Source organism: Bradyrhizobium sp. SZCCHNR1002, assembly GCF_032381435.1.
GTDB lineage: Bacteria > Pseudomonadota > Alphaproteobacteria > Rhizobiales > Xanthobacteraceae > Bradyrhizobium > Bradyrhizobium aeschynomenes.
The window spans coordinates 1-230686 of the sequence record NZ_JAUHIS010000005.1; the positions used below are offsets into that span (position 1 = coordinate 1).

Here is a 230686-nt window from a genome sequence, read left to right on the forward strand (position 1 = left end):
CCATGTCCCGCGGACTGACCCGCTTCAACGCAATCACCGAAGGTTACTTCCTCGGAGATGTGTGCTCAGACTAGCCCACAAGGGGAGAGGGCGCTGTATTGGACAGCGCTGCCGAACTAATAGCTATTGTCCGTAGGGTGGGCAAAGCGCAGCGTGCCCACCGTCGGTGGCTGCGGTGGCGGTGGCAACGGCAGGCACGCTGCGCTTTGCCAGCCCTACGAAGACGATCAGGCCTTCGCCTTCTTCGGCTCCGTGAAGAACGCCAGCACGATGGTCAGCAGCATGAACACGACGGAGGTGCCGAACACCCAGCGCGGCGCGTTCATGTCCATGATCCAGCCGAACAGCAGTGGGCTGACGACGCCGGCGAAGTTGAAGCCGGTGGAGACGATGCCGAAGGCGCGGCCGGCGGCGCCGGGAGGGGCGGCGTTGCGCACCAGCATGTCGCGCGAGGGCGCGATCACGCCGCTCATGAAGCCCGCGGTCAGCATGATCGCGACCAGCAGCACAGTGGGCAGGCTGACGAAGGTGATGATCAGCACCAGCACCGCATTGATCGCGTAGGCAACGGCGGCGACCAGGTTGTGATGGCGGATGCGGTCGGCGAGTTGGCCGCCGGCGAGCACGCCGACCGCGCTGGCGCCGAGGAAGGCGGTCAGTGCGATGTTGGCCGTCGAGAACGAGATGCCATAGCCGTTCATGAAAGCGACCACGCCGAAGCTGGAGATGCCGGCGTTGGACAGGCTGAGCAGCATGAAGAACACGGTCAGCAGCATCAGCATCGGCGTCAGCAGGCTGGGCTGCTTGATCTTGGTGCCGTCCGCCTTGGTGTGATGCGGATGCGGCGGCACCTCGGGCACGTTGCCGGCGAGCAGCAGCAGCGCGGCCAGTGGACCGACCAGGCCGGCGGCGATCAGCGCGCCGGAGCCGCCGACCGTGGTGACCAGCGCCGCCATGACCGCCGGCGCCACCGCGCCGCCGAGATAGCCGGCGAAGGTGTGCACACCGAAGGCGCGGCCCATCCGGCTCTCTTCCATATGCGCCGACAGAAGCGCGTAGTCGGAGGGGTGATACACGGCGTTGGCGAGGCCGAGCAGCACCGCGGAGACCACGAGGCTGGCATAGGTCAGATAGAAGCCGAGGATTGCCAGCGACAGACCGCCGAGCGTCAGGCCCAGCAGCAGAATGCGGCGGGCGCCGGCACGGTCCACGAGGTAGCCGACGGGCGCCTGGGTCAGCGCCGAGACCACGGCGAACACCGTGAGTGGAAAGCCGAGCTCGACATAGCCGACGCCGAGCTTCTCCTTCAGGTAGGGAAACAGCATCGGCAGCACCAGCATGTGCAGGTGGCTGACCCAATGCGCCAGGGAGATCAGCGCCAGCGTGCGCAGCGAGGAGGCGGTCCGGACCGGTGCCGTGGTGTGTTGCGATGCGGCGAGAACGTCAGCCATGCTCGATCCGTTGGGCTCCCGGCGTCAGTGATGAAACTGGAGGGCGCGTTGCCGGCAAACCGCCGAGACTCCCGCAATGAGGGCGCGCGACACAACGCCACACTATCGGATTGCGGTTCATTGTCCATGAACGCGGGCGCATGGCACCTGCGCGCGCTGGCCGATAGGGCGCGGCGATGCTTCGGTCAGGCATTCGGCCGTTGTGCAGGGGCAGGCACGGTGGCGCCTCACCCATCAGTGCCGACCCGGGACCATGGCGGAGTAGGACGTGCCGTCTGTGTCACGCCGGCCGGGTGCCCCCCGCTCACGACTGCGACGCAAACCCCGGATTGCCGTCGACGCCTGATAGCGTGACCTTGTTGGTCCCCGTCAGCACCAGCTGGCCATTGCGCAGATGGGTGGCGACCACGTCCCACACCGGCCTGCCGTCCTGGGCGTTCATCGACGCCCAGCCCGCGACCTTGTAGCTCTTGCCGGCGTGCAGCGGATGGCCGTTGTCGAGCGCGAGATCAGAGATGCGGCGGCCGATCGACTCCGACGGCGTGCAGCGGTAGGAGAAACCGCCGGTCCGCACCATGTCGCCGCCCTGTTGCAGATAGGGATCGGCGTTGAAGAGATTGTCGCAGACGTCCTCGAGCACGTCCTTGATCTGAGCGCCGGTCATCCGCTGCACGTAGGTTTCGGGATAGCTGATCGCGGTCTGCGCCAGGACGTCCTCCAGCATGATGGACTGGCCCGCGAGCACGGTCGGGCCCCAGCGGAAGCCCGGCGACAGCGCGATCTCGGCATCGAGCTCGCGGCGCAGCGCCGCACAGATCAAATCGTCGGTCGCGCCTTCGAAATTGCCGCGCCGATACAGCAGCCGGTCCGACGTCGCGAGCTTCTCGCTCCAGGCCGCGACCTGCGGCTGCTGCGTCTGGTCGATCAGCGCCTGCATCGCAGGGTCCGGCTTGAGCAGCTCCGAATAGATCGGCAGCAGGCGATAGCGCGCGTCGGCGACATGGCCCTTGGCGATGTCGAGATCGAGCACGGCCAGGAATTTCCCGTTCGAGCCGGCATTGGTCACCAAGGTCGCGCCCTTGGCATTCTTGACGGCCACCGGTTGCGGCACGGCGTCATGGGTGTGGCCGCCGAGGATGACGTCGATCCCGGTGACGCGGCTCGCGAGCTTGAGGTCGACATCCATGCCGTTGTGCGACAGCAGGATCACGGCATCGACCTTGTCGGCGCCGCGCAGGGCGTCGACGAGCTTCTGCAGCTCCTCCTCGCGGATGCCGAAGCTCCAATCCGGCGTGAAGCGGCGCGGATGGGCGATCGGCACATAGGGAAAAGCCTGGCCGATCACGGCGATGCGCGCGCCGCCGATCTCCTTGATCGTAGCTGGCTTGAACACGCGGCCCGAGCCGCGATCGAATGCCTTGGCGTCGTTGAACGCAGCCTCTTCGGTCAGGAACACGTTCTGCGCCAGGAACTCGCCCTTGAAGCGCGCGAGGTTGGCGCGCAGCGCCTCCTCGCCATAGGTGAACTCCCAATGCCCGGTCATGGCGTCGATGCCGAGCAGATTGGCCGCGCTCACCATGTCGGCGCCACGCATGGCGTTGGCGAGCCCGGTGCCCTGCCAGAGATCGCCGCCGTCGAGCAGCAGCGAGCGATGATCGCCGGCGTCGGCGCGCAGCTTGTCGACCAGGGTCTTCAGATGCGCGAAGCCGCCCATCCTGCCGAAGCGCACGGCATATTTCTCGAACTCGAACGAGGTGAAGGCATAGGCCTCGGCGCTGTCGGGACGGATGCCGTAGCGGTCCAGAAAGGCGCGCTCGACCAGATGCGGCGGCTTTCCCCACATCTCGCCGATGCCGAGATTGACGCTGGGCTCGCGGAAGAACACCGGCCGCAGCTGCGCATGCGTGTCCGTGATGTGCAGGATGCGCGCATTGCCGAATTTCTCGACGTCGTACAGGCTCACCGTGTCGGCAGCGGACGCGCTGCGCAGCAGCGCCGGCGCGGCGAGCGCGGCGGCACCTGATGCTTTGAGAAAATCCCGGCGCCGAATCATCGTTCGCGTCCTAGATCATGATGAGATTCCACGGAATCGCATCATGATCCTATCTCCTTCTTCGACCATGACCCGTTGGAAAACCGGTCTCCACTTTGCGGATCACGCGCTAGCGGATCTCCATGTCCTTCCAGAGTTGCTTCTCGCTGGTGGCCTGGACGATCGAGGCCTTGGCGAGCGCCTCGGCCTCCTGCGCCGATTTCAGCGCCTGGTCGAGATTGCCCGACTCCGCCGCCTTCTTCGCAGCATTGATTGCGGCCTGGGTCACGGTCCATTGGTTGCGCAGACGTCCGGCTTCCTTGTTGGCGCTCTCGGCCGCCGCGACCGCCGCGAGATAGTCGGCTTCCGACGCGGCCCGCGCGGAGCCGGCGCCGACCGCCGACACCATCATGGCGAACACGATCTTTTTCATGACGCTTGGTGTCGAGATATATCTCATGGCCGCGCTCCAGGACCTGAAACCGGCAGGCCGTTCGACACGTAGGAGAGATAATATTCGAGGTTGCGATACTCGTCCGACTGCGGCTCCAGCGGCACGGCGCGGGTCTGGCTGTTGCACGTCACGATGCGGCGGCTGATCGTGCCCATGCCGCTCCATTCGGAGCGGTAGATCGGCATCGCGTTGAGGATGCCGAGCGCCGGCGCCAGGATCTCGGCGCGGATGCGCTCGCCCGGGCTCTGCACGTGGCAGCTGGCACAGGAGAAGTTCAGCTGGCCGCGGCGGGTGTAGAAATATTCCTTGCCCTTCTCGAACGCTTCAAGCGCGCGCGGATCGCCCGGGATCTTGATGTCGAAGCGCTTGCCGCGCGAGGTGTAGGCCATGTAGGCGGTGAGCGAGGCCATCTCGTCCTTGACGTAGGAATAGGGTTGCTCGCCATTGGCCTCGCGGCAGCGGTTCAGCGCCAGCTCGAGGGTGATGACCTTGCCTTCCTTGTCGTCGAAATAAGGATAGTTCTGGCGGATGCCGATGCCGCCGTTTGCAAAGCAGTCGGCATAGGTCTTGCCGTTCTTGAACGGCTTGGCGAACATCTCCTTGCCGGAGTCGAGCGCGAACTCGTAGGGCGGAAACTGCTCCTTCTCCTCCCACTGCTTGCGCATGTCGGCGTTCATCGAATACGGACCGTTGACGAAATCGTCGAACGCCACTTTCGGGAACTTCTTGACGAAATAGTCCTGGAACGCCTTGGCGTCGGCCGCCGGGTCGGGCTTGTCCGCCGCCATGGCCGATGCGCTCAGACCGAGCGTCGTCGCGAGAGCGAGCAGCAGGCGCAGCGCGCTCATTGGATCGTCGCCGTCAGGCTGTCGGTCGCGCCCTTGTTGTCGACCCAGCTCACCTTGAGCTCGTCGCCCTTGGCCGCGCCCTTGAAGGCGAACTTGACGTAGGGATCCTTGGAGACCGCGGTGCCCCAATCGGCCAGGAACACGGTTCTCTCCTTGTGCGTGAAGGTGAGCTGCTGGATGTAGTGCGCCGGGATCACCTCGCCCTTGGCGTCCTTGACCAGGCCCGTGTCCATCGGATGCTGGATCAGGGTCTGGACCTCGGCGACTTCGCCGTTCAGGACCGCGCGGACGCGAATGCTTGCTGCCATGATCGCTCTCCTCCCCTAGCCGCCGCAGCCGCCGACGGTGACCTTCACTTCCTTCGTCGCGCTGTAGAGCTTGCCGCCGGATTCGACGAGCGCGATCACGCTGGAGGTCTTGGCCATCTTCAGCCGGTTCGCCACCGCGGGCACGGTGCCTTCGGGGATGTGGTAGGACGCCGCCAGTGCGAACGGGTTCTCGCTGACGATGAACGAGATCGAGGTGACGTTCGGCAGCGACGTCGTCACCGCGATCGGCACCACGCCGCCATTCTCGGCGATCTCCGGGGCATCGAGCTTGATCTTGTCGGAGGCCTCGTGGTCGCGGCCATACAGCGCCTTGATCGCCTCGCCCGCGTTCTTCTGCTTGAACGCGTCCTCCGGATATTTGTTGTCGTTGGTCGCGGCAAACACCGGCGTGGCGTGCAGCACGGCATTGCCGAGGCCGATCAGCGCGACGAGGCCGGCGCCCTTCAGGAACAGGCGGCGGTGGGCCAACGGGCCGAACGAGGCAGTCATGGGTGTCTCCAAACGAAAATCACAGCGTTTGCAGGAAATCGACGATGGCGCTGATTTCCTGCTCGGTCAGGATGCGGTTGCGGCCGAACGGCGGCATCACCGTCAGCGGATTGCGCTTGGTCTCGTCGTTGAGAATCGCGATCAGCTCGGTACGGTCGTATTTGCCCTTGAGATTTTCCAGCTTCGGCCCGATCGAGCCCGGCAGGTCGCCGCCCTTGATCTCATGGCAGGTCAGGCAGTTGCCCTTGCCGCGGTCGAAGGCGAGCTTCTGGCCCTCGGCGGCGCCGGACTGGGCGTGGGCGGCTGAGGACATGGCAAGGGACGACACGGCGAGCAGGAGCCCCAGCGCCAGGGCGGTACGCATGACGGGTGTGATCAAGATGAAGTTCCGACGTCTCGGTGATCTCGGCAATATAGGCGCTGCAAAGCATAAAGACCATCGGCTGACAATGCGGCTATGGTGGCCGTCGCAACGCGGTTAACGGTGGCTGCTCAGCTTGCGGCCGGGAGTATGGCAATGGCGGAATACGTCGTGGAGTTCGGCCGGGACGGCCGGCCGGTGGAACCGGACGGACGGCTGGATGCCGCCGCCTTCCACCGCAACCATCAGCCGATCTCGGCGGTGCTGGCGCGGCTGCTGGAGGGGCGGACGGGCGACGTGCTGGAGGCCGGCAGCGGCACCGGCCAGCATGTCGTGCATTTCGCGTCCCAGCATCCCGATCTGACGTGGTGGCCGAGCGACCTCAACGACACCCACCTCGCGAGCATCGCTGCGTGGCGCAGGCATACGGGCCTGCCCAACATCCGCGAAGCCCAGCGCATCGACCTGTCGCAGGCCGGCTGGGCCGCCGCGTTCCGTGCCGCCGGCGGGCCCGAGCGGCTGACGGCGATCTTCTGCGCCAACGTCGTTCACATCGCGCCCTGGTCGGTGGCGGAAGGATTGTTCGCGGGGGCCGGGAAGGTGCTCTCGCCGGATGGCTTGCTGATGCTCTACGGCCCGTTCAAGCGCGACGGCAGGCACACCGCGGTCAGCAACGCTGTGTTCGACACCTCGCTGCGCGAGGGCAATCCGGAATGGGGCGTGCGCGACATCACCGATCTCGAAGCGCTGGGGGCGCGAAACGGCCTTGCCTTGCGCGAGACGGTGGAGATGCCGGCCAACAACATGATCCTGGTGTTCGCGCGGGCTGCGTGAAGCGCGACGACCCGGCGTGCGTTGTCGATGGCGCCGCTCCGAATTTCGCTGTCGTCCCGGCGAACGCCCGGACCCATAACCACAGGGTCGGGTTGTGATGCGAGATCGGCGTGACAACTGTCATCGCCCCAAACTCCTGCTGCGGAGCATGGATCCCGGCGTTCGCCGGGACGACAGCGGTGGGTGGAGCCGGCAGCGCGGTCTGCAACGAAGCGTCGCCGCTTACTCCATCTCCAGCCCGACATGCCGTGCCAGAAACCGCGTGCCGAGCGTGATGAAGCTGGCGCGCTCGCGGTTGTCGGTGCCGTAGCCATGGCCGCCGGCGGCGGGCTCGTAGAAATAGCTGTCGTAGCCCATCGCCTGAAGCTTGGCCGTCATCTTGCGCGCGTGTCCCGGATGCACGCGGTCGTCGCGCCGCGTCGTGGCGATCAGGATCGGCGGATAGGGCAGGCCTGGCTTCGCGGTGTGATAGGCCGAGTAGGTCTGCAGCCAGCCCCAATCCTCGTCCTTGTCCGGATCGCCATATTCGGCGATCCAGCTGGCGCCGGCGAGCAGCCGGGTGTAGCGGCGCATGTCGATCAGCGGGATGGTGCAGAACAGCGCGCCGAACCGCTCGGGATAGCGCACCAGCATGTTGGTGATCAGGATGCCGCCATTCGAGCCGCCTTGCGCGGCGATGCGCTTCGGCACGGTGACGCCGCGGCGGACCAGGTCTGCGGCGACCGCAGCGAAATCGTCATGCGCGAGCCGCTTGCCCGCGTAGCGGCCGGCATCGTGCCAGGCGGTGCCGAACTCGCCGCCGCCGCGGATATTGGCCTCGACGATGGTGCCGCCACGCTCCAGCCACAGCTTGCCGAGCGCCGCATTGTAGGCCGGACGAATGGTGTGGCCGAAGCCGCCATAGGCGCTCATGTACACCGGTGCGTCGCCGGTCGGCTCGGCCGGCCCGGTCTGGGTGTAGGGAATGCGCGCGCCGTCCACCGAGATCGCCTCATGGCGTGTGACCACGTATCCTTCGGCGGTGAAGGTGCGCGGCGCCTGTTTCAGCATGGCCGGCGCGCCGAAGGCCTCGATCAGCTGCAGCGTCGGCGGTGTCAGCGGATCCTGGATGTTGGCGAGCAGGTCGCCATGGCTTTCGGTGTCCTCGACGTCGAGCCGCCAGACGTCCACCGTTGCGATCTCCGGCAATCCCGGCAGCCGCTGATGACTCCAGCCGTTCGTCGATGGCGTCCACAGCTCGAACTGCGGCCGGAGCTCGTCAAGGATCGACAGCACCAGCCGGCCGCCGGCCCAATACAGGCCTTGCAGCGCGCGGCGCGGGCCGGGCTCGAACAGGCGAACGACATCCCGGCTCCCTGCGACGAAGGCCGACAGCCCGATGCCGAGCACGACATCGGCAGGATGCGTGACCTCGCCGACCGTCCATGGCTGGCGCAGCTTGACCGCCATCCAGTCGCCCTCCGCCGTCATCCAGCAGTCGGTCGGCAAATCGAGCCGGGTGCGCGCAGCAGCCGCGTCGCCGAGCCACAGATGATGGTTGAAGAAGTCGAGCCCCTCGGTGAACCACACGCGCGCCGGCGTCACACTGCGGTCCACGCCGACATGCACCCATGTCGACTGGCTGCTCTCGGCGGCGAAGATCACCTCGGCCTCGCCGACCGGCTGGCCGCGCCGCCAGCGCCGCACCGTGCGGGCATAGCCCGACGGTGTCGCCATGCCCTCGCCATGCGCGCTCGCCAGAAGCAGCGTATCGCCGTCGAGCCAATCCGCGCTGCCCTTGGCCTCGGCCAGTGCAAAGCCGCCGTCGACGAATCTCTTCGCCGCGAGGTCGAACTCGCGCAGCACCACCGCGTCGCTGCCGCCCCGTGACAGCGCCAGAATCGCACGCGCGTGCCGGGGCGGCAGCGTTTGCACCCAGCTCAGCGCCCAGTCCTCACCTTCGTCGGCGGCCAGACGGTCGAGGTCGAGCAGGATCTCCCATTGCGGCTCCGCCTTGCGAAACTCGGCCAGGGTGGTTCGTCGCCACAGCCCGCGCGGATGCACCGCGTCCTTCCATTGATTGTAGAGCAACCCGCCGCGCCGGCTGACCATCGGGATGTTGTCGGGGCGATCGAAGATCGCGGCCAGCATGTCGCGATCTCGTTCGAAGCCGGCATCGCCGTAGGCGGCGAGCGTGCGCCGGTTCTGCGCCGCGACGAAGGCCAGCGCACGCTCGCTTTCGATGTCCTCGAGCCACAAATATGGATCATCGTCTGGCGCCGCGAGAGTCGGACGGTCATCGATTGACATGGCTCAAGCTCCGCTGCGTCGTCGACGCGAGAATACCGCGGGCCTGATTAGCCGGGTGGGCTGGAGCTGTCGAATCAGCTGCGATGCATGGCTTGTTCCCGATCGCGCCCGTTGCCTCCGGCCCGCCCATCCCGCAATAGTGCAGCCGCACCGAGAGAGCAGCAGGGGCGCATTTTCGCGCATCCGGACACATTGAGATGATCGACCTGACCGTGACCGAAGATACCTCCGACGATGCCCGCGCGCGCCGCAACGTCGCCCGCCTCGCCGCTGCGCAGGCGCTGACGGGCGCCAACTCGGCGGTGATCTTCGCCACCGGCGCGATCGTCGGCGTGACCATCGCGCCGAGCATCGGGCTCGCGACCGTGCCGATCTCGATGTACGTCGTCGGGCTTGCCGCCGGCACCCTGCCGACCGGTGCGATCTCGCGCCGCTATGGCCGCCGTGTCGCATTTCTGATCGGCACCGGCTGTGGCGCGGTCACGGGCGTGCTCGGCTGCCTTGCCATTCTCCGTGGCTCGTTCGTGCTGTTCTGCCTGGCGACGTTCCTCGGCGGCCTCTACGGTGCCGTCGCCCAGTCCTATCGCTTCGCCGCCGCGGATGGCGCCAGCGCCGCGTTCCGGCCCAAGGCGGTGTCGTGGGTCATGGCAGGCGGCATCTTCGCCGGCCTGCTCGGTCCGCAGCTCGTGCAATGGACCATGGACGTCTGGCAGCCTTATCTGTTCGCCTTCAGCTATCTGATCCAGGCCGCGGTGGCACTGATCGCGATGGGCATCGTCGCGGGCGTCGATCTGCCAAGGCCTGAAGCCGCCGACCTGCATGGCGGCCGGCCGCTGCTCGAGATCGTGCGCCAGCCGCGCTTCATCGCCGCTGCACTATGCGGCACCATCGCCTATCCGGTGATGAACCTGGTGATGACCTCGGCCCCGCTGGCGATGCAGATGTGTGGCCTCACCGTGTCGGATTCCAATTTCGGCCTGCAATGGCACATCGTCGCGATGTACGGCCCGAGCTTCTTCACGGGCTCTCTGATCGCCCGGTTCGGCGCTCCCGTCATCGTCGCGCTCGGGCTGGCGCTGGAAGCGGTTGCCGCGATCATCGGGCTCTCCGGCCTGACCGCGATGCACTTCTGGGCCACGCTGGTCGCGCTCGGCGTCGGCTGGAATTTCGGCTTCGTCGGCGCCTCCGCGCTGGTGCTGGAGACGCACACCTCGGCCGAGCGCAACAAGGTGCAGGCGTTCAACGATTTCCTGATCTTCGGCCTGATGGCGCTGGGCTCGTTCTCATCCGGGCAATTGCTGGCGCATTTCGGCTGGTCGGCGGTGAACATGGTGGTGTTCCCGCCGGTGCTGCTCGGCCTGTGCGTGCTGGCGCTGGTCCGGTCGTCGAAGCGGCGGGTTGCGGCGGCGGATGTGGCGGAGCAGGGGTAAAAGCCGCAGCGTCGGTGCGCTCCCCTCCCCGCAAGGGGAGGGCTATCGCATATGGCGATCGATGTTTTGCGCCCATCTCCCTCCGCGTCGTCATGGCCGGGCTTGTCCCGGCCATCCACGTCGTCCAGCATGCTGAGCACGACGTGGATGCCCGGGACGGAGCCCGGGCATGACGATGTGGAGACGGTTTCGCGACACACTCAGATTGACCATATGCGATTCCCCTGCCCGCAAGGGGGAGGGGAGTGCACCGGTATCGTGGCAACAGCGGTGCGTTGAAGATCACGAGCTGACTACTTCAACTCCGACACCTCGCCTTCGGGCAGTTCGAACTCGAACGCGTTCAGCGTCATCGACACCATCGTGTAGTAGCCGCACAGGCCGATGATTTCGACCAGGCCGCGTTCGCCGAGCGTGGCGATCGCGTCGGCATAGAGCGCGTCCGTCAGCCCGTGTCCCTCATGCAGCGACTTCGCGACATCGTAGATCATCTGCGCCTTGGCATCGGAAAAGTCAGGCGTGCGGCGGTCGCGGATGGCGTCGATGATCTTGATGTCCAAGCCGCCGGCCAGCGCCAGCCGCTTATGCGCGTACCATTCGTAATGCGCGGTCCAGTGCCGCGCCGTCACCAGGATGGCGATCTCCGAGAGCGCGGCCGGAAACACCGTGTCGTAGCGCAGGAAGGCGCCGAGCCGGGTCGCGTGCCGCGCCATCTCCGGGCTGTTGAGCCAGGCCATCATCGGCGGCGGCGGCGAGCCGCGCTTGCTGGCGATCGACTCGTCATAGGTCTGGCGCTGGTCGGCGCTCATTTCGCCAGGCGAAAGAAGTTTCAGGCGCATGGTCGTTTCCTCGTATTTTCACGCGACGGCATCATGACCATAGATCGCCGGACAAGGCGAGGGCGGTCGCGGCGACATCGATGTTGAATTCCCTGACGCGCTGAGGTTAGGTCGTTCCAACGACAGCAAACATGGAAACGCGCGAGGATCAGATATGGCCGATCTCGACACATTCCGCCGCGAAACGCGCGCCTGGCTCGAGGCGAATTGTCCGCCGGAGATGCGCCGGCCGATGACCTCCGACGAGGACACGTTCTGGGGCGGCCGCAACGCCAAATTCTCCTCCGAGCCGCAGCGCATCTGGTTCGAGCGCATGCGCGACAAGGGCTGGACGGTGCCGCATTGGCCGAGGGAATATGGCGGCGGCGGCCTCGATGGCGAGGAGGCGAAGATCGTGCGCCAGGAGATGGCCGCGATCGGGGCGCGCGCGCCGATCACCTCGTTCGGCATCTCGATGCTCGGACCGGCGCTGCTGAAATACGGCACCGACGCGCAGAAGCGCGAGCATCTGCCGAAGATCACGGCCGGCTTGATCCGCTGGTGCCAGGGCTATTCCGAGCCGAATGCCGGCTCCGATCTCGCCTCGCTGCAGACGCGCGCCGAGAGCGACGGCGACGACTACATCATCAACGGCCAGAAGATCTGGACCTCCTACGCCAACTACGCCGACTGGATCTTCTGCCTGGTGCGCACCGATCCCACGGCGAAGAAGCATGACGGCATCAGCTTCATCCTGTTCGACATGACGTCGAAGGGCGTCACGACCAAGCCGATCCTCTTGATCTCCGGCCGCTCGCCGTTCTGCGAGACCTTCTTCGACAATGTCCGCGTGCCCAAGGCGAATGTGCTCGGCACCGTCAATCGCGGCTGGGACGTCGCAAAATATCTCTTGCAGCACGAGCGCGCGATGATCTCCGGCATGGGCGAGCGTGGCGGCAGCCGGCCGCTCGGCCAGGTCGCGGCCGACTCCGTCGGCAGCGACGCGCAAGGCAGGCTCGACGACGCGCTGCTGCGCGCTGACATCGCCACCTTCGACGTCGACGAGGCCGCGCTTGCGGCCGCTGCGGAGCGGATGGTCGATCTCGCCAAGGCCGGGCAGGGCCACCCGGCGTTCTCCTCGGCGATGAAGTATTACGGCACCGAGCTCAACAAGCGCCGCCACGAGTTGCTGATGTCATCAGGCGGCATCGACGCGCTGGAATGGGAGAGCGAGCGCTCGCACGAAGGCGCCCGTCCGCGCGCCTGGCTGCGCACGAAAGCGAATTCCATCGAGGGCGGCACCTCCGAGGTCATGCTCGGCATCGTCGCCAAGCGCATCCTCGATCTGCCGGGGGCGTAGTTCGCCCCCACACTCCGTCATGCCCGGGCTTGACCCGGGCATCCACGTCCATCCGTGCATGAAGGACGACGTGGATCGCCGGGACAAGCCCGGCCATGACGAACTGAAAAAGCTTCGCTTCCAAACGAACACCGACACTGGACAGCCGCCATGCCTCTCCTCCTCACCGAAGAACAATCCATGCTGCGCGACAGCGCGCGCGGCCTGATCTCCGATCACGCGCCGGTCGCCCATCTGCGCAAGCTGCGCGATACGCGCGACCCAACCGGCTTCTCGCGCGAGCTGTGGGCCACCTTCGCCGAGATGGGCTTTGCCGGACTGCTGGTGCCCGAGGAGCACGGCGGCTCCGGCCTCGGCGCGGTCGAGGCCGGCGTCGTGATGGAAGAGATCGGCCGCACCTTGATGCCGTCGCCGTTCCTCGCGACCGCCGTGCTGTCGGCGTCGGCGCTGACCCGCGCGGGCTCGGCGGCACAGAAATCAGAGTATCTGCCGAAGATCGCCAGCGGCGCGCTGCTCGCTGCGCTGGCGCTCGACGAAGGCGCCAAGCACCGTCCCTCGCACACCGCCATGCAGGCCGTGCGCTCCGGCAACGGCTTCAAGCTGAACGGCGCCAAGGCGATGGTGGTCGACGGCCACGTCGCCGACCTCCTGCTGGTCGTCGCGCGCAGCGCCGGCGCGCCCGGCGAGCGTGACGGCCTGACGCTGTTCCTCATCGATCCCAAGGCCAAGGGCGTTGCGGTCGAGCGCACCATCATGGTCGATGCGCACAACGCCGCGCGGATCACTTTCGAGGAGGTCGAGGTCAACGCGGATCACGTGCTGGGCGAGGTCGACGGGGGCATGGCCGTGCTGGGCGGCGTGCTCGATCTCGGCCGCGGCGCCGTCGCCTCCGAGATGGTGGGCCTGAGCGAGGAGGTGTTCGGCCGCACGGTGGCGTACCTCAAGGAGCGCAAGCAGTTCGGCAAGGCGATCGGCGAATTCCAGGCGCTGCAGCATCGCGCCGCGCATCTCTATATCGAGATCGAGATCACCCGCGCCGCCGTGCTGAAGGCCTTGCAGGCGCTCGAAGCTGATCCTTCGGGTGCGGCGGCCGCCGTTGCCGTGGCCAAAGCCCGCGCAGGTGCCACCGCGACGCGCGCGGTGCAGGAGGGCGTGCAGATGCATGGCGGCATGGGCATGACCGACCAATTCGATATCGGCTTATTCATGAAGCGCGCACGGGTGTGCGAGGAACTGCTCGGGGATACGAACTATCACGCGGCGCAGCTGGCGCAGATGAGGGGATATTGATTTGAATTGCCGAATTGAGCCGGACGGTCGCCTGCAAGATGCGGTCGCCTAACCCTACGGCTGAGGGCCGATCTAGGCCTACAAAAATGGTGTCGTCCCGGCCTCGAGCCGGGACCCATAGCCACCGTCCGGAATTTGGCGAAGGCCGGAGCTGTCACCGCGGGTCACCACGTCCTCCTGTGGTTATGGGTCCCGGCGTTCGCCGGGACGACGGCGGCGGGTGTGGCTCGAGCCGGGCCACGACTTGCCGCCAACACGGCAATGAGCCCTCGGAAGTCCAACTTGATAGCTGAAGACAAAGAGCGCGCCGTCACCGACGGCGCGCTCTCGTCCTTCAATGCTCTCGCTTGATCAATGATGCATCGCTGTCTTGGCCGGCGGCAGCAGCACCTTGTCGACGACGTGGATGACGCCGTTGGAGGCCATGATGTCCGCCTGCACGACATGCGCGTCGTTGACCTGCACGCCGAAGAAGGTGCCGTCGACGGCCACCGGCTGGCCCTGCGCCGTCTTCACGCTGAGCTTCTTGCCGGCGACGTCGCCCGCCTTCACCGCACCCGGAATGACGTGATACTTGAGGATCGCGGCGAGCTTGCGCTTGTTCTTCGGCTTGAGCAGGTCCTCGACCGTGCCCGGCGGCAGCGCAGCGAAGGCCGCATCGGTCGGCGCGAACACTGTGAAGGGGCCCTTGCTCTTCAGCACCGGGACGACGCCCGCAGCCTTGGCGGCGGCGACCAGCGTCTTGAACTGGCCGGCGCCGACGGCGGTGTCGACGATATCAGCGGCGCGTGCCGCGGTTGCTGACATGGAGAGCGCGCCCAGCATCAACGCGCCGGCGACGAACGAACGGATTCCCAGCGTCATTCGAATGTTTCCTTGTGAACTGAACTGATGAGTTGGCTGATGCGCAGAAAGCAATTGCGCCCCTCGTTCTCCCTGTGGTGCAGGGTCGCATCACCCCGACCGGATTGGTCGAGGTCGTTACGACCGCTGTGTTCGGATGGATTTGAGCGCGCGTTCACGAACTCGTGAGCAGAGTGTCGCGGTCAGGACGACGTGCGGAAGACAGCTGATTCAGCGGGACTAATTGCGCGGACGTGCAGGTATTTTTGCCCGTCGTGCCATTTTGTCGCAATCCGACGGGCGTTGTGTCGTCGGGCAAATCAGCCGCACATTCGCTGCCGTCACGGCCTGCACGAGGGGCGCTTCGCGATCGTCACGAAACGTGGGCCGGTGATGCGATGGCCGTATCGGATCGCAGCGCGTGATCGCGCCGACGGACGATGCCGATGCGGACGTGAAAGCGTGTGGTCCCGGCATCGCGATGCTGATGCCAAATCGGCGGGTGATGATGATCCTGCCGGTGACGGTGGCTAACAAGCCGGACACCGAGGAGAGCGCGCCATAAGCGTCAATCCATCGCGCAGGGAAGGCCGGGTTGCTCCGGCTGAGCCTGTGGTTCTGCCGCCTGCATTCTTTTACGCAGGCGGACCGCAGGTGCCAGTCGGCACCTGGCCTTCCCTGCGCCCTCGTTCTTCCGAAGGGCGGACAATTGGCAAAGCTCGGACGCGGAGGGCGTCGCGAGAAGGTTGATGGCTGTGTGCTTGAAATATTGCAGGTGCAGCAGGCGCAGTGCTCATGAATGCGCCCTCTCCCCTTGTGGGAGGGCTACACAAGAGCCAACTACAAACTCGCTTGGATGAGGGGGTGGTGCCTCACATTCAATTCCGGGTTCGTGGCAACCGCTCACCCGGTTTCGATGCTGCGCATCGAAACCACCCTCTCCCGCAAGGGGAGAGGGTGCACCGAGCGTGTTGCGAGAGTTGCCGAGGCGGAGAAGTCGGCGATCGAAATCCCAGGCCTACCTGATCGGCGGTGCGTACTGAATCCCACCCGCGTTCCACAGCTGGTTCATGCCGCGCGGGATCTTCAGCTTGGACTCGCTGCCGACGTTGCGCTCATAGACCTCGCCGTAATTGCCGACGTGGCGGATGATGCGCGCCGCCCAGTCCTTCGACAGGCCGAGATCCTGGCCGTAGGTGCCCTCGTTGCCGACCAGCCGCATCACGTCCGGCTTCTTCGACTTCAGTGCCTCGTCGATGTTCTTGGAGGTGACGCCGAGCTCCTCGGCATTGATCATCGCATACAGCGTCCACTTCACGATCATCATCCAGTCGTCGTCGCGCTGGCGCACCACGGGCGCGAGCGGCTCCTTCGAAATCAGGTCGGGCAGAATGTCGTGATCGGCAGGCTTCGACAGGATCAGCCGCAGCGCATAGAGCTGCGAGACGTCGGCGGTGAAGGTGTCGCACTTGCCGCTGTCATAGGCCTTGATGACGTCGTCGAGCTTCGGAAACTTCACCTCTTCATACTTCATGTTGTTGGCGCGGAAATAGTCGCCGAGATTGAGCGCGTTGGTCGTCGAATCCTGCACGCAGACCTTGCTGCCGGTGAGGTCGAGCGCGGTCTCGAGCTTGCGCGAGCGCGGCACCATGAAGCCCTGGCCGTCGTAATAGGCGACCGCCGGGAAATACAGGTCGTAGTTCTGCTCGCGCGCCATCGACCAGGTGGTGTTGCGCGAGAGGATGTCGACCTTGCGGCTCTGCAGCTCCTTGAAGCGCTCATTGGCGTCGAGCGGCATGAACTTCGCCTTCTTCGGATCGTCGAAGATCGCCGCCGCCACCGCGCGGCAGAAGTCGACGTCGAAGCCGGTCCAATTGCCCTTGTCGTCGGGAATCGAAAAGCCGGGCAGGCCGGCATTGACGCCGCACAGCACCTCGCCGCGGCGGACGGTGCGCTTCAGTGTGCGGGTGTCGTACATCTCATAGGTGACGGCGAGCGCCGCGACGAGGACGGCGACGGCGAGCCCGATCAGCAGGCCGCCTCGGAAAGTGCGCATGGTCAATCTCTTTCGGAAAATGTCAGGACAAAGCGATGGCTGAATGTCCGGCGGCAGAGGCCGCCGTCACAGTTCCGGCTTCTGCCGCACCACGACCTTGGTGCCGACGGGCACGCGGTCGTAGAGATCGGCGACATCGGCATTCACCAGGCGGAAGCAGCCGGAGGAAATCTTGCTGCCGATGGTCCAGGGCTGGTTGGTGCCGTGGATCCGGTACACGGTGGTGCCCAGATACATCGCGCGCGCGCCGAGCGGATTGCCGGGACCGCCGGCCATGAAGCGCGGCAGATAGGGCTGGCGCTGGATCATCTCCGGCGGCGGCGTCCAGTCCGGCCATTCGGCCTTCTTGGTGATCGACAGCAGGCCCTGCCACTGGAAGCCGTCGCGGCCGACGCCGATGCCGTAGCGGATGGCGCGGCCGCCCGGCTGCACCAGATAGAGGTGACGCTCGGCGGTGGAGACGATGATGGTGCCCGGCGGCTCGTTGGTACGGAAATAGACGACCTGCTTGCGCCATTCCGGATCGAGCTCGTAGCCGTCATCGGCGACGAGACCGGGCTGATCGCCGGGGTCCTCGGATTGGGCAAAGCTATGCGATGTGGACAGCGCCAGCGCGATGATGGCGCTGCCGGCACACAGCAGGCGACGGAAACTCGGCATTCAAAGCTCTCCTCGACGGACCCCTGCGAAGCTTGCCCGATCAAAACCACCCGCCAAATTTCAGGGGCATATTCGCAGCAAAGTCAAGCTGAGCGCGAGTCGTCCGCCGTCATCCGAGCTTCATCCAGAGCCGCAGCAGGAAGGCGACGGTCGCGACCGCCGCGACGCCGGCCAACCATAGCGCGACGAACCAGGCGAGGCGTTTCGCGAGCGGCGCGGGCGGTTCAGACGGCATCAATGATAGCCGGCGTCGTGACCGACCTTGCCGCGAAACACCCAATACGCCCAGCCGGTGTAGCCGAGAATCAGCGGCACAAGCACCAGCACGCCGGGCAGCATGATCAACTGGCTGCGCTCGGGTGCCGCCGCCTGCCAGATCGTGACGCTCTGCGGCACGATGTAGGGATACATGCTGATGCCGAGGCCGGCATAGGACAGGAAGAACAGCGCCAGCGCGAGGAAGAACGGCCAGCCATCGTGCTTCTGCGCGAGGTTCTTCATCAGCAGCACGGTGGCGCCGACCACCGCGAGCGGCACCGGCGCGGTGAGGACGATCGCGGGCCAGCTGAACCAGCGCTGCGCATATTGGATGGTGAGCAGCGGCGTTGCCAGGCTCACGGCGGCGATGGCAAGCAGCATCAGGACCAGCAGAACCCAGCTGATGCGGTAGGCCTTGTCGCGCAGGTCGCCCTCGGTCTTCAGGATCAGCCAGGTCGCGCCGAGCAGCGCGTAGCCGACCACCAGCGAGATGCCGGTGAGGATGGAAAACGGCGTCAGCCAGTCCCACCAGCCGCCGGCATAGTGCCGGCCTTCGACGTGCACGCCCTGCAGGATGGCGCCGAGCGCGATGCCCTGCGCCAATGCTGCGACCCAGGAGCCGCCGGCAAAGGCGATGTCCCAGAGATTGCGTGTGGCACGGGTGCGCCAGCGGAATTCGAAGGCGACGCCGCGAAAGATCAGCCCGACCAGCATCGCGATCAGCGGCGCATACAGTGCCGGCAGCAGGATGGAATAAGCGAGCGGAAACGCCGCCATCAGCCCGCCGCCGCCGAGCACCAGCCAGGTCTCGTTGCCGTCCCACACCGGCGCGACGGTGTTGGTGATGACGTCGCGGTCCTGCTTGCCCGGAAACAGCGGGAAGAGAATGCCGAGCCCGAGATCGAAGCCGTCCATCACGACGTAGATGAACACGGCGAGCGCGATGATGAACGCCCAGAGCGTGGCGAGATCGACGGCGACGGTCATGATCCGGCTCCCTGCACGACGCCGGCGGCCGGCGTGACGCCCGCGGTGCGGATCGGCGGCTCACTGCTCGGGCCGGACTCTCCGGGATGCGGCGGCTCGGCCATCAGGCGCAGGATGTACAGCACACCGGCGGCGAAGATGATGAAATACACGATGATGAAGGCGAGCAGCGACGCACCGACCGCCGGCGCCGCCAGCGGCGACACGGAATCGGCGGTGCGCAGCAGCCCGTACACGGTGAACGGCTGGCGGCCGGTCTCGGTGGTGACCCAGCCGGCGATCACGGCGATGAAGCCGGCGGGACCCATCGCAATCGCGAAGCGATGCAGGCCGCGATTGATGTACAGCCGGCCGCGCCAGCGCTCCCAGAGGCTGAACAGGCCGAGCGCGAGCATCAGGAGGCCGAGGCCGACCATGATGCGGAACGACCAGAAGGTGATCGGCACCGGCGGCCAGTCCTTGCGGGGCACGGTGTCGAGCCCGGCCATCGGCGCGTCGATCTGGTGCTTGAGGATCAGCGAGCCGAATTTGGGAATGCCGAGCGCCCATTTCAGTTCGCCCTTCTCCTGGTCGGGCCAGCCGAACAGATACAGCGGCGCGCCATCCTTGTGGCTCTCGAAATGGCCCTCCATGGCCATGATCTTCACCGGCTGGTGTTCGAGGGTATTGAGGCCATGCTGATCGCCGACGAGGATCTGCAGCGGCGCCACCAGCGCGGCCATCCACATCGCCATCGAGAACATCACGCGTGGTCCCGGCAGATGCGGATTGCGCAGCAGATGCCAGGCGCCGACCGCGCCGACCACGAGCGAGGTGGTGAGATAGGCCGCCAGCACCATGTGCACGAGGCGGTAGGGGAAGGACGGGTTGAAGATCACGGCGAGCCAGTCGACCGAGACGAACTGGCCCTCGGCATTCACGGCATAGCCGGCGGGCGTCTGCATCCAGGAGTTGGCGGAGAGGATCCAGAACGCGGAAATCAAGGTGCCGATCGCGACCATCAGGGTGGCGAGGAAATGCAGCTTCGGTCCGACGCGCTTGAGGCCGAACAGCATGACGCCGAGGAAGCCGGCCTCGAGGAAGAACGCGGTCAGCACCTCATAGGCCATCAGGGGGCCGATCACCGGTCCGACCTTGTCGGAATAGACCGACCAGTTGGTGCCGAACTGATAGGACATCACGATGCCGGAGACGACGCCCATCGCAAACGCTATGGCAAAGATCTTGAGCCAGTAATTGAAGACGTTGAGATAGACGTCGCGCCCGGTCCACAGCCACAGCGCTTCGAGCACGGCGAGGTAGGAAGCGAGCCCGATCGAGAAGGCAGGGAAGATGATGTGGAATGTGACCGTGAAGGCGAATTGCGCGCGCGCCAGCTCCACCGCATCCAAACCGAACATTCGCACCGTCCGTCATTGCGGGGCTTGGGCCCCTCTCGCGCGGACCATTGCACCGGGATGAGGCGATATCAAATGGTCAAATCGCCCTATGGACTGCATTGCGGGTCCACAGACGACGAAGGCCCGGCGGGGGCATCCGCCGGGCCTTCGGAGCAACCTTGGAGGTGGAATTTGCTCGCTCGAGACCGAGATCAGCTGGGGGACTGACGCTCTGTCGATGGATAACGTTCTAGTGGCCGAAATTTTCCAGGTGATTTCGCCGAATGTTTCAATTGTTTCATTCGGCGATTTTCTCTGTGTCACGGGAACCCGCCGGGACGCCGGCCCCGACGAGGAAGAATGGCGATCAGGCCGCCAGGCTGTGAACGCCGGCGCCGCGCAGCAGTTCCGCGAGGTGCTTGCGGGCGTAGAACATGCGGGTCTTCACCGTCGACTGCGGGATGCCGATGATCTGGCCGACCTCCTCCACGGACTTCTCGTGGTAGTAGATCAGGGTGATGATCTCGCGATGGGCCGGCGACAGCTTGGCGACGCAGGCCCGCAGGATGGCGCTGGTGGTGGAGCGCTCGAGCGACGTCTCCGGCGTGTCGGAGTCATCGGCGATCTCGCGCACCTCGTCCTGGTCGATGTCCTCGAAGCGGCGCTGGCGCAGTGCGGTGAGGGCCTTGAAGCGGGCGATCGACAGCAGCCAGGTCGAGACCTGCGAACGGCCCTCGAACTGCTTGGCGGTGCGCCAGACGTCCAGGAACACCTGGCTGACGAGGTCCTCGGCGACGGTGGTGTCGCGGACGATGCGCAGGATGAAGCGATAGACCCGCACATTGTGACGCGCATACAGCGTGTGCATCGCGGTGCGATCGCCATCGGAAATGCTCTCCAGGAGCATGTCGTCCGTGGTCGCCTGGGCCGCGATGATGCCCTGGCTGGCTGCGGAATTGATGGCAACGACGTTCTGCATGACACTCTCCCGTTCCACCGCCCCCTTGCGGCGTTTCGACGGGATGGATTGTTAATGAGCGCCCGTTTCGGGACGTCTGCACGAAAACAGGAAAATGGTTTCGTGCGACTGCAGAATTGTTTCGTCGCGCCGCACATCGCGAAACAGTCATGGCGGAATTGTGCCGTATTCCAAGATGCGGAACTGAATCAGGCACGAAAGCCGCTGCTGCGCTCGTGCGAACCACGCCGAAAAGCTGATTCAGGCCTTTTCGCCGGACGGCGAAAACAGGTAGCCGCCGCCACGAATGGTGCGGATCACGGCCGGTTTCGTCGGGTCAGGCTCGATCTTCCGGCGGATGCGCATGATGCGCAGGTCCACGGCGCGGTCGAACGCTTCGGCATCCCTGGCATTGGCGAGCTCCAGCAGCCGCTCGCGCGACAGCACCCGCTTCGGGTTGGCGGCGAAGACTTTCAGCAGGCCGAATTCGGAGGCCGTCAGCGGGTGCTCGTTGCCTTCATCGTCCCGCAGCGCCTGGGCATCGAGGTCGAGCCATTTCGTGCCGAACCGGACCAGCTGGGGGTCCGGAGCCTTGGCGGGAGCTGGCTCCGGGGCGGCCGCAACGGCAGCCTTGGCCGGCACGCTGCGGCGCAGCACGGAGCGGATCCGGGCCATCAATTCGCGCAGCTCGCAGGGCTTGGCGACATAATCGTCGGCACCGAGCTCCAGCCCGACCACCCGGTCGATGGGACTGGCGGTGGCGGTGAGCATGATGACGGGGATGTTGGTGCGGCCCTTGAGGTCACGGATGATCGACAGGCCATCCTCTTCGGGCATGTTGAGGTCGAGCACGACGAGATCGGCAGGGCCGGTCTCGATGGCGCTGCGCAGGCTCTTGCCGCCGTCACACAAGGTCACCGTGAAGCCGTGCATCTTGAGGTAATCCCCCACCATTTCGCGGGCGGGGGCCTCATCGTCGACGATGATGATGTGCTGGCTCTGACTCATGACAACTCGGCCGCAGGCAGTGTGATGGTGAAGGTTGACCCCGATCCCGGCCCATCGCTCTTGGCCGTCACCTCGCCACCATGCATGTCGACGATGCGTTTGACAATCGACAGGCCGAGCCCGGTCGAGCTCTCGCCGGCGGTCGGCTTGGCCGACAGCCGCTGGAACCGGCCGAACAGCCGGCCGAGGTCCTCCGGGGACAGCCCGGCGCCCTGGTCGGTGATGCCGATGATCGTGTTGTCACCGTCGCCGGCGACCTTCACGCTGATGCGGCCGCCGATCGGACTGTATTTGATGGCGTTGCTCAGGAGATTGTCGATCGCCTCGCGGATGCGGTCGATGTCGCACATGGTGGAAAGCTGCGGCGGCGCCGACACGGCGATGACCTGCTGCTTGTTCAGCGCCAGCGGCTGGTTGGCCTCCACGACCTCATGGATCAGCGCGGCGACGTCGACCGGCTCTCGGCGGATGGTGATGTCGAAGGCGTCGGCCATCGCATCGGAGATCAGATGGTCGACCATCGAGGTCAGCCGCTTGGCGGCGTCGCGGATGTGGCCGATCTGGCTGGTGATGCCCTCAGCGGAAGCCCCGGTCGCGATCAGCTCGGTCAGCATTTCGGTGCGGCCGAGGATCACCCCGAGCGGGTTCTTGAGATCGTGGGCGACGGTGCCCAGAATCTCGTTCTTGAAGCCGTTCGCGCGCTGCAGCCGCAGCCATTGCGCCGACAGCCGCCTGTTGGCCTGCATCAGCGCGCGGGTGCGCTGGGCGACGCGGTCCTCGAGCTGGGTGTTGGCCTCGTGCAGCTGCTGATAGAGGATCACATTGTCGAAGGCGATCGACAGCCGGCTCGAGAAGATCTCCACCAGCGAGCGGTCGGTCTCGGACAGCGGCCGCTCGGCCTGCAGCAGCACCACGACCTCGCGGCCGGAGCCGGTCCGCAGATACAGCACCGTCTTGTGGTCGGCGAATTCGTTCGTGCGCTGCCGGAAGGCGGCCTCGACCATGTCGCGCAGATCCGGATCGAGCGATCGCGAGGTGACGGCGCCGGAGAAGCGGCTGTAGCAGCCGGAGCCGGCCAGCACCGAGAAATCCTCGGTCTGGCTGCCGTCGTCGCGCAGCACCAGGATCCCTGCGCAATCGACGTTGAGCAGCGAGGCGATCTGGGTCAGCACGCCCTCGGCGAGCCGCTGCATCGACTTGAAGTCATACAGCGTCGAGGCGGCGTCGATGATGATCTCGAGGCCGCGCCGGGTCTGCACCATGCGCTCGAGCTGCTGATAGCTGCGCAGCGCCGCGGTCAGCGAGGTGAACAGCTTGTCGGCGGTGAGCTCGGTCTTGGCCTTGTAGTCGTTGATGTCGTACTGGACGATGACGCGCCGCTCCGGCGCCTGGCCGGGCTGTCCGGTGCGCAGGATGATGCGGACGGTCTCGTTCTTGATCTCGTTGCGGATGTATTCGACGAGTTCGAGGCCGGCGACGTCGGTCTCCATGATGACGTCGAGCAGCACCGCGGCGATGTCGCCATGCTCGCGCATCAGAGTGCGGCCCTCGGCGGCCGAATAGGCCGAGAGGATTTCCAGCCCCTGTCCGTTCAGGCTGTAGTCCGACAACGCAAAGCGCGTACCCTCGTGCACGGCATGGTCATCGTCGATGACGGCGATCTTCCATTTCCGGGCCGGTTGGGCGTCCTCGTCGAAGCCGGTATCGTCGATCAGGTGGAGGACATCGTCCTGTTCGGCCATTGCGTCGTTCCGTCACCTATTGCTGTCTCGGCGCCGCCCTTGGCGACCCGGGGCATGATAATCCGAAAAGTCGTGCCTTGTCCCTCGCGGGATTCCAGCATCATGCGGCCGCCGAGCTGCTGCGTCACGAGATTGTAGACGATATGCAGCCCCAGTCCCGTCCCGCCCTCGTTGCGGCGCGTCGTGAAGAACGGATCGAAGGCCTGGCGCTGCACGTCGGGGGTCATGCCGGCACCGTTATCGGCGAAAATGATCTCGATGTCATCCGCGCCGCGCGGCCGCGCGGTGATCGAGATCATCCCCGCGCGGCCGTCGGCAAAGGCATGGTTGACGGCGTTGAGGAACAGGTTGGTGAGGATCTGGCCGTAGAACCCGGGATAGCCATCGATGAAGAGGCCCTCCGGGACGTCGACGGAGAGCGTGATCGGCGCGCGCTTGAGGACCGGCTTCAGGCTGGTGATGATCTGGTCGGTCGCCTCGCTCAGCACGAAGGTCCGCCGCTCCGCATGCGAGCGGTCGACGGCGACCTGCTTGAACGACTGGATCAGCTCGCCGGCGCGCTGCAGATTGGCGACCAGCTGCTCGGACGCATCGCGCGAGGAACGCACGAACTCCTCCAGCTGCGACCGGCGCAGGCCGCCTTCGGGCGAGCGCAGGGCCGCCTCGAACATCTCGACGCGGCGCGCGAAGCTCGACGCCACCGTCAGGCTGATGCCGATCGGATTGTTGACCTCATGCGCGACGCCGGCCACGAGCCCGCCCAGCGCGGCCAGCCGCTCTGCATCGATCAAATTGCGCTGCGCGGCATTGAGCTCGAGCAGCGCGCTCTCGGCCTTCTCCTTGGAGGTCCGCAGCTCGTCCTCGGTCTCACGCTTGGCGATCGCATTCTCGCGGAAGATCTCGACGGCGCGCGCCATCGCGCCGACTTCGTCGCGGGCGTCGGTGCCCTGGACCTTGCGATCGTAGTCGCCCAGCGTGATCGCGCGCATCGACGCCATGATCTGCTGCAGCGGAAGGCGGATGGAGAGTGCGATCAGGACGCCGGCGGACAGGATGATGCCGAGGAAGACAACCGCGATCGACAGCACGCGGCGGGAGATGTCGCGCAGCGTCTTGTCGAATGTCGCCTGCGCCTTCTGCTCGTGCTGACGCATCTTCACCGAGAGGCCGTCGATGGCGGCGATCGTCTCGGCCTGGCTCGCATCGATGGTGTTGCGCAGGAGCTCGGTGCGATTGCTCAGTTGGTCGGTCAGCTTGGAAAACCCGGCGCGCAGCGCCGCGGTCCGCGCCGACAGCCGCTGCAGAGCGAGGCGCTGCAGGTCATTGTCGGCAAGGCCCGACATGACGGGAATGGTCTTCTCGATCGTTTCGATGTTGCGGCGGGCATCATCGGCGGAAGCGGGGGCGAGCGACAGATAATAGGAGTTCGCGGCCACCAGCATCGCGGTGAACGCTTCGCGCGACTTGCCGAGCGAGGGCCAGATCTGTGCGTCGCGGTGGCCGGTCGCGCCTTCGATCACCGAATAGAGTCCGGCGATGTCGCGGGCGGGACCGAGCACCTCGTCCTCATAGGTCTTCGAGATCGTGGCCTGCAGGCCGCGCAGCTCGCCGAAGCCGTCCAGAAAGCGAACCGTGACCCGCTCCAGCTCCTCGACAGATCCCGACAGCATCGGGTCCGTCGAAGCACGGGTCGTCAGCGTGCCCAGCACGGCTTCGCGCAGCAGCAGGATTTCGGCGAACAGCTCCGGGCTCGGCTGATTGATGTAGCGATGGATCAGGTTCTGCAGCCGGCTGGTCTCGCTTTCCAGCAGCGCCAGCACCTTGTCGGACTCGCGCACTTGGCGGACGTCGTCCCAAGCGGTTCCCAACACCTGCGCGCCGTTCCAGATCAGCGCCGCGAGCACGATCACGACGGCCGAGTTGAGGGCCGCGATGGACAGGATGCGCCAGCGGATCGGCACCGCCCTGAGCACGCGGACGATCCGCGCACGGCCGAGCACCGCCAGGCTGAGCGGTCGCTCGACGGATCCCCGCTGCTTGAAGCGTGCCACGATCGCTACCTCGGGCTTGCCGGGAACCGGCTTGCGCGGGATCCGTCTTGCGCAGCGAGGCTCTCCTGTTGCGCCTGTTGCGCCTGTTGCGACGCAACCGGCCTCGTCCCAGGCCGCGCGGCAAGGCATGGGAACTCCGAAAGCGGCAAGCAGCGTCGCGCGCCCGCCACAGCCTGCGTCAGCACCGGCGAGGCGTCCACTCTCGAGATCAACGAAAGGCGGGCGCGGTACACAGGCAACACTTTCCCCTTGATGATGAGGTCGGCCTGAAAACGAAAAGGTTCAATGTCGGTCCTTGGCAGGTGCTATAAGGCCATTCTGACGCCAAAGCGCTACGCGTCAATGGTTTGCCTGAAACTTGTTGCAGCCGTCGGTTGCCGAACTTTAAACTTGGTCCGATTGCGACTTTCAATTCACGCGCGTTCATTCATCGAATTTGGAGCTGGCCTCCGGTGACGGTCTTCTTTCGCTCTGTTTCCATTGCAATTCTTTTCTGCACGGCGTTCTGCGCCGCCACGGCCCATGCCGCCACCGAGATCGTGTGGTGGCACGCGATGTCGGGAGAGCTCGGCCGGCAGGTCGACAGGTTGGCGGACGGCTTCAATGTCTCCCAGTCCGAATATCGGATCGTGCCGAGCTACAAGGGGAGCTACACCGAAACGGTGACGGCCGCGATCTTCGCGTTCCGCTCGCGCACGCAACCTGCCATCGTGCAGGTCAACGAGATCGCGACCGCCACCATGACGGCGGCCAAGGGCGCGATCTATCCCGTGTTCGATCTGATGCGCGACGAGCAGGAGAGCTTCTCGCCATCGGCCTATCTGCCGGCTGTCGCCGGCTACTACTCCGATGCCGACGGCAACATGCTGTCCTTCCCGTTCAATGCATCGACACCGATTCTCTACTACAACAAGGATCAGTTTCGTGCAGCCGGTCTCGATCCTGCGGTGCCGCCAAGAACATGGCCCGAGCTCGGACAAGCCGCCAAGCGGCTGCGTCAGCACGGCATGGCCTGCGGCTTCACGACCTCCTGGCCGGCCTGGATCAACATCGAGAATTTTTCTGCTTTCCACAATCTGCCGATCGCGACGCGAGCCAATGGCTTTGCCGGCCTCGACGCCGTCCTGACCTTCAACAATCCGCAGGTCAGCCGTCACGTCGCGCAGCTCGCCGAATGGCAGAAGAGCAAGGTCTTCGACTATGCCGGACGTGGTCAGGCTGCGGAGCCGCGCTTCCAGAAAGGCGAGTGCGGTATCTTCATCGGCTCTTCCGCCACCCGCGCCGACATCAAGGCCAATTCGAAGTTCGAGGTCGGCTACGGCATGATGCCGTACTGGCCCGACATTGCCGGCGCGCCGCAGAATTCGATCATCGGCGGTGCGACCTTGTGGGTGCTGCGCGATCGTCCCGGCGCCGAGTACAAGGGCGTCGCCAAATTCTTCGCCTATCTGTCGCGCCCTGACATCCAGGCGGCCTGGCACCAGAACACGGGTTATCTGCCGATCACGCGGGCCGCGTTCGATCTGACTCGCGCACAGGGCTTCTACGACCGTAATCCCGGGACGGCGATCTCCATCGAGCAGGTGACGCTGCATCCGCCGACAGAAAATTCCAGAGGGCTGCGGCTCGGCTCCTTCGTGCTGATCCGCGATGCGATCGAGGACGAGATGGAGCAGGCCTTCGGCGGCCGCAAGCCGGCGCAGGCCGCGCTCGATGCGGCCGTTGAGCGCGGCAACCGGCTGCTGCGGCAATTCGAGCGCGCCAGTCCGGATCGCTGATGACGGCGTTGCCACGGGTGACCGATGCGGCCGAGCTCAGGCGCCTGCGTGCCGATGGAGGGCAGTGGCTGCCGGCCGCGAGGGACGTCGTCGACGGCCATGGGTATGGCGGCGCGCGCCTCGTGCCCTTTACGGCAGGCACCAATCTCGTCGCAGCACTCGGCGGCGATGCAATTCTGAAGATCTTCCCATCCATCCATCGCAGGCAATTCCTGTCGGAGCGAGCCACGCTGCGGGTGGTGTTCAAGCGCCTTGCCGCCGTTGCGACGCCCGAACTGCTGCATGAGGGAGAGCGCGACGGCTGGTCCTACCTGATCATGACGCGGCTCCACGGCATCGCCGCTGCAGAGGTCTGGCCGCAGCTGGCAGAGGCCGACAAGCAAAATTTGCTTCGGCAACTCGGTCGCCTGATCGCGGACGTGCAGCGTATCCCGCCCGGCGAACTGCTTGCGCTCGAACCGCGCTGGCCCGATGTCCTGCAGGCGCAAATGGCCGGATGCCGTGCGCGCCACACGCGGCTGGGCTTGCCGGAACGGCTTCTCGACGGACTTGATGTTCTGCTGCAGCAGGCGGCCGCCCTGTTGCCGCGAGATCCGCCGTCAGTCATTCTGACCGGCGAATACATCCCGGAGAATTTCCTCATCGCGCGCGACGGTGACGGCTGGCGCGTGAGCGGCCTGTTCGATTTCGGCGATGTCTTCACGGGGTTCGGTGAATACGACCTGCTCGGGCCGAGCGCGTTCATGGCGGCCGGACATGCGGGACGCGTGCGTGCGTTGTTCGAGGGCTATGGCCTCACGCCGGCGGACCTCACCTGGACGCTGAAGCGCCGGCTGCTCGCTTTGATGCTGCTGCATCAGGCCAGCGATCCCGTCCGGCACATCTGCATACCGGACTGGCCGGCCAAGGTCCAAAGCTTCGATGAGCTGCAGGAACTGGTCTGGCCGGGTTGACACGCACGGCTCAGCCTTTGGTTTGTATCAGTTTCGCCGCGCGCGCGAGCACATCGGCGACCGCGGCCAGCCCCGAACCCCCTCCGGCGCCGCCGCCCCAGCCGGCGACATAGCCGCCGCCCAGCGCGCGGACCTTCGCGAGCGCCCCTGAAATCAGCGCCCGGCACTGCGTGACGGCGGACAAGGCCTGCGCCTTGGTCGTGGCGGCCCGCAGCTTCGCTGCCGCATTGCTGAGCGCCCGGCGCGTCTCCGGGACGCCCGGCGCCGTGATGTCGCTGCTCAGCCTGTCCAGGACATTGGCGATGCAATCATACAGCGCCTTGCCCGTATTGGCGGAGCAGGCCGCAAGACCTCCATTCGCTGACACTGCTGCCGCGGCCATGCCGGCATCCGCGCGCGCGGGCGTGCCGGCGAGGAGGCTGAACCCCAGCAAGGCCAGGATCGGCGTCAAGAGACGCACGGCGGACATTCGTCGCTGAGCGGGCATTTTCATTTCTCCGTTGTGTCAGCCCTTGCTCTGGATCAACTGGATCGCGCGTGACAGCACGCTGGAGATGGAGGTCAGGCCGGTGTCGCCCCATCCCGGGACGTAGCGACCGCCGGCCGCGCGCACCTGTTTGAGCGCTCCCGAGATCACCGACTGGCAGCGCGCGATCGCCGAGATCGCCTGGGACTTGGATGTGGCGGCGCGCAATCCGGCCGCCGCGGTCTGCAACGCACGCTGCGTCTCCGGGACATTGGCGGCGCCGATGCTGGAGGCCATGCGGTCGAGCACATCGGCGACGCAATTGTAGAGGTCCTTGCCCTGCTTGCTGCTGCAGATGCCGAGCCCGCCGACGGCGGTGGTGGCTGCCGCGTTCAGAATGGCTGCCGCCATCGCCGGTCTTGTCGGCAGCGATCCGAGCAGTGTGATCAGCGCCAGCGCCGCCACCAGCAGCCAATGTCGAGAACCCCGCGCGAGCGGCGCGCTGCGAACGCCAACATTCCTCATATCGTCCCCCTCGTCGTCCTCACGGAGCCGCTGACGGCGTGATCGCGTTGCCCACCAGGAATTCGCACGGCACCGTTGTCATCTTCGGATCTCCCTTGAGCGCAAACAGCTTCTCCCACTGTGATTTGCGGCACACAACGCCGCCTGGTGCGTCCTCGACGATGACGACGGCATAGAGCCGGTCGCGCTTCTCGAACGCCTTGAGGCTGGTGTCGTCGGGAAAGGTCTGCAGCAGTGTCAGGATGCCGTGGCCGCTGTCACTGTCGGCGGCGATCCCGGCAATGCCGCTGATCATGCGCGGCTTGCCGTTCTCGATCGATGCGCTGACGAACACGCCCTCGGCGACGGTGCTGCGCAGGATCTTCTGCCTGATGAAATCGGGACCCAGTTCGGGGCTCGCCCGCAGTCGGTTCTTCAACGTGGGGGAGAAGAACAATTTGTCCGTGCCGCCGCGAAAGACGATCGTGGTCCCCTCCGGCCCACCCGCCAGCAGGTTCTGGAATTCGCGGCCGCTCAGTACCTCGGCAGCGGCCGAGGCGCTCCACAGACAGCAGCTCATCAGCAATATGAATGAAAATCGCGGCATCAGGGCGCTGCGGAATGGAAAGGCAAAGCGGACCATAGACGCTGTCTGACGTCAATTCGATGATGGTGGCCGGCTGCCGGCGCTTCGATATACTACGGACATGCGAACAACATTTTTCCGGCACTCGGTCTGGCCTCTGGTGTCTCTGACGCTGTTGCTCGTCTTTCAAGGTCTGGCGGCCGGTCTTGCTGCCGAAGTCCCGCGGAAGACGGTGCCGGCCTCGGCACCGCGCGTCGCGCTCGTCATCGGCAATGCCGCGTATGCCCGGCTGAGGCCGCTGGAAAATCCCGGCAAGGACGCCGACCTGATCGCGGACAGGCTGCGCAAACTCGGCTTCGAGGTGACGCTGAAGGCCAACCGCGAGCTCAAAGCCATGAGCGAGGATGTCGAGGCGTTCGTGCAGGCGATCAAGCAGCGCGGGCCCGACGCCGTGTCGGTGCTCTACTATGCCGGTCACGGCCTGGAGAGCGACGGGATCAACTATCTCGTGCCGGTCGACGCGGAGATCAAGCGCAAGGCCGACATCGCCGGCCATGCCGTCAGCGTCAAGCGCATCGCCGACCGGCTGTCGTCGGCCGGTAACCGGGTGAACATTCTGATCCTCGATGCGTGCCGGGACAATCCGTTTCCGGAAGGCGCCGCGACGGCCAATGCTCTGCTCGGGCTGGCGCCGATGGGCGCGGTCTACGGCGCCTTCATCGCGTCGGCCACCGGCTCCGGCAAAGCGGCTTTCGACGGTGACAATGGTCACAGCCCCTACACGCTCGCGCTCGCGCAGGCGATCGGCGCGCCCGGCGAGAAGCTCGAAGACGTCTTCAAGAGCGTCCGACGCCAGGTTCGTCTGGCGACTGCCGAGCAGCAGATCCCCTGGGAGTCGACCTCGATCGAGGCGGACTTCTACTTCGTCCAGCCGGCACCGCCGCCGAGCCCTTCAGCTCAACTGCTTGCGGCAGCGACCGAAACCGACAACCTCGCTCTGTTCGAGTTGCTCGTCGACCGCTTTCCGGGCAGCGAGGAGGCCGCACGAGCGCGCAGCGTTCTGCAGCAGCGCAGGGCAGCGTCCGCCGATCGCGCGTCCGCCAATGTCTCGACCGCGGCCGAGGTGCTGACGAGGGCCCGCAAGGTCCGCACCCCCGATGCGTTCGATCTCGTGGCGTCGCTATTCCCGGACTCGCCCGAGGCGGCCGAGGCGCGCGCCGCAGCGTCGCGGCTCCGTGAGGCGGCGGTGCTCGACAGCGCCGGACCGACCTTTGAAGGGCGCGAGCTGATTTCCCGGCTTCAGGACGAGTTGGCTCGCCTCGCCTGCTTCGGCGGACAGCCCAGCGGGATGTTCGATGCGGCGACGGTCGGCGGCCTCCGGCGTGCCTCGCAGCTCACCGATGAGCACTATCTCTGGTACCGCCCGACAATGGCCGCGCTGCGGGCGCTGAAGAAGATCGACGCCAGGGACGGCTGTTCGCGCCAGAAGGTCGCGGCGAGTCCGCGCTGCCTGCGCATCAACAACGAGGACTTTTGCCAATAGGGCGCGGTGATCGATCAGCAGTGGGAACTGTCTGCACATATTCTAGTCAATTTTGACTTCATGTATGCAACGGCGCGGCGGCCGCACTCGACCTATTTTGAAAATCGTCGCGTGTTCAATCAGTTGGCTGTCCGGCCGACTTGGCACGAAGCTTGCGATCCCGTTCCCTGCCGGTCGTATTCTGGTGGGAGCATTTGATGAAGCGTCGTGATTTTCTAAAGTCCGTTTCCGGCCTGGCTGCTGGGGCTGCGCTGCCGATGGCGCCGGCAGTCATGTCTTCCGCCAAAGCGGACGCGCGGTCCGAGACGCTGCTGATCGTGTCCGAGGGCGGTCCTAACAACCTCGACATTCACGGCATCGGCACCAACGTGCCGGGCTATGAAGTCTCCTGGAATTGCTACGACCGGCTGATCAGCCACGAGATGAAGAGCGGCCCGGGCGGCGTGCCCTACTACGACCGCGACAAGTTCAAGCCCGAGCTTGCCGAGGACATGACCATCGGCGACATGTCCGCCACCTTCAAGCTGCGCAAGAACGCCAAATTCCACGACGGCACGCCGGTCACGGCCAAGGATGTGAAGTGGTCGCTCGACCGCGCCGTCAGCGTCGGCGGCTTTCCGACCTTCCAGATGAGCGCGGGCTCGCTGACCAAGCCCGAGCAGTTCGTCATCGTCGACGACCACACTGTGAGGGTCGACTTCCTGAAGAAGGACCGGCTGACGATCCCCGATCTCGCGGTCATCGTGCCCTGCGTGGTCAATTCCGAGCTGGTGAAGAAGAACGCCACCGAAAAGGACCCGTGGGGCCTCGAATACACCAAGCAGCAGACCGCGGGCTCCGGCGCCTACAAGGTGACGAAGTGGACCGCCGGCACCGAAGTCATCATGGAGCGCAATGACGACTGGGTGTGCGGTCCGCTGCCCAAGATCAAGCGCGTGATCTGGCGCATGGTGCCGCAGGCCGGCAACCGCCGGGCGCTGCTCGAGCGCGGCGACGCCGACATCTCCTATGAGCTGCCGAACAAGGACTTCCAGGAGATGAAGTCGAACGGCAAGCACACCGTGATCTCGCTGCCGATCTCGAACGGCATCCAGTACATCGGCATGAACGTCACCAAGCCGCCGTTCGACAATCCCAAGGTGCGCCAGGCGCTCGCCTATGCGATGCCGTATCAGAAGATCATCGACGCCGTGATGTTCGGCCTCGCCAATCCGATGTTCGGTGCGCCGGCCGACAAGGCGACCGAGGTGGCCTGGCCGCAGCCGACGAAGTACGCGACCGACATGGAGAAGGCGAAGGCGCTGCTGGCCGAGGCCGGCTACGCCCAGGGCTTCGAGACCACAATCTCGTTCGATCTCAACTTCGCGCAGGTCAACGAGCCGCTCTGCGTGCTGGTGCAGGAGAGCCTGGCGCAACTCGGTATCAAGACGACGATCAACAAGGTGCCCGGCGCCAACTGGCGCACCGAGCTGAACAAGAAGGAGATGCCGCTCTTCACCAACATCTTCTCGGGCTGGCTCGATTACCCCGAGTACTTCTTCTACTGGTGCTATCACGGCAACAATTCTGTGTTCAACACGATGAGCTACAAGTCGCCGGAGATGGACAAGCTCATCAACGGCGCCCGCGACGCCGCCGCGACCGGCGACAAGGCGACGTACGATGCCGACGTGAAGGGCTTCGTCGATCTCGCTTTCGCCGAGGTGCCGCGCATCCCATTGTATCAGCCGTTCGTCAACGTCGCGATGCAGAAGAACATCTCCGGCTATCAGTACTGGTTCCACCGCCGGCTCGACTACCGCGCGCTGGTGAAGGGGTGAGGATCGTGATTGGGGCGAGTGAGGCGGCCCGATCTCTCTCATTCCCTCCCCCCTTGTGGGGGAGGGGCAGGGAGGGGGGTAGCCACGCGCACCGCCTTCTCGACTCCCCCCCCTCCCCAGCCCTCCCCCACAAGGGGGGAGGGAGCGCACTGCGCCGTGGGGCGACGTCGAGCGCAGATATGGGGAATGTTTGCCCATGCTGAGCCTGATCGCCAAGCGCCTTGCCTTCGCCATCCCCTCGTTGATCGGCGTGGTGATCGTCACGTTCCTCCTCACCCGCGCGCTGCCGGGTGATCCCGCGGCCTACTTCGCCGGTCCCGCTGCGACCAAGGAAGCGGTCGAGCAGATCCGCAAGAAGCTCGGCTTCGACAAGCCGCTGGTCGAACAGTTTTTCCGCTACACCGTCGATCTCGCCCATGGCGATCTCGGCAGCTCGCTGACGACGGGACAGCCGGTCGCCACCGAGATCCGCAACCGCCTGCCCGCATCGGCGGAGCTCACGCTGCTCGGTCTGCTGGTCTCCGTCGCGATCGCGCTGCCGCTCGGCGTGCTCGCCGCGACGCGGCCGGGATCGTGGATCGATCACACCTGCCGTGTCGTCACCACGGCCGGCGTCTCGCTGCCGGTGTTCTTCACCGGCCTGGTGCTGGTCTACGTGTTCTACTTCCGGCTCGGCTGGTCGCCGGCGCCGCTCGGCCGGCTCGACGTGTTCTACAGCGCGCCGAACAATGTGACCGGCTTCTACCTGATCGACACGCTGATCGCCCGTGACGGCGAGGCGTTCCGCTCGGCGCTGAGCCAGCTGATCCTGCCCGCCGCGACGCTCGCGATCTTCTCGCTGGCGCCGATCGCGCGCATGACGCGCGCCTCGATGCTGGCGATCCTGTCGTCGGAGTTCGTGCGCACCGCGCGCGCCTCGGGCCTGTCGCCCTCGACCGTCACCGTCACCTATGCGTTCCGCAACGCGATGCTGCCGGTGATCACCACGCTGTCGATGGTGTTCTCCTTCCTGCTCGGCGCCAACGTGCTGGTGGAGAAGGTCTTCGCCTGGCCGGGCATCGGCTCCTACGCAGTCGAGGCGCTGATCGCTTCCGACTTCGCGCCGGTGCAGGGCTTCGTGCTGACGATGGCGGTCATGTACGTGATCCTCAACCTCGTCATCGACATTCTGTATGGCGTCATCGATCCCCGTGTGAGGCTGGAAGGATGAGCACTGTCGCGCCGACCCTGGAATCTGCCGTCTCCACCCGCACATCCGGACTCGTCGCCCTGATCGGGCATGCGCGCTATGTGCTCGCCGAGAACAAGGTCACCGGCTTTGCCTTCGGGCTGCTGGTGATCATCCTGTTCGCGGCGATCTTCGGACCCTGGATCGTGCCGTATGATCCGCTCGCCAGCGACACCGCCTCCGCGCTGAAGCCGCCATCGGCGGCGCATTGGTTCGGCACCGATCAGCTCGGCCGCGACATCTTCAGCCGCGTCGTGGTCGCGACCCGGCTCGATACTTTCATCGCGGTCGCCTCCGTCGCGCTGGTGTTCTTCATGGGCGGCCTCGCCGGCGTCGCCGCCGGCTTCTTCGGCGGCTGGACCGACCGCGTCGTCGGCCGCATCGCCGATACGATCATGGCGTTTCCGCTGTTCGTGCTGGCCATGGGTATCGTCGCCGCGCTCGGCAACACCGTGCAGAACATCATCATCGCGACCGCGATCGTGAACTTCCCGCTCTATGCCCGCGTCGCGCGCGCGGAAGCCAATGTCCGCCGTAACGCCGGCTTCGTGCAGGCCGCACGTCTGTCGGGCAACAGCGAGATGCGCATCCTGCTCGGCCACATCCTGCCCAACATCATGCCGATCATGATCGTGCAGATGTCGCTGACCATGGGTTACGCCATCCTCAACGCCGCCGGCCTGTCCTTCATCGGCCTGGGCGTGCGGCCGCCGACGGCGGAATGGGGCATCATGGTCGCCGAGGGTGCCTCCTTCATGGTCTCGGGCGAATGGTGGATCGCGCTGTTTCCCGGCCTTGCGCTGATGATCGCCGTGTTCTGCTTCAACCTGCTCGGGGACGGCCTGCGCGACATCGTCGATCCCCAGCGCAGGACGTGAGGCGATGAGTGTGTGTTGCTTGACTGGATCTTCCTTAACCTCTCCCCGCTTGCGGGGGCGCGACGAGCTGCGCTCGCGCTGTGAAGTCGGATTGCATCGAAGATGCAATCCGGGTGAGGGGGTACAGGTCTCACCAATTAGTACTACCCGCGCGGCTGCCCCTCACCCTAACCCTCTCCCCGTAAGAACGGGGAGAGGGAACGCACCGCACACGTGGAGCCCCTCATGACCGCCCAGCCTCTGCTCGACGTCCGCGATCTCACCGTCGAATTCTCCACCCGCCGCGGCATCGTCAAGGCGGTGCAGCATGTCGACATCTCCGTCGCCAAGGGCGAGACACTGGCGATCGTCGGCGAATCCGGCTCGGGCAAGTCGGTGACGTCCTACGCGGTCATGCGCATCCTCGACCGCGCCGGGCGAATCGCCGAGGGCTCGGTGATGTTCTCCGGCGTCGACGTCAAGGCGGCCGACGAGAGTGCGATGCGCGACCTGCGCGGGCGCGAGATCTCGATGATCTTCCAGAACCCGCGCGCCGCGCTCAACCCGATCCGGAAAGTGGGCCAGCAGATCGAGGACGTGCTGAAGCAGCACGCGCAGGCGGCCGCAAGCGACCGCGCCGAAAAGGCGATCGCCGCGCTCGAGCAGGTCAAGATCGCACGTCCGCGCGAGCGCTATCACGCCTATCCGTTCGAATTGTCCGGCGGCATGTGCCAGCGCGTGGTCATCGCGCTGGCGCTCGCCTGCAACCCGCAGCTCCTGATCGCCGACGAGCCGACCACGGGCCTCGATGTCACCACGCAGAAGGCGGTGATGGATCTTGTCGTCGAGCTGACCAGAAGCAGGGGCATGTCGACGATCCTGATCACGCACGATCTGGGTCTGGCCGCCGCCTATTGCGACCGCGTCGTGGTGATGGAGAAGGGCCGGGTGGTCGAGACGGCCAAGGCTGCGGACATCTTCGCCAACCCGCAGCATCCCTACACGCGCAAGCTGATGCGCGCGACGCCGCGGCTGGGTGTGTCGCTGCGGGAGCTGTTGCCGGAGGATGAGGCGTCGGCATCCCTCCATACTCCCTCCGTCATGGCCGGGCTTGACCCGGCCATGCCTCTGTCTTCGGAAGACTCGCTCGAGGTGATGGACCCCCGGGTCAAGCCCGAGGGTGACGAGCGCAGTGAGGAGGGCGAGCGGAGCGTGAGCAGCGCCAAGCCGCTCCTGCTCGTCGACAAGCTGGTCAAGGAATATCCCCGCCAGGGCGCCTCGGTGACGCTGTCAAAGCTGTTCGGCCGCAAGCCGGCGATCGAGCCGGAGGTGTTCCGCGCCGTCGACGGCATCAGCTTCACGGTCGGTCATGGCGAGAGCGTCGGCCTTGTCGGCGAATCCGGCTGCGGCAAATCGACCACGTCGATGATGGTGATGCGGCTGCTCGACCAGACCTCTGGCCGCATCAGCTTCGACGGCGAGGAGATCGGCAACATCCTGCCCCAGACCTTTGCCCGTCTGCCGCTGCGCAGCCGCATCCAGATGGTGTTCCAGGATCCGACCGACAGCCTCAATCCGCGCTTCACCGCGGCGCGCGCCATCGCCGATCCCATCCTGCAGCTCGGTGACATCAAGGGACGCGACGCGCTTCGTACGCGCTGCGAGCAGCTCGCGACCATGGTCGGCCTGCCGCTCAATTTGCTCGACCGCTTTCCGCACCAATTGTCCGGCGGGCAGAAGGCCCGCGTCGGCATCGCCCGTGCGATTGCACTGCACCCGAAGCTGGTGATTCTCGACGAGCCGACGGCGGCGCTCGATGTCTCCGTGCAGGCCGTCGTGCTCAATCTGCTGCAGGATCTCAAGCAGAAATTGGGCATGAGCTATCTGTTCGTCTCCCATGATTTGAATGTGGTGCGGCTGTTGTGCGATCGTGTGATCGTGATGCGGTCGGGTCGAATCGTCGAGCAAGGCACATCCGAACGTGTGCTAGGCGATCCGCAGGACGCCTATACGCGTGAGCTGCTGACGGCGATTCCACACCCGCCGTTGCCGGCACATTGAGAGGAGAGACGGCATGGCCGAACCTTTGGACAAGTCTTGGGACGACTACATCGACGCGGTCGGGCGTGCCCTGGGCCTCCCGATCGAGGACGCGTGGCGTCCGGCAATCCGGGCCAATCTCGAGGTCTCGCTGAAGATGGCGAAGCTGGTCGACGAGTTCTCCCTGCCTGACGAAGCCGAGCCTGCCAGTGTCTTCACCGCTTGATCCCCACATGACCGCCGGTGCCATCGCAGCTGCGGTCGCTGCCCGCCAGCTTTCCGCCGCGGAAGCCACCGAAGCCGCATTGACAAGGATCACCGCGCGCGATGGCGTGTTGAACGCCTTCACCGACGTGACGGCGGAGCGCGCACGCGCGAAGGCGCGCGCCGTGGATGCCGATATCGCCGCAGGCAGGCCCGTCGGCCCGCTCGCCGGCGTGCCGTTCGCGGTGAAGAACCTGTTCGATGTGGAGGGCCTGCCGACCCGCGCCGGCTCCAAGATCAATCGCGATCGTCCGCCGGCCGCACGCGATGCGACGCTGATCGCGCGCATGGAGGCTGCCGGCGCGGTGCTCGTCGGCGCGCTCAACATGGGTGAATACGCCTACGACTTCACCGGCGAGAATATCCACGATGGCCCGTCGCGCAATCCGCATGATCCGACGCGGATGAGCGGCGGCTCGTCGGGCGGCTCGGGCAGTGCCGTCGGCGGCGGCCTGGTGCCGATCGCGCTCGGCTCGGATACAAACGGCTCGATCCGCGTGCCCTCGTCGTTCTGCGGCATCTTCGGCCTGAAGCCGACCTACGGCCGGCTGTCGCGCGCACGCTCGTTTCCGTTCGTGATGAGCCTGGATCACCTCGGCCCCTTCGCGCGCTCGGTGGAGGATCTCGCGCTCGCTTACGACGTGATGCAGGGGGCTGATGCGGATGACGCGGCCTGTACGACGCGCGGGCCGGAGCCGGTGTCCGGCTCGCTCTCGCAAGGACTCGACGGTCTGCGCATTGCGCTTGCTGGCGGCCACTTCCAGAACAACCTGTTTCCTGAAGCCGCGGAAGCCGTGGCGCGCGTGGCCACGGCGTTGAAGGTAACGAACGTTGTCGATGTGCCTGAGGCGTCCCGCGCCCGTGCGGCAGCCTATGTCATCAGCACGACGGAAGGCGCCTCGCTGCATCTCGATCGCCTGCGCACGCGCCCCGGCGATTTCGATCCGGCGGTGCGCGATCGCCTGATCGCGGGCGCGATGATTCCGGCGCCGATGGTCGACCGCGCGCAGAAGTTTCGCCGCTGGTATCGCGCCCGCGTGCTGGAGCTGTTCAAGTCGGTCGATGTGCTGATCGCGCCGGCGACGCCATGCATCGCGCCGAAGCTCGGGCAGGCGACCTTCGTGCTCGATGGCGTCGAGCTGCCGGTGCGCGCGAATATCGGCATTCATACGCAGCCGATCTCGTTCATAGGACTTCCCGTCGTCGCTGTGCCGATTCCGCTCGAGCCGATGCCCATCGGCGTGCAGATCATCGCCGCGCCCTGGTGCGAACATGTCGCATTGCGTGTGGCCCACGCTTTGCAACAGCTTGGCGTCGCCGCTGCGCCGGCCCCGAGAGGAGTTCTGGAGAATGGAAGTCGATCTGCCTGACGTCGTCGCGGAGGTGACCGCGCAGTTCCAACGCTACGAACAGGCGCTGGTCAGCAACGACGTCGCCGTGCTCGACGAGCTGTTCCGCCAGGATTCGCGCACGCTGCGCTACGGCATCGGCGAGAATCTCTACGGCTATGGCGAGATCGCGGCGTTCCGATCCGCGCGCTCGCCGGTCGGATTGATGCGGCGGACCGCGCGCACCGTGATCACCACCTACGGCCGCGACAGCGCGGTTGCCTCGACCCTGTTCTATCGCGACAGCGCGCCCGGCAAGGTCGGGCGGCAGATGCAGACCTGGATCCGGTTTCCGGAGGGCTGGAGAATCGTTGCCGCCCATGTCAGCATCATCGACGAAGCAAAAGGCGGCTGAGGCATGAGCCTGGACGATCTCCCGCCGCGGACGCGTCAGCGGCTCGTTCGCGACTCCGTTCTGCCACGCAGCGAACGTGCGCCGCCCGCCGTCGCGAAGATCACGCGCGCCGAGGAGCTGCGTCTGCAGCTCGCCGACGATATCGTGCGTGGCGCGCTTGCGCCCGGCGCGCCGCTCGACGAGACCGAGATTGCCAAGCGCTTCAACGTATCACGTACGCCGGTGCGCGAGGCGTTGCGGCAGCTCGCCGCCTCCGGCCTGATCGAGGCGCGCGCACATCGCGGCGCCGTCGTGGCGCGGCCGTCCGTCGACCGCCTGACCGGCATGTTCGAGGCGATGGCCGAGCTCGAAGGCCTCTGCGCCGGACTCGCCGCGCAGCGCATGACACCGGTCGAGCGGCAGCGGCTCGAAGCCATTCACGAGGAGCTGCGCAATCTCAGCCACGCCGGCAATCCCGAGCGCTTTCACGAGGTCAACGAGCGCTTCCACAACGCGATCTATGCCGGTGCGCACAACGCCTACATCGCCGAGATCACGCTCGCGACGCGGGTGCGCGTACAGCCGTTTCGCCGCGCCCAGTTCCGCAATCTCGGCCGCCTCGCCAAGTCGCATGCCGAGCACGACCGCGTCGTCATCGCCATCCTGCGCGGCGACAAGGCCGGCGCGGCGAGCGCCATGAAAGCGCATATCGAGCTGGTCCGCGGCGAGTACGAGATCTACGCCGTGTCGGTGTAGGTGAGTTGCACTGACACGGCCAATCGGGTTTCCGTTCCTGCGAGCGCAGCGAAGCAAGGACGAGGACGATCAATCCCTTTGCGCCGTGTAAGCTTGCGCCATGTACGCGCGCCAGCCGCCGAACTCCGAGATGTCACGGGCGCCGCTGAGAGCCGCGGGCTCGACCAGGAAGCCTTTCGCGGTTTGGCCGTCAGCAAGCCTGATGGTGCCGATCGACAGGGGCGGCGGGATGAGATTGACGAACGTGCCGAAGCTCGCCGCCGACAGCGCCCAGATCTCCACGTCCATCGCGCGACCCTGACCCTGTTCGATCCGCAGCATGCCGGGCTTGGGCGGCGTCGTGGGCAGCGCATAGAGCCTGTAATCAGGCGCAGTCTTCGTCGCTTCCAGCAGCCGGCCCCCGAGACCCGTCAGTTCGTGATTGAGCGCCATGCCCGAAAGGTGCGCGCCGACGACCACGACCGCGATCTCGTCGCCGTGCAGCGACGGCGGCAGGGGCGCCAGCGGCGGCTGCGGGACCTTCTTGGCGCCGACCGGCAGCGCCGTGTCGGCGTGGAAGGCGCGGCCCAGGCTGGCGAGCGCGGCGTCGCGCCCGGCCGGTGCGAGCAGCGTGATTCCGAACGGAATGCCGTCACCGCGCATTGCGGCCGGCACGGCCAGGCCGCACATGTCGAGCAGGTTGACGAAGTTGGTGTAGGTGCCGAGTCGGCTGTTGAGCAGGATCGGATCGGCCAGCACGTCCGCGGTCGTGTAGGCGGTCGGCGCCGTCGGCAGCAGCAGCGCGTCGAGGCCCGCGAAGGTGCGCTCGGCGACCTTGCGCAGCGCCTGCAGCCGATACAGCGCCGCAAACGTGTCGGCCGCGCTGACGCGCGTGCCGGCGATGGTGATCTCGCGCGTCACCGGATGAATCGCGTCGGGATCGGACGCGAGGAGATCGCGGATCACGAGATAGCGCTCGGCGACCCACGGGCCTTCATAGAGCAGCCGCGCCGTCTCGTAGAATGGTTCGAGGTCGAACTCGACGAGTTCGGCGCCGAGCTTGACGAAGCGGGCGGCTGCAGCGCCGTAGGCGTCCTCGGCTGCCTTGTCACCGAAGAAGATCAACTGTCCTGGGCGGGGGATGCCGAGCTTCACGCCGTTCGGAAATGCGGTCACGGCAGCCAGCGGCCGGTCGCGCGAGAACGGATCGAGCGGATCGGGCGCTGCCATCACCGAAAGCGCCGTCACGGCATCGTCGACCGTCAGCGAGAACACCGAGATGCAGTCGAGCGTACGGCAGGCCGGCACCAGCCCGGCCGTCGAGATCATGCCGAGGCTCGGCTTCAGCCCGACGATGTTGTTGAGCATCGCGGGCACCCGGCCCGAGCCTGCGGTGTCCGTGCCGAGCGACAGTGGCACGAGGCCGGCCGAGACGGCGACCGCCGAGCCGGAGCTCGATCCGCCCGGCACCAGATCGGCTCGAACGGGGTTCTTCGGAATGCCATAGGGCGAGCGGACGCCGACGAGGCCGGTCGCGAACTGGTCGAGATTGGTCTTGCCGATGATGATGGCGCCGGCCGCGCGCAGCCGCGCCACGGCAGTGGAATCGCGCGCGGGCGTATAGGCAAAGGCCGGGCAGGCTGCCGTGGTCGGCAGTCCCGCGACATCGATGTTGTCCTTCACGGCGACAGGTACGCCGTAGAGCGGCAGCGCCGCGGCGTCCCTGCCCTCGAGGGCCGCGGCCTCGGCGAGCGCATCCGTCTCGTCGCGAAGGCTGATGAAGATCGCGGCATCATCGTGCGATCGGATCCGCGCGTAGCAGCGCGCAACCGTCTCTCGGGGAAGCGTCAGGCCGACGCGGTGAGCGGCGACGATCTCGGCGACGGTTTCGGTCACGCGACGCTCCGCGTCGCGTCTGAGCCCGATCGATGACCTGCCATGTCGTTGCACTCCGCTTCGCGATCCTGCCGCGAACGTAGCAAGCCATGTGCCATTGTGTACATGAGGGTGACAGCGCGTCTTCCGACGAAAAACGCGTGCTGTCAGTAGGTTGGTCCTGAGATCGCCAAGTCTTCCGGGCCTTGCGCCTCGGATGTCGGGGCGATGTGCCTAATCTGTAGGCAAAGGGATGCAGGGGCGCGACCGGTTACCCGCGGCGACCGGCGTCACCGCCGGTGATGCGCGCCAGCCTTGCCTCTGAGGTGGAGCCCGTGCTGCGGGCGCTGCGGAACGAGGGCGACGGCGTTCGGCTGACCATGGTCCCTCCCGAGACTCCGGCGTCGTCTGCGCCGCTCGGGAAGAACAGCAGCGCGACGGTGAGGCCGAGATTGATCAGCCCGCCGACCCAGGTGCCGTGGTGCGACGACGTCGCCGCATATTCGGGGAAGCGCATGGCGACGACATAGTCGAGCACCATGACCGCGATCCAGGCCGGGATCACGCAGACGGGGTCCCAGCCGATGTCGCGGATGCGCATTGCTTGCAGCATCAGACTCGCCAGCACCACCAGCCCGATCGCTGCCATGATCGGCCAGCTCAACGTCGGCGCTGATCCGTGCGGCGCCACGGCAGCCAGCGCAACCGCGAGAACCACGATCAGGATGATGGAGACGACGATGAGACCGAGCGTGGCTAGAAAATACTGCAGCCGGCCAAGGCGCGCATTGAACCCGAAGATGAACCCCAACATCCGCCTCTCCCGCAGGCCGCGTCGCAGCGACGGCGCCGTCCTCGGGATTGTGCATATCAGAGCGAAATTGCTGCGCGCCTTCGCGGATGCGTAAAATTGGAGGCATCGCGCCGCACTGACCTCGTTACGCGTTGCGGCAAGTCGCCTGGCCAAGATTCTATGGTTGCCAAAGCAACTAATCTGTGGAACTATTGCCTCCGTGAACGACGCAGGCGCGGGATCACGCGCGCCTCGAACGAGGGATGGAGACGCCATGCGCAGCCTGCGCGAAGCAGGCGCGGCCGCTTGCGTGCGCGCCAGACGAGGGCCCGGCCGCAATGGTCAGCGGCTCAATGGACGGGGTCGGAACGGCTCAGCTCGCGCCGGTGACCGCGTCGAGATTGTCGTGGATCCGGCGCAGCAGCTCGATCAGCACTTCCTGCTCATTCTCGTCGAGGCACGCCAGCAGGCGCCGCTCCCGCTCCAGCGCGGCGACGATCACCTTGTCATGGGTCGCGCGGCCCTTGGCGGTCAACGAGATGGAATGGCTGCGGCCGTCCTGCGGATCGTTGCGGATCGCGATCAGTCCGCGTCCCTTCATCAGCGCGAGCGTGCGGCTGACCGGCCCCTTGTCGAAGCCGATCACGCTGCAGATGCGCGAGGCCGGAATGCCCGGCTCGATCGCCAGCAGCGACATGATCCGCCATTCCGTGACGTTGACGCCGAAATTGCGCTGATAGAACGCGGTGGCGCTGTTCGACAGCTTGTTGGCGATGAAGGTGATGAAGGCCGGCACATAGCGGTCGAGATCGAGCGTGAGGCCTTGCGCCTCAGGCACGCGCGGCTGCGCCTTGCGCGGCGTTCCGGATTTCTCGCTCATGACCCCCAGCGTCCATGCATCGCCACTCTTAGGGATACGAAAAGCCGCATGACAAGGCCAATCTTCGGGAGGTCAGCATGAACCCAACAGGTCTTTCCCCCAATGCCGGCGTGGCGCCGGCCATCCCGCATCTCCCGATCGATCCGTTCTCTTACGCGTTCTTCGATGACCCCTATCCGGCGCATCGAGAGATGCGGGAGGCCGGCCCCGTGGTCTATCTCGACGCATGGAAGGTCTACGGCGTCGCCCGCTATGCCGAGGTCCATGCCGTCTTCAACGATCCCCAGACCTTCTGCTCCAGCCGGGGCGTGGGCCTTAGCGACTTCGCCAAGGAGAAGCCGTGGCGGCCGCCGAGCCTGATCCTCGAGGCCGACCCGCCGGCGCATACGCGCACCCGCGCAGTGCTGAGCAAGGTGCTGTCGCCCGCGGTGATGAAGCGGCTGCGCGACGGCTTCATGGCGGCGTCAGAGGCCAAGATCGATGAGCTCCTGGCGCGCGGCTCGTTCGACGCCATTCCCGATCTCGCGGAAGCCTATCCGCTGTCGGTATTCCCCGATGCGCTCGGCCTCAAGGCAGAAGGCCGTGACCACCTCATTCCCTATGCGAGCCTCGTCTTCAACGCGTTCGGCCCGCCGAACGAGCTGCGCCAGCAGGCGATCGAGCGCTCCGCGCCGCACCAAGCCTATGTCACCGAACAGTGCCAGCGCGACAACCTCGCGCCCGGCGGCTTCGGCGCCTGCATCCATGCCTTCAGCGATACCGGCGAGATCACGCCGGCCGAGGCGCCTTTGCTGGTGCGCTCGCTGCTGTCGGCCGGGCTCGACACCACGGTCTATGGCATCGGCGCCGCAATCTATTGCCTCGCGCGCTTCCCCGATCAATGGCAGCGGCTGCGCGCGGATCCCTCGCTGGCCCGCAATGCCTTCGAGGAAGCGGTGCGCTTCGAGAGCCCGGTGCAGACCTTCTTCCGCACCACCACACGTGATGTCGAGCTCGGCGGCGTGACCATCCCCGAAGGCGAGAAGGTGTTGATGTTCCTGGGCAGCGCCAATCGCGATCCGCGCCGCTGGGAGCAGCCGGATGCGTACGACATCACCCGCAAGGTCTCCGGCCATGTCGGTTTCGGCTCCGGCATCCACATGTGCGTCGGCCAGCTCGTCGCGCGGCTCGAAGGCGAGGCGGTGCTGACCGCGCTCGCCCGCAAGGTGGGGAGCATCACGATGAGCGCTGAGCCAGTGCGACGCTACAACAACACGCTGCGCGGGCTTGCCAGCCTGCCGGTCACCTTCACTCCAGCCTGAGCCAAGAGACTGAGCCATGGCCATGACGACGATCACCTTCATTCATGCCGACAACCGCAGTGAGACAGTGGAGGCCGCGGACGGTGACAGCCTGATGATGGCCGCGCTGTCCCACGGCGTTGACGGGATTGTCGCCGAGTGCGGCGGCAATGCCGTCTGTGCGACGTGCCACGTCTATGTCGACGAGGCCTGGGTGTCGAAGCTCGATCCCGTGACGGACGACGAGGATGCGCTGCTCGACGGCACGGCCGCCGAGCGGCGGCCGAACAGCCGGCTGTCTTGCCAGATCAAGATCCAGCCGGCGCTCGCCGGGCTCGTCATCCGGATTCCGGACCGGCAGAGCTGAACCATCCGCTGAAGACGACAAATCAGAACAAGCAACACACGGGGAGGGATTCCATGAAGCAGCTGAATATTTGCACGCTCGCGATGGTCGCAGCACTGGGCCTGGGCACCACGGCGTCAGCCGGAGAGATATCGGACAACGTCGTGCGCGTCGGCGTGCTCAACGACATCTCCGGCATCTTCCAGGACACCAACGGCATGGGCTCGGTCGAGGCCGCGCGCATGGCCGCCGAGGATTTCAACGGCGGCGGCAAAGGCATCAAGGTCGAGATCGTCTATGCCGACCACCAGAACAAGGCCGATATCGGCTCGGCGATCGCGCGCAAATGGCTCGATGTCGACAAGGTCGACGCCGTCGTCGACGTGCCCAATTCGGCCGTCGGCCTCACGATCAACGAACTCTTGCGCAACAGCCGCATGACGTTCCTGGCTTCGTCCACTGCAAGCTCCGATCTCACCGGCAAGGCCTGCTCGCCGAACACCATCCAATGGGTCAACGACGCCTGGGCGACCGGCAACACCACGGCGGCCGCGATGATGGGACGCGGCGGCAAGGACTGGTATTTCATCACGGTCAACTACGCGCTCGGCCAGGGCATCGAGGCGGAAGCGACCAACTATATCGAGAAGCATGGTGGCAAGGTGCTCGGTTCGGCCAAGCATCCGCTCGGCACGACGGATTTCGCCTCGTTCCTGCTGCAGGCGCAGGGCTCGAAGGCCAAGGTGATCGGACTTGCGAACGCCGGCGGAGACACCATCAACGCGGTCAAGCAGGCGTCCGAGTTCGGCATCCAGCAAAGCGGACAGTCGCTGGTCGCCTTCCTGCTGTTCATCAACGACATCCACGGCATGGGCCTGAAGGCGGCGCAGGGCCTGCAACTGCTGGAGGCGTTCTATTGGGACATGGATGACGACACCCGCGCCTTCGCCAAGCGCTTCGCGGCGCGTCCCGGCATGAACGGCAAGATGCCGAGCGGCAACCAGGCCGGCGTCTATGCGTCGACGCTCGCTTATCTCAACGCGGTCGCTGCGACCGGCAGCGACGATGCCAAGGATGTCGTTCCGCAGATGAAGACGGTGAAAGGCAAGGACAAGCTGTTCGGTGACACCACGATCCGCGCCGATGGCCGCGTCGTGCATCCGATGTATCTGTTCGAGGTCAAGAAGCCGGACGAGTCGAAATATCCGTACGACTACTATCGTCTGGTCTCGACGATCCCGGCCGAGCAGGCGTTCCGGCCGATGTCTGATGGCGGGTGCGCACTGGTGAAGTGATGCGCTCGTAGGGTCGGGAGCATGTGATATCTGCACGTGACATCTAGAAGTAGATGTCACCAGAGCCGCTGCTCTTCAGTTGCTCCGTCGTGCCCGGGCTTGTCCCGCCTGTGCGGTCGAAGCCGCTTCGGCGCGGCGAAGGCCCGGGCATCCCCGTCGAGCGGCGACCGTCGAGCCGCGTGGATGGCCGGAACAAGCCCATCCATGACGGCGTGGGAAGGCGACTTCCTCTCTCCTGACCTTCTTCCCGCCTCTGCCGTCTGCTGTGCTGCAGTATCCTTAACCAGCACTATAGTTCTTGCCTTTGTCCGTTTCTGGGAATTATGGTGCATGGATCGATCGCGGCAGGATGAACACTGCGCGACGGATGCTGCGGCGAAACGCCGCCGCTCGACGTGCTGCTGCGTGGCGGTGACGAAACAACGATAAGAACGATTTGTTCGAGGGGAGGGAAGACCATGAAGAGCTTCTGGCTGGCGGGCGCCGCGGCGCTGCTGTTTTCGAGCACGGCCTTTGCCGGCGACACCATCAAGATCGGCTTCGTCTCGACGTTCAGCGGCCCGACCGCCGTGATCGGCAACGACATGCGCAACTCGTTCGAGCTTGCGCTCGATCATCTCGGCCGCAAGATGGACGGCAAGCCGGTCGAGGTGATCTATGAAGACGACCAGCAGAAGCCTGACGTCGGCAAGCAGAAGACCGAGAAGCTGGTGCAGTCCGACAAGGTCGACTTCATCGTCGGCTACATCTGGTCGAACGTGCTCTTGGCCTCGCTCAAGACCGCCGTGGACTCCCAGACCTTCCTGATCTCGGCCAATGCCGGCCCGTCGCAGCTCGCCGGCGAGCTGTGCTCGCCTTACGTGTTCTCGACCTCCTGGCAGAACGACCAGACGCCAGCGGCCATGGGCCTCTACATGAACCAGAAGGGCGTCAAGTCGGTGTTCCTGATCGGCCCGAACTATGCGGCCGGCAAGGACATGCTGGCGGGCGTGAAGAGCACCTTCAAGGGCCAGGTCGTCGGCGAGGAATATACGGTGTGGCCGAGCCAGCTCGACTTCTCTGCCGAGCTGTCCAAGGCGCGCGCCTCGGGTGCCGAATCGATCTTCGTGTTCTATCCCGGCGCGGCCGGCGTGCAGTTCCTCAATCAATACGCGCAGGCCGGCCTCAAGGAGAAGATGCCGCTCTACACCGCCTTTACGGTCGACGAATTGTCGCTGCCGCTGCAGAAGGACAATGCGCTCGGCGTGCCCGGCGCCCAGGAGTGGGTCAACGACCTGCCCAACGAGCAGAACAAGAAATTCGTCGCCGACTACCGCAAGAAGTACACCGGCCTGCGTCCGACCTATTACGGCGCTCAGGCCTATGACGCGGCGCAGCTGGTCAACAGCGCGGTAGTTGCGGTCAAGGGCGACACGTCCAAGAAGGACGCGATGAAGGCGGAGATGGAAAAGGCCAACTTCAAGTCGCTGCGCGGCGCCTTCAAGTTCGGCAACAACCACATTCCGATCCAGAGCTTCTATCTCCAGGACGTGGTCAAGGACGCCGACGGCCAGCTGTCGCTGAAGACCGTGGCGACCATCGTCGAGAACGATCAGGACCGCTTCCACGACAAGTGTCCGATGAAATGAGCTGAAAAATCCCAGGTCGGGTCAAGACCGGCCTGGAATTTGCTTGAAGCTTAAAACATCTTCGTCCTAAGATCAGGGACGGACATGGCGGCAGCGCCTGCAACGGTTCTGCCGCCGTTTTCTTGAGCGTGAAGTGAGGGGCATGCTTCTCGTCGTCGAACAATTCCTGAACGGGCTGCAGTTCGGACTGCTGCTGTTCCTGCTGGCTGCCGGCCTGACGCTGGTGTTCGGCATCATGGACCTCGTCAACCTCGCCCACGGCTCGCTCTACATGATGGGCGCCTATTTCGCGGCGACCTTCGTGGCCTGGACCGGCAGCTTCGTGCTCGGCGGCGTGATGGCGCTCGGTGCCACGCTTCTGCTCGGCATCGTGCTCGAATTCACGGCACTGCGCCATCTCTATGGGCGCGACCACCTCGACCACGTGCTCGCGACCTTCGGCCTGATCCTGTTCTTCAACGAGGCCGTCCGGCTGATCTGGGGACCGGCGGGCCTCGCTCTGCCGCTGCCGTCCTGGCTCGCCTTCCCCGTCACGATCCTGCCCGGCATCCAATATCCGGCCTATCGCCTGGCCATCATCGTCGTGGCACTGCTGGTGGCGCTGCTGCTCTATCTCGGCGTCATGCGGACGCGGATCGGCATGCTGATCCGCGCCGGCGCTTCCAACCGCGAGATGATCGGCGCGCTCGGCATCAACATCAAGCTGCTCTATACGCTGGTGTTCGGGCTCGGCGCCGCGCTGGCCGGCCTCGCCGGCCTGATGCAGGCGCCGATCCTCACCGTGCAGATCGGCATGGGCGAGAACATCCTGATCCTGGCCTTCGTCGTGATCGTGATCGGCGGCATCGGCTCGATCCGCGGCGCGTTCATCGCCGCGATCATGATCGGCCTGATCGATACGATGGGCCGCGCCTTCCTGCCCAATCTGCTGCGCCAGGTGCTGAACTCGGCCTCGGCGTCCACGGCGGCGCCGGCGCTGTCCTCGATGCTGATCTATCTCCTGATGGCGATCGTGCTGGTGGCGCGGCCTGAAGGTCTGTTTCCGGCCAACCGCAGATGAAATCACAGCTCAACGTCTCATCCGTCGTCGCCGCCCTCGTGGTGGCCGGCCTGGTGCTGCTGCCGGTGTATTCGAACCTGACCGGCAACATCTTCATCCTTACGCTGTTCACCCGGATCGTGATCCTGGCCCTGTCAGCCGTCAGCCTGAACCTGATCATGGGCTATGGCGGCATGATGAGCTTCGGCCATGCCGCCTATCTCGGCATCGGCGGCTACGCCGTCGGCATCCTGGCGCAGGAGGGCATCGGCTCCGGCTGGGCTCAGTTCGCCGTCGCGATCGCGGTGTCGGCGCTGTATGCGCTGGTGATCGGCGCGCTCTCCCTGCGCACCCGCGGCGTCTACTTCATCATGATCACGCTGGCCTTTGCGCAGATGGCCTATTACGTCGCCTCGGGTCTCGCGCGCTATGGCGGCGATGACGGCCTGACCGTCTACAAGCGCAGCGATTTCGGCGGCCTGATCAATCTCGGCAATCGCGTGCAGTTCTATTATCTCTGCCTGTTCTGCCTGCTTGCCGTGGTGGCGCTGGTCTGGCGCATCGTCAATTCGCGCTTCGGCCTCGTGCTGCAGGGCCTGCGCTCCAACGAGCAGCGCATGCAGGCGATTGGCTTCCCGTCGAAGCGCTACAAGCTCGCCTGCTTCGTCATCGCCGGCATGCTGTGCGGGCTATCAGGCGCGCTGCTCGCCAACAACACCGATTTCGTCAGCCCGGCCGTGATGTACTGGACCCGTTCCGGCGATCTGATGGTGATGGTGATCCTCGGCGGCATGGGCACCCTGATGGGGCCGGTCGTCGGCTCCGTCGTGTTCCTGGTGCTGGAGGAGGTGCTGTCGCAGCTCACCGAGTATTGGGCGCTGATCATGGGGCCGCTGCTGCTCCTGATCGTGCTGTTCGGCCGCGGCGGGATCATGGGCATGCTCGGGAGGTTGAACCGTGGCTGAGCCGCTGCTTCGCGTCGACAATCTGGTGCGCCGCTTCGGCGGCATCATCGCCACCGACCACGTCTGCCTGGACGTGTCCAAGGGCGAGATCCACGCCATCATCGGGCCGAACGGCGCCGGCAAGACCACGCTGATCAGCCAGCTCACCGGCCATCTCGCGCCGCATGCCGGCCGCATCTTCCTCGGTGGCCGGGACATTTCCTCCTTCCCGGCCTACAAGCGCAGCGCTCTCGGCCTTGCGCGTTCGTTCCAGATCACCTCGCTGCTGACCGACTTCACCGCGGCCGACAATGTCGCGCTGGCGGCGCAAGCTCACGACGGCAGGCATTCGTTCCGCTTCTTCGCCAATGCGCGCAAGGAGAAGCCGCTGCGCGATGCGGCGCGTGCCGCGCTGGAGCGCGTCGGCCTCGGCCACCGCGCAGACGTGCTGGTCTCCAGGCTCAGCCATGGCGAGCAGCGCGAGCTGGAGCTGGCAGTCGCGCTCGCGACCAAGCCGCAACTGCTGCTGCTCGACGAGCCGATGGCCGGCCTCGGTGTCACCGAGTCGCAGCGGATGGTGAAGCTGCTGGCAGAGCTGCGCAATGAGGTCTCGATCGTGCTGGTGGAGCACGACATGGAGGCGGTGTTCGCGCTCGCCGACCGCATCTCGGTCCTGGTCTACGGCCGCATCATCGCCTCGGGCAAGCCGGACGAGATTCGCCAGAACGAGGAGGTCAAGCGCGCCTATCTCGGCGATCAGCATGTGGTGGTTGGCCATGGTTGATCAGAAAGACAACGGCATGCTGCTCGAGGTCGACGGCATCGAGACCTGCTATGGCCTCAGCCAGGTCCTGTTCGGCCTGTCGCTCTCGATCCGTCCGGGCGAGTTGGTCTCGCTGATGGGCCGCAACGGCATGGGCAAGACCACCACGATCCGCTCGATCATGGGCCTGACCCAGGCCCGCGCCGGCCTGATCCGCTTCAGCGGGCAGGAGACGCGCAAGCTGCCGTCCTATCGGATCGCGCAGCTCGGCATCGGGCTCGTGCCTGAGGGGCGGCAGATTTTTCCGAACCTCACCGTGACAGAGAATCTGGTGGCGGCCTCGACCAACCGGCTCGGCGCGGCCGATCCGTGGACGCTCGACAAGATCCACGGGCTTTTTCCGCGGCTCGCCGAGCGCGGCGGCAACATGGGCAATCAGCTCTCCGGCGGCGAGCAGCAGATGCTGGCGATCGGCCGCGCGCTCATGACCAATCCGAAGCTGCTGATCCTCGACGAGGCGACCGAAGGGCTGGCGCCGCTGATCCGTGAGGAGATCTGGAGCTGCCTGTCGCTGCTCAAGTCACGCGGTCAGTCGATCCTGGTGATCGACAAGAACGTCGAGCATCTCACCCGCATCTGCGACCGCCACTACATCATCGAGCGCGGCCGAACGGTGTGGAGCGGGACGTCGGAGCAGCTGATGGCCGAGCCGGAGCTGCAGCACCGTTATCTCGGGATTTGACCGCGGCGCGCCGCCGGCCGCGACGACGTGGAAGCGGATTGACCCACATCAAGATCATGTCGCGCGCGGGTGCGTAGATTTCGACAGCTGTGCTGACATGCGCTGATTTTTCGCATTGAGGCGCCGCGTGGATGGGACTATTCTTCCAGGTAGTGTTTTGTTTTGCCTTTTATCAAAGGTTGAGCAAATGCGTGCGCCTCATCTCCGATTGGAAGCACCGAGAAAAGCCGTAGCCGGTCTGCGCGGCTTCTGGTCCGATCACGCCGACCTCGAAACGGCGCTGTGCATCGCCTTCATGCTGATCGTCGGAATCATCGTCAAGCTGACGCCGCCGGCCTAGGCGCCGCCGATCGCCGCACCCGCCTTCAGCGATCGAACGGGATGTATTTCTGGTACTCCTTCGGCACGCGGCTTCGGTAGCGCGAGGGCACCGTGCCGCTGCGTAGGGAGTCCTCGACCTCCTTCCGCGTGGTCTTCGTCCGCTTCTTCGGTTTCGTCGCGGCCGCGTCGGCAGCGGGCTTCGTTTCGGCCGGCCTGGTCTCGGCCGGCTTGTCACTCGCGGCCGCGGGGGCCGGGGCGGGTGCTGCTGCCGCGGGCGAGGGATTCGGTGTCGGCGAGGGAGTTGCGGCTGGTGCGTCCGCAGCGGGGGCGCTCTGCGCACGCGCCGTTGCAGACGTCAGACCCAGAGCCAGCAGGCTTGCCACGGCGATCCCAGACAACTTGAACATGACGAAGAGACTCCAAACCACGGCCGCGGATGTGCCGGCCTGATGAGGTCGCCCGCGTGCGCCAATCGGTTCATGCTCCCCTTGCATGGCCGCTGCCCCCGCCGCCTCATCGCCCAAGATGAATCCGGGCTGCCAGCTTTTTAAGCACAGGCTGCCGTGCGCTCTGTTGAATCGCAAGCATTTTCCTCTGGCACGCGGCTTGCTGACCTCGATCGTCAGAGTTGGCAGCTAGGGTTCCGGTTCTCGATCGAGAACGCTGGTCCGAGAGCAGCCGCCAGGGGAGAGCCCTGGTGCACGGCGGGATAAAAACCCGGGAGACCTCAGTGGCCGCGCTTGGCAGGCTCGAGGTTGTGTTTGCCAGTCCGCAGGTCAAAAAACCGATGAGGGACTGGACATGTTCAAAGCGCGAAAACTGTTTGTTGCAATCCTCGCGGCATCGACGCTGGCGACCGCCTCGCTATCGCCCGCATTCGCCGAGAAGAAGAAAGAATTCAACATCGCCTGGACGATCTATGTCGGCTGGATGCCGTGGCCGTACGCCGCGGAGTCCGGGATCGTCAAGAAATGGGCCGACAAATACGGCATCTCGATCAAGGTCACCCAGATCAACGACTACGTCGAATCGATCAACCAATACACCGCCGGCAAGTTCGATGGCGTGACCGTCACCAACATGGATGCGTTGACGATCCCGGCCGCCGGCGGCGTCGATACCTCGGCCATCATCATGGGCGACTATTCCAACGGCAATGACGGCGTCGTGCTCAAGAAGGGCAAGGCCATGGCCGATATCAAGGGTCAGAAGGTCAATCTCGTCGAGCTCTCGGTGTCGCATTATCTGCTGGCGCGCGGCCTGGAGACGGCCAAGCTGACCGAAAAGGACATCAAGACGGTCAACACGTCGGATGCCGACATCGTCGCCGCCGCGAAGTCGCCGGACACGACCGCCGTCGTCACCTGGAATCCGCAGCTCCTGGAAGTCAAGGCGGAGCCCGGCGCGACGCTGGTGTTCGACTCCAGCAGGATTCCCGGCGAGATCGAGGATCTCCTGGTGGTGAATACGCAGACGCTGAAGGACAATCCGGAGCTCGGCAAGGCGCTGACGGGCATCTGGTACGAGACCATCGCGCTGATGAAGGATCAGAGCGAGAAGGGCAGGGCCGCACGTGAGGCGATGGCCAAACTCTCCGGCACCGATCTCGCGGGCTTCGAGACCCAGCTCAAGACCACCTTCATGTACTACGAGCCGAAGGACGCGCTCGCCTTCATGACCGGGCCGGAGCTGCCGAAGATCATGGATCACGTCCGCACCTTCTGCTTCGATCACAATCTGCTCGGCGAGAACGTGAAGTCGAAGGACGCGGTCGGCATCTCCACGCCGTCGAAGGCGCTGGGCTCGACGACGAACGTGAAGCTGCGGTTCGATCCGACCTACATGAAGATGGCGGCCGACGGAAAGCTCTGATCGCGTTTCCGCCGAGCAACCCGTGTCGCCCCTCACCCTGAGGAGCTTGCGTCAGCAAGCGTCTCGAAGGGTGAGGCCACAGGTGGGGCCTCATGGTTCGAGATGGCGCTGGCGCGCCTCCTCACCATGAGGAGTGAGGGAGCCATCCATGCCGCGTGCCATGAACGTCATCCCGAACCGCGGCAGCCGGCTGCTGCTGGCGTTGCTGCCGTTCCTGCTGGTCGCGCTGATCTACGTCGTCGGCTCGGCGCAGCGGCGGGCCGACAACCCCGACGACAAGCTGCTGCCGCCCGTGTCTGAGATGGTCGCGACGTCAAAGCGGCTCGCCACCGAGCCCGACCGCCGCTCTGGCGACTATGTGCTGTGGTCGGATACGGCGGCGAGCTTGCAGCGCCTCGCGCTCGGGCTCGGCATTTCCGCCGCGATCGGTCTCACGCTCGGTCTGGCGATCGGCTTGCTTCCGGTGGCCGGCGCCGGCTTCGGCACGCTGGTTGCGGTGCTGTCGATGATCCCGCCGATGGCGGTGCTGCCGGTGCTGTTCATCGTGTTCGGCCTCGGCGAGTTGTCCAAGGTGGTGCTGATCGTCATCGGCGTGACGCCCACCCTGGTGCGTGATCTCTCGCTGGAAGTGCAGAACATGCCGCGCGAGCAGCTGATCAAGGCGCAGACGCTGGGAGCCTCGACATGGCAGGTCGCGATCCGCGTGGTGCTGCCGCAGATCATGCCGCGTCTGATCCAGGGCCTTCGGCTGATGATCGGCCCCGCCTTCCTGTTCCTGATCTCGGCGGAGGCCATCGCCTCCGATGTCGGCCTCGGCTATCGCATCTTCCTCGTTCGCCGCTATCTGTCGATGGACGTGATCCTGCCCTATGTCGTCTGGATCACCCTGCTCGCCTACGTCTTCGACTACGCGCTGGTCTGGTTCGGCCGGCGTGCCTTCCCTTGGGCCTACGCGCAAGGGAGCCGCTGATGAGCACGCTGTCCTTCCGCAACGTTTGGGTCGAATACGGCAACCAGGTCGTGCTCGAGCGCATTAATCTCGAGATCGCCTCCGGCACCTTCCTCTCGATCGTCGGTCCCTCCGGCGCCGGCAAGAGCACGTTCCTGCGGCTGATCCTCGGCCAGGAGAAACCGAGCCAGGGCGCGGTACTGCTCGACGGCCAGCCGTTTCCGGCCGAGCCCGGTCCGGACCGCGGCATCGTGTTCCAGCGCTATTCGGTGTTCCCGCATCTCACCGTGCTCGGCAATGTGCTGCTCGGCTATGAGCTTGCCGCCAGCCCGCTCACGGCGCGGCTGTTCGGGACGGCGCGCAAGGAGGCGATGGAGAAAAGCCGCGCGCTGATCGAGGCGGTCGGTCTCGGGCCTCACGCCGACAAATATCCGAGCGCGCTGTCCGGCGGCATGCAGCAGCGGCTTGCGATCGCGCAGGCGCTTGCAAAGCAGCCGCGCGTATTGCTGCTCGATGAGCCCTTCGGTGCGCTGGATCCCGGCACCCGGGCGCAGATGCATGCGCTGATCAAGCCGCTGTGGCGCGAGCACAACATGACCATCGTGATGGTCACGCACGACATCAAGGAGGCATTCGGCCTCGCGACGCGGCTGATCGCGCTCGACCGTCCGCGCAAGGACCCGCAGGCGCCGGAGCGTTTCGGCGCGCGCATCACCTACGATCTCGATCTCACCCGCGACAGCGCCGTGCCGGTGCTCGGCTTCATCCGCGCCAGCGTCCAGGCGGCGCAATAACACCCAGAAGAAACGAAGGAGAATTTCATGTCATTCCCCGCCATGCGGCGCACCCGCCGTGCCGGCTTGCAGCCGCAGCGCCAGACCTTGCGCCGGCACCATCCGGACTTCGACAAGATGGCCACGCAGGGCTGGCAGGCGCTGGAAGCCGAGGGCAAGCTGCCGACGAACGGCTGGCGCAAGGAGCGGCAATGGGCGCTCGATATGGGCCTGCCGGGCGCCGACACCCTGACCGATCGCGACATCCCGACGTTTGCGCGCGGCGAGCTGCCGCATTTCGCGGGGATCAACACCTTCATGAAGGCGCCCTATGTCGAGAACGTCCGCGACGTCGGCAAATACGACGCCGCCGTGATCGGCATTCCCTTCGATTCCGGCACCACCTATCGCCCCGGCACCCGCTTCGGGCCGCAGGGTATCCGCCGCATCTCCGCGCTCTACACGCCTTACAATTACGAGCTCGGCGTCGACCTGCGTGAGCAGATGACCCTGTGCGATGCCGGCGACGTCTTCACCATTCCCGCCAATCTGGAAAAGAGCTTCGACCAGATCAGCCGCGGCGTCGCGCATGTGGCCTCGTCCGGCGCGCTGCCGATCATGCTCGGCGGCGACCATTCGATCGGCTTCCCTTGCGTGCGCGGCATCGCGCAGTGCACCGACAAGAAGATCGGCATCATCCATTTCGACCGCCACATCGACATCCAGGAGAAGGATCTCGACGAGCGCATGCACACCACGCCCTGGTACTGGGCGACCAACCTGCCGAACGTGTCCCCGACCAATCTGGTGCAGCTCGGCATCGGCGGCTGGCAGGTGCCGCGCGAGGGCGTCGAGGTCGCGCGCAAGCGCAACACCAACGTGCTGACCATCGCCGACATCGAGAAGATCGGCCTGGAGAAGACCGCCGAGATCGCGCTGGAGCTGGCGTGGAAGGATGCCGACGCCGTCTACATCTCGTTCGACGTCGACTCCATCGATTGCGGCTTCGTGCCGGGTACCGGCTGGCCGGAGCCGGGCGGCTTCCTGCCGCGCGAGGCGCTGAAGCTGCTCGGGCTCGTCGCCGCCGAGGGCCTGTGCGGCCTCGAAGTGGTGGAAGTCTCGCCGCCCTACGACACCTCCGACATCACCGCGCTGATCGGCGTGCGCGTCGTGGTCGAGGCGCTGGGCTCGATGGTTGCCCACGGCAAGCTCGGCAGCCACAAGCATATCATCAACAAGCCGGTCAGCTACTGAGGTCCGCGATGCGCCATCATCACCACCATCACGGCCATCATCATGACCATCACCACGATCATGGTCATGACCATCATCACGATCATCCGCCGCACGGCCCCGGCCACAACCATCCGCACGGCCACCGCTCCCCGGTGCAGTGGCAGACGCCGCATCAGCCGGAAGGCGCCAAGCCCGCGCCGGTGGTCGAGCCCGATCTCGACAAGGTCGAAGCCGCTTTCGTCGACGGCTTCATCGCGGCCCCCGATCCGACCAGCTTCCTGCGGCTCGCGCGCATCCCGTTCGAGATTCTGCGCGAGGACGAGAGCCTGAAGCTGCTACGCGTCGAGATCGACGCGCTGACCGATGTCGGCAGCCTGACGCCGCATCTCGGCGGCAGCACCTTCCGATACGATCCCTTGCCGTCGAACTTCATCTCCCGCCGTCGCCGCCTGCGCTTCATCTATTTTGATGGCGCAGGCCTGACGCCGCTGACCTATGCGGAGCTGCGTGGGATCGAAGGGCAGGGCTGATTCTCGCTCATCGTTCTCCTATTCGGCCGGTCTTGCTTGCGCGAGACCGGCCGTTGTCGTTGGATCGTCTCTCAATCAGTGGGCGAACCGGCTGGGGGAGCAGACGATGGCGAACGGGCATGAGCAAGAGAGTGGCGCGGATTTCGTCGCGCACACGCTGAACGACGCGCTGCGCTGGAGCGGCCGGGGGCAGAAGCTATGGAGCTTCGCCAATCACGGCTCCACCGTGTGCGTCGTGGTGTTCAGCGCCACCGCCGCGGTGCTGTCGCAGACCAGCAGCGCCATTGCCGGCCTTGACCCGAAGACCGTCGCGACGGTGCTGTCGCTGTGCGTCACGATCATCTCGACCGTGCAGTCAAAGCTCGGCTTCGAGCGCAAATGGGTCGCCAACCGGCTGACCCACAGCGCGCTCAGTCGCCTGCTGCTCGACGAGAGGACCGGCGCCGACGTGCAGGACACCAAGGAGAAGCTGAAGACGATTCTCGAAGCCCACGATCGCGCGATCGCCGCGACCGGCGGGTAGCTCACCCCCGCGCGAACATCCGGGCTTCGTTGGCAATGACCGGCTTCACCGCCTCGCCGAGCCGCGCGGCGGCCGCGTCCACCGTCAGCCCGGCCGTATCCACCACCGCATTCGCCCGCGCATACAGCGGCTCGCGGCTGGCGAGAATGTTGCGCAGCTCGGCCATCGCGGAGCGGTCGTCGGCCATCGGCCGCAGGTCGCCCTGCTTGCGCACGCGCCCCATGTGCTCCTCCGGCTCGGCCTTGAGCCAGATCGTGTAGAACGCATTCAGGATCAGGTCGAAGGTCACCGGCTCTGAGACGATGCCGCCGCCGGTCGCCAGCACCATCAGCTCCTTCCGCGCGAGCAACTGCACCAGCGCCGCCTGCTCCATGCGGCGAAAGCCTTCCTGGCCGTAGAGGGCGATGATCTCGGCGACCGAGAGCCCATTCTGCCGCTCGATCTCCTTGTTGAGCTCGACGAAGCTCCAGCCGATCCGCTCCGCCAGCATCCGGCCCAGCGTCGACTTGCCGGCGCCGCGCAGCCCGATCAGCGCAATGCCGGAGAACGTCCGCCGCAGCGGCGCCGAGGCTCCGCCGGCGAGCAGCTCCTTGACCTGCGCGATCTGGCTCGGGCTCGCCTTCTTCAGGAGATCGCGGATGACCGGCCAGTCCGGCGACGGCTCGCCGCCGGGAATGATGTCGTCGAGCGGTGCGTTGATGGCGTTTGCGATGCGGCGCAGCAGCACGATCGAGACGTTGCCTTTGCCGCTTTCGAGCTGGGCGATGTAGCGCTCGGAAATGCCGGAGACCTCGGCCAGCACCTTGCGCGACATGCCGGCAAGGCCGCGCATCCGCCGCACCCGCTGGCCCAGCTGGTCGAGGAAATCGGTCTCGGCTGCGGATTGGCCGTCGCGCGGGGCGTCGCTGTCTGGCGTCATATCCCTGAGGTACTCTTTTGACTAGGAAACATAATGCCGAGGAGGATTGACAGCAAGCGATGTTGGTGGCCTTCTATGAATTATAATTCAAAAATCGGGGGAGGAACGCCGTGAAGTCGTACAATGCGGTGTCGTGGTTGCTCGACCGCAATGTCGAGGCGGGACGTGGCGACAAGCTCGCCTACACGGACACGGTCTCCGAGCTGACCTATCGCGGCCTGCAGCTTAGGACCTGCCGCGTCGCCAATCTGCTGCGCCGCCTCGGCGTCCGCCGCGAGGAGCGCGTGGCGATGATCATGCTCGACACGGTGGATTTTCCCGCGGTGTTCCTCGGCGCGATGCGCGCCGGTATCGTGCCGGTGCCGCTGAACACGCTGCTGACCTCGGAGCAATACGCCTATGTGCTGGCCGACTGCCGCGCCCGCGTGCTGTTCGTCTCCGAGGCGCTGTATCCTGTGGTCAAAGACATCGTCGGGCGGATGCCCGATCTCGACTGCGTGGTCGTCTCCGGCAGCAACGCGTTCGGCCACAAGCTGCTGTCCGAAGAGCTCGCGCGCGAGAGCGATCAGTTCGACACCGTCGCCACCCACGAGGACGAGCCGGCGTTCTGGCTGTATTCGTCCGGCTCGACCGGCATGCCCAAGGGCGTACGCCATCTGCATGGCAATCTCGCCGCAACGGCAGAGACCTACGCCAGCCAGGTGCTCGGCATCCGCGAGAACGACGTCTGCCTGTCCGCCGCCAAGCTGTTCTTTGCCTATGGCCTCGGCAACGCGCTGACATTCCCGCTGTCGGTCGGCGCCACCACGATCCTCAACTCCGAGCGCCCGACGCCGGCTTTGATGTTCAAGCTGCTCAACCGCTTCAACCCGACCATCTTCTACGGCGTGCCCACGCTGTTCGCGGCGATGCTGCACGACGAGTCGCTGCGCCACGAGAAGGCGGGTAGCGCCTTGCGCATCTGCACCTCGGCCGGCGAGGCGCTGCCGGAATCGGTCGGCAATGCCTGGAAGGCGCGCTTCGGCGTCGACATTCTCGACGGCGTCGGCTCCACCGAATTGCTGCACATCTTTCTGTCGAACGCGCCGGGCGACATCAAGTACGGCTCTTCGGGGCGTCCCGTGCCGGGCTATCAGGTCCGCCTCGTCAACGAGGCCGGGCAGGACGTGCCGGACGGCGAGGTCGGCGAGATGCTGGTGCATGCGCCCTCGGCCGGCGAGGGCTACTGGAATCAGCGCCACAAGACCCGTTCGACCTTCGAGGGCTACTGGACGCGCACCGGCGACAAATACGTCCGCGACGCCGAGGGCCGCTACACCTTCTGCGGCCGCTCCGACGACATGTTCAAGGTCTCCGGCATCTGGGTGTCGCCGTTCGAGGTCGAGAGCGCGCTGATCACGCATCCCTCGGTGCTGGAAGCCGCGGTCGTGCCGGAAGCCGATGGGGAAGGACTGCTGAAGCCGAAGGCCTATGTCGTGCTGCGCCCGAGCGTCGATCGCGCGACATTGCACGAGGCGCTGAAGGATCACGTCAAGCAGAAGATCGGCCCGTGGAAATATCCGCGCTGGATCGAGGTGGTGGACTCCTTGCCGAAAACCGCCACCGGCAAGATCCAGCGCTTCAAGCTCCGCGAGGGAGCTAATTAGCTCGCGCTCCAGCCCAGGCGACGCTGCGCTCCCTCTCCCCGTTCTTCACGGGGAGAGGGTTGGGGTGAGGGGCAGCCGCACGAGTGGTGCGAGTTGTCACTCTGCGGCAGTTGCGGGCACCGACCGCGCGGAGAGCCCCCCTCACCCGGATGGCATCTGGCGATGCCATCCGGCCTCTCCCCGCGCGCGGGGAGAGGCCGAGACCGAGCGTGCCGACGGGCATCTCACAACACTGAATTCAGCGTGGAGATCGCGATGACCCTGCCTGCATCTGGCTTCCTCGCCATCGACGGCGCCTCACTCGAATATTGCTTGATCGGCCCGCAGCCGTCCGATGCTCCGTGCATCGTGCTGCTGCACGAGGGCCTCGGCTCGGTCGGCCTGTGGGGCGATTTCCCCGACAAGCTCCAGCAAGCCACCGGCACGTCGGTGTTCGCCTATTCCCGCGCCGGCTACGGCGCCTCCAGCGCCGTGCGCCTGCCGCGTCCGCTCGACTACATGCAGCGCGAGGCGCGCGACGTGCTGCCGAAGCTGCTCGATGCGATCGGCTTTCGGCGCGGCCTTCTCGTCGGCCATTCCGATGGCGCGTCGATCGCGGCAATCTATGCCGGCAGCCGCGCCGATCATCGCCTCGACGGCATCGTGCTGATCGCCCCCCATGTCGTCGTCGAGGACGTCTCGGTGGCGTCCATCGCCGCGATCAAGACGGCCTACGAAACCACTGAGCTGCGCGCCAAGCTCGCGCGCTGGCACAAGGACGTCGACAACGCGTTTCATGGCTGGAACGGCGCCTGGCTCGATCCGGCGTTCCGCGCCTGGGATATCACCGGCGATCTCGCCTACATCCGCGTCCCCGTGGCCGTGATCCAGGGCGTCGACGATCAGTACGGCACCGTCCGCCAGGTCGAGATCATCCAGGAGGAGTGCTATTGCCCGGTCGAGGTCGCGATGCTGCCCAAGACCGGCCATTCCCCGCATCGCGAGGCGCCCGAGGCGACCTTGCGGGTCATCGCCGAATTCGCGGCCGCCACCCTGCCGGCGCCGGGCTCATGAACATGAAATAAAATGCATGTTTAGTCTTTTTGGCGTAGACGTCAGCCAGAACATGCATTATTTTACATCTCAACGATAAAGCACTCCAACGTAAGGGTGACTCATGGCCGGGGAAGACCGCGTGCTCGCGGGAGGCAAGACGTTCATCGATTTTCAGACCGATCCGTCCCGCTACAAGCATTGGAAGCTCTCGATCGAGGGCGAGGTGGCGACGCTCGCCATGGACGTCGATGAGAATGGCGGCCTGTTCGAGGGCTACCAGCTCAAGCTCAATTCGTATGATCTCGGCGTCGACATCGAGCTGGCGGATGCCGTGCAGCGGCTGCGCTTCGAACATCCGCAAGTGAAGGTCGTGGTGCTGCGCTCGGCCAAGCCGCGCGTGTTCTGCGCCGGCGCCAACATCCGCATGCTGGCGGGCGCCACCCACGCCCACAAGGTGAACTTCTGCAAGTTCACCAACGAGACCCGCAACGGCTTCGAGGATTCATCCGAGAATTCCGGCCAGCGCTTCATCACCGTCGTCAACGGCACCGCGGCCGGCGGCGGCTATGAGCTCGCTCTCGCCACCGATCACATCATCCTCGCCGATGACGGCTCATCCTCGGTGTCGCTGCCGGAGGTGCCGCTGCTCGCGGTGCTGCCGGGCACCGGCGGTCTCACCCGCGTCGTCGACAAGCGCAAGGTGCGCCGCGACCGCGCGGACGCGTTCTGCACCACGGAAGAGGGCGTCAAGGGCAAGCGCGCCGTGCAGTGGCGCCTGGTCGACGAGATCGCGCCGAATTCCAAGGTCGATGCCAAGGTCGCCGAGCGTGCCAAGGAGTTCGCCGCGGCCTCCAAGCGCAACGGCAGCGGCAAGGGCGTTCAGTTGACGCCGCTGAAGCGCGTGATCGATGCGTCGAGCGTGCGCTACGGCTTCGTCAATGTCGATATCGACCGTGCCGCCCGCATCGCCACCATCACGATCTCGGCGCCCGAGGCCGCGCCGCCGGCGGATGTCGACGGCATGATCGGGCAGGGCGCGTCGTTCTGGCCGCTGCAGGTCGCGCGCGAGCTCGACGACGCCATCCTGCATCTGCGCATCAACGAGCTCGGCATCGCGATGCTGGTGTTCAAGTCGCATGGCGACCGCGCCCAGGTGCTCGCGCACGATGCGTTCCTCGAGGCCAACAAGGCGCACTGGTTGGTCAACGAGATCAGGCATTATTGGAAGCGCGTGCTCAAGCGCATCGACGTCACGTCGCGCACGCTGGTGACCCTGGTCGAGCCCGGCTCCTGCTTCGCTGGCACCTTGGCCGAGCTCGTGTTCGCCTCCGACCGCTCCTACATGCTGATCGGCACCATCCAGGGCGACAACCGCCCGGCGCCGGCGATCGAACTGTCGGCGATGAATTTCGGCCCCTACCCGATGAGCCACGGCCTGACCCGGCTGCAGTCGCGCTTTCTCGACGACCCCAACGGGCTCGAGCGCGTGCATGAGCACGTCGGCAAGCCGCTGGAGGCCGATGAAGCCGAGGAGCTCGGGCTCGTCACTTTCGCGCTGGATGACATCGACTGGGAGGACGAGATCCGCGTCTTCCTCGAGGAGCGCGCCAGCTTCTCGCCCGACAGCCTCACCGGTCTCGAAGCCAATCTGCGCTTTGCCGGTCCCGAGACGATGGAGTCGAAGATCTTCGCCCGCCTGACCGCCTGGCAGAACTGGATCTTCCAGCGCCCCAACGCGGTCGGCGAGGACGGCGCGCTCCGGCGCTACGGCACCGGCGAGCGGCCGCAGTATGACATGACGAGAGTCTGAGAGCAGAGAAGAGCGAATAGGGAGGTGCGAATAGGGAATAGGGGTGTTGCGAATTGGGCGGTGCTCCATTCGCTACTCGCCATTCGCTATTCGCCGGCCAAGGAGCACGGCGATGAATATGAATATCATGAACGTCGACTACAGCACGAAGATCCCCAACAACGTGAATCTCGCTGAGGACCGTCAGGTCCTCAAGGCCCTTGAGGGCTGGCATCCCGGCTATGTCGATTGGTGGAACGACATGGGGCCCGAGGGCTTCCAGCAGTCGCTGGTGTATCTGCGCACGGCCTATTCGGTCGATCCGCGCGGCTGGGCCAAGTTCGACTACGTCAAGATGCCCGATTATCGCTGGGGCATCCTGCTGGCCCCGCAGGAAGAGGATCGCAAGATCCCGTTCGGCGAGCATTACGGCGAGCCGGCCTGGCAGGAGGTCCCCGGCGAATACCGCGCGCTGATGCGCCGCCTGATCGTGATCCAGGGCGACACCGAGCCGGCCTCGGTCGAGCAGCAGCGCCATCTCGGCAAGACCGCGCCGTCGCTCTACGACATGCGCAACCTGTTCCAGGTCAACGTCGAGGAGGGCCGTCACCTCTGGGCGATGGTCTACCTGCTGCAGAAATATTTCGGCCGCGACGGCCGCGAGGAGGCCGACGAGCTCCTGCGCCGCCGCTCGGGCGATGCGGACAGCCCACGCATGCTCGGCGCCTTCAACGAGAAGACGCCGGACTGGCTGTCTTTCTTCATGTTCACCTACTTCACCGACCGCGACGGCAAGATGCAGCTGCACTCGCTCGCGCAGTCCGGCTTCGATCCGCTGTCGCGCACCTGCCGCTTCATGCTGACCGAAGAGGCGCACCACATGTTCGTCGGCGAGACCGGCGTCGGCCGCGTCATCCAGCGCACCGTCGATGCGATGCGCGCCGCCGGCATCGATGATCCCACCGATATCGCCAAGGTGCGCGCGCTCGGCGTCATCGACCTGCCGACCATCCAGAAGAAGCTGAACCTGCACTACACGCTGTCGCTCGATCTGTTCGGCTCGGAGGTCTCGACCAACGCGGCGAACGCCTTCAACGCCGGCATCAAGGGCCGCTACCACGAGACCCAGATCCAGGACGATCACCAGCTCAAGAACTCGACCTATCCGGTGCTCAAACTGGTCGATGGCGAGATCAAGCGCGTCGACGAGCCGGCGCTGACTGCACTCAACATGCGCCTGCGCGACGACTACTCGCAGGACTGCATCAAGGGTCTGTTGCGCTGGAACAAGATCATCACCACGGCCGGCTACGACTTCGAGCTGAAGCTGCCGCATACCGCTTTCCACCGCGCGATCGGCGAGTTCAAGGACGTCCATGCGACGCCCGACGGCATCCTGATCGACGCGGGCACCTGGCAGAAGCGCAAGGGCGACTGGCTGCCCTCGGCCGACGACGGCGCCTACATCTCCTCGCTGATGAAGCCGGTCACCGAGATCGGCGAATACGCCTCCTGGATCGCTCCGCCCAAGGTCGGCATCGACAACAAGCCGGGCGATTTCGAGTACGTGAAGATCGAGACCTGATGAGAGGCGAATAGGGAGTGGCGAATAGCGAGTAGGGATATTGGCCTATTCGCTATTCGCTATTCGCTATTCGCTATTCGGCCTCAGCTATCCCAGCCCGCGCCCGGAATGCCCGGGTTCGCGTAGACGATGCCGCCGTCCACCGCGATCGTATTGCCCACCACGTAGTCGCCGGCGCGCGACGCCAGGAAGATCGCCGTTCCCGCCATGTCCTCATCGGTGCCGATGCGGCCGGCCGGCACGCGCGCGGCGACCTCGTCGGCATTGTCGCGCGCCGCCTTGTTCATGTCGGACTTGAACGGGCCCGGTGCGATCGCCGTCACCACGATGTGGTCCTTGATCAGCTTCGCCGCCATGCGCCGCGTCAGATGGATCAGGCCGGACTTGCTCGCCGCATAGGAATAGGTCTCCAGCGGATTGACGAAGATGCCGTCGATCGAGGCGATGTTGATCACCTTGGCCGGCCGCTCGGCGCTCGCTGCTGCGCGCAGGGGAGCCGCCAGCGCCTTGGTGAGGAAGAACGGCGTCTTCAGGTTCAGATTCATCACCTTGTCCCAGCCGCTCTCGGGAAACTCGTCGAACTCCGCGCCCCAGGCAGCGCCGGCATTGTTGACGAGGATGTCGAGCTTGGGCTCGCGTTTCCTGATCTCGGCGGCGAGCATGTCGATGCCGGTCATGGTCGAGATGTCGATCGGCAGCGCGATGCATTCGCCGCCATATTCCGCCGTCAGCGCCTTCGCAGTCTCCTCGCACGGACCGGCCTTGCGCGCGGTGATGTAGACCCGCGCCGCGCCATGCGCGAGCAGGCCGGAGGCGATCATCCTGCCGATGCCGCGCGAGCCGCCGGTGACGAGCGCGATGCGCCCTTCGAGCGAGAACAGATTGTTGAGCATGGTGCCTCCCTTTCCTTATGTCGTGCGCTTGTGGGCAGGACGCGCCGGCACTGTCAAGTGAGACGCAGTCGCGCGAATGCGCCGAAATTTGGTCGGAGGAGGGCGTGGGGCGGCCTTACGCCGCGTCGATGCGGCGGAAGCCGTTCCACATCGCGGTCGCCGCGCCGGAGGTCAGCACCGGCAGCACGCGGGCATCCTGGTAGTGTCCGTTCAACGAGACGCGCGACAGAGCGGTGAGATGATCGGCGCTCTCGGCGAAGATCATGCCGGGCCGCGTCGTCACCGCAGTCTTGTAGCCGCTCGCCGCGGCCAGCACGAATTCCCGCTGCGCTGCGGCGGCGCGATCGCCGTAGGGATAGGCCATGTGCAGCACGGATCGCTGCAACTCGGTCTCGATCCGCGTCCGGCTTTCGGCAATCTCGATCCGCGCCGTCTCCTCGCTCAGCTTGGCGAGATTGCAGTGGCTGATCGAATGCGCGCCGATCGAGACGAGCGGCTCGGCCGACAGCGCCTTCAACTCGTCCCAGGACATGCAGAGCTCGCGGCAGATCGAGGCGTCGTCGATGCCGTTCCTGGCGCATAGCGCGCCGATCTCGCGTTGGATGTCGTGGTCCCCGGGCAACGACCGCAGCCAGTCGTGCAGGCGCTGGAACGTCACGCATTTGGCTGCCGGCGTCGATGCATCGAGCCGCAGCGCAAGGCCGCCGATCTCGATGTCGATCGCCTCGGCCTTCGCGACGACGAGCTCGAGCGCCACCCACCACAGCCGTCCGCGGCCTTCCGCGAAGTCGCTCGTCACATAGATCGTGAACGGTGCGTCGAACTCGCGCATGACCGGCAGCGCATAGTCGCGGTTGTCGCGATAGCCGTCGTCGAAGGTGAAGCAGGCAAAGCGGCGCGCGAAATTGCGCTCCACCAGCCGGTGGTGCAACTCGCCGAGCGTGATGATCTCGATGTCGTGGTCGCGCAGATGCGACAGCATCTCGCGGAGGAATTCGGGGGTGACTTCCAGATGACAATTGGGCTGGAAATCGGCGTCGCGCCGCGGCCGCACGTGATGCAGCGTATAGATCGCGCCGACGCCTGAGAAGATTGGTCGCAGCCAGACATGCGCGCCGCTGAGATACAGCGCTTCCAGGCCGGCGCGGATAAAGGTTTTGCGAAATCGCCTCATCTGAAATAAGCGGCCCGGTGGATGTCGGGACAAGGTTACCGACGAATGATTGAAGAAACCCTTAGCCTCCGGTCGAAACGTACCGGAGGGCCGCGATGATTTCCGGTTTGACAGGCCCGCAAGGGTTTGTTTTCTCTCTGCTTCCTCGATGCGACGGATGACGAATGCGCGGACTTTTCAGGTGGAGCGGCAAATGGTGGCCCGGCGTCATCCCGCTGATCGTGCTTTGGGGCTTTGCCGCCTGGACCAGCACCGTTCCGCTGGAAAATGATCTCGCGGGCCGCAGTTCGGCCGCACTCAAGGGGGCCGTTCTCGACAAGACCAGCATCGCCGTCGATGGCCGCGACGTCTCGCTGCGCGCCGACGCGTTTTCCGAGGCCGGACGCCGTGATGCCGTGTCTGCGGTCGATGCCGTCGCCGGCGTGCGGCTCGTCAACGACCAGACCCGGCTGGTGCCCGAGGCCAAGCCCTTCGTGTGGTCGGCCGAGCGCGACGTCGTCCGCGTGACCCTGGGCGGCAGCGCGCCGCTGCCGGCGCTCAAGGGCAGGCTGATGGAGGCGACGCGTGCGGCGCTGCCCGGCGTCGAGGTCGCGGACCAGATGGGGCTGGCGCGTGGCGCGCCGGCCCGCTTCGAGGACGCCGCGCTGCTGCTGATCGGCCAGATCGGCAAGCTGAAGGACGGCCGGTTCACGATCTCGGATGGCGACGTCACGCTGACCGGCATGGCGCGCGAGCTCGGCGGCCGCGAGTCGATCGCCGCCGCGCTCGGCAAGCTGCCGGACGGCTTCAAGGTCGCCAATAACGAGGTCAAGGCGCCGCCCTACATCTTCCAGGCCTACAAGGATCCGGTCGCGGTCACCGTGACGCTCGCCGGCAACGTGCCCGACGAGAACATCCATGCCGTCGTGGTCGGCTCGTCCTCACGCAAGTTCTTCAACGAGAAGGTCGTCGACAATCTCAAGAACAGCATCGGTGCGCCGACGAATTTCGTGAACGCGGTGGTGCCGGCGCTCGGCGCGCTGTCGCGGCTGTCGACCGGCACGCTGGTGGTCTCGGATCGCGACATCAAGATTTCCGGCGATGCGCTCTATGATGCCGCCGCCGCCCAGATCCGGACGGGGCTCGCCAAGGAGGTCCCGCAGGGCTGGCAGGTCAAGGCGGAGATCACGGTCAAGCCGGCCGCAGCCCCGGTCGACCCGACGGTGTGCCAGCAGCTGTTCACGAACGTACTCGGCAAGGCCAAGATCCGCTTCGAGACCGGCCGCAGCGACCTCGACCGGGATTCCACCGGCCTGCTGGACCGCATGGTCGAGATCGCCTTCCGCTGCCCCACCGCCAATGTCGAGATCATCGGCCACACCGACGGCGAGGGCGATGCGGCTGCAAATCAGGTGCTGTCGCAGAAGCGCGCGCAGGCCGTGGTCGACTACCTGACCAGGGCCGGGCTGCCGGCCGACCGCTTCTCGGCGATCGGCTATGGCAGCACTCAACCGGTCGCGTCGAACGACACCGGCGACGGCCGGGCGCAGAACCGGCGCATCGAATTCGTGGTGAGGTGACGTCATGGCCTATCTGATTGCCTTCCACTGGGGCTGGCTGGCCGGGGCCTTCGCCATCGGGCTGGCAATGGGCTGGGTCGCGGTGGTTCACCGGGCGCCCGGCGTGTCGGGCTGGCTGACCTGGCTGCTGGCGGCGCTGGCAGCGGGACTGGTGGCGGCGACCGTCGCCTGCATCGTTCCCGGCCGGGCCGGCTACTGGCTCGATCTGCTGCTGATCCTGTTCGTGCCCTATCTGCTCGGCTGCGCGATCGGCACCTGGCTGCGGGCGCTGGTGGTGACCCGCAGCATGCGGCAGCGGTCGGCGGCCTGACGCGGGCGAGATCCGCGTAAGCCCCTGCTGCCGAGCCCGTGCGGCCGCGAGACACGAAGGTTTGACAACAGCTTGGCCTGTCAAAGCGGCAGCCGACGCTTATCGTCTGGTCATGCGTCGGGCCCGCCCGGAGCTTCCAGAAAAAGCCCGGAGATCGGCGCTCCTCACCGAAGTTTAACCGGCGGTGCGCAGGTTGAACGGGACGGTGCGGCGATCTTGCCGTCCGTCATGCCTCGGTGCCGTGCCGCCGCATTGCCCCATGTGCGGCAAAAGGGTGCATGGCAATTCCGTAAAGCCTGCTAAGTATAACCATGTGTACGCTTTTGTTCACACGCCCCTTGTTCCCCAATGCGTCGAAACGCGCTACGAGGGCGTTGTATGCGCACATGACGTGGCGACCTCCAGGGCGCCCTGTCCCCGGCCGTCGTGATCGGATCACGGTGAGAGGTGTAGATGCTTGAAGCCATACGCGGAGCGGCCACGTTCCTGCGCGAGAAGCAAGTCCTGCACAAGCTCGGCGTGCTCATCAGCATCGCCGTCATCGCGGTCGCCTGCTATGTCCTCTACCACATGCTGCGCGGCATCGACACCTACGAGGTGCTCGAGGCGATCAAGAGCACGGAGCCGCACCAGATCGCGCTCGCCGCCTTGTTCGTCGCCGCCGGCTATTTCACGCTGACCTTCTACGACCTGTTCGCGGTGCGCGCGATCGGCCACGACCACGTGCCGTATCGCATCAACGCGCTGGCTGCCTTCACCAGCTATTCGATCGGCCACAATGTCGGCGCCAGCGTGTTCACCGGCGGCGCCGTGCGCTACCGCATCTATTCGGCCCATGGGCTGAACGCGATCGACGTCGCCAAGATCTGCTTCCTCGCCGGCCTGACCTTCTGGCTCGGCAACGCCGCCGTACTCGGCATGGGCATCTGCTATCATCCGGAGGCCGCGGCCTCGATCGACCAGCTGCCGCCCTGGGTCAACCGCATGGCGGCGATCGCCATCCTGGTCGGGCTGATGGGCTATGTCGCCTGGGTCTGGACCAAGCCGCGCGTGGTCGGCCGCGGGCCGTGGACCGTGGTGCTGCCGGGCGGGCCGCTGACACTCCTGCAGATCGTGATCGGCATCGTCGATCTCGGCTTCTGCGCGCTGGCGATGTACGTGCTGGTGCCGGACGAGCCCAATCTCGGCTTCGTCGTGGTCGCCGTGATCTTCGTCTCCGCGACGCTGCTCGGCTTTGCCAGCCACTCGCCGGGCGGGCTCGGCGTGTTCGACGCCGCCATGCTCGTCGGCCTCTGGCAGATGGACCGCGAGGAGCTGCTCGCCGGAATGCTGCTGTTCCGGATGCTGTATTATTTGGCGCCGTTCCTCATTTCTGTAATCCTGCTGACGTTTCGGGAGGTTATCATCAGCGCCAGGTCGAAGCGGCTGCGCCAGGCGGCGCTCAGCCTCGATCCAGGCCCCCCACCCGAGGCCGCTTATGTGAGGAAGCGCAGCGATTCCGGTGCCTGACGCGACAAGTGGAGCAGACTAGGACGCGATGGCCCTCGACGCTCCCTCCCACTCCAACCTGACCATCTTCACGCCGTGGCCGGACCGGCTGCGGCATTCGGCCATCATTCTGCTGGCCGCCGCGCTGGCGCTGGCGGGGCTGGTGCTGCTCGACGAGCTGCTGCCGCTCCGGGCGCTGGCGGTGTTTCTCTGCATCGCCGCCGCCGCGCTGGTGCCGTGGCGGCTGCACAGCGCGGTCGCCAAGCGCGAGGAGGAGCGCCACGCCAATCCCGTAGAAGCGCCGGCCGTCAGCGCCGTCGTCGACGGCATCCCCGATCCCGCCGTGCTGCTCGACCGCGCCGGCCGCGTCATCCATCTCAACGCGGCGGCGGCGCAGCTCGCGCCGGCTCTGCGCAAGGGCGAGCTCGCCCAGTTCGCGCTGCGCTCGCCCGAGATCATCACCGCGCTGCGCGAGGCGATCGCCACCACCGAGATCCGGCGTGCGAGCTATCACGACCACGTGCCGGTCGACCGCTGGATGGAGCTGGTCATCGTCCCCGTTCCGGTGCCGACCGCGTTCGGCGGCACCGACAAGTGCATGCTGATGACGTTCCGCGACCTGACCCCGCTGCGCCGGGTCGAGGAGATGCGCGCCGATTTCGTCGCCAATGCCAGCCACGAGCTGCGCACGCCGCTCGCCGCGCTGTCCGGCTTCATCGACACCCTGCAGGGCCCGGCCAAGGACGATCCCAAGGCGCGCGAGCGCTTCCTCGGCATCATGCATACCCAGGCCACGCGGATGGCGCGGCTGATCGACGATCTGCTGTCGCTGTCGCGGGTGGAGCTGTCGGCGCATGTCCGCCCCGACACGCTGGTCGATGTCGTTCCGATCATCCGCCAGGTCACCGACGGTCTCGAGCCGCTGGCCAGGGAGCGCCAGGTGGTGATCGAGACCAGCTTGCCGGAGGCGCCGGTCACCATTGCCGGCGATCGCGAGGAGCTGCTGCGCGTGTTCGAGAACCTGATCGAGAACGCGCTGAAATACGGCGCCTCCGGCGGCCGCGTGGTGGTGTCGCTGGAGCAGGCCGTCTCGGCCGAGAACGCGCCGGAGATCCGGGTCAAGGTGCGTGATTTCGGCCCCGGCATCGCGCCGGAGCATCTGCCGCGGCTGACCGAACGCTTCTATCGCGTCGATGTCGGCGACAGCCGTGCCCAGGGCGGCACGGGCCTCGGCCTGTCGCTGGTGAAGCACATCCTCAACCGGCATCGCGGCCGGCTGCTGATCGAGAGCGTGCCGCGCAACGGCGCGGCCTTCACGGCGTGCTTCCCGCAGTCTCGGCCGCAACGCGGATCCTGACCGTCCAGAATGCAAAAGGCCCGGCGCGAGCCGGGCCATCCTCATGCTTGTTAGTTGGCGCGGCGCGCGCGCTCAGCGCGTCGTCGACTTCGCCGGCTGGCGGCGCCGGTCGGCCGCGGGCTGATAGGCGACGCGCGAATGCTGCGCGCAATAGGGCAGGCCGGAAAGCGCCTTGCCGCCGCAGAAGAAGAAGTCCGGGCTGGAGGGATCGCCGACCGGCCAGTGGCAGGTCGCTTCATTGAGCTCCAGCAGCGACAGCCGCTGGTTCATCGGCACGACGTTGTCGAATGCAACCGGATCGGGCTCTGCCTCGACCTCGAAAACCTGTGCGAGCGCCGTGTTGCCGCGCGCCACCGGACGGGCCACGCGCATCATCGGCTGCGCCGGACGGGCCGCCTTGCGCTGGCGCGGTGCTGCGGTCGCCGGGCTCTTGGCGCGGCCGGAGAGGCCCAGCCGGTGCACCTTGCCGATCACGGCGTTGCGCGTCACGTTTCCGAGTTCCGCGGCGATCTGGCTGGCCGACAGTCCGGCCTCCCAGAGTTTCTTCAGCTGCTCGACGCGATCGTCGGACCAGGTCAATACCGTCATCGAACCTTTCCCTTCGCGTTGCGCCGGCCAATTCTGGGACGGCGCTGCGATATTTGTCTCAAAAACCCCTGCCGGCAGAATCCCTTATCCCTCGCCGGGAGCGCGCGAAGCACCCGGACGTTACGCGAACTAGAGAACTCCTAGAGGGATCAGAACTGCCGCACGAGATGTCGTACTCGACGCTGAAAACGCTACAATATGGCGTGACTCTCGCGCAAGAGTCGGTGGTCACCGTCCACACATTCCGCGGTTCCGTGTGGCATGTTTTGAGCTATGTCATGCGCCCGCAATCTCACGGACCGGCGCCGGCCCATCAGCTTACGCGTAGTTGACTCCCACCGCCGCCCGCATACAATAGGTGCACGTGCCGCCTTGAAAAGGCGGCACATTTTGTTTTCCAGGGTGGGGTCCCTGATGCGCGATGGCATCGCATGGCGCGTGTCTCGGCCACCCGTCAGCTCATGTGATCGCCATGACAAGTGTTGCTGCTACGCATCTTCTCCCCGTATTCGCCCGGGTCGATCTGTCGTTCGAGCGCGGCGAAGGCGCGTGGCTGATCGCGACCAATGGTGATCGCTATCTCGACTTCACCTCCGGCGTCGCCGTCAACTCGCTGGGACATGCGCATCCGCATCTCGTCAAGGCGCTGCAGGAGCAGGCGACGAAACTCTGGCACATGTCGAACCTGTTCAAGAGCCCGGACGGCGAGCGCCTCGCCGCCAGGCTGTGCGAGCAGAGCTTCGCGGACTACGTGTTCTTCGCCAATTCCGGCGCCGAGGCGATGGAAGGCGCGATCAAGATCACGCGCAAATATCACGCGGCGAAAGGCCATCCTGAACGTTACCGTATCATTACGTTCGAAGGCGCGTTCCATGGCCGCACCTTGGCGACGCTCGCTGCGACCGGTTCCGCCAAATATCTCGAAGGTTTCGGTCCGCCGATGGACGGCTTCGATCAGGTGCCTTTCGGCGACATCGAGGCGGTAAAGAAGGCGATCGGTCCGCACACGGCCGGTATCCTGGTCGAGCCGGTGCAGGGCGAAGGCGGCGTGCGCACCGCGCCGCTCACCTTCTACAAGTCGCTGCGCCAGCTTTGCGACGACAACGGCTTGTTGCTCGTCATCGACGAGGTGCAAACCGGGATGGGGCGGACCGGCGACCTGTTCGCGCATCGCTGGCTCGGCGTCACGCCGGACGTGATGTCGCTGGCCAAGGCGCTGGGCGGCGGCTTCCCGATCGGCGCGGTGCTCGCGACAGCCGAGGCGGCTTCGGGCATGACGCCGGGCTCGCACGGCTCGACCTTCGGCGGCAATCCGCTGGCGGTGTCGGCGGCCAATGCGGTGCTCGACGTGATGCTGGCGCCCGGCTTCTTCGACCACGTCCGCAAGATGTCGCTGCTGTTGAAGCAGAAGCTCGCGGCGGTGAAAGACCGTCATCCCGACATCATCGCGGAAATTCGCGGCGAGGGTCTTTTGATCGGCGTCAAGGCGGTGGTGCCGTCGGGTGATCTTGTTGCCGCGTTGCGCGATCAGAAGCTGCTGACCGTCGGCGCCGGCGACAACGTCGTGCGCTTCCTGCCGCCGCTGATCGTCAATGAATCCGAAATCGAACAATCGGTCGACATGCTCGATCGCGCCTGCACGGCGCTGTCGGGCGGTCCTGCCAGGCAGGCGGCCGCATCATGAGCAGGACCATGGGCAACACGCCGCGTCACTTCCTCGATCTCACCGAGATGCCGGTCGAAGAGCTGCGCAACATGCTGGCGCTGTCCAGCCGGATGAAGAAGACGCTGAAGTCCAACGAGCCGGCGAAGAAGCCGCTCGAAGGCAAGGTGCTGGCGATGATCTTCGACAAGCCGTCGACCCGCACACGGGTGTCGTTCGACGTCGGCATGCGCCAGCTCGGCGGCGAGGCGATCATGCTGACCGGCACCGAGATGCAGCTCGGCCGCGGCGAGACCATCGCCGACACCGCGCGCGTGCTGTCGCGCTATGTCGACGCGATCATGATCCGCATCCTCAGCCACGAGGCGCTGCTGGAACTCGCCGCGCACGCCACCGTGCCGGTCATCAACGGCCTGACGCGGCGCTCGCATCCGTGCCAGGTGATGGCCGACGTCATGACCTTCGAGGAGCATCGCGGGTCGATCGAGGGCCGCACCGTGGCCTGGACCGGCGACGACAACAACGTGCTGGCCTCCTGGGCGCATGCCGCCGAGCGCTTCAAGTTCCGCCTCAACGTCGCCACCCCGCCGCAGCTGTCGCCGGGCAAGCCGATGAAGGACTTCATCCGCGCCACCAAGGCCGACATCCATCTCGGGCATGATCCGGACGTCGCGGTGAAGAACGCCGATTGCGTCATCACCGACACCTGGGTCTCGATGGGCGACAAGGACGGCGAGCATCGCCACAACCTGCTCAAGCCGTATCAGGTCAATTCCAAGCTGATGTCGCTGGCGAAGCCGGAAGCGATCTTCATGCACTGCCTGCCCGCCCACCGCGGCGAGGAGGTCACCGACGAGGTGATCGACGGCCCGCAGTCGGTGGTGTTCGACGAAGCCGAAAACCGCCTGCATGCCCAGAAGGGCATTCTGGCGTGGTGTTTCGGCGAGCGGGCGTAGGTCTCGACTGCGCCCCACCACCACCGGTGTCGTCCCGGCCTTGAGCCGGGACCCATACCGCGTGATTGAACTGATTTGTAGTAGTGGCCGTTGCTCTGCGTCGTTGCCGCGATCTTAGTCCGTCGATTGCGGCTTAGCGTCGGCTATCAGACGGGCGACGACCACCGACGTCCCTCGATAGCATCCGCGGTATGGGTCCCGGCTCAAGGCCGGGACGACAGCCGAGGGATGCCCGTATGCCCTTCCATTCGGCCCAATCAACCCCAAATACGCCCCATGACAGCCAATCCCCCCGATACCGACATCAACCTCGACACCAGCCGCGCGCCATCCGCCGTGCCGGTCGATGACGCCGTGCTGCCGTTCGAGGTCGCCGCACTCGATCTGCGCGGGCGGCTCACCCGCATGGGGCCCGCGCTCGACGACATCCTCACCAAGCACGCTTATCCGGCGCCGGTCGGCAAGCTGCTCGGCGAGGCCATCGTGCTGACGACCTTGCTCGGGTCCTCGCTGAAGTTCGACGGCCGCTTCATCCTGCAGACCCAGACCGACGGTCCGGTGTCGTTCCTGGTGGTCGACTTCCAGGCGCCCGACCGCCTGCGCGCCTATGCGCGCTACGACGAGGCGCGCCTCGGCGAGGCCAAGGATGCTCAAAGTCATTCCGGCGGCCTGCTCGGCAAGGGTCATCTGGCGATGACCATCGACCAGGGCCCCGACATGAGCCGCTACCAGGGCCTGGTTGCGCTCACCGGCGGCAGCCTGGAGGAGGCCGCGCACGAATACTTCCTGCGCTCCGAGCAGATCCCGACCCGCGTGCGTCTCGCCGTCGGCGAGGAGTGGAGCGGCGGCAAGCACCGCTGGCGCGCCGGCGGCCTGCTGACGCAATTCCTGCCGCAGGCGCCGGAGCGTCTGCGCCAGGCCGATCTGCATCCCGGCGACGCGCCCGAGGGCACCGAGCTGCATGCGGTCGAAGAAGACGAGGCCTGGGTCGAGGGCCAGTCGCTGGTCGCGACCGTCGAGGACGTCGAGCTGATCGATCCCTCGCTGTCGGGCGAACGGCTGCTGTATCGTCTGTTCCACGAGCGCGGCGTCCGCGTCTTCGATCTCGTGCCGCTGCAGGCGCGCTGCTCCTGCTCGCGCGATGCGGTCGCCAACATGCTGAAGAGCTTCTCGCCCCAGGACCGCGCCGACATGGTCAAGGACGACAAGGTCGTCGTCACCTGCGAGTTCTGCTCCTCGGTCTATGAGTTCACGCCGCACGAAGCGGGCGTGACGGAGAATTGAGCACTTGAGCTTTGCTCTGCAAGTCTGAGCAGAGTGGCGGGCGAACTATCTCCGCTCGTCATCGCGAGCGCAGCGAAGCGATCCAGAGTCGTTTCCACGGCCCTGGATCACGTCATCGCTTCGCTCCTCGCGATGACGGCAGTGTGAGTCCCAGCGTGGGCGCGCGCATGGATCATCACGCAGGGGCCGGAAATCGCAAGCCCGCAACACTGCCCCGCATTCCTGCTGGCGCATCTCGACGTCTACAATCCCTGCAGTTAAGGTCCCCGCAGGCTTCAGGTGCTGGGGGCACTCCTATGCGTGCGCTGTTTGTTGTTGTCTCGCTTCTGCTGTCGGTCGTGGCGGCGCGCGCGGAGCGGGTCATCCCGTCGGGCAAGCCGTTGATCCTGTTCAATGCGACATCGGTCAATCCCGATTGCAGCGCGCTCGGCAATGTCGAGGTGCGGGTCGTGCAAGGCCCGGAGCACGGCAGGGTCTCGGTCAGCAGGACGCGCGTGTTTCCGAACTACGCGGCCGGCAATCTGCGCAGCACGTGCAACGCACGCCGCGTGCCCGGCGTCCTGGTGACCTATGTCTCGCAGCGCGGCTATGTCGGTGACGATCTCGTCGTCATCGAGGTGTTCTTCCCCAATGGCCGTGCCCAGCGCGCCACTGTTGCCATTCGCGTGGTCTGACCGATCGGCTGCCCGAGGAGGCGCGACATCGCGCGGATCGTTCGTCTGTCGAATTCGATGGCGCGACGTGTGAACGCCCTCGACGACCGCAACCTCCGCGGCTAAGTTCCGCTCGAAAGTCGATGGGGGCGTTGCATGCGTGTGCTGTTGGTCGTGGTCGGTCTTCTCATTTCGATGGGGGCGGCGCAGGCCGCCACGAAGTTCGTCCTGTCGGGGAGGCCGGTGATCCTCTATCAGGCGGGCGCGACCAATCCGGATTGCACCGCCGCCGGCGAGGTCGTGCTGCGGGTCATCCAGGAGCCTGAGCACGGCAAGGTCACAATACGTCGCGCTGGATTCTTTCCGACTTTTCCCGAAGGCAACGTTCGGAGCGCCTGCAATCGGCGCCGCGTTCCCGGTGTTCAGGCCATCTATGTCTCCCAGCGCGGCTATACCGGGATGGACATGGTGGTGATCGAAGCATTCTGGCCGGCCGGCCGCGCCGTCCGCGTCACTGCGCCGATCCGGGTCATGTGAAGCGTATCCGCTGCGACAGGCGAACTTTGTGAGTTCGTTATCTTCAGAGGCTGATCCTGCGCTGGTGCGTAATCCAGTTGCCCGTCGCGCTACTCTGTCGCATCCACAAACAACTTGTGTCGTCGGGCAAATCACTGGCACATTTCCGCGCGTCCCTGCTGCCGCATGAGGGACGTGTCGCGACCGTCACGAGACGTTGGCAGTGGGATGCGATGGGCGTGTGTCGACGCAGCGTGGATCAGTCTGCGCGGACGAACGGCGATGCACGCACGGTCAAGTCGCGCGGTCCTGACATCCCGACGCTGATGTCAACTCATGCTGAAGCCCAGCTTCGCATGGGGATGGTGGCCAGAAAGCCCGGCGCACCAGGGAGAACGCGAAGCAGCCGCTAAAACCGTCGCGCAGGGAGGGCCGGGTCGTTCCGGCTGAACCTGTGGTACCTGCCGCCTGCATGTTTTTCCGCAGGCGGGCCACGGGCCTCAGCCGAGGCCCGGCCTTCCCTGCGCCCTCTGATCGAGAGGGCGGACGAATGGACACAGCTCGGGCGCGAAGGCGTGGCGAGAACGATGATGTTTGGCGTGATCGTGGACTCTCAGCTCACGCGCCCTGCCAAGGGTAAGGCAGCCTGGCTCGACATCAACGGTGTCGTCCCGGCCTCGCGCCGGGACCCAGAACCACAGGGCTAAGTGGTGAGACGAGAACGCCGCTCCAGCCGTCGACAAACTGAATCCTGTGGTTATGGATCCCGGGTCTGCGCGTCCGCCAACGCTACGCGTTGCCGGACGCTTGCCCGGGACGACAGCAGTGGAGTCGTCGGCTGCGTGCGAGCTGAGACGAGCGTGAAACCGGGAACCGTGCAGGGCGTCGGAGGCTGGGTGGGTCGAGCGGGGGCGGGTCTCGACCTAGTTCAACACCCGCTTGCCACCGTCGGGGCTGTCCAGCGAGAACGCGGGCACCGCGATGTCGAAGTGCTCGCCGCCGGCGCTTTCCATCTGATAGGAGCCGGACATGAAGCCGGAGGCGGTGGTGAGCGGCACGCCGGAGGTGTATTCGAAGCGCTCGCCGGGCGCGAGCACCGGCTGCTCGCCGACCACGCCCTCGCCGCGGACCTCCTGCTGCCGGCCGACGCCGTCTGTGATGATCCAGTGCCGGCTGCGCAGCTGCACGGTCTCCTCGCCGGTATTGGTGATCACTACCGTATACGACCAGAACCAACGGCCATCGGCGACCGACGACTTCTCCGGCAGGAAGTTCGGTTCGACGGTCACTTCGATGTGGCGAGTCACGGCGCGGTACATGGATGTATTGTAGCGGAAACTTGTCCCGGAACCAATCGTAACGCCATCGTGCTTTCAACACAGTTCCGGATTATGGCACCAGAATCGCGGACTCTGCCATCCGCTTGCGCGCCCTGGTCGCCGTGTGACGGCTTGCGGTTGCGGCTGGCAGCATCCTCGGCAGCTTTCGATCGGTCATGCGTCACGCGGTCGTTCTCGGCCGTCCGCCAAAGTCGAAAAACTGGGCACGGCCCAGCTGATAAGTCCTTCATCGCTTGCGCAAAAACTGCGCAGCCCTACATTTCTCCTGCCGGGCCTGTCGGGCTGGCAGCCTTGACGTGGTGACTGATGACGTCGATTGCCGATCGCCTTGCCGGACCATCCGTCCCCGCAGCCACAGCCGCGCCAGCGCCGGCTGCGGAGACCGGCGCGACCACGCCTGCGCCGGACGTCGCGCCCGCATCGGCCATCGCCGCGACGCCGGCCGTCACGGCCGCGCCCACCGCGCCTGCTGCATCCGCCACCACGGCCGCGCCTGCGATCACCTTCCCGGCGGTCGGCGAGCGCGAGTTGCGGCTCGATCTGTTCCGCGGGCTGGCCCTGTGGCTGATCTTCATCGACCATCTGCCGCCGAACATTCTGACCTGGTTCACGATCCGCAACTACGGCTTCTCCGACGCCACCGAAATCTTCATCTTCATCTCCGGCTACACCGCCGCGTTCGTCTACGGGCGGGCGATGCAGGACGCCGGCTTCGTCGTGGCCACCGCGCGCATCCTGCGCCGCGTCTGGCAGATCTACGTCGCGCACGTCTTCCTGTTCACGATCTTCCTCGCCGAGATCTCCTACGTGGCGACCAGCTTCGAGAACCCGCTCTACACCGAAGAGATGGGGATCATGGATTTCCTGAAGCAGCCGGACGTGACCATCGTCCAGGCGCTGATCCTGCGCTTCCGCCCGGTCAACATGGACGTGCTGCCGCTCTACATCGTGCTGATGCTGTTTCTGCCGTTGATCCTGTGGCTGATGCGCTGGCGTCCCGACCTGACGCTCGCGCTGTCGGTCGTTCTCTACGCGGTCACCTGGGAGTTCGACCTCTATTTGTCGGCCTATCCGAACGGATTCTGGGCCTTCAATCCGTTCGCCTGGCAGCTGCTGTTCGTATTCGGCGCCTGGTGCGCGCTTGGCGGCGCCAGGCGCATGTCGGGCATCCTCAACTCACCGATCACGCTCGGCCTCTGCGTCGCCTATCTGGTCGCGGCGTTCTGCGTCACGCTGACCTGGTACATCCCGCAGCTCGGCCACCTGATGCCGCGCCGAATCGAGCAATGGATGTATCCGATCGACAAGACAGACCTGGACGTGTTGCGTTTCGCTCATTTCCTCGCACTTGCAGCACTCACGGTGCACTATCTGCGCAAGGATTGGCCGCTGCTGAAGTCGCGCTGGCTGCGCCCGCTGATTGTTTGTGGGCAACACTCGCTGGAGATCTTCTGTCTCGGCGTATTTCTCGCCTTTGCAGGCCACTTCGTACTTGCCGAAGTGTCCGGCGGCCCCATGATGCATGCCATGATCAGCCTCTGCGGCATCCTTGCCATGTGGGGAGTTGCAGCGCTGATTTCGTGGTACAAGCGTGAGGCCGACAAGGGTGCCGCGCGAAAGGGTGCGCGCAGCAACGCCGACATGGCGGGAGGGGGCTGATGAAGTCCGTCTCGTGGTTAAGGTTTGGTATCGCAGCGCTGGCGGTTTCGCTGGCGGCGGCGGCGCGCGCCGAAGATGCGCCGCAGACCTGCGAGGTGCCGGCCTACCTGCTGACCACCGAGAGCCCGCTTCCGAAGGTTGCAGAGGCCGTCAAGAACGGCCGTACGCTGAACATTCTGGTGGTCGGAAGCCGCTCGTCGGCGATCCTCAGCGCCTCCGACGCCAATGCCTATCCCGCCCGGCTGCAGGCGTCGCTGAAGGACAAGCTCCCTGCGGTCACCGTCAACCTCGCCGTCGAACTGCAGCCGAAGAAGACCGCCGAAGAAACCGCTGGCAATCTTGTTAAACTGGTGGAAGGAAAAAGGCCTAATTTAGTCATCTGGCAAACCGGCACGGTCGACGCCATGCGGTCCATCGATCCTGATGAGTTTCGTCAGGCGGTCAATGACGGTGTCGCGACGCTGCAGAACGCGGGGGCTGATGTCATCTTGATGAACCTGCAATACAGCCCGCGGACGGAGACCCTGATCTCCGTGCCGCCCTACATCGACAACATGCGTGTCGTGGCGCAGCAGCGCGACATTCCGCTGTTCGACCGCTTCGCCATCATGCGGCAATGGAACGAGCAGGGCGATTTCGACCTGTTCAATCCAACGCACGGGATCGAGTTGGCCAAGCAGGTTCACGACTGTCTCGGCCGGGCGCTGTCGAAGTTCATCATCGACGCAGCGCATATCGGGCCGGCGCAGCAGAACTAGGATCCGTCGTGTTCATGACCTACAATTGTCGTCGCCGCGTATCTGGGACATGGAAGATGCCGTCCGCCGCTGTTGCGGTGGTGCTTGCCCTCTCGATCGGTCCGCATCTGGCGCACGCACAGAGCGTCGCGTCAGCAGCATCGCCCGAGGCAGAGGCGTCGACCATCAAGGAGCTCCGGCCGACCATCGGCCACATCACGGTCGCCCAGGCGGCCAGCCAGGGGACCGGACAGATCGCCGCCGTGCATCCGTCGACCACGGCCAGTCAGTCCCCGACGGCGATATCACAGGCAGCACCGACCGCGCCGTCAGCGGCAAACGTGCCGGCTCCAAATGCGACGCCTCCGAATGCGGCGTTGGGGGCCGTCCAGCCCGTCGCGGCCGCGACACCTCAGTCGCGCAGCATCACCGAGCGGGCGATCGACAAGGTCAAGCAGGTCGCGAAGTCCGCCACCGACATCTTCAACCGCGTGCCGTGCCTGCCGCCGAAAGGCGTCGCGAAGAAGAACTTCATCTCGCTGCCGCATGTCGCCAACAAGCTCGCGTCGGGACTGCCGGTCGTGATCGTCGCGTTCGGCTCGTCGTCGACCCAGGGCTATGGCTCGAGCGCGCCCGAATACAATTATCCCAACCGGCTCGCCGCACAGCTGCGCCGGCAATATCCGATGGCCGACATCAGCGTCATCAATGCCGGCGTCGGCGGCGAGGATGCGCCGGAAATGATGAAGCGGCTGGAGACGTCGGTGATCGACCGTCATCCGGATCTGGTGATCTGGCAGGTCGGGACCAACGCCGTGCTGCGCGACCTCGATCCGACCGAGACCGCCAGGCTGGTCGAGGACGGTGTCGCCAAGATCCAGGCGGCGGCGTCCGACGTCGTGCTGGTCGATCTGCAATATTCGCCCAGGGTCAACGAGCGTTCGGAGAATGCCAGCCGCATGAACAAGCTGCTCGGCCGCATCGCCGAGCTGCATCACGCCGGCATCTTCCCGCGCTTCGAGGTGATGCGCGACTGGCACGAGCGACAGGCGATCCCGATCAACGAGTTCGTGATCTCGGACGGCCTGCACATGAGCGACTGGGGCTATGCCTGCTTCGCCCAGCTGCTCGGTGATGACATCATCCGCTCCGTCGGCCAGGTGAAGCTCGGCGTCAACGCCCCGGCGGAAGTGCTGACCTATCGGCCGATGTGACGAGGGCGAGCGGCAGGGCTATCGCATATGAAAACTCGGGGCTGTCGCGACCGACAAATCCCCGCAGTTAGTTACTCCGTCATGCCCGGGCTCGTCCCGGCCATCCACGTCGTTCTCAGCGTGCCGATCGACGTGGATGGCCGGGACGAGCCCGGCCATGACGATGGTGAGACGAACGAGCGCATCGCTGCGATCGTCAGATGCAACTGCCCTACGGCGCTAAGCGGCCTTCAGGGCCGCATCCAGATCCTCGATCAGATCATCCGCATGCTCGAGCCCAGCCGAAAAGCGGATGAAGCCCTCGCTGATCCCGAGCTCAGCGCGCGCCTCCGGCGTCAGCCGCTGATGCGTGGTCGTTGCGGGATGGGTGACCAGCGTCTTGGAGTCGCCGAGATTGTTGGAGATCCGTGCGAGCTTGAGCGCATTGAGCGTGCGGAATGCCGCGGGCTTGCCGCCCTTGACCTCGAAGCCGACCAAGGTCGAGCCGGCGCGCATCTGCTTGCGCACGGTCGCCGCCTGCGGATGGTCCTCGCGGCCCGGATAGATCAGCCGCGAGATCTTCGGATGCGCGGCGAGGAAGTCGGCCACCTTGCCCGCCGTGTCGGTCTGCGCGCGCACACGCACCGCGAGCGTCTCAAGACCCTTCAGCAGCACCCAGGCATTGAACGGCGAGATCGACGGTCCGGTCTGGCGCATGAAATTGTGGATGTGCTCGGCGATGAACGCCTCCGACGACAGGATCACGCCGCCGAGGCAGCGGCCCTGGCCGTCGATGTGCTTGGTCGCGGAGTACACGACGACATCGGCGCCCAGCGCCAGCGGGCTCTGCCAGATCGGCGTCGCGAACACGTTGTCGACGATCAGCCGCGCGCCATGCGCATGCGCGATCTCGGCGATCGCCGGGATGTCCATCACGTCGAGCGTCGGATTGGTCGGGCTCTCCAGGAAGAACGACTTGGTGTTCGGCCTGACCGCCTTCTGCCACTGGTCGAGATCGAGCCCGTCGACGAGGGTGGACTCGATGCCGTAGCGCGGCAGCAGGTCCTCGACGACGTAGCGACAGGAGCCGAACAGCGCCTTGGCCGCGACGACGTGGTCGCCGGCCCGCAAGGGCGCGAGGATCGCGGTGGTCACGGCGGCCATGCCGGTCGCGGCCGAGCGGCAGGCTTCGGCGCCTTCGAGTTCGATCATGCGGCGCTCGAACATCGCCGTGGTCGGGTTGGAGAAGCGCGAATAGATGAAACCGGGGTCCTCGCCCTTGAAGCGCGCCTCGCACTCCTCGGCAGTGGCGTAGACGAAACCTTGGGTGAGGTAGAGCGCCTCGGCGGTCTCGCCGAATTCGGAACGCAGGCCGCCGGAATGCACCAGCCGGGTTTCGGGACGATACTGAGCGAACGACGCCGGGGCCTTCGCGGGGGACTTCGACGCAGGAGAATTGGACGCAGGAGAATTGGACATGTGACCTCCATCGTGACCACCGCTGTCGGCGATGGGCACAAAAAAACCGGCCTGGGAAAACTCCTCACGGCCGGGATCACAATCGTCCCCGGCCTGTTTAGCGACTTATTTAACGTGGCTGCAAGCCGGCCGGCTCAAATCACCACGGGATAAGTCGTGCTCTTAGTCCCACACGGCCTTTCCGTCAAGCCAGCCATCGGATAACCGGTCAAAAGACCCTATATAGGCTCGCATAGCCGCCGTTCCGGCGCCTGCAAAGGATCAGGTCTTGCCGTTCTCGCTTCCCGCCGACGCCCATGGCATCCTGCCCGACCGCATGATCGTGGCGATGGCGGAGGCCGGCCTGATCATTCCCGAATACGACTTCGTCGAGAGTCAGATCCAGCCGGCGAGCCTCGACCTCCGCCTCGGCGACGTTGCCTACCGCGTGCGCGCGAGCTTTCTGCCCGGCCCCGGCTCGACCGTCGCCGAACGCATCGACGAGCTGAAGCTCCACGAGTTCGCGCTCGCCGACGGCGCAGTGCTGGAGACCAACTGCGTCTACATCGTGCCGCTGCTGGAGAGCCTGGCGCTGCCGAAGGACATCGTCGCTGCCGCCAATCCCAAGAGCTCCACCGGCCGGCTCGACGTGTTCACGCGCGTGATCGCCGACGGCACCCGCCGCTTCGACATGATCGGCGCCGGCTATCATGGCCCGCTCTATGCCGAGATCAGCCCGAAGACCTTTCCCGTCTTGTTGCGCGAAGGCTCCCGCCTGTCGCAAGTCCGCTTCCGCTATCGCGATGCGGTTTTGTCGGAGGATGAGCTGATCGCGCTGCACGAAGCCGAGCGGCTGGTCGATCGCGACGATGCGGATCTCGCCGGCGGCGTGGCGCTGTCCGTCGATCTCTCCGGGGCGAACGCCAACGGCTATGTCGGCTATCGCGCCAAGCGCCACACGGGCGTGGTCGATGTCGACCGCCGGGCCGGCTATCCGGTGGAGGAGTTCTGGGAGCCGATCAAGGCGCGTCCCGACGGCAGCCTCATCCTCGATCCCGGCGAGTTCTACATCCTGGCCTCCAAGGAAGCCGTGCAGGTGCCGCCGGACTACGCCGCGGAGATGGTGCCGTTCGATCCGCTGGTCGGCGAATTCCGCGTCCACTATGCCGGCTTCTTCGATCCCGGCTTCGGCTATGCCGGCGCCGGCGGGCAGGGCTCGCGCGCCGTGCTCGAGGTGCGCTCGCGCGAGGTGCCGTTCATCCTCGAGCACGGCCAGATCGTCGGCCGCCTCGTCTATGAGAAGATGCTGGCCAGGCCGAACGCGATGTATGGCAGCCGCATCGGCTCCAACTACCAGGCCCAGGGCCTCAAGCTGTCCAAGCATTTCCGGCTCTAGCCGGCTGCGTCTGCCGCGCACCCCCAATGCGCCCGCCGCACAGGGCGTACCCCGGCAGTGTGCTAGGAAGGCTTCAACGAAAGCCAATGGGGCTGCGACGCGCGCGGCCGAGCGGGGAGCTGAAATGTCCGAGATCGGCTTGGCCGACAGTCCGGTCGACGAAGGGCGTTCCTTGCCGATCGCCGTGAAGCCGATGCGGAATGCGCTGGTCGACGGCCCCATCCTGCGCACCTTGCTGTCGCTGGCATGGCCCAACATCATCGCGAATACGGCGGGCACCTGCGTCGTCATCGCCGAGACGTCCTATATCGGCCGGCTCGGCATCGAGGCGCTCGCGGCCATGGCGCTGGTGTTTCCGCTGGTAATCCTCACCATGACGATGTCCGGTGGCGCCATGGGCGGCGGCGTGGCCTCCGCGATCGCGCGAGCACTCGGCGCCGGCGATACTGAGCGCGCTTCAACGCTGGCCTCGCATGCGCTGCTGATCGCCCTGCTGTTCGGCGCAGCCTTCATGATCGGCATGCTGGTGTTCGGTCCCGCTCTGCTGGAGCTGCTCGGCGGCCGCGGCGCGGTGCTGAGCCACGCCGTCGCATACCTGCAGATATTTTTCGGCGGCGCCGTGCTGCCGTGGCTGATGAACTCCATGGCCGGCATCCTGCGCGGCACCGGCAACATGAAGCTGCCGTCGTTCATGATCCTCAGCTCGGCGCTGTTGCAGATCGTTCTGGGTGGCACGCTGAGCCTGGGTCTTGGCCTCGGCATGCGCGGCGTCGCGGCGGGCGCGCTGCTCGCCTTCAGCGTCAGCATCTCGGTCATGAGCTGGTATCTGTTCTCGGGGCGAGCTCGCGTCAGGCCGAAGCTCCGTGGTCTCAAGATCAGCCGTGCGATGTTCGCCGACATTCTCAAGGTCGGTGCGATCGCCTGCTTCTCGCCGCTGCAGTCGGTGCTGTCGATCGCGATCTTCACCCATATGCTCGCGGGCTTCGGCACGGCCGTGCTCGCCGGCTACGGAATCGGCGCTCGCCTCGAATTCATGATGACGACCGTCGGGTTCTCGATCGGCATGGCCTCGGTGCCGATGGTGGGCATGGCAATCGGTGCTGAGCAGATCGCGCGCGCCCGCCGCGTTGCCTGGACCGCGGGTCTCGTCTCCTTCACCACCATGGGTGTGTTGTCGACCGGCATCGCGATCTCCCCGCAGGTTTGGGTCGACATCTTCACTCAGGATGAGAGCGCGCGCAGCGCCGGCCGGCATTATCTTCAAATCGCGGCGCCGATGTATGCCTTCATCGGCTTGGCGATCTCGATGTATTTCTCCTCGCAAGGCGCGGCGCGCGTGATCGGGCCGGTGCTGGCACAGACAGCGCGGCTCGTCTTCATCGCCGCCGGCGGCAGCTATCTGCTGCAGCATGCCGCCACCGAGGGCGAGTTTTTCCTGCTGGCAGCGGCATCCATGGTCCTCCTCGGCGGCCTGACTCTCGCCAGCGTCATGCTCACCCGCTGGGGTTCGAAGCCTGCCACGATCGAGCTGCGCCCGGCCGCGTTGGCGCCCGCCCGCAACTCTGGCTCTCAGCCGCCGCCGCGCCTCGGCTGAGCTGCTACACGCGCTGCCTGCCCAAGGTGTCCTGCATCGCACGCGCGCCGAGCTCCATCTGCTGCTCGATATAGGGCGCGATCTCGTGCGGCAGCACGTCCGTCGTCCAGATCATTCGGCAGCGTTCCTCGCCTTCCGGGAAGATCTGAAACGACGCGCTGTGCTGGGTGATGCGCTGATTCTTGATGGCATAGACCAGGCGCCGGCGCTCATCGTTGCAGTCGACCAATTGCTCGCGCACCACGCTCCCATTGGCGAAGCTGACGATGCGGACGTCGCCGTCGAGTCGGGTATCGGTCACGAAACCGGGGGCCAGCCGGATATGAACGGCGCCGAAATCGCGTACGGCGTCCCACACGGCAGCCGCCGGGGCTGCGATCGGGATCTCCTTTTGAATCGATGCCATGACGATCACCTCAAGGGCACACGGCTTCGATGTTGTTGCCGTCGGGATCGATCAGGAATGCGGCGTAGTAGGTCGGACTATAGTCCGTGCGCGGCCCGGCACCGCCGTTGTCGCGGCCGCCGGCTTTCAGTCCCTCGCTGTGGAATCTGGCAACGGCAGCGTGATCGGAAGCGCGAAACGCGACATGTGCTGCAGCGTTGGCCGCGGCCTTGTCGAGATAGAGCCAGAGCATCGGCTCGCCCTTGGGGCCGATCCCTGCGGAGACTTCGTCCTTCGAACAGAGGATGTGTCCGAGCGGCGCCAGTGCGGCAGTATAGAAGCGGATGCTGGCGTCGAGATTGCCAACCTTGAGGCCGATATGATCGTACATCGATGATCTCCATGCTGGGCATGCAGCTGTTGCACGCGCTGAGATCATCTCATCAGTGGCGGCCGATCCGCTCTTGGAGAATCTTGCGCTCGCCGCGCGAAGCCTTGCGGAATTTCGATGGCGACACGCCGGCGGCGCGCGTGAAGGTGCGGGTGAAGTTCGACAGGTCCGCGAAACCCGTATCATAGGCGATGTCCGTAACCGGCGCGTCCTCCTCGCTGAGGCGCCGGGCGGCGCGCCGCAAACGTGCCCGGATCAGATATTGATGCGGTGTCACGCCGATCGTCGCCGCAAACAGTCGCAAGAAGTGGAACGGGCTGACACCGGCCTCACGGGCCGCATCCGCCAGGTCGATGTCGCGCTCCGAATTCTCGTCGATCCACAACGCGCTCTCGACCGCGCGCCGGCGATCCCGCAGGCTCGGTTGTGGCGGCCGCTCCTCTCGTCCGGTGACGGTGGCTACGAAGCGGCCGGCGATGAGATGACCGATCTCGTCAAGTCCATGCGTGCGCTCGCGGTCGGCCCCGGCCAAGGCGAGCTCGCCGAGCACCATCAGCTCCGGGAGCGGCGGCGTGGCGCCGGTCTGCCAGGTCCGCTTGTCGCCGCCGATCTCGTCAATGATGGCTTCATCGAAAAAGAACGACAGGCACTCGTCGCCGCAGACGTGGTCATGCGTGCACATGTACTCGTCGCCGGGATGTCCGACCAGCAGTGAGCCGGTGACCAGCTCGAAGAAGCGGCCGCGGTGATGGCAGCCGAAGCTGCCCTTGCGCACGTAGGACAGCGAGTAGCCGGTATATTGCTCGGCGTAGGAACGCTCACCCGGAGCCGCCGCACAGCGGAATTCAGATACGGTGACGTCTCGACTTTCGAACAGGATGGTCGCGGTCATCCTGGCAATCTAGGGCATCGCGCGTGAAAGACGAGGGTTGGGTGTGAGAAATTTCGAGGACTTGACGCTCATGAGGCGCGGGCCCGGTCGACGGTGAGCAGAGCGTCGAACAAGGTCAGGCCTGCAAGCGGCCGTGCGCCTTCGAGCGACAGCAGCCGCCGCTTGGAGATGACCCCGCTGTTGGGTGACGGCTTGTCGTGGCTGCTGCCGAGGTCGCGCACGCGGTGGCACGGCACGATCAGGACGAACGCATTCTTCGTCAGGGCCTGCGCAATCGAGTTCAGCGCTCCGGCGACGTGAAGCTCGATTGCGAGCTCGTCAGCGCTGCGCGTCTCGCCGCGCGGAATGGCGCGGATGCGTTCGTAGACGCGCTGGTTGAACGGCAGTACGCCGCTGAGATCGAGCGCTACGTCCGAGAAGTCGACATCCCGGCCGCGCAGCATGGCGGAAATGCCCTCAATGGCGAGTTCAGTGTTCGAACACGGGCGCTGCTCCCGTGCTTCCGGAAACTGGCGGAACAACCGCCGCCGGGTCTCGATTTCCCGTGCTTCCGGCAGCTGCACACCGGTGATCCCGGCATCGCTCCACGTGATGCCGCAACGGCCGAGGGCCGTATCAAAGATCGTATACCCACGCCCCATGACGCCACCCCAACCCCACACCACAACCATAGCACTGCCGCGGTCGACCGCATCAATTTTGTTAACAGTTTGTTAACAGCGCGGCACGACCGGGGCGGGTTTGCCCTGATTTGGGTCATGGTTGTCAAGCGCCGTCTCGATCTGCGCGGCGCCATGCGGTGCAGCACGCGAGACGGGTCCGACGGCAGGCTCCGCGACGATCCGCAGAGTGACAAGCCGCTTGGCGAAACGCTGCGGCTCGGTTAAGCATTGACCCATGCGGGCGTAGTTCAATGGTAGAACGGCAGCTTCCCAAGCTGCATACGAGGGTTCGATTCCCTTCGCCCGCTCCAGCCTCATAGCGATCACCCCTAACGATCACAAGAGATCGCCATCTCGACGAGATGGGTGCGTGCGCTTGCGAGCAACGCGACGACCCTCGTCGCGTTGCGGGACGAAGCCAGAAGCCGTGGCGTTGACAGCATTTGTTATCGATAACATAGTCTTGCCCGGCGGGTTCAACGTAGCAGGCGGAGAAAGCGGAGTGGCGGTCGACTTGTTCGATCTGGCGGGGCGTCGCGCTCTCGTGACCGGATCTTCGCAAGGCATTGGTCTTGCGCTTGCGCGGGGTCTTGCTCAAGCCGGCGCCGAAATCGTGCTCAACGGCCGCGACGAGGCCAAGCTCGCCGCTGCTGCTCGCGACATTCCAAGCGCGCGCATTCTCGCTTTCGACGTGACCGATCACGCCGCCGTGCGTGCGGCGGTCGATCGCTTCGAAGCCGAGGTCGGCCCGATCGACATTCTCGTCAACAATGCCGGCATGCAGCATCGGGCGCCGCTGGAGGATTTCCCCGAGGAGGCGTTCCAGCGCCTGCTGCAGACCAACATCGCCTCGGTGTTCAACGTCGGCCAAGCCTGTGCGCGCCACATGATCGGACGGCACGGCGGCAAAATCATCAACATCGCCTCGGTGCAGACGTCGCTCGCGCGTCCGTCGATCGCACCGTACACGGCGACCAAGGGCGCGGTCGGAAACCTCACGAAGGGAATGGCGACGGACTGGGCCAAGCACGGCCTGCAGGTCAACGCCATCGCGCCCGGCTATTTCGATACGCCGCTCAACGCTGCACTGGTTGCTGATCCGGCCTTCTCGGCCTGGCTCGAGAAGCGCACGCCAGCGGGGCGCTGGGGCAAGGTCGAGGAACTCGTCGGCGCCTGCATCTTCCTGGCCTCGCCGGCATCGTCCTTCGTCAATGGCCACGTGCTCTATGTCGATGGCGGCATCACCGCCTCGCTCTGAGGCCGGCCGTCGCGCCATCCAGCGCAGCGCTTGCCGCGTGTCGACGCGAGTCGTGTCGTCGCGTCGATCGGCACTGACGCGATGGCCGGCGCGATTGGTGCCCGGCCCGCTCAGGCCGCAACAGGCCTTGTCGCGTTCGATCTCGATGCGGCCAAGGTCGCGTCGCTCGTTGCGCTCGGCGCGATGTCGGCGGCAGATGCTGCCGCCGCCGTCGTGCTGGGCTCGATTGATCGTCCGCTTTCGGTCGGCACGCCCAAGGCTGCGACCGGTCAGTTGACGTGCATGGTCGGCGCGCCGGAGCGGTCGTGTGGTCTCAGTCGATTCCATGGGCGTTGACGAAGATCGCGTAGAGTGAGGTTTGCGCGGTGATGTAGAGCCGGTTGCGCTTCGGCCCGCCGAAGGTGACGTTGGAGACGATCTCGGGCACCGGGATGCGCCCGATCAAGGTGCCATCGGGCGCGTAGATGGCAATGGCATCGCCGGTCGAGGTCCAGATGTTTCCGCTGCGGTCGATGCGGAAGCCGTCAAACAAGCCGGCGGGCGAGGTGGCGAACACACGGCCTTCGCCGACGGTCCTTCCGCTCGCGGCGACCGCGTAGACGCGGATGACCGCGGGCCAATCCGGCACGTGGGTCGCGCCGGTGTCGGCGACGTAGAGCAGGCGCTCGTCGGCAGAGAACGCAAGGCCGTTCGGCTTCACCATGTCGGTGACGACCGCTGCGACTGCGCCGGTGGCCGGATCGAAGCGATAGACGTGGCTCGCGCCGATCTCGCTCGGCGCCGCGTGGCCCTCATAGGCGCTGTCGATGCCGTAGGTCGGGTCGGAGAACCAGATCGTGCCGTCCGACTTCACCACGGCGTCGTTCGGCGAGTTGAAGCGCTTGCCCTCGAAACGATCGACCAAGCCGACCCATGTGCCGTCGTGCTCCAGTCGCGAAATGCGTCGGCCGCCATGCTCGCAGGCGATGACGCGGCCGAGCGCGTCGCGCGTATGGCCATTGTGATAGCCGCAAGGCGTCTCGAATACCGAGACCGAGCCGTCGGTCTCGTCGAATCGCATCAGGCGGTCGTTGGGGATGTCAGACCACAGCAGCGATTTCGCCGCGGGAACATAGACCGGGCCCTCGGCCCAGCGGCAGCCGGTCCACAGCTTCTCCAGCTTGGCGTGGCCGATGATCAGGGCGCTGAAGCGCGGGTCGCGAATGTCGTAGGTGGTCATGGCGCAAGGTCTCCGGCGGCGATGATGCGGTCAGTCGGTCGGCAGCGGAAAATCGTCGGCCCTGAAGACGGTGTGGAAGATCGAGCCCTCGAACATCTCCATCAGCCCTTCCGTCACCTCGCGGCTCTCCGCGCGCACCGGCGACGCCAGCGCCTGCTCGATCGCCGCGTGCGAAGGATAGCGGATCGCCAGCACCATCTCATAGCGCTGGGCATCGCTATCGCTATCCTCCTGGCGCAGCACGCGGACCTCCTGGGCGCCGGGAAAGCGCGTCCATAGCGGCACCAGCTTCTCGCGGACATAGGCAGTGAACTCGGCTTCGCGTCCGGGCTTCACGCGGCCATTGAAGAAAGCGCAACGGATGTACATCGGCATTCGCTCCTCAGTGTCAGAAAGGGCTCGGTGGCCGGCCGTTCGCGGGCCGGCGAGGGAGTGAGAGCAGGGCGATCACTTTCGCCTCGTTCGGGGCTTCATGGTTCGAGACACGCCGCCAGCGGCGCTCCTCACCGGGAGGGTTTGATGTTGGTGCTCCTCTCATCGATCTTGTTGTCGATAGCATCGAGTCTTCCTAGGACGAGCCGTCAAGCGATGCGGCGTCATGTGCTTTCGCGCTCGATCACCTCGAACGGGACGATCAGGGTCGCCGGCGCCGGCGGGTGCGCGTGCTGCACGGCGTCGAGTGCGTCCAGCAGAATGCGACCGGCCTCGCGCCCGATATTGCGGCAATCCACGGCGACGGTGGTGATGCGTGGCCAGGCGCAGCGCGACACCTCGAAATCGCCGAAGCCGGCGATCGCGATCCGGCCGGGCACGGCCCAGCTGCGGCGGTGGCACTCCATGATCGCGCCGAAGGCGGAGAGATCGGAGACGCAGACGGCGGCGTCGACATCGGGCCATTGCTGGATCAGGTGCACGAGCGCCTGGCCGCCTTGCTCCATCGAGATCGGCGGATTGCCGAACGAGATGGTGCGGCCGACCGGCAGGCCGAGCTCCTCGACTGCCCTGGTGTAGCCGAGCCGGCGGTCGGCGCCGCGGGTGTCGCGCCGGCTGGCGCCACCAATGAAGCCGATGTTGCGATAGCCCTTCTGATACAGCCGGTGGACCAGGGCACGCGAGGCCTCGGCGTTGGAGAAGCCGACGACGTGATCGATCGGATCGGCCGGCAGATCCCAGGTCTCCACGACGGGGATGCCGGCGGATCGCAGCATCCGCCGCGCCTTCGGTGTATGCCGCCCGTCTGTGACGATGATCCCGTCGGGACGGCGGGTCAGCATCGCCTGGACGAGTTGCTCCTCCTTCTCGATGTCGTAGTCGGTGTAACCGAGCAGCATCTGCAGTCCCCGGCCTTCGATGACCTCGGTGATGCCGCGGGCGGTGTCGGAGAAGTTGGAGTTGTTGATCGAAGGCACCAGGACGGCGACGAAGCCGGTACGTTTCGAGGACAGCGCTCCAGCCGAAAGATCGAGCACGTAGCCGAGCTCGTCGACGGCCGAAAGGATCTTGCGCCGCGTCTCCTCGGAGACGGCGCCGTCGCTCTTCAGGGCGCGGGAGACGGTCATCGCCGACACGCCGGCCCGCGCCGCCACCTCCGCCATGGTCGCGGGCCGCTTCGGCAGCGCTCGGGCAGTCGGCCGTGTCGACTTCATCTCATGCGGTCTTCTCTTGGCTGCGCGTCGCCGGGGCGGGCGGCCCGGAGCTGGCGGATGCAGAAGGATACCCTGCTTATGATATCGATAACAATCAGGTGAATTCGCTGCCGACGAAGGGGGCGATCCCTCGTCACATTCCGCGGTCGTCTTTGCGACGAAGGGACCCAACGCCACCGGCTTCGCCGCGACGACGGCGGAGAATGCAGCAACGGCTCCCGAACGTCATGACGAGCGAGAAGCACCTGAAAGAACGTCCGTGTGGGCATGCGTCATCGCCCTCTCGCGGCGCAGCTGCGTCCGAGTCGTGCCGGTCGTCCCGCCCTGCAAGAGAGAGGGCGCGGGGAATGCCGGGCGCTGGCCGCACCCATGGCCCGCCTGCGGAAAAAAATGCAGGCGGCAGGAACCACAGGTTCAGCCGAGAACACCCGGCATTCCCCGCGCGATGGTTTTCACGCTTATGTCGCGATCTCCCCGGTGTCCGGCTTTTTAGCCACCGTCGCCGTCCGGATCATCATCACCAGACGACTTGGCGCCAGCTTCGGGGCGCCAGGACCACGCGTCTTCACGTCCGCAAGTCTGCCGTTCGTCGGCGAGCACGAGGCCCGCTGCAGCACACTCGCAGCCACCGCATCGCCGGCCCCACGTCTCGTGACGATCGCGAAGCGCCCCTCTCGCGGGCCGGGATGCGGAGAGATATACATGATTTCCGAAAAAAGGAAAGATATTTCTTTTTCACGGAAGGATGGGCCGGGGCCAGTCAGAGTCCGTCATAATAAGTACCTGGTGATGTGCAGGGTCCCACCCCTCGCAATGACAATGTTGACCGAGGCGTCTCCCCGACTTCCACCGTCGTCCCGGCGAACGCCGGGACCCATAAACGCCACCGTCGGCTTTGCGAAGGACGACGATCCAGACCTTCTCCGCCAACGCACATCACGCAGTATGGGTCCCGGCGTTCGCCGGGAAGACAGCGGTATGTGCGGCCACATTCTGCCGCCACGCATTTCCGCCCGATGTCCCTATTGCTTCATCGTCGAGGCAGCCGGCCGCTTCGCGTAGATCGCCTCGATCTCCCTGGCGAACGTCCGCTCGATCGCCGGGCGCTTGTTCTTCAGGGTCGGCGTGATCAGGCCGGCCTGGATGGTCCATGGCTCCAAGGTCCAATGCACCGCCTTCGGCGTGGCGTAGGCCGGATAGGCCTTCACGCTGCGCGCGATGTGGCGCAGCAGGGAGGCGGCTTCGGCCTCGGGGCCGCGCTGACCGTGAGCGGCGAGCCGCGCCTGCTGCTCGGCCCAGCCCTTGGGGTTGAGGACGACGATCGCCGTGAGGAACGGGCGGCTCTCCCCGATCACGATCGCCTGCTCGAACAGCGGGTCGGTGAGGATCGCGGTCTCCAGGTCGGCGGGGGCGATCTTCTCGCCGGTCGACGTCACCAGGATGTCCTTGATCCGCCCGGTGATGGTGATGCGTCCCTGGTCGATCCGGGCCTGGTCGCCGGTGTGCAGCCAGCCGTCGGCCTCCTTGATGCGCGCAGTCTCCTCCGGCCGGTGCCAGTAGCCGAGCATCACGTGGGGGCCGCGCACCATCAGCTCGTCATTGTCGCCGATGCGGACCTCGACGCCGGGGAGGGCGCGGCCGACGGTGCGCGGATCGTTGTCGTCGGGCGTGTTGACGCTGACCACCGGCGAGGTCTCGGTCATGCCGTAGCCCTGCAGCACGTCGAGCCCGAGCGCCAGGAACAGCCGCACCACCGGCTCGGCGATCGGCGCACCGCCGCTCACCGCGACGCGCAGCCGCCCCCCGAACCGGGCCAGCACCTTCTCGGCGACGAGGCGACGCAGCAGCGGCCATGCGGTGCGCTCGAACATCGGCTGCGTGGCGTGCCCATGCCGTGCATCGAAGCGGCGGCCGCCGATCGCGAGCGTCAGATCGAGCAGCGCGCGCTCCAACGGGTTGGCGATCCCGCGGTGATGCATGACGAGCGAATAGATCCGCTCATAGATGCGCGGCACCGAGACCAGGATGGTCGGGCGGACCTCCAGCAGATCCTCCGACAGCTGCCTCACCGAGCGCGCATAGGCGACGCAGGCACCGATCGCGATCGCGTAGTAATAGCCCGCAGTTCGCTCGAACGTGTGCGACAGCGGCAGGAACGACAGGAACACGTCGTCGATGTCGGCCGCGAGCCGCTGATGGATCGCCTTGACGTTTGCGACGACATTGTCGTGCGACAGCATCACGCCCTTCGGCCGGCCGGTGGTGCCCGAGGTGTAGACGATCGCGGCGAGGTCGTGCGACGCGATGGCGATCTCGTCGAGAGCCGCGCCGGCTCCGGACGCATTCAGCCAGGCATCCAGCGCGGCGACGCGCGGATCGGCGGCGTCGGGAGGCGCCTGCAGCTCGGCGCACACGATCCGCTTCAGGTCGGGCAGGGCCTGACCGACGGCGGCGATCTCATTCCAATGCTGGTCGGAATCGACCAGCAGCAGCCGCGCGCCGGAATCGGCGAGGATGTAGGCGATGCTGTCGGCGTTGTCGACCGCATGCATCGGCACCGGGACCAGCCCGCGCGCCAGCGCCGCCTGATCCATCGCGAGATGCGCCAGCCCGTTCGGCATCAGGATCGCGACGCGCTCGCCTTGCTTCAATCCTTCGGCGGCGAGCGCCCGCTGCCAGCGATCGACGACGCGATCGATCTGGTGCCATGACAGGCTGCTCCAGCCGTTGCCGGCCGGATCGAAGTGACGATAGGCCTCGGCGTCGGGGCTCCGGTCGACGCGCCAGCGCCACAGCGCGGGCAGGGTCGCAATGGCGGCCAGCGGTCCGGCCGCCATTGCCTGATCATCGATGGAATTAGACTGCTGCACGCCCGCCTCCGGCGATCCGGTATCGTCGCGAGCGTCTTGCAGCGGCGGATCAGGACCGACGTTGACGTAGCGCAATCACGCGACGTCTGCTCGTGCGCCGCGACATGGGAGCCCCTCGCGTGCGGCGGTGGCGATGTCCGTCACGCGCCCTCCGGCACCTTGTCGAGAAAGCCGGTGACGCGGCGAATGCGGCCGTCGGCGAGCTCGACGAAGTCCGTGCCCTCGATCGGGCCGTCTGCATCCGCCGGACCGAGCGTCCAGGCGAAGCGGACGTAGTTGCCGTGGCCGTTGGCGCTGCCGCGCAGGCGGAAGCGGAAGTCGGGGAAGCGCTGCTGCACGCCGTTCACGAGTGCGTCGATGCCGTCGTAGCCGCTGCCGCACATCAGCGGGTCGACATAGCTGGCATCGTCGGTCCATTGCCGCGCGAGCAGCGTGCGGCGCTGCGTGGCGTCGCGCTCGTTCCACAGCGCAATGTAGCCGTCGGCGATCGCGGCGATCTCGGTCATCGGTGCTCTCCATGTTGTGAACGATGAGGCGGCGAAGATCGCGCCGATCATGCATCGAATCGATTACGTCCGACGTCATCTCATTTGGCATGACCAAACTGTAAGTTGCCGCCTCTCCGCGCCGGGCCTACCCAGCGCGCAGAGACGGTGCGGGGGATTTGCGTCGCATGTTGTCCGACACTTGGAAGTTGATCGCGGTCGCGATCTGTCTCGTCCTGTTCACGGCCGATACCGTGCTCAAGCCGCAGGACAAGCCCAACCGCATGGTGTTCTTCGAGCTGCATCGGGGCGACAGCCCGACGATGATCGGCATGATGCGCGACGACCTGCTCAAGCTCCCGGGCCGCGGCGCAAGCCGCATCCGCAACGCGCTGGCGCGCGGCGAGGCGTTAACGGTCTGGCAATATGAGTTGAGAAAGACTGAAGACGGCAGCTATCAGGAGGTGCCGGCGCGGCAGATCGAGCTCGGGTCCGCCGACGCGCCGCTCGTCACCTTCGGCGCCACCGTGCGCCTTCCCGACGATTAGTTCGGCTCCGCTGCTCACATGGCGCCGCTGCCGGCGCATTCCTCAGCGAAGCCGGGCGATCGAGTCGGCCGCGATGCCGCTTCCGTCTGGAGCGGATCCGGGAGGATGCGACCCGATATCGAGGCTGCATCGGCGCCGCCGAGGTTCCGCGGGCCGGGAACCTGAGCGGTATCGAAGGCCGGCGCAGGAAATCCGTTCCTCCCAGTCTTGGCGCCCTCCACAACGCCGCCTTCGCGCACCCGGAGTTTCACGGGGTTTTGCGCTGCCGTGACGTTGAAGCCGCGCCGCCAGACGAATCATGCCGGGCTCCTGCCCAGCTCGTGGCGCAACTGCCATGGTCGGGCCCGGGTGAGGCGATATTTTCGCGGTAGCAACCGGGTGGTGCAGCGGCCTTGCAACACTTGCCCTGAATTTGGTTCGGGCCGCCGCGCCGTCCTGGACAAAAACACGATCTCGCAACACGCTGCGTTTGCGATTTGGATTTGGCTTTCGCGTTCCGGTTCTGGGGAGGGCTCGTGATTGCAAGGTCCGCCGCAGTTCCAAGCATCACAATCAACGCATCACACGAAGCGTATCAAAGTCGGTCAGATCGGTTTCGCCGGGTTGAACTGGGGCTCGACATGAAATTCTGGACGGGGTTGCTCGCAGTTGTTCTGTTGCTGTCGGGGGTCGGCGCGAGCCAGGCCGTGGTCCGGATTGCCGACGACCGCGGCGGCCGGATCGGCACCTATGTCGACAAGTACCAGGGCCTGCGATCCTCAGGCGAGTATGTGATCATCGACGGCCTGTGCGCGTCGGCCTGCACCATCGTGCTGGGCGCCGTTCCGCACGACAAGATCTGCGTCACCTCGCATGCCAATCTCGGTTTCCACGCCGCCTGGGATTTCGGCGCCAACGGCCGCGCCGTCACCAATCCCGAGGCGACCCAGATGCTGTACTCGATGTATCCGTCGCCGATCCGCCGCTGGATCTCGCAGCGCGGCGGGCTGACGCCGCGGATGATCTTCCTGAAGGGCAAGGAGCTGCAGGCGATGTACAAGCCCTGCTACATGGATGCCCAGGCGTCCTCGCCGTCCTCGCCGCAGGTCGCGCCCAATGCTCCGGCGATCTCGCCGGCGGCCGCCAAGGCCTCCGCCTCGCACTGACCGGGGCATTCCTCCGCACCCTGTGACCGCGGCGGGCGCCCTCCGTGCTTGCCTCGCCCGCCAGCGCGGCCTATTTCAGAGGCCGAGAGGCGGGCAGACGCATGTGCCATTTCGGGCCAGTGACCCGCCGGATGAGCACGCCATCATGCAGCCCCTTTCAGCGCCGCAAGAGATATCGCCCGGTTCTGCCGGTCGCCGCGCGGCCTCTGCGCCGGTGATGGCGGCCGCGGCCCTGGGCGTCGGGCTGGTCGCCGGCGCCGGGATTCTCTGGGCGCAGTACGGCACTGCCGTGTTCTTCGAGATGATCGCCGCCGGCTTCAGCGCCTGCTTCTGAGACCGAAATTGAGGAGCCCGGCATGCCGTCCAATGCCACCCGTCCGCTGGTGATCATCGGAGCCTTCGCTGCCAGCCTGGTGGTCGGGCTGACGCTGATGTTCGTCGTCCTGGGCGGCGGCGCCCGCAACATCGCCGCACCGGCCGCGATCGGCGGGCCGTTCCAGCTCACCGACCAGACCGGCGCGGTCGTCACCGAAAAGAGCCTGCAGGGGCGGCCGACCCTGATCTTCTTCGGCTTCACCCATTGCCCGGACGTCTGTCCGACCTCGCTGTTCGAGATCTCCGAGGTGCTGCGCGCCATGGGCAAGGACGCCGACAGCGTCAACGCCTATTTCATCTCGGTCGATCCCGAGCGCGACAACCCCGCGGCCATGAAGGACTACCTTTCGAGCTTCGATCCGCACCTGAAGGGCCTGACCGGCGATCCCGAGGTGCTGGCCAAGGTCCTCACCGAGTACCGGGTCTATGCCAAGAAGGTCCCGCTGAAGGACGGTGATTACACCATGGACCACACCGCCTTGATCTATCTGATGGACCGCAACGGCCGCTTCGTCGCGCCGTTCAACCTGAAGCGCACGCCCGAGGAGGCGGCGGCGGACCTGAAGAAGTACCTCTGAGCGCGTTAACGCTCTCGCGCCCGGCGCACGGCACCGAGCCGATTCGCGTCTCGAATTTGCGCCGGGATGGTCTATAAGGCGCGCTGACCATCGGGACCGCTGATGCCGACCGTCGTTTCAAGCCCCTGGAAGCCCAACCGCCCGGCCCGCGCCATCACCGCCGCCGTGCTGCTCTGTCTCGGCCTGGCCGGGGCCGGACCGGATGCGCGCGCCCAGGCGCCGGTGAGGCCGGCGGTCGAAGCGGCGCCGCAGGCGGTGCCCGGCTTCTGGGATCCGCGGCGCCGACCCGAGCGGCCCGATCTGTCGCGCCTCACGGTGATCCGCTTCCTGACCGAGACCGATTATCCGCCGTTCAATTTCACCGGACCCGACGGCAATCCGGCCGGCTTCAACGTCGATCTCGCCAGGGCGATCTGCGACGAGATCAAGGTCACCTGCACCGTCCAGATGCGCCGCTTCGAGACCCTGATCGACGCGCTGTCCTCGAACCGGGGCGACGCCATCATTGCCTCGATGGCGGTGACGCCGCAGATGCGCGCGCGGCTGGATTTCTCCGATCCCTATTACCGGGCGCCGGCGCGCTTCGTGTCGCGCCGCGACGCGGTCATGACCGAGATCCGGCCCGAATTCCTCGAGGGCAAGAAGATCGGCGCGGTCGCCGGTACCGCGCATGAGGCCTATCTCAAGGCGATGTTCACCGACGCCGAGATCAAGGCCTATCCGAACGAGGACGCGTTGCGGCAGGCGCTGCGCCGGGCCGAGGTCGACCTGATCTTCGGCGACGGCATCTCGCTGGCGTTCTGGGTCAACGGCACTGATTCGGCCGATTGCTGCGCCTTTTCCGGTGGACCTTTCGTCGAAAGCCGCTATTTCGGCGAGGGCGTCGGGATCGGGGTGCGCAAGGGCAACGACCTGCTGCGCCAGGCCCTGAACTGGGCGCTGTTCCGGGTCTGGGAAAAGGGCCGCTACACCGACCTGTGGCTGCGCTATTTCTCGATCAGCCCGTTCTAGCGCTGGCCGTCGTTCCGGGGCGCGTCGAAGACGCGAACCCGGAACCTCGAGATTCCGGGTTCGATGCTTCGCATCGCCCCGGAATGACGGGTAACATGACCGCTGTTTTGCACGCCTTCGGAGAAGTCTTTTTCAAGATGTCCACGATCGATCTCGCCCTTCCCAGCCCGAGCGACCTGCGCGCGCTCGCCGAAAATTCCAACGCCTGGCCGTTCGAGCAGGCGAAAGCGATCGTCAACCGGCTGAAGAAGACCCCGAAGGACGAGGTGCTGTTCGAGACCGGCTATGGCCCGTCCGGCCTGCCGCATATCGGCACCTTCGGCGAGGTCGCGCGCACCACCATGGTGCGCCACGCCTTTCGCGTGCTGACCGAGGACAGGATCAAGACGCGGCTCATCGCCTTCTCCGACGACATGGACGGCCTGCGCAAGGTGCCGGACAACGTGCCGAACAAGGAGATGCTGGCGACGCATCTGGGTAAGCCGCTGTCGCGCATCCCCGATCCGTTCTCCAACGAGTATCCCTCGTTCGCCGCGCACAACAATGCGCGGCTGCGCGCCTTCCTGGACAAGTTCGGCTTCGAGTACGAGTTCGCCTCCTCGACCGACTACTACACCTCCGGCAAGTTCGATGCGGCGCTGCTGCGCATGCTGGAGCGGCTCGAGAAGGTGATGGCGATCATGCTGCCGTCGCTGCGCGAGGAGCGCGCCGCGAGCTATTCGCCGTTCCTGCCGATCTGCCCGCGCACCGGCCTCGTGCTGTACGTGCCGATCGTGGAGCACGACGCCAAGGCCGGCACCATCTCCTATGACGATCCCGAGACCCGCGAGCGCATGACCGTTCCGGTCACCGGCGGCCACTGCAAGCTGCAATGGAAACCGGACTGGGCGATGCGCTGGCACGCGCTCGGCGTCGACTATGAAATGGCCGGCAAGGACCTGATCGACTCGGTGAAGCTGTCGGGGAAGATCTGCGCGGCGCTCGGCGGCACGCCGCCGGAGGGCTTCAACTACGAGCTGTTCCTGGACGAGAAGGGCCAGAAGATCTCGAAGTCCAAGGGCAACGGCCTGACCATCGACGAGTGGCTGCGCTATGCTTCGCCGGAATCGCTGTCGCTCTTCATGTATCGCGAGCCCAAGGCGGCGAAGCGGCTGTATTTCGACGTCATCCCGCGCAACGTCGACGACTATCAGCAGTTCCTCGAGGGCTTCCCGAAGCAGGATGCCAAGCAGCAGCTCGGCAATCCGGTTTGGCACATCCATTCCGGGAGGCCGCCGAAGGCCGACATGCCGGTGACCTTCCAGCTGCTGCTGACCCTGGTGTCGTCGTCGAACGCCGAGAATGCCGAGACGCTATGGGGCTTCATCGGCCGCTACCGTCCGGGCGTGACGCCGCAGACGCATCCCAAGCTCGACGCGATGGTCGGCTACGCCATCAACTACTATCGCGACTTCGTCGCGCCGACCAAGACGTTCCGCGAGCCGACCGAGATCGAGCGCGTGGCGCTGCAGGATCTGCGCGATGCGCTGTCCAACCTGCCGCAGGAGGCCGCGGCCGAGGACATCCAGAACGTGGTCTACGAGATCGGCCGCCGCGAGCCGTTCCTCGACCACGCCAAGAAGGGCAAGGACGGCCGGCCGGGCGTGTCGCTCGACTGGTTCAACATGCTCTACCAGGTGCTGCTCGGCCAGGAGAAGGGCCCGCGCTTCGGCTCCTTCGTCGCCGTCTACGGCATCAACAACGCCGTCAGCATGATCGACGGGGCGCTGGCGCGGAGCGCGTGAGGCCCACGCTCTTCACTCCGCAAAGGGTGTCGTCCCGGCCTCGAGCCGGGACCCATAACCACCGGCTCGAGTTTGACGGAAGATCTCCGCCACCTTCCAAACCAATCAGCACTCCGCGGTATGGGTCCCGGCTCGAGGCCGGGACGACAGCGGAGTGCTGCGCGGCAGCCGCGATCCGAAGCGGCCGGCGATGCGCGACTTACACGCCCTGCAGCACGAAGCGGCGGTCGAGCTTCTGCACCGGGCGGGCATTCATCGGATACAGCTTGGCGAACTTCGCCACGTCCGCTTCGGCGACCGAGACCGGCTCGCTCAGCAGCAGCCACTCGACCACCTCGGAGCAGGGCGGCGTCGTCAGCGAGCCGGCATAGCGATAATAGGAGCGGCGGTTCGGCAGCATCATGTTGGGATTGATGCGCGGATCGGCCTTGACCGCGGGGCCTTCCTTTTCCGGCATCGTCGACACGATGTGGGAGAAGGCGGCATTGGGGCGGCCGGTGGTCATGAGCACGCCGACCACAGCGAGGCCGCCCGAGGCGGCGCGGTGCACGAAATGCGCCTCCATCGGATAGTTCTTGCCGCCGATCTGGTGCTCGCTCGGGCGATGGAAATGCACTTGCAGCAGCTTGTAGGTGGTGCCGCCGAGCTTCAGGGTGCCGCTGCCGTCGGCGAAGTTCAGCTGGATGGTATGGCCGTTGTTGACGATGGTGTCGGCGGTCCTCGCCCAGCTCAGCTTGAAGTCGGGCAATTGGGCTCGCGTCGGATGCTCGATGTCGATCGGCGACTGCTGGGTGCCGACGCCGCAGACCTTGTTGGCCGCGTCGAGATCGCCCCATTTGGCGGGGCCCGTCGTCCCCTCATAGCTCCAATGCGGGGCGCCTTCGGCGGCGAAGCCGGGCGTGGCGCAGACGGGGCAGAGAGCTAACCCAGCTAGGGCCTTCAAGACGTTGCGGCGGTCCATGGCAATCTCCAAAGCTCAAGTGTGATGCAGGCAATCGGTGCGGCCGTCAGCGCTCGGCGGCGCCGAGGCGAATCGCGAAGCCCAGGAGAGCCGAATTCGGTTAATCCTTGCTGAGGAACCGGCTGCATCCAGAAAAATCCGTGATGGCCCGGGACAACTGGTGCGGGCGATGGCGCAGCGGCCGCGGGACAATCGATGCTTGAGTTCGCCGCCCCCTGCCGATACGGTCGGCCGCTCCCGAAAACATCAGCAAACTCAAGCTCAAGCCAGGACCGCGCGAAGGTGCCCAAAATCTACAAAATCTGCTCAGCTTCGGCCTGGCGCGAGGCGGAGCGGCTGGGCGTCTACCGCGGCAGCGCGGACGATCTGCGCGACGGATTCATCCATTTCTCGACCGCTTCCCAGGTTCCGGAGACCGCCCGAAAGCACTTCTTCGGGCAGAGCGCGCTGTTCCTGGTCGAAGTCGAGGCGGACGCGCTGGGCGAGGCGCTGCGCTGGGAACGCTCGCGCAATGACGAGCTGTTCCCGCATCTCTATGGCGAGCTCGACCTCGGTGCGGTGGCGGCCGTTCACCAGATGCACAGCCGGGCCGATGGCGGCCACGACATTCCAGGACTTGCGCCGTGATTCGCGCCTTCGACACCGTTTCGCTGCCGCTGCTTCGCTGGCTGGACGCCGAGGATGCGCACCGGCTCGCCATCCAGGGCCTGAAGCTGCTGCCGGCGATCAAGCCGCGGCCCGACGATGCCAAGCTCGCGGTGCGCGCCTTCGGGCTCAACTTCCCCAACCCGGTCGGCATGGCCGCCGGCTTCGACAAGAATGCCGAGGTGCCGGACGCGCTGCTGCGGCTCGGCTTCGGCTTCGTCGAGATCGGCTCGGTGACCCCGAGGCCGCAGAGCGGCAATCCGCGGCCGCGGCTGTTCCGGCTGGAGCGCGACGAGGCGGTCATCAACCGCATGGGCTTCAACAATGACGGCGCCGAGGCCGTGCTGCGCCGGCTGGCCGGTCGCGCCAATCAGGGCGGCATCGTCGGCGTCAATGTCGGGGCCAACAAGGATTCGGCCGACCGCGTCGCCGACTACGTCCGCCTGATCGAGACCTTCGCGCCGGTGGCGAGCTATTTCACCGTCAACATCTCCTCGCCGAATACGCCGGGCCTGCGCAATCTGCAGAAGGCCGCGCAGCTCGACGAACTCTTGTCCAAGGTGCTGGAGGCGCGCGACCGTATCAGACGCAAGGCCGGCGACACCCCGGTGCTGCTCAAGATCGCGCCCGATCTCAGCCTCGCCGAGCTCGACGACGTCGTCCATGTCGCGCGCTCGCGCGGTGTCGACGGCATGATCGTGTCGAACACGACGCTGGCCCGGCCCACCAGCCTGCGCGAGCAGCTGCGTGCCAAGGAGCAGGGCGGTCTGTCCGGGCGGCCGCTGTTCCGGCTATCGACCCGCATGGTCGCGGAGACCTTCGTGCGCGTCGAGGGCGCGTTCCCGCTGATCGGCGTCGGCGGCATCGACACCGGCGGCGCCGCGCTGACCAAGATCCGCGCCGGCGCCAGCCTGATCCAGCTGTATTCCTCGCTCGTCTACAAGGGTCTCGGCCTGGTCGACAGCATCAAGGCCGATTTGACCTCGACCTTGCTGCGCACGGGACGCGAATCTCTGTCCGAAATCGTCGGTGCCGATGCGGCGACGATCACGGCGGAGGACTGGCCGGTTTAGTTCAGCTGCTCCGTCATTCTCCACCGTCATCCCCGCGCAGGCGGGGATCCAGTACGCCGCGGCGGCTGTTGTTGAATCGAGACGGCACGGCGTACTGGATCATTCGCTTGCGCGGATGATGACAGTTTAAATTGTCGGACGAGCAGGGCTCTTCTCAAACGACGCCCTCAGCAGCGCCGGATAGCGTGCGGCCTGGAAGCCGCCGCGGGCGGCGTAGAAGCCGAGCAGGGCGATCCACAGGCCGGTGTTGCCGTAGCTGCGCAGCGCCAGCCAAGCGCCGAGAAACACGATCAGCGCAGCGATCATCAGATTGCGCATGTCGCGCGCCCAGGTGGCGCCGATATAGACCCCGTCGAATGCGAAGGCGAACACCGACAGCAGCGGCGAGGCGATCACGAACGGCAGATAGTCGCGCGCGGCGCTGCGAACGCCGGGGCTTGCCGTCATCACGTCGATCAGGTCGGGTCCGAACAGCGCGAAGATCACGGCGACAACGAGCGCGAAGCCGAAGCCCCAGACCAGCACCAGCCTCGTCGCGCCGGCGAAGGCGCCCCTGTTGCGCGCGCCAAAGGCGTAGCCACAGAGCTGCTCGGCGGCGTTGGCAAGCCCGTCGAGAAAGAACGCCGCCACCAGCAGGAAATTGTTCAGCACCGCGTTGGCGGCGAGCGTGGTGTCGCCGGCGCGCGCGCCCTGCGAGGTGAAGAACAGGAAGGCTGCGATCATCGCGGCGGTGCGGATCATGATGTCGCGGTTCACCGCCATCATGTGCATCAGCTTGACGCGGTCGAACAACGAGGGCAGCGAGAGACCGCGCGTCGTCGAGACCAGCCGGTGCGCCAGAGCGAGGCCGATCACCACGCCGACGGCCTCCGCAATCAGCGCGGCGATCGCAGCGCCGGCAATGCCGGTTTCCAGCACCTGCACCAGCAGGATGGTCGCAGCCATGTTGATCAGGTTGATCGCGACCTGGACCGCGAGCGCCAGCTTGGCGCGCGCCAGCCCGACGAGCCAGCCGAGCAGCACGTAGTTGGCGAGCGCGAGCGGCGCCGACCAGATGCGCACGGTGAAATAGGTTCGCGCGGCGCCGAGGACGGCATCGCTGCCGCCCATGAGCTCGAAGATGATGGCAGCCAGCGGCAGCTGCAGGGCGATCAACGCGACGCCGATTAGTGCAGCGAGCGCGAGCCCGCGGATCAGCACCATCCGGATCTCGTCGGCCTCCCCGGCGCCGAGCGACTGCGCGGTGAAGGCGAGCGTGCTCGCCCGCAGGAAGGCGAACAGCCAGAACAGGCAGTCGAAGATCACCGAGGCCATCGCCACGCCGCCGAGCATGGCGGCTTCGCCGAGCCGGCCGATCGCCGTGGTCGAGACGATGCCGATCAGCGGCGTGGTCAGGTTGGCGATCATCGCGGGACCTGCGATGTCGAACACCTGGGCAGTCGTGACGGCCGCCCCCTTGGGTCCCGGTGAATGCAACGGAATGCTCGCTCGCCTGGCCCGTGTCACCCGCCGCGCTGCTGCGGCGGTCTCAGCCCCGGTCCGGGCCTACCATAGCCGGCACCGCTGATATGATGCTAGAGATCAATCGTCATACCGTCATGCGCTGTCTCATGCGGCAGGTTCGGCAGCCGCCGGAGCATGTCGTCGCTCATATGGGTGAGCACCAGCCGCTTCGGCCTGATCTCGTCGAGATGGGCCTCCAGCGCCGCGAGGCTGAGATGGTTCTTCACGGGCTTGTCGAACGTATAGGCTTCGGCGACGAACAGGTCGGCCTTGCGGCCGAGCGGGATCAGGCTGTCCGTCCATTCGGTGTCGGCGGTGTAGGCCACCACCTTGCCCTCGGCTTCGATGCGGTAGCCGAGAAACGGCCCGCCGGAATTGCCGTGCACGACCGGAAACGGCGTCACGCCGACGTCGCCGAAGCGCACCGGCTGCTCGGGCGCGAGCTCGACCACCGACAGTTCGAACTTGCGCGGCGTGCTGGAGGAATGCTCGAACATCGCCTCCATCACCTGCGTCAGCCGCGTCGCGATGCCGGCGGGGCCTGCGATCACCAGCGGCTGCGTCCGCCGCGAGAATTGCGCGTCGAGCAGCAGGAAGGGAAGGCCTGCGAAATGATCGCCGTGGAAATGCGTGATCAGGATCAGCGCGACATCGTTGCAGGCGATGCCGAGCCGCTTCAAGGCCGGCAGCGAGGAGGCACCGCAATCGATCAGCAGGTTGGTGTGCGCGCCCGTCAGATGGAAGCAGGTGTTGGACCTGCCGCCCGAGCCGAACGCGTCACCGCAGCCGACGAAGCGGAGCTGCATCGGCTGCGCTCCTTCATCTGCCGCGCGGAGCGAACAGCCGCGACAGGAACCAGATCGGAATCACGATGACGGCGCCGAGCAGGAAATAGCGCCACAGCCAGTTGAAGGCGTCGAAGCCGAGCTCGTAGAGCCGGATGAACAGCAGCCGGATGCTGTGCAGGATATTCAGCGGATCGAAGCCGATCGCCGACAGCACGACACCGACCAGGATGGACAGCAGCACCAGCCGGAACGCGACGGCGACCGGCGAGCCGCCGAGAAAGCGATACAGGCCATCCGAGCTGCGGCCGCGGGCCGGATAGTCCCTGATGTCGTTCGACATTGTCATCGTCTCCAGGCGGGTTCGTCGGATTCGCAAGGGCACATTATAAAGCACGGCAGGGCAGGTGGGGAACCCGCGCCAGCGGCGCAAGCTGGTTACTGCCATTTAATGTTCCGCGCACGCGCCCACTTTTACTGGTGCACGCGCTCTCCATTTTCGTCATGGCCGGGCTTGACCCGGCCATCCATCTTTCGAAAGCGGATGGATGCCCGGGTCAAGCCCGGGCATGACGAGTCACAAATTGTCACGCATCCTGGGTTGGAAGAAGTGAGCCCTCATCACCCCGCCGTCTCGCTCTTCAGCATGCGCTCCAGCGTCTCCAGCCGGTCGGCGTCGCGCGGCGGCTTGTCCCAGCGCAGGCGGTTGATGCGGGGGAAGCGCATCGCGACGCCGGACTTGTGTCGCGGCGATTTCTGCAGGCCCTCGAATGCGACCTCCAGCACCAGGCCCTGCTCGGGCTCGTGCACCACATGGCGGACCGGGCCGAACTTTTCGGTGGTGTTGCGGCGGACGAAGCGGTCGATCTGCAGCAGCTCCTCGTCGGTGAAGCCGAAATAGGCCTTGCCGACCGGCACGAGTTGATCGCCGGCCTCACCAGCCGTCCACACACCGAACGTGTAGTCGGAGTAGTAGGACGAGCGCTTGCCGTGGCCGCGCTGCGCATACATCAGCACCGCGTCGATGATGTGCGGGTCGCGCTTCCACTTCCACCATTGCCCCTTCGGCCGCCCCGGCAGATACAGCGCGTCGCGCCGCTTCAGCATCACGCCTTCGACCGCTTCGGCGTCGTCGCCCGCGCCGGCCGAGGCGGGATTGGCACGCGCGGCCTTCAATTCGTCCCAGCTGGCAAAGGCGATCGTCGGGGAAAGGTCGACGCGCGGATCGCCGAGACGCCTGATGAACGCGTCCAGCCGCGCACGGCGCTCGACGAATGGCAGCTCGCGCAGATCATTCTCCTCGTCGCCGAGCAGGTCGTAGGCGCGCAGGTGGATCGGGTAGTCCTTCATCAGCTTCGGCGACACCGTCTTGCGGTTCAGCCGCTGCTGCAGCACGTTGAAGCTCTGCACGCGCTGATCGCGCACGACCAGCAGCTCGCCGTCGAGCGCGCCCGGCAGATGCAGCGACGGCAGCAGATCAGGGAAGCTCGCGGTGATGTCCTCGCCGCTGCGCGAATACAGCCGCGTGACCATGCGGCCGTCAGCCTCGCGGCCACTGACTGCCTGCACCCGGATGCCGTCCCATTTCCACTCCGCGATGTAATCGGCCGCGGTCATGCCGGCGAAGTCGTCGTCCTCGACGGCATGCGCCAGCATCACCGGCCGGAACGGCGCGGGGTCACGATTGACCGGCTTGTCGCCGCGGCCCTCCAGCCAGGCAAACAGATCGAGATAGGGCGGTGCGAGGCCCGGCCAGATCAGCTCGACCTCGTGAGGGTCCTTGTCGCCGAGTGCGGCCGCCGCGGTCTTGGCAAGGCGCGCGGAGATGCCGATGCGAAGCGCGCCGGTGACGAGCTTCAGCAGCGCCCAGCGCCCGGTCTCGTCGAGCTCGTCCAGCCATTGCGCGAGCTGCTTCGGCATCTCGGTCTTGCCGAGCGTGCGGAGCGTGGTGACGACCTCGGTGAGCGTCGGCGGCGGCGGGTTGTTGTGGCCGGGCGGGGGCTGGTTCGAGGGACCACCCGTGGGGGACCCCCCTCCCTGACCCTCCCCCACAAGGGGGGAGGGAACGGAGAGAGCGGTGCTCGGGATTGTGTTATCGATTGCCGAGTCGCTGTTCGATGCCGTCCGAGCTGCAAGCTCCAAGCGCAACTCGGCTCCCTCCCCCCTTGTGGGGGAGGGCTGGGGAGGGGGGTACCCGGAAACGAGCTGCTGCTGATGCGCACCACCCTTCGACCACATCAGCGCGACCGTCTCGGACAGATCACCGACATAATCATACGACAATGCGAACAGCACCGGATCGGTGCGCGCGGCGATGAGGTCGCGGATCAGCGCCGGCTTGGCGTGCTTGAACGAAAGCGCGCCGGTCAGCGCGGCCAGCGCGTAGCCGCGGTCGGGGTCCTCGACCTCGCGGAAATACGAGGTCAGCAGGCGCAGCTTGTTGTTGCGGCCGGGCTCGTAAGCGAGGCGGTCGAGCAGCTCGGCGAAGCGGTTCATGCCTCGGCGTCCTCCGTGGCCGCCACCTCGCTCTCTTCCTCGTCGCCGTAGCCGACGAGATCGAGCGGCCGCGCCGCCAACCCCTTGCTCCGGCACCAATGCACCAGCGCGTCCTCCTGGCCATGCGTCACCCAGACCTCGCCAGCGCCGGTGGCCGCGATGGTCGCGGTCAGCCCATCCCAATCGGCATGGTCGGAGATCACCAGCGGCAGTTCGACGCCGCGCTGCCGGGCGCGGGCGCGCACCCGCATCCAGCCCGAGGCGAAGGCGGTGACCGGATCAGGAAAACGCCGCGTCCACAGATCCGAGGTGGCGCTCGGCGGCGCCAAGGTGATGCTGCCCGCGAGCTCCGCTTTCTTGACGCCCTTGACCGGCCGGAGCTCGCCGAGCGCGATGCCCTTGTCCTGGTAGTAGCGCGTGATCTTCTCCATCGCGCCATGCAAATAGATCGGCGCATCGTAGCCGGCCTCGCGGATCAGTGCGATCACGCGCTGCGCCTTGCCGAGCGAATACGCGCCGACGAGATGCGCGCGCTCGGGAAACAGCGCCACCGAGGCCAGCAGCTTGCTCACCTCGTTCGCTGCATCACCATGGCGGAACACGGGAAGACCGAACGTCGCCTCGGTGATGAACACGTCGCATTGCAGCAGCTCGAACGGCACGCAGGTCGGATCGCGCGCATCCTTGTAGTCGCCGGAGGCGACGATGCAGGTGCCGCCGCAGGACACCTTGATCTGTGCCGAGCCCAGCACGTGCCCTGCGGGATGAAAGCTGACCGTGACGTCGCCGAGCCGGACCGCCTCGCCATAGCCGATCGCCTGCGTGGCACCGGCGAAGTTCTCGCCATAGCGCAGCCGCATGATGTCGAGCGTCTCCTGCGTCGCCAGCACGGCGCCGTGACCGGCGCGTGCGTGGTCGGAATGACCGTGCGTGATCAGCGCCCGCTCGACGGGGCGCACGGGATCGATGTGGAAGCCGCCGGCCTTGCAGCACAGGCCGGAGGGAACGGGCAGGAGGATGTCTTGCGGGCGCATGGTGGTCATATAGGTCTCGGGTTGGAAAATTCAGCCGGTCCCACACTCCGCCCGCCATGCGCGGGCTTGACCCGCGCATCCGTCTCCTGAAATGACAGCGCGCCCAGACCATGGTTCCCCGATGCCTCACCGCCTGTTCCTGTCCTCCGGCGATCTGATCGCCGACCGTCGCTACGAGTTCGCCCGCGACCTCGAATTGAAGGGCGATCTGGTCGCCGCTGCCGAGGTGATGGAGCAGGCGCTCGAGGTCGCGCCGAATTTCGCCTCGGCCTGGTTCGAGCTGGGCAAGATGCGGATGGCACTCGGTGAAACCGACAAGGCGATCTCGGCCCTGCAGAACGCCGTTGCCGCCGATCCGGATGACCGCCACGGTGCCGGCGTGCGGCTGATGCAACTCGGCGCCTCGCCACTCGCCGACATGCCGAAGGCCTATGTGCAGTCGCTGTTCGATCAGTACGCGCCGCGCTTCGAAGCCGAGCTGATCGAGCGCCTCAACTACCGGGCGCCGAACATCCTGTTCAAGGCCGTGCTCGCGGTCCGCGCCGCCGAAAGCAAGCCGGCCTATTTCAAGCGCGCCATCGATCTCGGCTGCGGCACGGGCCTCGGCGCGGCCGCCTTTGCCAAGAACGTCGACGGCTTCGTCGGCATCGACCTGTCCGCCGGCATGATCGCCGAGGCGCGCGCGACCGGTCTCTATGCCGAGCTCGAGGTCGACGACATGACGGCGGGCCTGCAGCGGCAGCCGGACGCGTCCGCGGATCTCGTCCTCGCCGCCGATGCGATGGTCTATGTCGGCGATCTCGCGCCGGTGCTGCGCGAGATCGAACGTGTGCTCAGACCCGGCGGACTGCTGGCCTTGACCGTCGAGACGCATGATGGCGCTGGCGTGATCATGGGCAAGGGCCTGCGCTATGCCCATTCCGCGGAATATCTGCGCGGTATCATCGCGGGCGCGCGTTTGAAGCTGATGCATCTCGATCCGGCATCGCCGCGCACCGAAGATCAGGTGCCCGTGCGTGGGCTGGCCGTCGTTGCCGGCAAATCTTGAGTCTACACGCTAGGACCGGCCGCGCATCGCATTGCACTGCGCCGGTTGGTCGCAACTTGGCTCTTGCGTGGCTCTCCCGATCCCAGAAAGATAGGCCAGTCTAGGGAGAGACAACAAATGAAGAAGAATCTGACCCGGCGCGATTTCTGCGCCACCGCGCTTGCGACCTTGGGGGCGTCGACCATCGCCTCGCCTTACGTCTGGGCGGCCGAGAAGAAGTACGACGCCGGCGCCAGCGACACCGAGATCAAGCTCGGCCAGACCATTCCGCATTCCGGCCCCGGCTCGCTGTACGGCGTGCTCGGCCGCGTCGGCGAGGCCTATTTCCAGATGCTGAACGAGCAGGGCGGCATCAACGGGCGCAAGATCAAGTTCATGACGATGGACGACGCCTACAGCGCGCCGAAATGCGTCGAGGCGACGCGACGCCTCGTCGAGCAGGACGAGGTGCTGGCGCTGTACGGCTCGCTCGGCACCGCGCCGCAGACGGCCGTGCACAAATACCTCAATTCCAAGGGCGTGCCGCAGCTGATGCTCAACACCGGCGCCTCGAAATGGAACGACCCGAAGAACTACAAATGGACCATGGCGGGCCTGCCGCTGTATCCGACCGAAGCGCGCATTCTCGCCAAGCACGTGCTGAGCGTGAAGCCGGAGGCCAAGATCGGCATCCTCTATCAGAACGACGATTTCGGCCGCGACTTCCTCGGTCCCTTCAAGAAGACGCTGGCCGACGCCGGCGGCAAGGCGCAGGTGATCATGGAGCAGACCTATGATCTCACCGAGCCGACGGTGGACTCGCAGCTGATCAATCTGTCGAAGTCGGGCGCCGACGTCTTCTATAACATCTCCACCGGCAAGGCGAGCTCGCAGTCGATCCGCAAGGCCGCCGAACTCGGCTGGAAGCCGCTGCAATTGCTGTCGGCGGGCTCGACCGGCCGCTCGATCCTGTCGGCTGCCGGTTTCGACAACGCCAAGGACATCGTGGCCATCCGCTACTCCAAGGACGCCGGCGTGCCGCGCTGGAAGGACGATCCGGACGTCAAGGCGTTCGAGGCCCTGCGCGCCAAGTACCTGCCGAATGTCGATCCGGACAACAGCATCGCCTATGCCGGCTATGGCCAGGCGGCGTCGATGGCGGAGATCCTGCGCCGCTGCGGCGACACGCTGACGCGCGAGAACGTGCTCAAGCATGCCACCACGCTCGCCGGCTTCCACTCCCCCTATTTCCTCGACGGCGTGAATTTCAGCTACACGCCGGACGACTACACGCCGATGAAGACGCTCTACATCTCGATCTTCAACGGCAAGGACTGGGATATCTCGGACAAGCCGGTGACGGAGTAATCGGCGGACGCCTCCCGCGACGGTGGAAGGCTCGCGCGTCTGCCGTCGAGAGGTTCGCGCCGGGCGCGTCGAAATCGGTGTCATTCCGGGGCGCCCGCAGGGCGAGCCTGGAATCCATCGAGCCGCGCATTCTGTCGTGACATGGATTCCGGGCTCGTGCTTCGCACGCCCCGGAATGCCGGCGGAGAGAGCTGCATCGTCACTCCGCAAGTTGGGCGACGGCTTGGCAGGCTTGATCGGCAGCGCGCCGCTGCTTATGCGCGCCATGCTGGCCCGCTCCATGGCAAGGCCGGCCCCTCGACGAACCGCAAGCGACTGCCTACCTTCGCTCGGTGTCGCCCCGCATCTCACCAGCCCCACCCGACGACCGCACCGCGCTGCCGGACCATGTCACCCGATGGTTCGCCGCGCGCGGCTGGGCGCCGCGTACCCATCAGCTGGCGCTGCTGGACAAGGCGCGCGCGCAACGCTCCGCGCTGCTGATTGCCCCGACCGGCGCCGGCAAGACGCTGGCCGGGTTCCTGCCCACCTTGGTCGAACTGGGCGGAAAGCCAGCGACGCGATCCGTCGCCCGTCCCGCCGGCCTGCACACGCTCTACATCTCGCCGCTGAAGGCGCTCGCCGTCGACATTGCCCGCAATCTCGACGCGCCGATCTCCGAGATGGGGTTGCCGATCAAGGTCGAGACCCGCACCGGCGACACGCCGGCGTCACGCAAGCAGCGCCAGCGCCGCTACCCGCCGGACATCCTGCTGACGACGCCCGAGCAGCTCGCGCTGCTGCTGGCCTCCGACGATGCGCCGTTTCTGTTCTCCTCGCTGAAGCGCGTCGTGCTCGACGAGCTGCATGCGCTGGTCACTTCGAAGCGCGGCGACCTGCTGTCGCTCGGGCTGGCGCGGCTGTGGCGGCTCGCGCCGGAGATGCGCATGATCGGGCTGTCGGCGACGGTGGCCGAGCCAGATCAGCTCGCGCGCTTCCTGGTGCCGCAGCCAGTTGATGCCGAGGCGGCCGCGGATGTCGTCATCGCCGGCGGTGCCGCGCAGCCTGTCGTCGAGATGCTCGACACGCGCGAGCGCCTTCCCTGGGCCGGCCACACCGCGCGTCATGCACTGGCCGAGATGTACGAGCTGATCAAGGCCAACAAGACCACGCTCGTCTTCGTCAACACGCGCAGCCAGGCCGAGATGCTGTTCCAGGAGTTCTGGCGCATCAACGACGACAATCTCGCCATCGCCCTGCATCACGGGTCGCTCGACGTCGCGCAGCGCCGCAAGGTCGAGGACGCAATGGCCGCGGGCCGGCTGCGTGGCGTGGTCTGCACCTCCTCGCTCGATCTCGGCGTCGACTGGGGCGATGTCGATCTCGTCATCAATGTCGGCGCGCCCAAGGGCTGCTCGCGGCTGATGCAGCGCATCGGCCGCGCCAATCACAGGCTCGACGAGGCGTCGCGCGCGGTGCTGGTGCCCGCCAATCGCTTCGAGGTGCTGGAATGCTCGGTCGCGATCGACGCCGTCGCCGACAATGCGCAGGACACGCCGCCCTTGCGCACCGGCGCGCTCGACGTGCTGGCGCAGCACGTGCTCGGCTGCGCCTGCGGCGAGCCGTTTCTGAGTGACGAGCTCTATGCCGAGGTGATCACGGCCGCACCCTATGCGCAGCTGTCGCGCGCCGATTTCGACGATGTCGTCGATTTCGTCGCGTCGGGCGGCTACGCGCTGAAGACCTATGAGCGCTTCGCGCGCATCAAGCAGGATGCGAAAGGGCGCTGGCGCGTCGCCAATCCCAAGGTGCGGCAGAGCTACCGCTTGAACGTCGGCACCATCGTCGAGGAGGCGATGCTGAAGGTGCGGCTGGTGCGCTCGCGCGGCGGGGCTAAGGGCACCACCGGCGCGATCGCGCGCGGCGGCCGGCTGCTGGGTGAGATCGAGGAGTACTTCATCGAGGGCCTGACGCAGGGCGACACGTTCGTGTTCGGCGGCGAGATCGTGCGTTACGAGGCACTGGCCGAGGATCAGGTCTATGTGTCGCGCGCCAATGACGCCGATCCCAAGGTCCCATCCTACATGGGCGGCAAGTTTCCACTCTCGACCTATCTCGCCGAGCGCGTGCGCGGCCTGCTCGACGACAACAGCGCCTGGTCGCAACTCCCCGACCAGGTACGCGATTGGCTGGCCTTGCAGCAGGACGTCTCGCGTATTCCGGCGCAGCGTGAGCTGCTGGTGGAAACCTTCCCGCGCTCCAACAAGCACTATCTCGTCTGCTATCCGTTCGAGGGCCGGCTCGCGCACCAGACGCTCGGCATGCTGCTGACGCGGCGGCTGGAGCGGGCGCGTGCCCGTCCGCTCGGATTCGTCGCCAACGAATATGCGCTGGCGGTCTGGGGGCTCGGCGACATGTCGCTGATGACCTCGCAGGGCCGGCTCGACCTCGCGGCGCTGTTCGATCCGGACATGCTGGGCGACGATCTCGAGGCCTGGCTCGATGAATCCGCGCTGATGAAGCGCACGTTCCGCTCCTGCGCGATCATCTCCGGGCTGATCGCGCGGCGCTCGACGACAGAGGAGAAGACCCGCAGGCAGGTGCTGTTCTCGACCGATCTCGTCTACGACGTGCTGCGCCGGCATCAGCCCGATCACATGCTGTTGCGCGCCGCGCGCGCCGATGCCGCCACCGGCCTGCTCGATCTGCGCCGTCTCGGTGATATGCTGGCGCGGATCGAGGGCCGAATCACCCATCGCCCGCTCGATCGCGTCTCGCCTCTGGCGGTGCCGGTGATGCTGGAAATCGGCCGCGAATCCGTCTATGGCGAGGCCGCCGACGAGCTCCTGGCGGAGGCCGCCGAGGAACTCGTCAAGGAAGCGATGGGGTAGGCGAGAAGCGAGGCGGATTTGCGGGGGACTGTCTGCGTATCGGGCATGATGGACGTCGCCGGCACTGCGCTGCGCGTCGATCTCTCCGGTGCGCTCGTCTGGGACGAGCAGCGTCTGCTCGTCGTCTCCGATCTGCATCTGGAAAAAGGTTCGAGTTACGCGTCGCGCGGCACCCTGCTGCCGCCGTTCGACACGGTCGCGACCCTGCGCCGGCTCGAAGCCGTGATCGCGCACTACGATCCCCGCACCGTGATCGCGCTCGGTGACAGCTTTCATGACCGTGACGCGCATACCCGCCTGACCGGCGACGACCGCGCCTGCATCGCTAACCTGCAGGTCGGCCGCGACTGGATTTGGATCACCGGCAACCACGATCCGGCGCCGCGCGGCGTCGGCGGCGAGCTCGCCGATGAAATCACGCTCGGCGCCGTCACCTTCCGCCATGAGCCGACCGGCGCGCCCGGCGAGATCGCCGGCCATCTGCATCCCAAGGCCCGCGTGGCGACACGCGCACGCACGCTGGAGCGCCGCTGCTTTGTCTCCGACGGCGCGTGCGCGGTGATGCCGGCGTTCGGCGCCTACGCCGGTGGCCTCAGCGTGCGCGACGCGGCGTTCGCCAAGCTGTTTCCGAAGCGCGCCTTCATCGCGCATGTGCTGGGCGACACGAGGCTGCACAGCATCGCTGCGGCGAGGTGTTATTAGTTAAGGTGTGAACCCGTCATGGTGCGTTCGTTTCACGACGGTCATCTGGTTGCCTACGAAGTAAATTGTGAGGAGCGGCGGATCAAGCTGGTCATTCGTCCTGAGGCCGAACAAGCGTGGCATTCCGTCGTCTTCACCGGTGTCGAGGGGTATCACTTCGAGCATGATGCTCTCGGCAACATCATCTACGCGTTGCAAGAGGTCGCTGTCGACGTCGTCCTGAGCGACTATGGCGCGCAGATCGCCGAGGCCTATCGATTGTCCGGCGCCCCGGGAGCGTGGGCCGAAGACTTGACGACTGCGGCTCAGGTGCTTGCCGCGCAGGGCGTCCGCGGCTTCGAGCTCTCCGCGTCATTGGGCCTTTCCGGCTGGATCCTTGCACGCGGCGTCGAGGTCACGTCTGGATGAGAACTACGCCGCCTTCGCCTGCACCTTCTCGCAGAACTCCGCCAGCCGATCGGCCAGCCGCAACGTCGCCGGGCTCGCATCGGGCGATGCCACCAGCGCGACCTCGGTGCGGTCGATCGGCGCAAAGCCCTCGCGCGCCGTCAGCACGCGATGCTCCGACTGCACCGACATCTCGGAGAGAATGCTCAGGCCCATCCCGGCCGCGATGGCAGCCTGGACCGCGGCGAGGCTCGACGACGTGTAGGCCATGTGCCAGGCGCGGCCCTTGCTCTCCAGCGCGTGGATCGCGCGGGTGCGATAGAGGCAGCCGAGCGGAAAGCCGATCAGCGGCAGCGAGCGGGCGTCGAGGTCGACCGGATGGCTCCTGCTGGTCACCCAATGGACCTGCTCTGGCCAGGCCGCGATCGCCGCGGGTGCATCGTCGACCCCGCGCTTGAGCAACGCGAGATCGAGATCGCCGCGCTCGATGTCGCGCTTCAGGTTGAGACTCTGGTCGGCACGGACGTCGAGCCGCAGATCGGGATGAGCGCGCGAGAATGCAGCGAGCAGCTTGGCGAGCCTGTAGGCGGCAAAATCCTCGGGGATCCCGAGCTTCACCGCGCCGGCCGGACCCGGCCGGGCCACCACGTCGCGGGCTTCTTCCGCAAGCGCCAGCAGGCGCCGGGCATAGGACAACAGCCGCTCGCCGGCCTCCGTCGGGGTGACCTCGCGGCCGTCGCGGTTGAGCAGCGTCTGGCCGAGATTCTCCTCGAGCCGCCGGATCTGCTGGCTCACGGTCGATTGCGTGCGGTGGACGCGCTCGCCGGCGCGGGTGAAGCCGCCGGCCTCGACCACCGAGACGAAGCTGCGCAAGAGGTCCAGATCGAGCATCGGAACCGCCATTCGAAATTCCACTAAGTATCAGTCTATCATTTAATTTCCAGATGGGGAAGAACGGCCCTACATCGGCGGTGAAGGAGACCGCCGATGTCGTCCGTTTCATCTCCGGCTGCCGTGAGTCCGATGAAGTCCAGCCTGCTGCCGCTCGAAATCGGCCTGTTCTGCCTGCTGTGGAGCTTCGCCTTCGTCGCCGGCAAGATCGGCGTGACCTATTGTCCGCCGCTGCTGCTGCTCGCGGCGCGGTTCTCGCTGGCCGGCGTGCTGATCCTTGTGATCCCCATGATCCGCGGCGAGCTGCGCATGAGCTGGCGCGACGCCGCGGTGTTCGCGATCATCGGCATCGCCAACAACGCGCTCTATCTCGGCCTCGGCTACACCGGCCTGCAGACGGTGTCGGCCGGGCTCGGAGGCCTGATCGTGTCGGCGAATCCGGTGTTCACGGCGGTGTTCGCCGCGCTGCTGCTGGGCGAACCGCTCACCTTTCGCAAGGTCGCAGGGCTCGCGCTCGGCACCCTCGGCGTCGCGATGATCGTGTGGCACCGCATGTCGGTCGGCACCGACCAGCTCGAAGGCATCCTCTACACGCTGGCGGCGCTGACCTCGATCGTCACCGGCACCATTCTGTTCAAGCAGCTGGCGCCGAAGGGCAGCCTGTGGGTCGGCAACGGCATCCAGAACCTCTCGGCCGGCCTCGTGCTGTGGCCGGTCGCGCTCGGCGTGTCGAGCACGACCGCCATCGTGCCCAATGCGCAGCTGATCGGCGCGTTCGCCTTCCTGGTGCTCGGCGGCTCGATCCTGGCTTACGTGCTCTGGTTCCATCTCCTGAAGGTGTGTGGCGCGACCGCGGCCAGCGCCTATCATTTCGTGATGCCGCCGCTGGCGATGATCTTCGCCTTCCTGGTGCTCGGCGAGCACGTCGCGCTGCAGGACCTGCTCGGCGTCATCCCGGTCGCGATCGGCATCTATCTGGTCACGCGGGCGCCCGCACGGACACCGGCGGCCTAGTCCCTTCGGAACACGATCGAGGCCATCCATCCGGTCATCAGCGCCATCGCGGCCGTGACGAGGCCGTAGACGAAGCCGTTCTGTCGCGCCGACGTGGCGACGAACTGCTCGAAGCCGACCTTGACGATTTCGAACGCGGTCTCCGTCTTGGTGACGAGCGTACCATCCGCGAGCAGCTTGATCTCGACCTCATAGGTGCCGATCGGCACCGCCGCGGGCAGGGGAATGCCGGTGCGGAACAGCGTGGGCGTCAGGAACGTCACCGCGGACGTGTCCTCGCGATACAGGCCATGCTGCGACTGCAGTCGCACGAAAGCGCTGCGGAACGCGTCGTTCGGCACCACGTCGGCATAGTCGGGGCCGACGCGCTGAGTCAGCAGCACGTTGTTGAGCCCGAGCTGCTGGCGGCGCTGCACCTCGGACGCGGCCATGGCGTCGAACGGCCGGTTGGCGAACAATGCGAGATAGCCCGGCACTTTCAGGAACTGGCGCGAGTCGGTGTTGATCCAGATCCCGAATTTGCGCTCCTTGCGCCGCGTCACCATGTCGGCGCGCGGCCCGCGCACGGTGACGACGAGATCATAGGCGGCGGCGGTCCGGCTCGCCGGCGTCTGTGCGTCCTTCTCGACCGAGCCGAACAGCACCAGCTCCTCGCCGGAATAATTCGGCGTCACCGTGACGCGGTGATTGGACACCGAGACGATCAGACGCTCCGCATGCGCCGAGGCCGCGCCGGTGAGCAGCAGCGTCAGGGTGAGGGCAGCGAGGCGGCAAGGGGTCATTGACTGCCTCCCGTCTCGCGGATCGTGAACAGGTCCTCGGGCCGAATCACGAGCTCGATCGCGAAGCGGATGCCGACCGCGAGGATCAGCAGGCCGAGCAGCAGCCGCAACTGCTCGCCGCGGATCATCTGCCCGGCGCGGGCGCCGAACTGCGCGCCGGTGACGCCGCCGACCATCAGGATCAGCGCCAGCACGGCGTCGACCAGATGGTTGCTCATCGCGTGCAGCATGGTCGCGATCATCATGGTGGCGAGCGTCAGCACCATCGAGGTACCGATCACGGTGGAGGTCGGCACCCGCAGCAGATAGATCAGAAGCGGCACCAGGATGAAGCCGCCGCCGATGCCCATCACGGCGCCGAGAAAGCCGATGAGGATGCCGATGCCGATCACCGGGATGACCGAGACGTAGATCTTGGAGCGCTTGAAGCGCATTTTCAGCGGCAGGCCATGGATCCAGACATGGCTGCCCGGACGGCGCACCGTGGCGGCAGCGCCCTGGCGGGCGCGCATCATCGCGCGCAGGCCTTCCCAGAACATCACGCCGCCGACGCTCGTCAGCAGGATGACGTAGGACAGCGCGATCATCAGGTCGAGCTGGCCCAGCGAGCGCAGCAACGTGAAGGTCGCGACGCCGAGCGCGGTGCCGAGCGTGCCGCCGATCATCAGCACCAGCGCCAGCGAGGGATCGATCGCCCGCCGCCGCCAATAGGACAGCGCGCCGGAGAACGAGGACGCGGCGATGTGGCTGGAGACCGAGGCGACGGCGACCGCCGGCGTGATGCCGACGAAGATCAGGAGCGGCGTCATCAGGAAGCCGCCGCCGATGCCGAACATGCCGGAGACGAAGCCGACGGCTGCGCCCATCGCCAGCAGCAGGAAGATGTTGACCGGGATGTCGGCGATGGGAAGGTAGATCTGCATCCGCGCGGCCCTGCGAGCGTTCAACCGGAGCATCCCGCGCATGCGAAGCAGGTTGCTTCGTCCTGCATAACCGAAAACGGCGGCGAAGGGACCAACGATTCCCGCGCGAACTCACATCGGCCGTGCCGGGCGTGACATGCAGCCTGTAGTGCCCAATCAGAGGGCTTTGACGGAGGTCGTGACCAGCTTCATCGTCTCGGCCTCGCCCGGATCGAGCCAGCGGATGTCGCGGGTCTGCGACATGGCTTCGATCACCTGCGACGATACGCCCATGCGGGTCATGTAGCCGAGGATGGCGCCGGTCACGCGCTGGGTGTCGGCAACGGCATCTTGGCCCAGAGCTTGGCCTTGTGCCTCCGAGGTGAACCGGTGCACGCCGAGCGCCGATCCGTCGAGGCCGTAGCGGGTCTGGCCTCCCGCGAAGGCGAACACGCAGGCGCTGGCGCAGAAGCCGGCCCGAACCCGGCCGCCCTTGTCGGTCACGCCGACGGCGGTGGACAGGCCATGCGCCCGGATGATCTCGCCCATCAGCAAGCCCTGCTCGAGATTGCCGCCGGGGGAGGACAACAGAACCACGTCGCCGGGTTTCAGCTGCGACTCCTTGATCCGCTCGCGCAGCCAGATCGCGGCGGCCGGCCCGATGCGGCCGCTGACCGCGAGCACGGCCCGGTCACCCCCAACAGCCGCATTTGCCACCAGCGTGGAGGACAGGCTCGGCGAGACGTACTGGTCCTTCCAGAACGACCAGGCGTCGGGTGCCGACAGGTCGCGATAGGCGCGGATGCCCGCGCTCAGCAGCAGAATCGTGAAGAAGACGGCCGATCCCAGCCGGCCCCATCGAAATCCCGGCCGCGGCGCGCCAGTTCCTCGATGCACTTGCGGAGGCGGCGGGGCAGGGGTGAAGCCTGGCTGCGGCCGGGGCGCCACGCGTGGTCCGGTCGGCGAGTGCCGGAAGCCCATGCCCTCATGCTGCTCGTTCGCGCCCGACACCCGACTGCACTCCTCCGCGGCATCCGAATGACGCCGGTGAGATACCTATAACGTTCAGCGGTGCCACACTATGGCGTGAGGGCGCGTCGTCCGGGATTCTGCGCCGACGGTTGCGGCTCGCAGCAAAAAGGGCGCCACGATCGTGACGCCCTCTCCATCCACTCGGGTCGGGGCTGAACGGAAGTGTCGGGTCAGCGCTGTGCCGCCGAGGCCGCCCGCTTGGCCAGCGCCGCCTTGGCCGCGGCGGCCTTGGCGATCGCCTGATTGCCGTCCCAGCCGCCCGCCGGAGCCGGCACGTTCACGGCGTCGTCCGGCTGCGGCTCGACCGTGAAGGTCTGGATCGCGAGCCTGGCTGCGGCGAGCGACTGCGCGTCGAGCCGCTTGGCGACGTCGTCGCGCTTGCGTCCGGCATCGACATCGCCCTGCGCAGCGGCCAGCGTGAACCATTTGTAGGACTCGGCGAGGTTCTGCTCGACGCCGATGCCCCGTGCATAGAGGATGCCCAGATTGAACTGGCTGTCGGCGACGCCGCGCTCGGCCGCCTTGCGGAACCATTGCGAGGCGCTCTTGTAGTTCGCGCCCTTGCCGCCGCCGTCGGCATCAAGCACGGCCAGATTGTGCATCGCCTTGGCGTTGCCGCGCTCGGCGGCCACGACGTAGTAGCGGCGCGCGATATCGGCGTCCTTCTTCACGCCGAGGCCCTTCTCGTAGAAGGTGCCGAGACGGAACACGGCCGGAATGAGCCCGGCCTGCGCCGCGCGGTCATACCATTTCGCGGCTTCCTCGTAGTTCGGCGCGATGCCCTTGCCTTCGGCGAAGCGGACGCCGACCTCATAGGCCGCGGTCGGATCGCCCCTCAAGGCGGCACTGCGCAGGGTGAGGCCGCCGACCGCGTCGGGCAGCTTCTCGGAGGCCGGCACCTGGACGAGGCCGAGCCGCTGGCCGTTGGCGGCGGTCGGAATCGTACCCGTGACGTCGGTCGTGGTCGCTGCCGGAACGGTCGCCGGCTTCTCGATGTCCTGCGGGATCGCGAGCATCGCGATCGTCTCCGCCTCCGTCGGCATCGCCCTGTTGTAGGACTGGCGATCGATCGGGGTGGGCGAGGTCAGCGACGGCACGCTCTGGTCCGGCGTCGTCGGTCGCGGCGACATGCTGGGCGCCGCCGACGGCATCTGCGCACGCGGCGTATCGCCCTGGGTTTCCATCGATGAGACGGGCGGCGGCGTGCTGCCGGTGTCGAGCAGCGACATCGCGAATTTGAAGGTGCCGAGCACGATCACGACGACGCTGGCGCCGACCAGCAGCGAACGGATCTTCGAGCCGATGGTCGAGACCTCCTCATCGCCTTCGGCGGTCAGGGCGATGGTCGGCTTCTCCTTGGTCTTGGCCTTTGCCGGCTCCTTGGGAGCGTCCTTGACGATCTCCTTCGGCGGCTCCTTGGCCTTTTCCTTGGGTTTCTCCTTCTTCGCCTTCTTGGCGTCGACGGGTTGTGCGGCGGCGGCAGCCTGTGCGGCGCGCCGGGCGGCCGCGATGAAGCTCGATGTCGAGACGGGCTCGCGCTTGCCGGCCGGCAGCTCGCTCAGCGCATCCTCCGAGGCTGCGATCCGTTCTGCGGGCGATGCAGTCCGGCCGGGCGGGCGCGTGCCGGGCTCCAGCGGATGATCCGGCGGCAGCTCGGGGACGATCGCGGCCGGGCGCGCCGCCGCCTGCGCGGCATGCGGCTCCAGAATGTCGGCGATGGCCTTGGGCGGGATCGGCGGCGGCATCGTGACGGCGGGCGTAGCCGCGGCGTGGAAGTCGCGCGGGGCAGCCGCATAGGCCGGCTGGGCAAGGGGCTGAGCCGACGCCTGAGGGGCGATCGGCGGCGCCATCGACGCCGCTGCCGGGTTCGGCAGCTCGGGCCGATACGAAGGCTCCGTCCTGACCGGTTCGGCATAGGCGTGCGGAGGCTGCGGTGCCGGCGCACGTGCGGCAGCCGGCATCGGCGGCTCGATCGGCGGGGCGAGAGGCGGCAGCACGGCCGGCTGGCTCGTCGTTGCGCGCACGTTGCGCAGATCGCCCTCGATCATGGCGAGGCGGTCGACGACGTGGCCGAGCGTGTTGTGGACCGCCTCGAGCGAGTCCTGGGTGTTGCGGTCGGTTTCGGTCTGGCTGAAGCGGATGTCGGACAGCTCGCGCTTGACCATGTCGACGAGGCCGGTGTCGTGCGACGCTTCGCGCTGCGACCGGCTCTCGGACAGCGCGGCGAACGTCGCCTGCTGCCGCTCGAGATAGCGCAGGATATCTTGCAGCCCGTCCTCGACGCGGGACATGTTGCCGCCGCGCGGATCGTTGGCGGCTTCCAGCCGCTCGAGCAGATAGCTAATCCGCTGCTCGAGATGGGTGATGGCGGACGAACCGTCATTGCCGACCTGGAGGCGGTCGATCCGGTCGGACAGGCCGCGCAGCGCGTCCTCGATCTGGGCGGTGTTGTCGGGCACCGGCGCCGGCGGCTCGCGGTTTTCCAGGGTCGAGGTCAGCGCGGCGATGCGCTGTTCGAGGGCTGCGAAGGAATCCTGGAACGAGTCGTGGGTGTCACGCGCCTGCGTGATCTGGTCGACCTTGGACGACAATTGCCTGAGATCGTCCGATAGCCGTTCCAGGGCATCGTTGGAGGCGACATTGGCCACGATCGCCCGCAACGCCGTGATGGCATTTTCGAGCTGCTGAACCGTGCCGGGGTCGTCATTGGTTCGCAGGATCAGATCCAGCTTGGCGCCGAGATTGCGAATGGCTTCGTCATAGACGGCGAGCTGCTCGGCAGGCTTCAGCGAGCCGACCACCTCGCGGATGTCGGTCAGCGCCCGTTCGATGCCGGCCAGCACCTGGCCGTCGACGCCGCTCTGGCGGTTCTCGTCGATGCGCCGGGACAGCGAGCGGATCTCGTTCTCGATCGATTCGATCGCGCGCCGTGGCATCGCCTCCGTGATGGTGAGGCGGATCTCGGCAAGCTCGGTGCGGAAGCCCGCGATCGACTGCTCGATTCCGTCGTCGGGACGATGCAGCGACTCGATCTGGCTGGTGATCTTGAGGAGCTGCCGCTCGAGCTGCGAGAAATCCGGGCCGGGAGCCGGCGGCGGGGTCTGCGGCGCGCCGGATGGTGTCATCAACGGCGCTGCGGCCGGCGCCATCGTGGGCGCCGTCGGCGGCGCCTGATGCGGCGGCAGCGCGCGGGCATTGTCGAGCTCGCTCTGCCGGGCGCTGATCTCTGCGACGGCGACGTCGAAGGAGCCGGCGCTGAGCGGCGCGGCGGGACGGTAGAGCTGGGCGGCGGCGCGCTCGATGCCTTCGGGACCGCGATAGCGCTCCTCGGGAGCCGACTTGGGCAGCGGCGTCGAGATCTGCGACAGGCGGGCGTCGAGCCGGGAGATGGCGTCATTGAGCTGGCGGGCGACGCCCTGCTCGTCGCGCGGCGCGTCCTTGCGCGCTCCGGGCCGCGACATGTGCTCGATCTGGCGGGCGATGGAATCGAGCCGCTGATGAATGTCGGCGACTTCGCGCGCATCGCGGTTGACCGGCGGCGCCGTACGCGGCGCGGGAGTGCCGCGGAAATCCGGCGGGGCGGACGCGCCGAGCGTGGAATTGATCCAGTCGTTCAGCGTCATTCCGGCGCGTTGCGCCGCGGCCTCGGCCCTCTCGCGGACGGACGGGTCGATGCCTTCATTACTCCACGGTACGCGCGAATTCATGTCTCGTCCGGTTCCGCTTCCAGCGCTCCACCAAGCGCCTCCAGCCTCCCCACGCGTCCCGAAGCGAGCATGATCGGAATCCGCGCAGTTCGCCTGCTACTGATCCCGACTTTTGACTTTTACGGTAAATAACGGGTTAAGTTTACCGCCGGCGCGGTCAGAAGTTTTGCGCCTGGCGAACGGCGTGCATCAGCCGGCATTTTCCCGCGACGAGGCATCGAGCGGCCGCACGCTGCCGCTGCCGGAGATGGCCGACAAGGCCGTGATCGCCTCCTCGCACCATTCCGCGACCATCCGCTCGTGGCGCAGCCCGAGGCGCAGATTGAGCAGCTTGCCCATGTCGGCCGGCGCGACGCTGCCTTCGGCATAGTGCTTCTTGAGGATGCGGTCATAGCGCTCGGCGCGATCGCGATGATGCTCGAGCCGCGCCATCAGGTCGGCCCGGATCGGCGCGATGTCGGCGGCGCCCAGCGCATAGAGCCGAACGAGAAGATCGTCCTTCGTTGAAGCCGGCGTGCTCGGACGTGCCGCCCAGCTCCGGAATGCAGCGCGGCCCTCTGGCGTGAGCGTGTAGACGAGCTTGTTCGGCTTGCCGGTCTGCACCACCTCGCGGCCCTGGATGTAGCCGCGGTCGCGCAGCCGCGACAGCTCCCGGTAGATCTGCTGATGGTCCGTCTTCCAGAAGAAGCCGATCGAGGAGTCGAACGTCTTGGCGAGCTCGTAGCCCGTCATCGGATGTTCAGTGAGGCAGGCGAGGATGGCGTCGCCGAGGGCCATGGCCGGAAACTGCTCCCGTTTTTCTGATCGTTGCTTGCCCCGCTCCACGCTTGACATTATGCACATCGGCGCATATGCGTCAATGTGCATATGGGGTGGTTGTGGTGCTGGCCTTTTCCGCCCCGAGGAGACGCCCAATGACAATGACCGGCCTCGATGGATGGTACGGCTATATGAGGTCTCACGATCTCGACGCTTTGCGGGAGCTGCTGCATCCCGACGCCGTGTTCGAAAGTCCCGTCGTGCATACGCCGCAGCGCGGCCGCGACATCACCTTCAAATATCTCGCGAGTGCTGAGAAAGTGTTGGGCGGTCCCGGATTCAAGTATGTCGGGGAGTGGCGTAACGCCACGGGCGCCGTGCTCGAATTCGAGAACGAGATCGAAGGCATCAAGCTCAACGGCGTCGACATCATCACCTTCGATGACGCCGGCCTGATCACGCATTTCAAGGTCATGGTGCGCCCGCTCAAGGCGATCAATTTGCTGCACCGCCTGATGGGCGAGCAACTGGCGGCCATGACCAAGCCGTCGTGACGTGACCGACAGCCGCAATGAAACGGCTGCCGCAAGTTGCGAGAAATCGCTAAAGTCCGCGGCCTGCATTGCCTGCCGCGTCCGTGGAATTCCCCGTCTGAAACTTCAGCCTTCCTGCCGGAGACGCCGATGCCGATCTACAAAGCCCCCGTGGAAGATGTCACCTTCCTGCTCAACGACGTGTTCCAGATCGACCGCTACGACAATCTGCCGGGCTTCTCCGATGCCTCGGCCGATGTCCGCGAGGCGATCCTCGGCGAAGCCGCCAAGCTCGCTGAGGAGGTGCTGCACCCGCTGAATCGCGTGGGCGACCTCGAAGGCTGCAAGCGCCATGACGACGGCAGCGTGACCACCCCGAAGGGTTTCAAGGAAGCTTACAAGCAGATCAAGGAAGGTGGCTGGCTCGGCCTGTCGGCGCCGACCGAATATGGCGGCCAGGGCCTGCCGGTGACGCTCAGCCAGACGGTCAACGAATTCCAGTGCTCCGCCAACATGGCGTTCTCGATGTATGGCGGCCTCACCATGGGCGCGACCGCCGCGCTGATCGTGCACGGCAATGAGGAGCAGAAGAAGACCTACGTGCCGAAGATGGTGGCCGGCGAATGGACCGGCACCATGAACCTGACCGAGCCGCATTGCGGCACCGATCTCGGCCTGCTGCGCACCAAGGCGGTGCGCCAGGACGACGGCAGCTTCAAGATCTCGGGCACCAAGATCTTCATCTCCGCCGGTGAGCACGACCTCGCCGACAACATCATCCATCTGGTGCTCGCCCGCATCGAGGGCGCGCCGGCCGGCATCAAGGGCGTGTCGCTGTTCGTGGTGCCGAAATTCATGGTCAATCCGGATGGCAGCGTCGGTGCGCGCAACGGCGTCAGCTGCGGCTCGATCGAGCACAAGATGGGCATCCACGGCAATTCGACCTGTGTGATGAACTACGACAACGCCACCGGATGGCTGATCGGCGAAGAGAACAAGGGCATGCAGGGCATGTTCGTGATGATGAACGAAGCCCGCCTCGGCGTCGCCGTTCAGGGTCTCGCGCAGTCCGAGGTCGCCTATCAGAACGCGGTCGCCTATGCGCGGGAGCGCATCCAGGGCCGCTCGCTGACGGGCCCGAAGGCGCCGGACAAGGCCGCCGATCCGATCATCGTGCATCCCGACGTGCGCCGTACGCTGCTGTCGATCCGCGCCTTCAATGAGGCGGCGCGCGCGATGGTGGTGTGGACCTCGCTGAAGAGCGACGTCGCGCATCGCTCGCAGGATCCGAAGGACCGCCAGGCGGCCGACGACCACATGGGCCTGATGACCCCGGTCATGAAGGGCTACATGACCGACATGGGCTTCGCCAATGCGGTCCAGGCACAGCAGATGTATGGCGGCCATGGCTACATCGCCGAGTGGGGCATGGAGCAGTTCGTGCGCGATGCGCGCATCGCGATGATCTACGAGGGCGCCAACGGCATCCAGGCGCTGGATCTCGTCGGCCGCAAGCTGCCGCGCGACGGCGGCCGCGCGGTGATGGCATTCTTCGGCGAGGTCGGCTCGTTCGCCAAGGAGCACGGCGGCAACGACGCGATGAAGCCGTTCATCACGCCGCTGTCGATGGCCCTCGGCCATCTGCAGCAGGCCACGACCTGGCTGATGCAGAACGCGATGACCAAGCCGGACAATGCCGGTGCGGCCGCGACCGACTACATGCATCTCTTTGCGCTGGTCACCTTCGGCTACATGTGGGCGAAGATGGCCAAGGTGGCGCAGGACAAGATCGCGGCCGGCGACAGCTCGACCTATCTCACCACCAAGCTGGTGACCGGCCGCTTCTTCATGGAGCGCGTGCTGCCGGAGACGGCGGCGCATCTCGCCCGCCTGCAGGCCGGCTGCGCGACCGTGATGGAGCTGCCGGCGGAAGCGTTCTGAATTCGGAGAAGGCCGGTACGCACCACGTGCCGGCCTTCGTCCCATGCTGACAACAACAAATTGGACCAGATGAGGAGGGCGTGATGCCTGAGGCCTTTATCTACGACCACGTGCGTACTCCCCGCGGCCGCGGCAAGTCCGATGGCGCCCTGCATGAGGTGACCGCGCTCGCGCTCGCCACCGTGCCCTTGAAGGCGCTCAAGGACCGCAACAACATTCCCGAGGATGCCGTGGATGACGTCGTGCTCGGCGTCGTCGATCCCGTCGGCGAGGCCGGCTCGGACATCGCGCGTTTCGCTGCGCTGAATGCCGGCCTCGGCGAGGCCGTCCCCGGCATCCAGATCAGCCGCTTCTGCGCCTCGGGCCTGGACGCCGTGAACTTCGCCGCCGCGCAGATCATGAGCGGCCAGCATGAGCTGGTCATCGGCGGCGGTGCGGAGTCGATGAGCCGCGTCGGCATCGGCGCCTCCGGCGGCGCCTGGCCGATGGACCCCTCGATGGCGGTGCCGTCCTACTTCATGCCGCAGGGTGTCTCGGCCGATCTGATCGCGACCAAATACGGCTTCTCGCGCGACGACGTCGATGCCTATGCCGTGCAGAGCCAGCAGCGCGCCGCCAAGTCCTGGGAGGAGGGCCGCTTCAATAAATCGGTCGTGCCGGTGAAGGACATCAACGGCCTGACCATTCTGGCCAAGGACGAGCACATGCGCCCGTCGACGACGATGCAGTCGCTGGCGCAATTGCAGCCGTCCTTCGTGCAGATGGCGCAGATGGGCGGCTTCGACGCGGTGGCGATCCAGTCGCATCCGGAGATCGAGCGCGTCAACTACGTGCATCACGCCGGCAACTCCTCGGGCATCGTCGACGGCGCCGGTGCGGTGCTGCTCGGCAGCAAGGAGGCGGGCGCGAAGTACGGCATGAAGCCGCGCGCCAAGATCCGCGCCTTCGCCAATATCGGCTCGGAGCCGGCGATGATGCTGACCGGCCCGGTCGACGTCACCGAGAAGCTGTTCGAGCGCTCCGGCATGAAGAAGTCGGACATCGACCTGTTCGAGCTCAACGAGGCGTTCGCGTCCGTCGTGCTGCGCTACATGCAGGCGTTCGAGATCGACAAGGACAAGATCAACGTCAATGGCGGCGCCATCGCGCTCGGCCATCCGCTCGGCGCCACCGGCGCGATGATCCTGGGCACCGTGCTCGACGAGCTCGAGCGCACCGGCAAGGCCACCGCTCTGGTCACGCTGTGCATCGGCGGCGGCATGGGCACCGCGACCATCATCGAGCGGGTGTGATCGGCACTCCGTCATTCCGGGGCGATGCGCAGCATCGAACCCGGAATCTCGAGGTGAGGGAAAGAGCAAGCCAATGTCGAGATTCCGGGTTCAAGGCCTTCGACCTTGCCCCGGAATGACGGCAGAACCACAGATCGCAGAATTTCGCCGCGCCGACCGGCTGCAGGCACGAGGGAGCACCACATGGCCTTCAAGAACTTCAAACTCGAAACCGATGCCGACGGCATTGCGCTGATCACCTGGGACATCCCGGGCCGTTCGATGAACGTGCTCGACGAGAGCTCGGCGATCGAGCTCGAGACGCTTGTCAAGGAGACGACTGCCGACGCCGCGATCAAGGGTGTCGTCATCACGTCGGCGAAGGAGGCGTTCTGCGCCGGTGCCGACCTGTCGATGCTCGAGGGCATGAACCGCATCTATCTCGAGACCCTGAAGAGCAAGGGCGAGGAAGCCGCCAACCAGATGCTGTTCGACAACAGCCGGCGCTTTTCGCAGATCTACCGGGCGATGGAAACCTCCGGCAAGCCGTGGGTCGCCGCCATCAACGGCCTCGCGCTCGGCGGCGGTTTCGAGCTGACGCTCGCCTGCCACCACCGCGTCGCCGCCGAAAATCCCAAGACCCGGCTCGGCCTGCCCGAGATCAAGGTCGGCCTGTTCCCCGGCGCCGGCGGCACCCAGCGCGTGCCGCGCATCGTGCAGCCGCAGGACGCGATGAACCTGCTCTTGAAGGGTGAGGCTCTGACGCTCGACAAGGCCAAGGCGATGAAGCTGGTCGATGCGATCGTGCCGGCCGCGGACCTGATCAAGGCCGCCAAGGACTGGATCAAGGCCGGCGGCAAAGCGGTTCAGCCGTGGGATGAAAAGGGCTTCAAGCTGCCCGGCGGCCCGGTGTTCTCCAAGAACGGCATGATGATGTTCCCGGCCGGCAACGCCATCTATCGCCGCGAGACCTACGACAACTACCCGGCCGCGCGGGCCATCATGAGCTGCGTGTATGAAGGCCTGCAGCTGCCGATCGATGCCGCGCTGCGCGTCGAGTCGCGCTATTTCAGCTACATCCTGCGTTCCAAGGAAGCCGCGGCGATGATCCGCAGCCTGTTCCTGTCGATGCAGGAGCTGAACAAGGGCGCACGCCGCCCGGCCGACGTGCCGGCCACCAAGCTGAAGAAGATCGCCGTGATCGGCGCCGGCTTCATGGGCGCATCCGTCGGCTACGTCTCGGCGCGTGGCGGCCTCGAGGTCGTGCTGATCGACCGCGACCAGGAGAGCGCCGACAAGGGCAAGGCTCACGCGCAGGGTGTGGTCGACGGCCTGGTCAAGAAGGGCCGCACCAAGCCCGGCGAGGCCGAGGCGATCATGGGCCGCATCACCGCAACCGCCGACTACGCCGCGTTGAAGGATTGCGACCTCGTCATCGAGGCCGTGTTCGAGGACCGCAAGGTCAAGGCCGAGACCTACGCCAAGGCGCAAGCCTATCTGAAGGAGGGCGCGATCTTCGCGTCGAACACCTCGACCCTGCCGATCACCTCGCTGGCCGAGGAGTTCAAGGACCAGGGCCGCTTCATCGGCATCCACTTCTTCTCGCCGGTCGAGAAGATGATGCTGGTCGAGATCATCATGGGCAAGGCCACCGGCGACGTCGCGCTGGCGACCGCGCTGGACTATGTCCGCACCATCGGCAAGACCCCGATCGTGGTCAACGACTCCCGCGGCTTCTTCGCCAATCGCTGCGTGATGCGCTACATCGCCGAGGGCAACGAGATGTTCCTCGAAGGCGTGCCGCCGGCGATGATCGAGAACGCCGCCAAGATGGCCGGCATGCCGGTCGGCCCGCTGTCGCTGTCCGACGAGGTCGCGCTCGATCTCGGCCTCAAGATCATGAAGGCGACCGAGCACGATCTCGGCCCCAACGCCATCAACCAGGACCACAAGAAGTTGATGGTCGAGCTGGTCGAGAAGCAGGGCCGCTTTGGTCGCAAGAACGCCAAGGGCTTCTATGACTACCCCGAGAAGGGCAAGGGTCAGAAGAGCTTGTGGCCCGATCTCGCCAAGCTGCAGCCGAAGCATCTCGATCCCGATACGCTCGATGTCGAGGAGCTGAAACAGCGCTTCCTGGTGGTGCAGGCGGTGGAAGCCGCGCGCACCGTCGAGGACCACGTCATCACCGACGTGCGCGAGGCGGACGTGGGCTCCATCCTCGGCTTCGGCTTCGCCCCGTTCACCGGCGGCACGCTGTCCTACATCGACTTCATGGGGACGAAGACGTTCGTCGAGCTGTGCCACAAATTCACGGCGAAATACGGCTCACGCTTCGCGCCGCCGAAGCTGCTGGAGGAGATGGCCGCCAAGGGCGAAACCTTCTACGGCCGCTTCCCGCCGAAGAAGGCGGCGGCTTAGCCCTGCTGTCGTCCCGGGCAAGCTCGGCAACGCGATAGCGTTGCCGGGCGCCGACCCGGGACCCATACGCCGCAGCAGATGTTTGGGGCGAGGCTAGCTGTCACGAGCATCTCGCGTCACGACCGCTCCTTGTGGTTATGGATCCCCGCGTTCGCGGGGATGACACTGTTGTTTGAGGCTGCGAACCTCGCCGTCTCGAAAGTCGGCGAGCTTTTGCTCACCCCGCCTTCATCAGCCCTTCCTTCGTCAGCGCCTCCTGCACCTTCGGACGCGCGGCGACGCGGGTCTTGTAGGCCACCAGGTTCGGCATCCCCGACAGATCGAACTTCATCCGCTCCGCCCAGGTCAGGATCGTGAACAGGTAGCCGTCGGCGACGGTGAACTGGCTGCCCACCAGGTAGTCGCGGCCGGCGAGCTGGCTGTCGACATATTTGAACTTGCCCATCACCCGGTCCTTGAAGAACGCCTTGGCGTCGTCGGCCAGCACCGGCGAGAACATCGGACCGAAATTCTTGTGCAGCTCCGAGGTGATGAAGTTCAGCCACTCCAGGAGCTTGTAGCGCTCGCCGCTGTCGCGGGCCGGCGCCAGGCCCTTGTCTTTCGCCTGGTCGGCGATCATCTGGACGATGACCGGCCCTTCGGTCACGATTTCGCCGCTCGGCAGCCCCAAGGCCGGCACCTGGCCCTTCGGATTGACCTTGAGATAATCCTCGCCATTCTCCAGGGTCTTGGCGCGCAGATCGACCCTCACGAGGTCGTAGGGCAGGCCGGCCTCGAGCAGGGCGATATGGGGCGAGAGCGAGCAGGCGCCGGGTGAATAATAAAGCTTCATCTTGTATTCCCTCCGTGAGACCGTTTCTTTCGTGGAACCGAGCGGGCATCACTCACCGCCCTTAAATGCACTTGCATGGAATAGTCAAGATTGATGCAGCTGCATCGAATGCGCTAAAAGCACCCCGACGAGGATACGAGCCGGCCCATGAAACGCAAACCATCGACCGAGGCGACCGCCGCCTGGATTCGCCTGATGCGGGTCCAGAGTCGGGTGCTGGACTGTGTCGAGCAGGAGCTGAAGAAGGCCGGCTTCCCGCCGCTCGCCTGGTATGACGCGCTGCTGGAACTGTCCCGGGCGCCGGCGGGCGAGTTGCGTCCGGTCGAGCTGGAGCGGCAGATGCTGATTCCGCAATATTCGACCTCGCGCCTGATCGACCGTCTGGTCGACGAAGGTCTGGTCGTCAGGCGTGAATGCAAGATGGACAAGCGCGGCCAGTTCGTGGAGATCACCGAGGCGGGCCGCGATCTGCAGAAGCGGATGTGGTCGGCCTATTCGGCCGCGATCGAGAAACATGTCGGCTCCAAGCTGTCGGATACCGATGCCGCCAAGCTCTGCACGCTGCTCGATCGTCTTGGCTGTTCCTGCGGTCAGTCCGCCCCATTGTCTGCCGGAGAGGGCGCGTCGCCGCGATGACCCATCCGCTCCCATTCACATCCGCGGTCCCCAGGGGTCCGCGGCCCTTCCTGTCACCACGCGCGACCCTCGAAGCGCTTCTGAACCGAGACTCCCATGGCGCGTGACCAGATCGATATGACCCCGCTGCAGTCGCGCGACGAGCTCGTGGCGTGGCTGGCGGACGGCGTGAAGCCGGCATCCGCTTTCCGGATCGGGACCGAGCACGAGAAGACGCCGTTCACGCTGGAGGGCCATCGCCCCGTGCCTTACGAGGGCGCGCGCGGCATCGGGGCGCTGCTCGAGGGCATGAAGCTCCTGCTCGGCTGGGAGCCGATCATGGAGCGCGGCAACATCATCGGGCTCTATGACGTGACCGGCGGCGGCGCGATCTCGCTCGAGCCCGGCGGCCAGTTCGAATTGTCCGGTGCGCCGGTCGAGACCGTGCACCAGACGCATTCCGAGCTGATGGCGCACCTGGCGCAGGTACGGGAGATCGCGGCCCCGCTCGGCATCGGCTTCCTCGGGCTCGGCATGACACCGTCCTGGACGCGCGCCGAAATCCCGGTGATGCCCAAGGGCCGCTACAAGATCATGACCAACTACATGCCGAAGGTCGGCCGCTACGGGTTGGACATGATGTACCGGACCTGCACGGTGCAGACCAATCTCGACTTCTCCTCCGAAGCCGACATGGTCAAGAAGCTCAGGGTGTCGGTGGCGCTGCAGCCGATCGCGACCGCCCTGTTCGCCAATTCGCCGTTCACCGAAGGCAAGCCGAACGGCTTCCTCTCGTTTCGCTCCGAGATCTGGCGCGACACCGACAACCAGCGCGCGGGCATGATCCCCTGGGCGTTCGAGGACGGCATGGGTTTCGAGCGCTGGGTCGACTACGCGCTCGACGTGCCCATGTATTTCGTCAAGCGCGAGGAGAGTTATATCGACGTCTCCGGCACCTCGTTCCGCGCCTTCTTCGAAGGCAGGAATCCGGCGATGCCGGGCGAGCGGCCGACCCTGTCGGACTGGGCCAATCACCTCTCGACGATCTTCCCGGAGGTGCGGCTGAAGCGCTATCTCGAAATGCGCGGCGCCGACGGCGTGCCGTGGGGCCGGCTGCCGGCACTGCCGGCGTTCTGGGTCGGCCTGCTCTATGACGATGTCAGCCTCGACGCCGCCTGGGACCTGGTCAAGAACTGGACCGCGGTCGAGCGGCAGAACCTGCGCGATGATGTTCCGCGGCTCGGCTTCAAGGCGCGCATCCGCAATCGCTACGTGTTCGAGGTCGCCAAGGAATGCCTGACCCTCGCCCATCATGGCCTGCGCCGGCGCAATCGCGTCGACCAGAGCGGCCGGGACGAGAGCCGCTATCTCGAACCGCTCGACCACATCGTCGATTGCGGCCGCTCGCCCGCCGAGGAGATGCTGGAGAAGTTCAACGGCGCATGGCACGGCTCGGTCGAGCCGGCCTATGACGAGTATGCATTCTGACCGGGGCTGAGCCTGCGCCCGTCGCAGGTTCGGCGCGTCGCCTGTTCCATATGAAGGGGCCGGTGGCTGCTGTTTTTTGTTGCGATTTATGTCTGCGGGGCCGGTTTGGCGCCTGCGTGCCGCCGCTTTGCCTCCAGTCATGTCGGCTGGTCCGAACCGTTCATCCGCCATACAGGTTCGTGGCGATCAAATGACCGCTCAAGAACACTGAAGAAAACTCGAACGTTTACAATGGGTCTGATGTTTCAGCGGCGGCGCGCGGGGCGCTTGATCGGGGCTTGGCTGTGGGCATTGGCGTGCCTGCTCGCGGCTCTGCGCCTGTCGCCCGCCGAGGCCCAGACCTATTCCGACCGCCCGGGTGGCGACTACATGAGCGCGCCGATCGCCTCGGGCGACCCGGCCGATTGCGCGCTGCTGTGCGAGCATGACCGCCGCTGCCGCGCCTGGAGCTTCAACTATCCGACCGTGATGGAGGCGGGCGCGGTGTGCTGGCTGAAGAACAGCGTGCCGGCGCGGGTGCCCGACAATTGCTGTGTGTCCGGCGTGCGCGGCGCTGGCGTCGTCGAGATCCGCAACGACGCCGTCGAGACCTCGATCGATCGTCCCGGCGGCGACTATCGCAGCTTCGACATCAAGACCACGGATCTGAAGGGTGGCGACAAGGCCGAGAAGGCTGCCGACAAGGGCGACAAGAGCAGCGGCGACAAGGCGGCCGACAAGAAGGAAGAGAAGGCCGCCGACGCCGAGGACATCTGCAAGGCCGCTTGCACCGGTGACAACAAATGCCGCGCCTGGACGTTTGCGCGGCCCGGCTACGCCGGCAAGGAGGCGCACTGCTTCCTGAAGAAGGAAATCAAGCCGCCGCGCCGGCGGGCGGGCTTCACGTCAGGCGTCGTTCGCTGACGCCTCGCGCCGTCCGAGACGCCAGAAGAATTTTTGGCCGCCGTCGCGTAACATTTCATCTCTCCGGCTCGAATTGATCGACGGCACCGCGGCTCTCGTCGCCGCCGGCTGTCTATCGCAACGCAGAGATCGGGATTTGCCATGACGTTTTCGCGCAGGTTCTTCGCCACCGCAGCCGTTGCGGCCACTTTCGCCGTCGCAGGGCTCGGGACGGCATTCGCCGTCGATGCCACGCCCTATTCGGATGCGGCGTTCAAGGCGGCGCAGACCGCCGGCCAGCCGATCCTGATCGAGATCCATGCCGGCTGGTGTCCGACCTGCAAGGCGCAGAAGCCGATCATCGACAAGCTCGCGGCCGAGCCGAAATTCAAGGATCTCAAGATTTTCCGTGTCGATTTCGACGACCAGAAGCCGGTCGTGAAAGGGTTCGGCGCGCAGATGCAGTCGACCCTGATCGTCTTCAAGGGCGCGAGCGAGACCGGCCGCTCCGTCGGCGACACCAAGGAAGCCTCGATCGCGGCGCTGCTCGACAAGAGCCTGTAACGCGCCATGATCGCGCTGGCGCTGGCCTTCGTGGCCGGCCTGCTCTCGATCCTGTCGCCTTGCGTGCTGCCGCTGGTGCCGATCGTGCTGGGCGCTGCGGCCTCAGCGCATCCGCGTGGCGCGCTGGCGCTCGCGGGCGGACTGGCGCTGTCGTTTACCGGCATAGGCCTGTTCATCGCGCTCGCCGGTAGCAGCCTTGGGCTCGATGCCGGCGTGTTTCGCCTCGTCGCGGCGGTCCTGATGCTGGCGATCGGCATCGTCCTGCTGGTGCCGTCCTGGCAGGCGCAGCTCGCGGTCGCCGGCGGCCCGGTGCAGCGCTGGGCCGACCGGCACTCGCAAGGCTTGGAGGCTTCCGGGGCGGGCGGTCAGTTCATCATCGGGCTGCTGCTCGGCGCGGTCTGGTCGCCCTGCGTCGGGCCGACTCTGGGAGCCGCCTCGCTGCTGGCCTCGCAGGGACATGACCTCGTCCGCGTGACACTGACGATGCTGGCGTTCGGGCTCGGTGCGGGGCTGCCGCTGGTCGTGCTCGGGCTGGTGTCGCGGACCACCATGACGCGCCTGCGGGCGCGGCTGCTGTCCGCCGGCAAGCTCGGCAAGATGCTGATGGGAGCGGCCTTCGTTGTCGTCGCGGTGGCGATCCTCAGCGGCGCGGACAAGCAGCTGGAAGCTTGGCTGGTCGAGCACTCCCCGGCGTGGCTGACTGAGCTGACGACGTCGATCTAGGCAGCGTTTGCAAGACGCGCCGGCAGCACGACACACTCGCCGTCATTCCGGGGCGGGCCGCGCAGCGGCACGAGCCCGGAATCCATCGCGCCGCGCGTACTGACGATCAATGGATTCCGGGCTCACGCTTCGCGCGCCCCGGAATGACGCGTGGAGAGAGCGGTGGCTCCTCGCGGGGATCATTGCTCGGGTGAGATCACCGTGAGCTCCGGCCACAGCGCCTTCCACCGCGCCGCCAGCTCAACACCCTCGCTGTCATTCCGGGGCGGGCCGCGCAGCGGCACGAGCCCGGAATCCATCGGGCCGCGGGCACTGAGGAGCAATGGATTCCGGGCTCGCGCTGCGCGCGCCCCGGAATGACGCGGAGAAAGCTGTTGCTCTCCTTGCGCATCATTCCTCGGCAGCGATCATCGTGATTTCCGGCCATAGCGCCTTCCAGCGCGCCGCCTTGGCCGCGTAGTTCGCCGCCGAGAAGTTGGCCGTATAGTTCGGCCGCACGATCATCTGTTCGATGTCGTCGAGACCCTTGGGCGCATAGAGCTCGTATCCGTCTGCGACAGGGCGAAGACCGACCTGCGTGTTGACGGTGAGAAAACGGTCGATGCCGTCGGTGGAACGTGTCACCGCAGGGTAGGGGCGGCCGTGCTTGGTCGGATACCACAGATGCACGCGCGCCTGGTTGCGGACTTCGACCTTGGCATCCACCGCATCGAGACAGGATGCGAGACGCCGGATCACCGCGTCTTCGGCATCCCACGACGTGTCGGGATCGAAGTAGAAGATGTCGTAGTCGTTGATGCCGTAATCGACGGGACGTCCGGTGCGTACGTTCCAGACGGTCTGGGTCAGGCAGCCAGCGACGATCCAGGCATCGGGGAGCGCCGTCCTGCGCAGCACATCCATGATTGCCGCGTTGACGGGATTGCGCAACGCCGACGTGACGAAGTCATCCTCGGTCATGGCCGTGGATAGCACGAAACTGCCGTCCGCTCACGCGGACATCATCAAAGGCGACGCATCAACGTCCGAGAGCTGCGCCTCGGAAAAGCGCAGCCGCAAAATCGGAGAGTGCCGAGATCGTCAAATCACCGCGCCGCTCGCTCAGCGGACCGCCGTGAAGAAGCGATCGAGCCGGAAGCCCGACAGCCACGCCCAGACCGGCTGGTTCTTGAAACCGAGATCCCAGGAGCCGACCACCGCGTCGGCGCGGCCGACGAGGTTGTCGATCGGCAGCAGCCCGACGCCGCCGTCGCGCAGGGAGACGCGGCTGTCCGCGGAATTATCCCGGTTGTCGCCGAGCACGAACAGCTTGCCGGGCGGCACGGTGACCTCCGGCGTGTTGTCGAGCCGGCCGTTGTCGCGCATCTTGAAGATCAGGTGCGACACGCCGTTCGGCAGCGTCTCGACGTAGCGATAGGCCGGCTCGTTGCGGCCGCTGTCATCCTCGGCGTCGCCGATGCCGTCCGGCTTGAGCGCAGCGGCCTCGCCGTTGATGTAGAGTTGGCCCTGGCGCATCTGGATGCGATCGCCGGGCAGGCCGACCACGCGCTTGACCCAGGCCTGCGAGGTGTCGCCCGGCCAGCGGAATACGACGACGTCGCCGCGCTTCGGCGTCTCGCCGAACAGCCGTCCCGTCTCCGGCAAGGTGATCTGCATCGGCAGCGACGAGGTGCCGTAGCCATAGGGGAATTTCGACGCCAGCAACGCGTCGCCGATCAGCAGCGTCGGCTCCATCGAGCCCGAGGGGACGTAGAACGGCTCGGCGATCGCACCCTTGGCGAGGAAGACGACCGCGACGACGGCGGCGAGCTGGGCGATCTGCCCGCCCCACGTCGTGTCCTTGCGCGGAGCCTTGGTGCTGACCTTGCCCGTGGACATCTTGTCGAGGCTCATCGGCCCGTGCCTCCCACCGTGATGCGATCCATGCGAAGCGTCGGCTGTCCCACGCCGACCGGTACGCCCTGGCCGTTCTTGCCGCAGGTGCCGATACCGGTGTCGAGCGACAGGTCGTTGCCGATCATGCTGATGCGGTTGAGGTCGGTCGGGCCGTTGCCGATCAGCATCGCGCCCTTGACCGGCGCGCCGACCTTGCCGTTCTCGATCTTGTAGGCCTCGGTGCACTGGAAGACGTACTTGCCCGAGGTGATGTCGACCTGGCCGCCGCCGAAATTCACGGCATAGATCCCGTTCTTGACCGAGGCGATGATCTCGGCCGGATCGCGCTCGCCGGCCAGCATGTAGGTGTTGGTCATGCGCGGCATCGGCACATGCGCGTAGCCCTGGCGGCGGCCGTTGCCGGTCGGCGCCATGTTCATCAGACGCGCGTTCTGGCGGTCCTGCATGTAGCCGACGAGAATGCCGTCCTCGATCAGCACGGTGCGGCTGGTCGGCGTGCCCTCGTCGTCGATCGACAGCGAGCCGCGGCGCGAGGCCATGGTGCCGTCGTCGACCACGGTGACGCCCTTGGCGGCCACCGGCTTGCCCATCAGGCCGGCAAAGGCCGAGGTCTTCTTGCGGTTGAAGTCGCCCTCGAGGCCGTGACCGACCGCCTCGTGCAGCATCACGCCGGGCCAGCCGGCGCCGAGCACGACGTCCATCTCGCCGGCGGGGGCTGGGACGGATTCCAGATTGACCAGCGCCTCGCGCAGCGCGCCGTCGGCGGCCTCGCGCCACGCCTTGGTCTCGATGAAGCGCGCATAGGCCTCGCGGCCGCCATAGCCCTTGCTGCCGCTCTCCTGGCGATCGCCCTGGCCGGCGACCACGGAGACGTTGACCCGCACCAGCGGGCGGATGTCGCGATAGCTCTCGCCGTCGGGCCGCAGGATCTCCACGACCTGCCACGTCGCACCAAGCGACACCGTCACCTGGCGCACGCGCGGATCCTTGTCCCGCAAGTACGCGTCGATTTCGCCGAGCAGCTTGACCTTGCTTTCGAAACCGGGGGCGTCGAGCGGATTGTCGTCGCCATAGAGCCGCACGTTGGTGTGCGGCGGCGCGCTCGCGAACGTGCCGGAATAGCCGCCGCGCACGGCGCTGACCGCATCGGCTGCGCGCATCAATGCCGGCAGCGAGACGTCGGAGGAATGCGCGTAGCCCACCGCATCGTCCTTCACCGCGCGCAGGCCGAATCCCTGGCTGGTGTCATAGGTCGCCTGCTTCAGCCGGCCATTGTCGAAGGTCAGCGCCTCGGTCTGGCTGTACTCGAAGAACAATTCGCCGTCATCGGCGCCGGAAAGGCCACGCGCGACCTCGCTTCGGACCGCATCGCGATCCAGATTGGCGCGTTCGAGCAGGGACGTGGTGGGAGCGGTCATGGGTCAATCCGTTGTCGGAGCGGTCATTCCAAGATAGTTGTTTTGACGCCGGGGCGCGAGGGGCAGGATGATTACCGAACTGACATGGTTGAGATCGTTCCCATTACGGCCGCTCACATCGAGAGCTTCCACCGCACGCTCGATTACGTCGCGCGTGAACGGCGGTACCTGTCCTTCGTGCAGGCGCCGCCGCTGAACTCGACGCGCGCCTTCATTCTGAACAACATCCACGAAGGGTATCCGCAATTCGTCGCTCTCTCGGCCGGTGAGGTGGTCGGCTGGTGCGATGTGACGCCCAAATCGGGGCCGATCGATGCCCGGATCGGGGTGCTCGGCATGGGCCTTTTGCCGCAGTTTCGGCACCAGGGCATCGGCCGGCGGCTGATGACCGCGGCGCTGGAGGCCGCGCGGGCCGCCGGCTTCTCGCGCGCCGAGCTCACGGTCTATCGCGGCAACACCAATGCGATCAGGCTGTACCAGAGGGCCGGGTTTCTCCTGAAGGCCGTGCAGCCGCGCGAGGCCGGCGATGACGGCTTCGACAAGACCCTGCTGGTGATGGCGCTGGCGCTGGATGCGCGGGGCTGAGCGGCGGGCGTCTGGGACGCAGCACGATCCCCCGATCACGTCAACGTGCGCGGTACGGTTGTCAATTCGGTGCGACGTCAGGGCAGCTTGTCGAATCCGTCGGCGAGGCCGTTCAGGCTCAGCGGAAAGCCGATGCCTTCCTCCGGGGTCTCGAAGATGATGAAGGTCGCGGTCTTCGCCGTCTTGAGCTGACCGAGCAGCTTGTCCTCAAGCACGACCTCGGCGACGCAGCCATTGGGCAGGCAGCGCACGAAGCCGGCGCGGCCGACATCCTGGTTGTCGAGCTTGAGGCCGAGGCCGGACGGCAGCAGCACGCCGAGCGGGGCCACCACGCGCATCAGCCGGCTCTTCTGGTCGGCGGTCTTGAGCATGATCACGGTCAGGCCGGCATTGGAGCGGTCCTCGGCGACCACGCTCTGAATCAGTGCGCATTGCTCGGCCTGCGCGCCCGGCGGCGTATCGCAGCGGATCTGCCAATCGCCATGCACCGAGCGCACGGCGCCCTGCGCCAGCGCCGAATGCGGCAGGCCGATCGCAGCCGTCAGCGTCACGGCGACTGCAGCCGCGACGCTGCGGATGACAACCACGCTCGTCGTGAGTCGCGCACGCACCGCGCTGAATCGGCACAAACCGCGCGAGTCATTCGCAGTTGGGGTCGACATGTCAGCTGTCCTGTCCGTTGAAACCCTGGTCCGGGTCGGTGCCATGACAATTTCCTGTGGGTGATCTGCGCATCCGACGCCATGATACGGCAATGATGGCGTCATGAGGACAGCGTCACAAGCGTACGGCACGAAACGACACGAAATAAGGCCGGGTCACGGGTGCACTGCCGCTGCGCCTCGCCGAATCAGCCTCGCAAGCCGCCATATTCCGTTGCCTACATCGCGCCGCACGCCTGTCAAGCGCCCGTTGTCCGCGAAACCACGGCATGCGGCAATTTCTCGGAAAAGTCGACGCGCCGCGACGGAGAGCGCCGCACGCGATATCCGGCTTAAGACTGCATTGCGATAGGTCAAGAATTATGGTTTGAGAAGAAAGATTTCGTCATTCCAGTGAACTGGCCCAGGTGCTTTTCTAAGCGTCCGCCCGAAGGCCATTTGTCAGGAGAGCGGATCGAACGGCGCGCGGCGTCAATCTCGCGGCGTGCTGAGGGGGAAAGTTCTGAAGGGAGCGCGACGACATGAAGATGTCGAAAGGCCAATTGAGCGCCTGCTTGCTGGGGTTGGCCGTAGCGGGCGTGACGCTCGTGTCGGGTGAACGGGCGTTTGCCGAAGTGGGGCAGCCGGCGCCGTGGGAATATAAGCTGCAGGAAGCCGCAACGCCGGTGATGGAGAACATCACTTGGTTCCACGGGCTGCTGCTGGCGATCATCACCATCATCACCCTGTTCGTGCTGGCGCTGCTGGTGGCCGTGGTGGTCAAGTTCAATGCGCGCGCCAATCCGGTGCCGTCGCGCACCACGCACAACACGCTGCTCGAAGTGGCGTGGACGCTGATCCCGGTGCTGATCCTCGTCGTCATCGCGGTGCCCTCGTTCCGCCTGCTGTTCCTCGAGCTCGACATTCCGAAGGCCGATCTCACCATCAAGGCCACCGGCAAGCAGTGGTACTGGAGCTACGCCTATCCCGATAACGGCAAGTTCGAGTTCGACTCGCTGATGGCGCAGGACAAGAAGCCGCGCCTGCTGGCCGTCGACAACGAGATGGTCGTGCCGGTGAACAAGGTGATTCGCGTCCAGACCACCGGCGCCGACGTCATCCACTCCTTCGCGGTGCCGTCGTTCGGCATCAAGATCGACGCCATTCCCGGCCGTCTCAACGAGACCTGGTTCAAGGCAACCAAGGTCGGCATGTATTACGGCCAGTGCTCCGAGCTCTGCGGCAAGGATCACGCCTACATGCCGATCGCGGTGCGCGTCGTGAGCGACCAGGAATTCACCGCCTGGGTCGAGGACGCCAAGAAGAAGTACGCCAGCGCGCCCACGACCACCTACGCGTCGGCTGCGGGCGTGCAGCAGTAGCGCGGGGACCAACGCGAGAGAATTGAGGGCCGCCTCGGCGGTCCACGGGGACACTGAGGATTGGACAATGGCGACGAACGTAGCGACCCATACCGGCCATGACGATCACGCGCACGACCATCCGACCGGGTGGCGGCGCTGGGTCTATTCGACCAACCACAAAGACATCGGCACGATGTACCTGATCTTCGCGGTGTGCGCCGGCATCATCGGCCTCGCGATGTCGGTCGCAATCCGCATCGAGCTGATGTATCCGGGCGTGCAGCTCTTCCACGAGAACCACACCTACAACGTGTTCGTGACCTCGCACGGCCTGATCATGATCTTCTTCATGGTCATGCCGGCGATGATCGGCGGTTTCGGCAACTGGATGGTGCCGCTGATGATCGGCGCGCCGGACATGGCGTTCCCGCGCATGAACAACATCTCGTTCTGGCTGCTGCCGGCCTCCTTCGCGCTGCTGCTGACCTCGACCTTCGTCGAGGGCGAGCCGGGCGCCAACGGCGTCGGCGCCGGCTGGACGATGTATGTGCCGCTGTCGACCTCGGGCCATCCGGGGCCTGCGGTGGATTTCGCGATCCTGTCGCTGCATCTGGCCGGTGCGTCGTCGATCCTCGGCTCGATCAACTTCATCACGACGATCTTCAACATGCGCGCGCCGGGCATGACCCTGCACAAGATGCCGCTGTTCGTGTGGTCGATCCTGGTGACGGTGTTCCTGCTGCTGCTGTCGCTGCCGGTGCTCGCCGGCGCCATCACGATGATGCTGACCGACCGCAATTTCGGCACCACCTTCTTCGATCCGGCCGGCGGCGGCGACCCGCTGCTGTTCCAGCATCTGTTCTGGTTCTTCGGCCACCCCGAAGTGTACATCCTGATCCTGCCCGGCTTCGGCATGATCAGCCAGATCGTGTCGACCTTCTCGCGCAAGCCCGTGTTCGGCTATCTCGGCATGGCCTACGCCATGGTCGCGATCGGCGGCATCGGCTTCGTGGTGTGGGCGCACCACATGTACACGGTCGGCATGTCCTCGGCGACGCAGGCCTATTTCGTCGCCGCCACCATGGTGATCGCGGTGCCGACCGGCGTGAAGATCTTCTCCTGGATCGCCACGATGTGGGGCGGCTCGATCGAGTTCCGCGCCCCGATGCTGTGGGCCGTGGGCTTCATCTTCCTGTTCACGGTCGGCGGCGTCACCGGCGTCGTGCTGGCGAATGCCGGCGTCGACCGCGTGCTGCAGGACACCTACTACGTCGTCGCGCACTTCCACTACGTGCTGTCGCTCGGCGCCGTGTTCGCGATCTTCGCCGGCTGGTACTACTGGTTCCCGAAGATGTTCGGCTACATGTACTCGGAGGCGATCGCCAAGGCGCATTTCTGGGTCACCTTCGTCGGCGTGAACCTGGTGTTCTTCCCGCAGCACTTCCTCGGCCTGTCGGGCATGCCGCGCCGCTACATCGACTATCCCGATGCCTATGCCGGCTGGAACCTGGTCTCCTCGTTCGGCTCGTACATCTCAGCGTTCGGCGTGCTGATCTTCATCTACGGCGTGGTCGATGCCTTCATGCGCAAGCAGCAGGCGGCCGCCAATCCGTGGGGACCGGGCGCGACGACGCTGGAATGGACCCTTTCGTCGCCGCCGCCGTTCCACCAGTTCGAGGTGCTGCCGAAGGTGCAGTGATCCCTCATCAACGACGCGGCGCCGCTCCGGCGCCGCGTCGACATCTGCGGGCGGTGCATCCCGGTGCGCCGTCCGGATCCGCCAAGCGAAGCCTCGAAGCGCCGTGCTTCAGGACCCTTTGAATTGAAGTCTGGATACGTCGTGTCGGTCATTGATCAGAACGCCATTGCCGTCGGCCCGCGGATCTCCGAGGCCGATGTCGGCGACTATCTCGCGCTGCTCAAGCCGCGGGTGATGTCGCTCGTGATCTTCACGGCGCTGATCGGCCTGTTGATCGCTCCCGGCCATTTCCACCCCGTGCTCGCCGTCACCTCGCTGCTGTGCATCGCCGTCGGCGCCGGCGCGTCGGGCGCGCTGAACATGGCGCTGGAAGGCGACATCGACTCGCTGATGTCGCGCACCGCCAACCGGCCGATCCCGCGGGGACGCGTGACCCGCCAGGAGGCGCTGGCCTTCGGCATCACCCTGTCGTTCTTCTCGGTGCTGACGCTCGGCATCCTGGTCAACTGGTTCGCCGGCGCGCTGCTCGCCTTCACGATCTTCTTCTACGTGGTGATCTACACGCTGTGGCTGAAGCGCTGGACCGCGCAGAACATCGTCATCGGCGGCGCCGCCGGCGCGCTGCCGCCGGTCGTGGCCTGGGCTGCGGCTACCGGCGGAATCGCGCCGGAGCCGCTCTGGCTGTTCCTGATCATTTTCTTCTGGACCCCGCCGCATTTCTGGGCCCTGGCGCTGTTCCGCACCGACGACTACGCCCGCGCGGGCGTGCCCATGCTGCCCGTCGTCGCCGGCCCCGACGCGACGCGGCTGCAGATCCTGCTCTATACCATCGTCCTGGTCGGGATCGCGCTGGCGCCCTGGCCGCTCGGCTATTTCGACGCCGTCTACGGCGTCGTCTCGCTGGCGCTCGGCGCCGGCATGCTGTGGCTGGCCATCGAGGTGTTCCGCAAGCGCGAGCGCAGCCAGTCGCTGCGCGCCAACCGCAAGCTGTTCGCCTTCTCGATCCTGTATCTGTTCGCGCTGTTCGCGACGCTCGGCCTGGAGGCCGTCGCGCGCATGATCGCGCCGCTGATCTGGTAAAGGACGCATGGCAACCGCAATGGCCGATCCGAATGAGCCCGAGGGCATCGTCCTCACCGACGCGCAGCTGCGCAGCCGCCGCCGGCGCTCGATCGCGATCGCGCTGGCGCTCGGCGTGCTCGTGGTGCTGTTCTTCGCGGTCACCATGGTCAAGGGGCCGGTGGTGCTGAAGCGGCCGATGTAAGAGATCGATGCAGGACGGTGTGAAGCAGACACAGGCGATGGCGAGCGACGACCAGACCCCCACCCCGACAGCGCAGGCGCCGTCCGCGCCGCGCCGCGGCGTCGGCCGGGATGCGCTGGTCGGCGGCATCTGCGGCGCCGTCGTCGCGCTGATGGTCGGGGCGTCCTATGCCGCCGTGCCGTTCTACAACTGGTTCTGCCGCGCCACCGGCTTCAACGGCACCACGCAGGTTGCGACCTCGGCGCCGTCCTCCGCGCCGCTGACGCGCCGCATCGGCGTCCGCTTCGACGCCAACGTCGCCGGCGGGCTGCCCTGGAAGTTCGAGCCGGAGCAGACCGAGATCGAGGTCGCGATCGGCGAGGTCGTCACCATCTACTACAAGGTCACCAACCAGTCGGCGCGCACCACCATGGCGCAGGCCGCCTACAACGTGACGCCGCTGACCTCGGGCGCCTATTTCCAGAAGATCAACTGCTTCTGCTTCACCGAGCAGACCATGGCCCCGGGCGAGACCCGCGAGATGCCGGTCGTGTTCTATGTCGATCCGGCGATCACGGCCGACCATGAGAACGACGGTCTGAAGACGATCACGCTGTCCTACACGTTCTATCCCGTCCGCGACGTGGCGCCGAAGCCGGTTGCCGCGAGCGAGCCGGACAAGCCGCGGGGCAGCCTGTGACCGCATCGACGTCCGATTGCTGGGGACCATTGCTGAACGATACCGTGCCGGCGCGACCGGCATCGATCTGGGGAGAGACTAGACATGGCTGAGGCGCACGCCAAGCATCACGACTACCACCTCGTCGATCCGAGCCCGTGGCCGTTCGTCGGCTCGGTGTCGGCCTTCATCATGGCGTTCGGCGCGATCGGCTGGATGCACAAGATGTTCGGCGCGGCACCGATCGTGTTCGGCATCGGCACCCTCGGCGTGCTCTACACGATGGCGAGCTGGTGGGGCGACGTCATCAAGGAAGCCCAGTACAAGGGCGACCATACGCGCGTCGTGCAGCTGCATCACCGCTACGGCATGATCCTGTTCATCGCCTCCGAGGTGATGTTCTTCGTCGCCTGGTTCTGGGCCTATTTCAACGTCGCGCTGTTCCCGAATTTCGAGGTGCAGGCCACTCGCGACGCGCTGATCGGCGGCGTCTGGCCGCCCAAGGGCATCGAGACCTTCGATCCCTGGCACCTGCCGCTGCTCAACACGCTGATCCTGCTGACCTCGGGCACCACGGTAACCTGGGCGCACCACGCGCTGCTCGAGGGCGACCGCAAGGGTCTCAAATACGGCCTGATCCTGACCATCCTGCTCGGTGCGACCTTCACCTGCGTGCAGGCCTATGAATACGGCCACGCGACGTTCTCGTTCGCCGGCCACATCTACGGCTCGACCTTCTTCATGGCGACCGGCTTCCACGGCTTCCACGTCCTGGTCGGCACGATCTTCCTGATCGTCTGCCTGGCGCGCGCCTATGCCGGCCACTTCACGCCGAAGCAGCATCTCGGCTTCGAGTTCGCTGCGTGGTACTGGCACTTCGTCGACGTGGTGTGGTTGTTCCTGTTCATCTGCATCTACGTCTGGGGCCACGGCGCGGAGTCCATGGCGCACGGCGCGCACTAAAGCCGCGCGCCGGCTCCGGCGAACGTGATAGGAAAGGGCGGCCGCCGGGCCGCCCTTTTTCATGGGGCGGCACGTGGCGGCTGATCCAGATGTGATCCGCTGTCGTCGCCTTCGGTTGTATCGTCGGGGCGCAACCCGGCGGTCCAGGGGCAAGACACCATGACCACGCATCCGCCCGTCACCCTGACCCAGACCGTCCTGCGCGGCCTCGCCTGCCGCTGCCCGCGCTGCGGCCAGGGCAAGCTGTTCGAGGGCTTCCTCAATTTACGCAAGCGCTGCGAGGCCTGCGACCTCGATTACGCCTTCATCGACACCGGCGACGGCCCGGCGATCTTCATCATGATGCTGGCCGGCGCGATCGTGGTCGGCGCGGCCCTGATCGTCGAGGTCAAGTACCAGCCGCCGTTCTGGGTCCACGCGGCGCTGTGGGGGCCGCTGATCCTGGTCACGACGTTGCTGCCGCTGCGCGCCATGAAGTCGCTGCTGATCGCCCTGCAATTCCACCACAAGGCGGCGCCCGGACGTCTGGTGGACAAGACGCCGCAATGAGACGGGACCTGCGCTTTCGAGCCGAACGATCCTGCCAATGAGTGACTCCGTCATGCCCGGGCTTGTCCCGGGCATCCACGTCGTGCTCAGCACGCCGAAAGACGTGGATGGCCGGGACAAGCCCGGCCATGACGGCGTGGAGACTGGCGGGCACAAAATCCTGATTGGCAAACGCGATGTCTCGGCTGCAAGCGGGAAGAGAGAGACCAGGCTCGCCCCGCGATCGTTCTCCAACCAGACCAGCACATGACCTCCGCTCTTCCCAAAACCTCCGCCCGCGCCTTCGCCGCCTTCACCCTGGTGATGGTCGCGCTGTTCATCGGTCTCGGCGTCTGGCAATTGCAGCGCCGCGCCGCCAAGCATGCGCTGATCGCCGCGCTCACGGAGCGCGTTGCCGCGGCCCCCGCGCAACTGCCGCCGCAAAGCGAATGGCGTACGCTGACGCCCGAGCGCGACGAATTCCGCCGCGTCAGCTTCACCGCTGCTTACGCCAAGCTCCCGGACGCCATGGTCTACAGCGCCGGCTCCGCGGTGCGCGAGGACGTCTCCGGCCCGGGCACCTGGGCGTTCCTCCCGGCGCGGCTCGCATCCGGCGAAACGATCGTGGTCGACGCCGGCTTCGTCGCCAACACGATGCAGGAGCGCAGCATCCAGGACCGCCAGGTCGGCAAGCTCGTCACCGGCGAGCCGGTGACGCTGACCGGCTACCTGCGCTTCCCCGAAGCGGCCGGCCTGCTCACCGCGGCGGAGAACCACGACAAGCGTCTCTGGTTCACCCGGGACCACCTTGCCATGGCCAAGGCGCTCGGCTGGGGCGAGGTCGCGCCGTTCTACGTCGATCTGGAATCGCCGGTGCCCGACAACGGCGTTCCCAAGCCCGGCCCGCTGTCGCCGCATCTGCGCGACGAGCACATGCAATATGCGATCACCTGGTTCTCGCTGGCCGCGGCGCTGATCGCAGCCTTCGCGGTGTGGGCGAGGGGGCGGCGCAGGGCCGATCGATGAGCTGCCGCCGGCAAAACGCCGCTTGACTTAGAGCGCGCTCGAACCCGTAGCCTGCCTGGCGTCGTGAATGGAGATCAAGCGCGCATGAAGATCGGCGAGCTGGCCAGGCAGTCGGGGCTGACGGCCCATACGATCCGCTATTACGAGCGGATCGGACTGCTGCCCAGGGCCGATCGCGATCATGCCCGCCAGCGGGACTACGACGCATCGATCCTGACCTGGATCGAATTCCTCGGCCGTCTCAAGGCCACGGGAATGCCGATCCGGGACATGCTCCGTTATGCGGAGTTGCGCGCGGGCGGCGCCGGCACCGAGCCGGAGCGACGCCGGCTGCTGGAGCGGCATCGCGAGGCGGTTCGGGCGCAGGTCGCCACGTTGCAGGATTGCCTTCTCGTTCTCGACGGCAAGATCGCCGGCTATGCCGGCAGCAGCGAGAGGACTGATGAGCATGACGCAATCCATCCCGAACCGATCCGCAACCGCGAGCACGACGTCGTCCAGCGTCGACAACGATCAGGATCGCCTGGCGCGCGGCCGGCGCGCGCTCGATAGGATCGACGGCGAGGCCGGCCACAACGTGATCGCGGCGCTCGCCGACATCGCGCCTGACTTCGCGACCTACGTCATCGAGTTTCCGTTCGGCGACATCTATTCGCGCCCGGGTCTCGATCTGCGCAGCCGCGAGATCGCGACCATCGCGGCGCTGACCGCGCTCGGCAATGCCAGCCCGCAGTTGAAGGTGCATATTCACGCCGGCCTCAATGTCGGCCTCAGCCGCGACGAGATCACCGAGGTGATCATGCAGATGGCGGTCTATGCCGGCTTCCCCGCGGCGCTCAACGGCCTGTTCGCCGCCAAGGCGGTGTTCGCGGAGGCCGATGCGAAGGCGAGTGAGGCCGCATCGGTCTGAGCGACGACCGCCGCGCTCATGCGGGCTACACTGCCTCGATCGACCTCGCGCTGCCGGACACCTTCACCGGCGCGCCCGGCGGCCCGTCGAGATCGACCTGCAGGCAGCACGGCACACCCATGTCCTCGCCCTGGCGGATCAGGATCGGTCCCTGCGCCGGCCAGCCGAGCTCGCGCAGATAACCGGCGAGCGCCGCGGCGGCAGCGCCGGTCGCCGGATCCTCATAGACGCCGCCGAACGGGAACGGATTGCGGGCGTGAATGAGTTGCGGCGTCTCGACATGGATGAGGGCAAAGGTGCAGAACCGTTCGCGCTGCGCCAGTTCCCGGCCGCGGCCGAAATCGTAGGCGATGCCAGCGAGGCGGTTGCGCTCACGGAGCGCAATCACCGGGTGGTCCATGCCCGCGTGAGCGAGCGTTGGCGCTATCCGCGGATCGAGATCATCCCGCGTCAGGCCGAACAAAGCCAGGATCTCCTCGACCGCCGCAGCCGAGAGCGCGCGCGTCCGCGTCGGCGGCGAGCTGAACGCCGCGCTCCATTCCGTCGCCGAATGCACCCCCTCGACGGTGATGTCGGCATGATTGAGCCGCAACGCAAAGCGGCCCGAGCCCTGCTGCCGGGCCAGCGCCGCGCCCAGCGCAATGGTGGCGTGCCCGCAGAAATCGACCTCAGCCTCTGGTGCGAAATAGCGCACCCGCCATGTGTCTCCGAGCGGGGCGGCAAACGCGGTCTCGGAATAGCCGATCTCCGCCGCTATCGCCTGCATCGCGGCCGCCTCAGGCAGGGCCTCGCCGATCACGACACCGGCCGGATTGCCGCCGCGTGATCCGTCGGTGAAGGCTGCGACGCGTTGGATGATCATGACGGTCTCGCTTGTTCTCTCGTTGCAATGCTAGGCGTTAAGCGCCCGCGAGTGAAGACGGCGCACGCGGATTAGTTGACGCGCGGCGACGTTTCCGTCGTCACCTGTCGCCTTGCGATGACGATGTGGTGTGATATGCCGCTGCACGCCCGGTGCCGTCGCTGCGAACACCCGATGACGATGGGTCGGCTATCGCCCGCTTAGCCGACAGACATGTCGAACCGTCAGGTGACATCATGCGCTTCTGCATCTTGCTCAATGGCCAGGACTTCGTAACCAGTCGCCGGAGAACCGACCTCGTGCCGGTTCTTCACCACCTGTATTCTGGATGCGCCGACTGCCGATGTCGCCGTAGATCGTGCTGTGAGTCGTGTTCTTGCCGACGATCGCTGGCGTAAGCCCGGTCGAGCCGGACCGGTGACGGTCGCGAAATTAGAGCAGGTCGGCTGGTTCCATCGGCGCTTCAATCCGCCGCGCGGTTACACTTTCTATTTGGACCAGGATGCGGATGATTGATCAGCGCGTAGCCCGGATGAGCGCAGCGATATGCGGGTTCGTCTCGACCGCCGGGCATGGCCCCCAATGTCGCTGCGCTCATGCGATTACACCCGAGTCTCATCATGGCGATTGCGATACGGGGCCGAGTCGCCCGACGGGCGGTCCGCGGTGGCCCGTGAGCGAGTCGGAGAGCAAGAACTCGGTTGCGCCGAAAAATTCAATACGTGAGCATGCTCAACGCGCTGCTGCCTGCAGCATCGACCGACGGCAAGTCTTTGATTGCTTTTTTTCAGAAATCATGATTGTATCCCTCCATCCCGCCTCGTTGCGAGGGGCGTACACGTCGTCACGGACGTGAGGTGGGATGCGATGGACGGGCAGGCTGCAACTGACGAGTGCGGCCGGCGCGGACGGCGAAGTCGCGTGGTCCTGATACCCCGACGCTGGTATCACGCGCTGATGCGCAAGCATCATGCGCTACGGTGGCCAACAAGCCCGGTGCACCGAGGAGATCGCGTATAAGCCGTAACCCATCGCGCAGGGAAGGCCGGGTCGCTCTGGCTGAACCTGTGGTTCCTGCCCCGTGCATTCTTGTTCGCACGGGGGCCGCGGGTGCCAGCCGGCATCCGGTCTTCCCTGCGCCCTCTGCTTCATGGAGGGAGAACTATCAGCAAAGCTCGGGCGCCTATGGCGTCGCGAGGAAGCTGCTCTACGCTCCGCCGTCATTCCGGGGCGGGCCGCGCAGCGGCACCAGCCCGGAATCCATACTCTTGGTCGTGGCTATGGATTCCGGGCTCGCGCTCCGCACGCCCCGGAATGACGATGGGGAGAGATGCGCCATGTTTCAAGGTTCGTTCGTTCGAGCTGCCCGGCCGGTGACCACCACCACCGCCGTCATCCCCGCGACGGCGGGGATCCAGTACGCCGCGGCGGCGCGGTCGATCACAGCCGCCGCGGCGGTCGCCCGGTCAAGCCGGGCGATGACAGCTTCGGGGAGGCGAGACCGACCGTCGAAGCTGGAGGAGATGGGTGTGCGCGACCTCGGCTCTTGCGCGCCCCGTAACCCCGCCGTAACCCGCAGCCATGACCATTCTCCGGCCCAACAACCGGTTTCGCACCCCGCCCAAAACCATTATGGTGCCGGACCATGTTGCCGCCGGGCGGTTCCGATTTCGAGTTCAATCAACGGGTTATGGCCTGGTGACGCAGGTCAGGAGAGCGGTTTGACGCGCTATGTTTCGACCCGCGGGGAAGCCCCCGCGCTCACCTTCTGCGATGTGATGCTGACCGGGCTCGCCCGCGACGGCGGCCTGTACGTGCCCGAGACCTGGCCGCAGCTCACGCCCGAGACCATCGCCTCGTTCTTCGGCCGGCCGTATTGGGAGGTCGCGGTCGAGGTCATCAAGCCGTTCGTCGCCGGCGAGATCTCCGATGCCGAGCTCGGCCGCATGGCGAACGAGGCCTACGCCACCTTCCGCCATCCCGCGGTGGTGCCGCTCGACCAGAGCGCGCCGCATCAGTTCGTGCTGGAGCTGTTCCACGGCCCGACCTTGGCGTTCAAGGACGTCGCCATGCAGCTGATCTCGCGGCTGATGGATCATGTGCTCGCCAAGCGCGGCGAGCGCACCACGATCGTGGTCGCGACCTCGGGCGATACCGGCGGCGCGGCCGTGGACGCCTTTGCCGGCCGCGACAATGCCGACCTCATCGTGCTGTTCCCGCATGGCCGCATCTCCGAGGTGCAGCGGCGGATGATGACGACATCGGGCGCCTCGAACGTCCATGCGCTGGCGATCGAAGGCCATTTCGACGATTGCCAGGCGCTGGTGAAGGGCCTGTTCAACAATCACGGCTTCCGTGACTCCGTGGCGCTGTCCGGCGTCAATTCGATCAACTGGGCGCGCGTCGTCGCCCAGGTCGTCTACTACTTCACCGCGGCGGTCGCGGTCGGCGCGCCGCACCGCGCCGTCGACTTCACCGTGCCCACCGGCAATTTCGGCGACGTGTTCGCCGGTTACGTCGCCAAGCGCATGGGCTTGCCGGTGCGGACGCTGCGCGTCGCCACCAACGTCAACGACATCCTCGCCCGCACGCTGGCGACCGGCATCTACGAGGTGCGCGAGGTGCATGCGACGGTGTCGCCGTCGATGGACATCCAGGTGTCGTCGAATTTCGAGCGACTGTTGTTCGAGGCCGGCGGTCGCGACGCGGCCGTGGTGCGGCGGCTGATGGAAAGCCTGAAGCAGTCCGGCCGCTTCGTGCTGCCGGATGCGATGCTGGCGGCGATCCGCGCCGATTTCGACGCGGGCCGCGCCGACGAGACCGAGACCGCGGCGGCGATTCGCGCCGCATTCCGCGAGGCCGGCGATCTCGTCGATCCGCACACCGCGGTCGCGCTGGCCGTGGCCGACCGCGACGGCACCGATACCTCCGTGCCGAACATCGTGCTGTCGACCGCACATCCCGCCAAATTCCCCGACGCGGTCGAGGCGGCCTGCGGACAGCGACCGCATCTGCCGGTCTGGCTCGAAGGGCTGATGAGCAAGCGCGAGGATGCGAGGGTCATGCGGAACGATCAGGCCGAGGTGGAAAAGTTCATCCGCTCGGTCAGCCGGGCCGCCAAGCAGGGAATTGCATGATGGGTGTGGAAGTCACCAAGCTGCCGACCGGACTGACGGTGGTTACCGACACGATGCCGCATCTGGAGACGGCGGCGCTCGGCGTCTGGGCCGGGGTCGGCGGCCGCGACGAGAAGCCGGACGAGCACGGCATCTCGCATCTCCTCGAGCACATGGCGTTCAAGGGCACGACGACGCGCAGCGCGCGCGAGATCGTCGAGTCGATCGAGGCGGTCGGCGGCGATCTCAATGCTGGCACCTCGACCGAGACCACCGCCTACTACGCCCGTGTGCTGAAGGCCGACGTGCCGCTGGCGCTCGACGTGCTCTCCGACATCCTCGCCAATCCCTCCTTCGTGCCGGAGGAGCTGGAGCGCGAGAAGAACGTCATCGTCCAGGAGATCGGCGCGGCGCAGGACACGCCCGACGACGTCGTGTTCGAGCATCTCAACGAGCTGTGCTTTCCCGACCAGCCGATGGGCCGCTCCTTGCTCGGCACGGCCAAGACGCTGGAGGCGTTCGACCGCGACAAGCTGCACGGCTATCTGTCGACCCATTATCGCGGGCCCGACATGGTGGTCGCGGCCGCCGGCGCCGTCGACCATCAGCGCGTGGTCGAGGACGTGACGAAGCGCTTCGCCAGCTTCAACGGCGGCGAGGGGCCGAAGCCGCTGCCGGCCGCGTTTGGCAAGGGCGGCTCGCGGGTGGTTCATCGCGACCTCGAGCAGGCGCACCTGACGCTGGCGCTCGAAGGCGTGCCGCAGGCCGACCCGTCGCTGTTCTCGCTGCAGGTGTTCACCAACATCCTCGGCGGCGGCATGTCGTCCAGGCTGTTCCAGGAGGTGCGCGAGAATCGCGGGCTCTGCTACTCCGTGTACACGTTCCACGCGCCCTATAGCGACACCGGCTTCTTCGGTCTCTACACCGGCACCGATCCGGCCGACGCGCCCGAGATGATGGAAGTGGTGGTCGACATCATCGGCAACGCGGTGGAGACCCTGAGCGAGGCCGAGGTCGCCCGCGCCAAGGCGCAGATGAAGGCGGGGCTGTTGATGGCGCTCGAGAGCTGCAGCGCCCGCGCCGAGCAATTGGCGCGTCACATTCTGGCCTACGGCCGGCCGCAGACCCTGCAGGAGATGGTCGCCAAGATCGAGGCCGTCAGCGTCGAGAGCACCCGCGATGCGGCGCGTGCGCTGCTCGCGCGCAGCAAGCCCGCGGTGGTCGCGCTCGGCAGCGGCAGGGGTCTGGACACGGCGGTGACTTTCGCCGAAGGTCTGACCGGGCCGAAGTCGAAGGCTCAGCTGCATTGAGCACGAGTCCGGAAGCCCGGGGCATTGCCTGGTTCGCCGTCAGGTGCGCCGGCCGCAAGCCGGCGGACTGAAGAGCAGGGGGGAGCATCACCGATGGCCCTGTTTCGCTTGCCGTCCAGCGGACCGGCCGCGCTCGCCCCGCGTGGGCTGGGCCTGTATTTGCGCGCGCCGCAGATGGCGGACTATGCGCAATGGGCGCAGTTGCGCGAGGTCAGCCGCGACTATCTCACCCCATGGGAGCCGATCTGGCCGTCGGACGACCTGACGCGCTCCGGCTTCCGGCGCAGGCTGCGCCGTTACGCCGAGGACATCTCGGCCGACCGGTCCTATCCGTTCATCGTCTTCCGCGAGCAGGATGGCGCCATGCTCGGCGGCATCACGCTGGCCAATGTCCGCCGCGGCATCGTTCAGGCCGGCACGATCGGCTATTGGATGGGGCAGCCGCACGCGCATCGCGGCTACATGACGGCCGCGCTCAGGCTGTTGCTGCCGACGCTGTTCGGCGAGCTCAATCTGCACCGCGTCGAGGCGGCCTGCATTCCGACCAATACGCCGTCGATTCGTGTCCTGGAAAAGTGCGGCTTCACCCGCGAGGGGCTCGCGCGCCGCTACCTCTGCATCAACGGCGTCTGGCAGGACCATTATCTCTACGGCCTGCTGCATGAGGATTTCCGGGGTTAGCATTTGTGATCGGGCAGGCCGACGAGCGAGGCCGTTCGGGGCTGGTTCCGGCCTCTGAAATGGGTATAGACGCCTTTGTACAGTCGCCGTCGTCCCGGTTTTGCCGTCCTTGCGGGGGTGGAGCTTGGTGCGGCCAGGCGGCGAGATGCCGGGGACTTCGAGATGCGACAGACGCGTATGATTCGGGTTGGGACGTTGACAGCCGCGCTGCTGGCCTTGGGAGCCGCATCGGCGGCGGCGCCGGCTGGTGCCCAATCCCTGACCGACCGCTTCAAGAGCCTGTTCGGTGGCGGCTCCGACGACAAGGGACAGCAGAACTTGCCCGCCAGTGGCGGCCCGCCGGTCGATCCGACCGACGGCCTGACCTGCCCGCCCGTCAGCATCCGCTCGGGCGCTTCGACCTATGCGGTCGCCGCGCCCGGAAAGCAGGCGGTCGGCAATGACGTCCGGTTCCAGGCTTCGATCACCAAGACGGCGCGCGAGTGCAACCTCAACGGCGCCGAGATCATCGGCAAGATCGGCATCCAGGGACGCGTCGTCGCGGGGCCCGCAGGCGCGCCGGCGACCGTCGACATCCCGATGCGCATCGCGGTGGTGCAGGGCGGCATCGGCGAGAAGGTGATCGCCACCAAGGCCTATCGGACCACGGTGCAGATGACGGGGGATGGCAGCGTGCCGTTTACGATCGTCGCCGAGGACGTGGTCTATCCGGTGCCGCCGCCGGGCGCCAACGCCGACAATTACGTGTTCTACATCGGCTTCGATCCGCAGGCCCTGACACCCGAGCGGGGCAAGAAGCGGCGGTGAGATAGCCGCTTGGGTAGGTGAGCAAGATCCTTGGATGACGGCCTGCGCCGCCCAATCGCCGCGGCGAGCCCTGCAAAGCAAAAGGCCGGGGCGATTGGATCGCTCCGGCCTCTTGAAGACGTCGGACGAGTGGTGGGCCGCCGCTCAGTTCAGCTTGCGGCCGACTTCCTCGATGCCCTTGGCGACGAGATCCTCGCCCAGAGCGCCCTTGACCGACTTGGACAGCACGGTCGCGGCGGCCTGGACGGCGGCTTCCGCCGCGGCGGCCCGCACATCTGCGAGGGCCTGGGCTTCGGCGAGGGCGATCTTGCTCTCGGCGGCCTTGGTGCGACGGGCGACGAAGTCTTCCATCTTGGCCTTGGCGTCCGCCGCGATGCGCTCGGCTTCCGCCTTGGCGCTGGTGACGATCTCCTCGGCCTCACGTTCGGCGCTGGCGCGGCGGGTCTTGTAGTCGGCGAGCACTTTGGCCGCCTCTTCCTTGAGCCGCTTGGCCTCCGCCAGCTCGCCCCTGATGCGCTCCGAGCGATTGTCGAGCGCCTTCAGGACCATGCGATGGACACCGAGATAGGCGAACAGGCCCATCAGGATCACGAAGGCAATCGCAACCCAGGTTTCCGGATCAGCTAGCAAATGCATCAGGCTGTTCCCTTCAACGATGCATCGACCGCAGCCTCGACCGTCTTGGCCGCCGGGGCCTTTCCGGTCAGTTGCTGCACGATCGCGCTGGCCGCGTCAGCGGCGATGCCGCGGACATTGCTCATTGCGGTCGCACGCGTAGTGGCGATGGAGGTCTCAGCCGCCGCGAGCTTGGCTGCGAGGCTGTCTTCCAGCGCCTTGCGCTCGGCATCCGAAGAGGCCGCGAGCTTCTCGCGGGTTTCGGCACCGATCGCCTGGGCGCGGGCGCGGGCCGTCGCCAGCTCGCTTTCATACGCCTTCATCGCGGCTTCGGACTCGTCCTTCAGCCGCTGCGCTTCGGCCAGATCGCCGTCGATCGACTTCTGGCGGGCGTCGATGACGGCCCCGACCTTCGGCAGCGCCACACGCGAGACGATCACGTACAGCGCCACGAAGGCGATCACCAGAGAGACGATCTGGGAGGGAAAGGTTTCCTTCTGGAAGGGAGGGAAACCATGCCCGCCATCGGCCTCCGTATGGGCGCTTGCGGTGCCCTTGGCCTCGCCATGACTTTCAGCCACGGGCTTCTCCTGTCCGGCTCAGGCCGTCTTAGACGGCGTACAGCAGGAGCAGGGCGATCAGCAGCGAGAAGATGCCGAGCGCTTCGGTCACCGCGAAGCCGAAAATCAGGTTACCGAACTGGCCCTGGGCGGCCGACGGATTGCGCAGAGCGGCCGACAGGTAGTTGCCGAAGATGATGCCGATGCCGGCACCCGCGCCACCCATGCCGATGCAGGCAATGCCCGCGCCAATGTACTTCGCTGCGACCGGATCCATGACGAACTCCTTTGAGAGGTTAGGTAGAGAGGGCCGGATCAGTGGCCCGGATGGATAGCATCGTTGAGATAGATGCAGGTGAGGATCGTGAAGACGTAGGCCTGGAGGAACGCGACCATCAGCTCGAGGCCGGTCAGGGCGACCGTGAGACCGAGCGGCAGCAGCGCGCCGACCTTGCCGACGAAGCCGAGCGCGCCGAGCATGGTCACGAAGCTCGCGAACACCTTCAGCGTGACGTGGCCGGCCAGCATGTTGGCGAACAGACGGACGCTGTGCGAAATCGGGCGGGAGAAGAAGGAGATGATTTCGATCACGACCACCAGCGGCAGGATCACCGCGGGGATGCCGGAGGGCACGAACAGCTTAAAGAACTTCAGACCGTTCTTGTAGAAGCCGTAGATGATGACCGTCAGGAACACCAGGAGCGCCAGCGCGAAGGTGACGATGATGTGGCTGGCGACGGTGAAGGTGTAGGGGATGATGCCGACGATGTTCGAGACGAAGATGAACATGAACAGCGAGAACACCAGGGGAAAGAACGTCATGCCGTGCGAGCCGGCGCTGGTTCTGATGGTGTTGGCCACGAATTCGTAGGACAGCTCGACCACCGACTGGAACCGGCCCGGGACGAGCGCGCGCCCGGCGGCCATCATCATGACGGCGATCAGCACGACCGCGAGCAGCATGTACGCGGACGAATTGGTGAAGACGATCTCCTGATTGCCGATGTGGCCGATCGTGAAGATCTTGTTGAGATGGAATTGATGGATCGGATCGATCATCCGCGTGGCGTCTCAGTTGTTCACCGGCCACGCCGGCGCTTTGCAATTCACTCGTGGGCCTTCAGAGTCTGGGTCTCTCGCGCAGATCTCACTGGCGGGGCCTGTCGGGAGCTATGCCTGCAGATCTCACCACGTTCAACACGCCGGCTGCGAAGCCGAGCAGGAAAAACACGATAAATCCGAAGGGCGATGTCGACAGCAAGCGGTCGAAGCCCCAGCCAAGCACCGCGCCGACGAGGACACCGGCAATCAACTCGGAGGACAGTCGCAGGCCACGCGCCATGGCCGAGGCCCGGGCTGCAGTGTCACCGCCGCTGTTTCCAGGTTGATCAGCCCCGATCTTTCGGCCGCCCCGAATTTCGGACAACCGTTGGTCGAGACTTCCGAGCCTTGCGGAAAGCGCAACCTCATCGGGCGACTTGTCGCGATCCCCGCCTCCGCTGCTCTCGTTCGCGCCATCCGCCATGTGCTTGTCCGCCATGTGTGGAGACCCGATCCGTTGCCGCGAATGTCAGGAAATAGCGCCCCATCGCCCTTTAAAGCCGCGCGGACCATACTGACCGCATCCCCCCAAGTCAAGATTGCGTGTTGAACTGTTAGATGCCTGATTCTGCTCGTTTTCTCGGCTTTTTCGTCAGATCGGTCGCGCGTGTCACCGCGCCGCATCAACAGTGTTCTGTGCAGCTGCGATCTGTTGCCTCGCCGTGCTGGCGTGGATCCCGTGCCGGCGGTTCCGGCCGGCACGGTGCGCCGGCCGGGATGCGGAGGACGGCTCGGCGACGGTCCGACTTTGATCGGGCGGTCGTCGCGTTGAAATCCGGCGGCTTCGCTCCTACGTCGAGAGCGCCGGTGTCCGCTGTGGCAGGTCATCGCACCGGACGGAACGTCATGGCGACGACACAATGGAGGCGTGCATGACGGCGGTTTTCGAATGCGCTTCGAGGCGCCTTGGAGGCTGAGCCAGCCATGAATCCCATGCAGTCGTACGGGCCGCCCCTCATTGCGCTTCTCGCCTTCGGCTGCCTGGGCGGGCCGGTCCTGGCGGAGGACACGGCGTCCGATGCCGACAAGGGCCGGTACACGATGACGACGACGCCTGACGGCGTGATCCGGCTCGACACCCGCACCGGTTCGGTCTCGACCTGCAGCAACAGTGCCGGCTCCGGCTGGGCCTGCTATGCGATCCCCGACGAGCGGGCCGCGCTGGATGCCGAGATCGGGCGCCTGCAGGACGAGAATGAGAAGCTCAAGGTCCAGCTCGCCTCGCGCGATCACAGCGTCACCGGCAAGATCGACGAGCCGCTGCCGAAGGACCAGGCGCTGCCGAAATCCGACCAGTTGAAGAAGGCCGAGCCGAAGTCCGGCGAATCCAAGCCTGGAGAATCCAAGCCTGGGGAATCCAAGTCCGCCGAGGGCACGCGCAAGCTCGAAATTCCGTTGCCCAGCGACCAGGACATGGATCGCATGATGGGCTTCCTCGAGCAGGCCTGGCGGCGGCTGCTCGACATGGCGGGCCGGGTTCAGAAGGACGTGTCGGGCAAGATCTGAGGCTGCGGCGAGGAGGCGACGCGCATGTCTGCACCAGCGATGTCGCGCACGGCGCCCGTGGTTGTCGCGATCGACACGGTCGTGACGTCGGTTCTGACGGCGCACACCCCCGGTCGCGGCTTCACCGATCTGACGCGCGAGGTCGAGGCGCTGCTGCGCGAGATCGGCGCAAGAGATGGAGCGGTGACCGCCTTCATCCGCCACACCTCGGCCTCGCTGACGATCCAGGAGAATGCCGATCCGACCGTGCTGCGCGATCTCACCACGGCGCTGGCGCGGCTGGCGCCGGAGGATGCCGGCTGGGTGCATGACACCGAGGGCCCCGACGACATGCCGGCCCACATCAAGACGATGCTGAGCTCAGTCTCGCTGCAGGTACCGGTGCGGGACGGCCGGATGATGCTCGGCACCTGGCAGGCGCTCTATCTGATCGAGCATCGGGCCCGGCCGCATCGGCGCGAGGTGGTGCTGCAGTTCATTGGCGCGGTCTGATTCCAAAAAGACAAAACTCTTGGCCTGAAATGCGGAACGGCCGCGGAGCGATCCGCGGCCGTTCGTTGGAGAGAGACGCGAGCGGGGACGCCGCTCGCATCCTGATTACTTCTCCTGGATGTCGACGTCCTTGGTCTCCGGCAGGAACAGGAAGCCGACGACGGCCGTGATCACCGCGAACGTGATCGGGTACCACAGGCCGGCATAGATATCGCCGGTCGAGGCCACGATTGCGAAGGCGGTGGCCGGCAGCAGGCCGCCGAACCAGCCGTTGCCGATATGGTAGGGCAGCGACATCGAGGTGTAGCGGATCTTGGTCGGGAACAGCTCCACCAGCATTGCGGCGATCGGGCCGTAGACCATCGTCACGAAGATCACCAGGATCAGCAGCAGACCGATGATGGAGGCCACCTGCGGACGGAAGATGTCGAACGGATGCGCCATCTTCACGATCGCAGGGTTGCCCGCCTTCGGATAGCCGGCCTCGCCGATCGCGGCCGTCAGGGCCGGGTTGCTGGTCTTGGCGTCGGTGTAGGGCACTTCCTTGCCGTTGAAGGTGACCTTCACGCCGGAGCCGGCCGGGCCAGGCACGGTCGAGTACTTGACCGAGGACTGGGCCAGGAAGGCGCGGGCGGTGTCGCAGGGCGCGGTGAAGACGCGGGTGCCGACCGGGTTGAACAGGTCGCCGCAGCCGGCGGGATCCGCCACCACTTCCACCTTCGTCGCCTCGATCGCCTTCTCCAGCGCCGGGTTGGCGTTGGTGGTGATCATCTTGAAGATCGGGAAGAAGGTGAGCGCCGCGATCAGACAGCCGCCCATGATGATCGGCTTGCGGCCGATCTTGTCGGAGAGGATGCCGAACACGATGAAGAAGCCGGTGCCGAGCAGCAGCGACCAGGCGATCAGCAGGTTGGCGGTGTAGCCGTCGACCTTCAGGATCGATTGCAGGAAGAACAGCGCGTAGAACTGGCCGGTGTACCAGACCACGCCCTGGCCCATCGTGGCGCCGATCAGCGCCAGCAGCACGATCTTGCCGTTGCCCCAGTTGGCGAACGCCTCCGTCAGCGGTGCCTTCGAGCTCTTGCCCTCTTCCTTCATCTTCTGGAACACGGGCGACTCGTTGAGGCGCAGACGGATCCAGACGGAGACTCCGAGCAGCAGCACGGACACCAGGAACGGGATGCGCCAGCCCCATTTGGCGAAGTCGGCCTCACCGATGATGGTGCGGGTGAACAGGATCACCAGCAGCGACAGGAACAGGCCCATCGTGGCCGTGGTCTGAATGAACGATGTGTAGTAGCCGCGCTTGCCCATCGGAGCATGTTCGGCGACATAGGTCGCAGCGCCGCCATACTCACCGCCGAGCGCGAGGCCCTGCAGGAGGCGCAGGCCGATCAGGATCACCGGCGCGGCGAAGCCGATCGTCTCGGCGTTCGGCAGGATGCCGACGATGAAGGTCGACAGACCCATGATCAGGATCGTGACCAGGAAGGTGTATTTGCGGCCGACGATGTCGCCGATGCGGCCGAACACGATCGCGCCGAACGGGCGGACCAGGAAGCCGGCGGCGAAGGCGAGCAGTGCGAAAATGTCGCGGGTGGCGGGCGGATAGGCCGAGAAGAACTGGGCGCCGATGATCGAGGCCAGCGACCCGTAGAGATAGAAATCGTACCACTCGAAGACAGTGCCGAGAGAAGAGGCCAGAATGACGAAGCGTTCGTCCTTCGTCATGCCTCCCGATCTCGCTTGCGTGGCTACCATTGTCGACATCGGCATTCGCTCCCCAAGATTGTTGCTGTGATGGTTTCGCCTCCGCATGCCGGACTTGGACGGCGCAGATCGCGGAGACCTTGGCGCCTAAGTAACATTGCAGTGAAACTCGGCCCAATACGACTTTCGGCCCTGACCGGCTGCCGCACACAGGACAGTTGCGGACCTTGCGGCGGATCAAGTTCGGTCAGCGGGCGCAGGGCTATGATGTTGCGTTGCACAAGGCGTGGATTAACCGCCTTCCCTGCAAGTGGAATTGCATGCTTGCATGCAACCAGTCGCCGGGCGAGTATTTCCGCAAAAGCAGGCTGCGTGCGAAACGAGCGCGCGGCCGGTGTCGCAAGGTCAAGTCAGAACGTATGGCGGCTGCCAACACCCATCTCGTCATTGCCGATGATCATCCGCTGTTTCGGAACGCGCTGCGGCAGGCGGTCGCGAGCGTGCTCAACGAGGCCGTGGTCGACGAGGCCGGCTCGTTCGAGGACCTCACGGCGCTCCTGGAGAAAGACTCCGACGTCGATCTGGTGCTGCTCGACCTCACCATGCCCGGCATCTCCGGCTTCTCCGGCCTGATCTATCTGCGCGCGCAATATCCGGCGATCCCGGTGGTGATCGTGTCGGCCAGCGACGACGGCGCGACGATCCGCCGCTCGCTCGATTTCGGCGCCTCCGGCTTCATCCCGAAGCGGTTCGGCGTGGACGTGTTGCGCGACGCCATCATGAAGGTGATGGACGGTGAGGTCTGGGTTCCGGCGGACACGGATCTGGCGGCCGGCGCCGATCCGGAGATGACGAAGCTGCGCGACCGGCTGGTCACGCTGACGCCGCAGCAGGTGCGGGTGCTGATGATGCTGTCGCAGGGGCTGCTCAACAAGCAGATCGCCTATGAGCTCGGCGTCTCCGAGGCGACCATCAAGGCGCACGTTTCGGCCATCCTGCAGAAGCTGGGGGTGGAGAGCCGGACACAGGCGGTGATTGCCGCGGCGAAGATCGCGGGCTCGGCGTGGCGCCAGGATATTCCGACGGGGAAATGACGGTCTGATCGTCTCAATAAGCACGTTGGGCATGACCATCTGCAGCGCGGCTTTCCGCGCTAAATCCTCATGGTGAGGAGCGCCGCGCCGCACGCAGCTTGACGTATGGCTAGATTGTCTCTGGCGCGGCGCGTCTCGAACCATGAGGCCCGACCGAGGCCTCGCCCTTCGAGACGCGCGCCTCGGGCGCGCTCCTCAGGGTGAGGAGTGGCATCGTCGGCTCGGGAGCCAAGGATCGAGTTGAGCAGGAAGCCAAGGTCTTCTGTTGGATCCATCGCGACACACCTTCTCAGCCTCGCGGCGCATGACGCGTCCGAGCTTTGCTCATCATTCGCCCTTTTCAAGACAGAGGGCGCAGGGAAGGCCGGGCGCTGGCCGCGCCCGTGGCCCGCCTGCAGCAAAAAAGCAGGCGGCAGTCACCACAGGTCTGGCCGAACACACCCGGCCTTCCCTGCGCGATGGTTCTACGGCTGCTCCGAGCTCTCCCCGGGGACCGGCGTTCTTGCCCCCGTCATCCGCAACATCGTCGCTACGGACTTGGCATCAGCACCGGGATGCCAGGACCACACGGCTTGACCGTGCGCATCGGATCGTTCGTCCGCGAGACATAAGCCCGCTGCGACCCGACGCGCCCACCGCATCCCGCGCCCCACGTTCGTGACGATCGCGAAGCGCCCCTCATGGCGGGCACGGGACGACTCAGGGGATAGCATGATTTCTGAGAAAAAGAAATACTATTCGACGCGCGTCGTGAATTCGCGGATCTGAATGCCTCTTTGAGAGGACTGGTCATGCGAGCGCTCTACGGGCGAGCCGACGCACGCGGTCGTTATCGGCGCTAGATCTGTGTGGCGCGGCGCTCCGGCGAAACGCACGGGCCCGGATGATGGAGCGTTGAGCGACGACTGGCGGGCGGGCGTCGCTCGGGAGAAAGGCAGGCGGTCGTACAAGAAGAGGACTGTCCGACGCCGATCGGCCAGGTACTCCACCGGATGTGAAAACATCAGTCGCGTTTCGGCCTGTGTCGGGTTTCCAGGTTTGATCGTTGGGGGATTGCGGAGTAATGCGTTTGATCGCATCGGTAGTGTTGGCGCGTGGGGAAGAGAGCGGGGCGACATGCATTCACCAGTCGAGGCGCACCACGCCAGGGACTCCATTCCTGGAACTCTCTATCGGCCGGACATAGACGGATTGAGGGCGGTCGCCGTTGTCTCCGTGGTCGCCTTTCACGCCTTCCCCAACACGCTCCGAAGCGGGTTTGTCGGCGTCGACATCTTCTTCGTGATTTCGGGCTTCCTTATCACGTCGATCATTCTCGGCGGGATGGAAGGTGGCACGTTCAGCTTCCAGACATTTTACGCCCGGCGGATCAAACGGATTTTTCCGGCGCTTGCGCTCGTGCTGGCCGCATCGATCCTGGCCGGAGCGCTGCTGCTGCTGCCCGACGACTTTCGTCTGCTCGGAAAGCACGTGGCCGCTGGCGCGGGCTTCGTGTCCAACTTTGCTCTCTGGCAGGAAGCCAACTATTTCGACGTCGCGGCGGACACGAAGATCCTGCTGCATCTCTGGTCGCTCGGCATCGAAGAGCAGTTCTATCTGCTATGGCCGGCCGTCATCTGGATTGCCTGGCGGCTGCGCCTCAACCTGTTCACGATCTTCGTCGCAGTGTTTGCAGCTTCATTGGTCTACAGCATCAAGGCGACGCCCTCCAACCCGGCCGCCGCATTCTATTCTCCCGCAGCCCGCTTCTGGGAGCTGTCAGCGGGCAGCATCCTGGCCTATCTCGCTTTTTCGACGCCGCGAGCGGCGACCTGGATCGAAAATGGCATCGCGACCGTCATAGCGTCCGTTCTCTTCGAACGCGGCGCGGTGGACGAGAAAAAGATCTATCGCGATTTCGTTTCAGTCGCGGCCATCGCGCTGATTGCTGCCTCGGTTCTCATGATCACGCGCCGACAAGAGTTCCCAGGCTGGTGGGCGCTCATGCCGGTCACCGGGAGTTATCTGGTCATCCTCGCCGGGCCCGGAGCTTTGCTCAACCGCGTGCTTCTTTCAAATCCGGTGATGGTGTGGATCGGTTTGATCAGCTATCCATTGTATTTGTGGCATTGGCCGCTGCTGACGTTCGCGCGCATTCACTATGGAGCCTCGCCGCCCCCGCAAGCCGTCCTAGCGTTCTCAGTCGCTGCTTCAGTCGGGCTCGCGTGGGCGACCTATCAGTTCGTCGAGAAGCCGATCCGGTTTGGCGCGCGGCGTGTCTGGACGACGCCTGGGCTGGCAATGGCGATGATCGCGATTGGCGGATGTGGGTTCCTCGTTTTCGAGATGCAGGGCCTTCCGGGCCGGATCAACGACGAGGACAGGCGCGAATACGCGGCCTATTTCTATGGCGGATCGCCGCTGATCCAGGCGGAGGCCCAGGATATCATGCAAAACCGCTGCAACTTCTATGCTTGGGACAGTCCGGTCCCCACGCTGGCGCCAAGAAAGGCCATCGATCCCAGCTGCTACATGCGGCATTCCGATAAGAGTGTGCTCATTCTCGGAGATTCCAATGCTGCGGACCTGTATTATGGGCTCAATGAAGTTTTGCCGAAGGATGTCTCCGTGCTGCTGATCCACAGTTCGGGCTGCCAGGTCAGCCCGATCATCCAGCACATCGTAGAAACTCACCACTGTAACATGGCGAACCATTTTGCATTGCGTCGGATTGAAGCCGACCCGCCCGATGTTCTGCTGCTTTCATCAAACAACTCGTTCGACATCGAGTACATCCGGAAGTTTTCCATGATGGTGAAGGGGTATGGCGTCAAGAAAGTGCTCGTGCTCGGGCAGCGCCCGCACTGGAAGCGCTTCCTGCACAAGATCATTCTGGACGAGTATTGGAAGTCGACCCCGCGGTACATACCGGGTCACCTCGATGAGGAGTTGATGTCGTTCACTCGGAAGTTTCAGTCGCAGCTGAAGCGCGACGAGCCCTTCGAGTTTGTGGACGAGATGCAACCGTTCTGCAGCGCGGAGGGGTGTCTTACGTTCCTCGGAGACAACCGCCGCGAAGGGCTGATCACGGCCGATACGGTTCACCTCCGTCCATTCGCCTCGGTCTGGTTGGCGCGCCAACAGCTGGCCCCCCTGATTTTGAGGTCTTTGGGCAACTAAGGCCGTCAGTAAGCCGAGTCGTACACTTTTCCATTCTGCGTCATCAGAGGCACGCCGTCGGGCGTGCCCGGGATGAAGCAGCCGAACTTCACCAGCAGGCCGTGGCCTCCGACAAGCGAGGGCCCCAGCTTGCGGTAGCCATCCCTTCTGGGACAGTTCCCGAGACGTAGCTGTTCGCTCCCGATGATCATGAACAAGCGGTTGATGCTCGGCATCTCGCCCGATTCATCCGCTATCGGCTCGATGCTGGCGCACCCTTCGGAGTTGCAGCCTAGCGTGAACCGTCCTCCGCCTTGCTCCATGCGCCAGACGATGTCGAACCGGCCGGCGACTTGGATTCCTCCATTGAACGATGAGCCCGCCGTCGGACCGTCAAATGAGACGGCAACGTCCTTGTCGCCGGCTCCGTAAAAGACGATCCTTCCCGAACCATCGAGAACGCCATTGTTGTGCGAGAGCATCTGCGGTGTGTTCGGATTGTTGTCCCTATTGCAATGCAGCTCGATCCGCCCCTGCGGCCCGAATTGGTCCGCCCATAGGAACAGCTCACCATTGTCGCCTGCCGTGATGCACGTCGCCGCGTGCACCAGCTTTATCGTGCCGTTTCCGTTGGGAGACAGTGCGATCAGATTGCCGCCGAGGGGTTGCCCGCCAATGGCAACTGCGTCGTCCGTGAAAGTCTGGCCGATGGTCGGCGCGATCGTCACGAGCGATTGGCGCGTGTCGAGGTCCTGCTGGATCAACTGGACCGCGGTGGCGAGATGTTTGACCGGCCTGCTGATGCCGTCATTGCCGTCATCGCCGGCATTATCAACAAGGATCCTCAAGCTTCCATCCGGAACTTTGTATCGCCCGGGCTTGTATGTGGAAATCCAACGACCTTTGTAGCTTGTTATTCCGACCGACTGGTTGGGATAGAGCCGCGGGTTGATGTCTCGAGGGAAGCCGATCAGGAGCTTGCCGGCCTCGGACTCTTCGTTGACGAGAACGATATCGCAGCCATCCTCGAGATCGGTTGCCGCCGGAAGTGCAATTCGTATGTCGCCGCCGAACGCAACAACAGTCCGGTCGCACGCAAGCGGCAGAGTTCCAGTTAGGCCGATCGTCGCGATAGGCCGCGACTCCGCGCTGAGGAGCGTTCCCGTCAGCGCAATCAAAACGAAAAAAAATCGTCCCACCAAATCAAGTCCAATTGGAAAATGTGAAATGAAGGATCGTAAGTCTCCAGTTTTCTCTGGTAAAGTTCAACCATCGGCTGTGTCAACTGCGACGGTCCGCGTCTGGGTCGCCGACTTCGCTGCAACCCTTTCACTCCCCGGCGTTCTTCGAGCCAACTCCTCGTCCAGCGCTGTCGAGATCGGAGTCGTCGACCAGGTCCGGCCGAAATTGCCTATTGAGCAGAACGCTAAATAAACCGTCGGACAAACCTCAACGCCGTCTCCGCCACCTCGCGCCAGCCGTGGCCGGTCGTCATCGGATGCCCGCGCAGCGACACCCGTGCGAATTCGGTGGCGGCGTGTGGATTGTGCTGTTGCCGCTCGAAAGCGGCGCGGGTGGCGGATGGCGGCATGGTGTGGTCGTGCTCGCCGGAAATGATCAGCAGCGGGCCGCGTTCCGCAGTCTCCGTATCGAATTGGGCCTCGGTCCAGGGATTGGGATTGGCAGCTGCGGCCTGGAAGACCGGCAGGCCGGGGGCGGAAGCTTGAGAGGATGCGTAGACCGCGTCGCACTCGGTCTCGGGCACCGCATTCGCGAAAGGGTAGCGGAATTCCTCGGGGGTGGGGCTGACGTTACGGTTGGCGTTGGCAGGGTTGTGCAGCACCGGCCAGGCGGAGTCGGGCACTGGCAGCACGACGCGGAACGGCGCGGGATCGATGGCGACCGTCGCGGCCGACAGACCGCGGCCGGCGAGGATTTGCGCGATGAGGCCGCCGAAGGAATGGCCGACCAGCGCCGGGCGCTTGTCGAGCGCCGCCGCGATGCCGGCGAAGTGCGCCGCCACTTCGCCGATGGTCTCGGGGGCGGCCGCGCCGCCCATCTTCGCCGGCCAGCCGGGTGCCAGCGCGGCGTAGCCTGCGGCGTCGAACATCTCGATCCAGCGGTCCCAGGAGCTGGGCTTCAGCCACAGGCCGTGGATGAAGATGATGGCAGGCTTTCGCGATGCGTTGGCTTCGCCGATCGCATCATCGCGTGAGTGGGTTGACATGATCGGCGCTTCTGCTGCGTTGGGTCGATGCGTCGGGATCAGCGCGACGACGGCGCGTTGAGGAAGGCGTCGATCGCGGCGACCGTTGCTGCCGGCTGTTCTTCCATCAGCCAGTGGCCGGAGCCGTCGATGACCTGCTCCTGCACGTTGTCGGCGCCGGCCCGTGTCACCGCAGCCATGGTCGCGCCGAACGACGCGCCGCCGCCGATCGCCAGCACCGGCATCGTCAGCTTGCCGTGCGCGGCGAGCCAGGCGCGGTTGTCGATCGCGTCCTGGTCGAAGGCGGCGAACTGGCTGAAGCCCGCATGCATCCGGCCCGGGCCGGCATAGAGCTGCGCGTAGTGGACCCGCGCGGCCTCCGGGAAATTTGCAGGCTTGGCCGAGAACTCGTTCCAGAAGCGGTCGAGATAAATGCGCTCGCGGCCTTCCACCAGGCGTTCCATGTCCGGGCCGCCGAAGCGGAAGTGCCACAGCAGCGGGTTCTTCAGGATCTCTTCCCACGGGCCGATGCCCGGCACCGGCGCATCCATCAGCACCAGCTTTGTCACCCGGTCGGAGTGCCGCGCGGCCAGCGCGTAGGCGACCATGTTGCCGATGTCGTGCGCCACGACCTCGGCGGTGCGGGCGCCCAGCGCGTCCATCACGCCGGCGATGTCCTCGGCCTGGTTGGCCTTCTCGAACCCCTTGTCGGCGCGGGCGGACAGACCGAGCCCGCGCAGATCGGGCACGATCACGGTGTGGTTGGTGACGAGCTTGGCGGCGAGCGGCACCCACATGTCGCCGGTGTCGCCATAGCCGTGCAGCAGCACCACCGCCGGCCCGGTGCCGCCGACGCGGACGTGGATCGTGGTGCCGTTGGTCGGGATCTCCTGGGTGCGGAAGGTCGCCGGGAATTGGCCGGGCGCGTCGGTCGCGTCGGCGAGCGCGATACCGGCGAGGGCGGTGAACGCGGTGGCGGCAAGGGTGGTTCGCTGCAGCAGGCGGGGCAGGGTCATGGCGGTCTCCTCTGGGTTGGTCGATGCACGCAAAGCTAGACGAGGGACGAACGCGGTATTAGAGGGTAGTCACGCCAAGGATTTTTGATCTGGACGCAAAGATGACGCTGGCCAGCGCGGACCGCGCCCGGGACCTCGAAGTGTTCTGCGCCGTCGCCGACAGCGGCAGCTTCTCCGCCGCAGGGCGCGGTCTCGGGCTGACGCCGTCGGCGGTGAGCCGCACGCTCGACCGCATCGAGATCAGGCTCGGCGCGCGGCTGTTGTTGCGGTCGACGCGCGCGCTGACTTTGACGGCCGAGGGGCAAGCCTATCTCGCCGCCGCCCGCCGCATCCTCGCCGATCTCGACGAGGCCGAGCAGGCGATCGCCGACCAGGGCGCGCCACGCGGGCGCATCCGCGTCAGCGCCGCGCTGTCGCATGGCCGCATCTGCATCGTGCCGCTGCTCGGCGAGTTCGTGCGGCGCTATCCCAACATTCTGGTCGACATCCATCTCGGCGACGGTCTCGTCGACATCGCGGCGGGGCAGGCGGACGTAGCGATCCGCGGTGGTCCGATGGCTGACAGCGCGCTCACCGCGCGCCGGCTCAGCGACAACGGCCGCAGCATCGTGGCTTCTCCGGATTATCTCGCGCGCTGGGGTGTGCCGCAGACGCCCGAGGACCTGCACAACCACAACTGCCTGAATTTCAGCTTCCGCCGCGCCGAGCCGGTGTGGCCGTTTCGGCGTGACGGCGTCGACTACGCGCTGAAGCTGCGCGGCGCCATCGAAGCCAACAGCGGCGATACGCTGACCGAGCTCGCGCGCGATGGCGTCGGCATCGCCCGCGTCGGCGATTTCAGCCTGGGCAACGCGATCGCCGAGGGCCGCCTTGTGCGGCTGCTCGAAGCGTTCAATCCCGGCGATCGGGAGGTCTTCCACGCGGTGTTCGTCGGCGGGTCCAACACGCCGGCGCGCGTGCGCGTGTTCGTGGACTATCTGGTGGAGCGGATGGGCGCGAAGAGAGACGCGTAGGCGCAGGACATGCCGCCCGCGGGGATCGAGAGAGGTCCCGGCGGACGGCCTGCGTGTCCTGGTTGTCAGACCGGCTGCAACGCGACATCGACCTTGGGGAAGTCGACGACGGTCTGTGCCGCGTTGTTGGTGTAGTTGGTGAGCACGTTGATCGCGACGTTGGCGATGATCTCGAGCAGGCGGCCATCGTCGAGACCGGCTGCGCGCGCTGCCGCGAGATCGGCGTCCGCGACCTGTCCCCGCGTGTCCAGCACGCGCCGCGCGAAGCGGGCGACGGCGGCGTCGGTGGCGTCGTCAGCCGTGCCCGCGCGCGCCTTGCGCAGAGCGTCCGGGGCGAGGCCCGCGCCCTTGCCCATCAGCGAGTGCGCCGCGAGGCAATACTCGCAGCCGTTGGCCTGGGCGACGGCGAGCGCGATGATCTCACGCTGCTTGGCCGAGAGCGCGCCCTTGGCGAGCGCATCCGAGAAGGCGACATAGCCGTTCAGCACCGCCGGTGACTGAGCGAAGGTCGAGAACAGGTTCGGCGTCATGCCGATCTTGGCCTTGACGGCGGACAGGGTGGCGAGAACGCCTGCCTCGGCGCGGGCGGTGTCGACGACAGCAATACGGGGCATGGAGAGGATCCTTGTTGAGGAGTGGGCTTGCACGCCCTCTCTATGCCGGACTATGGGTGACATCAGGTGCCAGAAACATTGCCGATCGTCCCGAGAACGTCCCATGGACCCATTCGCCGCGCTGTTTGCCCATGTCACCCCGCGGGCCCGGACCTTCTTCTCCGGAAACCTCTGCAACTCGATCGAGTTCGGGACGGACGGCCATCTGCACCTGTTCAAGGGCGGCGTGCTGACGCTGACCCAGCCGGACGCGGATGATCTGGAGCTGCGCGAGCCGACCTTGCTGTTCTTTCCGCGTGGCCGGACGCACCGCTTCCGGGTCGATCCCGTGCGTGGCGCCGATCTCGTCTGCGCGACCGTCGAGCTTGGCGGTGCTGAGGGCAATCCGATCGGAGAGGGATTGCCGGAGCTGGTGGTGATGCCGATTGCCGGCCATCCGACGCTCGCGCCGGTCTGCGATCTCCTGGTGGCCGAGGGCTTCGCCGACGGTGGGGGACGACAGGCTGCGCTGGACCGGCTGTTCGATTACCTGCTGATCCTGATCGTCCGTGACGTCGTCGCCAGCGGTGCGGTCGAGAGCGGCGTGCTCGCCGGGCTCGCCGATCCGCGCTTGGCCAAGGCGCTGACCGCGATCCATGAGTCGCCCGCCAGGCCGTGGACCCTGGACGATCTGGCCGACCTCGCCGGCATGTCGCGCACGCGCTTCGCCGACCTGTTCCGGACGCGCATCGGCCGCACGCCGATCGACTATCTGACGGCCTGGCGCATGACGCTGGCGCGCCAGCTGCTCGCCAAGGGCAAGCCCGTGAAGAGCGTCGCGGCTCAAGTCGGCTACGACAGCGCCGCCGCGTTCTCGCGCGTGTTCAGCCGGGTATCGGGACGTCCTCCTCGGGAGCTCGCAGGCAAGCTCGGCGTCGGCGAGCGCGACTCCTGATCTACTCCGCCGCGACCATCTGCTGAATGCGCCACTGCCCGAGCAGCGCCCGCAAGGAGGCCGGCTTCAGCGGCTTGTTCAGCACGGCGATGTTGTCGTCGCGGGCGGCGGCGCGGACGTGGGGGCTGCGGTCGGCGGTGATCAGGATCGCGGGCAGCGCCTCGTTGAAGCGGCGGCGGATGTCGCGGATGGCGGCAATGCCGTTGCCGCGGTCGAGGTGGTAGTCGACCAGCAGACCGGTGACGGCGCCGTTGCGGGCTTCGATGGCCTCGACTGCGGACTCCGGATCCGGCACGGCGATCACCTCCGCGCCCCACGCGGTGAGCAAGGTGCGCATGCCGTCGAGGATCGCGGGGTCGTTCTCGATGCACACGATGAGGGCGCCGGAGATCGGCGTCGTCGCCAACGGCGTGGCGCTGGTGACGGCGGCGGTGTGGTTGATCGCCTTGGCGATCGGCACGGTGACCGAGAACACCGAGCCGCGGCCGGGCTGCGAGTCCAGCGCAATGCCGTGATTGAGCACGCGGGCGATGCGCTCGACGATGGAAAGGCCGAGGCCGAGGCCGCGGGCGATGCGCGCGCCCTGTTCGAGGCGGTGGAATTCCTTGAAGATCTCGCCGCGCTTGACCGGGGGGATGCCGACGCCGGTGTCGTAGACGCCGATCTGCAGCGACGTGCCGTGGCGGCGGCAGCCGACCAGCACGCGGCCCTGCGGCGTGTACTTGATGGCGTTGGAGATGAAGTTCTGCAGCAGGCGGCGCAGCAGCAGGCGATCGGATTCGACCGGGAGTGAGCACGGCACGAAGATCAGCTCGAGGCCCTTGGCGCGCGCAGCCGGTGCGAACTCGATCTCCAGCGAGCGCATCAGGTCGGCCATCTTGAAGCTCGACACCGACGGGGTCATCGCGCCGGCATCGAGCCGGGAGATGTCGAGCAGCGCGCCGAGAATTTCCTCGATCGCTTCCAATGAATCGTCGATGTTCTCGACCAGACGCGAGTCCTCGCCCGGCGTCTGCCGCTCGACGAGACTCGTCACATAGAGCCGCGCCGCGTTCAGCGGCTGCAGGATGTCGTGGCTGGCGGCGGCGAGGAAGCGGGTCTTGGAGATGTTGGCATCCTCGGCGGCGCTCTTGGCGACCGCGAGCTCGGAGTTCAGCCGGGTCAGCTCCTCGGTGCGGTCGCGCACGCGCTTCTCCAAGGTGGCGTTGGCGCGTTCCAGCGCCTCTGCGGCCTCGAAGGACGGCGTGACGTCGGTGAAGGTAATGACGAGGCCGCCATCGGGCATGCGGTTGCTGCGGACCTCGATCACCATGTGGCGGTCGGCAAGGCGTTCGAGATAGGGCTCGCCCTCGGTGGTGTAGGCGGCGAGCCGGCGCGCCAGCAGCGCCTCGCTGTCCTCATAGGTGGGCGCACCGATCGTGCCCATGAATTCGAGGATCTCCTTCAAGGGGCTGCCGATCTGCACCAGGTCCGGCGGCAGTCCGAGCAGGTCGACGAACTGGCCGTTGGAGCAGATCAGCTGCAGATCGGCGTCGAACACCGCAATGCCCTGGCGCACATGGTTCAGCGCGGTCTGCAGGATCTCACGGTTGAAATGCAGCGCGGCGTGGGAATCGTCGAGCAGCTTGAGCGCGGCCTTTGCGGAGACCGTGCGCTTGCGCAGCAGCAGCGACATTACGAGGCGTGACGACGCCGCGCCGATCGAGGAGGCGATCAGATGCTCGGCATGGCGCAAGAGCTCGAAGTCGGCAGGCGCGGCAGCGTCGAGCGGGAGGTTGCGCTGGGCGGCGAAGGCCTCGAACGAGGCGCGGGCGCGATCCGGGCCCAGATATTGTCCGACGGTGCTCTGGATGTCCTGCACGGTCACGGTGGAGCGCCAGCGCCGGAAGCTGGGCGCGCTCGGCGTCAGCTCGGCCGGCACGAACAGATCGGCCTGCAACAGCTCGATCGACGACGGCTGCCGCGCCAGCGACAGCACGATGTAGGTCAACAGATTGAGCGACAGGCTCCATAGCACGCCATGCAGCAGCGGCGGCAGGTCGGTGCCGAGCAGCGCCTGCGGCCGCAGGGCCTCCAGTCCGAACGGGCCGTGCTGCAGGAACAGGATGCCTGACGTGGAGGTGTCGAGGAAGCTCGGGATGAACAGCGTGTACAGCCAGACCGCGAATCCGACCAGCATGCCGCCCATCGCGCCGCGCGCGGTGGCACGGCGCCAGAACAGGCCGCCGAAGAAGCTCGGCGCGAGCTGCGCGATCGCGGCGAACGACAGCAGGCCGATCGCGGCGAGCTGCGTGGTGCCGAGCGCGCGGTAATAGAAATAGGCCATCACCATGATGGCGAAGATCGCGATGCGGCGGGTGCCGAGCAGGAAGCCGGCGAAGTCGCGGCCGATCTCGCGCTGCTCCTGCTGGCGCTGCAGCACCAGGGGCACGACGATGTCGTTGCAGACCATGATCGACAGCGCGACGCATTCGACGATCACCATCGCGGTCGCCGCCGACAGGCCGCCGACGAAGACGAGGATCGACAGCCATTGCGAGTTGGCCTCGATCGGCAGCGCCAGCACGTACATGTCGCTGTCGACGGCGCCGAACGGGAAGGTGACGAGGCCGGCCAGCGCGATCGGGATGACGAACAGATTGATTGCGACGAGATAGAGCGGGAACAGCCAGCGCGCGCGCGAGACTTCGGCGTCGTTGGCATTCTCCACCACGCTGACATGGAACTGTCGCGGCAGCAGCATCGCGGCGCAGAACGACAGCAGCGTCATCGTGAGGAAATTGCCAATGCCCGGGACGTATTCGAGCGCGCGCTCGGCCTCCGGCGATTTCATCGCCCGCTCGATCAGCTCGACCGGCGAGAACATCACGAAGGTGACGAAGGCGCCGGCCGCGATGAAGGCGACCAGCTTGATGATCGACTCGGTCGCGACCGCCAGCATCAGGCCGTGCTGGTGCTCGGTGGCGTCGGTCTGCCGTGTGCCGAACAGCACCGCGAACATGGCCATCGCGAGCGTGACCATCAGCGCCATGTCGCCGACGATCGGGATGTGGGCGAAGGCGCGGTCGTCGATCAGGATGGTCTGCAGCGACGAGGCGACGGCCTTGAGCTGCAAGGCGATGTAGGGCACCGAGCCGATGATCGCGATCAGCGCCACGGTGGCGGCCACCGCCTGGCTCTTGCCGTAGCGCGCGCCGATCAGGTCGGCCACCGAGGTGATGTTCTGCGTCTTGGCGAGCTGGATCACGCGTCGCAGCAGCGGCGTGCAGGCGCCGACCATCAGGATCGGGCCGAGATAGATCGCGAGGAAGTCGACGCTGGTGCGCGAGGCGAAGCCGACCGAGCCGAAGAACGTCCAGGAGGTGCAGTAGATCGCCAGCGACAGCGGGTAGATCAGCCCGGCCAGCCGCGACGGCCGCCGACCACCCGCCCGGTTGCCGCGGCTCGCGACCAGGAACAGGAACCCGATATAGCCGAACGCGGCCAGGATCACGCCCCAGTCGTGCAGCATCTCCTACGCGTCTCCGACGTCTTCCCCGAAGGCTCCGGGCTGATCCCGTTGTCCAGGAAATCTAGCCCTTTGCCGGAGGCGAGGCGACAGCGATCTTGCCCGGGGGAGTGCCGACCTTGGTTCATCGTTAGCGTGGCAAGTCGGCTCGGCATTCTCCGCCCGGGGCGCCCGCAGGGCGAGCCCGGAATCCATTTTGCCTCATGCACCGTGGCCCGATGGATTCCGGGCTCGTGCTGCGCACGCCCCGGAACGACGGGGAGAGGGGGTTGCTCCATCAGCTGGGCGGTGAGCAGGGCAAACGTGTCACCGCATTCTCCGCGGTCATTCCGGGGCGCCCGCAGGGCGAGCCCGGAATCCATTTTGCCTCATGATCCGTAGCCCGATGGAGTCCGGGCTCGCGCTTCGCACGCCCCGGAATGACGGAGGGAGGCCTACTCCGCCGCCAGCGGCTTCTTGTGCAGCGCCAATCCCAGCCGCTCCCACACCTGCAGTAGGGCCTCTGCCAGGCGATCGATCAGGCCGTCGTCGTGATAGGGCGAGGGCGTGATGCGCAGGCGCTCGGTGCCCTTGGCGACGGTCGGGTAGTTGATCGGCTGGATGTAGATGCCGTGCTCTTCCAGCAGCAGGTCGGAGGCCTGCTTGCACTTCTCGGGATCGCCGACGAACAGCGGCACGATGTGGGTGTCGTTGTCCATCACCGGGAGCCCGGCGGCGTTGAGGATCGCCTTGACGCGCGCGGCGCGGTCCTGGTGGCGCTCGCGCTCCCAGCTCGACGATTTCAGATGCTTGATCGCGGCGGTCGCGGCCGAGCAGATCGGCGGCGGCAGCGCGGTCGTGAAGATGAAGCCCGGTGCGTAGGAGCGCACCGCGTCGATGATCTCGCCCTTGGCGGCAATGTAGCCGCCGAGGCAGCCGAACGCCTTGGCCAGCGTGCCTTCGAGAATGTCGATGCGGTGCATGACGCCGTCGCGCTCGGCGATGCCGCCGCCGCGCGGGCCGTACATGCCGACGGCATGGACCTCGTCGACATAGGTCATCGCATTGTAGCGCTCGGCCAGATCGCAGATCGCGGCGAGCGGCGCGACGTCGCCGTCCATCGAATACAGGCTCTCGCAGGCGATCAGCTTCGGCCTGCTGGGACCGGCGGCGATCAGCAGCTGCTCGAGATGGGCGAGGTCGTTGTGGCGCCAGATCTGGCGCTCGCAGCCGGACTGGCGCACGCCCTCGATCATCGAATTGTGGTTGAGCGCGTCCGACAGGATCAGGCAGTCCGGGATCAGCTTGGCGAGCGTGGCGATGCCGGTCTGGTTCGACACGTAGCCGGAGGTGAACAGCAGCGCGGCTTCCTTGCCGTGGAGGTCGGCGAGCTCGGCTTCCAGTTGCACCAGCGGATGATGGGTCCCGGCGATGTTGCGGGTGCCGCCGGCGCCGGTGCCGACGCGAGTGGCCGTCTCGACCATCGCACCGACCACCTTGGGGTGCTGACCCATGCCGAGATAATCGTTCGAGCACCAGATCACGACATTGCGCGGGCCGCTCGGCGAGTGCCAGGTCGCGTGCGGGAACCGGCCGGCGATACGTTCGAGATCGGCGAAAACCCGGTAGCGACGCTCATCATGCAGACGACCGAGGGCGGCACTGAAGTACTGGCTGTAGTCCATCACGAAACCTGACGTGCTGCGCTGCAGCGCAGCGCCTGGAACGGACCCTCTAAGCGGCGGGGGCTCAAGGTCTTCTTAGAGCGTTTCCAGAGCGGCTGTCGAGCCGGAATCCCGCGGCAGGACTTGGGCGATTTGTCCAAGGCAGCGCCGATGACGGCCGAACCGCGCTCGTCTTGCGGCAGACCTGCGGCAGCCTCAGGTGGTGCGATAGTGCAGCACGCCGTCGATGGTCTGGCTGGTCAGGCGGCCCTCGACCAGCATGTAGTTGACGTGGGCGATCAGCTCGCCGGCGGCAAAGCCCATCTGGTGCGGGTCGAGCACGTGCTTGTGGAACACCACCGGCACGAGCTGGGCCGAGGTCCTGGTCTCGTCACGGCAGGCGTCCGCGATCATCCGGCAGCGCTCCTCGTGATGATCGGCGAGCTGCTTGATGCGGGTCTTCAGGCCGTAGAACGGCACGCCATGACCGGGCAGCACCAGCACGTCATAGGGCAGGGTGGTGGTGAGGCTCGCCAGCGACGCCAGATATTCGCCGAGCGAGTTCTGGTCCGGCTCGACCGCCCAGACGCTGACATTGGGCGAGATCTTGCTCAGCACCTGGTCGGCCGACAGGAACAGTTTGTCGGCGGCGCAATACAGCATCACCTGGTCGAGCGCATGTCCGCCGCCGGTGATCACCTTGAAGCGGCGGCTGCCGATCTGGATCTCGTCGCCGTGGGAGATGCGGCGGTAGGACGCCGGCAGCACCGAGACGCGCTGCAGATATTCCTGGCCGCGGCCGAGCAGCTTGTCGGTCAGGGTCTCGTCCATGCCGTGGCGGCGAAAGAACAGCCGCTGCGCGTTGCGGCGCTCCTCGGTGCCGCGGTTCTGGTGATAGACCGATTGCAGGTACTCGACCTGCGACATCACCAGCGGACAGTCAAAGCGCTCGACGATCCAGCCGGCGAGGCCGACATGGTCGGGATGCGAATGCGTCACGATCAGCCGGCTGATCTTCACATGCTTCAGCGGGCCGTCGAGCAGCCGCGTCCAGGCGGCGATCGACTCCTCGTTGCCGAAGCCGGAGTCCACCGCGACCCAGCCGTCGCCGTCGGCCAGCAAATAGATGTTCACGTGGTTGAGGCGGAACGGCAGCTTCAGCCGCAGCCACAGCACGCCGGGCGCGACCTCCACGACCTGGTCCTCACCGGGATGCTGCTCCCAGGGGTAGCGCAGGGCTTCGGCGGAGGAATAAGCGGTGTCGGTCTTGGTCATGCCTCATCGATTAACGGCCGCCGCGGGCGAGCGCCAGCCGAAAAACAATCCGGAAACGGCATGGCTGCCTGTCATTCCGGGGCGCGGCAGGCCGGGGCCTCATGGTTCGAGACGCGCCTGACGGCGCTCCTCACCATGAGGGGCGGCTCCGAAACCGGAGCTGCACACTGACCATCAGCAGCATGCTGATGGCGAGAGGCGAGAGTTTGCGTTTCCATCCACAGGCGGCCCGGCCACAGCGCGAGCTTTACCTCCTCACCCTGAGGAGCCCGCCGCGGGCGGGCGTCTCGAAGGGCGAGGCCCGTATGGTAGCTACGCCGCCCTGATGTTGGTCAGGAACGCATCGACCTCCGCGCGCAGCGTATCCGCCTCGCGGCGCAGCGCCTCCGAGGCGCTCAGCACCTCGTTGGCGGAAGTGCCGGCCTGGGCCGAGGCGCTGGAAACGCCGGTGATGTTGTTGGAGACCTCGCTGGTGCCCGACGCCGCCTGCTGGATGTTGCGCGCGATCTCCCGCGTCGCGGTGCCCTGTTCCTCCACGGCCGCAGCGATCGCGGTGGTGACGTTGTCGATCTCGGCGATGGTCTCGCCGATGTTGCGGATCGCCGACACGGCCGTCGACGCGACCTGCTGCATGCCCGCAATCTGGGTCCGGATCTCGTCGGTCGCCTTGGCGGTCTGGCTGGCGAGGCTCTTCACCTCCTGCGCGACCACCGCGAAGCCGCGGCCGGCCTCGCCGGCGCGCGCCGCCTCGATGGTGGCGTTGAGCGCCAGCAGGTTGGTCTGCGAGGCGATCGCCTGGATCAGGTCGACGACCACGCTGACGCGGCTCGCATTGTCGGCGAGACCCTGCATCGTGGAGTCGGTGGCGCCGGCTTCCTCGACGGCCTTCTTGGCGATCTGCGCCGAGGTCACGACCTGGCGGCCGATCTCGGCGATCGACGACGACAGCTGCTCGGTGCCGGCCGAGACCGTCTGCACGTTGACCGAGGTCTCCTCGGCGGCGGCCGCGACGGCGCTGACCAGCGAGTTAGACTGATCGGCGGTCTGCGACATGCCCTGCGCCGTCGTCTGCATTGCGGTGGCGGAGCTCTGCAGGTTGCCGAGCGCACTGCGCACCGTCGCCTCGAACTCGGCGATCCGGGCCTCCATGCGCGTGGCGCGCTCGGCCTTGGCGGCGTTCTCGCGATCCTGCTCGGCAGCGAGGGTGCGAGCCTGCACCATGTTGTCGCGGAACACCTGCAGGGTGTCGACCATCGCGCTGATCTCGTCGCGTTGCTTCGAGGTCTGGATCTCGGTTTCGAGGTCGCCGCCCGACAGACGCTGCATCGCCTGCTGCAGCCGCTTGATGCGGCGGAGGATGTTGCCGCCGACATAGAGCCAGACGAACAGGAACGAGCCGAGCAGCGTGGCTGCGCCGGCGCCGATCATGCCGAACGTCGCCAGCTCGATCTCGCGGCCGGCGGTGCCGGTTGCGTCCTCGGTGGACTTGCGCACGCCTTCGACCAGCTGCTGGACGCTGATGTCGAGCCCGACATTCAGCTTGCGCGTCTCCTCGAGCACGGTCTGCCCGTAATCGTTGGCGTCGAGCTCCTTCTCGCGGGTCTTGAACACGCGCTCCTTGCCCTCGCCGAGCGCGGCGAGCTTGGTCGCGGCGTCACGGATCGCCTTGGTGCCGCGGCCGCTCGGCAGCAGCTCGAGATTGGACTTCAGCTGCGCCAGCGAGTCCTTGAACTGCCGCTCGATGGTCTCCAGCGTGTCGCTGTCATTGGCCGAGAGCGCGGCCGCCATCTGGGCCACGATCAGATTGCCCGACGCGGTCACGTTGCCGAGCTGCTCGACGAACCTTGCCGCTGCGGTGGCGTCATCGGCCGACACTTCGGCGGCGCCCAGCACGGCGTTGAGCTGGGTCTGGGCATCCAGCATCGGCTCGTTGGCGGCCTTGGTGAACTCCTCCTGCGCCTTGCGCAACGCGTCATACTGCTTGTTGTGGGTGGCCGCGACCGCGAGCCGCTCGCGCGCGGCCGACACCAGGCTCTGGTTGGCTTCGTTGATGTTCTTGATGGTCTCGGCGAGCGGCGCGACCACGCTCTTGGCGGCGCCGAGCGCGGTGATCTCGGCGAGGCGCTGCTGCGTGCCCTTCTGGATGTCCTGCATCTTCTTCAGACGATCGTTGAGGGCGTCCTCGGTCTGCGATCCCAACAACGCGGGTCCGAGGCTCGCGAGGCTGGAGCTCTGAGCCAGCAGCTGCAGGCTCGAGGTGAGACGCGGAATATCGCGGCTCGACAGCTCGACCATGGTGCCGCCGATGTAGCGCAGCATCAGCCCGGCGCCGATGCTGATCGCGATGGCCATGCCCGCGATGACGGTGAAGGCTGCAAACAGGCTGCCCCGTACGCCCCATCTGGGTCGCAGGATCCCGAACACCCTGCCGAAGCTGAACCTATTCGCCATCTCTGGTTTCCCCCGATACGCGCTACTTGGAGCTGATGCTTTCCGGCAGTATCGCGGGCGGCGGTTAACAAATCCGGGAAAATACTCGGTTGCCGCTGAATTTTCGTGCATTTCCGCATTTCACCATGCGGCATTTAACGGGGTGGAAATGATTGTTTCGGGCGTTCCGATTCACCTATGACAGCAAAAGGGGCCGGCATCGCTGCCAGCCCCCGTCTTGCTTGTTATTTGACGCCTGCGGAATCAGTAGCGGGCCGCGACCGGCGCGCCCCAGTTGAAGCGGTAGTTCACACCGGCCTTGAAGGTGTGATCGTCGGTGGTGAAGCTGCCGGTCGGAACCAGCCCGGCCGGCGCTGCGAAGGTGGCGCTGCCGAAATTGTAGTACTGATACTCGGCCTTGGCCGACCAGTTCGGAGCAAACATGTATTCGAGACCGCCGCCGACGGTCCAGCCGTTGCGGTGATCGCCATTGGTGGCGAAGCCGACCGGGACGCCGGCGAGCGTCACCTTCTCGTTGTTGTCCGAATAGGCGTAGCCGCCCTTCACATAGAGGAGGCCCGGACCCCAGGTGTAGCCGAAGCGGCCGGTGATCGAGCCGAGGCCGCGCTGGCTGTTGGTGTAGACGAAGCCGCCGGGGAAGGCTGCGCCGACATTGCCGCTCAGCCAGCTGTACTGGCCTTCCGCGCCGATCACCCAGGTCGGGGCGAACTGCCAGTCGGCGCCGACCTGCACGCCGCCGAGGAAGCGGCCGTTCGAGTTGTTGCCGGTGGCCAGGCCCGAGAAGTTGTTGTCGCTGGAGAAGGCGCCGCCGAGATGCGCGCCGAGATAGAAGCCGGTCCAGTTGTAGATCGGCGCGGCATAGGCCGGTGCCTTGGCCGCATACGGATAATTGCGGGCGCCGAGATCGGCGGCGAGGACGGACTGGGCCGAGGCGAGCGCGGCGAGGGCAACGGTTGCGAACAGGATCTTCTTCATGGCGGGTCTCCAACACTCAACTAACAAGGCTCGCGCATCGCGCGCCGTCGATGGATCGGAGATAGATCGAATTTGAATCAAATGCTGTCACTCGGGCAGCACAGTGGTCTTCAACCCCACCCGTCGGCGGCCAAACGTCTTGTCGTAGTTAGCAAAGCGCTAACAAAGGCGGGGTCCGGCCTCGATGGCGCGAGGGACTGTGCCGCTGCGGGACAACCGGTTAACGCGGCTTAAGAGCTTCGTGCAGTGCGGCGGCCGCGTCGCGCAGCTGGCCGCGATGGAGGCCGTCGTCCTCGGGAATCGCGGCGATGCCTGCGGCGATCTCGGTGAGGATCGCGGCGAGCAGTCCGTAGTTGAGATGCATGTGGATCGACTTGCGGACGTCCTCAGCCCCGGGCCGCTCCAGTGTGAGCGCCAATCCCGAGGGGTCGAGATGGGCTTCGAATCGCGAGGACCGTTCGAACGTGCCGACATAGAACTTGTCGGGATATTCGAGCGCGATCTCGGCCTTGTCCGGAACGGGTTTCGACATAAGCGGGCTCCAGCGGGCTCCTGCGGGGACACGCCGCATTCTCGCAGATCGCCGGAGCCGCGCCTTGCGCCAGGTCAGACGGCTGCCATGGTCGGAGGATTGCGCACCCGGTGCTCGGGCTGCCGCCGGACGAGCCGCATTTCTACGGAGACGGAAATTTACCTTCGTTGAAAATGAGTTGTGCATGATCGTCGCAGCGTCGATTTGCCACTGGGGCCAGCCCGGACCGTGATCCTGCGATCTCCTCGGGGGCAGAACGAGGTCCGGCCGGCGCCGTTCGCCGTTTAGTGCCGTTCAACGAGGAATGCCGTCCGACATGAAGATGCGTCTGTCGATCTCCGCCGTCATTGCCGCCTTCGGCCTCGTGCTGGCGCTCGGCTTCGGTGCCGTGGTGCTGACCAGCGCTTACGCGTTGCGCGAGCTGAAGGTCGGCGGAGCGCTCTACAGTAAGATCAAGCTCGGCAACGACCTGGTGGCCGACATCCTGCCGCCGCCCGAATATGTGCTCGAGGCCTATCTCGAGGCGACGCTGGCGCTGCGCAATCCCAAGAACGTCGACGCGCACGTCAAGAAGCTGGAGCAGCTCAAGAAGGACTATGAGGACCGCAAGACGTTCTGGAGCGGCTCGGCGCTCGAGCCCGAGCTGAAGACGCTGTTGGTCGAGCAGTCGGACGGCGAGGTGAGGAGGTTCTGGCAGGCGGCGGAAGCCGAGCTGATCCCGGCCCTGCGCGCCGGCGACACGGCGAAGGCCGACGCGGCCTATGCGCGGCTATCGGAGGCCTATGGCGCGCACCGTGCGGTGATCGATCGTCTGGTCGAGAAGGCGAACAAGCTGAATTCGGACATCGAGACGATTGCGGCAGAGCAGGATCGCAGCATCTCGGTCGTGGTCTGGAGCGTGACCGGCATCGTTCTCGCGCTGGTCGTGGCCGGGCTGTCCGGACTGGTGATGGGCGTCGTCCGTCCGCTGTCGCGCATGACCGGACTGATGCGGCGGATCGCCGAGGGCGAGCTGGCCACCGAGATTCCGTATGCCGAACGCGGCGACGAGATCGGCGCGATGGCACGCGCGCTCGGCGTCTTCAAGACCAATGCGATCGAGAACAACAGCCTGCGGGACAAGCAGGACCGCGACCGCACCGAGGCCGAGCAGACGAAGAAGCGGGCCATGCTCGACATGGCCGACGTGATCGAGCGCGAGACCGGCACGTCGGTCGAATCGGCGGCAACCGCCTCGCGCCAGGTGGAGTCCGTCGCCAGCGGATTGTCCGACCTCGCGCATGAATTGTCGGCGGATGCCCAGTCGGTGGCGGCGGCCTCGGAGCAGTCGCTCGCCAATGCCCAGACCGTGTCGGCGGCGGCCGAGCAGCTGAGCTCGGCGATCCGCGAGATCTCGAGCCAGGTCGCGCGCGCCAGCACCATCACCAAATCGGCGGTGACCGGGCGCGAGAAGGCCAAGACCACGATGCTGTCGCTGACCAAGGCCGTCGACAAGATCGCCGAGGTCTCGAACCTGATCGGCGGCATCGCCGAGCAGACCAACCTGCTGGCGCTCAACGCCACCATCGAGGCGGCGCGCGCCGGCGATGCCGGCCGCGGCTTCGCGGTGGTCGCGGCGGAGGTCAAGTCGTTGTCGGATCAGACCGCCAAGTCGACCGAGGAGATCTCGCGCCTGATCGGTGAGGTGCAGACCACGACGCAGGCGACCATCGACGTCGTCGAGGGCATCGGCAGCCAGATCTCGGAGATCGACGAGGTGGCGGCGTCGATCGCCGCAGCGATGGAGGAGCAGCACGCGGCGACCCAGGAGATCAGCCGTTCCGTCCACTCCTCGGCGAGCGCGGCCCGCGACGTCTCGTCCAAGATCGGCAATGTCGGCAAGGATGCCGGCATGGTCAACGACCGCGCCGCAGAGGTGCGCAGCGCGATCGGCAACGTGGCGTCGAGCCTGACGGCACTGCGCGCCACGCTGGTGAAGGTGGTGAGGACGACGACTGCCGAGGCCGATCGCCGGCACGCGCCGCGCTTCAGGTCGAACCTGCCGATCAAGGTCGTCGATAGCAGCAGGGGGGAGGTTCGGGCGGATCTGGTGGACATCTCGGAGGGCGGCGCCTGGTTCCGGCTCGATCCCGAGCCGGGCATCGGCGATCGCGGCATTCTGCAATTCGCCGGTTTCGACGGCGATGTCCCCTACCAGGTTCGCGCCCGCGACCGGGACGCATTGCGGGTCGAGTTCGATCTCGGCGCCAAGCGCGAGTCCTTCGTGACCTGGTTCAGGTCTTCCTTCATGCGCCAGGCGGCTTGAACCGTCCGGCATTGCACCAAGGGGACGAGCCTCCGCCCGGACGAGCGGAGGCTTGTTGCTTTTCAGGTACGTGCCGCGAAGCCCGTTATGCAGCGGCGCGTACGAGGTCACCGATCGCATCGGGACTCGCCTGCGCCGCGGCATCGGCGACCGAACTCGCTCTTCACGAACTTCGGGGGTATGACAGGCTCTCGGCCTCCGGATCGGGTCTGCCGCCACCTGCGCATTCGGCCTCGTCGAGGCCGGCGCGCGCGAGGTGATCAGCGTGGTTCCCGCGGCGATCATCATCGTCACGCCACGTTCTGGTGCGAGCCATCACGCCGGTGGTAGGCAAATGAGACGTAGAGTAACAACAGCGGCGGCAAGCCTTATTGTCTGTCTCGCAGCGATGATGAACTGCTTCGCTCAGGCAAATGAGCGCACGACCCATTCAGTGCTGGCGATTGAGTATGTCGGAGAGCAAGACGGGATCGTGAATTCTGTGCTGATGAGCAATTCTAGAGCAGGGGCGGAGTGGGGCCGTCGAATGCTGATCGGGCGATTCGCCGCAGAGCGGGCGGATGCGCACGTCGTCGACATGTCTCTATTGAACGATGTCATCGCAAGGATCGATGGCTTCGAAAGCTCGCGGCAAAGACATGCGGAGTCTGCCGGAGGCACCTCGGTTCAAATCTCGATCGTGACACCTGAGAGAAACAGTTCCTTCTTTTATGAATCGACAGAGGCTTTGTCGTTATTGGAGGACGTGCAGAAGGCTTGTCGCAATGATGAGTCCCTGTCTGGAGATATCGCCTATTTCCAGAAGCGGGTGGTGCAATACCGGAGGCGGTAGCTTGATTGGGAGGCCTCGCTCCGGGTTCTCCCAAATTTCGCTACCCACACCTTCGCCGGCTGGCCGCAAGGCCCGGCGCGACAACGCCGCGCCTCCGGCCGGAGGCGCAGCGTCGCGTGTCGGGATGCGCCTGTGCGTCAATCGCCTGAGCGCGTCAGGTCGCTGATCCGCACCGGGAAGCGCCGGACACGGATGCCGGTGGCATGTGCCACCGCATTGGCGACCGCGCCCGCGGAGCCGGTGATGCCGATCTCGCCGACGCCCTTGATGCCGAGCGGATTCACGAATGGATCGTGCTCGGCGACCGTGAACGCCTCGATCGCCGGGATGTCGGCATTCACCGGCACATGATACTCGCCGAGATTGGCGTTCATGATGCGGCCGCTGCGACGGTCGGTGACAGCCTCCTCGTGCAGCGCCAGCGAGATGCCCCAGATCATGCCGCCGATGAGCTGGCTGTTCACCAGCTTCGGGTTGATGATCCGCCCCGCGGCGAATGCGCCGACCATGCGGGTCACGCGCACCTGCCCGAGATCGGGATCGACCTTCACCTCCGCGAAGACAGCGCCATGCGAATGCATCGCGTACTGCTCGTTGGCAGCCGGATCCGGCAAGCCCGAGCCTGCGCCGTCGACCTCGTCGAGCCCGGCGCGCGCGAGGATGTCGGCATAGCTCTCGCCGCGGCCCTCGTCGTCGCGCCGCAGCAGCCGGCCGTTGCGGGCGATCACCCCGGCATTGCCGGCGCCGAACAGCGGCGAGCGCTGATCGGAGGTGGCGAGCTCGGCGAGCTTGGCGATCACGGCCGCGCCCGCATTGTGGATCGCGGTGCCGACGGTTGCCGTGTGCGCCGAGCCGCCGGCGATGCCGGCATCCGGCAGGTCCGAGGTGCCGGCCTTGAACGTCACCTGGTTGAGCTCGAGCGCCAGCGAATCCGCAGCGACCTGCGCCAACGCGGTCCACGCTCCCTGGCCCATGTCATGGGCGCCGCTCTCCACCACGCCAGAGCCGTCGCGCCGGATCACGGCGCGCGCTTGCCCCGCAAACATCAGCGCATGGAACGTCGCGGTGCCCATGCCCCAGCCGACCAGGAAGCCATCCTTGTCGCGCATCATGCGCGGCTTCAGCGGCCGCTCCCACCAGCCGAACCGTTCGGCGCCTTGCGTGTAGCACTCCCGCAGCGCCTTCGACGAGAAAGGCTTGCCGGTCGAAGGCTCGACCTCGGCGTAGTTCTTGACGCGGAAGGCGAGCGGATCGAGGCCGCAGGCCTCGGCCATCTCGTCGACCGCGCTTTCCAATGCGATCGATCCCGGTGCGATGCCCGGCGCGCGCACGAACAGCGGCGTGCCGGTGTCCATGCGCACGGCGTCATAGGTGGTCGCGATCGCAGGCGCGGCGTAGAGCGTGTGCGTCACGTGGGCCGCCGCTTCATAGAAGTCCTCGAAGCTCGACGTCGCGATGCGGGCATGGTGATGGATGCCTGAGAGCTGCCCGGCAGCACTGGCGCCGAGGCGCAAGGTCTGCCGGGTCGGCGAGCGATGGCCGAACGGCCCATAAAGTTGCTCGCGGCGCGCCACGAGCTTCACCGGACGGCCGACCATCTTCGCGGCGAGAATGCCGAGCACCTGCGGCCCTGCCATCAGGCCCTTGCCGCCAAAGCCGCCGCCGAGGAAGGGGCTGCGGATCAGGATATTGTCCGGCGCAATGCCGAACAGCTCGGCGAGGCGCGCGCGCATCATCACAAGGCCCTGTGTCGGCGTGTCGATGACGAGCTTGTCGCCCTGCCACTCCGCGACGATGGCATGCGGCTCCATCGCATTGTGATAATGCGGTGGGGTCTCGTAGATCGCGGTGATCTGCTTCTCACTGGCAGACAGCGCAGCCTCGACATCGCCGTGGCGCTGCTCGGCCGGCATGCCCATGCCGACGGCCGGCGGCACATAAGTCGCATCGGTATCGAGCCCGATGCGCGCCGGCTCCGCCTCATAGCGCGGCGCCAGCAAAGCCGCGCCTTCGGTCGCGGCTTCCAGCGATTCCGCAATGACGACGGCGATCGGCTGATTGGCATAGCGCACGCTGTCGTTCTGCAGCGCCTCGAAGCGGAACGAGAACGGATTGGGCTTGCCGTCGGGGTCGGAATAGAGCGGCGGCCGGTTGGCGGAGGTCATCACTTCGACCACGCCGGGATGCGCCTTGGCGGCCTCGACATCGAGCGAAACGACGCGGCCGCGCGCGATGCTGGACGTGGCCAGCACGGCATAGAGCAGGCCGGGCGGGTTGTTGTCGGCCGCGTAGGTCGCGCGGCCGGTGACCTTGGCCAGACCATCCACGCGCGACAGCGGCTGGCCGATATTCGAGCCGTGGCGGAGGTGGGCGGGATCGCGGGAGAGGTTGAGCTCAGGCGTCATGAAGCACTCCTGGAACGGAGGAGAAGGGGGAGGCCGGCAGCGCCGGCATGCGCGAGGGCGTGCCTTGCGCTGCGGCCTGCAGCGCGCGCACGATCAGCTGCCGCGCGAGCGGGATCTTGTAGGCATTGTCGCCGGAGGGGTTTGCATCGCGCAGCGCCGCCTCCGCGGCGCGTTCGAACGAGCCGTACTCAGCCGGCTGACCGGCGAGCAGCGCTTCGGCGTCATGCACACGCCACGGCTTGGCGGCGACGCCGCCGAGCGCAAGGCGTGCCTGCTTGATGCTGCCGTTCTCGATCACGAGCCCGGCTGCAGCGGAGACCACGGCGAAGGCGTAGGAGTTGCGCTCGCGCACTTTGAGATAGCGCGCGTGCTTGGCGAAGGCGCGTGCGGCCGCAGGCAGACGGATCGCGACGATCAGCTCGCCGGGAGCGAGCGCGCTCTCACGATCCGGCGTGCCGCCGGGCAAGAGATGCAAAGCCTCCAACGCGATCTCGCGTCGGCCGGATGCGCCCTCGATTTCGACGACCGCGTCGAACGCCGCGAGCGGCACGCAGAAATCCGAAGGATTGGTGGCGATGCAGGCATCGCTCCAGCCGAGCACGGCGTGCTGGCTGTTCTCGCCGCCGCGGGCATCGCAGCCCGATCCGGGTACGCGCTTGTTGCAGGCAGAGGCGGTGTCATAGAAGTAGGCGCAGCGCGTTCGCTGCAGCAGATTGCCGCCGACGGTCGCCGCATTGCGGAGCTGCGCCGAGGCGCCGGACAGCAGCGCTTCGGCCACCGCAGGGAAGTCCTTGGCGAAGGACGCGTCGTAGGCGAGGTCGGCGTTGCGCACGAGCGCCCCGATTCTGACGTCGCCATTGCCTGACGTTTCGATGCGCGTCAGCTCCTTGATGTGGGTGATGTCGACCAGCCGTTCGGGCCGGACGACATTGCCCTTCATCAGGTCCAGCAGGTTGGTGCCGGAGGCTAGATAAGCGGCGCCCGGTGCGCCGGCCGCGGCGATCGCCTCGGCAACAGTCGCGGGCTTCACATAATCGAACCGGTTCATGCCGCACGCTCCTTGTCGTCCGTGAGCGTCGCCTGTGCGTCGCGCACCGCCTCGACGATCCCGACATAGGCGCTGCAGCGGCACAGATTGCCGCTCATGCCTTCGCGGACGCGCTCGGGATCGTCGCCGGCCTGGCCCTCGTTGATGAGCCCGACCGCGCTCATGATCTGGCCCGGCGTGCAGAAGCCGCATTGCAGGGCGTCGTGAACAATGAAGGCCTCCTGCACCGGGTGCAGCCGATCGCCCTGGGCGAGACCTTCGATGGTGGTGATGGCGGCGCCGTCGAGGCTGAGCGCGAGCGTCAGGCAGGAGTTGATGCGACGGCCGTCGACCAGGACGGTGCAGGCGCCGCACTGGCCGCGGTCGCAACCCTTCTTGGTGCCGGTGAGGTGGAGGCGCTCGCGCAGGAGGTCGAGCAGGGTGACCCGGGGGTCGTCGAGCGCAAGGGTTCGCGGCTCACCGTTGACGGTGAGTCTGACAGTCCAATTCATGCGTTGTTCCGATCGAAGCGATGGCCTAATCGGATCGCAGCGGGCATCGCCTTACGGGCGATGGTCCGTCCAGATCCAGCGACCGCGGGACGACAGCTGAGGGAAGGTTGGCTGTCCCGGGTGGCAGGTCTATTTATACGGAGGGTTCCTCCGTTTAGCAAGGGGACATGAACGGTCCGTCATCAAGAGCTGGTGAGATGGAGACGAAACCACAAGACCGCCATCGCAAGCCGCGCGCCGACGCCCAGCGCAACCGCGAGCGCGTGCTCGAGGCGGCCAAGGCGGTGTTCAGCGTCGGCGGCGCCGAGGCGAGCCTGGAGGCGGTGGCGCGCCAGGCCGGCGTCGGCATCGGTACGCTGTATCGCCATTTCCCCACCCGCGAGGACCTGTTCGAGGCGGTGTACCGCCGCGAGGTCGAGCAGCTCGCCGAGTTGGCCGAGGAGCTGAAGACCGAGCCGTCCCCGGTCGAGGCGCTCCGCCGCTGGCTGCGCTCCACGGTGCAGTTCGTCGCCACCAAGAAGGGCATGATGGCCGCGCTCGCGATCGTCATGACCGCGAACTCCGAGCTCGCCGCCTTCTCGCACGCCCATCTCACCCGCTCGATCGGCGCGCTGCTCACCCGCGCCATCGACGCCGGCCAGATCCGCGCCGACATCACCGCCGACGACGTCCTGCGCGCGCTGATCGGCATGTGCTACATGCACGACCAGACCGGCTGGCAGCAGAGCGTGCTGCGGCTGCTGGATGTGTTCGTGGATGGGATGAGGGTGGGGCAGAAGCAGACGTGAGCGCGCCTCACGGGACACGTGAGCTGCGCATCGCTTGCGACGAATTCGCCGGCCCTCTCGTCCAGGCGATGCTGTGTGGAGCAGAAAGTTCTCTCCATCGTCATTCCGGGGCGCGCGAAGCGCGAGCCCGGAATCCATAGCCACCAGCGTTGCTGAAGCTCTCGGTGCCTCCGCACGCCGTTCTCGCTCCAAAACGAATCGCTGGGAGTATGGATTCCGGGCTCATTCGCGTGCCGCGAATGCCCCGGAATGACGACGGTGGGATTGGAAGATGCTAGGAAACTGGCGTTCCGCACGCGGCGCAGAGTTTTGCGCGCGGTGTTCTCAGCGGCTTGCCCAAGCGTGCATTCATTCGACCGCCGATAGTCTTTGATGTCGTCAATCCGCTGTCTCAGGAGCGGCTCGATCTCGGCCCACTCCTGTTCGTCGAGCATGGGCACTTCGATGCCACAACGCCAGCAATAGGCTGTGATCGTCATCTCACCCCCGCAGCCACTCCATCAGCGCCTGCGCCGTCTCCTCCGGCTGCTCGGGCTGCGGCAGGTGGCCGCAATTCTCCAGCACGACCAGCCAGCTGCCGTCGATGCCGTCGGCCATCTCCTTCGACAGGCTGTTCGGGATCGTGTTGTCGGTATCGCTCGTCAGCACCAGGGTCGGGCAGCGGATCGCGGTCAGCGTCGGGCGGGAGTCCGGGCGCGACATGACGGCGGTCAACTGCCGGATGAAGCCGATGACCCCGACCTCCTCGGCCATGTCATGCACCAGCTGACGCAGCCGCGGGTCGTCCTGGCGCGAAGGATGCACGAAGCCTGCGAACAGCTCGTCGACCACGCCGTGATAGTCGCCGTCCTTCGCGCGGGTGATCATGGTGCGGCGGCGCGCGCTGGCTTCCGGCGTATCGGGCCGGGCCTGGGTGTTGATCAGCGCCAGCCGGCCGACGCGCTCCGGCGCCTGGCGCATGATCTCGAAGGCGATGTAGCCGCCCATCGAATGGCCGGCGAGCGCGAAGCGCGGCGGCGCCTCGGCCAGGATGCGGCGCGCGATTCCGGCCATGCTGTCATCGCGGACGTGGTTCGCCACCATCACCGGCGCGAGCCGCCACAGCGCGGGAATGACCGGCGCATAGATGCGCGGCGACGAGATCAGTCCGGGCACCAGCACGAGCGGCAGCGCGTCAGTCATGGCTCTTCCCCTGGATGGCACTACCGGGTGTCTCGCCCCCGATGTGCCATTTACGCGCGAGACGCCGCCGATGTCCAACGAAGTCTACCGCTTCGCGGTGCGCCGCCGGGGAAGGCGACCTCGTCCCAACGCCCCTGCTCCCGGCTCGGGGCGGGCCGGCGATCACGGTGAACGGGCCGCACGCGATCTCGCCCCCGAGCGCCGCTCGCGATCGCGTTGCCATTCGCGGCAATCTGGTGGCGCCGTCCGCAATTCGCGTGCGAGGCCGGGATCTAATTACTTGCGCCCCGGATCATGCCACCTTCGCATGCAGCGCGATGATACCTGGAGAGATCGTCAATCGTGGCAAACGGGGTCGGGTGTCATGATAATATCACGTAATGGGCATGCGCCGAATTGCAGGAGCGACTGCGACTACAACGATTAGTTCGTTTAGGACGAAACTTCACGTGGCCCTGCGCGGTCGGCTCTCTTGTGTCTACGCGGCGATGAGTTGCCAGCACCGTGCTGCCAGTGATGACATCGAAGCGATGGCCGCGGGGCGCGGACGATTCTCTCCGCCATGGTTGGCTGTCGTGCAGGGAGCGACGAAGATCCGCCGGCGGATCGCGATCAGATGGACTTGATCAGCAGAGCGAGTTCCGTCGCGCCGGCGATGCAGCTGCGACGCCGGTGGCCATGCCGGGCAGGTGGCGGGCGCGGAGGTCGCGATGCCGCGAGCGGATGCGTTGGCCGGAGTCGTGGCAGGGCGAGCGCGGCTTCAGCGCGGCCGTTATCAGCCTGCCGGGGTCAGCGGGCGATCAGACCAGCAGTGGCTGGACCGTTGCCGACAGCCTGTTCAGGAGCGGCAGGAAGCGCTCCTTCATCTCATCGACCGAGATGCGATCGACATGGCCGCCGATATTCGCGGCCGCGACGATGCCGCCGTCATAGCGGCGAATCGGCACGGAAATCGAGCGAAAGCCCGATTCCGCCTCGCCATCGACGAGCGAATAGCCATCGCTGCGGACTGCCGAGATCGCGGCGATCAGCGCCTCCCTGTCGGTCGACGTCTGCGGCGTCAGCGCCGTCAGCGTCATGCGCTCGATCGTGTGGCGCAGCTGATCGTCCGGTATCCGGCTGAGCAGTACGCGACCGACCGAGGTGCAGAAGGCGGGCAGCCGGTAGCCGATCTCCAGCCCGGTGGAGAACATTCGCGCCGGTGTCGCCCGCGCGATGAACACGACCTGGTCGCCGTCGAGGACGGCGAGCGAGCAGACCTCATGGGCCTCGCTGGCCGCCATGTCCATCAACGGCTGCATCACGCTGTTGATCTGGTTGGAGGCGAGATAGCTGGACGCCAGCAGCAGAACGCGCGGCGTCAGCGAGAACAGGCGGTCGTCGCCGTGGACGAAGCCGGAGGCCTTCAGCGTCAGCAGAATCCGTCGCACCGTGGCGCGGGCAAGGCCGGTGAGTTCCGCGGCCTTGCTCAGCGTCATCGGCCGGCCCTCGCGACTGAAGGCCTGGATGACGCGCAAGCCACGGTCGAGAGCCTCCACGAACTCGGGACCATCGCCCCGGGCCTGCTTCTTCTCCTCATCAGTGCGCTTTAGTTTCGGCATCGGCCCGACACGATCCGCTGTTGTTGTTCTCGGCCGCAGTGAAACTGCTGCCCGCTTGCCCCTCGGCTTCGGTTGTAGCTTTTTCACTTGCGCTTCTCCCCACTTAAAGCGAATCTAATCTGGGCGAACATGTGTTCGTCTAGCGAACATTATTAGATGATCACGTGACGCTCAACGCCCGACTTGCGACGGAACAGGAGAGACGGCCATCATGATGAGCCAGGAGCAGAACGACCTGATCACCCGCATCGGACCCGGCGCGCCTGCCGGTAAACTAATGAGGATGTATTGGCAGCCGGCTGCGCTGGTCGATGAGCTCGCGGGCGAGCGCCCGGTGCGCGCGGTCAAGCTGCTCGGTCAGGACTTCGTTCTCTTCAAGGATGGGGATGGCCGCTATGGCCTACTGGACCGCGATTGTCCGCATCGCGGCGCCGACCTCGCCTTCGGACGATTGGAGAATGGCGGGCTGCGTTGCGCCTTCCACGGCTGGCTGTTCGACGCCGACGGAAACTGCCTGGAGACGCCGGCCGAGCCGGTCGGCTCGCCGCTGTGCAAGAACGTCAAGCAGCGCTCTTATCCGGTGGTCGAGAAGGGCGGCATCCTCTGGGCCTGGCTCGGCGACGGCGCCGCGCCGGCGTTCCCCGATCTCGACTGCTTCACCGCGCCTGATGCCTACACCTTCGCCTTCAAGGGCCTGATCGAGTGCAACTGGCTCCAGGCGCTGGAGGTCGGCATCGACCCGGCGCACGCCTCGTTCCTGCATCGCTTCTTCGAGGACGAGGACACCTCGACGGCCTATGGCAAGCAGTTCCGCGGCGCCTCGGCCGACAGCGAGCTGCCGATGACCAAGGTGCTGCGCGAGTACGATCGCCCGATCATCAATGTCGAGCGCACCGAATACGGCCTGCGCATCGTCGCGCTGCGCGAGATCGACGCCGAGCGCACCCACGTCCGCGTCACCAATCAGCTGTTCCCGCATGCCTTCGTGATTCCGATGAGCACGGAGATGACGATCACGCAATGGCACGTGCCGGTCGATGACGAGACCTGCTACTGGTACGCCATCTTCACCAGCTACGGCGCGCCAGTCGACCGGGCGAAGATGCGGGCGCAGCGGCTGGAGCTCTACGAGCTGCCGGACTATCGCTCGCGCAAGAACAAGAGCAACGACTACGGCTTCGATCCCCGCGAGCAGGCGACCGCGACCTACACCGGCATGGGCAACGACATCAATGTGCACGACCAGTGGGCGGTGGAGTCGATGGGCCGGATCCAGGACCGCACCCGCGAGCATCTCGGGCAGTCCGACAAGGCGATCATCCAGTATCGCCGGCTGCTGCGTGAGCAGATCGAGACGGTCGGGCGCGGCGAGCCGCCGATGCTGCATCTCGATGCAGCGGCGGCGCGCAGCGTGCAGGGGCCCGCAACGATGGATGGCATCGGCCCGACCCGCGGCTGGGAGACCTATTGGATGGAAGTCGACGTCCGCCGCCGCCGCAACGCCCCCTGGGCACCGCCCGTGCCGGCGGATATCGTGCGCCTCGCGCCGCATCTCAGCGCTGCGGAGTGATGGTGAGCGTGAGCGCGCATTTGATGGGGGCTGTCGCGACGAGCAGCCTTGTCAATTGTTTACTCCGTCATGCCCGGGCTCGTCCCGGCCATGACGATGTGGACACAGACGGGTGCTACACTGCGATCTCCAAATGCGATTGCCCAGCCGCAGGCGGGTGAGGCCGGCACCGAACCTTCCCGACGGCCGCGAACTCGATCGCGCGCCTCGCCATCCTAATCAGGAGTCATCGTTGAGTTTCGTCGACAAGCATCAGCTGTGGAGCGCCGAGCAGGCCGAAGCCGCGGTGCGCATGCGCCGCCTCGCCGAGGAGCACGGGCTCACCACGATCCGCTTCTCGTTCCCGGACCAGCACGGCATCCTGCGCGGCAAGACGCTCACGATCGATGCCGCGTTGTCGTCGCTGGAGAGCGGCTGCTCGATCACCACGACCCTGCTCGCCAAGGATACCTCGCACCGCACGGTGTTTCCGGTGTTCACCGCCGGCGGCGGCTTCGGCATGGCCGAGATGCAGGGTGGCAGCGACGCGCTGATGGTCGCCGATCCCACCACGTTCCGCGTGCTGCCCTGGGCGCCCGGCACCGGCTGGGTGCTGTGCGACCTGTATTTCGCCAACGGCGCGCCCGTGCCGTTCGCCACGCGCAACCTCTATCGTTCGGCATTGGCGAGGCTCGATCAGCGCGGCTATCAGTTCATGGCCGGCCTCGAGGTCGAATGCCATATCTTCAAGGTCGAAGACCCCCGTCTCGCGCCTGGCGACGCCGGCATGCCGGGCCAGCCCGGCGCGCCGCCCACCGTCAGCCTGCTGACGCAGGGCTATCAGTATCTCACCGAGCAGCGCTTCGATCAGATGGAGCCGGCACTCGAGCTCATCAGGGCGAATCTCGTCGCGCTCGGTCTGCCGCTGCGTTCGATCGAGCTCGAATACGGGCCGAGCCAGTGCGAGTTCGTGTTGCAGCCGTCGCTCGGCCTCGTGCCGGCCGATACGATGGTGCTGTTCCGCAGCGCCGTGAAGCAGATCGCGCAGCGCCACGGCTATCACGCCACCTTCATGTGCCGGCCGCGCATCCCGAACGTGATGTCGTCGGGCTGGCATCTGCACCAGTCGCTGGTGGCGCGCGACGGCAGCAACGCGTTCATGACGGAGGACGCCGATGGCTTGTCCGCGCTCGGCCGCCACTACATGGCGGGCCTGCTCGCACATGCGCGTGCCTCTGCGGTGTTCTCGACCCCAACGATCAACGGCTACCGGCGCTATCGCTCCTACTCGCTGGCGCCGGACCGCGCCATCTGGGGACGCGACAACCGGGGCGTCATGATCCGCGTGCTCGGCGGCCCCGGCGACCGCGCCACCCGGCTGGAGAACCGCATCGGCGAGCCCGCAGCCAATCCCTATCTCTACATGGCCTCGCAGATCGCAGCCGGTCTCGACGGCGTCGACCGCCAGCTCGATCCCGGCCCGTCGGCCGACGTGCCCTACGAGACCAAGGCGAGCCTGCTGCCGAAGTCGCTGGGCGAGGCGGTCAACGTGCTGAAGCAGGACGCGTTCTTCCGCGAAGCCTTCGGCGCCACCTTCATCGACTACTACACGTTCATCAAGACCGCCGAGATCGAGCGCTTCAACGCCGAAGTATCCGACTGGGAGCAGCGCGAATATTTCGAGATGTTTTGACGGTTGAGCCGCAGCGCCATGGTCGCCGGAGATCAAATCTCCGGTCTCCCCGCCGTCATGGCCGGGACAAGCCCGGGCATGACGGAGTCATTCATTCTCGATCTGATTGTAGCGGTAGCTGATTCTGCAGATTTGCCTCTGCGTGCTTGGCTGTGTCACACGCTCCGCGTCAGTCCGCCGTCCACCCTGATGTTCTGTCCCGTGATGTAGGCCGCGCCCTCTGAGGCGAGGAAGCCTATGGTCGCGGCGATCTCCTCGGACTTGCCGTACCGGCCCATCGGCACGGTCTTGCGGCGCTCTTCCGTGGCCGGCAGGCTGTCGATCCAGCCGGGAAGCACGTTGTTCATCCGGATGTTGTCGGCGGCATAGCTGTCGGTGAAGATCTTGGTGAACGCGGCGAGACCGGCGCGGAACACCGCCGAGGTCGGAAACATCGCCGACGGCTCGAATGCCCAGGCCGTCGAGATGTTGATGATCGCGCCATTCTTCTGCGCCTGCATGATCGGCGTGACCAGGCGCGTCGGACGGATCACGTTCAGCAGATAGGTATCGAGTCCGCCGTGCCACTGCTCGTCGGTCAATTCCAGGATCGGCGCCCGCGGACCGTGTCCGGCGCTGTTGACGAGCACGTCGATGCGGCCCCAGCGGTTGACGGCACCGTCGACGAGGCGCTTGAGATCATCGTTTGACTTGTTCGATCCGGTGACGCCGAGGCCGCCGAGCTCGGCGGCCAGCGCCTCGCCCTTGCCCGATGACGACAGGATTGCGACCTGGAATCCGTCCGCGGCGAGACGGCGCGCTGCCGCCGCGCCCATGCCGCTGCCGCCCGCGGTGACCAGCGCGACCCTTTGTCCTGTCATGACGTGTGCTCCCACCCGATGATCGAAGCGACGATGTAGCTGCTCGCCGCGATCCGGTCGAGGGCACGAGGCGGGTATCACCACCTTCGCGCGGATTGTTCCCGCGTCCGCTCGTCGCATTTTCGTGAGTTTGCACGTACCGGCTTTCACGCAGGCCTTGGCTGCGGGAACCCGAGCCCATCGGGCGGCATATCGATGTGCGCTGCATCGGAACACGGCGCCCGCGCAATCATGCGCGCCACCACGGGACCAAGGCGGAGCAGGGAAGATGTCAGAGCACAGGCCGCAGCGCGATCGCGCCGTCGTCGACAGCGGCGATGCGTCCGATCTGTCGTCGGAGCGCCACGACATCTTCTTCGCCGCGGTCGAGACGACGCGGATGCCGATGATCGTCACCGATCCGCGCCAGAACGACAATCCCATTCTGTTTGCCAACCGGGCGTTCCTGGAGATGACCGGCTACGATCTCGGCGAGATCGTCGGATCCAATTGCCGCTTCCTGCAAGGGCCGGACACCGATCGCGACACCATCGATGCGGTCCGCACCGCGATCGCGAACCGTCAGGACATTGCGGTCGAGATCCTCAATTATCGCAAAAACGGCGCGGCGTTCTGGAATGCGCTGTTCATCAGCCCGGTCTACAATCGCGACGGCGAGCTGGTGTATTTCTTCGGCTCGCAGCTCGACGTCTCGCGCCGGCGCGACGCGGAGAGCGCGCTGGTGCAGTCGCAGAAGATGGAGGCGATCGGCCAGCTCACCGGCGGCATCGCTCACGACTTCAACAACATCCTGCAGGTCATTATCGGCTACACCGAGACCCTGCAGGGCGCCGTCAGCGAGCTGGCCCCGCGGCACCGTCGCGCCGTCGACAACATCCGCGCGGCGGCCAATCGCGCCGCGACCTTGACGCAGCAGCTGTTGTCGTTCGCGCGCAAGCAGCGCCTCGACAGCCGGCCGATCAACCTCAACAACATGATCGAGACCATGGTGCAGATGGCCCGCCACACGCTCGGCGAAAGCGTGCGGATCGTCGTCAAGGCGCAGCCGGGCCTGTGGAACAGCCGGGTCGACCAGACCCAGGCGGAGGTCGCGCTGCTCAATCTGTTCGTCAATGCGCGCGATGCGATGCCACATGGCGGCACGCTCACGATTCGCACCGAGAACAAGGAGATCGCCGAGGAGGACATCGCGCAGTTCGGCGTGCCCAAGGCCGGGCGCTACGTCGCGCTGAAGGTGTCGGACGACGGCGTCGGCATTCCGCACCACATTCTCGCACGCGTCGCGGAGCCGTTCTTCACCACCAAGGAGGAGGGCAAGGGCACCGGTCTCGGCCTCGCCATGGTCTACGGGTTCACGCGCCAGTCCGGCGGCAGCACCTACATCTACAGCGAGGTCGGGCTCGGCACGACCGTGCAGCTGCTGTTTCCGGCGACCGAGCAGGCGATCGCGGCGCCGTCGATCCGTCCGGCGATGGCGATGGATCGCACCGGCAGCGAGCGCATCCTGATCGTCGAGGACCGCGCCGAGGTGGCCGAGCTCGCGCGCTCGATCCTGGAGGATTTCGGCTACCGCACCGAGGTCGCCGCCAATGCGCACGCGGCATTGGAGCTGTTGGATTCGGAGACCCGCTTCGATCTCTTGTTCACGGATCTCGTGATGCCCGGCGGCATGAACGGCACGGTGCTGGCGCGCGAGGCGCGGAAGCGGCAGCCGAAGCTGAAGGTGCTGCTCACGACCGGCTATTCCGACGCCGCGGTCGAGCGCGCCGATGCCCATATCGGCGAGTTCGAGATCATCAACAAGCCGTACCGCCGCACCGATCTGGTCCGCCGCGTCCGGCAGTTGCTCGACGGCCCGACCGGTGTGACCTGATGCGCCGCTTGACCCGGCGAGTCCTCGCGTCGAAAGTCGGTCCGCAGAGCGGAGAATCCACCATGCGTCACGTCACGATGCAGACGGCGGCGGGCGCGCCCGTCGTTCAGCCGCGCAGCGAGCCGCGCGAGCCCGGCGTGGTCGCGGCCGGCGTCTATGCCGCTGGCCGGCGCGTCGCCGACATCCCGATCGAGGACGCCGGCGCCTGGAGCAAGCGGCCGGGCCATGTGGTCTGGATCGGGCTGCACGAGCCGGATGCGGCGCTGTTGCAACGGGTGGCCGATCAGTTCGGCCTGCACGAGCTCGCGATCGAGGATGCGTCGAAGGCGCATCAGCAGCCGAAGGTCGAGCGCTATGGCGATGCGCTGTTCGTCGTCGCGCGCACCGCGCAGCTCGTCAAGGAGCACATCGTGTTCGGCGAGACCCACGTCTTCGTCGGCCCCGGCTTCGTCGTCTCGGTGCGCCACGGCGCCTCGACCTCCTACGGCGCGGTGCGGGAGCGCTGCGAGAGCTGTCCGGGCTCGCTCGCCAAGGGCGAGGACTACATCCTCTATGCGATCCTCGACTTCATCGTCGACAATTACCGGCCGGTGACGGAGAGCATCATGGCCGAGGTCGAGACCCTGGAGGAGGTCGTGCTGCAGCGGCCGCTGGCGCGCCACGAGGTCGACCGGCTGTATCGCCTGCGGCGCGACCTGCTGCGGCTGCGCCGCGCCGTGGGTCCGGTGGTCGACGTCTGCAAGCGGCTCGAGCATGTCGACAACGTCGCGATCGATGCCGAGATGGCCCCGTTGTTTCGCGACGTGCTCGACCACGCCAAGCGCGCCGAGGAGGACGCGGACTCCCTTCGCGAGATCCTCGCTTTCGTGTTCGAGGCCAGCATGATGGCCGGGCAGGCGCAGCAGACCGACATCGCCCGCCGCCTGGCGGCCTGGGCCGCCATTCTCGCCGTGCCGACGGCCGTCGCGGGAATCTACGGCATGAACTTCGAGCACATGCCGGAGCTGAAATGGCAATACGGCTACTACGCGGTGCTCGGCCTCATCGCCGTCGTGTGCAGCACGCTGTACTGGCAGTTCCGGCGGCGCGGGTGGTTGTGAGGAAAAGGCAATTCTGGTGTCGGTGTCATTCCGGGGCGACGCGCGCAAGCGCGTCGAGCCCGAAATCCATTCTGCAGCGCGTTCTGTGGTGAGATGGATTCCGGGGCTCGTGCTGCGCACGCCCCGGAATGACGAGCGAAACTACCCCTTCACGAACTGCCGGTAGTCCGGCTCGCGGTGAAACCAGAACTCGTAGCCGTTCACCGCCTTCTGCATCGCGACGTCGTGGATCGGCTGGTTCAGCGGCACGACCGGCACCTCGCGCATGCACAGAGCGATGAAGGCCTTCACCGTGCTCTCATACTCGCCGGCATCCGTCGTGAAGCGTGCCTTGTCGATCAGCGCGTCCATCTCCTTGCTCTGGTAGGACGAGATGTTGAAGATCGAATTGCGGCCGTGGAAATTCCAGTAGAAGTAATATTCGGGATAATCGAGCCAGCCTGAGAACCGATTGAGCGCCATCGGCAGCTCCTTCTTGTTCAGCGTGGTGCGCCAGTTGGCGCCGGGAATCTTCTCGATGGACGCCTTGATGCCGATCTTGGCGAGGCTCTCCTGGATCAGGATCGCGGTGGGCTCGCCGACCGTCGCCGTGCCCGCGTCGAGCGACAACGTCGTCTCCAGGCCCTCCAAGCCGGCCTCCTTCATCAAAGCCTTGGCCTTGTCGAGGTCCGTCGCATAGGGAAACGGCTGCGGCCATACCGGCTTGGCGACCTCGGCGGCGCCGCCATACATCGGCACGGCGCGGCCGAAGAACGCGCTCGACTGGATCTGCTCATAGGGCATCGCCCAGGCGATCGCCTGGCGCAGCTTGACATTGTCGAACGGCGGCCTGGCGGTGTTGAGCGCGACATACCACAGCGCGTTGGGGATCGGCACGCCCGTCACCTTGACCTTGCCCTCCTTGATCAGCTGATCGAAATCGCGCGGCGCAAAGCCGCTGGAGAGATCCGCATCGCCGCGCTCGAGCATGGCCCGTCGCGTGCCGGCCGAGGGTATATCGCGTGCGATCACGCGCTTGATCTTCGGCAAGGGCCCGCTTTTCCAATTGTCGAACCGGCTCAGGATGGTCTCTGTGCCCGGCTTCCAGCTCTCCACCTTGTAGGCGCCGCCGCCGGCCTCGTTGGCCTTCAGCCAGGCCAGCGCCCACGGGTCCTCGGACGTCGCGTTCTTCTTCGCAAGCTCCGAATTGATGACGAAGGGCACGACCACCGCGACGTTGAACAGCAGCATCTTGTCCTTGCGGATGTAGTCGATGCGGAAGGTGTGATCGTCGACCACGACGAACTGCTCCGCCTTCTCCAGCGAGCCCGCCGACATCTGAAAGGTCGGGAAGCCGCCGACCGACACCGCGCGGTCGAACGACCATTTGACGTCCTTCGCGGTCACCGGCGCGCCGTCATGGAAGGTCGCGTCCTTGCGCAGCTTGAAGGTGCAGGACATCCCGTCGGCGGCCACCTCCCAGCTCTCGGCCAGCTCCGGCGCCAGCGTCGCGCGATCATAGGACGTGGTGCCATCGGGCAGCGTCTTCGCGGCATAGCTGAGCAGCCGGTCGTAGCAGTTCCAGGCGAGCCCGTTCACGGTCTGGTTCGAGCCGACCCCGTGCATGTCCAGCGAGTTCGGCCCGAGCTCCTGCACCACCAGGAGCGTCTCGGCACGGCCCTGAGGCCAGGCGCTGCGCGGCGCCAAGGTCAGCCCGGCGGCGCCGAGGCCGCCAAGCACGAGGCTGCGGCGTGTGAAATCGAAATGCGAGCTGCTCATTGGGCCCCCCTGCGATGCACGAATTGTCCTGGTCGAGGCAAGGTGCGTGCCAGCGACGGCCCAGCCATGCCGGCCGATTGCCCCCGACATCGCGCGCCATCTTTTGCTACGCTGGTCGGCAGATCACAGCGGTGAGGAGGCGACGATGGCGGGAGCGCTCGAAGGCAAGGTGGCGGCCGTGACCGGCGCGGCCTCCGGCATCGGGCTCGCCAGCAGCGAGGCGATGCTGGCGGCTGGCGCCCGCGTGGTGATGATCGACCGCGATGCGGCGGCGCTGGCGCGTCTTCGCGAGCGGCACGGCGACGCCATGATCCCCGTGGTCATCGACCTGCTCGACCCCGCGGATTGCGCCACGCTGCTGCCGCGTGTTCTCGACGCGGCCGGCCGGCTCGACATCCTCCACGCCAATGCCGGCAGCTATCTCGGCGGCGACCTCGTCGAGACCAATGGCGAGGCGATCGACCGCATGCTGACCCTCAACGTCAACGTCGTCATGAAGAACGTGCGCGACGTGCTTCCGCACATGATCGCGCGCGGGTCCGGCGACGTCATCGTCACCAGCTCGCTCGCCGCGCACTATCCGACCCCCTGGGAGCCGGTCTATGCCTCGTCGAAATGGGCGATCGACTGTTTCGTGCAGACCACGCGCCGCCAGGTCTTCAAGCACGGCATCCGCGTCGGCGCGATCTCGCCGGGCCCGGTCGTCACGGCCCTGATTGCCGACTGGCCCGCGGAGAAGCTGAAGCAGGCGCGGGAGTCCGGCAGCCTGCTGGAGCCCTCAGAGGTCGCCGAGGTGATCATGTTCATGCTGACCCGTCCGCGCGGCATGACCATCCGCGACGTCGTGATGCTGCCGACGAATTTTGATCTGTAGCGGACGTCAGCCTCCCATGAGCTGGGAGCAGTCCGAGGTCATCGCGTGCCGTCCGCGGATGACGACGACCCCCGTGGAACTACGGGTGCCGAATTAAGCATCGTCTTAAGCATACGATTCTAGCTTCATTCGACTCGAAACCCGGGACTCGACGATGAAGATCGGCCGCCTCTTTGCAATTTCCATGCTTTCCGTAACGGCGCTTGCCGTCCTGCCAGCCGCCCAGGTCGTGATCGAGCAGGTCAGAGCGGTCAGCGACAAGGCCGAGGCGATCAGGACCGTCGAGGCGTTCGGCGCGGTGCTGCTTTACGCGCAGGATGTCGTCGGTCATCGCGCCCCCTACATCACGCCGATCTTCCAGGACAATCCGGCAACGCCAGCGCAGCTGGAGGGCGTGCGCAAGATCAGGCAGTCGTCTGAGGCGTCCTTTGCCAAGGCCCGCGCGCAGCTGGCGAACGTCTCCGACAGTGCGGCGATCACGCGCAGCCTGGAGCAGGCGTCGTCCAAGCTGTCCGAGATCCTCGCCAAGGTCGACCCCACCCTGACCGCGCCGCTGAGCGCGCGGGATCCGGCGGTCATCAAGAGCCTTCTGCCGGGGGTGACCCAGGTGGCGCTCGCGATCGAGCCGATCCTGAACCAGTTGCAGAACCGTATCGCCAATGCCGACGCATCGCTGACGACGCTGCTCGACGTCGCCCGCACCGCGCAGGACCTGCGCGTGACCGCCGGCGGCCGCGCCGCCGCGCTGTCGCCGGCGCTCAGCGCCCGCCGCGCCGTGACGCCGGCCGAGAAGGCGGCGATGGACCGCGCCCAGGGCCGCACCGAGGTCGATCGCGAGCGTCTGGAGGCCGGCATCGACCAGCTCGGCAATCCGGAGCGCCTGCTGACGGCCTTCAAGGAGGCCCGAGAGGCCTATTTCGGACGCGCCGTTCCGATCATCGAAAAGGACCTCGCAGCCGGGCTCGGCGATCTCAACTACACGCTCACCGCCGACAGCCTGGCCGAGGCGGTCGTCCCGGCCGTGCAGAAGTTCTTCGTCGTGCGCGATGCCGCCATCACCGAGGCGCGCGACAGCGCCGTCGCGGCGCGTGACGCCGCCTATCGCATGCTGGCGCTGGCGATGGTCGTCGTCGTCGCCCTTGCCGGCATTCTCGTGTTCGTCACCATGCTGCTGCGCCGCCGCGTGATCAACCCGATCGTGAACCTGACCGGTCTGATCGGCGAAATGGCGGCCGGCCATGACGACGTGGCGATCCCGACGATCGATCGCGACGACGAGATCGCCGCGATGACCGGATCGCTGCAGACCTTCAAGGAAGCGCTGCTCGCGAAGAAGCGTGCCGAGCAGGAGGCCGCGGCCGAGGCGCAGGCCAAGATCGAGCGCGGCCAGCGCGTCGAGCGTTTCACGCGCGAGTTCGAGATGGCGATCGGCGACGTCGTCGGCATCGTGTCGTCGGCCTCGGCCGATCTGGAGCGTTCCGCCGCCTCGCTGACGACGACCGCCGGCCGCTCGCTGGAGCTCGCCACCGTGGTGACCTCGGCGTCCGAGGAAGCCTCGACCAACGTGCATTCGGTGGCCGCGGCCGCCGAGCAGATGAGCTCGTCGGTCAACGAGATCAGCCGCCAGGTGCAGGATTCCGCGCGCATCGCCAACGAGGCGCTGGCGCAGGCGCGCAAGACCAACGACAACGTCGCCGAGCTCGCCAAGGCCGCCGCGCGCATCGGCGACGTCGTCGAGCTGATCAACGCGATCGCCGGACAGACCAACCTGCTCGCGCTCAACGCCACCATCGAGGCCGCCCGCGCCGGCGAAGCCGGCCGCGGCTTCGCGGTGGTCGCCTCCGAGGTCAAGGCGCTGGCCGAGCAGACCGCGAAGGCCACCGGCGAGATCGGCCAGCAGATCGGCGGCATCCAGGCGGCGACCCAGGAGTCGGTCGGCTCGATCAAGGAAATCGGCGAGACCATCGCCCGGATGTCGGAGATCGCCTCCGCCATCGCCTCCGCCGTCGAGGAGCAGAGCTCGGCCACCCGCGAGATCTCGCGCAACGTCCAGCAGGCCGCGCACGGCACCCAGCAGGTCTCGGCGAACATCGCCAGCGTCCGGCATGGCGCCGACGAGACCGGCTCGGCCTCCTCGCAGGTGCTGTCCGCCGCCAAGTCGCTCTCCGGCCAGAGCAGCCGCCTCCGCGACGAGGTCAGCAGGTTCCTGAACTCGGTGCGGGCGGCGTAACCCATCAGAGGCTGCCGCGCCTCCGTCGAGGCTGCCGATCGATCACATGCACAGGCGTAGATGGGGTGGCCGGCCCGGCTTCCGCGCTGAGCCCGCCGCCCATTGGGCTCGCGGGCCATTGCCGATGGCAATCCGCATGTGAGCATCGGGGCTCGTGCCGCAATGTCTCCGCTGCGCGGCCACGTCGCCCGCAAGCGACAGGCAGGGTCGCGATTTCGAGGGGGGATCGAGCTATGGACCGCCGACGACGCGTCGTCCCGCGAAATCGGCGCCGCACGGAACGCCTCTCACAAGGTCAGAATCCGATTGTTCAGGTTGATGATTTCGGCGGCGCGCTCCAGGTCACGCCAGAAGCCGCCGGGCGGCGTGGTGAGAGGGCCGAGCTCCATGAGCGCGTCGAGCGCAAGCTCGAGCTCATTGTGCTCGAGATATTCGGCGAAGTCCTGGTACAGCTTGGCGCAGGCCCGTGCCGTGATCCATCCTCCGTCGTTCGGCCATCTGCCTGATGGCGCCGAGCATGCGCCGGCGGTTGAGGCCGCTCGCCGGACGGATCACGAGCCAATACGGCAGGAACATCAAGAAGGATGGTCCGGCGCCCGCATTTCGCGGGCGCCAAGCGCATCATGATCGTTTGCGGGGGCGGCCGCGGCCGCGCTTATCGCGGCTCGGCTTTGGCGGCGCCGGGGCGTCCGGGCGATCGAACAATGCACGTCGCCGCACCACGAGTCGGTCGAAGATGAGGCGCGCCGGCCCGCGCGTTTCAGGATTGGCGTCAAGCAGCGCCGCTTCACTGCGGACAAAGGCTTTCAGAGCCAGATGGATCGGCGCCAGCCTGTCGGCCAAGCCGGTCTGCTCGAACCAGGCGATCAATGGCTCGCCATAGCCCTGGTGTTCGCCGAGGCACAGCAGGCGCTCGAGATCGCCGTCAAAGCTCCAGCGGTCGCCGACAAGCTCGTGTTGAAGCCCAGCCACGAGGTGTCCGGTGGCAACCCCGAAATTATGCTGCGCCAGCGCAAGTCCGGCGTCGAGCAGGGAGGGACCGGGTTCGGGCATCTCCGACAATTGCGGGCGGAGCTCCATGGCCTCTCGCACCCGGTCACTCAGAACATAGAGCCACGCCAGATTGATTCCTGCATCGAAAGGATCGGTGTCGGCGGCCTGACGAAGCAGCGTTTCCGCGCGTAGGACATCGCCCTGGCTGTCGAGCAACAGATTCCCGCATCTCACTGCAGCGTCCGCAACGAGCTCCTGGAGTCCGGTGGCCTCGTCCTCGCCGAAGCGGGTGATCGTCTCTTCATAGGCCGCGATCGCCGCGGCGGCGTCGCCGCTCCGTTCGACCAGGACGCCCTTCCAGAACAGCGCGTCTGCGACCAGCTCGCGGAGGGCGGCGTCGGGCGCGTCGCCGAAACGAGCGATGAGATCGTCGTAGGCGGCGATCGCCGCGACATGGTCACCGATCTTCCTGAAGGTGACTCCCTTGTTGAGCAGCGTTACAGCGATCTGCTCCCTGAGCGCACCGTCGGGCGTGTCACCGAAACGTGAGGCGACCTCGTCAAAGGCGGCGATCGCCGAGACGTGGTCGCCGAGTTCGCCGAATACAACACCCTTGTTAATCAGTGCTCTTGCGGTTTCCTTTCTGAGAGCGGCATCGGAGGCGTTGCCGAAACGGGCAATGAGATCATCATAAGTCGCGATGGCCGCGGCGCGGTCGCCGGCCGCTTCGAATTGCAAGCTCTTATTGAACAGCGCCTTTGCGACCTGCTCCTTAAGTGCGACATCGGGGGCGTCGCCGAAGCGGGCGATGACCTCGTCATAGGCCGCGATCGCCGCGGCGGCGTCGTCCTGTTCGAATACGGAGCCCTTGCTGACCAGCGCGCTTGCGACCTGCTCTCGGAGGACGGCGTCGGGCGCGTCGCCGAAACGAGCGATGAGATCATCATAGGCGGCGATCGCCGCGCCATGGTCACCGATCTTCCTGAATGCGAGTCCCCTGTTGAGCAGCGTTACAGCGATCTGCTCCCTGAGCGCACCGTCGGGCGTGTCACCGAAACGTGAGATGACCTCGTCAAAGGCAGCGATCGCCGAGACGTGGTCGCCGAGTTCGCCGAATACAGCACCCTTGTTAATCAGTGCTCTTGCGGCTTCCTCTCTGAGAGCGGCATCGGAGGCGTTGCCGAAACGGACAATGAGATCGTCATAAGTCGCGATGGCCGCGGCGCGGTCGCCGGCCGCTTCGAATTGCAAGCTCTTATTGAACAGCGCCTTTGCGACCTGCTCTCTGAGTGCGACATCGGGGGCGTCGCCGAAGCGGGCGATGGCCTCCTCATAGGCCGCGATCGCCGTGGCCCTGTCGCCGATGTCTTCGAGCGTGATGCCCTTGTTGACGAGCGCTTTGGCGACCTGCCCTCTCAGGCCGGCGTCGGGCGCGTCGCCGAAACGGGCGACGACCTCGTCATAGGCCGCAATGGCCGCGGCGCGATCGCCGATCTCTCCGAACGTGGCGCCCTTGTTGAACAGCCCCATTGCGACCACCGCTCTGATTGCGGCGTCGGGCGCATCGCCGAAACGGGCGACGACCTCGTCAAAGGGCACGATCGCCGCGGCGCGGTCGCCCGCGTCCCAGAATGAGATGCCTTTTAAGACCAGCGATAGTGCGACCACCTCTTTGATTGCGGCGTCGGGCGCGTCGTCGAAGCGCGCGATGACCTCGTCAAAGGCCGCGATTGCCGCGGCATGATCGCCGGCTGCCCCTAACGTCAGGCCCTTGTTGAGCTGGTCGAGTGCGGATTTGACGGCGTCGGCGGCCCTGCCGGGCTGGCCCAGGCTGTCCGGGGTGTCGACAGCGAGTCCGGCGCTCCAGGAGTTTTCCGCGGCATGGATGCGGTAGGACGATGTGTCCGCGCCGTCCTTGGCGGGGGCGTAGAACAGCGCCTCCTCGACGGCGAAGGCGTAGTCGGGATGCCAGGCGACTGCGCCCTTGGTGCGCATGCGATCGGCTATTCCGGCCAGGTCCGAGCGCGAATAGAAATTCGCCAGAAAGGCGACCAGCCAACGCATCTTCTGCTTGGTGCGCCGGGTGCCGTGACGCATGAGATACCAGATGTTGAGGAAGCGCTCGACCAATTGGTGGCCGGCATAGGAGCCGGAGGTGTCGACCTGCTCGATCAAGCCGTCCTTCCTCAGCTTGATCAGGAGCGGCGACAGCGTGGTCGATGCGATGCCCGTGATCTGCGCCAGGTCGCCGGTCGTGACCGGATCCCAATGCAGCGCGATGGCGTCGATCACCGCGCGCTGCTGCGGCGTCTGGTATTCCTCGATCCGCGCTTTGTAATAGGGGGTGACCTGATCGAGCAGGACCTCGAGATCGGCCATGGCCTGATCGGTCTCTGCGCTTTCAAGCAGGCGGTAGATCAGCGCCAGCACGCGCGGATTTCCGCCGGTCAGGACATGCAATGTCTTCAGCCGCGCCGGCTGGCGCGCCAGCACCGCGCGCACGGGCTCGCCATACGCGCCGCGGCGGTTGGCGAGGTCGCGCATGCAGCTTTCGGTTTCCGCGGCGTCGAGCGGGTCCAGATGGTGCGGCTGGAAGAATTCGTAGAATGCGGCGTCACGGACTGCGCTGTCCCTGAGCTCATGGGTCGCGGCGCCGACCACGAGCGGTCCGCCTTTCGCCTGCAGATGCCGCCGCAGCGTCCATTTGTCGCCGCCCGGCAAGGCGTCGAGGATCAGATCGAGATTGTCGACGAGCAGCACGGCGCGGCGGTTCAGGCGGGTCATTTCCGCGGCGAACTGTGCCGCTGACGCCTCGTCGCCGGCCCACGCCGCGCCGCCGACACTGGCATCGAGCCGATCGGCGAGATCCTGCCTTCCATGCACCTCCGCCCATTCAGCGAGCGCCTCGCCGCAATTGCGCCAGAAGTCGCCGAGCTTCAGGACATTGTACTGCTCCTCGCGAAACCGCAGCGGGACATAGCTCGCGCGAAGCGCCGGCAGGCGATTGATCTCGATGGCCAGCCGCCGCAGCAGCGAGGTCTTGCCCATGCCGCGCGGGCCGATCAGAATCTGCTGGCCGCCAGTGCCGTCGTGCCGGACCGCCTCCAGCCGGCGCACCAGCGCAGCGAGCGTTTCGCCGCGGGCGACGAATTGAGCGACGAAATCATCGTCGTTCAATCTCTCCTGATTGTAGAGCGAGAGTCCTTGGGACAGGCTCATCGGACTAAGACTCTTGGCTAAGATTCTTGGCACTGATAGTCCTGCCAGTAACGGCGGACCAGGCCGGAGCGGAAGCCGTAGCGGTCACCGCGCCTGGCGATCAGTCCGTCATTCATCAGCATGTCCAGGATGTCCCTGATCTGGCGGGGTGTCGCGCTGCCCTGGATGCGCGTGGCGCGCGCCAGCAGCGTATCCATGATCTCTCCGTCCGCCGCGGCGGACAGCGCGTCGAGAATGCCTGTGGCAAGCGCGCCGTCCTCGACGGCAAAATTCTTCTGGATGTGTTCGGGCCAGACCGCAAAGGCGAATCGACGGTCGGGCTGCAGCAGACGCTCGAAAGCTGCCGCGAAATCATCCTGCGTGGCCCGCGCCGGCTGTCCATCCCCTTCGGCTACTGACGGATGCACTTCGTTGGCGATCAGTTTCAGATAGTAGGGAGCGAGCCAGCCCAGATCCTGAAACATCCAGTCGTAATCGGCATCGCTGGCATCGAATGCGCGGGTGAGCTGCAGCTGGATCTTGGGATCGCGCAGGAATGAACGCGCTTCCGCGCCGGTGAATGGTTGCAGCTCGAAAGGGTCGAAATCGACGAATGCGCCCTCCAGCCGGTAGCGGCGGGCGATGATATCGAGACCGATCGATCCCGTCAGCAGCCAGCGGACTGTCCTGTGCGCCTGCTGAAGGCCACGCATCTTGTAGGCGAAGGCGTGGGCGTCGTCCGGATGGGCCTGTGCGAAAGCGAGAAAGAAATAGGCGATTTCATCGATGATGATCGCGGTCTTCCGGCCGGACTCGGCGAGCGATGCAATCAGGGTCCCGGCGAATTCGATCGGGTCGAGTTTGCCCAGCGCGTCGATCGGTCTGTCGCCCCATTTGCCGCCCAGCACGTTCGAGAGCCGCTGCTGGCAATGGGCCCGGAAGCGGTCGCGGATCGAACTTTCGGCCTCTATCCGCTGACACAGCGCCTGGGCGAATTCGGCCGACGACCGCATGCCCTCGACGTCCATCTGAACGACCTGCCAGTCCGCCTGCCGCAGATCCCCGGCGAGCTGATCGATAGTCCAGGTTTTGCCGATGCGGCGCGGTGCCCGCATATTGATGTTGACGCCCGCCTCCAGCTTGGCCCTAAGGATGGCGCGCTCTCGCATGCGGTTGTGCATTGAATTTATTCCTAAAAGAATAAATTCGTATAATAATAAATCAGACGCAAGAGAAATGCAAGCCGTCTTATGCTCATGAAAGTGGGCGGCCGCCGGTCTGCACCTGCCCAGCTGGCGTGCGGAAGGCGGTAGCGGGCTGCTGGGGTGCAGCTGCGAGACGGTGTCCCGATCACCGGCGGCGGGCGCAATCAGCTCAACGCGGCTGTCGGTGCGACGATCGCCCTCTGGTCGAGCCGCACTCATGCTGAACGGCTCGGGATTGCGGTGACGCTGAACCAAACCAAGCCCGGTCCGCGCAGCCTAGCTCTGCCCAAATTGCCCGTCGTGCCACTCTGTCGCACTCATTCCCCTTGTGTCGTCGGGCAAATCACCTGCACATTTTCGGCCGTCCCGTGCTCATCGAAGAGGGGCGTTCGCGAGTCGTCACGAGCGTTGGGTGGGGGATGCGGTGGCCGGGTCGGAGTTGCAGCGCGCATTCGCGAGCGGACGAACAACTTCGATGCGGACGATGAAGTCGCGTGGTCCTGGCCTCCCGACGCTGAGGTCAAGCTCGCTGATGTGCGTCAGTGCATCGCGGGTGATGGGGGCAAGACAGCCGGTCCCCAGGGAGAGCGCGTATAAATCGTAAGCCCATCGCGCAGGGAGGGCCGGGATGTCCCAGCCGAACCTGTGGTACCTGCCGCCTGCATTTTCTTTCTGCAGGCGGGCCATGGGGGCGGCAGGCTCCCGGCCTTCCCTGCGCCCTCCGTGACGAGAGGGCGGACCTCCCGCAAGGCTCGGACGCAACCTGCGCCGCGAGGCCGCGGCGCCATGCGGCAAGGAGCCGGCCCGCATCGCCCTGAGGTCATGATCTCGCTCAGGCGCATCCCGCGGGAACCTTCGCAAGCGCGCGCTTTTGATTCGGCCGCGCCGCCTCGTGCAGGTAACGAGACCGCAAAGCCTCGGCCGTAGGTTTCGGCATCTCTCATGACCAAAGGATTCAGTCGCTCATGGCCACCATTGCAGATCAGATCGTCGAGATGCTCGAAATCGCCGGCGTCAAGCGCATCTACGGCGTCGTCGGCGACAGCCTCAACGGGCTGACCGAGTCGCTGCGCGTCCGCAAGACGATCGACTGGGTGCATGTCCGCCACGAGGAGGTGGCAGCCTTCGCGGCCTCGGGTGAATCGCAGATCACCGGTCAGCTCGCGGTGTGCGCCGGCTCCTGCGGCCCCGGCAACCTGCATCTCATCAACGGCCTCTACGACGCGCAGCGCAGCCGCACGCCGGTGCTGGCGATCGCCGCGCACATCCCGTCGGGCGAGATCGGCGGCGGCTACTTTCAGGAGACGCATCCGCAGAACCTGTTCCGCGAGTGCAGCGTGTATTGCGAGCTGGTCTCCGATCCCACGCAGATGCCGTTCGTGCTGGAGAACGCGATCCGTGCCGCGCTGGGCGAGCGCGGCGTCGCCGTCATCGTCATTCCCGGCGACGTCGCGCTGAAGGCCGCGCCGAAACGCGCGCTACCGCTGGCGATCGGCCTGGTGCCGCCCAAGCCCGTGGTGCGTCCCGCCGAGCCGGAGCTCGATGCATTGGCCGCGCTGCTCAACGGCGGAGAGCGCGTGACGTTGTTCTGCGGCCGCGGCTGCGCCGGCGCGCATGCCGAGCTGATGCAGCTTGCGGAGGCGTTGAAGAGTCCGATCGTGCATGCGCTCGGCGGCAAGGAGCATGTCGAGTACGACAATCCCTATGACGTCGGTCTCACCGGCTTCATCGGTTTCTCCTCCGGCTATCACGCCATGCACAGCTGCGACACGCTGCTGATGCTCGGCACGGATTTTCCCTACAAGCAGTTCATCCCCTCCGACATCAAGATCGCCCAGGTCGACATCAGGCCGAGCCAGCTCGGCCGCCGCGCGCGGCTCGATGTCGGCGTGGTCGGCGATATCGGCGAGACGCTTCGCGCGCTGCTGCCGAAGCTCACGGCGAAGTCCGACCGCCGCCATCTCGACGAGAACCTCAAGCGCTACGCTTCGGCGCGCAAAGGCCTCGACGATCTCGCGGTGGGCACGCCCGGCCGCCGGCCGATCCATCCGCAATATCTGACGCGGCTGATCAGCGAGAGAGCCTCGGAGGATGCCGTGTTCACCTTCGACGTCGGCACGCCGACGATCTGGGCCGCGCGCTACGTCGCCATGAACGGCCGCCGCCGCCTGGTCGGCTCGCTGGTGCACGGCTCGATGGCCAACGCGATGTCGCAAGCCATCGGCATCCAGGCCGCACAGGCCGGACGGCAGGTGGTCTCGTTGTCGGGCGACGGCGGCTTCGCCATGCTGATGGGCGACCTCATCACGCTCAAGCAGATGAAGCTGCCGGTGAAGGTCGTGATCTACAACAACGGCACGCTCGGCTTCGTCGCGCTGGAGATGAAGGCCTCGGGCTTCGTCGAGCACGGCACCGATCTGGAGAACCCGGATTTCGCGGCGATGGCGCAGGCGATGGGCATCCATGGCCGCCGAGTCGAGGATCCCGGCGAGCTGCCCGGCGCCGTCGCCGACTGGCTCGCGCATGACGGCCCTGCCGTGCTCGACGTCGTCACGGCGAAGCAGGAGCTGTCGATGCCGCCGACCATCGGCCTCGAACAGGTCAAGGGCTTCAGCGTCTGGCTGATCCGCGCGGTGATGAGCGGCCGCGGCGACGAGGTGATCGATCTGGCAAAGGAGAATCTGTTGCCGCGGTGAGCAATGCTGGGTGAATGCGGTTGCTGCGGCCCATCCTTCGAGACGACCGCCTGCGGCGGTCTCCTCAGGATGAGTGCGAGTCCGCGGTGATGCTTCAACCTCGTGGCCGCGCCGCTCTCCATGAACACGCCGCCGGCGTGTTCATGGTCGATGCGCAGCACGGCCTTTGCCAGACCCTCATGGTGAGGAGCGCCGTGCCCGAACCGAGCGGTCACGACGATTGCATAACGCGGCGCGTCTCGAACCATGAGGCCGAGATGCCATGGCTTGGCTAAAATGTGGGAAACGAGATGGTGCTGCCGGACAGGATTGAACTGTGACGTAAAGCACCTTTCAGACTGATATTGTTGAGGAATTTAGCCTCGCCGTTCTTTTGTGTGTATCAGCGCTGTGATCGGAGGTAAAGCTGATTGTGGAGTTCGCAGAACCTGTGGAACGCCGCCTAGGTGTCTCACACCTGACTTTTGGGGGAAGTGAGGTCTCTTGCCTTTCAAGTCCGCTTCCATTGTGGCTAAAGTCGGCAGCGGCGGAGCGGGCGGATATGGAACCAGCAATCAGTCTAATGCCGACGGCGGTCGAGGGATTTGATGACGACCGCCGAGGCATGTCGTGGGGCGAGTATTCCCTAGACTCGGTTTTTGTCCGGAACGAAATTCGTTCTGTTTCCGACGTGATAAGGCGCATCGACGCTCGTCGCTACGTGCTCGATCCCGACTTTCAGCGTGAGTTCGTCTGGCCGGAGGATAAGCAGTCAAAGCTTATCGAAAGCTGCATTATACGAATTCCGCTTCCGGTGTTCTATCTAGCCGAGGCGAAAGACGGTCGGATCGTCGTGGTCGATGGACTTCAACGCCTGACCACCTTCCATAGATTTGTTAAAGGAAGCTTCCGCTTAAAGGGCCTTGCAAATCCGGATACACAGACCGAACATCCATTGGAGGGAAAGCGGTTCTCGAACCTTCCGGTTGAGATTCAAGAGCGCGTCCTAGACACACAGTTGATCACCTACATACTCGATGCGAAGGCGCCGGAGCGGGCTCGGCTCGATATTTTCGAACGTGTCAACAGTGGCGTTCCGCTCACACGGCAGCAGATGCGCAATGCTCTGTATTCCGGCCCTGCCACGGTATGGCTTAAGCAAGCTGCAGATAGTGCAATCTTTAAATTGGCAACCGGTGATTCGCTCGACAGAAAGGCAATGCGTGATCGCGAAGCGATAAATCGGTTTTGCTCGTTTCATCTGCTGGGTTGGAGTACCTACAAAGGCGATATGGAGACTTTTCTAGCCCACAGCTTGGAAACCATGAATGGGCTCAATACAGCGGACCTGTCGGACCTCCGAAGCAAATTTTTAGAATCGATGCGCCAAAACCGGGCCTTGTTCGGCGATCACGCGTTTCGGAAGTCCATCAGCTCGTCGAAACCAGAAGATCGCAGAAACGTGCTCAATGTGGCGCTATTCGATGTCTGCTCCGTCCTCTTTGCGAAATACGCGGATCGATTGAGCAGCGATCAAGCTATAGGGGCGAGATTCAAGGTCGCGTTCAAGGTGCTCCTGGATGACGACAGATTTGTGAAATCAATCACTTACTCAACGAATAGTACGCAAGCGGTCACAGCCCGGTTTGGAATGGCTGAGACCGTATTGGCGGAATGTCTCTCTTAATTGCAGAGAGAGCAATCCGCGCGTCGGTCCATTCGCCCTGATCTGTGTCGAGAGGGATAAACGGTGCGATGGCAGTGGCCTTTAACTCATAAAGGACGTCATGCCTTAGATCCCAAATATGGAATACGTAGCTGTCCTTAAACTTGAGCGCCGTTTTCCATTCGTTCTTGGTTAGGTGAAAGCCATCCCCGCTCTTGGAAGATTTAACTTCTATCAGGCGCGAGACGGGCGCGGATACGCCGCGATCATAAGATAAGATATCGTAACCCGCAGTGTTGTCCTCGACGGCCATCCAAACGGGTTGAAGGGCGATTGCCATTTCTGCGAGTCGCGTTTGCTCATACCGGAGCGAACGCTGCTCGGCCTCCCGCCCTTGGAGTAGAAGTCGCTCGTCCGTCAATTGACGCCCGTGAGACTGTAGTGCGTCCCACCAAGCCACCGTCTCAGGGCTCGGCGGTTCATCCAGAAGACCCGCGCATCGAAAGCAGCTCGCTTGATCTCGGTCCAACTTCTGTACAAATTTCTGGCGTCCCAAGCTCGCCGTCCGTAGCCACACTTCATTGAGAGCAATAACCCCTTCCAGACATGCCCGAAAGAACTGGGGTGCGTTTGCTGCGTCTACTTCTCTCGTTGTCAAATCGAGGGAGGAAGCTGCCTCATAGTCAAGTGCTCCGATTTCAACGCGGGAAATTAGTGACAGCAATTGATCACAATTTAGCGCTGGGAATGATAGTCTATACCGACGAATTGTCCTCAGCGCCTCGAATGCGCTCATCGAGCATACTCGGGACGCGTCGACGATCATCAGGGCTCTTCATTCTCGGTGAAGTTGCGAGCTGTCCCCTCTAGCTCCTCGACAAGATCTATGAGGTCTTGGAGGTCCATTGAGAAGTCGATCGGATCATCTGCTTCTTCTTCATCAAGCGCGATCTCGTGCAGATCGGGATCATCGAGCAACTGTTGCATGCTCCGAATTTTTGCGGCCAGTCTTCGGCCGACCGAAAAATCGATGCTTCCCAAGCCCACCGGAGCCTTCGTCTGATAAATGTAGATGTTCGTTTCGGTGCCTTGCGGCAATCCCAGGCGATGGATTCGATCGATGGATTGAAGGTAGTGCGTCGATACGTAACTCCGATCTAAATATATCGCGTCATGGCAAACCGTATGAAGGCTGATGCCTTCGCCGGCAGCGGCCGGATTGGCGATCACGACCCGACACTCGGGATCATGATGGAAACGTCGAATACGACCTTCTCTCGTTGTTAAGTCTGAATCGGGTCCTGAAGGAACGCCGCCGAATAGGGTGACGGGATTTAAGTCGGCGAGCATTCGTTCAAGCTCGAGAAGTGTGTCGGTAAATATCGTCCAGACCAGCACTTTTTTGTTGCTGTCGGCTAATGCCCGTACGTGAGCCTCCACAGCCTTCATTTTCTCGGATGGCCCCTCTGCAAGAACTTGGGACGCGATTCCCGAATTAAATCCGACGGTGTCTTTGGCTATGCCCTGCAGTGCCAATAGCGGATTGGTCGAGAGTTGCAGTAGCCGCATCACTGATTTCCGGGCGCTGAGAAAATCGATTTGGCTTCCCTCTTTCGCGCTGGCAACCAAAGTGAGTTGCCTGAGGGCCTCGTTTCTGACCACGGAGTACAGTGCAAGATGGCCGGAGGCCATGCCCACCTGGATATAGTGTCGACGGGCGGGAGGTATGCCAAGCTCGCTCTTGGTGGTTCGTACGTAAAGGCTCTTACTAACTTCGCGAGGTGCAGCGCCCCGAGTGATCTGAAGGTCGAGGCCTTGGCCTGGCCACAAAAAGGCGAGCTGCGCAGCCAAGTCAGCGGCGCCTTGCGGCATCGGCGTTCCGGTCAAGATATCACGCCGCACGGGTAGGGTCGCAACGTTGAGGAGAAAGGCGCCGCGTTGCGAACCTAAACCAGCCTTCATCCGGTGGGCTTCGTCGAGCACAAGATGTACGGGGCGCCTCGCAAGGAAGCTTGCGATGACATCTGCCTGACGAACGGCGAGGTCGTATGTGATCAAGAACCGTCGGGCGCCTGACGCGAGGAGCTGGCCGTTCCTTTGTCGGTCTCCGTCGAGTACGACGAACTGCTCACTTTCATCCAAATTACCTTCGAGGCACTCGCCAATGACGGCTCTCCATGCTGCGAAAGACGACTTTGGCCCAATGACGAGAAAGGTCGTCTCATCGGTCGCGACAAGTAGGTGGAGGGCAAATGTAACGGTTGTCTTTCCCGCTCCCGGAACAGAAAAGTTTGCGCCGTGCTTCAGCAATAGGAGCTGACGGAGATCCCTCACTTGGAATGGCTTTAGGGATCGCCGCGTAAATCCCAGTTGTCGAAGGGATCCTTCGATGTCCACCGGGGGAGGGTTGGTGGCTGCAGACGCTGATCGAGCAAGCCTCGTCGACTTCAATTCATCCATGAATTGAGCGAGTCGTTCAGCGGACGATGCCGTGGGCTTAAAGCGGAAGTTCAGTGTGACTTGCTGCGCTTTGCTTCCGTATTCACGTACAACGTTGAGGACGAAAGGCCATGGAGCCTCAATGGAGCGGTCGGACAACAATATCTCGACACCATCGGCGATGGCCTTGGCTTTTAGTCGCTCCCACGCTGCGCTCGCCTTAGTATCTAGGCGCGTGAGTCTTCCGGTCAGACGTACCTCGTCAAAGTCTATCTCGATGATCGTCGGGGGCGAGCTGGTCAGGTTGCTTCTCCCCTAAGCTTTTGAATGATGCCGCGTAACCCGTTAGCGCGGCGAATAAGCTCTTCGAGCTGTTTGTCTATAGCCGCGTGAGTACTTGGGTCAGCGGCGCCAATCTCGACATCGCGCAACCGATTATTTATCTGAGTGATAGTGCGTAGCGCTGCAGTGCCACCCTTCAGCCCTCGCTCTGATTCGGCGATCGCTTTGCTGACGTCGATGAGAGCCTCGACGGCTTCTTCGCGGGTTCGTGGATCTTTGAACGCAGAAATGAGAGGTTGGTACGACACCGCATCTTCATCCTCGCCCACGTCGATGTCGAAAGAATCGGGATCGTCTTGCGAACGGGCAGGCGTGAGGGAGATATTCAGGCTCTCGGCAACTCGGTCAGAGACATCAGCAGCACGCTTCCCAAAGGCGGCGTTGAAGGCGTAGAGGCGCTGATTGAGCCGACCTCTGTTTTCCAGTAGGTTCCATGCAATGACGCGGCTCATGTCGGTCAAGTCAGGGCTTTTGCCTTCAAGCTGAGCGGGGATGTCTCCAAACAGCTGCGCCGCATCCACGACACGACTGTATTGCCCGTCGGCGTTCGCCCAGTCGCGGAGGTACAGATTTGCTTCGGTCAATGCAGCGAGAGAATTCTTGATCTCGGCGGGCTTCCGATTAAGGCGTCGAGCAACTTGGTCAATGTTTCCGTGTACCGAGAGCAGCCGCTCAATAAGGAGGCAATCCCCGATCCAATCATAATCGAGCTTGGTTTCTGGCTTGGCTTGTAACGCAGCCTCGATATCAACGATCTCGTTGGGCGTGGCATCTTCGGGCAGTACCAAGCAGTCGATGTGTTTGAACTCCGGGAGAGGGTCGTTTTGGTCCTCGTCAATTAACTCCCGCATTCCTGCGAGGCGGCGGTTGCCGTTCACCACGACGCCCCTGAAAGTTATCAACAGGGGTTCTCGCTGCTTGTCGGCCCTAAGGACATCGATTACCGGGACAACGGAGTCTGAGACCCCCTTCTCGGCAAGCTTCTTCAGAATTTCATGTTGAAGCTGCTGCACGCTTTCCGTTTCTTGGCCGCTCAAAAAGAAATCGGCCGGACGCTGCTCTCTGACGATGTACTCACGCTGGTCGATGTAGGTGCGAAAATTTTCCATCCGGTAGACGAGGGTGTCCTCCGGGATACGCACCCACGGTAATTCGGTCTTTTGGTTTCGAAAGTCGTAGAATTCGCGCCGATGAGGGCTGGCTCTGACAGCCGCTCTGATGATGGCCTCTCGCTCGGGACTAGACATTAGTCTGACTTGGTAGGCCATTGAGGATTCCTGAGTTCTCACCGCAGATGGCATGTTGCCCGGTTTGCTCGCTTCAGGATATAAAAATTTACTGGATCCGCCAATTACGCTAGCGTAGGATCCACGGCGGAGCGCAGTTCGGCTGCGACAGTGGTTGAATGTGAACAATATGAAAAATGGTACTGCTCAAGGTGTTAGGGGAAATCGAATAAGGCTACTGCACGGAGATGCGTTCGATGTTTTGGCCGGGCTAGATGCTAGCTCTGTTGATCTTTTCGTATGTTCTCCGCCCTATTACATTGGAAAAGAATACGACCGATCGAGCCGCGTCGATGGGTTTGAGCGAGATCATGAGCGGTTGCTGCCGCTGCTGACCCGTGCGCTCAAGGACGGAGGCAGCATTTGTTGGCAGGTCGGCAACCACGTTGCAAACGGCGCTATAATTCCGCTCGATGCCATTGTGTATCAGATTTTTCGGCGGGATCCTAATTTGCTGCTGCGCAACCGGATAGTTTGGACGTTTGGACACGGCGCACATGCAACGAAGAGGTTCAGTGGACGACACGAGACCCTCCTTTGGTTCACCAAGGGTGCCGATTACTACTTTGAATTGGATGCCGTGCGCGTGCCGCAAAAGTATCCCGGCAAAAAGCACTATAAGGGTCCACGCAAGGGCGATTGGAGCGGAAATCCCGCCGGGAAGAATCCTTCGGATGTATGGGATATCCCGAACGTAAAGGCGGGGCACGTTGAGAAGACGGAACACCCGTGCCAGTTCCCGGTCGCTTTGGTGCAGCGATGCATCCGATCAATGTCTCCTGCTGATGGTCTGGTAGTTGACCCGTTCATGGGAGTCGGCTCTGCTGCTGTCGCTAGCGTAATTGAGGGGCGCCGGTTCGTCGGATGTGACATCGAAGCGCGATACGTCGCAATCGCCAACAAGCGGGTCGCCGCCGCGATGTCGGGCAAGGAAACCCATCGGCCAGACGTCCCGGTGCAGAAGCCGCCAGTAGGCCAAGCAGTCACTCTGCGGCCGCCGCACTTCTCCGCAATAGACGTTGCTTGAGGTGGCCGCGCAGCGGTCGCCTGGAGACCAAATACACTGATTGGGACGCCCGGTCGCGAGGTCGCCATCCGAGTTGGCTGGAAGGGCGCGGCCGTGGAAATACCTGTCTCTCAATGCGCTGGAGATCGGTCCCCAGTACTTGACCGGCAATTAACAGTCAGGAACTCCCCCGAAGTCGCGCAATCATCCTCGCTACCTGTACCGCCGACCACGTATTCGAACCCCGCGACGTCGGAACCATGCGTTGCGTGAGTGCCTTCGCAATGCCGTTGAGCGATGTTATCCCGTTAGCCTCTAAGTCGCGGATGATAGGAGCGAGGTCGGCGGCCCTTTCAGTCGCGCGAGCTACCTGTGCATTCCGGCCAGCCTGTCGAGCTACGCGAGATAGCCTAGCGCCTCGGTCGCCCCCCAACTGCACGCCTCGCTTCTTGGCCGCGGCGAGCGCTGCCTTTGTCCTTTGAGAGATCATCCTCCGCTCTTCATCCGCTACCATCGCCATAATGCCTACGGTCAGCCGGTTTGCATGCGGCATGTCGGCCGCAACGAAGTCCACACCGGCCTTCTCCAGACCAAGAAGGAAATGCGCGTCCCGCGACAGGCGGTCCAGCTTGGCGATCACGAGCTTGGCCCCATAGACGCGGCACGCCTGTAACGCCTTTGCAAGCTCCGGGCGGTCGTTCCTTTTCCCGCTCTCCACCTCAGTGAACTCGGCCACGAGCGACCACTGCCCGCCGTTTAAATAGCGGCTGACGGCCTCTCGCTGCGCCTCCAACCCCAGACCCGACTTGCCTTGTCTCGCAGTGGAGACCCTGCAGTACGAGACGAACACTCCTTCGGCCATCCAGCCGTCTCCATAACAACTCAGTCAACCGACGTTGACACAGATGTAAAGGAAGCTGCGGCTTTGCGCAACGGGTTGGCCGCATCGATTTCTCTCAGGTCGGCAGCGGCGTATTCGGCCGAGTTCGAGGGCAAGGTGCCCTCGTGCAGTCGAGTGGCGACGAGGCTGAGCCTTCTCACGCTCGTTAGGGCATACGTGAGACCGGGTGCTGCCAACGTCGGCCAATTTTATTGCCATGACCTTGGTGAAAACGTCGAACGGCTCCGCAACAGGGCATCTCTCGTCAAGCCGATCGGCGGCGATGGCCGGCGTACTCACGAAGGTCTCTCCGAGCGAAGCTGGGTGAAACGGGCAAAGCGACAGATGAGCCGTCGCACGGATGAAGCCGCATTCTTCCGAACGCCTACCGACCCCGGCTGCGCCACGCCCGTGCGCCGCTTGATCAGGGCGTCAGCATCTTGGGCACGGCAGCAGCCGAGGGGCGGTTCGCATGGGCCTCAGATGGCCGTAGCGGATTCGACAAGTTGCCCCCTGCATGGGGTCACAGGCAATAGCGGGCCACCGGGCGCGGGGGACATTGGATTCACTTTGCAGTCGATGCACCGGTTCAGAGATTTTCTTCAAAATACCGGACCTCGTGGAACACCGTCACGCACCTCGCACATCGAAGGGGCCGGGATGGTGAGGAGGCGAATCGGGTTCGGAGGGCCGCGCTCGGCTGCAGACGAGGTAGGAGGCTTCGGAGTGCATGGGCCCACCGACGACTAGGCAACTGCGCCAATGATAGCGCCGATGCGAACCCCTCTAAAGGGACCTGCATCGCCATCTGCTTGGGTTGGCTTCTATTGGGGATGATTATCGAGGTCGGCCTCAGTGCCCTCTAGACTACCCCCTAGGCGGCCTCCCTATAGAGGGGGGCTCTAAGTGTTGATGATGATTGAGGTCAACCTCAGTACCACCATCTCCCCGCGCTAAGGTCCCACTTCAGTATACTATAGGGTATAACCCCGGATGCTTATGCAGTAGTGCAACCTATTTATTAGAGTTGCGCCACTCGTCTATGCACGCGTCAGATGTGTGCCGCCTGGGCGTGGGTGAGGAGGCGTTTGCCGAGACGCGTCAGGCCGCCTAGGAGGCTCGTACAGCCGGTCGGTGTGGCCCCGCGCAAAAGGCCAGGGTCGCCGACGAGCGTCCTCAGGGGGCTTCTAGTCCGCGCCTGTATGACATTGGGGACGCCAGCCCCCTTTGCGCCTGCCTATGAACCTTCCGCGTCAACAGGCCTCGAAACGTCTCAAGGCACGACGAACGGAAATTGAGCGCGATCGTCTTGATGACCTTGATCTGTCCCGTATCTCGGGAATCGCGCATCGCCTCAGCTCGCGCCTTCACCTCCGGGTTGATCATTCCTTCCCAGGTTCGATGGTTAGGGCTCCGTCGCTCCTGGCGAGGGCGTAGCGCGGAAACTTTCTAATGGCGGCAGATCGCGTTTTGAGGGTGACCTTGGTGTATGCCTCGCCTTGGGTCCTCGGGGAGTGGTTCGAGATAGCATCCAGCGTAAGGCTTTCGATGCCCGCCTCTAACCCATAGGATTTGAAGGTATAGCGCCAAGCGTGGTTGGGTTGGACGTGCGGGTCCTTGACCACGTCGCGCACCATGCTCAGGATGCGCTTGTAAACGCCTCCCGCTGGGCCATCGATCGTGCCGTCCTTGCTGGGGTCGCAGAACAGGTGGCCCGACTTGGCATTGGCCACGAAGGCGATGAACCCGGTGTCGATCAAGTGCTGATGCACGGGCACGTCACAGAACTTGTTGTTCTTGATGCTGCCAGCCTCTGGCGTCAGCCTGATCACCCAGCCGACCGCGGGGTCCTTGCGAACGTCCTGCTTTCTCAGTTGGATCATCTCCGCAACCCGGGCCCCCGAATAGGCGCAAAGCCATGGCACCCAACGCTTGGCAGCGGTGGTCTTCGGGCTCTCTCGCTCCGAGCCGACGATGGCGGCGGCGGTTTGGAGAATCTTTGCGGCTTCGTCGGGCAGGAAATACTTCTCCCGAACCTCCGCGGTGTTCCGCTTGGTCTTGATGGACGTCCGCTCGGTGGGATTGGCTGAGAGCCAGCCGCGCTCAGCGCCCCAGCTAAAGACGTTGCTGAAAGACGTGATGTCGCTGTCGTTGATTGTCTTGATGCTGATCTTGTTCGCAAGGCGATGGTCGCGCCAGCGAATGATGTCCAGTTTAGTCACGCGACTGGCATCATCATGTTCGAGGAACTCGATCAGCTTTTCAAACCGTTGCTTGATGCGTTTCGCGTCGCGGTCCTTAACGCCCCGATCAGGTGCCGCTTTGTGCCACGCCTCCACCAGCGCGGTGAGGGATCGTCCGCTGGCCGCTTTCGGCTGATCTTCGTATCGCGGGAAGCGCTTTGCATATTCATCGGGGCTGAAGTCGCCGTCGGCATTTTGCGATAGCTTCTTCGCGGCTGCGGGGAGATCAACGGAGGCCCGTTGAATGAGCTTCCACCGGCTTTCGCTGTCGGTGTGAATGCCGCGTCGTGCGAGGAATGTATCGGTCAACTTGCCAAGAAGCTGCTCCAGAGAGGCGCGGCGACGGTCCTCCGGTGACCTGTGAATGCCGACTGCGGCAACGAGGCCCTCTTCGCCCTTTTGGGCCCGCTCGATCTTCTGCGCGGCTCGCAGCCAAAGGTCAGCGCCGACGACAGGGTCGTCCTCCAGGCCGTCAGCAAATGCTCTGTACAGCTCTCCCGAGAGGGCGCTGATCTGCTTGACCGACAGCGGCTTGGGGCCAGCTCGGAGCGCCGCCATCGTTCGCTCGACCTCCGCCGCGACCTCGGGACATTTTGCTTTCGCTGCCGCGCGGTCTGCCGTTTTGAGGGAGATGCTGATCTGATCCTTGTACCAGTTCGGCGGGCGCTGCTCCTTGGGCAGCTTGGCAAGGATCGCTTGAACGTCGGGCGGGATTCGCTTTCGGAAGTACCAATTATCGGAACCGGGACGCTTAGTCGGGCAGGCCATTCTCAAAACCATCGTGCAACACCTGTGTGTATCAGGCGCAGCGCGAAAATCTCAACATGCTCAGTAAGTTGTTGATGTCACAGGGACAACAATGGTGCTGCCGGACAGGATTGAACTGTCGACCTCTCCCTTACCAAGGGAGTGCTCTACCACTGAGCTACGGCAGCAAAGGGACTCGCGGGGCCGGCCCGAAGGCCGCGCCCGAACGCGGGCGGTTCTTGCCACAAGCTCCCCGCCGGCGCAAGCGCGGCTCGCCCGGTTTTCGGGGAAAGACGCGGGGGCGATCCGTCAAAATCGGGCGAAGATCTCCGAATCCGTAAGGAATCGTCCATCTGGCCAACAATTCTCTCTCCTCCTCGTCAAAGGCGGGGCCAGCGAGGGGGGCCGTGTCCGCAACTCCCCACCCGGGCAGTCGACGCCAGGTCGGCCGGAACCTACCGTCTGCGTCGCTATCCCCTCTTGGCTTTCGCGCCCGCAGCACCAATTGTGCCCCTGGTAAGGGGTGACCGGGGAAGGGGATGACGGATCGGACCAGCAAGGGGAAGGGAGCGCGCGAGGAGCGGCTGAAGCAGGCGCTGCGCGAGAACCTCAAGCGGCGCAAGGTGCAGAGCCGTGAGCGCAGCCAGGCGGCGCCGGCCGAGCAGGGCGAGGGGGACGAGGCCGCTCGCGGCGGCTCTGACGACGTAGCGCGTCGAACGGATTGAATGTGGGGAGCGTGATGGCGGTGAATGACGGGACAGCGGCGGATGCGGCGGCACAGCGAGCGGAGCTCGCGAAGACGCTGCCGCGATTCGACCAGACCTTTCCGGAGCTGACGCCACAGGAGATCACCCGGCTGCGCGGCTTCGGCGAGATCCGGACCTATAAAGACGGCGAGCTGCTGTTCGAGACCGGGAAGCCTGGTCCCGGCATGTTCGTCATCTTGAAAGGTCACGTTGCCATCACCCAGCGCGATGGTCTCGGCCACGTCACTCCGGTGATCGATCAGGGGCCGGGCCAGTTTCTCGCCGAGATCGCCCAGCTCTCCGGCCGCGTCGCGCTGGTCGACGGTCATGCCGAGGGCGATGTCGAGGTCATCCTGATTCGTCCCGAGAAGCTGCGGGCGCTGCTGATCGCCGAGGCCGAGCTCGGCGAGCGCATCATGCGGGCGCTGATTCTGCGCCGGGTCAATCTGATCCAGGGCGGCGCCGGCGGTCCGGTCATGATCGGCCCGCCGCAATCGGCCGCGATCGCGCGGCTGCAGAGCTTTCTCACCCGCAACGGCTTTCCGCACCATCTGCTCGATCCCGCCGTCGATCACGACGCCGCCGACCTGATCGCACGCTATTCGCCGACGCCGGCCGAGCTGCCGCTGGTGGTCGTGTCCGACGGCAGCGTGCTGCGCAATCCGAGCGAGACGGAGCTGGCGCGCGCCGTCGGCATGATCGGCGGGCCGCGCGGTGAGAAGGTCTACGATGTCGCGGTCGTCGGCTGCGGACCGGCGGGGCTGGCCACGGCGGTGTATGGCGCATCGGAGGGACTGTCGGTCGCCGTGCTGGATTCGCGGGCGTTCGGCGGTCAGGCCGGCGCCAGCGCGCGCATCGAGAACTACTTTGGTTTCCCGACCGGCATCACCGGTCTGGCGCTGACCGCGCGCGCCTTCAACCAGGCACAGAAGTTTGGCGCCGAGATCATGATCCCGGTGTCGGTGACGGCGCTCGATTGCGAGCGCAAGGCCGGCGCCTTCGTGCTGGCGCTGGACGGCGGCGACGAGGTGCGGGCGCGCGCGGTCGTGGTGGCCAGCGGCGCACGCTACCGGAGGCCGGATCTCGAACGGCTCAAGGAGTTCGAAGGCCGCGGCGTCTGGTACTGGGCTTCGCCGATCGAGGCGCGGCTGTGCGCCGGACAGGAGGTCGCGCTGGTCGGTGGCGGCAATTCGGCCGGACAGGCCGCGGTGTTCTTGTCGGGCCACGTCAAGAAGGTGCGCATGATCATCCGCGGCGGTGGGCTCGCCGCGTCGATGTCGCGCTATCTGATCGAGCGCATCGAGGCGACGCCGAACATCGAGCTGCTGTTCAATACCGAGGTGGTGGCGCTCGATGGCGGCGCCGATGCCGGGTTGGAGCGCATCACCTTGAAGAGCCGGCTGTCCGGCGAGGAGACGTCGGCCGATATCCGCAACCTGTTTCTGTTCGTCGGCGCCGATCCGGCCACCGGCTGGCTCGGCGATTGCGGCGTGACGCTCGACCGCGCCGGCTTCGTCGTGACCGGTGCGCAGTCCGAGCAGAACGCCGGGCGGATGGTGTCGCCGCTGGAGACCTCGGTGCCCGGCGTCTATGCCGTCGGCGACGTCCGCTCCGGCTCGGTCAAGCGCGTTGGCGGCGCCATCGGCGAGGGCGCCCAGGTGGTGGCGGCGCTGCACGGCTTTCTCGCCGATCCGCTGGTGCCGCCGGTCTGAGTCGCAGCGTCCCGGGGGGCACCGCGACCTGCCGTTGCGAACCCATCAAATCGCCGTAATGTCGGTCCTGTTGCGCCCATCTCAGCCAAATTTCCGATCAGCCCAGCAGGATCAGCATGGATCGCATTCGCATCGTCGGCGGCAACCCGCTTCACGGCACCATTCCGATTTCGGGCGCGAAGAATGCCGCCTTGCCGCTGATGATCGCGGGCCTGCTGACGCCGGAGACGCTGATCCTGGACAACGTCCCCCGGCTGGCCGACGTCGCCCAGCTGCAGCGCATTCTCGGCAATCACGGCGTGGACATCATGTCCGTCGGCAAGCGTCCGGGCGACGGCCAGTATCAGGGCCAGACCTTGCAGATCTCCGCCGCCGACATCATCGACACCACGGCGCCCTACGAGCTGGTGTCGCGGATGCGCGCCAGCTTCTGGGTGATCGCACCGCTGCTCGCGCGCATGCACGAGGCCCGTGTGTCGCTGCCCGGCGGCTGCGCCATCGGCACGCGGCCGGTGGATCTCCTGATCATGGCGCTTACGAGGCTCGGCGCCGGCATCGAGATCGATGCGGGCTACGTCGTTGCCAAGGCGCCGGGCGGGCTGCGAGGCGGCACCATCGATTTCCCCAAGGTCACCGTCGGCGGCACCCATGTCGCGGTCATGGCCGCGAGCCTCGCCAAGGGCACGACAATCATCACCAACGCCGCCTGCGAGCCGGAGATTTCCGATCTCGCCGACTGCCTCAACAAGATGGGCGCACGCATCACCGGCGCCGGCACGCCCCGCATCGAGATCGAGGGCGTGGCGTCTCTGCACGGCGCGCGGCATACGGTGCTGCCGGACCGCATCGAGGCCGGCACCTATGCGATCGCGACGGCGATGACCGGCGGCGACGTCCGTCTTGCCGGCGCCCGGCCGGAGCTGCTGCAATCGGCGCTCGACGTGCTCGCTGAAGCCGGTGCCGAGATTTCGAGCGATGCCGAAGGCATCCGCGTCGTGCGCAATGGTCACGGCATCCGCCCGGTGCAGGTGACGACCGCGCCGTTCCCCGGTTTCCCGACCGACCTGCAGGCGCAACTGATGGCGCTCATGGTGCGTGCGCAGGGCGCGTCCGCGATCACCGAGACGATCTTCGAGAACCGTTTCATGCACGTCCAGGAACTGGCGCGGTTCGGCGCGCGTATCAGTCTGGACGGCGAGACCGCGCGCATTGACGGCATCTCGACCCTGCGCGGCGCGCCGGTGATGGCAACCGACCTGCGCGCCTCGGTGTCGCTGGTCATTGCCGGGCTTGCTGCAGAAGGCGAAACCATGATCAATCGCGTCTATCATCTCGATCGCGGCTTTGAGCGGCTGGAGGACAAGCTGAAGGCCTGCGGCGCCACGATCGAGCGCATCCGCGAATGAGGCTGCCAGGGGGATGATGTCGTGACCGACCGGCTCAAACTGATCGCGCTCGACGCCGACGATCTCGCCGTCATTTCCGCCCATGTGCAGGATGCGCGGGTGCAGCCGGCCGACATCATCTGGCGCCAGGCCGAGAAGCGGCTGGTCATCGGCATGAACCGGCTCGACTGGGACCAGGCGCTGCACGGCGAGAGCGAGCCGCGACGGCTGCTGGCGGCGTTGCGCTTCGACCGGGTGCTGGCCTGCAAGTCGCGCCGCATCGACCTCGCCGCGCCCGACGCGGCGCTGGAGCTGATCGGCATCGAATTCCACGCCGGAGCCGAGGCGCCCGCCGGCAGCGCGCTGCTGCTGTTCTCCCATGGCGGCGCGCTGCGACTCGATGTCGAATGCCTGGAATGCGAGCTGACCGATCTCGGTGCCGACGATCTCGGCACCTCCGACGACGTCCCGCCGCTGACCGGGTAAGGCGGTTTCAAAGGGTTGACGGCCCCGCGCTGCCGCGCCATTGAGCAGGGGGTCGGGGGCAGCCACCCCTTCGGAAAGTGCCAGAGATGCCCATTCGCCTGTCCCGCGCCAGCGCCGATTTCGACGTCCAGTTTCGGCAGTTTCTCGCAGCCAAGCGCGAGACCTCCGCCGACGTCGAAGCCGCCGCCCGCGCCATCGTCGACGACGTCGCCAGGCGCGGCGATGCGGCGCTGCTCGAGGCGACGCGCAAGTTCGACCGGCTGGAGCTGACCGCCGCCACGCTGCGCGTGACGCCCGCCGAGATCGAGGCGGCGGTGAAGGCCTGCGACACGGCCACCGTCGATGCGCTGAAATTCGCCCGCGACCGCATCACAGCCTTCCATCTCAAGCAGCTGCCCCAGGACCAGCGCTTCACCGACGCCGCCGGCGTCGAGCTCGGCTGGCGCTGGAGCGCGATCGAGTCGGCCGGTCTCTATGTCCCTGGCGGCACCGCGGCCTATCCGTCCTCGGTGCTGATGAACGCCATCCCCGCCAAGGTCGCCGGTGTCGGCCGGCTCGTGATGGTGGTGCCGGCGCCCGACGGCAAGCTCAATCCGCTGGTGCTGGCGGCCGCGCATCTCGGCGGCGTCTCCGAGATCTACCGCGTCGGCGGCGCCCAGGCCGTGGCCGCGCTCGCCCACGGCACCGCGACCATCGCGCCCGTCGCCAAGATCGTCGGCCCCGGCAATGCCTATGTCGCCGCCGCCAAGCGGCTGGTGTTCGGCAAGGTCGGCATCGACATGATCGCCGGCCCCTCCGAGGTGCTGGTCATCGCCGACGACAGCGGCAATGCCGACTGGATCGCCGCCGATTTGCTCGCCCAGGCCGAGCACGACGCCAGCGCGCAATCGATCCTGATCACCGACAGCCACCGCCTGGCCGATGACGTCGCCCGCGCCGTCGAGGGCCAGCTCAAGACCTTGCCGCGTGCCGCGATCGCCGGCGCGTCCTGGGCCGATTTCGGCGCCATCATCGAGGTCGACAACCTCGACCAGGCCGTGCCGCTGGCGGATGCCATCGCCGCCGAGCACCTCGAGATCATGACCGCCGATCCCGATGCGTTCGCGGCCAAAGTCCGCAATGCCGGTGCCATCTTCCTCGGCGCGCACACGCCGGAGGCGATCGGCGACTATGTCGGCGGCTCCAATCACGTGCTGCCCACCGCGCGCTCGGCGCGGTTCTCCTCCGGTCTCGGCGTGCTCGACTTCATGAAGCGCACGTCGCTGTTGAAATGCGGTCCGGACCAGTTGCGCGCGCTGGGGCCAGCGGCGATGACTCTGGGCAAGGCCGAGGGTCTCGACGCCCATTCACGCTCCGTGGGAATACGCCTCAACCTGCCATGACCCAGCACCCGCCAGGCGACGACCGGACCAATCGCATCGTGGCGGTGACGCTCGACGAGGAGTCGATCGGCCGCTCCGGTCCGGACATCGAGCATGAGCGGGCGATCGCGATCTACGACCTCGTCGAGGAGAACCTG

204 protein-coding genes, 2 tRNA genes, 1 pseudogene and 2 riboswitches (1 of these 209 cut by a window edge) are annotated in these 230686 nt (G+C 65.7%); of the genes and pseudogenes, 116 read left to right on the top strand and 91 right to left on the bottom strand.

Annotated features, from left to right (window positions below; translation table 11 throughout):
* Positions 1-227: 227 nt before the first annotated feature.
* The 7 genes from QX108_RS22665 to soxX all read right to left on the bottom strand — a co-directional run bounded on the left by QX108_RS22665 (position 228) and on the right by soxX (position 5967).
* Positions 228-1451: an MFS transporter gene (locus QX108_RS22665; RefSeq protein WP_315722608.1), complete on the bottom strand. Its 1224-nt coding sequence runs from the start codon at positions 1449-1451 to the stop codon at positions 228-230.
* A gap of 304 nt (positions 1452-1755) precedes the next feature.
* Positions 1756-3504, bottom strand: coding sequence for a thiosulfohydrolase SoxB (soxB, locus tag QX108_RS22670; protein ID WP_315787693.1), 1749 nt, complete (start codon positions 3502-3504; stop codon positions 1756-1758).
* A 109-nt stretch (positions 3505-3613) separates the two neighbouring features.
* Complete coding sequence (locus QX108_RS22675; protein WP_315722604.1) at positions 3614-3943, bottom strand: hypothetical protein; 330 nt, start codon at positions 3941-3943, stop codon at positions 3614-3616.
* Positions 3940-4785, bottom strand: a complete 846-nt coding sequence (soxA, locus tag QX108_RS22680) for a sulfur oxidation c-type cytochrome SoxA (RefSeq protein ID WP_315787691.1) — start codon at positions 4783-4785, stop codon at positions 3940-3942. The genes QX108_RS22675 and soxA overlap by 4 nt, the downstream gene beginning before the upstream one ends.
* Positions 4782-5093: a thiosulfate oxidation carrier complex protein SoxZ gene (gene soxZ / locus QX108_RS22685; protein ID WP_172134275.1), complete on the bottom strand. Its 312-nt coding sequence runs from the start codon at positions 5091-5093 to the stop codon at positions 4782-4784. Before soxZ ends, soxA begins: the two co-directional genes overlap by 4 nt.
* Positions 5094-5108: 15 nt before the next feature.
* On the bottom strand, positions 5109-5603 hold the full coding sequence (gene soxY, locus QX108_RS22690) for a thiosulfate oxidation carrier protein SoxY (RefSeq protein ID WP_172182221.1): 495 nt from the start codon (positions 5601-5603) through the stop codon (positions 5109-5111).
* Positions 5604-5622: 19 nt separating this feature from the next.
* Positions 5623-5967: a sulfur oxidation c-type cytochrome SoxX gene (gene soxX, locus QX108_RS22695; RefSeq protein WP_409998543.1), complete on the bottom strand. Its 345-nt coding sequence runs from the start codon at positions 5965-5967 to the stop codon at positions 5623-5625.
* Positions 5968-6120: 153 nt separating this feature from the next.
* Between soxX and QX108_RS22700 the strand changes: the two genes are divergently transcribed.
* Positions 6121-6798: a DUF938 domain-containing protein gene (locus QX108_RS22700; RefSeq protein WP_315722595.1), complete on the top strand. Its 678-nt coding sequence runs from the start codon at positions 6121-6123 to the stop codon at positions 6796-6798.
* 222 nt (positions 6799-7020) lie between these two features.
* Here QX108_RS22700 and QX108_RS22705 read toward each other — a convergent pair whose 3' ends face one another.
* Entirely contained in the window at positions 7021-9087 is a 2067-nt protein-coding gene (locus QX108_RS22705; RefSeq protein WP_315722593.1) for a prolyl oligopeptidase family serine peptidase, read from the bottom strand.
* Between the two features lie 197 nt (positions 9088-9284).
* On the opposite strand from QX108_RS22705, the gene QX108_RS22710 reads away from it, so the two are divergent.
* The gene (locus QX108_RS22710) at positions 9285-10517 is read left to right on the top strand and encodes an MFS transporter (RefSeq protein WP_315787687.1); all 1233 of its coding nucleotides are present in this window, start codon (positions 9285-9287) and stop codon (positions 10515-10517) included.
* 293 nt (positions 10518-10810) lie between these two features.
* Here QX108_RS22710 and QX108_RS22715 read toward each other — a convergent pair whose 3' ends face one another.
* Entirely contained in the window at positions 10811-11356 is a 546-nt protein-coding gene (locus QX108_RS22715; RefSeq protein ID WP_315782963.1) for a carboxymuconolactone decarboxylase family protein, read from the bottom strand.
* A gap of 154 nt (positions 11357-11510) precedes the next feature.
* Between QX108_RS22715 and QX108_RS22720 the strand changes: the two genes are divergently transcribed.
* Together QX108_RS22720 and QX108_RS22725 are read left to right on the top strand one after the other, a co-directional pair.
* The gene (locus tag QX108_RS22720) at positions 11511-12695 is read left to right on the top strand and encodes an acyl-CoA dehydrogenase family protein (RefSeq protein WP_315722587.1); all 1185 of its coding nucleotides are present in this window, start codon (positions 11511-11513) and stop codon (positions 12693-12695) included.
* Positions 12696-12845: 150 nt separating this feature from the next.
* The gene (locus QX108_RS22725; RefSeq protein WP_315782965.1) at positions 12846-13985 is read left to right on the top strand and encodes an acyl-CoA dehydrogenase family protein; all 1140 of its coding nucleotides are present in this window, start codon (positions 12846-12848) and stop codon (positions 13983-13985) included.
* A gap of 351 nt (positions 13986-14336) precedes the next feature.
* On the opposite strand, the gene QX108_RS22730 is transcribed toward QX108_RS22725, so the two are convergent.
* The gene (locus QX108_RS22730) at positions 14337-14792 is read right to left on the bottom strand and encodes a fasciclin domain-containing protein (RefSeq protein ID WP_315726504.1); all 456 of its coding nucleotides are present in this window, start codon (positions 14790-14792) and stop codon (positions 14337-14339) included.
* A gap of 457 nt (positions 14793-15249) precedes the next feature.
* Here QX108_RS22730 and QX108_RS22735 point away from each other — a divergent pair, with 457 nt between their 5' ends.
* Positions 15250-15393, top strand: coding sequence for a hypothetical protein (locus QX108_RS22735; protein ID WP_315722583.1), 144 nt, complete (start codon positions 15250-15252; stop codon positions 15391-15393).
* A gap of 453 nt (positions 15394-15846) precedes the next feature.
* Here QX108_RS22735 and QX108_RS22740 read toward each other — a convergent pair whose 3' ends face one another.
* From QX108_RS22740 to QX108_RS22780, 9 genes are all read right to left on the bottom strand, one after another.
* A complete protein-coding gene (locus QX108_RS22740; protein ID WP_315722581.1) occupies positions 15847-16884 on the bottom strand; it encodes an amino acid ABC transporter substrate-binding protein in 1038 nt (345 codons plus the stop codon).
* Between the two features lie 66 nt (positions 16885-16950).
* A complete protein-coding gene (locus QX108_RS22745) occupies positions 16951-17544 on the bottom strand; it encodes a L,D-transpeptidase (RefSeq protein ID WP_172110343.1) in 594 nt (197 codons plus the stop codon).
* A gap of 109 nt (positions 17545-17653) precedes the next feature.
* Positions 17654-17779 carry a DUF2474 family protein gene (locus QX108_RS22750; RefSeq protein ID WP_315722577.1) on the bottom strand — a complete coding sequence of 42 codons (126 nt, stop codon included), beginning with the start codon at positions 17777-17779 and terminating at the stop codon, positions 17654-17656.
* Positions 17779-18789, bottom strand: a complete 1011-nt coding sequence (cydB, locus tag QX108_RS22755) for a cytochrome d ubiquinol oxidase subunit II (RefSeq protein WP_315782967.1) — start codon at positions 18787-18789, stop codon at positions 17779-17781. The genes QX108_RS22750 and cydB overlap by 1 nt, the downstream gene beginning before the upstream one ends.
* Complete coding sequence (locus tag QX108_RS22760) at positions 18786-20189, bottom strand: cytochrome ubiquinol oxidase subunit I (RefSeq protein ID WP_315722573.1); 1404 nt, start codon at positions 20187-20189, stop codon at positions 18786-18788. Before QX108_RS22760 ends, cydB begins: the two co-directional genes overlap by 4 nt.
* A 346-nt stretch (positions 20190-20535) precedes the next feature.
* On the bottom strand, positions 20536-21147 hold the full coding sequence (locus tag QX108_RS22765) for a sigma-70 family RNA polymerase sigma factor (RefSeq protein WP_315722571.1): 612 nt from the start codon (positions 21145-21147) through the stop codon (positions 20536-20538).
* A 240-nt stretch (positions 21148-21387) separates the two neighbouring features.
* Positions 21388-22134, bottom strand: a complete 747-nt coding sequence (locus tag QX108_RS22770) for a response regulator (RefSeq protein ID WP_315722569.1) — start codon at positions 22132-22134, stop codon at positions 21388-21390.
* A complete protein-coding gene (locus QX108_RS22775) occupies positions 22131-23876 on the bottom strand; it encodes a DUF3369 domain-containing protein (RefSeq protein ID WP_315722567.1) in 1746 nt (581 codons plus the stop codon). Before QX108_RS22775 ends, QX108_RS22770 begins: the two co-directional genes overlap by 4 nt.
* On the bottom strand, positions 23846-25780 hold the full coding sequence (locus QX108_RS22780; RefSeq protein ID WP_409998552.1) for an ATP-binding protein: 1935 nt from the start codon (positions 25778-25780) through the stop codon (positions 23846-23848). The genes QX108_RS22775 and QX108_RS22780 overlap by 31 nt, the downstream gene beginning before the upstream one ends.
* A gap of 599 nt (positions 25781-26379) precedes the next feature.
* Between QX108_RS22780 and ugpB the strand changes: the two genes are divergently transcribed.
* Positions 26380-27705, top strand: coding sequence for a sn-glycerol-3-phosphate ABC transporter substrate-binding protein UgpB (gene ugpB, locus QX108_RS22785; protein WP_315782970.1), 1326 nt, complete (start codon positions 26380-26382; stop codon positions 27703-27705).
* The gene (locus QX108_RS22790) at positions 27705-28658 is read left to right on the top strand and encodes a phosphotransferase family protein (protein WP_315782972.1); all 954 of its coding nucleotides are present in this window, start codon (positions 27705-27707) and stop codon (positions 28656-28658) included. The genes ugpB and QX108_RS22790 overlap by 1 nt, the downstream gene beginning before the upstream one ends.
* A gap of 10 nt (positions 28659-28668) precedes the next feature.
* Here the strand turns inward: QX108_RS22790 and QX108_RS22795 are convergent, their stop codons facing one another.
* Genes QX108_RS22795 through QX108_RS22805 form a run of 3 tightly spaced genes read right to left on the bottom strand, consistent with a single transcriptional unit; the run spans position 28669 to position 30235 of the window.
* A complete protein-coding gene (locus QX108_RS22795) occupies positions 28669-29145 on the bottom strand; it encodes a hypothetical protein (RefSeq protein ID WP_315782974.1) in 477 nt (158 codons plus the stop codon).
* A gap of 18 nt (positions 29146-29163) precedes the next feature.
* Positions 29164-29649, bottom strand: a complete 486-nt coding sequence (locus QX108_RS22800; RefSeq protein WP_315782976.1) for a hypothetical protein — start codon at positions 29647-29649, stop codon at positions 29164-29166.
* A gap of 19 nt (positions 29650-29668) precedes the next feature.
* Positions 29669-30235: a hypothetical protein gene (locus QX108_RS22805; RefSeq protein ID WP_315722558.1), complete on the bottom strand. Its 567-nt coding sequence runs from the start codon at positions 30233-30235 to the stop codon at positions 29669-29671.
* Positions 30236-30335: 100 nt separating this feature from the next.
* Here QX108_RS22805 and QX108_RS22810 point away from each other — a divergent pair, with 100 nt between their 5' ends.
* The 9 genes from QX108_RS22810 (at position 30336) to QX108_RS22850 (ending at position 40444) form a co-directional block, all read left to right on the top strand.
* Positions 30336-31757 carry a caspase family protein gene (locus QX108_RS22810; RefSeq protein ID WP_315799604.1) on the top strand — a complete coding sequence of 474 codons (1422 nt, stop codon included), beginning with the start codon at positions 30336-30338 and terminating at the stop codon, positions 31755-31757.
* Positions 31758-31954: 197 nt separating this feature from the next.
* Positions 31955-33577 carry an ABC transporter substrate-binding protein gene (locus tag QX108_RS22815; RefSeq protein WP_315782980.1) on the top strand — a complete coding sequence of 541 codons (1623 nt, stop codon included), beginning with the start codon at positions 31955-31957 and terminating at the stop codon, positions 33575-33577.
* Between the two features lie 196 nt (positions 33578-33773).
* The gene (locus tag QX108_RS22820; protein ID WP_315722552.1) at positions 33774-34787 is read left to right on the top strand and encodes an ABC transporter permease; all 1014 of its coding nucleotides are present in this window, start codon (positions 33774-33776) and stop codon (positions 34785-34787) included.
* Positions 34784-35683 carry an ABC transporter permease gene (locus QX108_RS22825; protein ID WP_315782982.1) on the top strand — a complete coding sequence of 300 codons (900 nt, stop codon included), beginning with the start codon at positions 34784-34786 and terminating at the stop codon, positions 35681-35683. Before QX108_RS22820 ends, QX108_RS22825 begins: the two co-directional genes overlap by 4 nt.
* Before the next feature lie 225 nt (positions 35684-35908).
* A complete protein-coding gene (locus QX108_RS22830) occupies positions 35909-37723 on the top strand; it encodes an ABC transporter ATP-binding protein (protein WP_315782984.1) in 1815 nt (604 codons plus the stop codon).
* A 13-nt stretch (positions 37724-37736) separates the two neighbouring features.
* On the top strand, positions 37737-37928 hold the full coding sequence (locus QX108_RS22835; RefSeq protein ID WP_315782986.1) for a DUF4089 domain-containing protein: 192 nt from the start codon (positions 37737-37739) through the stop codon (positions 37926-37928).
* A 7-nt stretch (positions 37929-37935) separates the two neighbouring features.
* Positions 37936-39336: an AtzE family amidohydrolase gene (locus QX108_RS22840; RefSeq protein ID WP_315782988.1), complete on the top strand. Its 1401-nt coding sequence runs from the start codon at positions 37936-37938 to the stop codon at positions 39334-39336.
* Entirely contained in the window at positions 39317-39709 is a 393-nt protein-coding gene (gene hpxZ / locus QX108_RS22845) for an oxalurate catabolism protein HpxZ (RefSeq protein ID WP_315782990.1), read from the top strand. Before QX108_RS22840 ends, hpxZ begins: the two co-directional genes overlap by 20 nt.
* 3 nt (positions 39710-39712) lie before the next feature.
* Positions 39713-40444: a GntR family transcriptional regulator gene (locus QX108_RS22850; RefSeq protein ID WP_315722540.1), complete on the top strand. Its 732-nt coding sequence runs from the start codon at positions 39713-39715 to the stop codon at positions 40442-40444.
* Positions 40445-40513: 69 nt separating this feature from the next.
* Here the strand turns inward: QX108_RS22850 and atzF are convergent, their stop codons facing one another.
* The 3 genes from atzF to QX108_RS22865 all read right to left on the bottom strand — a co-directional run bounded on the left by atzF (position 40514) and on the right by QX108_RS22865 (position 43971).
* Positions 40514-42319 carry an allophanate hydrolase gene (atzF, locus tag QX108_RS22855; protein ID WP_315782992.1) on the bottom strand — a complete coding sequence of 602 codons (1806 nt, stop codon included), beginning with the start codon at positions 42317-42319 and terminating at the stop codon, positions 40514-40516.
* A gap of 250 nt (positions 42320-42569) precedes the next feature.
* A complete protein-coding gene (locus tag QX108_RS22860; RefSeq protein ID WP_315722536.1) occupies positions 42570-43112 on the bottom strand; it encodes a DUF805 domain-containing protein in 543 nt (180 codons plus the stop codon).
* Between the two features lie 352 nt (positions 43113-43464).
* Positions 43465-43971, bottom strand: coding sequence for a MarR family winged helix-turn-helix transcriptional regulator (locus QX108_RS22865; protein ID WP_315722533.1), 507 nt, complete (start codon positions 43969-43971; stop codon positions 43465-43467).
* Positions 43972-44048: 77 nt separating this feature from the next.
* On the opposite strand from QX108_RS22865, the gene QX108_RS22870 reads away from it, so the two are divergent.
* The 9 genes from QX108_RS22870 (at position 44049) to QX108_RS22910 (ending at position 52348) form a co-directional block, all read left to right on the top strand.
* Positions 44049-45272: a cytochrome P450 gene (locus QX108_RS22870; protein WP_315722531.1), complete on the top strand. Its 1224-nt coding sequence runs from the start codon at positions 44049-44051 to the stop codon at positions 45270-45272.
* A gap of 22 nt (positions 45273-45294) precedes the next feature.
* Positions 45295-45618 carry a 2Fe-2S iron-sulfur cluster-binding protein gene (locus QX108_RS22875; protein ID WP_315783537.1) on the top strand — a complete coding sequence of 108 codons (324 nt, stop codon included), beginning with the start codon at positions 45295-45297 and terminating at the stop codon, positions 45616-45618.
* A 53-nt stretch (positions 45619-45671) separates the two neighbouring features.
* Positions 45672-46892 carry an ABC transporter substrate-binding protein gene (locus tag QX108_RS22880; protein ID WP_315782995.1) on the top strand — a complete coding sequence of 407 codons (1221 nt, stop codon included), beginning with the start codon at positions 45672-45674 and terminating at the stop codon, positions 46890-46892.
* A 458-nt stretch (positions 46893-47350) separates the two neighbouring features.
* A complete protein-coding gene (locus QX108_RS22885; RefSeq protein ID WP_315782997.1) occupies positions 47351-48520 on the top strand; it encodes an ABC transporter substrate-binding protein in 1170 nt (389 codons plus the stop codon).
* A gap of 142 nt (positions 48521-48662) precedes the next feature.
* Positions 48663-49580, top strand: coding sequence for a branched-chain amino acid ABC transporter permease (locus QX108_RS22890; RefSeq protein WP_172110320.1), 918 nt, complete (start codon positions 48663-48665; stop codon positions 49578-49580).
* The gene (locus tag QX108_RS22895; protein ID WP_315722523.1) at positions 49577-50524 is read left to right on the top strand and encodes a branched-chain amino acid ABC transporter permease; all 948 of its coding nucleotides are present in this window, start codon (positions 49577-49579) and stop codon (positions 50522-50524) included. The genes QX108_RS22890 and QX108_RS22895 overlap by 4 nt, the downstream gene beginning before the upstream one ends.
* Positions 50517-51287, top strand: a complete 771-nt coding sequence (locus QX108_RS22900; protein ID WP_315722521.1) for an ABC transporter ATP-binding protein — start codon at positions 50517-50519, stop codon at positions 51285-51287. The genes QX108_RS22895 and QX108_RS22900 overlap by 8 nt, the downstream gene beginning before the upstream one ends.
* A gap of 16 nt (positions 51288-51303) precedes the next feature.
* Positions 51304-52008: an ABC transporter ATP-binding protein gene (locus QX108_RS22905; RefSeq protein ID WP_315783539.1), complete on the top strand. Its 705-nt coding sequence runs from the start codon at positions 51304-51306 to the stop codon at positions 52006-52008.
* Positions 52009-52195: 187 nt separating this feature from the next.
* Positions 52196-52348 carry a transporter gene (locus QX108_RS22910; protein ID WP_315783001.1) on the top strand — a complete coding sequence of 51 codons (153 nt, stop codon included), beginning with the start codon at positions 52196-52198 and terminating at the stop codon, positions 52346-52348.
* A 25-nt stretch (positions 52349-52373) separates the two neighbouring features.
* Here QX108_RS22910 and QX108_RS22915 read toward each other — a convergent pair whose 3' ends face one another.
* Positions 52374-52736 carry a hypothetical protein gene (locus QX108_RS22915; protein WP_315783003.1) on the bottom strand — a complete coding sequence of 121 codons (363 nt, stop codon included), beginning with the start codon at positions 52734-52736 and terminating at the stop codon, positions 52374-52376.
* A gap of 217 nt (positions 52737-52953) precedes the next feature.
* Positions 52954-53055: riboswitch (guanidine-I (ykkC/yxkD leader) on the top strand.
* Between the two features lie 75 nt (positions 53056-53130).
* On the opposite strand from QX108_RS22915, the gene QX108_RS22920 reads away from it, so the two are divergent.
* The 6 genes from QX108_RS22920 to QX108_RS22945 all read left to right on the top strand — a co-directional run bounded on the left by QX108_RS22920 (position 53131) and on the right by QX108_RS22945 (position 58212).
* Entirely contained in the window at positions 53131-54201 is a 1071-nt protein-coding gene (locus tag QX108_RS22920) for a putative urea ABC transporter substrate-binding protein (RefSeq protein ID WP_315783005.1), read from the top strand.
* Between the two features lie 148 nt (positions 54202-54349).
* Positions 54350-55171, top strand: a complete 822-nt coding sequence (locus tag QX108_RS22925; protein WP_315783007.1) for an ABC transporter permease — start codon at positions 54350-54352, stop codon at positions 55169-55171.
* The gene (locus QX108_RS22930) at positions 55171-55944 is read left to right on the top strand and encodes an ABC transporter ATP-binding protein (RefSeq protein WP_315783009.1); all 774 of its coding nucleotides are present in this window, start codon (positions 55171-55173) and stop codon (positions 55942-55944) included. Before QX108_RS22925 ends, QX108_RS22930 begins: the two co-directional genes overlap by 1 nt.
* 27 nt (positions 55945-55971) lie before the next feature.
* Positions 55972-57177 (top strand): agmatinase family protein, encoded by a 1206-nt coding sequence (locus QX108_RS22935; protein ID WP_315783011.1) that lies wholly within the window; start codon positions 55972-55974, stop codon positions 57175-57177.
* A 134-nt stretch (positions 57178-57311) separates the two neighbouring features.
* The gene (locus QX108_RS22940; RefSeq protein WP_315783541.1) at positions 57312-57689 is read left to right on the top strand and encodes a hypothetical protein; all 378 of its coding nucleotides are present in this window, start codon (positions 57312-57314) and stop codon (positions 57687-57689) included.
* 106 nt (positions 57690-57795) lie between these two features.
* Positions 57796-58212, top strand: a complete 417-nt coding sequence (locus QX108_RS22945) for a DUF4231 domain-containing protein (protein WP_315783012.1) — start codon at positions 57796-57798, stop codon at positions 58210-58212.
* A 1-nt stretch (position 58213) separates the two neighbouring features.
* On the opposite strand, the gene QX108_RS22950 is transcribed toward QX108_RS22945, so the two are convergent.
* Positions 58214-59131: a helix-turn-helix transcriptional regulator gene (locus QX108_RS22950; RefSeq protein WP_315783014.1), complete on the bottom strand. Its 918-nt coding sequence runs from the start codon at positions 59129-59131 to the stop codon at positions 58214-58216.
* Between the two features lie 128 nt (positions 59132-59259).
* Between QX108_RS22950 and QX108_RS22955 the strand changes: the two genes are divergently transcribed.
* The 4 genes from QX108_RS22955 (at position 59260) to boxB (ending at position 65186) form a co-directional block, all read left to right on the top strand.
* Complete coding sequence (locus QX108_RS22955) at positions 59260-60777, top strand: benzoate-CoA ligase family protein (protein WP_315783543.1); 1518 nt, start codon at positions 59260-59262, stop codon at positions 60775-60777.
* Between the two features lie 255 nt (positions 60778-61032).
* Complete coding sequence (locus QX108_RS22960; RefSeq protein WP_315783016.1) at positions 61033-61830, top strand: alpha/beta hydrolase; 798 nt, start codon at positions 61033-61035, stop codon at positions 61828-61830.
* A 103-nt stretch (positions 61831-61933) separates the two neighbouring features.
* Entirely contained in the window at positions 61934-63622 is a 1689-nt protein-coding gene (boxC, locus tag QX108_RS22965) for a 2,3-epoxybenzoyl-CoA dihydrolase (protein ID WP_315783018.1), read from the top strand.
* Between the two features lie 112 nt (positions 63623-63734).
* The gene (gene boxB, locus QX108_RS22970) at positions 63735-65186 is read left to right on the top strand and encodes a benzoyl-CoA 2,3-epoxidase subunit BoxB (protein ID WP_315783020.1); all 1452 of its coding nucleotides are present in this window, start codon (positions 63735-63737) and stop codon (positions 65184-65186) included.
* Between the two features lie 83 nt (positions 65187-65269).
* Here the strand turns inward: boxB and QX108_RS22975 are convergent, their stop codons facing one another.
* Positions 65270-66079, bottom strand: a complete 810-nt coding sequence (locus QX108_RS22975; protein WP_315722498.1) for an SDR family oxidoreductase — start codon at positions 66077-66079, stop codon at positions 65270-65272.
* Positions 66080-66194: 115 nt separating this feature from the next.
* Entirely contained in the window at positions 66195-67253 is a 1059-nt protein-coding gene (locus QX108_RS22980) for a polysaccharide deacetylase family protein (RefSeq protein WP_315783023.1), read from the bottom strand.
* 164 nt (positions 67254-67417) lie between these two features.
* Between QX108_RS22980 and QX108_RS22985 the strand changes: the two genes are divergently transcribed.
* From QX108_RS22985 to QX108_RS23000, 4 genes are all read left to right on the top strand, one after another.
* A complete protein-coding gene (locus tag QX108_RS22985) occupies positions 67418-68812 on the top strand; it encodes an OmpA family protein (RefSeq protein ID WP_315722495.1) in 1395 nt (464 codons plus the stop codon).
* 4 nt (positions 68813-68816) lie between these two features.
* A complete protein-coding gene (locus QX108_RS22990; RefSeq protein WP_315783025.1) occupies positions 68817-69122 on the top strand; it encodes a hypothetical protein in 306 nt (101 codons plus the stop codon).
* A 453-nt stretch (positions 69123-69575) separates the two neighbouring features.
* Positions 69576-70631: a lysylphosphatidylglycerol synthase domain-containing protein gene (locus QX108_RS22995; protein WP_172110303.1), complete on the top strand. Its 1056-nt coding sequence runs from the start codon at positions 69576-69578 to the stop codon at positions 70629-70631.
* Between the two features lie 28 nt (positions 70632-70659).
* The gene (locus QX108_RS23000; RefSeq protein ID WP_315722491.1) at positions 70660-71967 is read left to right on the top strand and encodes an ATP-binding protein; all 1308 of its coding nucleotides are present in this window, start codon (positions 70660-70662) and stop codon (positions 71965-71967) included.
* A 72-nt stretch (positions 71968-72039) separates the two neighbouring features.
* Here QX108_RS23000 and QX108_RS23005 read toward each other — a convergent pair whose 3' ends face one another.
* Positions 72040-72555, bottom strand: a complete 516-nt coding sequence (locus QX108_RS23005) for a GcrA family cell cycle regulator (RefSeq protein WP_315722489.1) — start codon at positions 72553-72555, stop codon at positions 72040-72042.
* A 472-nt stretch (positions 72556-73027) separates the two neighbouring features.
* Here QX108_RS23005 and QX108_RS23010 point away from each other — a divergent pair, with 472 nt between their 5' ends.
* From QX108_RS23010 to QX108_RS23030, 5 genes are all read left to right on the top strand, one after another.
* Positions 73028-74239: an aspartate aminotransferase family protein gene (locus tag QX108_RS23010; protein WP_315783028.1), complete on the top strand. Its 1212-nt coding sequence runs from the start codon at positions 73028-73030 to the stop codon at positions 74237-74239.
* An 8-nt stretch (positions 74240-74247) separates the two neighbouring features.
* The gene (argF, locus tag QX108_RS23015) at positions 74248-75174 is read left to right on the top strand and encodes an ornithine carbamoyltransferase (RefSeq protein ID WP_315783544.1); all 927 of its coding nucleotides are present in this window, start codon (positions 74248-74250) and stop codon (positions 75172-75174) included.
* Positions 75175-75450: 276 nt separating this feature from the next.
* Positions 75451-76458, top strand: a complete 1008-nt coding sequence (locus QX108_RS23020) for an Hsp33 family molecular chaperone (protein ID WP_315783030.1) — start codon at positions 75451-75453, stop codon at positions 76456-76458.
* A 296-nt stretch (positions 76459-76754) separates the two neighbouring features.
* Entirely contained in the window at positions 76755-77132 is a 378-nt protein-coding gene (locus tag QX108_RS23025; protein WP_315783032.1) for a hypothetical protein, read from the top strand.
* 135 nt (positions 77133-77267) lie between these two features.
* Positions 77268-77648 (top strand): hypothetical protein, encoded by a 381-nt coding sequence (locus QX108_RS23030; RefSeq protein ID WP_315783033.1) that lies wholly within the window; start codon positions 77268-77270, stop codon positions 77646-77648.
* A gap of 902 nt (positions 77649-78550) precedes the next feature.
* On the opposite strand, the gene apaG is transcribed toward QX108_RS23030, so the two are convergent.
* Positions 78551-78946, bottom strand: coding sequence for a Co2+/Mg2+ efflux protein ApaG (apaG, locus tag QX108_RS23035; RefSeq protein ID WP_172110299.1), 396 nt, complete (start codon positions 78944-78946; stop codon positions 78551-78553).
* A gap of 327 nt (positions 78947-79273) precedes the next feature.
* Here apaG and QX108_RS23040 point away from each other — a divergent pair, with 327 nt between their 5' ends.
* From QX108_RS23040 to QX108_RS23050, 3 genes are read left to right on the top strand one after another with little or no spacing between them, the layout of a single operon-like run.
* The gene (locus QX108_RS23040) at positions 79274-80626 is read left to right on the top strand and encodes an OpgC domain-containing protein (protein ID WP_315783035.1); all 1353 of its coding nucleotides are present in this window, start codon (positions 79274-79276) and stop codon (positions 80624-80626) included.
* Positions 80626-81384, top strand: a complete 759-nt coding sequence (locus QX108_RS23045) for an SGNH/GDSL hydrolase family protein (RefSeq protein ID WP_315783037.1) — start codon at positions 80626-80628, stop codon at positions 81382-81384. The genes QX108_RS23040 and QX108_RS23045 overlap by 1 nt, the downstream gene beginning before the upstream one ends.
* A 14-nt stretch (positions 81385-81398) precedes the next feature.
* Complete coding sequence (locus QX108_RS23050) at positions 81399-82577, top strand: SGNH/GDSL hydrolase family protein (protein WP_315783039.1); 1179 nt, start codon at positions 81399-81401, stop codon at positions 82575-82577.
* A 219-nt stretch (positions 82578-82796) separates the two neighbouring features.
* Here the strand turns inward: QX108_RS23050 and QX108_RS23055 are convergent, their stop codons facing one another.
* The gene (locus QX108_RS23055; RefSeq protein WP_315783041.1) at positions 82797-84035 is read right to left on the bottom strand and encodes an O-succinylhomoserine sulfhydrylase; all 1239 of its coding nucleotides are present in this window, start codon (positions 84033-84035) and stop codon (positions 82797-82799) included.
* A 76-nt stretch (positions 84036-84111) separates the two neighbouring features.
* A riboswitch (SAM riboswitch) is annotated at positions 84112-84191 on the bottom strand.
* Positions 84192-84303: 112 nt separating this feature from the next.
* Between QX108_RS23055 and QX108_RS23060 the strand changes: the two genes are divergently transcribed.
* Both QX108_RS23060 and QX108_RS23065 read left to right on the top strand, forming a co-directional pair.
* The gene (locus tag QX108_RS23060) at positions 84304-85410 is read left to right on the top strand and encodes a 2'-deoxycytidine 5'-triphosphate deaminase (RefSeq protein WP_315783043.1); all 1107 of its coding nucleotides are present in this window, start codon (positions 84304-84306) and stop codon (positions 85408-85410) included.
* Between the two features lie 124 nt (positions 85411-85534).
* Positions 85535-87004 carry an MATE family efflux transporter gene (locus tag QX108_RS23065; protein WP_315783045.1) on the top strand — a complete coding sequence of 490 codons (1470 nt, stop codon included), beginning with the start codon at positions 85535-85537 and terminating at the stop codon, positions 87002-87004.
* A 4-nt stretch (positions 87005-87008) separates the two neighbouring features.
* On the opposite strand, the gene QX108_RS23070 is transcribed toward QX108_RS23065, so the two are convergent.
* The 4 genes from QX108_RS23070 to QX108_RS23085 all read right to left on the bottom strand — a co-directional run bounded on the left by QX108_RS23070 (position 87009) and on the right by QX108_RS23085 (position 89313).
* Entirely contained in the window at positions 87009-87410 is a 402-nt protein-coding gene (locus QX108_RS23070; protein ID WP_315722470.1) for an SRPBCC family protein, read from the bottom strand.
* Between the two features lie 10 nt (positions 87411-87420).
* A complete protein-coding gene (locus tag QX108_RS23075; RefSeq protein ID WP_315783047.1) occupies positions 87421-87780 on the bottom strand; it encodes a VOC family protein in 360 nt (119 codons plus the stop codon).
* Positions 87781-87832: 52 nt separating this feature from the next.
* Positions 87833-88672, bottom strand: a complete 840-nt coding sequence (locus QX108_RS23080) for an AraC family transcriptional regulator (RefSeq protein WP_315783049.1) — start codon at positions 88670-88672, stop codon at positions 87833-87835.
* A 68-nt stretch (positions 88673-88740) separates the two neighbouring features.
* Positions 88741-89313, bottom strand: coding sequence for a methylated-DNA--[protein]-cysteine S-methyltransferase (locus tag QX108_RS23085; RefSeq protein WP_315783546.1), 573 nt, complete (start codon positions 89311-89313; stop codon positions 88741-88743).
* 258 nt (positions 89314-89571) lie between these two features.
* Between QX108_RS23085 and QX108_RS23090 the strand changes: the two genes are divergently transcribed.
* From QX108_RS23090 to QX108_RS23100, 3 genes are all read left to right on the top strand, one after another.
* Positions 89572-89645: transfer RNA gene (locus QX108_RS23090), tRNA-Gly, on the top strand.
* Positions 89646-89836: 191 nt separating this feature from the next.
* Positions 89837-90592: an SDR family oxidoreductase gene (locus QX108_RS23095; RefSeq protein WP_315722464.1), complete on the top strand. Its 756-nt coding sequence runs from the start codon at positions 89837-89839 to the stop codon at positions 90590-90592.
* Positions 90593-90622: 30 nt separating this feature from the next.
* The gene (locus QX108_RS23100) at positions 90623-90928 is read left to right on the top strand and encodes a hypothetical protein (RefSeq protein WP_315799605.1); all 306 of its coding nucleotides are present in this window, start codon (positions 90623-90625) and stop codon (positions 90926-90928) included.
* On the opposite strand, the gene QX108_RS23105 is transcribed toward QX108_RS23100, so the two are convergent.
* The 5 genes from QX108_RS23105 to QX108_RS23125 all read right to left on the bottom strand — a co-directional run bounded on the left by QX108_RS23105 (position 90906) and on the right by QX108_RS23125 (position 96833).
* Positions 90906-91811, bottom strand: coding sequence for an SMP-30/gluconolactonase/LRE family protein (locus QX108_RS23105; RefSeq protein WP_315783053.1), 906 nt, complete (start codon positions 91809-91811; stop codon positions 90906-90908). The genes QX108_RS23100 and QX108_RS23105 overlap by 23 nt on opposite strands.
* 30 nt (positions 91812-91841) lie before the next feature.
* A complete protein-coding gene (locus QX108_RS23110; RefSeq protein ID WP_315783054.1) occupies positions 91842-92180 on the bottom strand; it encodes a hypothetical protein in 339 nt (112 codons plus the stop codon).
* A gap of 227 nt (positions 92181-92407) precedes the next feature.
* Positions 92408-93406 carry a LacI family DNA-binding transcriptional regulator gene (locus QX108_RS23115; RefSeq protein WP_315783548.1) on the bottom strand — a complete coding sequence of 333 codons (999 nt, stop codon included), beginning with the start codon at positions 93404-93406 and terminating at the stop codon, positions 92408-92410.
* 1073 nt (positions 93407-94479) lie between these two features.
* A complete protein-coding gene (locus tag QX108_RS23120) occupies positions 94480-96294 on the bottom strand; it encodes an AMP-dependent synthetase/ligase (protein WP_315783056.1) in 1815 nt (604 codons plus the stop codon).
* 173 nt (positions 96295-96467) lie between these two features.
* On the bottom strand, positions 96468-96833 hold the full coding sequence (locus QX108_RS23125; RefSeq protein WP_315722459.1) for a nuclear transport factor 2 family protein: 366 nt from the start codon (positions 96831-96833) through the stop codon (positions 96468-96470).
* Between the two features lie 167 nt (positions 96834-97000).
* Here QX108_RS23125 and QX108_RS23130 point away from each other — a divergent pair, with 167 nt between their 5' ends.
* From QX108_RS23130 to QX108_RS23155, 6 genes are all read left to right on the top strand, one after another.
* Positions 97001-97360 (top strand): hypothetical protein, encoded by a 360-nt coding sequence (locus QX108_RS23130; RefSeq protein ID WP_172110284.1) that lies wholly within the window; start codon positions 97001-97003, stop codon positions 97358-97360.
* A 620-nt stretch (positions 97361-97980) separates the two neighbouring features.
* Positions 97981-98505, top strand: coding sequence for a hypothetical protein (locus QX108_RS23135; protein ID WP_172110282.1), 525 nt, complete (start codon positions 97981-97983; stop codon positions 98503-98505).
* 145 nt (positions 98506-98650) lie between these two features.
* Positions 98651-98839 carry a hypothetical protein gene (locus QX108_RS23140; protein WP_315722458.1) on the top strand — a complete coding sequence of 63 codons (189 nt, stop codon included), beginning with the start codon at positions 98651-98653 and terminating at the stop codon, positions 98837-98839.
* Positions 98840-98861: 22 nt separating this feature from the next.
* Positions 98862-99458 carry an SCO family protein gene (locus tag QX108_RS23145; RefSeq protein WP_315722457.1) on the top strand — a complete coding sequence of 199 codons (597 nt, stop codon included), beginning with the start codon at positions 98862-98864 and terminating at the stop codon, positions 99456-99458.
* Between the two features lie 102 nt (positions 99459-99560).
* Positions 99561-100469, top strand: a complete 909-nt coding sequence (locus QX108_RS23150) for a transporter substrate-binding domain-containing protein (RefSeq protein ID WP_315722456.1) — start codon at positions 99561-99563, stop codon at positions 100467-100469.
* A gap of 137 nt (positions 100470-100606) precedes the next feature.
* Entirely contained in the window at positions 100607-102253 is a 1647-nt protein-coding gene (locus QX108_RS23155; RefSeq protein WP_315783550.1) for a lysine--tRNA ligase, read from the top strand.
* Between the two features lie 199 nt (positions 102254-102452).
* Here QX108_RS23155 and QX108_RS23160 read toward each other — a convergent pair whose 3' ends face one another.
* Positions 102453-103214 carry a carbonic anhydrase family protein gene (locus QX108_RS23160; protein ID WP_315783060.1) on the bottom strand — a complete coding sequence of 254 codons (762 nt, stop codon included), beginning with the start codon at positions 103212-103214 and terminating at the stop codon, positions 102453-102455.
* A gap of 282 nt (positions 103215-103496) precedes the next feature.
* Between QX108_RS23160 and QX108_RS23165 the strand changes: the two genes are divergently transcribed.
* Positions 103497-103841 (top strand): DUF952 domain-containing protein, encoded by a 345-nt coding sequence (locus QX108_RS23165; protein WP_315722453.1) that lies wholly within the window; start codon positions 103497-103499, stop codon positions 103839-103841.
* Positions 103838-104932 (top strand): quinone-dependent dihydroorotate dehydrogenase, encoded by a 1095-nt coding sequence (locus tag QX108_RS23170; protein WP_315783062.1) that lies wholly within the window; start codon positions 103838-103840, stop codon positions 104930-104932. Before QX108_RS23165 ends, QX108_RS23170 begins: the two co-directional genes overlap by 4 nt.
* A 126-nt stretch (positions 104933-105058) precedes the next feature.
* Here QX108_RS23170 and QX108_RS23175 read toward each other — a convergent pair whose 3' ends face one another.
* From QX108_RS23175 to QX108_RS23195, 5 genes are all read right to left on the bottom strand, one after another.
* Complete coding sequence (locus QX108_RS23175; protein WP_315783552.1) at positions 105059-106363, bottom strand: MATE family efflux transporter; 1305 nt, start codon at positions 106361-106363, stop codon at positions 105059-105061.
* A 143-nt stretch (positions 106364-106506) separates the two neighbouring features.
* Positions 106507-107241 carry an MBL fold metallo-hydrolase gene (locus QX108_RS23180; protein WP_315783064.1) on the bottom strand — a complete coding sequence of 245 codons (735 nt, stop codon included), beginning with the start codon at positions 107239-107241 and terminating at the stop codon, positions 106507-106509.
* A 13-nt stretch (positions 107242-107254) separates the two neighbouring features.
* Entirely contained in the window at positions 107255-107563 is a 309-nt protein-coding gene (locus QX108_RS23185; RefSeq protein WP_172110273.1) for a DUF6460 domain-containing protein, read from the bottom strand.
* A 278-nt stretch (positions 107564-107841) separates the two neighbouring features.
* Entirely contained in the window at positions 107842-109716 is a 1875-nt protein-coding gene (locus QX108_RS23190; protein ID WP_315783066.1) for an ATP-dependent DNA ligase, read from the bottom strand.
* Entirely contained in the window at positions 109713-110759 is a 1047-nt protein-coding gene (locus tag QX108_RS23195; protein WP_315783068.1) for a ligase-associated DNA damage response exonuclease, read from the bottom strand. The genes QX108_RS23190 and QX108_RS23195 overlap by 4 nt, the downstream gene beginning before the upstream one ends.
* Before the next feature lie 112 nt (positions 110760-110871).
* Here QX108_RS23195 and QX108_RS23200 point away from each other — a divergent pair, with 112 nt between their 5' ends.
* The 5 genes from QX108_RS23200 to QX108_RS23220 all read left to right on the top strand — a co-directional run bounded on the left by QX108_RS23200 (position 110872) and on the right by QX108_RS23220 (position 117125).
* Positions 110872-111798 carry a class I SAM-dependent DNA methyltransferase gene (locus QX108_RS23200; RefSeq protein ID WP_315783070.1) on the top strand — a complete coding sequence of 309 codons (927 nt, stop codon included), beginning with the start codon at positions 110872-110874 and terminating at the stop codon, positions 111796-111798.
* Positions 111799-111915: 117 nt separating this feature from the next.
* Complete coding sequence (locus QX108_RS23205) at positions 111916-113145, top strand: ABC transporter substrate-binding protein (protein ID WP_315722447.1); 1230 nt, start codon at positions 111916-111918, stop codon at positions 113143-113145.
* Positions 113146-113477: 332 nt separating this feature from the next.
* Complete coding sequence (locus QX108_RS23210) at positions 113478-116015, top strand: ligase-associated DNA damage response DEXH box helicase (protein WP_315783072.1); 2538 nt, start codon at positions 113478-113480, stop codon at positions 116013-116015.
* A 48-nt stretch (positions 116016-116063) separates the two neighbouring features.
* Positions 116064-116717, top strand: coding sequence for a ligase-associated DNA damage response endonuclease PdeM (gene pdeM / locus QX108_RS23215; RefSeq protein ID WP_315726484.1), 654 nt, complete (start codon positions 116064-116066; stop codon positions 116715-116717).
* A gap of 18 nt (positions 116718-116735) precedes the next feature.
* A complete protein-coding gene (locus QX108_RS23220) occupies positions 116736-117125 on the top strand; it encodes a hypothetical protein (protein WP_315783074.1) in 390 nt (129 codons plus the stop codon).
* Between the two features lie 3 nt (positions 117126-117128).
* Here QX108_RS23220 and QX108_RS23225 read toward each other — a convergent pair whose 3' ends face one another.
* Entirely contained in the window at positions 117129-117995 is an 867-nt protein-coding gene (locus tag QX108_RS23225; protein ID WP_315783554.1) for a LysR family transcriptional regulator, read from the bottom strand.
* A gap of 96 nt (positions 117996-118091) precedes the next feature.
* On the opposite strand from QX108_RS23225, the gene QX108_RS23230 reads away from it, so the two are divergent.
* A complete protein-coding gene (locus QX108_RS23230; protein ID WP_315783076.1) occupies positions 118092-119009 on the top strand; it encodes a DMT family transporter in 918 nt (305 codons plus the stop codon).
* On the opposite strand, the gene QX108_RS23235 is transcribed toward QX108_RS23230, so the two are convergent.
* From QX108_RS23235 to QX108_RS23255, 5 genes are all read right to left on the bottom strand, one after another.
* On the bottom strand, positions 119006-119791 hold the full coding sequence (locus QX108_RS23235) for a TIGR02186 family protein (protein ID WP_315722443.1): 786 nt from the start codon (positions 119789-119791) through the stop codon (positions 119006-119008). The two genes, QX108_RS23230 and QX108_RS23235, sit on opposite strands and share 4 nt — an antisense overlap.
* The gene (locus tag QX108_RS23240) at positions 119788-120714 is read right to left on the bottom strand and encodes a sulfite exporter TauE/SafE family protein (RefSeq protein WP_315783556.1); all 927 of its coding nucleotides are present in this window, start codon (positions 120712-120714) and stop codon (positions 119788-119790) included. The genes QX108_RS23235 and QX108_RS23240 overlap by 4 nt, the downstream gene beginning before the upstream one ends.
* Positions 120715-120870: 156 nt before the next feature.
* Positions 120871-121704: a hypothetical protein gene (locus QX108_RS23245; protein ID WP_315783078.1), complete on the bottom strand. Its 834-nt coding sequence runs from the start codon at positions 121702-121704 to the stop codon at positions 120871-120873.
* 191 nt (positions 121705-121895) lie between these two features.
* The gene (locus QX108_RS23250; protein WP_315783080.1) at positions 121896-125432 is read right to left on the bottom strand and encodes a hypothetical protein; all 3537 of its coding nucleotides are present in this window, start codon (positions 125430-125432) and stop codon (positions 121896-121898) included.
* Positions 125433-125621: 189 nt separating this feature from the next.
* Positions 125622-126209, bottom strand: a complete 588-nt coding sequence (locus tag QX108_RS23255) for a PadR family transcriptional regulator (RefSeq protein WP_315722440.1) — start codon at positions 126207-126209, stop codon at positions 125622-125624.
* Between the two features lie 137 nt (positions 126210-126346).
* Here QX108_RS23255 and QX108_RS23260 point away from each other — a divergent pair, with 137 nt between their 5' ends.
* From QX108_RS23260 to QX108_RS23275, 4 genes are all read left to right on the top strand, one after another.
* A complete protein-coding gene (locus QX108_RS23260; RefSeq protein WP_315783083.1) occupies positions 126347-126745 on the top strand; it encodes a nuclear transport factor 2 family protein in 399 nt (132 codons plus the stop codon).
* A 129-nt stretch (positions 126746-126874) separates the two neighbouring features.
* On the top strand, positions 126875-128665 hold the full coding sequence (locus QX108_RS23265; protein WP_315783085.1) for an acyl-CoA dehydrogenase C-terminal domain-containing protein: 1791 nt from the start codon (positions 126875-126877) through the stop codon (positions 128663-128665).
* A gap of 83 nt (positions 128666-128748) precedes the next feature.
* The gene (locus tag QX108_RS23270) at positions 128749-129957 is read left to right on the top strand and encodes an acetyl-CoA C-acetyltransferase (protein ID WP_315722438.1); all 1209 of its coding nucleotides are present in this window, start codon (positions 128749-128751) and stop codon (positions 129955-129957) included.
* Positions 129958-130140: 183 nt separating this feature from the next.
* Positions 130141-132354 (top strand): FAD-dependent oxidoreductase, encoded by a 2214-nt coding sequence (locus tag QX108_RS23275; protein WP_315783087.1) that lies wholly within the window; start codon positions 130141-130143, stop codon positions 132352-132354.
* A gap of 217 nt (positions 132355-132571) precedes the next feature.
* Here the strand turns inward: QX108_RS23275 and gstA are convergent, their stop codons facing one another.
* On the bottom strand, positions 132572-133186 hold the full coding sequence (gene gstA / locus QX108_RS23280; RefSeq protein WP_315783089.1) for a glutathione transferase GstA: 615 nt from the start codon (positions 133184-133186) through the stop codon (positions 132572-132574).
* 147 nt (positions 133187-133333) lie between these two features.
* Between gstA and QX108_RS23285 the strand changes: the two genes are divergently transcribed.
* From QX108_RS23285 to QX108_RS23305, 5 genes are all read left to right on the top strand, one after another.
* Positions 133334-133822, top strand: coding sequence for a MarR family transcriptional regulator (locus tag QX108_RS23285; RefSeq protein WP_315722435.1), 489 nt, complete (start codon positions 133334-133336; stop codon positions 133820-133822).
* 96 nt (positions 133823-133918) lie between these two features.
* Entirely contained in the window at positions 133919-135289 is a 1371-nt protein-coding gene (locus QX108_RS23290; protein WP_315783091.1) for a glutamate--cysteine ligase, read from the top strand.
* Between the two features lie 240 nt (positions 135290-135529).
* Positions 135530-136192 (top strand): PAN domain-containing protein, encoded by a 663-nt coding sequence (locus QX108_RS23295; protein ID WP_315726478.1) that lies wholly within the window; start codon positions 135530-135532, stop codon positions 136190-136192.
* Positions 136193-136333: 141 nt separating this feature from the next.
* Positions 136334-136735 carry a thioredoxin family protein gene (locus tag QX108_RS23300; RefSeq protein WP_315722433.1) on the top strand — a complete coding sequence of 134 codons (402 nt, stop codon included), beginning with the start codon at positions 136334-136336 and terminating at the stop codon, positions 136733-136735.
* Between the two features lie 6 nt (positions 136736-136741).
* On the top strand, positions 136742-137458 hold the full coding sequence (locus QX108_RS23305) for a cytochrome c biogenesis CcdA family protein (protein ID WP_315783093.1): 717 nt from the start codon (positions 136742-136744) through the stop codon (positions 137456-137458).
* Positions 137459-137848: 390 nt separating this feature from the next.
* On the opposite strand, the gene QX108_RS23310 is transcribed toward QX108_RS23305, so the two are convergent.
* From QX108_RS23310 to tldD, 3 genes are all read right to left on the bottom strand, one after another.
* The gene (locus tag QX108_RS23310; protein WP_315783095.1) at positions 137849-138418 is read right to left on the bottom strand and encodes a nucleotidyltransferase family protein; all 570 of its coding nucleotides are present in this window, start codon (positions 138416-138418) and stop codon (positions 137849-137851) included.
* A 141-nt stretch (positions 138419-138559) separates the two neighbouring features.
* Entirely contained in the window at positions 138560-139351 is a 792-nt protein-coding gene (gene lepB, locus QX108_RS23315) for a signal peptidase I (RefSeq protein WP_315722430.1), read from the bottom strand.
* Entirely contained in the window at positions 139348-140772 is a 1425-nt protein-coding gene (tldD, locus tag QX108_RS23320) for a metalloprotease TldD (RefSeq protein WP_315722429.1), read from the bottom strand. The genes lepB and tldD overlap by 4 nt, the downstream gene beginning before the upstream one ends.
* Positions 140773-140856: 84 nt before the next feature.
* On the opposite strand from tldD, the gene QX108_RS23325 reads away from it, so the two are divergent.
* A complete protein-coding gene (locus QX108_RS23325; RefSeq protein ID WP_315722428.1) occupies positions 140857-141357 on the top strand; it encodes a GNAT family N-acetyltransferase in 501 nt (166 codons plus the stop codon).
* A 77-nt stretch (positions 141358-141434) separates the two neighbouring features.
* On the opposite strand, the gene QX108_RS23330 is transcribed toward QX108_RS23325, so the two are convergent.
* Entirely contained in the window at positions 141435-142064 is a 630-nt protein-coding gene (locus tag QX108_RS23330) for an invasion associated locus B family protein (RefSeq protein WP_315722427.1), read from the bottom strand.
* 476 nt (positions 142065-142540) lie between these two features.
* On the opposite strand from QX108_RS23330, the gene coxB reads away from it, so the two are divergent.
* From coxB to QX108_RS23385, 11 genes are all read left to right on the top strand, one after another.
* Positions 142541-143380: a cytochrome c oxidase subunit II gene (gene coxB, locus QX108_RS23335; RefSeq protein ID WP_315722426.1), complete on the top strand. Its 840-nt coding sequence runs from the start codon at positions 142541-142543 to the stop codon at positions 143378-143380.
* 67 nt (positions 143381-143447) lie between these two features.
* Positions 143448-145061, top strand: coding sequence for a cytochrome c oxidase subunit I (ctaD, locus tag QX108_RS23340; protein WP_315722425.1), 1614 nt, complete (start codon positions 143448-143450; stop codon positions 145059-145061).
* 141 nt (positions 145062-145202) lie between these two features.
* A complete protein-coding gene (locus QX108_RS23345) occupies positions 145203-146141 on the top strand; it encodes a heme o synthase (protein ID WP_172133817.1) in 939 nt (312 codons plus the stop codon).
* Between the two features lie 7 nt (positions 146142-146148).
* Entirely contained in the window at positions 146149-146325 is a 177-nt protein-coding gene (locus tag QX108_RS23350; RefSeq protein WP_172133816.1) for a CoxF protein, read from the top strand.
* Between the two features lie 7 nt (positions 146326-146332).
* Positions 146333-147004 (top strand): cytochrome c oxidase assembly protein, encoded by a 672-nt coding sequence (locus QX108_RS23355; RefSeq protein WP_409998546.1) that lies wholly within the window; start codon positions 146333-146335, stop codon positions 147002-147004.
* Positions 147005-147088: 84 nt separating this feature from the next.
* Positions 147089-147946, top strand: coding sequence for a cytochrome c oxidase subunit 3 (locus QX108_RS23360; RefSeq protein WP_315722424.1), 858 nt, complete (start codon positions 147089-147091; stop codon positions 147944-147946).
* A gap of 159 nt (positions 147947-148105) precedes the next feature.
* The gene (locus tag QX108_RS23365; protein WP_315783099.1) at positions 148106-148495 is read left to right on the top strand and encodes a DUF983 domain-containing protein; all 390 of its coding nucleotides are present in this window, start codon (positions 148106-148108) and stop codon (positions 148493-148495) included.
* 37 nt (positions 148496-148532) lie between these two features.
* Positions 148533-148745, top strand: coding sequence for a hypothetical protein (locus QX108_RS23370; protein ID WP_315783101.1), 213 nt, complete (start codon positions 148533-148535; stop codon positions 148743-148745).
* Positions 148742-149500: an SURF1 family protein gene (locus QX108_RS23375; protein WP_315783102.1), complete on the top strand. Its 759-nt coding sequence runs from the start codon at positions 148742-148744 to the stop codon at positions 149498-149500. Before QX108_RS23370 ends, QX108_RS23375 begins: the two co-directional genes overlap by 4 nt.
* Before the next feature lie 84 nt (positions 149501-149584).
* Positions 149585-150052, top strand: coding sequence for a MerR family transcriptional regulator (locus QX108_RS23380; RefSeq protein ID WP_315783104.1), 468 nt, complete (start codon positions 149585-149587; stop codon positions 150050-150052).
* A complete protein-coding gene (locus QX108_RS23385) occupies positions 149949-150410 on the top strand; it encodes a carboxymuconolactone decarboxylase family protein (RefSeq protein WP_315783559.1) in 462 nt (153 codons plus the stop codon). The genes QX108_RS23380 and QX108_RS23385 overlap by 104 nt, the downstream gene beginning before the upstream one ends.
* Before the next feature lie 25 nt (positions 150411-150435).
* Here QX108_RS23385 and QX108_RS23390 read toward each other — a convergent pair whose 3' ends face one another.
* Positions 150436-151272, bottom strand: a complete 837-nt coding sequence (locus tag QX108_RS23390) for a PhzF family phenazine biosynthesis isomerase (protein ID WP_315783106.1) — start codon at positions 151270-151272, stop codon at positions 150436-150438.
* A 1721-nt stretch (positions 151273-152993) separates the two neighbouring features.
* Between QX108_RS23390 and thrC the strand changes: the two genes are divergently transcribed.
* The 4 genes from thrC (at position 152994) to QX108_RS23410 (ending at position 157186) form a co-directional block, all read left to right on the top strand.
* A complete protein-coding gene (thrC, locus tag QX108_RS23395; protein WP_315783108.1) occupies positions 152994-154409 on the top strand; it encodes a threonine synthase in 1416 nt (471 codons plus the stop codon).
* Complete coding sequence (locus tag QX108_RS23400) at positions 154409-155698, top strand: pitrilysin family protein (RefSeq protein ID WP_315726471.1); 1290 nt, start codon at positions 154409-154411, stop codon at positions 155696-155698. The genes thrC and QX108_RS23400 overlap by 1 nt, the downstream gene beginning before the upstream one ends.
* A 93-nt stretch (positions 155699-155791) precedes the next feature.
* The gene (locus QX108_RS23405; protein ID WP_315783110.1) at positions 155792-156379 is read left to right on the top strand and encodes a GNAT family protein; all 588 of its coding nucleotides are present in this window, start codon (positions 155792-155794) and stop codon (positions 156377-156379) included.
* Between the two features lie 162 nt (positions 156380-156541).
* The gene (locus QX108_RS23410) at positions 156542-157186 is read left to right on the top strand and encodes a hypothetical protein (RefSeq protein WP_409998547.1); all 645 of its coding nucleotides are present in this window, start codon (positions 156542-156544) and stop codon (positions 157184-157186) included.
* A 144-nt stretch (positions 157187-157330) separates the two neighbouring features.
* Here the strand turns inward: QX108_RS23410 and QX108_RS23415 are convergent, their stop codons facing one another.
* From QX108_RS23415 to QX108_RS23435, 5 genes are all read right to left on the bottom strand, one after another.
* Positions 157331-157822 carry an ATP F0F1 synthase subunit B gene (locus tag QX108_RS23415; protein WP_315722416.1) on the bottom strand — a complete coding sequence of 164 codons (492 nt, stop codon included), beginning with the start codon at positions 157820-157822 and terminating at the stop codon, positions 157331-157333.
* Positions 157822-158382, bottom strand: a complete 561-nt coding sequence (locus QX108_RS23420) for a F0F1 ATP synthase subunit B' (protein WP_315722415.1) — start codon at positions 158380-158382, stop codon at positions 157822-157824. Before QX108_RS23420 ends, QX108_RS23415 begins: the two co-directional genes overlap by 1 nt.
* 28 nt (positions 158383-158410) lie before the next feature.
* On the bottom strand, positions 158411-158638 hold the full coding sequence (locus QX108_RS23425; RefSeq protein WP_006615622.1) for a F0F1 ATP synthase subunit C: 228 nt from the start codon (positions 158636-158638) through the stop codon (positions 158411-158413).
* A gap of 38 nt (positions 158639-158676) precedes the next feature.
* A complete protein-coding gene (locus tag QX108_RS23430; RefSeq protein ID WP_315722414.1) occupies positions 158677-159420 on the bottom strand; it encodes a F0F1 ATP synthase subunit A in 744 nt (247 codons plus the stop codon).
* A gap of 88 nt (positions 159421-159508) precedes the next feature.
* Positions 159509-159886 (bottom strand): AtpZ/AtpI family protein, encoded by a 378-nt coding sequence (locus QX108_RS23435; RefSeq protein ID WP_315726467.1) that lies wholly within the window; start codon positions 159884-159886, stop codon positions 159509-159511.
* Positions 159887-160386: 500 nt separating this feature from the next.
* Here QX108_RS23435 and QX108_RS23440 point away from each other — a divergent pair, with 500 nt between their 5' ends.
* Together QX108_RS23440 and QX108_RS23445 are read left to right on the top strand one after the other, a co-directional pair.
* Positions 160387-160968: a hypothetical protein gene (locus QX108_RS23440; RefSeq protein ID WP_315722413.1), complete on the top strand. Its 582-nt coding sequence runs from the start codon at positions 160387-160389 to the stop codon at positions 160966-160968.
* Positions 160969-160992: 24 nt separating this feature from the next.
* Positions 160993-161460, top strand: a complete 468-nt coding sequence (locus QX108_RS23445; protein WP_315783114.1) for a secondary thiamine-phosphate synthase enzyme YjbQ — start codon at positions 160993-160995, stop codon at positions 161458-161460.
* Positions 161461-161565: 105 nt separating this feature from the next.
* Here the strand turns inward: QX108_RS23445 and QX108_RS23450 are convergent, their stop codons facing one another.
* Positions 161566-163236, bottom strand: coding sequence for an MFS transporter (locus tag QX108_RS23450; RefSeq protein ID WP_315722411.1), 1671 nt, complete (start codon positions 163234-163236; stop codon positions 161566-161568).
* A 353-nt stretch (positions 163237-163589) separates the two neighbouring features.
* Here QX108_RS23450 and QX108_RS23455 point away from each other — a divergent pair, with 353 nt between their 5' ends.
* Together QX108_RS23455 and QX108_RS23460 are read left to right on the top strand one after the other, a co-directional pair.
* Positions 163590-164264, top strand: coding sequence for a response regulator transcription factor (locus tag QX108_RS23455; RefSeq protein WP_315722410.1), 675 nt, complete (start codon positions 163590-163592; stop codon positions 164262-164264).
* Between the two features lie 1116 nt (positions 164265-165380).
* On the top strand, positions 165381-167423 hold the full coding sequence (locus QX108_RS23460) for an acyltransferase family protein (RefSeq protein ID WP_315783117.1): 2043 nt from the start codon (positions 165381-165383) through the stop codon (positions 167421-167423).
* A gap of 5 nt (positions 167424-167428) precedes the next feature.
* Here QX108_RS23460 and QX108_RS23465 read toward each other — a convergent pair whose 3' ends face one another.
* The 3 genes from QX108_RS23465 to QX108_RS23475 all read right to left on the bottom strand — a co-directional run bounded on the left by QX108_RS23465 (position 167429) and on the right by QX108_RS23475 (position 170624).
* A complete protein-coding gene (locus QX108_RS23465; protein WP_315783119.1) occupies positions 167429-168601 on the bottom strand; it encodes a hypothetical protein in 1173 nt (390 codons plus the stop codon).
* Between the two features lie 227 nt (positions 168602-168828).
* Complete coding sequence (locus tag QX108_RS23470) at positions 168829-169629, bottom strand: alpha/beta hydrolase (protein WP_315783121.1); 801 nt, start codon at positions 169627-169629, stop codon at positions 168829-168831.
* Between the two features lie 38 nt (positions 169630-169667).
* Positions 169668-170624 carry an alpha/beta hydrolase gene (locus tag QX108_RS23475; RefSeq protein WP_315783123.1) on the bottom strand — a complete coding sequence of 319 codons (957 nt, stop codon included), beginning with the start codon at positions 170622-170624 and terminating at the stop codon, positions 169668-169670.
* Positions 170625-170725: 101 nt separating this feature from the next.
* Between QX108_RS23475 and QX108_RS23480 the strand changes: the two genes are divergently transcribed.
* Complete coding sequence (locus tag QX108_RS23480; RefSeq protein ID WP_315783124.1) at positions 170726-171637, top strand: LysR family transcriptional regulator; 912 nt, start codon at positions 170726-170728, stop codon at positions 171635-171637.
* Between the two features lie 65 nt (positions 171638-171702).
* Here the strand turns inward: QX108_RS23480 and QX108_RS23485 are convergent, their stop codons facing one another.
* Positions 171703-172251, bottom strand: coding sequence for a peroxidase-related enzyme (locus QX108_RS23485; protein ID WP_315783126.1), 549 nt, complete (start codon positions 172249-172251; stop codon positions 171703-171705).
* Positions 172252-172354: 103 nt separating this feature from the next.
* On the opposite strand from QX108_RS23485, the gene QX108_RS23490 reads away from it, so the two are divergent.
* Positions 172355-173185 (top strand): AraC family transcriptional regulator, encoded by an 831-nt coding sequence (locus tag QX108_RS23490; RefSeq protein ID WP_315783128.1) that lies wholly within the window; start codon positions 172355-172357, stop codon positions 173183-173185.
* A 1-nt stretch (position 173186) separates the two neighbouring features.
* On the opposite strand, the gene QX108_RS23495 is transcribed toward QX108_RS23490, so the two are convergent.
* The 6 genes from QX108_RS23495 to QX108_RS23520 all read right to left on the bottom strand — a co-directional run bounded on the left by QX108_RS23495 (position 173187) and on the right by QX108_RS23520 (position 183569).
* Entirely contained in the window at positions 173187-176696 is a 3510-nt protein-coding gene (locus QX108_RS23495) for a PAS domain-containing hybrid sensor histidine kinase/response regulator (protein ID WP_315783130.1), read from the bottom strand.
* 431 nt (positions 176697-177127) lie between these two features.
* Positions 177128-178357, bottom strand: coding sequence for a 5-aminolevulinate synthase (gene hemA / locus QX108_RS23500; RefSeq protein ID WP_315722401.1), 1230 nt, complete (start codon positions 178355-178357; stop codon positions 177128-177130).
* A gap of 195 nt (positions 178358-178552) precedes the next feature.
* Entirely contained in the window at positions 178553-179611 is a 1059-nt protein-coding gene (locus tag QX108_RS23505) for an MBL fold metallo-hydrolase (protein ID WP_315783133.1), read from the bottom strand.
* 312 nt (positions 179612-179923) lie between these two features.
* Positions 179924-182062 (bottom strand): HAMP domain-containing methyl-accepting chemotaxis protein, encoded by a 2139-nt coding sequence (locus QX108_RS23510; protein WP_315783135.1) that lies wholly within the window; start codon positions 182060-182062, stop codon positions 179924-179926.
* Positions 182063-182305: 243 nt separating this feature from the next.
* Complete coding sequence (locus tag QX108_RS23515) at positions 182306-183037, bottom strand: outer membrane protein (protein ID WP_172110215.1); 732 nt, start codon at positions 183035-183037, stop codon at positions 182306-182308.
* Between the two features lie 220 nt (positions 183038-183257).
* A complete protein-coding gene (locus QX108_RS23520) occupies positions 183258-183569 on the bottom strand; it encodes a hypothetical protein (protein WP_172110214.1) in 312 nt (103 codons plus the stop codon).
* A gap of 316 nt (positions 183570-183885) precedes the next feature.
* Here QX108_RS23520 and QX108_RS23525 point away from each other — a divergent pair, with 316 nt between their 5' ends.
* Both QX108_RS23525 and QX108_RS23530 read left to right on the top strand, forming a co-directional pair.
* Positions 183886-185874 (top strand): methyl-accepting chemotaxis protein, encoded by a 1989-nt coding sequence (locus QX108_RS23525; RefSeq protein ID WP_315783139.1) that lies wholly within the window; start codon positions 183886-183888, stop codon positions 185872-185874.
* A gap of 265 nt (positions 185875-186139) precedes the next feature.
* On the top strand, positions 186140-186706 hold the full coding sequence (locus QX108_RS23530; RefSeq protein ID WP_315799607.1) for a hypothetical protein: 567 nt from the start codon (positions 186140-186142) through the stop codon (positions 186704-186706).
* Between the two features lie 137 nt (positions 186707-186843).
* On the opposite strand, the gene QX108_RS23535 is transcribed toward QX108_RS23530, so the two are convergent.
* Genes QX108_RS23535 through QX108_RS23545 form a run of 3 tightly spaced genes read right to left on the bottom strand, consistent with a single transcriptional unit; the run spans position 186844 to position 190650 of the window.
* Positions 186844-189111 carry a xanthine dehydrogenase family protein molybdopterin-binding subunit gene (locus QX108_RS23535; RefSeq protein WP_315783143.1) on the bottom strand — a complete coding sequence of 756 codons (2268 nt, stop codon included), beginning with the start codon at positions 189109-189111 and terminating at the stop codon, positions 186844-186846.
* Positions 189101-190159, bottom strand: coding sequence for a xanthine dehydrogenase family protein subunit M (locus QX108_RS23540; protein ID WP_315783145.1), 1059 nt, complete (start codon positions 190157-190159; stop codon positions 189101-189103). Before QX108_RS23540 ends, QX108_RS23535 begins: the two co-directional genes overlap by 11 nt.
* Positions 190156-190650: a (2Fe-2S)-binding protein gene (locus tag QX108_RS23545; RefSeq protein WP_315783147.1), complete on the bottom strand. Its 495-nt coding sequence runs from the start codon at positions 190648-190650 to the stop codon at positions 190156-190158. Before QX108_RS23545 ends, QX108_RS23540 begins: the two co-directional genes overlap by 4 nt.
* Before the next feature lie 197 nt (positions 190651-190847).
* Here QX108_RS23545 and QX108_RS23550 point away from each other — a divergent pair, with 197 nt between their 5' ends.
* Complete coding sequence (locus QX108_RS23550; RefSeq protein ID WP_315783149.1) at positions 190848-191438, top strand: TetR/AcrR family transcriptional regulator; 591 nt, start codon at positions 190848-190850, stop codon at positions 191436-191438.
* A gap of 480 nt (positions 191439-191918) precedes the next feature.
* Here the strand turns inward: QX108_RS23550 and QX108_RS23555 are convergent, their stop codons facing one another.
* Positions 191919-192620 (bottom strand): alpha/beta hydrolase, encoded by a 702-nt coding sequence (locus QX108_RS23555; protein ID WP_315783151.1) that lies wholly within the window; start codon positions 192618-192620, stop codon positions 191919-191921.
* Between the two features lie 800 nt (positions 192621-193420).
* Positions 193421-194308, bottom strand: a complete 888-nt coding sequence (locus QX108_RS23560; protein WP_315722388.1) for an IclR family transcriptional regulator C-terminal domain-containing protein — start codon at positions 194306-194308, stop codon at positions 193421-193423.
* 124 nt (positions 194309-194432) lie between these two features.
* Between QX108_RS23560 and QX108_RS23565 the strand changes: the two genes are divergently transcribed.
* Positions 194433-195791, top strand: coding sequence for an aromatic ring-hydroxylating dioxygenase subunit alpha (locus QX108_RS23565; RefSeq protein ID WP_315783155.1), 1359 nt, complete (start codon positions 194433-194435; stop codon positions 195789-195791).
* 232 nt (positions 195792-196023) lie between these two features.
* A complete protein-coding gene (locus QX108_RS23570) occupies positions 196024-197463 on the top strand; it encodes a glutamine synthetase family protein (RefSeq protein ID WP_315783157.1) in 1440 nt (479 codons plus the stop codon).
* 155 nt (positions 197464-197618) lie between these two features.
* Here the strand turns inward: QX108_RS23570 and QX108_RS23575 are convergent, their stop codons facing one another.
* A complete protein-coding gene (locus QX108_RS23575; protein WP_315783159.1) occupies positions 197619-198323 on the bottom strand; it encodes an SDR family oxidoreductase in 705 nt (234 codons plus the stop codon).
* Positions 198324-198591: 268 nt separating this feature from the next.
* On the opposite strand from QX108_RS23575, the gene QX108_RS23580 reads away from it, so the two are divergent.
* Both QX108_RS23580 and QX108_RS23585 read left to right on the top strand, forming a co-directional pair.
* Positions 198592-200196 carry a hybrid sensor histidine kinase/response regulator gene (locus QX108_RS23580; RefSeq protein ID WP_315783161.1) on the top strand — a complete coding sequence of 535 codons (1605 nt, stop codon included), beginning with the start codon at positions 198592-198594 and terminating at the stop codon, positions 200194-200196.
* Positions 200197-200258: 62 nt separating this feature from the next.
* A complete protein-coding gene (locus QX108_RS23585) occupies positions 200259-201296 on the top strand; it encodes a magnesium and cobalt transport protein CorA (RefSeq protein WP_315783163.1) in 1038 nt (345 codons plus the stop codon).
* A gap of 141 nt (positions 201297-201437) precedes the next feature.
* On the opposite strand, the gene QX108_RS23590 is transcribed toward QX108_RS23585, so the two are convergent.
* Complete coding sequence (locus QX108_RS23590) at positions 201438-203054, bottom strand: ABC transporter substrate-binding protein (protein ID WP_315783165.1); 1617 nt, start codon at positions 203052-203054, stop codon at positions 201438-201440.
* 145 nt (positions 203055-203199) lie between these two features.
* Here QX108_RS23590 and QX108_RS23595 point away from each other — a divergent pair, with 145 nt between their 5' ends.
* Both QX108_RS23595 and QX108_RS23600 read left to right on the top strand, forming a co-directional pair.
* The gene (locus tag QX108_RS23595; RefSeq protein ID WP_315722381.1) at positions 203200-203928 is read left to right on the top strand and encodes an SDR family oxidoreductase; all 729 of its coding nucleotides are present in this window, start codon (positions 203200-203202) and stop codon (positions 203926-203928) included.
* Positions 203929-204082: 154 nt separating this feature from the next.
* Entirely contained in the window at positions 204083-206158 is a 2076-nt protein-coding gene (locus QX108_RS23600; RefSeq protein ID WP_315783166.1) for a HAMP domain-containing methyl-accepting chemotaxis protein, read from the top strand.
* A gap of 621 nt (positions 206159-206779) precedes the next feature.
* On the opposite strand, the gene QX108_RS23605 is transcribed toward QX108_RS23600, so the two are convergent.
* On the bottom strand, positions 206780-209695 hold the full coding sequence (locus QX108_RS23605; protein ID WP_315783168.1) for a tetratricopeptide repeat protein: 2916 nt from the start codon (positions 209693-209695) through the stop codon (positions 206780-206782).
* 36 nt (positions 209696-209731) lie between these two features.
* Between QX108_RS23605 and QX108_RS23610 the strand changes: the two genes are divergently transcribed.
* On the top strand, positions 209732-209959 hold the full coding sequence (locus QX108_RS23610) for a hypothetical protein (RefSeq protein ID WP_315783170.1): 228 nt from the start codon (positions 209732-209734) through the stop codon (positions 209957-209959).
* On the opposite strand, the pseudogene QX108_RS33520 reads toward QX108_RS23610, so the two are convergent.
* A pseudogene (locus QX108_RS33520) lies at positions 209942-210370 on the bottom strand (AAA family ATPase); the annotation flags it as partial. The gene QX108_RS23610 and the pseudogene QX108_RS33520 overlap by 18 nt on opposite strands.
* Positions 210371-210387: 17 nt before the next feature.
* A complete protein-coding gene (locus tag QX108_RS23620; protein WP_315783174.1) occupies positions 210388-211530 on the bottom strand; it encodes a hypothetical protein in 1143 nt (380 codons plus the stop codon).
* A gap of 989 nt (positions 211531-212519) precedes the next feature.
* Between QX108_RS23620 and poxB the strand changes: the two genes are divergently transcribed.
* A complete protein-coding gene (gene poxB, locus QX108_RS23625) occupies positions 212520-214250 on the top strand; it encodes a ubiquinone-dependent pyruvate dehydrogenase (protein ID WP_315783176.1) in 1731 nt (576 codons plus the stop codon).
* 541 nt (positions 214251-214791) lie between these two features.
* Positions 214792-215916 (top strand): DUF262 domain-containing protein, encoded by a 1125-nt coding sequence (locus QX108_RS23630; RefSeq protein ID WP_315783178.1) that lies wholly within the window; start codon positions 214792-214794, stop codon positions 215914-215916.
* On the opposite strand, the gene QX108_RS33525 is transcribed toward QX108_RS23630, so the two are convergent.
* The 3 genes from QX108_RS33525 to QX108_RS23640 form a co-directional block, all read right to left on the bottom strand.
* Positions 215864-216721 (bottom strand): DUF3883 domain-containing protein, encoded by an 858-nt coding sequence (locus QX108_RS33525; RefSeq protein WP_409998548.1) that lies wholly within the window; start codon positions 216719-216721, stop codon positions 215864-215866. The two genes, QX108_RS23630 and QX108_RS33525, sit on opposite strands and share 53 nt — an antisense overlap.
* Positions 216721-218493, bottom strand: coding sequence for a DEAD/DEAH box helicase (locus QX108_RS23635; protein ID WP_315783180.1), 1773 nt, complete (start codon positions 218491-218493; stop codon positions 216721-216723). Before QX108_RS23635 ends, QX108_RS33525 begins: the two co-directional genes overlap by 1 nt.
* Positions 218494-218633: 140 nt before the next feature.
* Positions 218634-219944 (bottom strand): hypothetical protein, encoded by a 1311-nt coding sequence (locus QX108_RS23640; protein ID WP_315783182.1) that lies wholly within the window; start codon positions 219942-219944, stop codon positions 218634-218636.
* 139 nt (positions 219945-220083) lie between these two features.
* On the opposite strand from QX108_RS23640, the gene QX108_RS23645 reads away from it, so the two are divergent.
* Positions 220084-220989: a site-specific DNA-methyltransferase gene (locus QX108_RS23645; RefSeq protein WP_315799611.1), complete on the top strand. Its 906-nt coding sequence runs from the start codon at positions 220084-220086 to the stop codon at positions 220987-220989.
* 157 nt (positions 220990-221146) lie between these two features.
* Here QX108_RS23645 and QX108_RS23650 read toward each other — a convergent pair whose 3' ends face one another.
* The 3 genes from QX108_RS23650 to QX108_RS23660 all read right to left on the bottom strand — a co-directional run bounded on the left by QX108_RS23650 (position 221147) and on the right by QX108_RS23660 (position 225026).
* Complete coding sequence (locus QX108_RS23650) at positions 221147-221830, bottom strand: recombinase family protein (RefSeq protein WP_315783183.1); 684 nt, start codon at positions 221828-221830, stop codon at positions 221147-221149.
* Positions 221831-223230: 1400 nt separating this feature from the next.
* Positions 223231-224871 (bottom strand): DUF6538 domain-containing protein, encoded by a 1641-nt coding sequence (locus tag QX108_RS23655; protein WP_315783185.1) that lies wholly within the window; start codon positions 224869-224871, stop codon positions 223231-223233.
* 80 nt (positions 224872-224951) lie between these two features.
* Positions 224952-225026 (bottom strand) — tRNA-Thr (locus QX108_RS23660).
* Positions 225027-225377: 351 nt separating this feature from the next.
* Between QX108_RS23660 and QX108_RS23665 the strand changes: the two genes are divergently transcribed.
* The 6 genes from QX108_RS23665 to QX108_RS23690 form a co-directional block, all read left to right on the top strand.
* The gene (locus QX108_RS23665) at positions 225378-225563 is read left to right on the top strand and encodes a hypothetical protein (protein WP_172183966.1); all 186 of its coding nucleotides are present in this window, start codon (positions 225378-225380) and stop codon (positions 225561-225563) included.
* A gap of 14 nt (positions 225564-225577) precedes the next feature.
* Positions 225578-227296: an FAD-dependent oxidoreductase gene (locus tag QX108_RS23670; protein WP_315783187.1), complete on the top strand. Its 1719-nt coding sequence runs from the start codon at positions 225578-225580 to the stop codon at positions 227294-227296.
* 116 nt (positions 227297-227412) lie between these two features.
* Positions 227413-228702, top strand: coding sequence for a UDP-N-acetylglucosamine 1-carboxyvinyltransferase (gene murA, locus QX108_RS23675; protein ID WP_315783189.1), 1290 nt, complete (start codon positions 227413-227415; stop codon positions 228700-228702).
* Positions 228703-228723: 21 nt separating this feature from the next.
* Positions 228724-229167, top strand: coding sequence for a DUF2948 family protein (locus tag QX108_RS23680; RefSeq protein WP_315722360.1), 444 nt, complete (start codon positions 228724-228726; stop codon positions 229165-229167).
* Positions 229168-229253: 86 nt separating this feature from the next.
* Positions 229254-230549, top strand: coding sequence for a histidinol dehydrogenase (gene hisD / locus QX108_RS23685; RefSeq protein WP_315783191.1), 1296 nt, complete (start codon positions 229254-229256; stop codon positions 230547-230549).
* Positions 230546-230686, top strand: the 5' end (the start) of a protein-coding gene (locus tag QX108_RS23690) for a UPF0262 family protein (RefSeq protein WP_015663966.1). It continues 366 nt past the right edge of the window; 141 of the gene's 507 nt are visible here — the first part of the coding sequence; its start codon is at positions 230546-230548; the stop codon falls past the right edge of the window. The genes hisD and QX108_RS23690 overlap by 4 nt, the downstream gene beginning before the upstream one ends.

Coding starts and splice junctions, on each gene's coding strand:
- QX108_RS22990 (WP_315783025.1), top strand. CDS start 68,817: ATGGCCTATCTGATTGCCTTCCACTGGGGCTGGCTGGCCGGGGCCTTC.
- QX108_RS22700 (WP_315722595.1), top strand. CDS start 6,121: ATGGCGGAATACGTCGTGGAGTTCGGCCGGGACGGCCGGCCGGTGGAA.
- QX108_RS22835 (WP_315782986.1), top strand. CDS start 37,737: ATGGCCGAACCTTTGGACAAGTCTTGGGACGACTACATCGACGCGGTC.
- QX108_RS23180 (WP_315783064.1), bottom strand. CDS start 107,241: ATGCAGCTCCGCTTCGTCGGCTGCGGTGACGCGTTCGGCTCGGGCGGC.
- boxC (WP_315783018.1), top strand. CDS start 61,934: ATGGCCGGGGAAGACCGCGTGCTCGCGGGAGGCAAGACGTTCATCGAT.
- QX108_RS23160 (WP_315783060.1), bottom strand. CDS start 103,214: ATGGACCGCCGCAACGTCTTGAAGGCCCTAGCTGGGTTAGCTCTCTGC.
- murA (WP_315783189.1), top strand. CDS start 227,413: ATGGATCGCATTCGCATCGTCGGCGGCAACCCGCTTCACGGCACCATT.
- QX108_RS23380 (WP_315783104.1), top strand. CDS start 149,585: ATGAAGATCGGCGAGCTGGCCAGGCAGTCGGGGCTGACGGCCCATACG.
- argF (WP_315783544.1), top strand. CDS start 74,248: ATGGGCAACACGCCGCGTCACTTCCTCGATCTCACCGAGATGCCGGTC.
- QX108_RS23220 (WP_315783074.1), top strand. CDS start 116,736: ATGGTGCGTTCGTTTCACGACGGTCATCTGGTTGCCTACGAAGTAAAT.
- QX108_RS23135 (WP_172110282.1), top strand. CDS start 97,981: ATGAAATTCTGGACGGGGTTGCTCGCAGTTGTTCTGTTGCTGTCGGGG.
- QX108_RS23230 (WP_315783076.1), top strand. CDS start 118,092: ATGTCGTCCGTTTCATCTCCGGCTGCCGTGAGTCCGATGAAGTCCAGC.
- QX108_RS23580 (WP_315783161.1), top strand. CDS start 198,592: ATGTCAGAGCACAGGCCGCAGCGCGATCGCGCCGTCGTCGACAGCGGC.
- QX108_RS23085 (WP_315783546.1), bottom strand. CDS start 89,313: ATGGGGCGTGGGTATACGATCTTTGATACGGCCCTCGGCCGTTGCGGC.
- QX108_RS23510 (WP_315783135.1), bottom strand. CDS start 182,062: ATGGCGAATAGGTTCAGCTTCGGCAGGGTGTTCGGGATCCTGCGACCC.
- QX108_RS23235 (WP_315722443.1), bottom strand. CDS start 119,791: ATGACCCCTTGCCGCCTCGCTGCCCTCACCCTGACGCTGCTGCTCACC.
- QX108_RS23620 (WP_315783174.1), bottom strand. CDS start 211,530: ATGCACAACCGCATGCGAGAGCGCGCCATCCTTAGGGCCAAGCTGGAG.
- QX108_RS22665 (WP_315722608.1), bottom strand. CDS start 1,451: ATGGCTGACGTTCTCGCCGCATCGCAACACACCACGGCACCGGTCCGG.
- QX108_RS22840 (WP_315782988.1), top strand. CDS start 37,936: ATGACCGCCGGTGCCATCGCAGCTGCGGTCGCTGCCCGCCAGCTTTCC.
- QX108_RS23010 (WP_315783028.1), top strand. CDS start 73,028: ATGACAAGTGTTGCTGCTACGCATCTTCTCCCCGTATTCGCCCGGGTC.
- QX108_RS23485 (WP_315783126.1), bottom strand. CDS start 172,251: ATGCCCCGTATTGCTGTCGTCGACACCGCCCGCGCCGAGGCAGGCGTT.
- QX108_RS23460 (WP_315783117.1), top strand. CDS start 165,381: ATGCATTCACCAGTCGAGGCGCACCACGCCAGGGACTCCATTCCTGGA.
- QX108_RS23000 (WP_315722491.1), top strand. CDS start 70,660: ATGGCCCTCGACGCTCCCTCCCACTCCAACCTGACCATCTTCACGCCG.
- QX108_RS23455 (WP_315722410.1), top strand. CDS start 163,590: ATGGCGGCTGCCAACACCCATCTCGTCATTGCCGATGATCATCCGCTG.
- QX108_RS23370 (WP_315783101.1), top strand. CDS start 148,533: ATGAGTGACTCCGTCATGCCCGGGCTTGTCCCGGGCATCCACGTCGTG.
- pdeM (WP_315726484.1), top strand. CDS start 116,064: ATGGACGTCGCCGGCACTGCGCTGCGCGTCGATCTCTCCGGTGCGCTC.
- QX108_RS23350 (WP_172133816.1), top strand. CDS start 146,149: ATGGCAACCGCAATGGCCGATCCGAATGAGCCCGAGGGCATCGTCCTC.
- QX108_RS22820 (WP_315722552.1), top strand. CDS start 33,774: ATGCTGAGCCTGATCGCCAAGCGCCTTGCCTTCGCCATCCCCTCGTTG.
- QX108_RS23295 (WP_315726478.1), top strand. CDS start 135,530: ATGTTTCAGCGGCGGCGCGCGGGGCGCTTGATCGGGGCTTGGCTGTGG.
- QX108_RS23400 (WP_315726471.1), top strand. CDS start 154,409: ATGGGTGTGGAAGTCACCAAGCTGCCGACCGGACTGACGGTGGTTACC.
- QX108_RS22675 (WP_315722604.1), bottom strand. CDS start 3,943: ATGAGATATATCTCGACACCAAGCGTCATGAAAAAGATCGTGTTCGCC.
- QX108_RS22975 (WP_315722498.1), bottom strand. CDS start 66,079: ATGCTCAACAATCTGTTCTCGCTCGAAGGGCGCATCGCGCTCGTCACC.
- QX108_RS23290 (WP_315783091.1), top strand. CDS start 133,919: ATGGCGCGTGACCAGATCGATATGACCCCGCTGCAGTCGCGCGACGAG.
- soxX (WP_409998543.1), bottom strand. CDS start 5,967: ATGCGTACCGCCCTGGCGCTGGGGCTCCTGCTCGCCGTGTCGTCCCTT.
- QX108_RS22885 (WP_315782997.1), top strand. CDS start 47,351: ATGAAGAGCTTCTGGCTGGCGGGCGCCGCGGCGCTGCTGTTTTCGAGC.
- QX108_RS22720 (WP_315722587.1), top strand. CDS start 11,511: ATGGCCGATCTCGACACATTCCGCCGCGAAACGCGCGCCTGGCTCGAG.
- QX108_RS22985 (WP_315722495.1), top strand. CDS start 67,418: ATGCGCGGACTTTTCAGGTGGAGCGGCAAATGGTGGCCCGGCGTCATC.
- QX108_RS23145 (WP_315722457.1), top strand. CDS start 98,862: ATGCCGTCCAATGCCACCCGTCCGCTGGTGATCATCGGAGCCTTCGCT.
- QX108_RS23610 (WP_315783170.1), top strand. CDS start 209,732: ATGGTGCGGCTGGAAGAATTCGTAGAATGCGGCGTCACGGACTGCGCT.
- QX108_RS23605 (WP_315783168.1), bottom strand. CDS start 209,695: ATGCGCGACCTCGCCAACCGCCGCGGCGCGTATGGCGAGCCCGTGCGC.
- QX108_RS22880 (WP_315782995.1), top strand. CDS start 45,672: ATGAAGCAGCTGAATATTTGCACGCTCGCGATGGTCGCAGCACTGGGC.
- QX108_RS22950 (WP_315783014.1), bottom strand. CDS start 59,131: ATGACGCCAGACAGCGACGCCCCGCGCGACGGCCAATCCGCAGCCGAG.
- ctaD (WP_315722425.1), top strand. CDS start 143,448: ATGGCGACGAACGTAGCGACCCATACCGGCCATGACGATCACGCGCAC.
- QX108_RS22805 (WP_315722558.1), bottom strand. CDS start 30,235: ATGCCGCGATTTTCATTCATATTGCTGATGAGCTGCTGTCTGTGGAGC.
- QX108_RS23590 (WP_315783165.1), bottom strand. CDS start 203,054: ATGAGCAGCTCGCATTTCGATTTCACACGCCGCAGCCTCGTGCTTGGC.
- QX108_RS23505 (WP_315783133.1), bottom strand. CDS start 179,611: ATGACCAAGACCGACACCGCTTATTCCTCCGCCGAAGCCCTGCGCTAC.
- QX108_RS23445 (WP_315783114.1), top strand. CDS start 160,993: ATGTCTGCACCAGCGATGTCGCGCACGGCGCCCGTGGTTGTCGCGATC.
- QX108_RS23375 (WP_315783102.1), top strand. CDS start 148,742: ATGACCTCCGCTCTTCCCAAAACCTCCGCCCGCGCCTTCGCCGCCTTC.
- QX108_RS23355 (WP_409998546.1), top strand. CDS start 146,333: ATGCAGGACGGTGTGAAGCAGACACAGGCGATGGCGAGCGACGACCAG.
- QX108_RS23050 (WP_315783039.1), top strand. CDS start 81,399: ATGACCTACAATTGTCGTCGCCGCGTATCTGGGACATGGAAGATGCCG.
- QX108_RS23575 (WP_315783159.1), bottom strand. CDS start 198,323: ATGACAGGACAAAGGGTCGCGCTGGTCACCGCGGGCGGCAGCGGCATG.
- QX108_RS23390 (WP_315783106.1), bottom strand. CDS start 151,272: ATGATCATCCAACGCGTCGCAGCCTTCACCGACGGATCACGCGGCGGC.
- QX108_RS23200 (WP_315783070.1), top strand. CDS start 110,872: ATGCCTCACCGCCTGTTCCTGTCCTCCGGCGATCTGATCGCCGACCGT.
- QX108_RS23250 (WP_315783080.1), bottom strand. CDS start 125,432: ATGAATTCGCGCGTACCGTGGAGTAATGAAGGCATCGACCCGTCCGTC.
- QX108_RS22765 (WP_315722571.1), bottom strand. CDS start 21,147: ATGCAGAACGTCGTTGCCATCAATTCCGCAGCCAGCCAGGGCATCATC.
- QX108_RS22815 (WP_315782980.1), top strand. CDS start 31,955: ATGAAGCGTCGTGATTTTCTAAAGTCCGTTTCCGGCCTGGCTGCTGGG.
- QX108_RS23545 (WP_315783147.1), bottom strand. CDS start 190,650: ATGAATTGGACTGTCAGACTCACCGTCAACGGTGAGCCGCGAACCCTT.
- QX108_RS23555 (WP_315783151.1), bottom strand. CDS start 192,620: ATGACTGACGCGCTGCCGCTCGTGCTGGTGCCCGGACTGATCTCGTCG.
- QX108_RS22935 (WP_315783011.1), top strand. CDS start 55,972: ATGTCATTCCCCGCCATGCGGCGCACCCGCCGTGCCGGCTTGCAGCCG.
- QX108_RS22960 (WP_315783016.1), top strand. CDS start 61,033: ATGACCCTGCCTGCATCTGGCTTCCTCGCCATCGACGGCGCCTCACTC.
- QX108_RS22905 (WP_315783539.1), top strand. CDS start 51,304: ATGCTGCTCGAGGTCGACGGCATCGAGACCTGCTATGGCCTCAGCCAG.
- soxZ (WP_172134275.1), bottom strand. CDS start 5,093: ATGGCAGCAAGCATTCGCGTCCGCGCGGTCCTGAACGGCGAAGTCGCC.
- QX108_RS22740 (WP_315722581.1), bottom strand. CDS start 16,884: ATGCGCACTTTCCGAGGCGGCCTGCTGATCGGGCTCGCCGTCGCCGTC.
- QX108_RS22875 (WP_315783537.1), top strand. CDS start 45,295: ATGACGACGATCACCTTCATTCATGCCGACAACCGCAGTGAGACAGTG.
- QX108_RS23650 (WP_315783183.1), bottom strand. CDS start 221,830: ATGGCCGAAGGAGTGTTCGTCTCGTACTGCAGGGTCTCCACTGCGAGA.
- QX108_RS22725 (WP_315782965.1), top strand. CDS start 12,846: ATGCCTCTCCTCCTCACCGAAGAACAATCCATGCTGCGCGACAGCGCG.
- QX108_RS23600 (WP_315783166.1), top strand. CDS start 204,083: ATGAAGATCGGCCGCCTCTTTGCAATTTCCATGCTTTCCGTAACGGCG.
- cydB (WP_315782967.1), bottom strand. CDS start 18,789: ATGACCGTCGCCGTCGATCTCGCCACGCTCTGGGCGTTCATCATCGCG.
- QX108_RS23525 (WP_315783139.1), top strand. CDS start 183,886: ATGAAGATGCGTCTGTCGATCTCCGCCGTCATTGCCGCCTTCGGCCTC.
- apaG (WP_172110299.1), bottom strand. CDS start 78,946: ATGTACCGCGCCGTGACTCGCCACATCGAAGTGACCGTCGAACCGAAC.
- QX108_RS23670 (WP_315783187.1), top strand. CDS start 225,578: ATGGCGGTGAATGACGGGACAGCGGCGGATGCGGCGGCACAGCGAGCG.
- QX108_RS23055 (WP_315783041.1), bottom strand. CDS start 84,035: ATGTCCAATTCTCCTGCGTCCAATTCTCCTGCGTCGAAGTCCCCCGCG.
- QX108_RS23080 (WP_315783049.1), bottom strand. CDS start 88,672: ATGACCGCGACCATCCTGTTCGAAAGTCGAGACGTCACCGTATCTGAA.
- lepB (WP_315722430.1), bottom strand. CDS start 139,351: ATGAGCCTCGACAAGATGTCCACGGGCAAGGTCAGCACCAAGGCTCCG.
- QX108_RS22870 (WP_315722531.1), top strand. CDS start 44,049: ATGAACCCAACAGGTCTTTCCCCCAATGCCGGCGTGGCGCCGGCCATC.
- QX108_RS23040 (WP_315783035.1), top strand. CDS start 79,274: ATGACGTCGATTGCCGATCGCCTTGCCGGACCATCCGTCCCCGCAGCC.
- QX108_RS23450 (WP_315722411.1), bottom strand. CDS start 163,236: ATGCCGATGTCGACAATGGTAGCCACGCAAGCGAGATCGGGAGGCATG.
- QX108_RS23070 (WP_315722470.1), bottom strand. CDS start 87,410: ATGGCATCGATTCAAAAGGAGATCCCGATCGCAGCCCCGGCGGCTGCC.
- QX108_RS23310 (WP_315783095.1), bottom strand. CDS start 138,418: ATGACCGAGGATGACTTCGTCACGTCGGCGTTGCGCAATCCCGTCAAC.
- QX108_RS22925 (WP_315783007.1), top strand. CDS start 54,350: ATGCCGCGTGCCATGAACGTCATCCCGAACCGCGGCAGCCGGCTGCTG.
- QX108_RS22715 (WP_315782963.1), bottom strand. CDS start 11,356: ATGCGCCTGAAACTTCTTTCGCCTGGCGAAATGAGCGCCGACCAGCGC.
- QX108_RS23540 (WP_315783145.1), bottom strand. CDS start 190,159: ATGAACCGGTTCGATTATGTGAAGCCCGCGACTGTTGCCGAGGCGATC.
- QX108_RS23640 (WP_315783182.1), bottom strand. CDS start 219,944: ATGGCCTACCAAGTCAGACTAATGTCTAGTCCCGAGCGAGAGGCCATC.
- boxB (WP_315783020.1), top strand. CDS start 63,735: ATGAATATGAATATCATGAACGTCGACTACAGCACGAAGATCCCCAAC.
- QX108_RS22895 (WP_315722523.1), top strand. CDS start 49,577: ATGAAATCACAGCTCAACGTCTCATCCGTCGTCGCCGCCCTCGTGGTG.
- hpxZ (WP_315782990.1), top strand. CDS start 39,317: ATGGAAGTCGATCTGCCTGACGTCGTCGCGGAGGTGACCGCGCAGTTC.
- QX108_RS23480 (WP_315783124.1), top strand. CDS start 170,726: ATGACGCTGGCCAGCGCGGACCGCGCCCGGGACCTCGAAGTGTTCTGC.
- QX108_RS23285 (WP_315722435.1), top strand. CDS start 133,334: ATGAAACGCAAACCATCGACCGAGGCGACCGCCGCCTGGATTCGCCTG.
- QX108_RS23430 (WP_315722414.1), bottom strand. CDS start 159,420: ATGATCGATCCGATCCATCAATTCCATCTCAACAAGATCTTCACGATC.
- QX108_RS23655 (WP_315783185.1), bottom strand. CDS start 224,871: ATGGTTTTGAGAATGGCCTGCCCGACTAAGCGTCCCGGTTCCGATAAT.
- hisD (WP_315783191.1), top strand. CDS start 229,254: ATGCCCATTCGCCTGTCCCGCGCCAGCGCCGATTTCGACGTCCAGTTT.
- QX108_RS23435 (WP_315726467.1), bottom strand. CDS start 159,886: ATGGCGGATGGCGCGAACGAGAGCAGCGGAGGCGGGGATCGCGACAAG.
- QX108_RS23155 (WP_315783550.1), top strand. CDS start 100,607: ATGTCCACGATCGATCTCGCCCTTCCCAGCCCGAGCGACCTGCGCGCG.
- QX108_RS22850 (WP_315722540.1), top strand. CDS start 39,713: ATGAGCCTGGACGATCTCCCGCCGCGGACGCGTCAGCGGCTCGTTCGC.
- QX108_RS23330 (WP_315722427.1), bottom strand. CDS start 142,064: ATGGCACCGACCCGGACCAGGGTTTCAACGGACAGGACAGCTGACATG.
- QX108_RS22745 (WP_172110343.1), bottom strand. CDS start 17,544: ATGCCGAGTTTCCGTCGCCTGCTGTGTGCCGGCAGCGCCATCATCGCG.
- QX108_RS22750 (WP_315722577.1), bottom strand. CDS start 17,779: ATGCCGTCTGAACCGCCCGCGCCGCTCGCGAAACGCCTCGCCTGGTTC.
- QX108_RS22810 (WP_315799604.1), top strand. CDS start 30,336: ATGCGAACAACATTTTTCCGGCACTCGGTCTGGCCTCTGGTGTCTCTG.
- QX108_RS23535 (WP_315783143.1), bottom strand. CDS start 189,111: ATGACGCCTGAGCTCAACCTCTCCCGCGATCCCGCCCACCTCCGCCAC.
- soxA (WP_315787691.1), bottom strand. CDS start 4,785: ATGAGCGCGCTGCGCCTGCTGCTCGCTCTCGCGACGACGCTCGGTCTG.
- QX108_RS23205 (WP_315722447.1), top strand. CDS start 111,916: ATGAAGAAGAATCTGACCCGGCGCGATTTCTGCGCCACCGCGCTTGCG.
- QX108_RS22915 (WP_315783003.1), bottom strand. CDS start 52,736: ATGTTCAAGTTGTCTGGGATCGCCGTGGCAAGCCTGCTGGCTCTGGGT.
- QX108_RS23495 (WP_315783130.1), bottom strand. CDS start 176,696: ATGCTGCACGACTGGGGCGTGATCCTGGCCGCGTTCGGCTATATCGGG.
- QX108_RS23105 (WP_315783053.1), bottom strand. CDS start 91,811: ATGACCACCTACGACATTCGCGACCCGCGCTTCAGCGCCCTGATCATC.
- QX108_RS23150 (WP_315722456.1), top strand. CDS start 99,561: ATGCCGACCGTCGTTTCAAGCCCCTGGAAGCCCAACCGCCCGGCCCGC.
- QX108_RS23360 (WP_315722424.1), top strand. CDS start 147,089: ATGGCTGAGGCGCACGCCAAGCATCACGACTACCACCTCGTCGATCCG.
- QX108_RS23265 (WP_315783085.1), top strand. CDS start 126,875: ATGCCGATCTACAAAGCCCCCGTGGAAGATGTCACCTTCCTGCTCAAC.
- QX108_RS23595 (WP_315722381.1), top strand. CDS start 203,200: ATGGCGGGAGCGCTCGAAGGCAAGGTGGCGGCCGTGACCGGCGCGGCC.
- QX108_RS22980 (WP_315783023.1), bottom strand. CDS start 67,253: ATGAGGCGATTTCGCAAAACCTTTATCCGCGCCGGCCTGGAAGCGCTG.
- QX108_RS23225 (WP_315783554.1), bottom strand. CDS start 117,995: ATGCTCGATCTGGACCTCTTGCGCAGCTTCGTCTCGGTGGTCGAGGCC.
- QX108_RS22995 (WP_172110303.1), top strand. CDS start 69,576: ATGCTTGAAGCCATACGCGGAGCGGCCACGTTCCTGCGCGAGAAGCAA.
- QX108_RS23470 (WP_315783121.1), bottom strand. CDS start 169,629: ATGTCAACCCACTCACGCGATGATGCGATCGGCGAAGCCAACGCATCG.
- QX108_RS23520 (WP_172110214.1), bottom strand. CDS start 183,569: ATGTCGAAACCCGTTCCGGACAAGGCCGAGATCGCGCTCGAATATCCC.
- hemA (WP_315722401.1), bottom strand. CDS start 178,357: ATGGACTACAGCCAGTACTTCAGTGCCGCCCTCGGTCGTCTGCATGAT.
- QX108_RS23030 (WP_315783033.1), top strand. CDS start 77,268: ATGCGTGTGCTGTTGGTCGTGGTCGGTCTTCTCATTTCGATGGGGGCG.
- QX108_RS23260 (WP_315783083.1), top strand. CDS start 126,347: ATGACAATGACCGGCCTCGATGGATGGTACGGCTATATGAGGTCTCAC.
- QX108_RS23630 (WP_315783178.1), top strand. CDS start 214,792: ATGGAACCAGCAATCAGTCTAATGCCGACGGCGGTCGAGGGATTTGAT.
- QX108_RS23475 (WP_315783123.1), bottom strand. CDS start 170,624: ATGACCCTGCCCCGCCTGCTGCAGCGAACCACCCTTGCCGCCACCGCG.
- QX108_RS23240 (WP_315783556.1), bottom strand. CDS start 120,714: ATGCAGATCTACCTTCCCATCGCCGACATCCCGGTCAACATCTTCCTG.
- QX108_RS23125 (WP_315722459.1), bottom strand. CDS start 96,833: ATGACCGAGATCGCCGCGATCGCCGACGGCTACATTGCGCTGTGGAAC.
- QX108_RS23490 (WP_315783128.1), top strand. CDS start 172,355: ATGGACCCATTCGCCGCGCTGTTTGCCCATGTCACCCCGCGGGCCCGG.
- QX108_RS22920 (WP_315783005.1), top strand. CDS start 53,131: ATGTTCAAAGCGCGAAAACTGTTTGTTGCAATCCTCGCGGCATCGACG.
- QX108_RS23415 (WP_315722416.1), bottom strand. CDS start 157,822: ATGCATTTGCTAGCTGATCCGGAAACCTGGGTTGCGATTGCCTTCGTG.
- QX108_RS23325 (WP_315722428.1), top strand. CDS start 140,857: ATGGTTGAGATCGTTCCCATTACGGCCGCTCACATCGAGAGCTTCCAC.
- QX108_RS22860 (WP_315722536.1), bottom strand. CDS start 43,112: ATGTTGGGGTTCATCTTCGGGTTCAATGCGCGCCTTGGCCGGCTGCAG.
- QX108_RS23120 (WP_315783056.1), bottom strand. CDS start 96,294: ATGGCGGCCGGACCGCTGGCCGCCATTGCGACCCTGCCCGCGCTGTGG.
- QX108_RS22775 (WP_315722567.1), bottom strand. CDS start 23,876: ATGGCCGAACAGGACGATGTCCTCCACCTGATCGACGATACCGGCTTC.
- QX108_RS23185 (WP_172110273.1), bottom strand. CDS start 107,563: ATGTCGAACGACATCAGGGACTATCCGGCCCGCGGCCGCAGCTCGGAT.
- gstA (WP_315783089.1), bottom strand. CDS start 133,186: ATGAAGCTTTATTATTCACCCGGCGCCTGCTCGCTCTCGCCCCATATC.
- QX108_RS22865 (WP_315722533.1), bottom strand. CDS start 43,971: ATGAGCGAGAAATCCGGAACGCCGCGCAAGGCGCAGCCGCGCGTGCCT.
- QX108_RS22730 (WP_315726504.1), bottom strand. CDS start 14,792: ATGTCAGCAACCGCGGCACGCGCCGCTGATATCGTCGACACCGCCGTC.
- soxB (WP_315787693.1), bottom strand. CDS start 3,504: ATGATTCGGCGCCGGGATTTTCTCAAAGCATCAGGTGCCGCCGCGCTC.
- QX108_RS22930 (WP_315783009.1), top strand. CDS start 55,171: ATGAGCACGCTGTCCTTCCGCAACGTTTGGGTCGAATACGGCAACCAG.
- QX108_RS23405 (WP_315783110.1), top strand. CDS start 155,792: ATGGCCCTGTTTCGCTTGCCGTCCAGCGGACCGGCCGCGCTCGCCCCG.
- QX108_RS23190 (WP_315783066.1), bottom strand. CDS start 109,716: ATGAACCGCTTCGCCGAGCTGCTCGACCGCCTCGCTTACGAGCCCGGC.
- QX108_RS23195 (WP_315783068.1), bottom strand. CDS start 110,759: ATGACCACCATGCGCCCGCAAGACATCCTCCTGCCCGTTCCCTCCGGC.
- QX108_RS23275 (WP_315783087.1), top strand. CDS start 130,141: ATGGCCTTCAAGAACTTCAAACTCGAAACCGATGCCGACGGCATTGCG.
- QX108_RS23300 (WP_315722433.1), top strand. CDS start 136,334: ATGACGTTTTCGCGCAGGTTCTTCGCCACCGCAGCCGTTGCGGCCACT.
- QX108_RS23045 (WP_315783037.1), top strand. CDS start 80,626: ATGAAGTCCGTCTCGTGGTTAAGGTTTGGTATCGCAGCGCTGGCGGTT.
- QX108_RS22710 (WP_315787687.1), top strand. CDS start 9,285: ATGATCGACCTGACCGTGACCGAAGATACCTCCGACGATGCCCGCGCG.
- QX108_RS23025 (WP_315783032.1), top strand. CDS start 76,755: ATGCGTGCGCTGTTTGTTGTTGTCTCGCTTCTGCTGTCGGTCGTGGCG.
- QX108_RS23255 (WP_315722440.1), bottom strand. CDS start 126,209: ATGGCCCTCGGCGACGCCATCCTCGCCTGCCTCACTGAACATCCGATG.
- QX108_RS22830 (WP_315782984.1), top strand. CDS start 35,909: ATGACCGCCCAGCCTCTGCTCGACGTCCGCGATCTCACCGTCGAATTC.
- QX108_RS22705 (WP_315722593.1), bottom strand. CDS start 9,087: ATGTCAATCGATGACCGTCCGACTCTCGCGGCGCCAGACGATGATCCA.
- QX108_RS23385 (WP_315783559.1), top strand. CDS start 149,949: ATGACGCAATCCATCCCGAACCGATCCGCAACCGCGAGCACGACGTCG.
- QX108_RS22825 (WP_315782982.1), top strand. CDS start 34,784: ATGAGCACTGTCGCGCCGACCCTGGAATCTGCCGTCTCCACCCGCACA.
- QX108_RS23585 (WP_315783163.1), top strand. CDS start 200,259: ATGCGTCACGTCACGATGCAGACGGCGGCGGGCGCGCCCGTCGTTCAG.
- coxB (WP_315722426.1), top strand. CDS start 142,541: ATGAAGATGTCGAAAGGCCAATTGAGCGCCTGCTTGCTGGGGTTGGCC.
- poxB (WP_315783176.1), top strand. CDS start 212,520: ATGGCCACCATTGCAGATCAGATCGTCGAGATGCTCGAAATCGCCGGC.
- QX108_RS22800 (WP_315782976.1), bottom strand. CDS start 29,649: ATGAGGAATGTTGGCGTTCGCAGCGCGCCGCTCGCGCGGGGTTCTCGA.
- QX108_RS22760 (WP_315722573.1), bottom strand. CDS start 20,189: ATGTTCGGTTTGGATGCGGTGGAGCTGGCGCGCGCGCAATTCGCCTTC.
- QX108_RS23305 (WP_315783093.1), top strand. CDS start 136,742: ATGATCGCGCTGGCGCTGGCCTTCGTGGCCGGCCTGCTCTCGATCCTG.
- QX108_RS23665 (WP_172183966.1), top strand. CDS start 225,378: ATGACGGATCGGACCAGCAAGGGGAAGGGAGCGCGCGAGGAGCGGCTG.
- QX108_RS23005 (WP_315722489.1), bottom strand. CDS start 72,555: ATGACGGTATTGACCTGGTCCGACGATCGCGTCGAGCAGCTGAAGAAA.
- QX108_RS33525 (WP_409998548.1), bottom strand. CDS start 216,721: ATGATCGTCGACGCGTCCCGAGTATGCTCGATGAGCGCATTCGAGGCG.
- QX108_RS23550 (WP_315783149.1), top strand. CDS start 190,848: ATGGAGACGAAACCACAAGACCGCCATCGCAAGCCGCGCGCCGACGCC.
- QX108_RS22890 (WP_172110320.1), top strand. CDS start 48,663: ATGCTTCTCGTCGTCGAACAATTCCTGAACGGGCTGCAGTTCGGACTG.
- QX108_RS23515 (WP_172110215.1), bottom strand. CDS start 183,037: ATGAAGAAGATCCTGTTCGCAACCGTTGCCCTCGCCGCGCTCGCCTCG.
- QX108_RS23065 (WP_315783045.1), top strand. CDS start 85,535: ATGTCCGAGATCGGCTTGGCCGACAGTCCGGTCGACGAAGGGCGTTCC.
- QX108_RS22770 (WP_315722569.1), bottom strand. CDS start 22,134: ATGAGTCAGAGCCAGCACATCATCATCGTCGACGATGAGGCCCCCGCC.
- QX108_RS22790 (WP_315782972.1), top strand. CDS start 27,705: ATGACGGCGTTGCCACGGGTGACCGATGCGGCCGAGCTCAGGCGCCTG.
- QX108_RS22945 (WP_315783012.1), top strand. CDS start 57,796: ATGGCGAACGGGCATGAGCAAGAGAGTGGCGCGGATTTCGTCGCGCAC.
- QX108_RS23270 (WP_315722438.1), top strand. CDS start 128,749: ATGCCTGAGGCCTTTATCTACGACCACGTGCGTACTCCCCGCGGCCGC.
- QX108_RS22910 (WP_315783001.1), top strand. CDS start 52,196: ATGCGTGCGCCTCATCTCCGATTGGAAGCACCGAGAAAAGCCGTAGCC.
- QX108_RS23130 (WP_172110284.1), top strand. CDS start 97,001: ATGTTGTCCGACACTTGGAAGTTGATCGCGGTCGCGATCTGTCTCGTC.
- QX108_RS23565 (WP_315783155.1), top strand. CDS start 194,433: ATGATGAGCCAGGAGCAGAACGACCTGATCACCCGCATCGGACCCGGC.
- tldD (WP_315722429.1), bottom strand. CDS start 140,772: ATGACCGCTCCCACCACGTCCCTGCTCGAACGCGCCAATCTGGATCGC.
- QX108_RS23410 (WP_409998547.1), top strand. CDS start 156,542: ATGCGACAGACGCGTATGATTCGGGTTGGGACGTTGACAGCCGCGCTG.
- QX108_RS23425 (WP_006615622.1), bottom strand. CDS start 158,638: ATGGATCCGGTCGCAGCGAAGTACATTGGCGCGGGCATTGCCTGCATC.
- soxY (WP_172182221.1), bottom strand. CDS start 5,603: ATGACTGCCTCGTTCGGCCCGTTGGCCCACCGCCGCCTGTTCCTGAAG.
- QX108_RS23020 (WP_315783030.1), top strand. CDS start 75,451: ATGACAGCCAATCCCCCCGATACCGACATCAACCTCGACACCAGCCGC.
- QX108_RS23440 (WP_315722413.1), top strand. CDS start 160,387: ATGAATCCCATGCAGTCGTACGGGCCGCCCCTCATTGCGCTTCTCGCC.
- QX108_RS23140 (WP_315722458.1), top strand. CDS start 98,651: ATGCAGCCCCTTTCAGCGCCGCAAGAGATATCGCCCGGTTCTGCCGGT.
- QX108_RS23365 (WP_315783099.1), top strand. CDS start 148,106: ATGACCACGCATCCGCCCGTCACCCTGACCCAGACCGTCCTGCGCGGC.
- QX108_RS23075 (WP_315783047.1), bottom strand. CDS start 87,780: ATGTACGATCATATCGGCCTCAAGGTTGGCAATCTCGACGCCAGCATC.
- QX108_RS22795 (WP_315782974.1), bottom strand. CDS start 29,145: ATGCCCGCTCAGCGACGAATGTCCGCCGTGCGTCTCTTGACGCCGATC.
- QX108_RS23110 (WP_315783054.1), bottom strand. CDS start 92,180: ATGTACATCCGTTGCGCTTTCTTCAATGGCCGCGTGAAGCCCGGACGC.
- QX108_RS23115 (WP_315783548.1), bottom strand. CDS start 93,406: ATGGCGGAGGTGGCGGCGCGGGCCGGCGTGTCGGCGATGACCGTCTCC.